The sequence below is a fragment of the Neptuniibacter sp. 2_MG-2023 genome, assembly GCF_030547495.1.
Taxonomy (GTDB): domain Bacteria; phylum Pseudomonadota; class Gammaproteobacteria; order Pseudomonadales; family Balneatricaceae; genus Neptuniibacter.
Genome location: NZ_JAUOQC010000001.1, coordinates 288,357 through 519,042, shown reverse-complemented (window position 1 = coordinate 519,042; position 230,686 = coordinate 288,357). Strand labels below are relative to the sequence as shown.

The 230,686-nt window shown below is 43.1% G+C and carries 213 protein-coding genes and 1 other RNA gene (2 of these 214 only partly in view); 146 read left to right on the top strand and 68 right to left on the bottom strand.

Annotated features, from left to right (window positions below; translation table 11 throughout):
* The 6 genes from Q4486_RS02390 to dnaB all read left to right on the top strand — a co-directional run.
* Window positions 1-571: the end of a cache domain-containing protein gene (locus Q4486_RS02390; protein ID WP_303518054.1), read on the top strand. It extends 1,073 nt beyond the left edge of the window; only the last 571 of its 1,644 coding nucleotides appear in the window; its start codon lies off the left edge, out of view; it ends in the stop codon at window positions 569-571.
* Between the two features lie 204 nt (window positions 572-775).
* On the top strand, window positions 776-1,213 hold the full coding sequence (rpsF, locus tag Q4486_RS02385; RefSeq protein ID WP_303415809.1) for a 30S ribosomal protein S6: 438 nt from the start codon (window positions 776-778) through the stop codon (window positions 1,211-1,213).
* Between the two features lie 23 nt (window positions 1,214-1,236).
* Window positions 1,237-1,464: a 30S ribosomal protein S18 gene (rpsR, locus tag Q4486_RS02380; protein WP_067865336.1), complete on the top strand. Its 228-nt coding sequence runs from the start codon at window positions 1,237-1,239 to the stop codon at window positions 1,462-1,464.
* Between the two features lie 16 nt (window positions 1,465-1,480).
* Window positions 1,481-2,332 (top strand): hypothetical protein, encoded by an 852-nt coding sequence (locus tag Q4486_RS02375; RefSeq protein WP_303518052.1) that lies wholly within the window; start codon window positions 1,481-1,483, stop codon window positions 2,330-2,332.
* 36 nt (window positions 2,333-2,368) lie between these two features.
* The gene (gene rplI / locus Q4486_RS02370) at window positions 2,369-2,815 is read left to right on the top strand and encodes a 50S ribosomal protein L9 (protein WP_303415811.1); all 447 of its coding nucleotides are present in this window, start codon (window positions 2,369-2,371) and stop codon (window positions 2,813-2,815) included.
* 91 nt (window positions 2,816-2,906) lie between these two features.
* Window positions 2,907-4,301, top strand: a complete 1,395-nt coding sequence (gene dnaB / locus Q4486_RS02365) for a replicative DNA helicase (protein WP_303415812.1) — start codon at window positions 2,907-2,909, stop codon at window positions 4,299-4,301.
* Between the two features lie 77 nt (window positions 4,302-4,378).
* On the opposite strand, the gene Q4486_RS02360 is transcribed toward dnaB, so the two are convergent.
* Window positions 4,379-4,810 (bottom strand): thioesterase family protein, encoded by a 432-nt coding sequence (locus tag Q4486_RS02360; RefSeq protein ID WP_067865349.1) that lies wholly within the window; start codon window positions 4,808-4,810, stop codon window positions 4,379-4,381.
* A gap of 5 nt (window positions 4,811-4,815) precedes the next feature.
* Window positions 4,816-6,102, bottom strand: coding sequence for an adenosylmethionine--8-amino-7-oxononanoate transaminase (gene bioA / locus Q4486_RS02355; protein WP_303518050.1), 1,287 nt, complete (start codon window positions 6,100-6,102; stop codon window positions 4,816-4,818).
* 304 nt (window positions 6,103-6,406) lie between these two features.
* On the opposite strand from bioA, the gene Q4486_RS02350 reads away from it, so the two are divergent.
* The 4 genes from Q4486_RS02350 to Q4486_RS02335 all read left to right on the top strand — a co-directional run bounded on the left by Q4486_RS02350 (window position 6,407) and on the right by Q4486_RS02335 (window position 9,168).
* Window positions 6,407-6,805 (top strand): hypothetical protein, encoded by a 399-nt coding sequence (locus Q4486_RS02350; RefSeq protein WP_303415815.1) that lies wholly within the window; start codon window positions 6,407-6,409, stop codon window positions 6,803-6,805.
* 77 nt (window positions 6,806-6,882) lie between these two features.
* The gene (locus tag Q4486_RS02345; protein ID WP_303415817.1) at window positions 6,883-7,734 is read left to right on the top strand and encodes a DUF692 domain-containing protein; all 852 of its coding nucleotides are present in this window, start codon (window positions 6,883-6,885) and stop codon (window positions 7,732-7,734) included.
* The gene (locus Q4486_RS02340; protein ID WP_303518048.1) at window positions 7,715-8,512 is read left to right on the top strand and encodes a DUF2063 domain-containing protein; all 798 of its coding nucleotides are present in this window, start codon (window positions 7,715-7,717) and stop codon (window positions 8,510-8,512) included. Before Q4486_RS02345 ends, Q4486_RS02340 begins: the two co-directional genes overlap by 20 nt.
* Before the next feature lie 38 nt (window positions 8,513-8,550).
* Complete coding sequence (locus Q4486_RS02335) at window positions 8,551-9,168, top strand: DoxX family protein (protein WP_303415819.1); 618 nt, start codon at window positions 8,551-8,553, stop codon at window positions 9,166-9,168.
* Window positions 9,169-9,226: 58 nt separating this feature from the next.
* Here the strand turns inward: Q4486_RS02335 and Q4486_RS02330 are convergent, their stop codons facing one another.
* From Q4486_RS02330 to Q4486_RS02310, 5 genes are all read right to left on the bottom strand, one after another.
* Entirely contained in the window at window positions 9,227-9,397 is a 171-nt protein-coding gene (locus tag Q4486_RS02330; protein ID WP_303518046.1) for a hypothetical protein, read from the bottom strand.
* A gap of 127 nt (window positions 9,398-9,524) precedes the next feature.
* Window positions 9,525-9,893 carry a hypothetical protein gene (locus Q4486_RS02325; protein ID WP_303415821.1) on the bottom strand — a complete coding sequence of 123 codons (369 nt, stop codon included), beginning with the start codon at window positions 9,891-9,893 and terminating at the stop codon, window positions 9,525-9,527.
* Between the two features lie 60 nt (window positions 9,894-9,953).
* On the bottom strand, window positions 9,954-10,673 hold the full coding sequence (gene tsaA, locus Q4486_RS02320; protein ID WP_303518045.1) for a tRNA (N6-threonylcarbamoyladenosine(37)-N6)-methyltransferase TrmO: 720 nt from the start codon (window positions 10,671-10,673) through the stop codon (window positions 9,954-9,956).
* 15 nt (window positions 10,674-10,688) lie between these two features.
* Window positions 10,689-12,314 carry a Na/Pi cotransporter family protein gene (locus Q4486_RS02315; protein WP_303415823.1) on the bottom strand — a complete coding sequence of 542 codons (1,626 nt, stop codon included), beginning with the start codon at window positions 12,312-12,314 and terminating at the stop codon, window positions 10,689-10,691.
* Between the two features lie 92 nt (window positions 12,315-12,406).
* Window positions 12,407-13,096, bottom strand: a complete 690-nt coding sequence (locus Q4486_RS02310) for a ComF family protein (protein WP_303518043.1) — start codon at window positions 13,094-13,096, stop codon at window positions 12,407-12,409.
* A 113-nt stretch (window positions 13,097-13,209) separates the two neighbouring features.
* On the opposite strand from Q4486_RS02310, the gene bioB reads away from it, so the two are divergent.
* The 7 genes from bioB (at window position 13,210) to Q4486_RS02275 (ending at window position 19,074) form a co-directional block, all read left to right on the top strand.
* Entirely contained in the window at window positions 13,210-14,253 is a 1,044-nt protein-coding gene (bioB, locus tag Q4486_RS02305; RefSeq protein ID WP_303518041.1) for a biotin synthase BioB, read from the top strand.
* 80 nt (window positions 14,254-14,333) lie between these two features.
* Complete coding sequence (gene bioF / locus Q4486_RS02300; RefSeq protein WP_067867684.1) at window positions 14,334-15,488, top strand: 8-amino-7-oxononanoate synthase; 1,155 nt, start codon at window positions 14,334-14,336, stop codon at window positions 15,486-15,488.
* Window positions 15,488-16,255 carry a pimeloyl-ACP methyl ester esterase BioH gene (gene bioH, locus Q4486_RS02295; protein ID WP_303518038.1) on the top strand — a complete coding sequence of 256 codons (768 nt, stop codon included), beginning with the start codon at window positions 15,488-15,490 and terminating at the stop codon, window positions 16,253-16,255. The genes bioF and bioH overlap by 1 nt, the downstream gene beginning before the upstream one ends.
* A 5-nt stretch (window positions 16,256-16,260) precedes the next feature.
* Window positions 16,261-17,070, top strand: a complete 810-nt coding sequence (gene bioC, locus Q4486_RS02290) for a malonyl-ACP O-methyltransferase BioC (RefSeq protein ID WP_303518112.1) — start codon at window positions 16,261-16,263, stop codon at window positions 17,068-17,070.
* Entirely contained in the window at window positions 17,071-17,760 is a 690-nt protein-coding gene (gene bioD / locus Q4486_RS02285; protein ID WP_303518035.1) for a dethiobiotin synthase, read from the top strand.
* Window positions 17,761-17,841: 81 nt separating this feature from the next.
* Complete coding sequence (locus Q4486_RS02280; RefSeq protein ID WP_303518032.1) at window positions 17,842-18,093, top strand: hypothetical protein; 252 nt, start codon at window positions 17,842-17,844, stop codon at window positions 18,091-18,093.
* 78 nt (window positions 18,094-18,171) lie between these two features.
* The gene (locus tag Q4486_RS02275) at window positions 18,172-19,074 is read left to right on the top strand and encodes a putative metalloprotease CJM1_0395 family protein (protein WP_303518030.1); all 903 of its coding nucleotides are present in this window, start codon (window positions 18,172-18,174) and stop codon (window positions 19,072-19,074) included.
* A 107-nt stretch (window positions 19,075-19,181) separates the two neighbouring features.
* Here Q4486_RS02275 and Q4486_RS02270 read toward each other — a convergent pair whose 3' ends face one another.
* The 4 genes from Q4486_RS02270 to xseA form a co-directional block, all read right to left on the bottom strand.
* Window positions 19,182-19,952, bottom strand: a complete 771-nt coding sequence (locus Q4486_RS02270; RefSeq protein ID WP_303518028.1) for an alpha/beta fold hydrolase — start codon at window positions 19,950-19,952, stop codon at window positions 19,182-19,184.
* Between the two features lie 57 nt (window positions 19,953-20,009).
* Entirely contained in the window at window positions 20,010-20,636 is a 627-nt protein-coding gene (locus Q4486_RS02265) for an FKBP-type peptidyl-prolyl cis-trans isomerase (RefSeq protein WP_067867704.1), read from the bottom strand.
* Window positions 20,637-20,704: 68 nt separating this feature from the next.
* Complete coding sequence (locus Q4486_RS02260) at window positions 20,705-21,538, bottom strand: M23 family metallopeptidase (RefSeq protein ID WP_303415832.1); 834 nt, start codon at window positions 21,536-21,538, stop codon at window positions 20,705-20,707.
* A gap of 5 nt (window positions 21,539-21,543) precedes the next feature.
* A complete protein-coding gene (gene xseA / locus Q4486_RS02255; protein WP_303518026.1) occupies window positions 21,544-22,902 on the bottom strand; it encodes an exodeoxyribonuclease VII large subunit in 1,359 nt (452 codons plus the stop codon).
* A gap of 229 nt (window positions 22,903-23,131) precedes the next feature.
* On the opposite strand from xseA, the gene guaB reads away from it, so the two are divergent.
* From guaB to Q4486_RS02220, 7 genes are all read left to right on the top strand, one after another.
* Window positions 23,132-24,601, top strand: a complete 1,470-nt coding sequence (guaB, locus tag Q4486_RS02250) for an IMP dehydrogenase (RefSeq protein ID WP_303415834.1) — start codon at window positions 23,132-23,134, stop codon at window positions 24,599-24,601.
* A 94-nt stretch (window positions 24,602-24,695) separates the two neighbouring features.
* Window positions 24,696-26,276: a glutamine-hydrolyzing GMP synthase gene (gene guaA / locus Q4486_RS02245; RefSeq protein WP_303518023.1), complete on the top strand. Its 1,581-nt coding sequence runs from the start codon at window positions 24,696-24,698 to the stop codon at window positions 26,274-26,276.
* 102 nt (window positions 26,277-26,378) lie between these two features.
* Entirely contained in the window at window positions 26,379-27,065 is a 687-nt protein-coding gene (locus tag Q4486_RS02240) for a response regulator transcription factor (RefSeq protein WP_303518021.1), read from the top strand.
* A 9-nt stretch (window positions 27,066-27,074) separates the two neighbouring features.
* Complete coding sequence (locus Q4486_RS02235) at window positions 27,075-28,478, top strand: ATP-binding protein (protein ID WP_303518018.1); 1,404 nt, start codon at window positions 27,075-27,077, stop codon at window positions 28,476-28,478.
* Window positions 28,479-28,565: 87 nt separating this feature from the next.
* On the top strand, window positions 28,566-29,786 hold the full coding sequence (locus Q4486_RS02230) for an efflux RND transporter periplasmic adaptor subunit (protein WP_303518016.1): 1,221 nt from the start codon (window positions 28,566-28,568) through the stop codon (window positions 29,784-29,786).
* 3 nt (window positions 29,787-29,789) lie between these two features.
* Complete coding sequence (locus Q4486_RS02225) at window positions 29,790-31,751, top strand: MacB family efflux pump subunit (protein WP_303518014.1); 1,962 nt, start codon at window positions 29,790-29,792, stop codon at window positions 31,749-31,751.
* 9 nt (window positions 31,752-31,760) lie between these two features.
* Window positions 31,761-33,179, top strand: a complete 1,419-nt coding sequence (locus Q4486_RS02220) for a TolC family protein (protein WP_303518012.1) — start codon at window positions 31,761-31,763, stop codon at window positions 33,177-33,179.
* Between the two features lie 211 nt (window positions 33,180-33,390).
* Here Q4486_RS02220 and Q4486_RS02215 read toward each other — a convergent pair whose 3' ends face one another.
* Both Q4486_RS02215 and Q4486_RS02210 read right to left on the bottom strand, forming a co-directional pair.
* The gene (locus Q4486_RS02215) at window positions 33,391-34,635 is read right to left on the bottom strand and encodes an FAD-dependent oxidoreductase (protein ID WP_303518010.1); all 1,245 of its coding nucleotides are present in this window, start codon (window positions 34,633-34,635) and stop codon (window positions 33,391-33,393) included.
* Between the two features lie 57 nt (window positions 34,636-34,692).
* Complete coding sequence (locus tag Q4486_RS02210; protein ID WP_303518008.1) at window positions 34,693-35,139, bottom strand: MarR family winged helix-turn-helix transcriptional regulator; 447 nt, start codon at window positions 35,137-35,139, stop codon at window positions 34,693-34,695.
* A gap of 162 nt (window positions 35,140-35,301) precedes the next feature.
* On the opposite strand from Q4486_RS02210, the gene Q4486_RS02205 reads away from it, so the two are divergent.
* The 7 genes from Q4486_RS02205 to Q4486_RS02175 all read left to right on the top strand — a co-directional run bounded on the left by Q4486_RS02205 (window position 35,302) and on the right by Q4486_RS02175 (window position 43,811).
* On the top strand, window positions 35,302-35,772 hold the full coding sequence (locus Q4486_RS02205) for a hypothetical protein (protein ID WP_303518005.1): 471 nt from the start codon (window positions 35,302-35,304) through the stop codon (window positions 35,770-35,772).
* Window positions 35,773-35,873: 101 nt separating this feature from the next.
* The gene (locus tag Q4486_RS02200; RefSeq protein ID WP_303518003.1) at window positions 35,874-36,461 is read left to right on the top strand and encodes a hypothetical protein; all 588 of its coding nucleotides are present in this window, start codon (window positions 35,874-35,876) and stop codon (window positions 36,459-36,461) included.
* Window positions 36,462-36,680: 219 nt separating this feature from the next.
* Window positions 36,681-36,995 carry a hypothetical protein gene (locus Q4486_RS02195; RefSeq protein WP_303415846.1) on the top strand — a complete coding sequence of 105 codons (315 nt, stop codon included), beginning with the start codon at window positions 36,681-36,683 and terminating at the stop codon, window positions 36,993-36,995.
* A 366-nt stretch (window positions 36,996-37,361) separates the two neighbouring features.
* The gene (locus Q4486_RS02190) at window positions 37,362-38,345 is read left to right on the top strand and encodes a TAXI family TRAP transporter solute-binding subunit (protein ID WP_303416065.1); all 984 of its coding nucleotides are present in this window, start codon (window positions 37,362-37,364) and stop codon (window positions 38,343-38,345) included.
* Window positions 38,346-38,504: 159 nt separating this feature from the next.
* Window positions 38,505-41,132 (top strand): TRAP transporter permease, encoded by a 2,628-nt coding sequence (locus tag Q4486_RS02185; protein ID WP_303517999.1) that lies wholly within the window; start codon window positions 38,505-38,507, stop codon window positions 41,130-41,132.
* Window positions 41,133-41,203: 71 nt separating this feature from the next.
* A complete protein-coding gene (locus tag Q4486_RS02180; RefSeq protein WP_303415848.1) occupies window positions 41,204-41,632 on the top strand; it encodes a universal stress protein in 429 nt (142 codons plus the stop codon).
* 304 nt (window positions 41,633-41,936) lie between these two features.
* Window positions 41,937-43,811 (top strand): diguanylate cyclase, encoded by a 1,875-nt coding sequence (locus Q4486_RS02175; RefSeq protein ID WP_303517997.1) that lies wholly within the window; start codon window positions 41,937-41,939, stop codon window positions 43,809-43,811.
* 75 nt (window positions 43,812-43,886) lie between these two features.
* Here Q4486_RS02175 and Q4486_RS02170 read toward each other — a convergent pair whose 3' ends face one another.
* Window positions 43,887-44,762 carry an MBL fold metallo-hydrolase gene (locus Q4486_RS02170; protein WP_303415850.1) on the bottom strand — a complete coding sequence of 292 codons (876 nt, stop codon included), beginning with the start codon at window positions 44,760-44,762 and terminating at the stop codon, window positions 43,887-43,889.
* A gap of 79 nt (window positions 44,763-44,841) precedes the next feature.
* Entirely contained in the window at window positions 44,842-45,294 is a 453-nt protein-coding gene (locus tag Q4486_RS02165; protein ID WP_303415851.1) for a MauE/DoxX family redox-associated membrane protein, read from the bottom strand.
* Window positions 45,295-45,599: 305 nt separating this feature from the next.
* Here Q4486_RS02165 and tadA point away from each other — a divergent pair, with 305 nt between their 5' ends.
* Window positions 45,600-46,100: a tRNA adenosine(34) deaminase TadA gene (gene tadA, locus Q4486_RS02160; protein WP_303415852.1), complete on the top strand. Its 501-nt coding sequence runs from the start codon at window positions 45,600-45,602 to the stop codon at window positions 46,098-46,100.
* A 2-nt stretch (window positions 46,101-46,102) separates the two neighbouring features.
* On the opposite strand, the gene mltF is transcribed toward tadA, so the two are convergent.
* Window positions 46,103-47,581, bottom strand: coding sequence for a membrane-bound lytic murein transglycosylase MltF (gene mltF, locus Q4486_RS02155; RefSeq protein WP_303415853.1), 1,479 nt, complete (start codon window positions 47,579-47,581; stop codon window positions 46,103-46,105).
* Between the two features lie 108 nt (window positions 47,582-47,689).
* Here mltF and purL point away from each other — a divergent pair, with 108 nt between their 5' ends.
* Window positions 47,690-51,592, top strand: coding sequence for a phosphoribosylformylglycinamidine synthase (gene purL / locus Q4486_RS02150; RefSeq protein ID WP_303415854.1), 3,903 nt, complete (start codon window positions 47,690-47,692; stop codon window positions 51,590-51,592).
* 78 nt (window positions 51,593-51,670) lie between these two features.
* On the opposite strand, the gene Q4486_RS02145 is transcribed toward purL, so the two are convergent.
* The 4 genes from Q4486_RS02145 to Q4486_RS02130 all read right to left on the bottom strand — a co-directional run bounded on the left by Q4486_RS02145 (window position 51,671) and on the right by Q4486_RS02130 (window position 53,899).
* Window positions 51,671-52,105, bottom strand: a complete 435-nt coding sequence (locus Q4486_RS02145; protein ID WP_303517994.1) for a DsrE family protein — start codon at window positions 52,103-52,105, stop codon at window positions 51,671-51,673.
* A gap of 84 nt (window positions 52,106-52,189) precedes the next feature.
* Window positions 52,190-52,789: an OmpA family protein gene (locus tag Q4486_RS02140; RefSeq protein ID WP_303415856.1), complete on the bottom strand. Its 600-nt coding sequence runs from the start codon at window positions 52,787-52,789 to the stop codon at window positions 52,190-52,192.
* Window positions 52,790-53,034: 245 nt separating this feature from the next.
* Window positions 53,035-53,334 (bottom strand): YciI family protein, encoded by a 300-nt coding sequence (locus Q4486_RS02135; RefSeq protein ID WP_303415857.1) that lies wholly within the window; start codon window positions 53,332-53,334, stop codon window positions 53,035-53,037.
* A gap of 10 nt (window positions 53,335-53,344) precedes the next feature.
* Window positions 53,345-53,899 carry a septation protein A gene (locus tag Q4486_RS02130; protein ID WP_303415858.1) on the bottom strand — a complete coding sequence of 185 codons (555 nt, stop codon included), beginning with the start codon at window positions 53,897-53,899 and terminating at the stop codon, window positions 53,345-53,347.
* A gap of 71 nt (window positions 53,900-53,970) precedes the next feature.
* Between Q4486_RS02130 and Q4486_RS02125 the strand changes: the two genes are divergently transcribed.
* The 4 genes from Q4486_RS02125 to rluB all read left to right on the top strand — a co-directional run bounded on the left by Q4486_RS02125 (window position 53,971) and on the right by rluB (window position 56,980).
* On the top strand, window positions 53,971-54,807 hold the full coding sequence (locus tag Q4486_RS02125) for a PHP domain-containing protein (protein ID WP_303415859.1): 837 nt from the start codon (window positions 53,971-53,973) through the stop codon (window positions 54,805-54,807).
* Window positions 54,808-54,889: 82 nt separating this feature from the next.
* Window positions 54,890-55,510 (top strand): L-threonylcarbamoyladenylate synthase, encoded by a 621-nt coding sequence (locus Q4486_RS02120; RefSeq protein WP_303415860.1) that lies wholly within the window; start codon window positions 54,890-54,892, stop codon window positions 55,508-55,510.
* Between the two features lie 83 nt (window positions 55,511-55,593).
* Entirely contained in the window at window positions 55,594-55,986 is a 393-nt protein-coding gene (locus Q4486_RS02115) for an H-NS family nucleoid-associated regulatory protein (RefSeq protein ID WP_067867760.1), read from the top strand.
* Between the two features lie 163 nt (window positions 55,987-56,149).
* Window positions 56,150-56,980 carry a 23S rRNA pseudouridine(2605) synthase RluB gene (gene rluB / locus Q4486_RS02110; protein ID WP_303415861.1) on the top strand — a complete coding sequence of 277 codons (831 nt, stop codon included), beginning with the start codon at window positions 56,150-56,152 and terminating at the stop codon, window positions 56,978-56,980.
* 67 nt (window positions 56,981-57,047) lie between these two features.
* Here the strand turns inward: rluB and Q4486_RS02105 are convergent, their stop codons facing one another.
* Genes Q4486_RS02105 through ubiG form a run of 3 tightly spaced genes read right to left on the bottom strand, consistent with a single transcriptional unit; the run spans window position 57,048 to window position 59,229 of the window.
* On the bottom strand, window positions 57,048-57,788 hold the full coding sequence (locus Q4486_RS02105; RefSeq protein WP_303517990.1) for a YciK family oxidoreductase: 741 nt from the start codon (window positions 57,786-57,788) through the stop codon (window positions 57,048-57,050).
* 16 nt (window positions 57,789-57,804) lie between these two features.
* Window positions 57,805-58,488: an HAD-IA family hydrolase gene (locus Q4486_RS02100; protein ID WP_303517987.1), complete on the bottom strand. Its 684-nt coding sequence runs from the start codon at window positions 58,486-58,488 to the stop codon at window positions 57,805-57,807.
* 15 nt (window positions 58,489-58,503) lie between these two features.
* Window positions 58,504-59,229 (bottom strand): bifunctional 2-polyprenyl-6-hydroxyphenol methylase/3-demethylubiquinol 3-O-methyltransferase UbiG, encoded by a 726-nt coding sequence (ubiG, locus tag Q4486_RS02095; RefSeq protein WP_303517984.1) that lies wholly within the window; start codon window positions 59,227-59,229, stop codon window positions 58,504-58,506.
* Between the two features lie 205 nt (window positions 59,230-59,434).
* On the opposite strand from ubiG, the gene gyrA reads away from it, so the two are divergent.
* The 12 genes from gyrA (at window position 59,435) to Q4486_RS02035 (ending at window position 73,099) form a co-directional block, all read left to right on the top strand.
* Window positions 59,435-62,062: a DNA gyrase subunit A gene (gene gyrA, locus Q4486_RS02090; protein WP_303517982.1), complete on the top strand. Its 2,628-nt coding sequence runs from the start codon at window positions 59,435-59,437 to the stop codon at window positions 62,060-62,062.
* A gap of 103 nt (window positions 62,063-62,165) precedes the next feature.
* Complete coding sequence (serC, locus tag Q4486_RS02085; RefSeq protein ID WP_303517980.1) at window positions 62,166-63,248, top strand: 3-phosphoserine/phosphohydroxythreonine transaminase; 1,083 nt, start codon at window positions 62,166-62,168, stop codon at window positions 63,246-63,248.
* Window positions 63,249-63,274: 26 nt separating this feature from the next.
* Window positions 63,275-64,366 carry a prephenate dehydratase gene (pheA, locus tag Q4486_RS02080; RefSeq protein ID WP_303415868.1) on the top strand — a complete coding sequence of 364 codons (1,092 nt, stop codon included), beginning with the start codon at window positions 63,275-63,277 and terminating at the stop codon, window positions 64,364-64,366.
* 44 nt (window positions 64,367-64,410) lie between these two features.
* Window positions 64,411-65,514, top strand: coding sequence for a histidinol-phosphate transaminase (gene hisC / locus Q4486_RS02075; protein ID WP_303517978.1), 1,104 nt, complete (start codon window positions 64,411-64,413; stop codon window positions 65,512-65,514).
* Window positions 65,511-67,727, top strand: a complete 2,217-nt coding sequence (locus Q4486_RS02070; protein WP_303415870.1) for a bifunctional prephenate dehydrogenase/3-phosphoshikimate 1-carboxyvinyltransferase — start codon at window positions 65,511-65,513, stop codon at window positions 67,725-67,727. Before hisC ends, Q4486_RS02070 begins: the two co-directional genes overlap by 4 nt.
* On the top strand, window positions 67,727-68,413 hold the full coding sequence (cmk, locus tag Q4486_RS02065) for a (d)CMP kinase (protein WP_303415871.1): 687 nt from the start codon (window positions 67,727-67,729) through the stop codon (window positions 68,411-68,413). Before Q4486_RS02070 ends, cmk begins: the two co-directional genes overlap by 1 nt.
* A gap of 7 nt (window positions 68,414-68,420) precedes the next feature.
* Window positions 68,421-70,133, top strand: a complete 1,713-nt coding sequence (gene rpsA / locus Q4486_RS02060) for a 30S ribosomal protein S1 (RefSeq protein WP_303518110.1) — start codon at window positions 68,421-68,423, stop codon at window positions 70,131-70,133.
* 41 nt (window positions 70,134-70,174) lie between these two features.
* Window positions 70,175-70,465, top strand: coding sequence for an integration host factor subunit beta (locus Q4486_RS02055; protein WP_067867838.1), 291 nt, complete (start codon window positions 70,175-70,177; stop codon window positions 70,463-70,465).
* Window positions 70,466-70,484: 19 nt separating this feature from the next.
* Window positions 70,485-70,790: a LapA family protein gene (locus Q4486_RS02050; RefSeq protein WP_067867792.1), complete on the top strand. Its 306-nt coding sequence runs from the start codon at window positions 70,485-70,487 to the stop codon at window positions 70,788-70,790.
* Complete coding sequence (lapB, locus tag Q4486_RS02045; protein ID WP_303517976.1) at window positions 70,780-71,982, top strand: lipopolysaccharide assembly protein LapB; 1,203 nt, start codon at window positions 70,780-70,782, stop codon at window positions 71,980-71,982. Before Q4486_RS02050 ends, lapB begins: the two co-directional genes overlap by 11 nt.
* A gap of 18 nt (window positions 71,983-72,000) precedes the next feature.
* Window positions 72,001-72,711, top strand: a complete 711-nt coding sequence (pyrF, locus tag Q4486_RS02040; RefSeq protein WP_303517973.1) for an orotidine-5'-phosphate decarboxylase — start codon at window positions 72,001-72,003, stop codon at window positions 72,709-72,711.
* A 73-nt stretch (window positions 72,712-72,784) separates the two neighbouring features.
* Window positions 72,785-73,099: a helix-hairpin-helix domain-containing protein gene (locus Q4486_RS02035; RefSeq protein ID WP_303517971.1), complete on the top strand. Its 315-nt coding sequence runs from the start codon at window positions 72,785-72,787 to the stop codon at window positions 73,097-73,099.
* 67 nt (window positions 73,100-73,166) lie between these two features.
* On the opposite strand, the gene Q4486_RS02030 is transcribed toward Q4486_RS02035, so the two are convergent.
* The 7 genes from Q4486_RS02030 to Q4486_RS02000 form a co-directional block, all read right to left on the bottom strand.
* Window positions 73,167-74,072 (bottom strand): ROK family protein, encoded by a 906-nt coding sequence (locus Q4486_RS02030; protein ID WP_303517969.1) that lies wholly within the window; start codon window positions 74,070-74,072, stop codon window positions 73,167-73,169.
* Between the two features lie 38 nt (window positions 74,073-74,110).
* Window positions 74,111-75,001 (bottom strand): AEC family transporter, encoded by an 891-nt coding sequence (locus Q4486_RS02025; RefSeq protein ID WP_303517967.1) that lies wholly within the window; start codon window positions 74,999-75,001, stop codon window positions 74,111-74,113.
* A gap of 54 nt (window positions 75,002-75,055) precedes the next feature.
* Complete coding sequence (locus tag Q4486_RS02020; RefSeq protein ID WP_303415878.1) at window positions 75,056-75,544, bottom strand: universal stress protein; 489 nt, start codon at window positions 75,542-75,544, stop codon at window positions 75,056-75,058.
* A 26-nt stretch (window positions 75,545-75,570) separates the two neighbouring features.
* Entirely contained in the window at window positions 75,571-78,444 is a 2,874-nt protein-coding gene (locus tag Q4486_RS02015; protein WP_303517964.1) for an FAD-binding and (Fe-S)-binding domain-containing protein, read from the bottom strand.
* Window positions 78,445-78,537: 93 nt separating this feature from the next.
* The gene (locus Q4486_RS02010; protein ID WP_303415880.1) at window positions 78,538-79,920 is read right to left on the bottom strand and encodes a TRAP transporter large permease subunit; all 1,383 of its coding nucleotides are present in this window, start codon (window positions 79,918-79,920) and stop codon (window positions 78,538-78,540) included.
* The gene (locus Q4486_RS02005; protein WP_303415881.1) at window positions 79,920-80,447 is read right to left on the bottom strand and encodes a TRAP transporter small permease subunit; all 528 of its coding nucleotides are present in this window, start codon (window positions 80,445-80,447) and stop codon (window positions 79,920-79,922) included. Before Q4486_RS02005 ends, Q4486_RS02010 begins: the two co-directional genes overlap by 1 nt.
* 204 nt (window positions 80,448-80,651) lie before the next feature.
* Entirely contained in the window at window positions 80,652-81,722 is a 1,071-nt protein-coding gene (locus Q4486_RS02000; protein WP_067867813.1) for a TRAP transporter substrate-binding protein, read from the bottom strand.
* A 358-nt stretch (window positions 81,723-82,080) separates the two neighbouring features.
* On the opposite strand from Q4486_RS02000, the gene pdhR reads away from it, so the two are divergent.
* From pdhR to Q4486_RS01980, 4 genes are all read left to right on the top strand, one after another.
* The gene (gene pdhR / locus Q4486_RS01995; RefSeq protein ID WP_303415882.1) at window positions 82,081-82,848 is read left to right on the top strand and encodes a pyruvate dehydrogenase complex transcriptional repressor PdhR; all 768 of its coding nucleotides are present in this window, start codon (window positions 82,081-82,083) and stop codon (window positions 82,846-82,848) included.
* A gap of 251 nt (window positions 82,849-83,099) precedes the next feature.
* Window positions 83,100-85,757, top strand: a complete 2,658-nt coding sequence (aceE, locus tag Q4486_RS01990; protein WP_303415883.1) for a pyruvate dehydrogenase (acetyl-transferring), homodimeric type — start codon at window positions 83,100-83,102, stop codon at window positions 85,755-85,757.
* 43 nt (window positions 85,758-85,800) lie between these two features.
* Window positions 85,801-87,753 (top strand): dihydrolipoyllysine-residue acetyltransferase, encoded by a 1,953-nt coding sequence (aceF, locus tag Q4486_RS01985; protein WP_303517962.1) that lies wholly within the window; start codon window positions 85,801-85,803, stop codon window positions 87,751-87,753.
* A gap of 548 nt (window positions 87,754-88,301) precedes the next feature.
* The gene (locus Q4486_RS01980) at window positions 88,302-88,673 is read left to right on the top strand and encodes a transposase (protein ID WP_303517960.1); all 372 of its coding nucleotides are present in this window, start codon (window positions 88,302-88,304) and stop codon (window positions 88,671-88,673) included.
* Window positions 88,674-89,026: 353 nt separating this feature from the next.
* Here Q4486_RS01980 and Q4486_RS01975 read toward each other — a convergent pair whose 3' ends face one another.
* From Q4486_RS01975 to Q4486_RS01965, 3 genes are all read right to left on the bottom strand, one after another.
* Complete coding sequence (locus Q4486_RS01975) at window positions 89,027-89,440, bottom strand: 3-phosphoshikimate 1-carboxyvinyltransferase (protein WP_303517958.1); 414 nt, start codon at window positions 89,438-89,440, stop codon at window positions 89,027-89,029.
* A gap of 128 nt (window positions 89,441-89,568) precedes the next feature.
* Window positions 89,569-90,888: an O-antigen ligase gene (locus tag Q4486_RS01970; RefSeq protein WP_303517957.1), complete on the bottom strand. Its 1,320-nt coding sequence runs from the start codon at window positions 90,886-90,888 to the stop codon at window positions 89,569-89,571.
* Window positions 90,889-91,024: 136 nt separating this feature from the next.
* Window positions 91,025-91,531, bottom strand: a complete 507-nt coding sequence (locus Q4486_RS01965; RefSeq protein ID WP_303517955.1) for a hypothetical protein — start codon at window positions 91,529-91,531, stop codon at window positions 91,025-91,027.
* A gap of 331 nt (window positions 91,532-91,862) precedes the next feature.
* Here Q4486_RS01965 and Q4486_RS01960 point away from each other — a divergent pair, with 331 nt between their 5' ends.
* The 15 genes from Q4486_RS01960 (at window position 91,863) to Q4486_RS01890 (ending at window position 107,415) form a co-directional block, all read left to right on the top strand.
* On the top strand, window positions 91,863-93,314 hold the full coding sequence (locus tag Q4486_RS01960) for an undecaprenyl-phosphate glucose phosphotransferase (protein ID WP_303517952.1): 1,452 nt from the start codon (window positions 91,863-91,865) through the stop codon (window positions 93,312-93,314).
* A gap of 46 nt (window positions 93,315-93,360) precedes the next feature.
* Window positions 93,361-93,825: a UDP-N-acetylglucosamine--LPS N-acetylglucosamine transferase gene (locus Q4486_RS01955; protein ID WP_303517949.1), complete on the top strand. Its 465-nt coding sequence runs from the start codon at window positions 93,361-93,363 to the stop codon at window positions 93,823-93,825.
* 1 nt (window position 93,826) lies between these two features.
* Window positions 93,827-94,327, top strand: a complete 501-nt coding sequence (locus Q4486_RS01950; protein WP_303517947.1) for a glycosyltransferase — start codon at window positions 93,827-93,829, stop codon at window positions 94,325-94,327.
* Window positions 94,328-94,337: 10 nt separating this feature from the next.
* Window positions 94,338-95,180, top strand: a complete 843-nt coding sequence (locus tag Q4486_RS01945; protein ID WP_303517944.1) for a glycosyltransferase family 2 protein — start codon at window positions 94,338-94,340, stop codon at window positions 95,178-95,180.
* A gap of 122 nt (window positions 95,181-95,302) precedes the next feature.
* Window positions 95,303-95,647, top strand: coding sequence for a DapH/DapD/GlmU-related protein (locus tag Q4486_RS01940; RefSeq protein WP_303517942.1), 345 nt, complete (start codon window positions 95,303-95,305; stop codon window positions 95,645-95,647).
* Between the two features lie 58 nt (window positions 95,648-95,705).
* The gene (locus Q4486_RS01935) at window positions 95,706-96,965 is read left to right on the top strand and encodes a glycosyltransferase family 4 protein (protein WP_303517940.1); all 1,260 of its coding nucleotides are present in this window, start codon (window positions 95,706-95,708) and stop codon (window positions 96,963-96,965) included.
* Window positions 96,962-98,404 carry a lipopolysaccharide biosynthesis protein gene (locus Q4486_RS01930; protein ID WP_303517937.1) on the top strand — a complete coding sequence of 481 codons (1,443 nt, stop codon included), beginning with the start codon at window positions 96,962-96,964 and terminating at the stop codon, window positions 98,402-98,404. Before Q4486_RS01935 ends, Q4486_RS01930 begins: the two co-directional genes overlap by 4 nt.
* A 29-nt stretch (window positions 98,405-98,433) precedes the next feature.
* Window positions 98,434-99,591, top strand: coding sequence for an O-antigen ligase (locus Q4486_RS01925; RefSeq protein ID WP_303517935.1), 1,158 nt, complete (start codon window positions 98,434-98,436; stop codon window positions 99,589-99,591).
* On the top strand, window positions 99,588-100,403 hold the full coding sequence (locus tag Q4486_RS01920) for a polysaccharide pyruvyl transferase family protein (protein WP_303517932.1): 816 nt from the start codon (window positions 99,588-99,590) through the stop codon (window positions 100,401-100,403). The genes Q4486_RS01925 and Q4486_RS01920 overlap by 4 nt, the downstream gene beginning before the upstream one ends.
* Window positions 100,396-101,049: an SGNH/GDSL hydrolase family protein gene (locus Q4486_RS01915; protein WP_303517929.1), complete on the top strand. Its 654-nt coding sequence runs from the start codon at window positions 100,396-100,398 to the stop codon at window positions 101,047-101,049. The genes Q4486_RS01920 and Q4486_RS01915 overlap by 8 nt, the downstream gene beginning before the upstream one ends.
* Window positions 101,050-101,137: 88 nt before the next feature.
* The gene (locus Q4486_RS01910) at window positions 101,138-102,538 is read left to right on the top strand and encodes a mannose-1-phosphate guanylyltransferase/mannose-6-phosphate isomerase (protein ID WP_303517925.1); all 1,401 of its coding nucleotides are present in this window, start codon (window positions 101,138-101,140) and stop codon (window positions 102,536-102,538) included.
* Window positions 102,539-102,583: 45 nt separating this feature from the next.
* Window positions 102,584-103,750 carry a nucleotide sugar dehydrogenase gene (locus tag Q4486_RS01905; protein WP_303517923.1) on the top strand — a complete coding sequence of 389 codons (1,167 nt, stop codon included), beginning with the start codon at window positions 102,584-102,586 and terminating at the stop codon, window positions 103,748-103,750.
* A 1-nt stretch (window position 103,751) separates the two neighbouring features.
* Complete coding sequence (galE, locus tag Q4486_RS01900; RefSeq protein WP_303517922.1) at window positions 103,752-104,771, top strand: UDP-glucose 4-epimerase GalE; 1,020 nt, start codon at window positions 103,752-103,754, stop codon at window positions 104,769-104,771.
* A gap of 283 nt (window positions 104,772-105,054) precedes the next feature.
* Entirely contained in the window at window positions 105,055-106,413 is a 1,359-nt protein-coding gene (locus Q4486_RS01895) for an MBL fold metallo-hydrolase RNA specificity domain-containing protein (protein WP_303517920.1), read from the top strand.
* A 381-nt stretch (window positions 106,414-106,794) separates the two neighbouring features.
* Entirely contained in the window at window positions 106,795-107,415 is a 621-nt protein-coding gene (locus Q4486_RS01890) for an SH3 domain-containing protein (protein WP_303517917.1), read from the top strand.
* Window positions 107,416-107,636: 221 nt separating this feature from the next.
* Here the strand turns inward: Q4486_RS01890 and Q4486_RS01885 are convergent, their stop codons facing one another.
* The 4 genes from Q4486_RS01885 to galU form a co-directional block, all read right to left on the bottom strand.
* Entirely contained in the window at window positions 107,637-108,017 is a 381-nt protein-coding gene (locus Q4486_RS01885; protein WP_303517914.1) for a hypothetical protein, read from the bottom strand.
* A gap of 2 nt (window positions 108,018-108,019) precedes the next feature.
* Entirely contained in the window at window positions 108,020-109,288 is a 1,269-nt protein-coding gene (locus Q4486_RS01880; protein WP_303517911.1) for a nucleotide sugar dehydrogenase, read from the bottom strand.
* A gap of 1 nt (window position 109,289) precedes the next feature.
* Window positions 109,290-110,924 (bottom strand): glucose-6-phosphate isomerase, encoded by a 1,635-nt coding sequence (gene pgi, locus Q4486_RS01875; RefSeq protein WP_303517908.1) that lies wholly within the window; start codon window positions 110,922-110,924, stop codon window positions 109,290-109,292.
* Window positions 110,925-111,098: 174 nt separating this feature from the next.
* The gene (galU, locus tag Q4486_RS01870; RefSeq protein ID WP_303517907.1) at window positions 111,099-111,989 is read right to left on the bottom strand and encodes a UTP--glucose-1-phosphate uridylyltransferase GalU; all 891 of its coding nucleotides are present in this window, start codon (window positions 111,987-111,989) and stop codon (window positions 111,099-111,101) included.
* Window positions 111,990-112,187: 198 nt separating this feature from the next.
* On the opposite strand from galU, the gene Q4486_RS01865 reads away from it, so the two are divergent.
* The 16 genes from Q4486_RS01865 to Q4486_RS01790 all read left to right on the top strand — a co-directional run bounded on the left by Q4486_RS01865 (window position 112,188) and on the right by Q4486_RS01790 (window position 126,326).
* Window positions 112,188-113,387 carry an outer membrane beta-barrel protein gene (locus Q4486_RS01865; protein WP_303517904.1) on the top strand — a complete coding sequence of 400 codons (1,200 nt, stop codon included), beginning with the start codon at window positions 112,188-112,190 and terminating at the stop codon, window positions 113,385-113,387.
* A gap of 25 nt (window positions 113,388-113,412) precedes the next feature.
* Window positions 113,413-113,958: a polysaccharide biosynthesis/export family protein gene (locus tag Q4486_RS01860; RefSeq protein WP_303517903.1), complete on the top strand. Its 546-nt coding sequence runs from the start codon at window positions 113,413-113,415 to the stop codon at window positions 113,956-113,958.
* Window positions 113,959-113,988: 30 nt separating this feature from the next.
* Window positions 113,989-116,205 (top strand): polysaccharide biosynthesis tyrosine autokinase, encoded by a 2,217-nt coding sequence (locus Q4486_RS01855; protein ID WP_303517901.1) that lies wholly within the window; start codon window positions 113,989-113,991, stop codon window positions 116,203-116,205.
* A complete protein-coding gene (locus Q4486_RS01850; protein WP_303517898.1) occupies window positions 116,202-116,921 on the top strand; it encodes a tyrosine-protein phosphatase in 720 nt (239 codons plus the stop codon). The genes Q4486_RS01855 and Q4486_RS01850 overlap by 4 nt, the downstream gene beginning before the upstream one ends.
* Window positions 116,921-117,649 (top strand): hypothetical protein, encoded by a 729-nt coding sequence (locus tag Q4486_RS01845; protein ID WP_303517897.1) that lies wholly within the window; start codon window positions 116,921-116,923, stop codon window positions 117,647-117,649. Before Q4486_RS01850 ends, Q4486_RS01845 begins: the two co-directional genes overlap by 1 nt.
* A 57-nt stretch (window positions 117,650-117,706) precedes the next feature.
* Entirely contained in the window at window positions 117,707-118,282 is a 576-nt protein-coding gene (locus Q4486_RS01840) for a TMEM165/GDT1 family protein (protein WP_303517895.1), read from the top strand.
* An 11-nt stretch (window positions 118,283-118,293) separates the two neighbouring features.
* The gene (locus Q4486_RS01835) at window positions 118,294-118,647 is read left to right on the top strand and encodes a CidA/LrgA family protein (RefSeq protein WP_303415926.1); all 354 of its coding nucleotides are present in this window, start codon (window positions 118,294-118,296) and stop codon (window positions 118,645-118,647) included.
* Window positions 118,647-119,354: an LrgB family protein gene (locus Q4486_RS01830; protein WP_303517893.1), complete on the top strand. Its 708-nt coding sequence runs from the start codon at window positions 118,647-118,649 to the stop codon at window positions 119,352-119,354. Before Q4486_RS01835 ends, Q4486_RS01830 begins: the two co-directional genes overlap by 1 nt.
* Before the next feature lie 147 nt (window positions 119,355-119,501).
* Entirely contained in the window at window positions 119,502-120,617 is a 1,116-nt protein-coding gene (gene zapE, locus Q4486_RS01825) for a cell division protein ZapE (RefSeq protein ID WP_303517892.1), read from the top strand.
* Window positions 120,618-121,385: 768 nt separating this feature from the next.
* Window positions 121,386-121,814, top strand: a complete 429-nt coding sequence (gene rplM / locus Q4486_RS01820) for a 50S ribosomal protein L13 (RefSeq protein ID WP_067982781.1) — start codon at window positions 121,386-121,388, stop codon at window positions 121,812-121,814.
* Window positions 121,815-121,828: 14 nt separating this feature from the next.
* A complete protein-coding gene (gene rpsI / locus Q4486_RS01815) occupies window positions 121,829-122,221 on the top strand; it encodes a 30S ribosomal protein S9 (protein ID WP_067869639.1) in 393 nt (130 codons plus the stop codon).
* 268 nt (window positions 122,222-122,489) lie between these two features.
* On the top strand, window positions 122,490-123,083 hold the full coding sequence (petA, locus tag Q4486_RS01810) for a ubiquinol-cytochrome c reductase iron-sulfur subunit (RefSeq protein WP_303415931.1): 594 nt from the start codon (window positions 122,490-122,492) through the stop codon (window positions 123,081-123,083).
* Window positions 123,083-124,330 carry a cytochrome bc complex cytochrome b subunit gene (locus Q4486_RS01805; RefSeq protein ID WP_303517890.1) on the top strand — a complete coding sequence of 416 codons (1,248 nt, stop codon included), beginning with the start codon at window positions 123,083-123,085 and terminating at the stop codon, window positions 124,328-124,330. The genes petA and Q4486_RS01805 overlap by 1 nt, the downstream gene beginning before the upstream one ends.
* The gene (locus Q4486_RS01800; protein ID WP_303415933.1) at window positions 124,330-125,103 is read left to right on the top strand and encodes a cytochrome c1; all 774 of its coding nucleotides are present in this window, start codon (window positions 124,330-124,332) and stop codon (window positions 125,101-125,103) included. The genes Q4486_RS01805 and Q4486_RS01800 overlap by 1 nt, the downstream gene beginning before the upstream one ends.
* Before the next feature lie 82 nt (window positions 125,104-125,185).
* Window positions 125,186-125,824 (top strand): glutathione S-transferase N-terminal domain-containing protein, encoded by a 639-nt coding sequence (locus tag Q4486_RS01795; RefSeq protein ID WP_303517889.1) that lies wholly within the window; start codon window positions 125,186-125,188, stop codon window positions 125,822-125,824.
* Between the two features lie 79 nt (window positions 125,825-125,903).
* Window positions 125,904-126,326: a ClpXP protease specificity-enhancing factor gene (locus Q4486_RS01790; RefSeq protein WP_303517886.1), complete on the top strand. Its 423-nt coding sequence runs from the start codon at window positions 125,904-125,906 to the stop codon at window positions 126,324-126,326.
* Between the two features lie 50 nt (window positions 126,327-126,376).
* Here Q4486_RS01790 and Q4486_RS01785 read toward each other — a convergent pair whose 3' ends face one another.
* The 4 genes from Q4486_RS01785 to Q4486_RS01770 are packed head-to-tail and all read right to left on the bottom strand — an operon-like array spanning window position 126,377 to window position 129,758.
* Window positions 126,377-126,961 carry a BON domain-containing protein gene (locus Q4486_RS01785; protein ID WP_303416067.1) on the bottom strand — a complete coding sequence of 195 codons (585 nt, stop codon included), beginning with the start codon at window positions 126,959-126,961 and terminating at the stop codon, window positions 126,377-126,379.
* Window positions 126,961-127,554 (bottom strand): SIS domain-containing protein, encoded by a 594-nt coding sequence (locus tag Q4486_RS01780; RefSeq protein ID WP_067869618.1) that lies wholly within the window; start codon window positions 127,552-127,554, stop codon window positions 126,961-126,963. The genes Q4486_RS01785 and Q4486_RS01780 overlap by 1 nt, the downstream gene beginning before the upstream one ends.
* Before the next feature lie 18 nt (window positions 127,555-127,572).
* Window positions 127,573-127,932, bottom strand: coding sequence for a YraN family protein (locus Q4486_RS01775; protein ID WP_303415936.1), 360 nt, complete (start codon window positions 127,930-127,932; stop codon window positions 127,573-127,575).
* Window positions 127,933-127,940: 8 nt separating this feature from the next.
* Window positions 127,941-129,758: a penicillin-binding protein activator gene (locus Q4486_RS01770; protein WP_303517884.1), complete on the bottom strand. Its 1,818-nt coding sequence runs from the start codon at window positions 129,756-129,758 to the stop codon at window positions 127,941-127,943.
* Window positions 129,759-129,794: 36 nt separating this feature from the next.
* Here Q4486_RS01770 and rsmI point away from each other — a divergent pair, with 36 nt between their 5' ends.
* From rsmI to Q4486_RS01665, 21 genes are all read left to right on the top strand, one after another.
* The gene (rsmI, locus tag Q4486_RS01765) at window positions 129,795-130,628 is read left to right on the top strand and encodes a 16S rRNA (cytidine(1402)-2'-O)-methyltransferase (RefSeq protein ID WP_303415938.1); all 834 of its coding nucleotides are present in this window, start codon (window positions 129,795-129,797) and stop codon (window positions 130,626-130,628) included.
* A 41-nt stretch (window positions 130,629-130,669) separates the two neighbouring features.
* Window positions 130,670-131,023: RNase P RNA component class A (gene rnpB / locus Q4486_RS01760), an RNA gene on the top strand.
* 414 nt (window positions 131,024-131,437) lie between these two features.
* Window positions 131,438-131,893: a division/cell wall cluster transcriptional repressor MraZ gene (gene mraZ, locus Q4486_RS01755; protein WP_303415939.1), complete on the top strand. Its 456-nt coding sequence runs from the start codon at window positions 131,438-131,440 to the stop codon at window positions 131,891-131,893.
* A 25-nt stretch (window positions 131,894-131,918) separates the two neighbouring features.
* On the top strand, window positions 131,919-132,857 hold the full coding sequence (gene rsmH, locus Q4486_RS01750) for a 16S rRNA (cytosine(1402)-N(4))-methyltransferase RsmH (RefSeq protein ID WP_303517882.1): 939 nt from the start codon (window positions 131,919-131,921) through the stop codon (window positions 132,855-132,857).
* Window positions 132,858-133,226: a cell division protein FtsL gene (gene ftsL, locus Q4486_RS01745; protein ID WP_303415941.1), complete on the top strand. Its 369-nt coding sequence runs from the start codon at window positions 132,858-132,860 to the stop codon at window positions 133,224-133,226. It begins immediately after the preceding gene.
* A complete protein-coding gene (locus Q4486_RS01740) occupies window positions 133,216-134,940 on the top strand; it encodes a penicillin-binding protein 2 (protein WP_303415942.1) in 1,725 nt (574 codons plus the stop codon). The genes ftsL and Q4486_RS01740 overlap by 11 nt, the downstream gene beginning before the upstream one ends.
* Window positions 134,941-134,953: 13 nt before the next feature.
* Window positions 134,954-136,420 carry a UDP-N-acetylmuramoyl-L-alanyl-D-glutamate--2,6-diaminopimelate ligase gene (locus Q4486_RS01735; protein WP_303517880.1) on the top strand — a complete coding sequence of 489 codons (1,467 nt, stop codon included), beginning with the start codon at window positions 134,954-134,956 and terminating at the stop codon, window positions 136,418-136,420.
* Window positions 136,417-137,784: a UDP-N-acetylmuramoyl-tripeptide--D-alanyl-D-alanine ligase gene (gene murF / locus Q4486_RS01730; protein WP_303517877.1), complete on the top strand. Its 1,368-nt coding sequence runs from the start codon at window positions 136,417-136,419 to the stop codon at window positions 137,782-137,784. The genes Q4486_RS01735 and murF overlap by 4 nt, the downstream gene beginning before the upstream one ends.
* Window positions 137,785-137,790: 6 nt before the next feature.
* Window positions 137,791-138,873, top strand: coding sequence for a phospho-N-acetylmuramoyl-pentapeptide-transferase (gene mraY, locus Q4486_RS01725; RefSeq protein ID WP_303415945.1), 1,083 nt, complete (start codon window positions 137,791-137,793; stop codon window positions 138,871-138,873).
* A gap of 15 nt (window positions 138,874-138,888) precedes the next feature.
* Window positions 138,889-140,241, top strand: a complete 1,353-nt coding sequence (gene murD / locus Q4486_RS01720; RefSeq protein WP_303517874.1) for a UDP-N-acetylmuramoyl-L-alanine--D-glutamate ligase — start codon at window positions 138,889-138,891, stop codon at window positions 140,239-140,241.
* Window positions 140,241-141,497, top strand: coding sequence for a putative lipid II flippase FtsW (gene ftsW, locus Q4486_RS01715; protein ID WP_303517871.1), 1,257 nt, complete (start codon window positions 140,241-140,243; stop codon window positions 141,495-141,497). Before murD ends, ftsW begins: the two co-directional genes overlap by 1 nt.
* Window positions 141,494-142,588: an undecaprenyldiphospho-muramoylpentapeptide beta-N-acetylglucosaminyltransferase gene (murG, locus tag Q4486_RS01710; RefSeq protein ID WP_303517870.1), complete on the top strand. Its 1,095-nt coding sequence runs from the start codon at window positions 141,494-141,496 to the stop codon at window positions 142,586-142,588. The genes ftsW and murG overlap by 4 nt, the downstream gene beginning before the upstream one ends.
* Window positions 142,585-144,024 carry a UDP-N-acetylmuramate--L-alanine ligase gene (gene murC / locus Q4486_RS01705; RefSeq protein ID WP_303415951.1) on the top strand — a complete coding sequence of 480 codons (1,440 nt, stop codon included), beginning with the start codon at window positions 142,585-142,587 and terminating at the stop codon, window positions 144,022-144,024. Before murG ends, murC begins: the two co-directional genes overlap by 4 nt.
* 5 nt (window positions 144,025-144,029) lie before the next feature.
* Window positions 144,030-144,977, top strand: coding sequence for a D-alanine--D-alanine ligase (locus Q4486_RS01700; RefSeq protein ID WP_303415952.1), 948 nt, complete (start codon window positions 144,030-144,032; stop codon window positions 144,975-144,977).
* 1 nt (window position 144,978) lies between these two features.
* A complete protein-coding gene (locus tag Q4486_RS01695; RefSeq protein WP_303415953.1) occupies window positions 144,979-145,830 on the top strand; it encodes a cell division protein FtsQ/DivIB in 852 nt (283 codons plus the stop codon).
* A gap of 5 nt (window positions 145,831-145,835) precedes the next feature.
* The gene (gene ftsA / locus Q4486_RS01690; RefSeq protein WP_303517868.1) at window positions 145,836-147,083 is read left to right on the top strand and encodes a cell division protein FtsA; all 1,248 of its coding nucleotides are present in this window, start codon (window positions 145,836-145,838) and stop codon (window positions 147,081-147,083) included.
* Window positions 147,084-147,177: 94 nt separating this feature from the next.
* The gene (gene ftsZ / locus Q4486_RS01685) at window positions 147,178-148,350 is read left to right on the top strand and encodes a cell division protein FtsZ (protein WP_303415955.1); all 1,173 of its coding nucleotides are present in this window, start codon (window positions 147,178-147,180) and stop codon (window positions 148,348-148,350) included.
* 101 nt (window positions 148,351-148,451) lie between these two features.
* Window positions 148,452-149,366 (top strand): UDP-3-O-acyl-N-acetylglucosamine deacetylase, encoded by a 915-nt coding sequence (gene lpxC, locus Q4486_RS01680; protein ID WP_067862461.1) that lies wholly within the window; start codon window positions 148,452-148,454, stop codon window positions 149,364-149,366.
* A gap of 184 nt (window positions 149,367-149,550) precedes the next feature.
* Window positions 149,551-152,289, top strand: coding sequence for a preprotein translocase subunit SecA (gene secA, locus Q4486_RS01675; RefSeq protein WP_303517866.1), 2,739 nt, complete (start codon window positions 149,551-149,553; stop codon window positions 152,287-152,289).
* A 71-nt stretch (window positions 152,290-152,360) separates the two neighbouring features.
* Window positions 152,361-153,581, top strand: a complete 1,221-nt coding sequence (gene argJ / locus Q4486_RS01670; protein WP_303517864.1) for a bifunctional glutamate N-acetyltransferase/amino-acid acetyltransferase ArgJ — start codon at window positions 152,361-152,363, stop codon at window positions 153,579-153,581.
* 50 nt (window positions 153,582-153,631) lie between these two features.
* Window positions 153,632-154,585 carry a Nudix family hydrolase gene (locus Q4486_RS01665; protein WP_303517861.1) on the top strand — a complete coding sequence of 318 codons (954 nt, stop codon included), beginning with the start codon at window positions 153,632-153,634 and terminating at the stop codon, window positions 154,583-154,585.
* Here the strand turns inward: Q4486_RS01665 and yacG are convergent.
* The 5 genes from yacG to pilB form a co-directional block, all read right to left on the bottom strand.
* The gene (yacG, locus tag Q4486_RS01660) at window positions 154,554-154,790 is read right to left on the bottom strand and encodes a DNA gyrase inhibitor YacG (protein WP_303415960.1); all 237 of its coding nucleotides are present in this window, start codon (window positions 154,788-154,790) and stop codon (window positions 154,554-154,556) included. The two genes, Q4486_RS01665 and yacG, sit on opposite strands and share 32 nt — an antisense overlap.
* Window positions 154,783-155,394: a dephospho-CoA kinase gene (coaE, locus tag Q4486_RS01655; RefSeq protein WP_303415961.1), complete on the bottom strand. Its 612-nt coding sequence runs from the start codon at window positions 155,392-155,394 to the stop codon at window positions 154,783-154,785. The genes yacG and coaE overlap by 8 nt, the downstream gene beginning before the upstream one ends.
* Window positions 155,395-156,240, bottom strand: a complete 846-nt coding sequence (locus Q4486_RS01650; RefSeq protein ID WP_303415962.1) for an A24 family peptidase — start codon at window positions 156,238-156,240, stop codon at window positions 155,395-155,397. It abuts the gene before it with no gap.
* Between the two features lie 66 nt (window positions 156,241-156,306).
* Window positions 156,307-157,527, bottom strand: a complete 1,221-nt coding sequence (locus Q4486_RS01645; RefSeq protein ID WP_303415963.1) for a type II secretion system F family protein — start codon at window positions 157,525-157,527, stop codon at window positions 156,307-156,309.
* 18 nt (window positions 157,528-157,545) lie between these two features.
* On the bottom strand, window positions 157,546-159,279 hold the full coding sequence (gene pilB / locus Q4486_RS01640; protein ID WP_303517860.1) for a type IV-A pilus assembly ATPase PilB: 1,734 nt from the start codon (window positions 159,277-159,279) through the stop codon (window positions 157,546-157,548).
* Between the two features lie 174 nt (window positions 159,280-159,453).
* Here pilB and Q4486_RS01635 point away from each other — a divergent pair, with 174 nt between their 5' ends.
* Window positions 159,454-159,900: a prepilin-type N-terminal cleavage/methylation domain-containing protein gene (locus Q4486_RS01635; RefSeq protein WP_303517858.1), complete on the top strand. Its 447-nt coding sequence runs from the start codon at window positions 159,454-159,456 to the stop codon at window positions 159,898-159,900.
* A gap of 92 nt (window positions 159,901-159,992) precedes the next feature.
* Window positions 159,993-160,334: a hypothetical protein gene (locus tag Q4486_RS01630; protein ID WP_303415966.1), complete on the top strand. Its 342-nt coding sequence runs from the start codon at window positions 159,993-159,995 to the stop codon at window positions 160,332-160,334.
* A 94-nt stretch (window positions 160,335-160,428) separates the two neighbouring features.
* Here the strand turns inward: Q4486_RS01630 and nadC are convergent, their stop codons facing one another.
* Window positions 160,429-161,274 (bottom strand): carboxylating nicotinate-nucleotide diphosphorylase, encoded by an 846-nt coding sequence (gene nadC, locus Q4486_RS01625; protein ID WP_303517856.1) that lies wholly within the window; start codon window positions 161,272-161,274, stop codon window positions 160,429-160,431.
* Between the two features lie 114 nt (window positions 161,275-161,388).
* Here nadC and ampD point away from each other — a divergent pair, with 114 nt between their 5' ends.
* Complete coding sequence (ampD, locus tag Q4486_RS01620; protein WP_303416069.1) at window positions 161,389-161,958, top strand: 1,6-anhydro-N-acetylmuramyl-L-alanine amidase AmpD; 570 nt, start codon at window positions 161,389-161,391, stop codon at window positions 161,956-161,958.
* On the opposite strand, the gene Q4486_RS01615 is transcribed toward ampD, so the two are convergent.
* Window positions 161,944-162,654, bottom strand: coding sequence for a 16S rRNA (uracil(1498)-N(3))-methyltransferase (locus Q4486_RS01615; RefSeq protein ID WP_303517853.1), 711 nt, complete (start codon window positions 162,652-162,654; stop codon window positions 161,944-161,946). The genes ampD and Q4486_RS01615 overlap by 15 nt on opposite strands.
* Window positions 162,655-162,862: 208 nt before the next feature.
* Here Q4486_RS01615 and Q4486_RS01610 point away from each other — a divergent pair, with 208 nt between their 5' ends.
* The 5 genes from Q4486_RS01610 (at window position 162,863) to phbB (ending at window position 169,218) form a co-directional block, all read left to right on the top strand.
* Window positions 162,863-163,906 (top strand): Fe(3+) ABC transporter substrate-binding protein, encoded by a 1,044-nt coding sequence (locus Q4486_RS01610; protein WP_303517851.1) that lies wholly within the window; start codon window positions 162,863-162,865, stop codon window positions 163,904-163,906.
* 101 nt (window positions 163,907-164,007) lie between these two features.
* A complete protein-coding gene (locus Q4486_RS01605; RefSeq protein WP_303415969.1) occupies window positions 164,008-165,663 on the top strand; it encodes an iron ABC transporter permease in 1,656 nt (551 codons plus the stop codon).
* 5 nt (window positions 165,664-165,668) lie between these two features.
* Complete coding sequence (locus Q4486_RS01600; protein ID WP_303517850.1) at window positions 165,669-166,787, top strand: ABC transporter ATP-binding protein; 1,119 nt, start codon at window positions 165,669-165,671, stop codon at window positions 166,785-166,787.
* A 133-nt stretch (window positions 166,788-166,920) separates the two neighbouring features.
* On the top strand, window positions 166,921-168,255 hold the full coding sequence (locus Q4486_RS01595; RefSeq protein WP_303517848.1) for an MATE family efflux transporter: 1,335 nt from the start codon (window positions 166,921-166,923) through the stop codon (window positions 168,253-168,255).
* A gap of 213 nt (window positions 168,256-168,468) precedes the next feature.
* Window positions 168,469-169,218 carry an acetoacetyl-CoA reductase gene (phbB, locus tag Q4486_RS01590; protein ID WP_303415972.1) on the top strand — a complete coding sequence of 250 codons (750 nt, stop codon included), beginning with the start codon at window positions 168,469-168,471 and terminating at the stop codon, window positions 169,216-169,218.
* 82 nt (window positions 169,219-169,300) lie between these two features.
* Here the strand turns inward: phbB and Q4486_RS01585 are convergent, their stop codons facing one another.
* Together Q4486_RS01585 and Q4486_RS01580 are read right to left on the bottom strand one after the other, a co-directional pair.
* Complete coding sequence (locus tag Q4486_RS01585; RefSeq protein ID WP_303517847.1) at window positions 169,301-172,150, bottom strand: DUF349 domain-containing protein; 2,850 nt, start codon at window positions 172,148-172,150, stop codon at window positions 169,301-169,303.
* A gap of 364 nt (window positions 172,151-172,514) precedes the next feature.
* Window positions 172,515-172,940: a YchJ family protein gene (locus tag Q4486_RS01580; RefSeq protein ID WP_303415974.1), complete on the bottom strand. Its 426-nt coding sequence runs from the start codon at window positions 172,938-172,940 to the stop codon at window positions 172,515-172,517.
* A 126-nt stretch (window positions 172,941-173,066) separates the two neighbouring features.
* On the opposite strand from Q4486_RS01580, the gene sbcB reads away from it, so the two are divergent.
* Complete coding sequence (gene sbcB, locus Q4486_RS01575) at window positions 173,067-174,533, top strand: exodeoxyribonuclease I (protein WP_303517845.1); 1,467 nt, start codon at window positions 173,067-173,069, stop codon at window positions 174,531-174,533.
* Window positions 174,520-175,008: a hypothetical protein gene (locus tag Q4486_RS01570; protein WP_303517844.1), complete on the top strand. Its 489-nt coding sequence runs from the start codon at window positions 174,520-174,522 to the stop codon at window positions 175,006-175,008. The genes sbcB and Q4486_RS01570 overlap by 14 nt, the downstream gene beginning before the upstream one ends.
* 46 nt (window positions 175,009-175,054) lie before the next feature.
* Here the strand turns inward: Q4486_RS01570 and Q4486_RS01565 are convergent, their stop codons facing one another.
* Entirely contained in the window at window positions 175,055-177,904 is a 2,850-nt protein-coding gene (locus Q4486_RS01565) for an insulinase family protein (protein WP_303517843.1), read from the bottom strand.
* A 190-nt stretch (window positions 177,905-178,094) separates the two neighbouring features.
* Between Q4486_RS01565 and Q4486_RS01560 the strand changes: the two genes are divergently transcribed.
* From Q4486_RS01560 to Q4486_RS01545, 4 genes are read left to right on the top strand one after another with little or no spacing between them, the layout of a single operon-like run.
* Complete coding sequence (locus Q4486_RS01560; RefSeq protein WP_303415978.1) at window positions 178,095-178,478, top strand: DUF6394 family protein; 384 nt, start codon at window positions 178,095-178,097, stop codon at window positions 178,476-178,478.
* Between the two features lie 37 nt (window positions 178,479-178,515).
* Window positions 178,516-180,210 (top strand): TrkA family potassium uptake protein, encoded by a 1,695-nt coding sequence (locus Q4486_RS01555; protein ID WP_303415979.1) that lies wholly within the window; start codon window positions 178,516-178,518, stop codon window positions 180,208-180,210.
* A gap of 18 nt (window positions 180,211-180,228) precedes the next feature.
* A complete protein-coding gene (locus Q4486_RS01550) occupies window positions 180,229-181,125 on the top strand; it encodes a DMT family transporter (protein ID WP_303518108.1) in 897 nt (298 codons plus the stop codon).
* A gap of 8 nt (window positions 181,126-181,133) precedes the next feature.
* Window positions 181,134-182,021, top strand: coding sequence for a Tim44 domain-containing protein (locus tag Q4486_RS01545; protein ID WP_303517840.1), 888 nt, complete (start codon window positions 181,134-181,136; stop codon window positions 182,019-182,021).
* A 68-nt stretch (window positions 182,022-182,089) separates the two neighbouring features.
* Here the strand turns inward: Q4486_RS01545 and yaaA are convergent, their stop codons facing one another.
* Window positions 182,090-182,866 carry a peroxide stress protein YaaA gene (gene yaaA, locus Q4486_RS01540; RefSeq protein ID WP_303517838.1) on the bottom strand — a complete coding sequence of 259 codons (777 nt, stop codon included), beginning with the start codon at window positions 182,864-182,866 and terminating at the stop codon, window positions 182,090-182,092.
* A 148-nt stretch (window positions 182,867-183,014) separates the two neighbouring features.
* A complete protein-coding gene (locus Q4486_RS01535; protein ID WP_303415982.1) occupies window positions 183,015-183,317 on the bottom strand; it encodes a hypothetical protein in 303 nt (100 codons plus the stop codon).
* Between the two features lie 214 nt (window positions 183,318-183,531).
* Between Q4486_RS01535 and Q4486_RS01530 the strand changes: the two genes are divergently transcribed.
* Window positions 183,532-184,809 (top strand): tryptophan--tRNA ligase, encoded by a 1,278-nt coding sequence (locus tag Q4486_RS01530; protein ID WP_303517837.1) that lies wholly within the window; start codon window positions 183,532-183,534, stop codon window positions 184,807-184,809.
* Window positions 184,810-184,832: 23 nt separating this feature from the next.
* The gene (locus tag Q4486_RS01525) at window positions 184,833-185,669 is read left to right on the top strand and encodes a sulfurtransferase (protein ID WP_303517834.1); all 837 of its coding nucleotides are present in this window, start codon (window positions 184,833-184,835) and stop codon (window positions 185,667-185,669) included.
* 13 nt (window positions 185,670-185,682) lie between these two features.
* Here Q4486_RS01525 and Q4486_RS01520 read toward each other — a convergent pair whose 3' ends face one another.
* On the bottom strand, window positions 185,683-186,597 hold the full coding sequence (locus tag Q4486_RS01520) for a LysR family transcriptional regulator (RefSeq protein ID WP_303517831.1): 915 nt from the start codon (window positions 186,595-186,597) through the stop codon (window positions 185,683-185,685).
* 128 nt (window positions 186,598-186,725) lie between these two features.
* On the opposite strand from Q4486_RS01520, the gene Q4486_RS01515 reads away from it, so the two are divergent.
* The 9 genes from Q4486_RS01515 (at window position 186,726) to Q4486_RS01475 (ending at window position 195,697) form a co-directional block, all read left to right on the top strand.
* The gene (locus Q4486_RS01515) at window positions 186,726-187,685 is read left to right on the top strand and encodes a MotA/TolQ/ExbB proton channel family protein (protein WP_303517829.1); all 960 of its coding nucleotides are present in this window, start codon (window positions 186,726-186,728) and stop codon (window positions 187,683-187,685) included.
* Window positions 187,672-188,070: a biopolymer transporter ExbD gene (locus Q4486_RS01510; RefSeq protein WP_303517827.1), complete on the top strand. Its 399-nt coding sequence runs from the start codon at window positions 187,672-187,674 to the stop codon at window positions 188,068-188,070. The genes Q4486_RS01515 and Q4486_RS01510 overlap by 14 nt, the downstream gene beginning before the upstream one ends.
* Window positions 188,067-188,495, top strand: a complete 429-nt coding sequence (locus tag Q4486_RS01505; RefSeq protein ID WP_303517824.1) for a biopolymer transporter ExbD — start codon at window positions 188,067-188,069, stop codon at window positions 188,493-188,495. The genes Q4486_RS01510 and Q4486_RS01505 overlap by 4 nt, the downstream gene beginning before the upstream one ends.
* Entirely contained in the window at window positions 188,492-189,388 is an 897-nt protein-coding gene (locus Q4486_RS01500) for an energy transducer TonB (RefSeq protein WP_303517821.1), read from the top strand. The genes Q4486_RS01505 and Q4486_RS01500 overlap by 4 nt, the downstream gene beginning before the upstream one ends.
* Before the next feature lie 9 nt (window positions 189,389-189,397).
* Window positions 189,398-191,740 carry a TonB-dependent siderophore receptor gene (locus Q4486_RS01495; RefSeq protein WP_303517819.1) on the top strand — a complete coding sequence of 781 codons (2,343 nt, stop codon included), beginning with the start codon at window positions 189,398-189,400 and terminating at the stop codon, window positions 191,738-191,740.
* Window positions 191,741-191,817: 77 nt separating this feature from the next.
* The gene (locus Q4486_RS01490; RefSeq protein ID WP_303517816.1) at window positions 191,818-192,963 is read left to right on the top strand and encodes an alpha-hydroxy acid oxidase; all 1,146 of its coding nucleotides are present in this window, start codon (window positions 191,818-191,820) and stop codon (window positions 192,961-192,963) included.
* Entirely contained in the window at window positions 192,957-193,643 is a 687-nt protein-coding gene (locus Q4486_RS01485) for a Fe2+-dependent dioxygenase (RefSeq protein WP_303415994.1), read from the top strand. Before Q4486_RS01490 ends, Q4486_RS01485 begins: the two co-directional genes overlap by 7 nt.
* 30 nt (window positions 193,644-193,673) lie before the next feature.
* Entirely contained in the window at window positions 193,674-194,690 is a 1,017-nt protein-coding gene (locus Q4486_RS01480; protein ID WP_303517814.1) for an extracellular solute-binding protein, read from the top strand.
* A gap of 551 nt (window positions 194,691-195,241) precedes the next feature.
* A complete protein-coding gene (locus Q4486_RS01475) occupies window positions 195,242-195,697 on the top strand; it encodes a DUF1294 domain-containing protein (RefSeq protein WP_303517811.1) in 456 nt (151 codons plus the stop codon).
* A 58-nt stretch (window positions 195,698-195,755) separates the two neighbouring features.
* On the opposite strand, the gene Q4486_RS01470 is transcribed toward Q4486_RS01475, so the two are convergent.
* Together Q4486_RS01470 and Q4486_RS01465 are read right to left on the bottom strand one after the other, a co-directional pair.
* Window positions 195,756-197,681 carry a bifunctional diguanylate cyclase/phosphodiesterase gene (locus tag Q4486_RS01470; RefSeq protein WP_303517809.1) on the bottom strand — a complete coding sequence of 642 codons (1,926 nt, stop codon included), beginning with the start codon at window positions 197,679-197,681 and terminating at the stop codon, window positions 195,756-195,758.
* A gap of 276 nt (window positions 197,682-197,957) precedes the next feature.
* On the bottom strand, window positions 197,958-198,803 hold the full coding sequence (locus Q4486_RS01465) for a DUF547 domain-containing protein (protein WP_303517806.1): 846 nt from the start codon (window positions 198,801-198,803) through the stop codon (window positions 197,958-197,960).
* Window positions 198,804-199,001: 198 nt separating this feature from the next.
* On the opposite strand from Q4486_RS01465, the gene Q4486_RS01460 reads away from it, so the two are divergent.
* Window positions 199,002-199,928 carry a Dyp-type peroxidase gene (locus Q4486_RS01460; RefSeq protein ID WP_303415999.1) on the top strand — a complete coding sequence of 309 codons (927 nt, stop codon included), beginning with the start codon at window positions 199,002-199,004 and terminating at the stop codon, window positions 199,926-199,928.
* 132 nt (window positions 199,929-200,060) lie between these two features.
* Window positions 200,061-200,258, top strand: coding sequence for a hypothetical protein (locus Q4486_RS01455; protein WP_067862320.1), 198 nt, complete (start codon window positions 200,061-200,063; stop codon window positions 200,256-200,258).
* A 112-nt stretch (window positions 200,259-200,370) separates the two neighbouring features.
* On the opposite strand, the gene cysK is transcribed toward Q4486_RS01455, so the two are convergent.
* Window positions 200,371-201,339 carry a cysteine synthase A gene (cysK, locus tag Q4486_RS01450; RefSeq protein ID WP_303517804.1) on the bottom strand — a complete coding sequence of 323 codons (969 nt, stop codon included), beginning with the start codon at window positions 201,337-201,339 and terminating at the stop codon, window positions 200,371-200,373.
* A gap of 203 nt (window positions 201,340-201,542) precedes the next feature.
* Between cysK and Q4486_RS01445 the strand changes: the two genes are divergently transcribed.
* A complete protein-coding gene (locus Q4486_RS01445; protein WP_303416001.1) occupies window positions 201,543-202,013 on the top strand; it encodes a tetratricopeptide repeat protein in 471 nt (156 codons plus the stop codon).
* A 15-nt stretch (window positions 202,014-202,028) separates the two neighbouring features.
* Here Q4486_RS01445 and Q4486_RS01440 read toward each other — a convergent pair whose 3' ends face one another.
* The 5 genes from Q4486_RS01440 to Q4486_RS01420 form a co-directional block, all read right to left on the bottom strand.
* Complete coding sequence (locus Q4486_RS01440; protein ID WP_303517802.1) at window positions 202,029-202,616, bottom strand: tRNA-uridine aminocarboxypropyltransferase; 588 nt, start codon at window positions 202,614-202,616, stop codon at window positions 202,029-202,031.
* A gap of 3 nt (window positions 202,617-202,619) precedes the next feature.
* Entirely contained in the window at window positions 202,620-204,035 is a 1,416-nt protein-coding gene (locus Q4486_RS01435; RefSeq protein ID WP_303517800.1) for a DUF4139 domain-containing protein, read from the bottom strand.
* Between the two features lie 89 nt (window positions 204,036-204,124).
* The gene (locus Q4486_RS01430; RefSeq protein WP_303517797.1) at window positions 204,125-206,146 is read right to left on the bottom strand and encodes an SUMF1/EgtB/PvdO family nonheme iron enzyme; all 2,022 of its coding nucleotides are present in this window, start codon (window positions 206,144-206,146) and stop codon (window positions 204,125-204,127) included.
* 200 nt (window positions 206,147-206,346) lie between these two features.
* Window positions 206,347-207,195, bottom strand: a complete 849-nt coding sequence (kdsA, locus tag Q4486_RS01425) for a 3-deoxy-8-phosphooctulonate synthase (RefSeq protein WP_303416006.1) — start codon at window positions 207,193-207,195, stop codon at window positions 206,347-206,349.
* A gap of 75 nt (window positions 207,196-207,270) precedes the next feature.
* Window positions 207,271-207,696, bottom strand: a complete 426-nt coding sequence (locus Q4486_RS01420; protein WP_303416007.1) for a hypothetical protein — start codon at window positions 207,694-207,696, stop codon at window positions 207,271-207,273.
* A gap of 231 nt (window positions 207,697-207,927) precedes the next feature.
* On the opposite strand from Q4486_RS01420, the gene Q4486_RS01415 reads away from it, so the two are divergent.
* On the top strand, window positions 207,928-208,443 hold the full coding sequence (locus Q4486_RS01415; RefSeq protein ID WP_303517794.1) for a HugZ family protein: 516 nt from the start codon (window positions 207,928-207,930) through the stop codon (window positions 208,441-208,443).
* A gap of 60 nt (window positions 208,444-208,503) precedes the next feature.
* On the opposite strand, the gene Q4486_RS01410 is transcribed toward Q4486_RS01415, so the two are convergent.
* Entirely contained in the window at window positions 208,504-208,713 is a 210-nt protein-coding gene (locus tag Q4486_RS01410; protein WP_067862302.1) for a DUF2788 domain-containing protein, read from the bottom strand.
* A gap of 589 nt (window positions 208,714-209,302) precedes the next feature.
* Between Q4486_RS01410 and nrdA the strand changes: the two genes are divergently transcribed.
* The 7 genes from nrdA (at window position 209,303) to Q4486_RS01375 (ending at window position 218,416) form a co-directional block, all read left to right on the top strand.
* Window positions 209,303-211,567, top strand: a complete 2,265-nt coding sequence (nrdA, locus tag Q4486_RS01405; RefSeq protein ID WP_303416009.1) for a class 1a ribonucleoside-diphosphate reductase subunit alpha — start codon at window positions 209,303-209,305, stop codon at window positions 211,565-211,567.
* 73 nt (window positions 211,568-211,640) lie between these two features.
* The gene (gene nrdB / locus Q4486_RS01400; protein ID WP_231867914.1) at window positions 211,641-212,792 is read left to right on the top strand and encodes a class Ia ribonucleoside-diphosphate reductase subunit beta; all 1,152 of its coding nucleotides are present in this window, start codon (window positions 211,641-211,643) and stop codon (window positions 212,790-212,792) included.
* Window positions 212,793-212,803: 11 nt separating this feature from the next.
* A complete protein-coding gene (gene yfaE / locus Q4486_RS01395; protein ID WP_303416010.1) occupies window positions 212,804-213,070 on the top strand; it encodes a class I ribonucleotide reductase maintenance protein YfaE in 267 nt (88 codons plus the stop codon).
* Window positions 213,071-214,107: 1,037 nt separating this feature from the next.
* Window positions 214,108-215,205 (top strand): hypothetical protein, encoded by a 1,098-nt coding sequence (locus tag Q4486_RS01390; protein WP_303517791.1) that lies wholly within the window; start codon window positions 214,108-214,110, stop codon window positions 215,203-215,205.
* A 239-nt stretch (window positions 215,206-215,444) separates the two neighbouring features.
* On the top strand, window positions 215,445-216,410 hold the full coding sequence (locus Q4486_RS01385; RefSeq protein WP_303517789.1) for an alpha/beta hydrolase: 966 nt from the start codon (window positions 215,445-215,447) through the stop codon (window positions 216,408-216,410).
* A 280-nt stretch (window positions 216,411-216,690) separates the two neighbouring features.
* Window positions 216,691-217,983: a DEAD/DEAH box helicase gene (locus tag Q4486_RS01380; RefSeq protein WP_303517787.1), complete on the top strand. Its 1,293-nt coding sequence runs from the start codon at window positions 216,691-216,693 to the stop codon at window positions 217,981-217,983.
* Window positions 217,984-218,233: 250 nt separating this feature from the next.
* Window positions 218,234-218,416, top strand: coding sequence for a PCP reductase family protein (locus Q4486_RS01375; RefSeq protein ID WP_067862288.1), 183 nt, complete (start codon window positions 218,234-218,236; stop codon window positions 218,414-218,416).
* Window positions 218,417-218,553: 137 nt separating this feature from the next.
* On the opposite strand, the gene cysG is transcribed toward Q4486_RS01375, so the two are convergent.
* The 5 genes from cysG to Q4486_RS01350 all read right to left on the bottom strand — a co-directional run bounded on the left by cysG (window position 218,554) and on the right by Q4486_RS01350 (window position 224,079).
* The gene (cysG, locus tag Q4486_RS01370) at window positions 218,554-219,978 is read right to left on the bottom strand and encodes a siroheme synthase CysG (RefSeq protein WP_303517784.1); all 1,425 of its coding nucleotides are present in this window, start codon (window positions 219,976-219,978) and stop codon (window positions 218,554-218,556) included.
* A 362-nt stretch (window positions 219,979-220,340) separates the two neighbouring features.
* Window positions 220,341-221,063, bottom strand: coding sequence for a phosphoadenylyl-sulfate reductase (locus Q4486_RS01365; RefSeq protein WP_303416016.1), 723 nt, complete (start codon window positions 221,061-221,063; stop codon window positions 220,341-220,343).
* Between the two features lie 38 nt (window positions 221,064-221,101).
* On the bottom strand, window positions 221,102-221,590 hold the full coding sequence (locus Q4486_RS01360; RefSeq protein ID WP_303416017.1) for a DUF934 domain-containing protein: 489 nt from the start codon (window positions 221,588-221,590) through the stop codon (window positions 221,102-221,104).
* Window positions 221,574-223,232 carry a nitrite/sulfite reductase gene (locus Q4486_RS01355; RefSeq protein WP_303517782.1) on the bottom strand — a complete coding sequence of 553 codons (1,659 nt, stop codon included), beginning with the start codon at window positions 223,230-223,232 and terminating at the stop codon, window positions 221,574-221,576. The genes Q4486_RS01360 and Q4486_RS01355 overlap by 17 nt, the downstream gene beginning before the upstream one ends.
* Before the next feature lie 61 nt (window positions 223,233-223,293).
* Entirely contained in the window at window positions 223,294-224,079 is a 786-nt protein-coding gene (locus Q4486_RS01350) for a sulfite exporter TauE/SafE family protein (protein ID WP_303416019.1), read from the bottom strand.
* Window positions 224,080-224,371: 292 nt separating this feature from the next.
* Between Q4486_RS01350 and cysD the strand changes: the two genes are divergently transcribed.
* The 5 genes from cysD to rsxC form a co-directional block, all read left to right on the top strand.
* Window positions 224,372-225,289, top strand: coding sequence for a sulfate adenylyltransferase subunit CysD (cysD, locus tag Q4486_RS01345; protein WP_303416020.1), 918 nt, complete (start codon window positions 224,372-224,374; stop codon window positions 225,287-225,289).
* A gap of 130 nt (window positions 225,290-225,419) precedes the next feature.
* The gene (cysN, locus tag Q4486_RS01340; protein WP_303517781.1) at window positions 225,420-227,117 is read left to right on the top strand and encodes a sulfate adenylyltransferase subunit CysN; all 1,698 of its coding nucleotides are present in this window, start codon (window positions 225,420-225,422) and stop codon (window positions 227,115-227,117) included.
* Between the two features lie 182 nt (window positions 227,118-227,299).
* Window positions 227,300-227,881, top strand: a complete 582-nt coding sequence (gene rsxA / locus Q4486_RS01335; RefSeq protein WP_303416022.1) for an electron transport complex subunit RsxA — start codon at window positions 227,300-227,302, stop codon at window positions 227,879-227,881.
* A 10-nt stretch (window positions 227,882-227,891) separates the two neighbouring features.
* Window positions 227,892-228,488, top strand: coding sequence for an electron transport complex subunit RsxB (rsxB, locus tag Q4486_RS01330; protein WP_303416023.1), 597 nt, complete (start codon window positions 227,892-227,894; stop codon window positions 228,486-228,488).
* Window positions 228,488-230,686 carry the 5' portion of an electron transport complex subunit RsxC gene (rsxC, locus tag Q4486_RS01325; protein WP_303517780.1) on the top strand. It continues 744 nt past the right edge of the window, so 2,199 of the gene's 2,943 nt are visible here — the first part of the coding sequence; it begins with the start codon at window positions 228,488-228,490; its stop codon lies off the right edge, out of view. Before rsxB ends, rsxC begins: the two co-directional genes overlap by 1 nt.

The window sequence follows — 230,686 nt, the reverse complement described above, 5'->3', positions numbered from 1 at the left end:
GTTTGCTCGCTCGCTGTCCAGACCGATTCTATCCCTACAGAAAAGTGTTAATGCGGTAAGAAATGGTGAGTTGCAAGTTGATATAGACAAGCCCAATAGTATGTTTAGTGATATTGAGGAAACGACTACCGCTTTCTCAAATATGATTGCGTTTCTGAAAGATAACCAAGAGAAAAACCATCAATTAACGAAACAGTTGTCACAGCAAGGGCATTTTATGGAGGCTGTGTTGGCTGCCATTGATGATGGTGTGGTTGTGTGTGATGTTGATGGAAAGCTGATCTATTCAAGTAGAGTCGTAATGCGCTTGAGAGGTTTGTCAGAGGATGAAAGGTTAGAACGGTTTGATGATGTACCTTTTAAGTTGTTTGCTGCTGACGGTAAAACTTTATTGTCAAAAGATGAATGGCCTATTTATAGAGCTTTAGCGGAAGAGATTATTAGCCAAGAGGAAGTAATCATTGAATCAGCTTTAGGTGTCCGCAAGCATTTATTGATTAGTGGTAAAGCTATATTTGATAAAAATGGTGAGAAATTGGGTGCTTATATCTCTATGCATCCACACAGGTAATTCGTCTGATCCGCGATCTTTTTATTCTGTTTTTAGGGTAATAAAAGGGGGCGATATTCAGTAGATTCATTTTCCTTAATCTAGTGCTTGCATAAGGCTTTCGAGGTGCGTAATATTACGCGTCCTTTGGAGAACTATTTCCAATCTCCTTGCTGCCGGTCCACATGGTGTGTTCCGGGGGCTATTAACCCGAAAGGAGCTAAAATGCGTCATTATGAAATCGTATTTCTGGTTCATCCGAATCAGAGTGAGCAGGTTTCTGCGATGGTTGAGCGTTACACCTCTCTTATTGAAGGTGCAGAAGGCACAATTCATCGTCTAGAAGATTGGGGTCGTCGTCAGTTGGCTTACCCAATCAACAATGCTCACAAAGCACACTACATCCTGATGAACATCGAATGTAATCAGGAAACACTAGACGAGCTGGAAAATCTATTCCGTTACAACGATGCAGTTCTGCGTAACATGATTATCCGTCGTAAAGAAGCGATCACTGAGATCTCTCCAATCAAAGCTGCAGAATCTCGCGAAGAGCGTAAGCCTCGTCGTGAAGAAAAACCAGCTGAAAAGCCAGCTGAAGAAGCTGCTCCGGCACCAGCACCTGCTGTTGAAGCTGAAGCATCTGAAGAAGCAGCTGAGTAATTTAATTTCTGAGGAGAGATACAATGGCTCGTTTTTTCCGCCGTCGTAAATTCTGCCGTTTTACGGCTGAAGGTGTTCAAGAGATCGATTATAAAGATCTGGACACATTAAAAGGTTATGTAACCGAAACTGGTAAGATCGTACCTAGCCGCATCACAGGTACTAAAGCTCGTTACCAGCGTCAGTTGGCAACTGCTATTAAGCGCGCACGTTTTGTTGCGTTACTGCCTTACACTGATAGTCATCAGTAAGAGGTAGGAGAGTCGCATGCGAGCCTTGGCCGAATTGGTCATGAAGGGCCGTAAACAAGCGGCTTTAGTGGCAGTTATTGCCGCCTTGCTACCACTGCTCTATTGGGCAAGTGCAGCAGTCATCGCTTTGGTTACTTTAAGACAGGGACCAAAAGATGGAGCCGGAGTTCTGGTTTGGGCTTTTTTGCCTGCCGGGGCTTGGGTATACAGTGGAGATCCGACACCACTGACTGTGATACTAGGAGTTTTTCTTCTTGCTATCGCATTAAGAACAACAACAAGCTGGCCGCAAGTGCTTATGTTAGCGCTTCCTGTTGGTGCTGTTGTTGGTTTAGCATTAGAAACAGTGTTGGACGGTCTTTTAGGTCAAGTAATAGAAGCAACAGAACAGTTTCTATTGCAGTCGGTGAGTCAATCGACCGAGAGTTTAACGCTCGATAAGGAGCGTTTGAAACTGCTTATATTAGGTGGGTTGGCATCAGTGCATACAGCAACAATGTTGCTGTGTCTGATACTGGCGCGTTCGTGGCAATCAGGGTTGTATAATCCTGGGGGCTTTCAGCAGGAGTTTCATCAATTGAGACTGCCGCTGAAATATACGGGTGTGCTTGTGGCAGTGTTATTAGTTTTAGCTCAGTTAGAGCTAGACTTTATGCGCTGGTTACCATTGTTATTGCTTCCTTGGATCTTTGCGGGTTTCGCATTGGTGCATGGTAGTTTGGCTAAACGTGATTTAGGCAGGTCTTGGCTGATAGTGTTTTATCTGTCAGTTATTTTTATGGGACCTTATGTGATTACGCTGCTGGTTTTTGCGGCTGCTATCGATTCTTTAGTCGATATCAGATCACGCATACCAGCCACGAACTAGACTGCATTTATTTGCAGAACAGAAGAGGTTTACGAGATGGAAGTTATTCTGCTCGAGAAAATTGGTAAGCTAGGTAACCTCGGTGACAAAGTTTCCGTAAAAAGCGGTTTCGGTCGCAACTACCTAGTACCGCAGGGCAAAGCTGTTCCTGCAACTACAGCTAACGTTGCTAAATTTGAAGAGCGTCGTGCTGAATTAGAAGCGGCTGCTGCAGAAAAGTTAGCGGCTGCTACAGCGCGTGCTGAAGCACTGAACGCACTGCAAGTTACTATCGCTTCTAAGTGTGGTGATGAAGGTAAGTTGTTCGGTTCTATCGGTACACGTGATATTGCTGATGCTATTATCGCTGCAGGCGCAGAAGTAGATAAAAGTGAAGTTCGTCTACCTGAAGGTGCTTTACGCGCTATCGGCGAATACGAAATCGCTATTCAGCTTCACGCTGAAGTAACAGCTATTGTTAACTTGGCTGTTGTTGGCGAGTAATCGTCTTTAGCTAAGTACAACTGTACTGTAATATAAAGCACTGCATGGTTAACCCTGCAGTGCTTTTTTGTTTTTAGGCCGTTGTTAAATTATGGAAATGAGTCAACTTACAGACGAAGATCTAGCAAAGATTAAAGTCCCCCCCCATTCAATGGAAGCAGAGCAATCTGTTTTGGGCGGCCTTATGCTGGATAATAACGCATGGGATACGGTTTCAGAGGTAGTGCTGGAGGATAATTTTTATCGTCAGGAGCACCGCCAGATCTATCGTACTATGCAAAAGCTGGTGAACGATGGTAATCCTATCGATGTTGTTACCCTGTCTGAAGAATTAGATCGCACTGCTGAGCTGGAAAGTGCCGGTGGTTTGGATTATCTAATTGAGCTGGCTAAAAACACACCGAGTGCTTCCAATATACGGGCTTATTCTGAAATTGTTCGGGACCGTGCATTATTACGCCAGATGATCTCGGCCGCTAATGAAATTGCTGACCAAGCTTTTCACCCTGAGGGAAGAAGCTCGGAAGAGATTCTCAATGAGGCGGAGCAGAAAATTTTCCGTATCGCTGAAAATCGCCCTAATCAGGGTGGCCCTGAAAATGTAAACACTCTACTTAAAAAAGCTGTTGATCGCATAGATACACTGTTTAACAGCGATGGTGACCTTACTGGGGTGACGACTGGCTTTGATGATCTTGATGCGAAGACGGCAGGTATGCAGCCGTCAGATCTGATTATTGTAGCGGCGCGTCCATCTATGGGTAAAACCACGTTTGCTATGAACTTGGTTGAAAATGCTTTGATGGCTTCGAATAAGCCAGTATTAGTGTTTAGTCTTGAGATGCCGGCGGATCAGCTAGTGACTCGTATGTTGTCTTCATTAGGTCGAATAGATCAAACCCGTGTACGTACGGGGACCTTGGAAGAAGAGGATTGGCCTAAGCTAACAACCGCCGTCAATATGATGCGTGATAAGCCGCTGTTTATTGACGATCAGGCCGGTATCAGCCCTAATGAGATGAGAACTCGTGCACGCCGTATAGTGCGTGAACATGGGGAGCTTTCACTGATTATGATCGATTATCTGCAATTGATGCAGATGAAAACAAAGAATATAGAGAGCCGTACGCAAGAGATATCTGAGATATCCCGGTCATTAAAGGCGTTAGCCAAAGAGTTAGAGTGCCCTGTTGTGGCTCTATCCCAGCTAAACCGCTCACTTGAGCAGCGGCCCAATAAGCGTCCTGTAAACTCGGACTTACGTGAGTCAGGTGCGATAGAGCAGGATGCGGATGTCATTATGTTTATCTATCGTGATGAGGTTTATAACGAGGATTCAGAGCATAAAGGCATCGCTGAAATTATTATCGGTAAGCAACGTAATGGTCCGATTGGCACATCAAGACTAGCCTTTATTGGTAAATATACGAAGTTTGAAAATCTGGCGCCTGATGTTTATGCGCAGTATGCCGGTATGGACGACTAACATCGCCGTAATAGGTCAGTGTGTTTGATTAAGAGCAGGCCGCTAAATCAGCGGCCTTTTTACTGGATGCTTTGTTCTTAGGTGTCTTTGATAACCTTGTTCATAAACTCTTCAGGCACTGCCGCAACTTTGCGGGTTTCATAATTAAAAAAGACGACTCCTGTCTTTGCGTGAGCTAACTCTACGGCTGTCTTTTTATTTGATATTAAGTAGTAGATATCGCAGCCATATGCATTTAGATCAGCAAGAGCTATATCAATCTGCAAATGGTCGCCATGAAAGCCTTCTGCTTTATAGACAATTGCCGAATCAGTCATGATCAGGCCAAGACCTTCAATATCAAGTTCTCCATAATGGTAGTGATTTAGAAAACGAATTCTCGCTTCATGGATAATTGATAACATTGCGTCATTGCTAAGGTGGCCGCCATAATTTATATCACTGATACGAATAGGCAGTTCAGTAGAAAAGATATAATTCTCAGGCATATCTAGTTTGATTCTTGCCATTGTTCTTACCCTATGTAATTAGCGATGGCATCGACCATGCCGGTTGTTAGTTGGTTTAGATCGTCATCCTGCATAATATAAGGCGGCATCACATAAACCAATTTTCCAAATGGACGAATCCATAGCCCACGTTCTATAAATAGTTTTTGAATTTTAACGGTGTTTACCGCTTCTTTCATCTCAATAACACCTATAGCCCCTAAACATCTCACTTCGGCAACACCTTCCAAGGTACTTGCTTCGCTTAAACCTAGTTTTAGGGACTGTTCTATACGTGCCACATCCTGTTTCCAGTCGTTATGTTGTAATAGCTCTAAGCTTTTGTTGGCCACGGCGCAGGCTAGAGGGTTACCCATAAATGTTGGGCCATGCATAAAGCAGCCGGCGCCACCTGCTGAAATCGTCTCGCCTATATGTTGAGTAGTGAGTGTGGCTGCTAAGGTCATGTAGCCACCGGTTAGCGCTTTGCCTACACAAAGAATGTCAGGCTGTATTTCTGCATGTTCACAAGCAAATAGTTTACCGCTACGGCCAAAGCCAGTGGCTATTTCGTCAGCAATCAGTAAAACATTATATTTATTACAGAGTTCCCGTGCTTCTTTAAGATATTGAGGAGAATAGAAACGCATTCCCCCTGCGCCTTGCACTATAGGTTCCAAAATTAGAGCGGCAATACTTTGATGGTGTTTATCTAATATCCTATGTAGTGGAGCAATATCATCGTTGTCCCACTCATCGTGAAACTTTGTTTGAGGGGCCGGTGCGAAAAAGTGCTGTGGAAGCTGTCCAGTGAAAATTTCATGCATACCTGTAACAGGGTCGCAAACGGACATGGCGCCGAATGTATCCCCGTGATAACCCTGCTTAATAGTAACTAGCTTGCTTTTTTCTGGGAGTCCTTGGGCATGGAAGTATTGGATAGCCATTTTTATAGCGACTTCAACGGCAACAGAGCCTGAATCGGCTAGAAATACTTTATCTAAGTTAGCAGGGGTCATAGATACTAACTTTTTACAAAGCTCTATTGCTGGTTCATGGGTTAGTCCGCCAAACATAACATGAGACATTTTATCGATTTGTTCATGTGCCGCTTGATTGAGTTCAGGGTGCCCGTAACCATGTATTGCTGACCACCAAGAGGCCATACCATCAATTAGCTCGCGCCCGTCAGCTAGTTTTATTCTTACGCCAGACGTTGATTCTACTGGATATATAGGTGGAGGATTGATCATCGATGAATAGGGGTGCCATATATGTTGTTGGTCGAAAGTGATCTGTTCAGGGCTAATCATCGTAAAGGTCCTAGAGAACGGAAAATAATAAATAGTGTATAGATAAGCTATTGTTTAATGATGGGTCCTGTTCCTAATAAATTCAGTAAACTAAAGTGTAAGGAACTAAACGCAGTAATAGTGTTCTATTTAAACACGTACTTACTACGATAATAAATTTTTGAATTTATTTATATTATTTGAAACTTTATTAGTTATGTTAAGTCATAAAGTGCAAGAGCTAATGAGCTTGTGAATGAATAAGTCTGAATCAGTTTTTTTAAAATTATTATATTAAATTATCATCAATTGGGGTGAATGAAAAATGACGAATAATACTTCTGTAAAACCTATGGTAGCGGCTGTCGGCGCAGTTTTTCTTACAGGCATGGCAACTGTATCTGTTGCAACTGCTGCTGAGAATCCTTTTGCTGCAAAAGAGTTATCTTCAGGTTATAGCCAGCAAGTTGCTATGAATGAAGGCAAATGTGGCGAAGGTAAATGTGGCGGCGATAAAGCTAAAAAAGCTGAAGGCAAATGCGGCGAAGGTAAATGCGGCGGCGATAAAGCTAAAAAAGCTGAAGGCAAATGTGGCGAAGGTAAATGCGGCGGCGATAAAGCTAAAAAGGCTGAAGGTAAATGCGGCGAAGGTAAATGTGGCGGCGATAAAGCTGAAAAAGCTGAAGGTAAATGTGGCGAAGGTAAATGCGGTGGTTCTAAGTAATCACGGTTAAGCTTTTATTGTAGCTTCTGGAGGCCCTGCAATGCGGGGCCTTTTGATTTAAGTTTTGAGGTGAGTCTATGGGCAGAGTAAATTATCCAGTACAAGGAGCGGGCTTTGGTTTTCGACGTTGTATGTCGGAAACATTAAAAGAGGTTGAACCTAGTGCGTTTGATTTTCTTGAAATTGCTCCAGAAAATTGGATGGGGTTAGGTGGACGATTTGGTAAAGCGTTTCGTCAATACACTGAGCAACATGCTTTTATGGCTCATGGTTTATCTTTATCTATCGGCGGTCCAACGCCTTTGGATATGGACTTCTTATCTAATTTAAAACAGTTTTTAAAAGATCATAATATTCGTGGTTATTCTGAGCATTTAAGTTACTGCTCTGATGATGGTCACCTATACGATCTAATGCCTATACCTTTCACTGAAGAGGCGGTTAAATATGTCGCTGGGCGAATACGCCAAGTGCAGGATGTTCTAGAGCAGAAAATCGCTATGGAGAATGTCTCATATTATGCTGCACCTGGATCAGAGATGACGGAGCAAGCGTTTCTTTTAGCTGTATTAGAAGAGGCAGATTGTGATCTGTTATTGGATGTGAATAACATCTATGTGAACAGTATTAATCACGGTTACGATGCAGTTGATTTTCTCAAGGCGATGCCATCTGAGCGGATTATGTATGTACATATCGCAGGGCATTATACCGAAGCAGAAGATCTCCTCGTTGATACTCATGGCGCACCAGTAATTGACCCTGTCTGGTCGTTGTTGCAATTGGCTTATGAACAGTTTGGTGTACTGCCTACACTCTTGGAAAGGGATTTTAATATTCCTGAACTACCTGAGTTGCTACAGGAAGTTGAACAAGTTCGTTTCTATCAACACCAGTGGAAAATGAGCCATGCACAAATCCTCGCCTGATCTACCTAGTTTTCAGAAACTGCAGTATCAATTTTCTGCGCATATTAGAAATCCAAAAGATAACCTAGCGCCTCAAAATATTGAAGATCGCAGAATGGCGATCTACAGAGATCTTTTTTTTAATAATGTTGAAGGTTTCCTTTCGGGCAACTTCCCCGTTTTAAAGTTGATTAGCTCTGAGCAATATTGGCTAAATTTAGCGCGTGACTTTTTTGATAAGCACCGCTGTCATACGCCTTATTTTTTGGAGATTGGGCAGGAGTTTATCGAGTATGTGGCGAATGAACGCGAGCAGAGTCTAGATGATCCAGTTTTTCTCCAAGAGTTGATCCATTATGAATGGGTTGAGTTAGCTTTAGATGCTTCAACAGTAGAGTTGCCGTTGGCTGATGTAAATGCAAATGGGGATTTATTGCTGCAACATCCGGTGCAATCACCTTTAGCTTGGCTGCTTTCATATCAGTTCCCTGTGCACTGTATTCGCATCGACTTTCAACCCGAAACACCGTCTGATACACCCACCTTTCTTATTGCTTACCGTAATCGTGAAGATGAAGTGAACTTTATGGAGGTGAACTCAGTTACCGCTAGGTTGCTTTACTTGCTGTCTGAAGATGACCTTTTATCGGGTCAAGATGCATTAATGCAGATAGCTAAAGAGATGCGGCACCCTAATCCTGAAGCGGTAGTCGAAGGTGGGTTGGAAACCATGGAACATTTACGTGCCAAAGGAATCATATTAGGTACAACTATCAAATGTAATGGTGCCGTAGATTAAGGCTCTTCGGCATTATACGTATAATAAAGGATGTAATTATGACCAATGCTGTCATTAATGTAGCGAACCGTTTGCAAGACCTATTAAATAGTACCAAATGTGCTGATGGCCTAGCGCCTCTCTTATTACGTTTGTACCTAGCGCCAGTTTTTATGCAGGCAGGCTGGAATAAACTCTCTCATTTTGAAGATACCGCTGCATGGTTTGGTAATCCAGATTGGGGTCTTGGATTACCTATGCCTGAGGTGATGGCTGCTTTAGCTGCTGGCACAGAACTTTTTGGCGGCGCTTTGTTAATTGTTGGTTTAGCCGTACGTTGGATCAGTATTCCATTAATGGTGACAATGCTGGTGGCTGCCTTTGCGGTGCATTGGGATAATGGGTGGTTGGCTATTGCTGATGGCGGAAGCTGGCTTGCTAATGAGCGGGTTATGGAAGCTCAAGAACGCTTAGCTGCGGCAAAAGGTATATTACAAGAGAGTGGTAATTATGAATGGTTAACCGGACGGGGTTCTGTCGTTATTTTAAATAATGGAATTGAGTTTTCCATAACTTATCTGATTATGTTACTTAGTTTGTTTTTTACCGGCGCTGGACGATTTTTTAGTGTCGATTATTGGCTTGCTAGATGTTTTAGAGACGATATAAAAAGCTAAAGAATTATTAATAAAAAAGGCCGTATACGGCCTTTTTTATTATCATAAGCTGATGAGATTAACGTTGTTGAGAGTGAGATAACAAACCGATAAAAGCATCAGCATACCAGTGAGATGCACTGATGAGATCATTCACTGATTCTGATTCGAAAACCCGCTCAAGATAGTATTCATACAGTGCGCTGGATTCTTCGAAAAAATTTTCTACATGGCCAATATCGTAATTCATAGTCACCTCAATTGTTAATTAGCTTAGCTCCTTAAATCATTCCGTGGTAAGAAGGTATGGGGTAAAGCGATCCCCTATTTTACTTTTCTCTTATACTTTAGTCAAAATTGATCTAGATCAATGTTTGTTAAAGACTTTTTTCTAGTAAGTGCTTTTTTTGTTCTTCACTAAGGGAGTCTATAGGCTGGTCGGTAAGTGATTCCAACATTTCATTCAATAATGGCGCGCATTGATCGCCTGAGTTGAGCGCATTGTCGATGAGCTCCCCAATTGTCATCTCGGGTTCGTGACCAAGTGCTTGTTGGTCATCCATGCACTGTAGATAATTTTTGATGTAAGCACTGCTTATCTCACCTTTCTCATCAACGATACTCGGAAGCTGGAAGAGCCATTCCTGAAGTTGCTCCGTGAGTTCTTTTCCTTCCTCATTCGCTGTTGCATACTGGCATGTGATAAGTAGTAAACCTGTTATAAATAGCTGATATAGATATTTCATCGTCACTCCTTTAAAGCATAAGTATATCTTAGTATGGGGGAGCTGAAGCCGGTCTGAATATTAGGCTTGCCGTGTGACTTCAATTAGATCAACGTAGATATGCTCATCCGTGATTCTGAAACGGATATTAAGGTCATGTAGTTTTACACCATAGGATTTGTCAGGGTCATTTTTTTTATAGGCAGGGCGGGGATCACAGCGGAGTAACTCTGTTATTTGGTTCTTGATAGGTTGAGCTAGACGCCTCTCTTCTGTTGTGAGAGTAGAGAGTGCGCTTTCGGAGAAGAAAATGGTCTGTTGTAAAAGCTTTATACTCTCGGCAAACGGAAAACTTGCTTCAGGTAAGCTATCCGAATAGGGGAGGTAAGGTTTTATATCAAGAATAGGTGTTCCATCGAGGAGATCGGCTCCACTAATGAAAAGTGTGGTACAACCCTCTGTAATTTCAATATTAATTAATTTTACCGGAGATAATCCGATTGGATTAGGTCGAAAAGGAGAGCGGCTAGAAAAAACGCCTATACGTTTATTGCCGCCTAATCTAGGTGGGCGAATGGTGGGTTTCCAGCCTTTCTCTAGGCATTCGCTAAAAACGAATAAAAGCCAAATATGGCTACAGTTTTCTAGTCCTCTAACTATTTCTTGAGTACTAAATTCCGGAAGAAGAGTAATGCTTGATGTTACTGTTTCTGCAAGTCCGGGTTGCCTTGGGATCCCAAACTTCTCTTTATAAGGACTATTTACAACGGCAATGGGTTGGAATGTATAAGTATCTTGCATCGATGGTTATGTCTTTTATGGGTTAATAACTGAGTCACGGGATTGCATAGGCGTTAAGCTACTCCAAAATCTGGCGGCTTTTTCTACCTGTTCTGACAATCTGTGAATATGACTTAAAGCGTCTAGAAGTAAGATACTCTCTTGAGGGTCTAATTTTCCTGCGATATTACTTTCTAGAATATGGGATTTAATGATTTGATATTTTTTTTCCAAGTTCTGGATAAGCTCACGGCTCTCTGTACCGGATATACATGAGTTATCTTTGATTTCGCAGTTCTCGATTAATTCAATAGTGCTCTGCTGATAATCATGTATGAGTTCACGAATAGAGCGATCGGATAGCTGTTCGAGAACTTCGTAATACCTCGGGATTAGGACTGATAAACGAGCGATTTCGCTATAATAGCGCGTGATGCGCATAGCTGAAGGGAGAATTTCACTGATCTCTTTAGTTAAATTGCTCTGTGCTATTTTTTGGTTATATTCGCCGATCTTATCATTAAGTTGTTGGGCGCTGTTCATCAGTGCAGCCAGCTTAGATGTTTCTGATGTTTCGGCACTAATAGCGGCTTTTGCCATTTTTGCTGTTAGTACGCTTACACGGCTTAATTCATTTTTCATGGCCTCCACGGCTAAGGCTGGGGAGGATAGAATCGTTTTATCAAGGAATCTAGGTTGACCAAAGCTTTCCTCTTGTGAGCAAAAGCGTTTATTGAGAAAACGTTCTAAATGGTCGGTCATTGGCCATAAAGCAGCAACGCCTATGAGGTTAAATAGGGTATGAAAGCCTGCTAACAGGATTACTAGGTTAAGGTTTTTTAAATCATTATTAATAATGCCGGCCAAGAGTACTAATAAGATAACACCAATAAACCCCGTTATAAGATTAAAAATAACATGTGCGGCGGCAATTCTTTTTGCATTAGACGTCGCGCCAATCACTGATAACATCGCGGTTGAAGTTGTACCTAAGTTTGCGCCAATAACGAGGGCGCCGGCTGAGGCTATAGGAATCGATCCCGCGGCGGTTAAAGAGAGGGTTATCGCCATGGCGGCGGAAGATGATTGCATAAGCAAAGTTAAAAAGAAGCCTGCTAATACACACATTATTAGGCCCGTTGCTGAATTGCTCATCTGATCAAGAGGCAGATAACTATCTAAGCCATCAAAAGCATTTTTAAGATAATCCAGGCCAATAAAGAACAGACCGAAACCTGCTATAGCCATACCGAAATGACTGCTTTTACGGTCGCCACCTGTTAATTTTAAAAACATGCCTATAGCGACCATGGGAAGAGCAAACGCGCTGATCTTTACTTTGAAACCGATCAGAGCGACCAGCCAACCTGTCATAGTTGTGCCAATATTACAGCCATAGATTAGAGTGATGGATTGCCTTAACTTTAGAAGTCCTGCATTTACAAAACCAATTGTGGCTACTGTAACTGCACTTGATGACTGCACTATAGCGGTGATAAGAATGCCGGAAGCTAACCCCCTAAGAGGGGACTCGGTTGCTGCTTGTAGGGCTTTTTTCAGACCTTGGCCGGCGGCTTGCTGCATTCCAGTAGTCATTAAATGCATACCGAGAAGGAACAAGCCAATTCCTCCAGCTAAATCACCTAACAGTCCGAGCATCATAAGTAGCAACACCTCAAGTGAATAAGCTTAATTGTTGTTCTAAAGAAGAAAATAATCAATGGAGCATGGCCGTTGTTTATTGATCTGCTGAGTTATTTAGGTGTTCGTGCTATCACGAGCACATCAATGCGCTCTGTGCCGGCTTTTATTAATGTTTGTGCTGCGGCTTCTAATGTAGCACCAGTGGTCATTACATCATCGATCAACATTACATGTTTGTAATGGTTATCTTTAGCTTGAAAAACATTACGTTGGTTTTTTAATCGTTCACTTCTTTTTAGCTCCATCTGCCGGCGGGTTGATTTTTTCTTCTTTAATAAGTGAGTATCAACTTTAATCTTTAGTTTTTTTCCCAATTCAAATGCTAAAAGCTCGGCCTGGTTAAAGCCCCGTTTATAAAGGCTGACCTTATGCATAGGGATAGGAATCAGAGCTTCGACACTGCTAGGTAGTGAGCAATGCTCTAATAAGAGTTGTGCTAAATGGCCTATGTATTGTGTTTTGCTGGTATATTTTATTTTTCCTATGAAGTGGTCGATGGGAAATTGATAAAGGAAAAGAGCATTTACTTGAGTAAATGATGGTTTTTTCTTAAGGCATTGGCCACAGATTGCATTTTCTGGGGCGTTGGTGAGAGGAAGGGCGCAGATACTACATTGAGCGTTGAGCCAAGGAAGATCTTTTTTGCATGATCTGCAGATTCCGGATCGACTATTACAGGGCTTTAAGCATAGAATGCATAGATCAAATAATGATCTATAGTTGACTTTAGTTAATTTCATAGGTTGACAGTTCCTTCTGTCAGGATAGAATTACGCTATTAAGCAGGCAATAGCCTGTCGAGCGTTGAAGCATCTTGCTTCATGATCGTTATTTTCCGGGGGATACTTCTAAGATGCAACAGTTAGGTGCAATTCGTCATAATTGGACAGAGGCAGAGGTAAAATCACTGTTTGAGCTGCCTTTTAATGATTTGATGTTTAAAGCGCATACCGTACATCGGGAGAACTTTGATCCGAATGAAGTGCAGGTGAGCACGCTTCTTTCAATAAAAACAGGCGCTTGTCCTGAAGACTGTAAATATTGCCCTCAGAGCGGTCATTACAATACCGGGCTTGAGAAAGAGCGCTTGATGCAAGTTGAACAAGTGGTTGAAAAAGCGAAAAAAGCGAAAGAGACAGGCTCGACACGTTTCTGTATGGGAGCGGCCTGGAAGCACCCTGCAGATAAAGATATGCCTTATGTGATTGAGATGGTTAAAAAGGTTAAAGAACTTGGTTTGGAAACCTGTATGACCTTAGGCATGTTGGACGAAGGTAAAGCAGAGCAGCTTGCTGATGCGGGTTTGGATTACTACAACCACAACCTTGACACCTCTCCAGAATTTTACGACAAGATTATTACCACACGTACCTACCAAGATCGCTTAGATACACTGCAAAATGTGCGTGATTCAGGCATGAAGATTTGTAGTGGTGGTATTCTAGGTATGGGTGAAACCGCAAGAGATCGTTATGGTCTGTTGATGCAGCTGGCTAATATGCCGGTACAGCCAGAAAGTGTGCCTATTAATATGCTGGTAAAGGTCGCTGGTACGCCCTTAGAGAACGTAGATGATCTTGATCACCTTGATTTCATCCGCACCATCGCTGTTGCTCGTATTATGATGCCAGCGTCTCATGTGCGATTGTCTGCAGGGCGTGAACAGATGAGTGATGAAACTCAAGCGATGACCTTCTTCGCTGGGGCTAATTCCATCTTCTATGGTGAGTGTTTGTTGACGACGCCAAACCCTGAAACCCATCGCGATCTTCAGCTATTCCGTAAATTGGGTATTAACCCTGAACAGCGTATTTCTGATGCGGATGATACACAGGAAGCTGTTATTCTGAATGATCTGCAGAAGCAGAGTGATAGTCAGCACTTCTACGAAGCCTAAACCCTTATAGAGATTAAATTAAGAGCAGAGCCTTCTGCTCTTAATTCACTTTTCAGATCTATTCCTACTAGAGATCGACTATGTCTTTCGATGATTTATCTGCTGAGCTTGAGTTAAGAAAGCAACAATCCCTTTATCGCAGCCGCCGTACACTACAAACAGCTCAGCAACCTGTAGTGCAAGTGGATGGGCGTGAGTTTTTGGCTTTCTGCTCTAATGATTATCTAGGGTTAGCGAATCATCCTGAAGTGATCAAAAGTTTTCAGCAGGCGGCTAATAAGTACGGCGTAGGTGGTGGTGCCTCCCATCTAGTGAATGGTCATAGCCAAGCGCATCATGATCTGGAAGAAGCGTTGGCTGAATTTACAGGTCGCCCAAAAGTGTTGCTGTTTTCAACGGGTTATATGGCCAATATTGGTGCGGTCAATGCGTTGCTTGATAAACGTGATGCTGTTTTGCAGGATAGATTAAATCACGCCTCTTTACTGGATGCTGGCTTATTAAGTGGAGCCCGCTTTCAGCGTTATCTACACAATGATGCGAATAGCCTCGATAGTAAATTAGCTAAAACTGAGGCGCGGCGTAAATTAGTAGTAACGGATGGTGTCTTTAGCATGGATGGCGATGTTGCTGATCTGCCAGCTATCTCCTCTGTTTGTAAAAAACACCAAGCTTGGTTGATGGTGGATGATGCCCATGGTTTTGGCTGTTTAGGTCAGCAGGGCGGTGGCTGTGCTGAATACTTTTCGATGGCTGAAGATAGTTTGCAGGTATTAGTGGGGACTTTAGGTAAAGGGTTTGGTACCGCAGGTGCTTTTGTTGCTGGCTCTGAAGAACTGATTGAAACCCTTGTGCAGCATGCTCGAACTTATATTTATACAACCAGTATGCCGCCCGCAGTGGCTGCCGCTACGCTGACCAGTTTGCGATTACTTAAGCAGGAGACTTGGCGCCGGGAAAAACTAACAGCGTTGATCAAACAGTTTAGAGCGGGCTGCTCAGAACTAGGGTTAACACTGATTGATTCTCCAACACCGATTCAACCAATCATGATAGGTGAGTCGGCTAAGGCGATGCAGATAAGCAAAGCCTTAGAAGAAGATGGGATCTTTATTGGTGCTATTCGTCCGCCAACAGTGCCTCAAGGTAGTGCTCGTTTACGCGTAACGCTAAGTGCTGCACATACGGAAGAACAGGTAAATCGCTTACTACATGCCTTAGAGAAGGTAAGCTAATGAGCCTTTATGTCGAGCGTTATGAAAATAACGGTAAACCTGAGTTGGTCTTGTTGCATGGCTGGGGTATGGATAGCCAAGTCTGGGGTGCTTTTGCGGAGCTGCTTTCTAGCTCTTTCTCCCTAACGTTAATTGATCTGCCAGGGTTGGGGCGTTCAACCGCTTTTCCTGAGCCTTATACAGCTGATGCCGTTGTTGAGCTATTGCGTGAACATGCGCCAAAGGCTGCTGCGTGGTTAGGTTGGTCTATGGGTGGGCAATTGGCTATTGAATTTGCCGCTAGGTATCCCGAGCGAGTTACGTGCTTAATTACGGTAGCTTCATCCCCTTGTTTTGTGCAGCGTAGTGATTGGTCTTGTGCAATGGATGAAGAAACTCATGGTCAGTTTGAACAAGCGCTAGAGGTCAATGTAAGTAAAACGCTTCAGCGCTTTATTATGTTGCAAACTCAGGGGGCTGAGGCAGGGCGCGATACCTTGAAAAGCTTAAAGCTTATTCTTAAAAATCTAGACCATGCAGGAGCAAGAGAAAGTCTTCAGCTATTAAGGGATGATGTGCGAGATCAACTGTCGAACCTATCTATGCCGATCATGCAGTTATTTGGTGAAAAAGATCTTCTGGTTCCATCCGAAGCTGCGCAGGCGTGTGAGCGGTTATCAAAGGGCCTAGTTAAAGTATATGAAGGTGCAGGTCATCTGCCTTTTTATTCGCATCAAGCTGAAGTCGCTGCCGATGTTACTCAATTTGTGCAGGAGTCGATAGCTTAGTGGATATGCTGATCGACAAACAAAAAGTAGCTAATTCCTTTAGCCGTGCGGCCATGACTTACGATAGTGTTGCTGAACTGCAGCGTGATGTAGGGCATGCACTGATGGCACATCTACCCAAAACATTAGGAACCGCTTCCGTACAACGTGTTATGGATCTTGGTTGTGGGACGGGATTTTTCTCACCAAAGCTAAAGCAGGTATATCCTGAAGCAGAGCTGTTGAATGTAGATTTAGCATTTGGGATGTTGCGTTATGCCCGTGAAGAAAGAGCGATTCCTGAGGCTAACTGGGTATGTGCTGATGCGGAACATCTCCCTTTTGCTAATAATTGTATGAACCTTGTTTTTTCAAGCTTAGCGATTCAATGGTGTACGGATTTCTCAGCATTAATGAAAGAGATTGAGCGGGTGTTAGCGCCTGGCGGGCAGTTTGTGTTTGCAACTTTAGGGCCTTCCACACTTTGTGAATTACGTCGTGCATGGGGCGAAGCCGATTCTTATACTCATGTTAATCAATTTCTTTCTTCAGATGAACATCTTGTTGTAGTGCCTGAAAACCTTAAGGTTAAGGTTTTTGATGAGGAGTTGCGCGTATTACGTTATCCGCAATTGAAAGGCTTAACCGATGAACTAAAAAGGTTGGGTGCGCATAACATGAATGCGGGCCAGCAGGTTGGTTTAACCGGTAGAGAGCGGGTGAGACGTTTTAAAGCGGCTTATGAAGCGCAACGTTTAGCGGATGGTTCTATCCCAGCAACCTATCAAGTTTACTATGCGGTGTTTGAAAAAACTTTAGTGGAGCAATATTCATAAATGGCTAAGCAAACCTATTTTGTTGCAGGTACAGATACAGATGTTGGGAAAACAGTAGCTGCGGCAGGATTGTTAGCAGCGGCTAATAACCAAGGGTTATCCACTATAGGGTTGAAGCCTATAGCGGCCGGTTGTGAGCGTACAGAGGAAGGGCTTAGGAATAGTGATGCGTTGTTATTACAAAATACGGCATCTATTAACTTACCTTATGAACAAGTGAATCCTTTCTCTTTTGAGCCGCCTATTGCCCCGCATATAGCTGCGATTGAAGAAAATAGAATGTTAAGCGCTGACAGAATCGCTGCGCTGTGCCGTGGTGCGTTAATGCAGCCTGCGGATTTTGCTATTGTTGAAGGAGCTGGTGGTTGGCGGGTTCCGCTAAGCGACCGAGAAACAATGGCCAATATACCTAAACAGCTCAAGATTCCTGTGATTATGGTGGTGGGTATTAAGCTGGGCTGCATCAATCATGCTCTATTAACTGCTGAGAGTATCGCGAGAGATGGTCTACGATTGGCAGGATGGATTGCCAATGCCGTCAGTCCTGAAATGTCATGTTATAAAGAGAATGTTGCCACTATAGCGACGATGTTGCGTGCTCCTTTAATTGCAGAAATTCCTTTTTTAGAGAACCCTTCTCCAGAGAATGTGGCTCAATATATTGAGATTGATAAATTACAGACTCTATAATTTGATCAAAAAGTGACCATTGGCTTTCTATGATCTATAATGTTTCTTGATATGTAGATTTGAACAAGCGGAGGTGTCAGCATGAATGTAACTAATGCGATGCAATCTGGTTTTATGGGACTTAATCGTGGTTTAGATAATGCGCCAAGGGCCGCGAGCGATGTAACCGGCTCAGGTAAGCCTGATGAGGTTGAACAAGCCTCAGGTCGAAAACAGGACGAAGCGGTTGTTGAGTCGGCTGGGGGCGCATCTGTAGAGGCTGCTGCCACTAAAGTGGTGGGCGAGGTTGAAGAGTTAGGTCAACCGGGATCAATAATTAATATACGTGTGTAATGAAGTGATTCATGGAAGGAATCAGAACTAACGTGAAGTGTTCTATGCTTTGCTTAATCGAGGATAAGGGGGCTGCTTATGCAAATTATCAGTTCTAGTAATTCTCAGGCATTGAATGCCCCATCCATATCTATTGAGCTTCGCTCCCAAGAAGCTCAAAAGGTTCTGTCGTCAGTGGCAAACCTATCTGCTCAGGAGGAGTTGTCCTCTAGTCGTTCTGCTATTAATCGTGATCGAGTTACTTTATCCGCTGAAGCGAGTGCTTTATCTCGTCTTGCCGGCTCTACAGGATTGAATTCCGGTGATGGGGAATTGGTTGGTCTAGAGTCAAATGTTGCTACTAAGGCTGCGGGTACTTCCCAAGAGCAAAAAGAGGTAGAGGAACAAGAGTTAGAAATTAGCCGTGAACTTGCTGAACGTGATCGTGAAGTAAAGGCTCATGAGCAGACCCATGCTTCAATTGGTGGGGTGTATGCTTCAGCCCCAAGTTACACCTATGAGCGAGGTCCTGATGGTCGAATGTATGCAGTTGAAGGTGAAGTTAAAATTGATACTTCACCTATCCCGAATGACCCAGAAGCTACGCTAGAAAAAGCAGAAGTGATTCAGCGAGCAGCGTTGAGTGTTTCCGAGCCTTCATCTGCTGATCGTGCTGCAGCGGCTGATGCGCGAGCTATGGCTATAGATGCAAGGATGGAAATACTTCAGCAAGAGCGAGAGGCTGAAGTGGCAAGAACAGAGCAAAGATCAGAGGCTAACGAGGGCAATAGCGAAGATACTAAGTCTGCAGGTGATGTTCTTCGCGAGTTAAGGGATGAAAGCTTGGCACGCTCTGAAAGCTCAGCGGAAGTGTTGAGTGACTACAATGACCGGATTAATGAGATTAATAAACAGCTAGCAGAGATTAACAAAAAGTTAGTGGATGCGGGTGTGTTCCAGAAATTATTCCCCGAAGGCTCTCTGCTTGATAACCAAGTTTAATGAGATCTACCTATCTATTGCTTGTATCTATTAGCATTTCAGAATTTATTCTTTAGAAATTGCCCCCCTTTTTGGCAATGTTAGTCGTTAGTTTGTATGCAGGTTACTCATATGTCTGGTCTAGTTAAATAAGTTAGAGCAAGCTTTGAAAATTCAGCAGGTTTTTCTGCGTGGGGGTTATGTCCAGATCCCATAACTACTTTGTAGTTTGCGTGAGGAAAGAGTTTAAGTACCGCATCTCTATGGGCGGGTAACATATAGTCTGATAATTCCCCTTTGATAAATAGCACTTCAGACTCAAATGGTTTTCCATCAGGTGCTGCGCAGATATTATTGTATTGATTATGCAGTGCATCCAGATTCATTAACCATGCAAATTTATTATCTTCAGTGCGATACAGATTTTTAAGTAAAAATGCGCGAGTGCCAGGATCATCCACATGTTGTGCTAACTGTTTGTTTGCATCACTTCTTGATGCCAAGTTAGCCAAGTCAATTGCATACAAACCTTCAAATACATTTGCATGATGGGGAGGGTATTGTATGGGTGATATATCAACAATAATGAGCTTATCAACAAGCTTTGGATAGTTTAGAGCCAGTTGCATAGCTGTTTTTCCACCCATAGAGTGGCCAATTACACTGACTTTGCTGAATCCAAGATGATCAATTAGCTCTACAATATCTTCAGCCATTAGGGCATAGCTCATCTCATCTGAATGGGGAGAGCGTCCATGGTTACGAAGATCGACAGAGATGACCTGAAAGTGCTGTGATAGGCGTTTGATCTGACCGCCCCAGTTATCCATCGTGCCGAGTAAGCCATGAAGAATAATTAAGGGAGCACCTTCGCCGTACAACTTATAATTTAAAATCATTATTTAATCTCGCGCATTAAAAAAAGCGGCCGAAGCCGCCTTTTATGATAATGGAAATTACAGGATTTCTAATAGTTCCACATCAAATACAAGAGCAGAATAAGGTGGGATTCCACCTGGAGAGCCCTGTTCGCCGTAGGCAAGGTTATAAGGGATGTATAATTTCCACTTAGCACCTTTGTTCATTAGCTGAAGTGCTTCAGTCCAGCCAGCGATAACACCGCCAACAGGGAATTCAGCAGGTTGACCACGATCGTAAGAGCTATCGAAGACTTTGCCATCGATGAATGTGCCGTGGTAGTGCGTGCGTACTTTAGATTCACGAGTAGGTTTTTCACTACCTTCTTCGCCGGCCTCAAGAATTTCATATTGAAGGCCTGATTCAAGAACAACTACACCATCACGTTTAGCATTGTCTGTTAGGAAGGCTTCGCCTACTGCAGAAGCTGCTTTTGCTTGTTCTTCTTGCTGAGCGCGCATACGTTCATTAAGTACGTTAAATGCTTCTTGGATTTCGCTGACTTCAACTCGCATACCTTCGCCATGAACAGCATCAGCAATACCTGCTGAAATGGCTGCAATGTCCATGCCTTCAAAGGGTTGCTGTGCTAATTGATCGCCCATCTGGCGACCAATGCCGTAACTTGCTTTTTGTTCTAGTGTTTCTAGTTGTACATCAGACATGAATTAAGTCCTACTAGGTTCTAAAAAAAACGAGCCTTCAGGCTCGTCCTAAAAATGTGTATTAAAAATTATGGTGCTAAAAATAATGTGGGGTCGACCCGTGTATTATTCAAGCTTACGCTCCAATGAAGATGAGGTCCGGTTACACGTCCTGTCTTTCCAATCTCACCTAGCTTGTCGCCAGTGGATACTTTATCGCCAATTTCCACATCAATTTTACTCATATGGCAGTACATAGTGGTTAAGCCTAAACCATGATCAATAATTACAGTATTACCATTAAAGAAATAACTGCCAGTATCTACCACTGTACCGGCACTAGGGGCTGTTATTGGATCCCCTTGAGGTGCTGCGATATCTAAACCGCTATGGGGGTTTCTGGGTTGTTTGTTAAAAAAACGCTTCAAACCGAATGGGCTGCTATAAGGGCCTTTGGCCGGAAGGGCAAATTGAGTAATGGGACTGGAAGGCTCGCTCCAGTTTTTAAATGCAGCAACCATTTTTGCTTTTTCTGTGCGCCAGCGCTTAATATCTTCTGGGTTAGGCTCAACGTGACGTTTGTTTTTTACCGTTAAGTATTGCGCTTTGTATTCTTTATCTTCTATTTGAAAATAGAACGACGTTGCATTCGCTCTGAGGTGCTGCTTTTGATCATGTTTAGCGCTCAGAGGTATGCCTGCTATAGCTAGCCAATCACTCTTTTGTTCATATTTTGTACCTTGGCTAGGGATAACCATAACGCGATTCCCTTTATACCAAGCGGAAGGTGCATTGGTACTCTCAAGGCCAGTAAGGGGGATAATAGCTACACCCCCAGGGACTCGGCTTTCTTGTGGAAGTGGTTGTGCATAAGTCGCAAGGCTTATAAAGCAAAGGCTAATAAATAGTATTATTTTTTGCATGATCATTATTCCGTAATTACTTCATCTACGCGGCAGCGTAAACGTCCTTTATAGAGTTGGCTTTCAATAACATCGCCTTTTTGGGTGGTGGATGCATCCTGTATGACGGTGCCATGTTCATCTTTAACAATAGCGTAACCTCGCTCTAATGTAGCGAGAGGACTGACTGTATTCAGCTGTGAAGATAGCGAGCCTAGCTTAAAGCTCTTTTGTTGCAAAAGCGTGTGGATCGATTGGGTTAGGCGCTGCTGTAATGAATGGATCTGCTCCTCTTTTAGAGGCAGTAGTTTAGTTGGTGATAGGGCTTTTACTCTAGATAAAAGCTGCTGTTGTTGATGTTTTGCATTAATGATTTTAGCGTTAATCCCGTTGAGTAATTTTGCTTCTAAATGATCTAGGCGTTGTGCTTGCTCATTTAGTTTCTGTCCTGGGTGGCGTAAACGTGTTTTTGAGTGCTGAATGTTGAGTGTGGCTGTCTTGAGTTTTTGCTCAATATGACGAATCAAACGCTGCTCTAATAACGCTAATCTTTGTTTAAGTTGATGTTGATCAGGGCTCAGCATCTCAGCCGCTGCTGAAGGGGTAGGAGCCCGTGTATCAGCTATGAAATCTGTAATAACCACATCAACTTCATGGCCGACTGCGCTAATGATCGGTATATCACAGTCAAATACGGTTCTTGCAACGTCTTCTGTATTAAATGCCCATAAATCTTCGAGTGATCCACCGCCTCGGCCAAGGATTAATACATCACAGGTTTGGTGGACTTCAGCTAGAATGATCGCTTTGCAAATCTGCGCCGGTGCTTCATCCCCTTGAACTGAGGTCGGGTAAATCGTTATTGGGAGTCCGGGAAAACGACGTTTCAAAACGGTCAAAATATCGTGAACAGCAGCCCCAGTTTTTGAAGTGATAATACCTATATGGGATGGATGTGCTGGGATAGGTTTCTTATGTTTGCTATCAAATAACCCTTCAGCTTGTAATTTAAGTTTTAATTCTTCAAACGCTGCTTGTAAAGAGCCACTACCACTCGATTCCATAAAATCGCAGATCAGCTGATAGTCGCCTCTGCCTTCATATAAGCTGACTTTCGCTCTTACAACGACCTTATCACCTTGCTTCGGCGCGGGTTTGATAAGTTGGTTGCGATTCTTAAACATCGCGCAGCGGACTTGAGCTTTGTCATCCTTGAGCGTGAAATACCAGTGCCCCGAACTAGGGCGGACGAAATTCGATATTTCTCCCTCAACTTGGATCGTAAGGAATGAGCGCTCGAGTAAAGTGCGTGCTTGCCTATTGAGTTCTGAAACACTAATGGCATGTATACGACGCGTATTTGTTGGGTTTGTTTCAGTAAACATGAGCCTATAGTAAACGAAGTTGAAGGCAGGATGCAGTAGCTAATAATAAGTTGTTTGGAAATAGATTGTTTTTTTATGGCATTAATTGGTGCGAAAAAAATAATTCGATCTATAGTTGTGCTCATTAGCCCTGTTTTTAGCGATAGAGTGCAACTTTTCGATTGAGACAAAAGGCTAATTTCTGTATAATTTCGCGTTTAAATTTATTCACTACACAGGCTGGCAAATAATGTTGCGAATCGCTGAGGAAGCTCTCACTTTTGACGATGTCTTGCTGGTTCCGGGCTACTCTGAAGTACTGCCTAAGGATGTTTCACTGAAAACTCGCCTCACAAAGGAAATTACACTTAATATTCCTTTGGTATCTGCGGCAATGGACACAGTGACTGAATCAGGTCTTGCTATCGCTATGGCGCAGGAAGGTGGTATCGGAATCATCCATAAGAACCTGACGATTGAGCAACAGGCTGCAGAAGTGCTGCGTGTTAAAAAGTACGAGGCAGGGGTTGTAAGTGACCCTGTTACTTGTCGTTCTGATATGACCGTAGGTGATCTACGTCAGTTATCTGCATCTGTAGGCTTCTCGGGTTTTCCTGTTGTTGATGACGGTAATCTAGTCGGTATCGTAACTGATCGTGATTTCCGTTTTGAGCATAAACTTGATGCTTTAGTTGCGACGATCATGACACCTAAAGATCGTTTAGTAACGGTTGAAGAGGGTGTTGATCCAGATAACGTAAGAAATCTGCTTCGGAAACACCGTATTGAAAAAATATTGGTTGTAGATAAAAGCTTTAAACTTTGCGGCATGATGACCGTCAAAGATATGAATAAAGCTCAGTCACATCCTAATGCTGCTAAAGATGCTAAAGGCCGCTTAATAGTGGGCGCTGCGGTCGGTACAGGTCCAGAAACGCCTGATCGTGTAGCTGCGTTAGTCGCTGCAGGTGTTGATGTGATTATTGTCGATACAGCTCATGGCCACTCTAAAGGTGTTATCGACCGTGTAGCTTGGGTGAAGAAAACATTCCCTCAGGTTCAGGTTATTGGCGGTAATATTGCCACTGCAGCAGCAGCGATCGCGCTTGCTGATGCGGGTGCGGATGGTGTTAAAGTGGGTATAGGCCCAGGCTCTATCTGTACGACACGTATAGTGGCGGGTGTTGGTGTTCCGCAAATTAGTGCGGTTGCTAATGTTGCTGAAGCTATGGCTGAGCGCGGTGTACCTGTTGTAGCAGATGGCGGTGTACGTTTCTCTGGCGATCTTGCTAAAGCTATTGTTGCTGGTGCATCAGCTATTATGGTTGGATCTATGCTTGCGGGTACGGATGAGGCGCCAGGTGAAGTAGAGTTGTTCCAAGGGCGTGCGTTTAAATCATACCGTGGTATGGGATCGCTAGGTGCTATGGGTCAGTCTACAGGTTCATCTGATCGTTATTTCCAAGATGCATCTAAAGGTGTTGAGAAGCTCGTTCCTGAAGGTATTGAAGGTCGAGTGCCTTGTAAAGGACCAATGGGTGGTGTTGTACACCAGCTAGTCGGTGGTTTACGAGCATCTATGGGTTATACCGGTAGTGCGAATATCGAGACAATGCGTACAGAACCACAGTTTGTGCGTATTACAAACGCAGGTATGAACGAAAGTCATGTTCATGATGTAAGCATTACCAAAGAAGCACCTAACTACCGCGTTAGTTAATTTAATAAACTCTAGAAAATGGGCGGAGTTCATGACTTTGCCCATTTTTTTTTTGCAGACATATAAACTCTGTAAAGCATTGAGATCAAATGTTATGACCAAAGATATTCACGCTCAACGGATTTTGATTCTAGATTTTGGATCGCAGTACACACAGTTAATTGCACGACGTGTTCGTGAAATTGGCGTTTATTGTGAGATTCGTGCATGGGACATGACTGAAGAAGAGATTCGAGAGTTCGCACCAAAAGGTGTGATCTTAGCGGGTGGACCTGAATCAGTTACTGAAGGTGATTCGCCTCGTGCGCCGGACATTATTTTTGATCTTGATGTGCCTGTTTTAGGTATCTGCTACGGTATGCAGACTATGGCTGAGCAGCTAGGTGGTAAAGTTTCCGCTTCAGATAAACGTGAGTTTGGTTATGCGCAAGTTCGTTTAGAGGACAGCCCTAGCCGCTTACTAGAAGGTATTGAAGATCATTTAGCCAACAATGGTTCGTTGTTGCTGGATGTATGGATGAGTCACGGTGATAAAGTGACGGAACTTCCAGAAGGCTTCTCTATTATAGCGGCGACAGAATCTGCACCTATTGCGGCTATGTGTAACCCGACTAAACACTTTTATGGTGTGCAGTTCCACCCTGAAGTAACCCATACAAAACAAGGCGGTCGTATTCTTGAACGCTTTGTTGTCGATATCTGTGGTACTGAGGCGCTTTGGACATCAGCGAATATAATTGCTGACCAGATTGAAAAAGTACGCGCTCAAGTTGGCAGTAACAAAGTGCTACTTGGTTTATCGGGCGGTGTTGATTCCTCTGTTGTTGCTGCTTTGTTGCATAAAGCGATCGGCGATCAGCTTACTTGTGTCTTTGTTGATAACGGCCTATTGCGTAAGCAAGAAGGCGATCAAGTTATGGACATGTTTGCCAAGAATATGGGTGTTAAGGTCATCCGTGTTGATGCGGAAGATCTGTTCCTTGGCCGCTTGAAAGGCGAAAATGATCCAGAAGCTAAACGTAAAATTATCGGTAATACCTTTATCGAAGTCTTTGATGAAGAAGCTACCAAGCTGACTGAGGTTAACTTCCTTGCGCAGGGTACTATCTACCCTGATGTGATCGAATCCGCTGCAGCAAAAACAGGTAAAGCGCATGTAATTAAATCTCATCATAACGTTGGCGGCCTGCCAGACGATATGAAAATGGATCTTGTTGAGCCACTACGTGAGCTGTTTAAGGATGAGGTTCGCAAGCTTGGTCTAGAGTTAGGTTTACCTTACGATATGGTTTACCGTCACCCTTTCCCTGGTCCTGGTTTAGGTGTTCGTATCCTTGGTGAAGTGAAGAAAGAGTATGCTGATATTCTACGTGAAGCAGACGCGATCTTCCTTGAAGAGTTACATAAAGCCGATTGGTATCATAAAACTAGCCAAGCGTTTGCTGTGTTCCTACCCGTTAAATCGGTTGGCGTAGTTGGTGATGGTCGCCGCTATGAATATGTTATCGCGCTGCGCGCCGTTGAAACTGTAGATTTTATGACTGCACGTTGGGCGCACCTGCCTTATGAGCTGCTGGAAACTGTATCGGGTCGTATCATCAATGAAATCGCGCACGTGTCTCGTGTAACTTATGATGTAAGCTCTAAACCGCCTGCTACGATTGAGTGGGAGTAAGCGGTACTTTTGATGAATTGGGGTGTGAAAATAAAAATACTTCAATTCATCATATAATCTGTAGCATGATAGGTATCTTCATGGGATTTCAGATTAAACTTAATGAATATATTGCTTGTTGAAGATGAACAGAAAATTGCAGATTTTGTCTGCGAAGGCTTACGTGCTAAAAGCTTTAATGTAACCCATTGCGCTGATGGTCATTTAGGGTATGAGGTTGCGAGTGAAAACGTTTTCGACGTTATCATTCTTGATATTATGCTTCCTGGCCGTGATGGGCTAGATATTCTGCGCTCTCTTCGTCAAACGGGTATAAATACTCCTGTTATCCTTCTCACTGCCCGTAATGAGCTAGGTGATCGCGTTCATGGCTTAGAGCTGGGAGCCGATGATTATTTAGCCAAGCCTTTCTATGTGGAAGAGCTAAATGCCCGTATCCAAGCGGTGTTAAGGCGGCATGGCGGCGGCACACCACAACACCTACTTGAAGTTGGTTCGTTGCAGCTAGATTGCATCAATCGAACAATTAATTATCAAGATCACTCCGTTGAGCTTACCAGCCGAGAATTTAGTCTACTTGAGTACCTGATGCGTTCCCCTAATCAAGTCTTAACACGGGGGCAGTTGTTGGAGCATGTATGGGGTTATGATTTTGATACTTGTACCAACGTTGTTGATGTTTGCATTAAACGGATCCGTCGTAAGATTGCTTCATTGCAGGGGGCGGGAGAAATAGTGAGTGCCATTGAATCAGTACGAGGTACTGGGTACCGCTTGAATCCTCGCTGAGGTTGTAATATGCATTTCCGTACTCGTATTTTCGTTATCTCTATCTTGACTGTAAGCGCAGTGCTGGCGATTGTGATCACCCTAAGTTGGTCACGCATTATGCAGGTGGAGCTTGATCATCTTGATGATCGTTTGTGTATGGAAGCAAGGCGTACGATTCCCCGTTTTGATGAAAATGGTTCTCTTCGTAATCTTGCAGTTCCTCGGGGAGCGCAACTAACTATGGGCCCGCTTTTGGCGGATCTTGCTGATAAACTACGGATTGATTCGCCCCAGCATTTGATGCTTTTGATTGAATCTAGTGAACATGACTTGTTAATAAAAGCAGCGGAAATTAATTTAAAAACCTTAATCGGTACGATGGATTGGGTGGACGCGGGCCCGCTCGTGGGGCGCTGTCAGGTGGCCTCTTTTGAGTATGAAGAGCAGCAGTGGCGAGCCGCTCTCTTTTCGGTTGAAGGTAGAAGAAGTTTTATCGCGGTCGAGGTTGCTGCCACCAGTAACGACCTGAAAAGTACTCTGCGTGAGACCCTGATCGTTGTTGTCCCTATTTCGTTGTTACTTAGTATTCTTGGTTCATGGCTCATCGCAAGCCACACTATTAGGCCGATAAATCACTTGCATCGGGCTATGGATTTAGTAACTCAAAAAGATCTCAGTCACCGACTCTCTGGGCATAAAGAAGACAAAGAGTTCCAAATGTTGATCGAAGCATATAACACTATGTTGGATCGGCTTGAAGACAGTTTTCAGCAGATTTCCCGTTTTACCGCCGATGCGGCTCATGAGCTGAAAACACCGCTTACTGTGTTAAGAGGGAAGTTGGAACAGGCGGTGCTCTCTGAAGATTCATCGCAGCTAGATTTAAACGCTATTCTGGACGAAGTGGGGCAGTTGTCGACGATTACTCGAAAACTGTTGTTACTTTCACAGGCGGATGCGGGTTCTATGGCTTTGCATCTCGAACCCGTCAATATTACTGAATTATTAGATGAATTGATTGCCGATATGGAGCTACTCTCGGAAGAGCAGATTCTGGATTGCTCGATTGAGCGAGCGCTTGTAACGCGTGGTGATCTTGTCTTGCTAAGGCAGTTGCTGAATAACTTACTGGCTAACGTAATACGCTACAGCCTTCTTGAAAAAGGGGTGATAATTCAAGCGCGCCAAGACGAAACCGGCATAGATATATTGATCAGTAATTATTGCCGCCCTATCTCTAGTGAAGTTAGGAGCCAACTATTTGATCGCTTTTATCGTGGAGAGCCTGAGCATACCCAAGGCATATCTGGGAGTGGTCTCGGGTTGAGTTTGTCACGGGAGATTGCTCGTGCCCATGGGGGAGATCTTACCCTTGAACCTAGTTCGCAAGATGTTGTTTTGATGAGGCTATTGATTCCAATCCTTAAATGACAACATTGTCACTCATGCTCATAATTTAATTGATAGACTTAAGCTGACTTATTGAATAGTTACCTTAACTGCTCTGGATATTGGGCCATGAATTCAAAAATCATATCTCCTTTAGTAATTATACTGCTCATTGCTGGCCTCGCCGTAGGTGTTGGCTATAAATATTTTATGACGCAGCAGGTGAAACCTACATTTATTACAGATGCCGTTAAACGGGGCAATATAGAGAGCGTCGTACTGACCAATGGTGTTCTCTATCCATCGAAATTGGTTAGTGTTGGTGCTCAGGTATCAGGTCTAATTGAGAAAATGGATGTAGAGGTGGGTGACTACATTCACAAAGGTGATTTAATAGCCCAAATCGATAACCTTACCCAGAAAAATGCTCTGAAAGAAGCGGAAGCGTCACTGAAAAGTATTAATGCTCAGTATGCGGCAAAACTGGCGCAGATCAAAACGGCTAAAGCTGAATTTACCCGTAAGAAAAACATGTTGCGAGATGGGGCTACTTCGCAAGCTGAATACGATGTAGCTGAATCCACACTGGCTGTTTATCGAGCAGAGCTAGATCAACTTAGCGCAGAGAAAGAGAAGGCAATTATCAGTGTTGATGATGCCAAGTTGGATCTTGGCTATACCACCATATCTTCACCTATGGATGGCACTGTTATTTACGTGTCTGTTGAAGAGGGGCAAACGGTTAATACCAATCAGAGTACACCTAGTATTATTGAGTTGGCTCAGCTGGATGTTATGACTGTTAAAGCCCAAGTGTCTGAAGCGGACATTATTAATGTGCGAGCGGAGCAGGAGGTGTATTTCACCATTTTGGGTTCAACTGGGAAAAGGTATCCCGGTGTTCTACGCTCGATTGAGCCCGGTCCAACGTTGCTGACGGGTGACGATAGCACCCTGATTATTGGTGATGATGAAGCGATCTACTACAACGCTTTATTTGATGTAAAAAACCCAGATAATTTGCTGCGTTTCGGTATGACAGCACAAGTCTCTATTGTGCTGGAAAGTGCAGAAGATGCGCTGCTTGTTCCCTCTCAAGTCTTGATGAAAAAGCCCGGCCCTGATCCTGCCTATCAGGTTCTGGTGAAACAGGGTGAGCAAGTTGAGCCTCACGATGTGAAAGTAGGCATCAATAATAAAATTTACGCTCAGATTTTGTCCGGACTAGAGGAGGGTGATGAGATTGTTATCGGTCAGTCTTCCGGCAACGGTGAAGCGGGCTCAGGCATGCCTAAGGGCGGTCGGTTTGGACAAAGTGGTCCGGGTTTAGGTTCGGGGATGAGGTTATAACCTATGGCTGAAGCACTGTTAAAGGTTGTTGATGTAGGCCGTAGCTTTTCTGCCGGTGAGCAAGAGCTCACTGTGCTGAACAATGTTAATTTGGAAATTCATCGTGGCGAGATGATCGCCATTATTGGTGCGTCTGGGTCAGGAAAATCGACACTGATGAATATCTTAGGTTGTCTGGATAAGCCAACTAAAGGTAGTTACTTCATCAATGGCCAGGATACCTCCAAAATGGAGGATGATGAGTTAGCCGCATTACGGCGTGAATATTTTGGCTTTATTTTTCAGCGTTATCATCTACTGAGTGATCTCTCAGCATTGGGAAATGTGGAAGTTCCTGCTCTCTATGCGAATGAAGGCCCACATACACGTGCGGAGAAAGCGACAAAGCTGCTTACGCGATTGGGTTTAGAAGATCGCTTAGATCATAAGCCGAATCAGCTTAGTGGTGGTCAACAGCAGCGTGTTAGTGTCGCCAGAGCTCTAGTGAATGGCGGGGATGTGATTTTGGCGGATGAGCCCACTGGTGCGTTAGATAGTAGTAGTGGCGAAGAGATGATGAAGCTGCTGCGAGAGCTACATCTTGATGGTCATACTATTATTCTTGTTACTCACGATCCGAATATTGCTGAATTTGCCGATCGTGTTATTGAAATTAAAGATGGGGAGATTATCAGTGATCATCTAAACCCCAGCGCGTCGGAAGAACGTCCCTTGATTCCTGAACGCAGCGATGTTGAAGATAAAAAACAGCAAGCAACGTCTAGGCTTAATTTTTCTCGCTATCTTGAAGCGTTTAAAATGGCAACGATCGCCATGTCCCATAATCGTCTGCGTACCTTTTTGACGATGCTAGGCATTATTATCGGGATTGCCTCTGTGGTCTCGGTGGTTGCGTTGGGCGCCGGATCGCAGCAGTCGATTATGGATCAGATCGCTTCAATGGGGACTAATACGATAGAAATTAAACCGGGTACTGGGCGAGGAGATCGCCGCTCAGGACGAGTGCGTACACTAACCGCCGGTGATGCTAATGCCCTTAAAACATTGTCCTTTATTGACAGTGTTACCCCAACAGTTAGAGCTAATGTTGCGATTCGGTATTCCAGTGAGACGGTAACCGGTTCGGTTCAGGGGGTTGGTACGGAGTATTTCCGTGTGCGGGGGTATACCTTAGCGCAGGGGCAATATTTTGATGAAGCGAGTGTTGAGGCGTTGGAACAGGTCGCGATTATCGATGAAAATACTGAACAGGAACTTTTCTCAGATGGTAATGCTGTCGGTAGCGTCATTTTTCTCGGTCGTCTGCCTGTTCGGGTGATCGGTGTTACTGATCCTATAGAAAGTGTGGCTGATAACAGTGATGAACTCAATGTTTGGCTGCCTTATACCACGGTTTCTGGGCGGATATTTAGGCAAAATTATGTCAGTGATATTACCGTTAGGGTTGATGAAAATGTCTCCAGTGAGGTGGCGGAACAGGGCATTATTAGCCTGTTAACTATGCGGCACGGTGTGGTGGACTTTTTCACTATCAATACAGATACGATACGTAAAAGTATAGAAAAAACCTCTGAAACTATGACGCTTCTGATTTCTGCCATAGCGTTTATCTCCCTGCTGGTCGGCGGAATTGGTGTGATGAACATCATGCTGGTGTCGGTTACGGAGCGAACTGGCGAGATCGGTATACGTGTAGCGGTGGGTGCTAGACAGGCGGATATCATGCGCCAGTTTCTGATTGAAGCGGTGTTGGTTTGTTTTTGTGGTGGTATTTTGGGGATCGCGCTCGCCTACCTTGTGGGTGTTGTTATCACTTATACCGGCAGTGATTACCAGATGATCTATTCGACTGCATCTATAGTTGCTGCGTTTGTTTGCTCGACCTTAATTGGCATTATCTTTGGCTATTTTCCTGCCCGTAATGCTGCACGACTCAACCCTATTGAAGCGCTTTCCAGAGATTAGGGGAATAAGATGAAGATGATGATAAAGGCTTCTATTGCGGTGCTCTGTGCTATTTCGTTGTTTGGTTGCAGTTCGATGCGCAGTGAATATCAACAGCCGGAGTTAGATATACCTCAAGGCTGGTCTCGGACGTCGTTGCCGAGTGCAGTACAAAACTCGAGTGACAATGCAGTGACGCTTGCTCAACCTGAACAGTGGTGGACCCTATTTAATGATCCCGCACTCAACCGTCTTATAGATAAAGTCTTGGTATCAAACAGTGATATAGAAAAAGCGACTTTGACTTTAAGAAAAGCTTTATTGGAAGCCGGTGTTAGTGAAAACAACAAAGTTCCTAAGCTGGGTTTCTCACAGAGTTCCTCTTACGAATATGACTTTGATTCCGGTTCATCGGACTCTAGCTATAGCACAGGTTTATCTTTGAGTTATGAGCTGGACCTTTGGAATCGTGTTGCTGCCTTAGCTGACGCGAGTGAACTGGCTGCCAGAGCAAGCTATGAAGACAGAGAAAATATAGCCCAAGATCTAGTTGTAACAACAGCTACGCTCTATTGGAAAGTGGCCTATCTTCACCAGAGACTTGCACTGATAAAAGATAACATAATGGACAGTGAGCGCATTGCTAAGCTTACCAAGTTAAAGTACAAAAATGGTTCTAATACATCATTAGAGGTGATTGAATCAGAGCAAGCTCTGTTTAATCAGCAAGTGCAGCTGAGTCAGCTGCAGCAAGAGCTATCAGAAGCCAAAAACTCCCTTTCCATCCTACTTAACCAGCCCTTGCAAGAGACGGGAATAAGCGTTGAACAGCTATCGATACAGCCTATACCTGATATTGAGGCAGGGATACCGGCGCAGCTTCTGCTGCGTCGACCTGATGTAAGAGCTAGTTTGTATGAGCTGAGATCTACCCTTGCCTCAAAAGATGCAGTGGCAGCGGGTTATCTTCCGACTATTACGCTAACTGGGGCATTAAATTCCTCATCTTCTAGTTTGTTGAACTTGTTGAAAAATCCAGTAGCAACCCTCGGAAGTGGTATCGTTTTGCCTTTTCTTGAGTGGCGTGAGATGGAGTTAAATAAAGGTATTTCTGAAATCGACTATCAAATGGCGGTTGTGAATTACAGAGATACCCTTTATCAGGCATTTGAAGAGGTGGATAACCTACTTACCGCTAAAAAACACTACGACTATCAAGGCGGTGTCTATCAAGAGCAATACACTAATGCCAAAGAGATAGAGCGCATTTACGAGAGTAAATACACTTATGGAGAGAGTGAAATTATTGATTGGCTTAATGCAATGGAGTCGAGACGTAGTATTGAATCATCGTTGCTGGAAAGCCGCTATAACCAGTTTGTAGTTCAGGCAATGCTTTATCAGTCGTTAGGTGGTGGAGATATAGTTGGCCCTGTTGTAGCTCAGTAAGTTGGTCTATTGGGTTAGTTATATAATACCCATAAGAGCAAATCGAATAGCTAAGATCAGGTTATCGACAATAACCTATGGAGAGAGCAGGGAAACTTTTAATCGTAGGTTAGTGTCAAGCCCACTATAAAGTGGGCTTTTTTGTATGTTTTACAGTTATTTATAAGAGCTTTCTTGATGTTAAAAAGCGCTGTAGAACTGTGGTCATAGATTATCCTTGGCAGGCTAATGGGGTAGGCGTGGTCGATGCCTGTGCTGCAGTAGCTATGCAATCAGTACCGAGGGCTGAAACCACAGAGAGCACTTGTTTGTAGCCGGTTCTCAGCAGAAAGGTAGGAGCACGGCCATAACTCTTTATACCTAATATAAATAGGCCTAATTCAGGGTGAGATAATTCAGCTAAGCCATGTTCAGGTACTGAGCCGCAGCTATGTTGATTCGGATCGATAAGTGGCGCAAGTCGTGTTGGGCTTTGGGTCGCCGGATCGAGGGATGTGCGTAATTCAGCCAAGAGGTTAAGGTTGGGGCGAAAGCCTGTGGCGGCGATGATACGATCCACAGGTGGCAATGTTTTGGATCCGCTTTGTATTATTAACTTGCCATTTTCCTGTTGAATCGCTTCAATCTCAAGTTCAGTAAATACCTCAATTTTCCCCTGCTCAAGTAGCTCTTGGATTCGAACTTCAAGACGGCGACGCTCTTGCAGTTCATCATTTTCTGGTGAGCGAACGACGTTGTTGACTGAGCTATTTCTCACTCCCCAAAGGACACGCATATCTTTATGTTCATTGGCGAGCTGAACTAAATCTTGTAGAGCATTAAAAGCAGAATGACCGCCGCCCACAACTAACACCGTTCTGTTTTTATATTGCTCCCGTTCAGAACCGAGAATATTGGGAACACCGTAGGCGATAGCCTCTTTTGCTTCGGTTTCACCTAATGCTGGAATACCATGGGTGCCCAGCCAATTAGGTGTTTGATAGGTGCCTGATGCATCGATAACCGCTTGGACGATCATATCTTGCTCACCGTCAGGGTTTGATACTCGCAGCACAAAGGGGGCTTTATCGCGACCTTCAGTACGTAAAAGGTCATGGTTAAGCCGGCTAACAGATTTGACCCGCGTATTTAGATGCAGGTGGGGGCTGATCTCTGGGTGAGAGGCTAATGGAGTTATATATTGCTCTAGTAGTTCATTGCCGGTGGGGAAATCCGTTGCCGTAGGTTCGTTCCAACCATTTGGTTTTAGTAGTTCAGCAGCGGCAGGATCCACGTTGTATGCCCAAGGGGAAAACATACGCACATGTCCCCAACGAGCGATATTAGCGCCTGCTTGGTTGCTGGCTTCAAACAGGACGGGAGTGAAGCCTCGCTTGAGTAGTTGAACCGCTGCACTCAAGCCTATAGGGCCCGCGCCAATAACGGCCACCGGTAGATTGGTTAATTCTTTGTGCATGAGAATTTCCTCCATGATTAATGTTGTTACTAACAACTAATAAGTTAAAAAAATGGCCTATGGGCCTAAGCGTGCACGTGCGGCCTTTGTAAGCTGCTGAATAAGGGTTAATGTGCCATCAATCACTTCTGGTGAAAGATCTTTAATCAGTGAAGCCTCTTCCATGATTAGGTCTTGATGAATGGTATGGTAGAGCGCTTCGCCCGCGGGAGTAAGAGACAGCTGGATCGCTCGCTGGTCTGCCGGATCCAAAAGCTTGAGTACGTACTCTTTGCGCAATAAAGAATCTACAACGCGGCTGGTGGTGCTCTTATCTAGATACATCTCATCAGCGAGTGCCTGTAGTCTTAATGGGCCACGTTTTATTAAAGTTTCAAGCGCATAACACTGTGCTACCGATACATCGTGGGAGCAGATGTAATCTCGGTCACGGAACTGGTGAACACGGATTAGTTGGTTTACAGCTTCGTATAGCGCTTCAGCACGCTCTAAATTAGCGGGCATAGAATTAACCTTGATAATTTATGTTGTTAGTAACAACTATAATAGGGCTGCTTCTATCTTGCAAGCTTGAAGGGGGGGCTGTGTTCTTGAACTGTGAATTTGTTATGGATGACTATCCAGTAGTACTATGACTGATATTGTTAAGTGTCAGGACAAGTAAAAATGATCAATAGAGTCGTTTTAGCCAGCGTATTAGTTATGGTATCTGTAGTCGTTAGTGCGGAGGATAGTGTTGGTGAAAAGATCCTTGCAGTAGACCAGTTATTTAAGGAGGTGCGTTACAGAGATGAACATATCAATCTAGAGGACGGGGTAACAATAGAGCAGTATTTTCAAACGCAGTTGTCGATGTGTAAAGATGGGGTTGAACTCGTTTTGCACGAAATTGGTCCGAAGGTGATAGGGAAGTATTACAAAAACCTTGAAAGTGCGGATAAAAAGCAGAAGCGGAATGAGTTTATTGACAATTATGATTTTTGTCTCTACATGGTTAGAAGTAATGATCCAGAGAATAGACGGGTGATAACGGCTGCCGATATCGAAAAAAGGAAAAAAAAGATGGAAAAAAGTCTGGAGCTCTATCGTAGTGGTAAAAAGGTAAAGGTAACGTTTGTAAAAAAACAAGAACCTTGAGTTTTATAGGGCTCGAGGGATTATTACTTTCTGCTTGATCAAGATAGATAAGGGATGAACGTGAATATGCGATATCAACATTGGTTAGCAGGAGAGCATGGGTGAAATATCTTTTTGCAGTTTTAATTATCTGTTTACCCAGTTTTGCTTATGCGCTTGATAAAATTACGTTAATACCATCTGGAAAAATCTCCTTTCAGAAGCCCATAAACTATAGTGCCCCGTTCAAAAAAGAGTATTTCGCCGCGCTTGAAATAGGCGATACGCTGTCTAAAGCTATGGTTATCCTAGAAGGTAAAAATAATCAAAGCTACCGAGTGGCGTTTCAACTTGAAACCAGTTTGTCGGTCAATGCTGAAGGTCCACACCTCGATTTAACCGAATGGAAACACTGCACGACGGAATGGCATCAACTTAACATTACTGATGGTAATGGGGTTGTGCTGCCAAACTTTGACGAGGTAAATGTGGACTGCTTTCCTGAGGTAAGCCATGACGAAATAAAAGCCGCTGTGCTCGCCAAAGGGGGAGAGGAGTGGGTCAGAATATTTGAGGGAGAAGGCTGGCCCGACGGTTATAGCCCAGTTGAAATATCGCTTAGCAGGGTACGTATTAAAATCGAAAAGTTAATCAACACTCAGTGGCGTGTATTGACGGTTATAAATGTCGCTATTCCTATGGGGTGCTAAATTAACGTGTGGACTATTAGATTGTTTTTTCCAGAGGGTGTGCGGGTTCCCGCGCCAGTTATGAGCTCCTAATTGAAACGAGAGGTGGTAACTCGGCTATTTATTTGTCCGTCGGCGAAAAAAGAAGTTCTTAATTAAATATCTTATTTACCTTGATCGGATGGGCGTGAGCTCTCTCGTGTATGGAGCATCAAACACTTTAGCGAGGATGTAGAAAACATGAATAGTATTTGCCGTATGGTATGTGTGGTTTTATTGAGTGGATCCACGTATACGCAAGCCGCATTGGCCCCTTCAGCCGCTAATTTGAAAGACTTAAATACAATGGTTCAATTTATATCTCAGCACCCGTTGGTGGCTCAAAGATTAAAACAGATTGATTTAAGATCGCTGACTATATTTTTTGATCATGATTGCGAAGCCTATTTTGAGCGGCAACAATCGAGTTTTTTGACAGAAAATATGCCGGGGCCCCAGCCAGGAATAAAGTTCAAAAGCAGTAACTGTTCACTGGTTGAAAATAATGGTGAATAATAACTATTATAATCGCGCAAAAAATAGAGTTAACTAATATTAGCTTGATAGTCTCGGAAATAACCTTTCTTTTTACAAAAGCCAAAATATCTTGCTAGTTGTGTTTGTTATTTCCGATCAAGTGTCGTTAATTTCGTGCACTCGTCGCACCGAGTGCTATATTAATACTAATAGATTAATTTTGTGTGTATGTGCGGTTCGCGGGTTGTATGGCGGTCGTCGTCGATAACCCTGTGGATATGGTATTTGTGCTGAATGTTGGAATCAATGACAGAAAAATAACGACAAGGTTTTTATCTTGTCTGACATAAGGTAGAAAATAGTCGGTTACACCGACCTTGAATATAACTATAAAGGATGCAAATGATGAAGTTGAAGAAGTTATTTACTAACACCGTGGTTGCTGCCGGCATCGCGATTGGGGCTCAAAGTGGCGCAGCCGTTGCCGCTCCTCAATCATCCTATGTGACTATTGGTACTGGTGGTCAGACCGGTGTCTATTATGTAGTAGGTCAGTCCATTTGTCGTTTGGTTAATCGTGGTAACAGCGATCACGGTATCAAGTGTACTGCGCCATCTACAGGTGGTTCGATTGCGAACCTGAATGCTATTCGTGCGGGTAACCAAGATATGGGTGTGGCCCAGTCTGACTGGCAGTACCACGCTTACAATGGCTCTAGTAAATTTTCTGAACAGGGTGCTAACACAGAGCTCCGCGCAGTATTCTCTGTACATCCTGAACCATTTACTGTGATTGCTCGCGCCGATGCTGGTATTAAGAGTTTTGACGATTTGAAAGGTAAACGGGTCAATATAGGTAATCCCGGTTCTGGCCAGCGCGGCACTATGGAAGTGGTCATGAAACGTAAAGGTTGGACCATGGATGACTTCAAACTTGCTTCAGAGTTGAAGGCGTCTGAGCAATCTCAAGCGTTGTGTGATAACAAGGTCGATGCGATTATCTACGCCGTTGGCCATCCTAATGGTTCGATTAAAGAAGCAACGACTTCATGTGACGCAGTATTGGTACCGGTAACAGGTCCTGAAATCACGAAGTTGATCGATGATAACGCTTTTTACGCTGAGGCGATTATCCCTGGCGGCATGTATAACGGTAATGATGCCGATACCACTACCTTTGGCGTAGGTGCGACCTTCGTTTCTTCCACTAAGGCGGATCCGGAAGTGATCTATCAAGTGGTTAAGGCTGTGTTTGATAACTTTGACCGTTTCAAACGTTTACACCCTGCCTTTGCCAATCTTGATCCCGCTAAAATGATCAAAAATGGTCTGTCTGCTCCATTACATGAAGGCGCTGTACGTTATTACAAAGAACGTGGCTGGATGTAAGTAATACACCCCTGACTGGCGGCTCCGCCGTCTATTTCGACTATCCTAGGATGTTCCTGGGATAGTCTTTTCTCAGTTCTGGCGTGACCTTTGGGCTTTGCTGGAGCGCACTAATATTTACCGGCGGTAAACGCTGGGGGTGTTGGATCGGAGAGTATTATGACTGAACTGAATTCAAAAGAACCTACTAAACTCAGCGAAGCCGAGCTCCAAGATTTAGTGGCGTCGACGGATAGTGGTGCCCGAGACCCAGAAGGCATTCAACGATTTTTGCTGTTGGCTGCTGCACTGTTTTGGTCGCTATTTCAATTGTGGATCGCCTCGCCGTTACCCTTTTACGATTGGCCGTTGGTCGGCAGTTTTGGTGTTTTCAATGATACTGAAGCGCGTTCGATTCATCTTGCGTTTGCCGTATTTCTTGCTTTTATGGCCTACCCCGCCTTAGGTGGCTCTCCCCGTGAGCGGGTGCCTTTACCGGATATGGTGATGGCGATAGCGGGTGCTTTTTGCGCGGGCTATCTGTTTATCTTCTATGTCCAAATATCGGATCGTCCGGGCTTGCCGACGACACTGGATATTGTCGTGGCCATTGCCGGCGTGATTCTCTTGCTGGAAGCCACTCGACGTGCACTTGGACCACCACTCGTCGTCGTCGCATCACTGTTTTTGTTTTATACCTTTGCCGGCCCCTATATGCCGGAAATCATCGCCCACAAAGGCGCGAGTTTGAAGGAAGTCGTTAATCACCAGTGGATCACCACCGAAGGTGTGTTTGGTATCGCACTGGGCGTGTCGACCAGTTTCGTTTTTCTATTTGTTTTATTTGGTGCTTTGTTGGACAAGGCCGGTGCCGGTAACTATTTCATCAAGGTCGCCTTTTCCCTGCTAGGGCATCTACGTGGTGGCCCTGCCAAAGCAGCGGTTGTGGCTTCAGGTATGACGGGACTGATTTCAGGTTCCTCCATTGCTAATGTGGTTACCACGGGTACTTTTACTATTCCAATGATGCGCCGCGTGGGTTTCAGCGCGGAGAAAGCAGGTGCGGTCGAAGTGGCCTCATCGGTTAATGGTCAGATTATGCCGCCAGTTATGGGCGCCGCTGCGTTTTTGATGGTTGAGTATGTGGGCATCTCTTATGTGGAGGTGATCAAGCATGCTTTTCTACCCGCATTGATCTCTTATATCGCACTGGTGTATATCGTTCACCTTGAAGCGCTTAAACAGAATATGTACGGCCTGCCTCGGCGCAGCGCTGCCAAGCCTTGGATGGCGCGCTTGATGGGGGTGTTGATTGGCTTTTTTGCCACCGCCGCCGTGTCGATGGTGGTCTATTATGGTATTGGTTGGATTAAACCATTGTTTGGCCAATACGCCAGTCTGGTGATTGGTGTCTTGTTGTTGATTATCTATGTCTTGTCGGTGCGTTTCTCTGCTGGCTACCCTGATCTAGAGCTGGATGACCCTAATTCTGATGTGGTGGAACTACCAGAAGTTGGGCCAACCGTTAAGTCCGGATTGCATTTTATTCTGCCTGTTATCGTACTGGTGTGGTGTTTGATGGTTGAACGCTTGTCTCCTGGACTTTCGGCGTTCTGGGCGACTATGTTGATGGTCTTTATCCTGTTGACGCAAAAATCCTTGTTTGCGTTCTTCCGTAATGAGGGGGGGCTTGGTCGACAGTTTAGGAAGGGCTTTAATCAGCTGATCGATGGCTTAATTGTTGGTGCGCGCAACATGATAGGCATCGGCATTGCAACGGCGACTGCCGGTATTATCGTGGGTGTGGTATCGCAGACCGGTGTGGGTTCTGTATTAGCGGATCTAGTTGAAGTGTTGTCGATGGGTAACCTGCTGTTGATGCTAGCCTTGACGGCCGTACTTAGTTTGATTTTAGGTATGGGCTTGCCGACCACTGCCAACTATATTGTGGTGTCATCTTTATTGGCACCAGTAATAGTGACTTTAGGTCAAGAGTCAGGCTTGATTGTGCCGCTGATTGCTGTGCATCTATTCGTGTTTTACTTCGGCATCATGGCCGATGTGACACCTCCGGTAGGACTCGCTTCTTTTGCCGCAGCGGCGGTGTCCGGTGGTGATCCTATCCGTACGGGGTTTGTCGCATTCTTCTATAGCTTGCGAACCGCTATTTTACCCTTCCTGTTTATATTCAACACTGACCTATTATTGATCGACGTGAGCTGGTGGCAGGGCATTATTGTCTTCGTGGTTTCGACTGCGGCGATCTTGCTGTTTACCGCTGCAACTCAAGGACATTTTTTGGTGCGTAATCGGTTACATGAAACGGCGTTATTGATTCTTATAGCCTTCTCTCTATTCCGTCCAGGTTTTTGGATGGACATGGTGGCACCACCGTTCCAGACGGTAGCCGCTAGCGAATTAATGGGTGATAGCTTGGATCTGCCTAATGGCGCTGAACTGAGGCTGCATTTGATCGGTGAAGATGATGTTGGTAATCCACGGGATTTTGTCGCGCTGTTTGAACTTGCTGAGGGGGCGAATACTCAGGAACGCATGGTGAATGCGGGTCTAGAGTTGGCGAATCTTGATGGCAAGGTGGTCGTCGATATGGTGGGCTTCGGCAGTCATGCAGAGAAAGCGGGTTTGATGTTTGATCAGCAGATAGGGCAGGTGGAAGTACCGAAGGGGCAGCCACCTAAGGAGCTTATGTTTATCCCTGCTTTGTTATTGTTGATACCTGTCGTGCTATTTCAGCGCCGTCGTCGCCGGGCTGACGGTGATCAGGCTTCGACTCTAGCAAATACTTAATCCAGATCCGAGGCGTCTTCTCGTAAGGGCCTCGGTTTAGATAGCCATACTTTTTGGTAAAGGAAGGACTCATGTTTAAGCAAATTATTGTTCCGGTTGATATTGAAGAACCGTCTTTTTCTGATCAGGCGATCGAACTGGCTTTGCGTGAATTAGAGAGTGATGGCTGTATCCATTTGATGACCGTCATTCCTGGATTTAACTCGCCGTTGGTTGCATCTTATTTTAAAAAGTCAGCTGTTGAGAAGGCTCACGAAGCCGTTGAAAAACAGCTACAAATACTGGCTCAGAAAAAGTTACCACCAGAAGTTAATCGAACGCTTTCAGTACATCAGGGTAATCCGGCTGAGCGCATTATCAAACATGTTAAACGCTGCAATGCTGATCTTATTATTATGACTGCGCATCACCGCAGTAAAGTGGATCATGTGTTGCTGGGGTCTAACTCTTCGCGAGTGGTTGATCGCGCAGGTTGCTCAGTATTAGTGTTACGCTCTTAACGCTAAGTTACTGCTTAGGATTTTTTGTTTGGTCAGCAATAAATGATCATCCATGTTATGAATGTAATGGTGGGTAGTAGCTAGTGTAGTTGTGTAAAATAACGGCGCTTATCTATTAATGTGACAAGTATTCCATTCTGTTTAATAGGGCAAACTAAACGGACTAACGGGCGTTAATTAGTATAATATCAGTGCTAATTAACCAAGAGTCTCGATAGCTTGCGGGTAATATGATGCTACTGAGTTGTTATTAGTTATCAAATTACCCATCCGAACCACAGGTTTAGGCGTTTAAATTATAATCATGGGCATACCAGATTTTAGTCGTATTAATAGCCGTTGGAAGATCAGTCACCGACTTCGTACAGGTCTTTGTTACGAATATCTAGAGCGCATTTTTGTGCTGCTTTTCTTTCTATTTATTAGTGCAGTTTGTCAGGCTCAGTCGCCGATCAAATTATCATCCACGATGGCGGGTGTTGGCACAGGGATGAATGTCTTTTATCTTGAAGATGCGAGCCAATCCTATACATGGGAGCAAGTAAAGAGCGCCCCCCTTTCTTCTCGCTTTGCGCCGTTGCCTAAGGGTAAGAGTAACTTTGGTATCGGTGGGGCTGATTATTGGCTGCGTATCGACCTGAAAAACAACAGCGAAGCTGCATTATCATGGTTTCTTGAAGTACCCCACCCCAATTGGGATTTTGTTACCTTTTATATGGATGGGGCTGCATCTCAGGTGGGCGGTGATCATGTCCCGTTTGGTGAGCGTGCAATTGCCGCTGAGAGTAATTTATATCCAGTGAATACACCGGCCGGCGCGGTGCAACGAATATGGGTTAAACTCTCCTATGCATTGCCTGGTAAGGCTGAAACGCAGCTATTATTGTGGACCCCAGATGCGTTTTTTCAACACTATGCCAAGCGCTATTTTGTGATTGGTACCTTTCTTGGTATTGGCTTGCTGTTGGTGTTTTCTAATTTCTTGATAGGCTACTCCACACGACTGCCCGAATATAAATGGTATACCTTATATATTATGGCGGCGATGATGGTTCTGTTGACCAATACGGGCCTAGGCTATCGCTATTTGTGGCAGGGATATAACTGGTTTGCCGATTTTGCTCCGATTCTTTTTGGTGTGCTGACGCTAGTGTTGGCGACTCAATTTACACGTTGTTTTTTAAACACTCGAGAATCGTTGATCATTGATCGACTGCTGCAAGGCCTTTTGGTTTTGGGTGGGCTTGCTGTGCTCTGCTATTTTTTAGGCGGGCGTGAATATGCGCTAAAACTCGCTCTATTTTATGCACTTTTAACCGTTCTATTTCCACTGCTTGGGATATGGCAATATAAAAAAGGCCGAGAGGATGCGCGGTTTTATGTGTTGGGCTGGAGTATTTGGAGCTTAGCTGTTTTTATTGCCGTGATGCGTAATATCGGTTTTATTCCTGCTGATTTTGTTACCAATTTTTCACCGCCATTGGGGTTATGTATTGAGGGAGTGCTGCTCTCCTTAGCATTAGCTGATCGTATTAACTACCTTACTCAAGAGAAAGATAGGGTAGAGTTGCAACATATACAGCACTTACAGCAGGAGCAGGTAATGCTAGAGCAGCAGGTATCTGAACGTACGGTTGAACTCGAAAAAGCGATGCAGCAGGCCGAGTTGTTGGCACAAACCGATTCGTTGACTGGGGTATTAAATCGTCGTGCTTTCTATGAGTTTAGCGAGAAAGAGCTCAGTAGCGCTCGACGTTTTGAAGAACCGATAGCGGTGGTGATGATAGATCTGGATATGTTTAAACGAGTGAATGATAACTATGGCCATGCGACTGGGGATAGGGTTTTAATTGCTGCCATTAGTACATTGAAAACGATTATTCGGAATATGGATCTGTTCGGGCGTATTGGAGGTGAAGAGTTTGCAGTACTTCTGCCACAGACCAATTTACATGATGCAACCGAGCTAGCTGAGCGTTTGAGGGAGGCGTTGGCGAAGATGGAGGTTAAGGTTGGTGAGTTGATCATTACCGTTACCGCAAGTTTTGGCGTGGCCTTTGTGGATGTGAAAAATGAGTCGCTGGCAGATTCGATGAGTCGAGCTGATGTTGCGCTTTATCGGGCTAAGTTCCGTGGTCGTAACTGTGTTGAACAAGCGGATGGGTCCGATTGTTTATGAGATGTTTACAGCGAAACTATACGCTGATGAGTAAAGGGGATCTGAGCTATATAGGCTGCCCAGATCCCTTTATAACTACTTAATATCAGGTCTCCAGCCCATACCTGATTCTTCCATTAAACGTTCGTAGACGCCTTCTATATTTAGCGGTAGCCATTGATCAAATTGTTTTAAATCGCTGTAATTTTCTAATTTTACGCTTTGTTTTATCTCATCTAGACTTTTGCCTTCATGAATACCGTTAATGACGGCGTCATAAAGATCTTGTAGATAATTAAGGTAGTGTTGAACGTCAGATTTATTACCAATGTCGGCATGTCCGCCAACAAAAGTATCAAAATCAAGATCCAGTACTTGCTGAGTAGAGTTAATCATACCTTGAATATCGTAACTCCAGAGTTTCTGCCAAGGCATTCGGCCTATGACAATCCAATCGACAACAAACAGTAGCTTTTCGGGTTGGAAAAGCATGCTTATAGAGCCGCGGCCATCGTTGGGTCCATGATATCTCAGCTCAATTGTATGGCCTCCTAAAGAGATCAACATATCCTCTTTAAAAGTAACATCAGGGATAACAGTATCGGCTTTTGTTATTTGAATATCTTGTGCTGCGAGTTCATGAGCAATGAAAATAGTGTCAGGATCATCAAAAACTTTTGCACCGTAGATATGGTCACTGTGGTTGTGACTGTAAATAACATATTTGATAGGTACGTTAAAAAGCCTTTTTATCTCGGCTTTTAGCCAGGTAGCGGCTTTTGGATTCAAGGGGTCTGTCAGGACTATTCCTTCGTTTGTTACTAAAAATACAGAGCGGTGTCTATCGTCGATAAAACGATAAATATCACCTTGTATGTGTTCGATTTTATACTCATCTGCTACTGCCATTGAGCTGATGAAGGAAAAGCTCAATATTAATAGAAAGGTGATTAACGGGTTTTGTGTTTTCATCATAAAACCTATTTCAAGTCTATGTTAACTAGCGTATTGCCATGGAATGTTAATTATCCCTATGGCAATACATTGAATATTAATTTTGCGAGGTAACTGTTGTTTTAGTTTTTTGAGGGATTGTGCACAATGTGTCCCACTCTCTTAACCAATATAGGGCTAGGCAAGCCGCAAGCATGGGCCAAGCGGTAAAAAATAGTAGGTGATCAAAAGGTGCCATATATTGTTTGTAAGGGGAGAAAGTTGAAAAGGCGTGAATGATTAAGACGATAGCGTAGGTCCAACGGCGCCAAAGGCCAACAACAAATGCCAAAATAAGTAATAGCTCTAATGAGCCAACGATATAAGAAAGGTTATGGGTGAGCCAATCGATACCGTAAAAGTTGTTAAGTACTTTGCTGGCGTGGGCTGGATTAACGAACTTGTCGAGTGTCCACATTAGTAACACTACAAAGATGCCTAAGCGTAACAGCAGCAATGAACGTGATAAGGGTTTTTGCAGGGAGTCGGGTATAGGGGGCTGGGAGGTCATTGAGAGTTTGCCTATATAAAATAATGTATCTGTTACTCGTTTAATCCATATAGCTATATGGGGCGATCAAGCGGTTAGTGCTAAATTTCTCTAGTTAGGCATAGACTACGAAGCCTTAGATAAAGTTCCATTGCTGCTTAATTTACTAGCTAGGCGAGCTGATAAATAAAAAAGAGGTTTGTGAGAGATTGACTTGGCTGATGACTGGCTGAGTCAGTCGGTTTGTTTCTATAATGAAAAGATAGCCTTAGCTTGTTTAGAATAAGTTAGGTTTTTACGTAGATAAGGTTAAGGTGGTCATAGGAATGAGTGAGCGTGCAGAGCAAGATCAGTTATGGATGCATGAGGCATTAGCATTAGCTGATCATGCCGAAAATGCGGGTGAAGTTCCGGTGGGAGCGGTAGTCGTCTTAAATGGTGAGGTTATAGGAGAGGGTTGGAATCACCCCATTAGTGGTCATGATCCTACGGCTCATGCTGAAATTATGGCGTTGCGGGATGCTGCTGCACGGGTAGGTAATTATCGTTTAGTGGGGGCAGAGCTCTATGTGACAATTGAACCTTGTACCATGTGTGCGGGTGCTATTGTGCATGCACGGATAAGTCGTGTGATATATGGGGCTAGTGAAGATAAAGCGGGTGTTGTTGATAGTAACTGCCAATTATTTCGGCAGCCTTGGATTAATCATAATGTAGAGGTGACGTCTGGTGTTTTAGCGGATACGTGCCGTCAAAAAATAAGTGCCTTTTTTCAGCGCCGCCGCGAAGAGAAAAAAGCGGAAAAATTAAGTAGAAACACGGGTTAGCGCTATAGTGAAGGTAAAATATCTTCCACGACAGTCGCTTCATCCCAGCTTGGATGGTCTGGATCCATATCCGCTTCTTCGCTTTGACGTTTAGCTTGGCGAACTTGGATCTCCCAGCGTAAGAGCTTCATATATTTTCTAATATTACTGACGTAATGAACGGGCTCATAGCCACGTGCGTAACCATAACGCACAGTGTTGAAGTATTTTTCTTTTGTTAAGAGTGGTAGGTGTTGTTTCACATCGTCCCATTTATCTGGATTTAGGCCTGCCCGGCTGGTGAGTACACGCGCGTCTTCTAAGTGGCCATAACCAATGTTGTAGCCGGCTAGAGCAAACCAAGTGTGGTCCGGCTGTTTGATTCGGTCAGGGATTTTATTCATTACGCTGACGAGATAGTGAGCGCCACCAATAATGCTTTGTTGAGGATCGGTTCGGTCGGTTACATCGACTTCTGATGCGGCGTCATTGGTGAGCATCATGATCCCTTTAACTCCTGTAGGGGATACTGCCTCTGGATTCCAATGGGATTCTTGATAGGCAATAGCGGCGAGTAGCTGCCAATCAATATCAGTTTCTTGCTCAGCCATATAGAAATATTGTTCAATTTTGGGGAAACGCTCTTCCATATCCTCTTTAAAGGAGGCTGTATCGTAGAAGTTAAGAGGGTTGAAACGATTAAAATATTTCTTTTTGAGTTTTTTGATCAATTGCTGTGTGGAATCAAGAGCCATAAAGCGATTAACTGAACTTTTAAGGCTTTGGTCATTGTGAGGATTGAGTATCCACGCAAGGTCTTGAGGGTCATTTAGATCAAATGCTTTGTTAAGTCCGGGAAAGAATGATTTCTGAGCATCAAATGTGATGCTGTCTACAACGGTATAGTCGATCTCTTTATTGTGTAGTTTCTCGAGTAACTCGACGGCAGAGTGTTCGCTGCTCTCTTTCCATTTGAGTGTAGGGTGCGTTGTTTGTAATCGTGCGAGAAGTTCGGCGTGGCTGCTATTTGCCAGCACTAAGATTGTTTTATCTCTAGCAACTAAGTCGTTTAAATCTTTGGGGGCTTTGATCCCTTTTGTTGTGCGGTAAACGACGGCAGCCGTGGTCGTGAGAAAGGGCGCTGAAAATTCGAAGGCTTTTTCTCTATCATCAGTGACTGTTAGCATCGCACCGGCAATATGACCGTTGCGTGCTTTCATGGTTGAAAAAATAGCGCTAAAACTCTCAGGTAAAATGAGTTCTAATTTTATACCTAGATGTTCAGCGTAAGCTTTAGCTAAGTCATATTCAAAGCCAGCGGGTTCCCCTTTTTCAATGAAATAGGTACTAGGGGAGTTCCGGGTTACTAGTTTTAGACTACCCGATTCTATGATGGCACCTAGTTGAGTTTTGCTATTCCAGCTCAAAAGTACCGGAATACAGAACATTAAAAAAATAACCAGTGCCTGTACTGCATCTTTTTTACGACTAATATCAAACATACTGCTGCTTTTCTGGTATCCAACGAACTGTTTCGGTAAAATTCACAACCTATCTTTCTCCTGTAACTACTGCCCACAATCGGCAGCTATCAAGAGGCTCTATTAGAGATGCTGGCACTGCGCGGAGCACCTGCTCTTTCTGCTTTTCGTCATGAAAAGTTACTATCTGGTATTCAGTCAAAGGTTCCTGCCGTTACTGGCTTGTATGCTGAATTTATGCATTTTTCCGATCAGTCACAAGCATTATCGGAAAATCAGCAGCAAGTACTTGAACGTATTTTGCGTTATGGACCTAAAGCGGAGGCTCAAGATCCTTCCGGTAAACTGTTTCTGGTAGTGCCTCGTCCAGGCACAATATCGCCTTGGTCATCTAAAGCAACTGACATAGCGCATAACTGTGGTTTAACCTCAGTTAAACGTTTAGAGCGCGGTATTGCTTATTATGTCAGTACATCTTCAGACCTTTCGGACACTGATTTTGATTTAGTAAAATCAGAACTATTTGACCGAATGGTTGAAGCTGTTCTACCTAGTATAGATGATGCGGCCTCGTTATTTATAGAGGAGTCACCTAAGCCTTTAACTGTTGTCGATATTTTGTCGGGTGGTCGTGACGCTTTAGTTACAGCAAACGCTGAACTTGGCTTAGCATTGGCAGATGATGAAATTGATTATTTAGTTGATAGCTTTATAGAGCTCAAACGTAATCCAACCGATGTTGAACTAATGATGTTTGCGCAAGCAAACTCAGAGCATTGCCGTCATAAAATTTTCAATGCCTCTTGGGATATCGATGGCGAAGCTCAAGATAAATCGTTGTTTGCGATGATTCGTAATACCAATGAGTTGGGCGGTGAAAATGTATTGTCAGCTTATAAAGACAATGCAGCCGTTATGGCAGGTAGTAAAGCTGGGCGTTTTTTCCCAACGCCAGAGGGTAAAGAATACGCATATAATCAGGAAGATATTCAGATCCTGATGAAAGTAGAAACACATAACCACCCGACAGCGATTGCACCTCACTCCGGTGCTGCAACAGGTTCTGGCGGTGAGATTCGTGATGAAGGTGCGACAGGTAAAGGCTCTAAACCTAAAGCGGGTCTGACAGGGTTTACAGTTTCCGATCTTAATATCCCAGGTTTTGAACAGCCTTGGGAATCAAAATACGGCAAACCTGACCGTATCGTTACGCCACTCGATATTATGTTGGAAGGTCCTATAGGTGGAGCGGCATTTAATAACGAATTTGGTCGTCCAGCCTTAACCGGTTATTTCCGTACATTTGAGCAGAAAGTAAATGGTGCAGCGGGTGAAGAGGTCCGTGGTTACCATAAACCGATTATGATTGCCGGTGGCTTAGGTAATATTCGTGATAGCCATGTTGAAAAAGGCGAGATTCCTGTCGGCGCCAAGCTTATCTGCTTAGGCGGCCCCGCTATGCAGATTGGTTTAGGTGGCGGTGCTGCCTCATCTATGTCGTCTGGTACCTCTTCCGCTGATTTAGATTTTGCATCGGTTCAGCGTGATAACCCAGAATTAGAGCGCCGTTGTCAGGAGGTGATAGATCAATGCTGGCAGCAGGGTGATGAAAACCCGATCGCATTTATTCATGATGTAGGAGCCGGCGGTTTATCAAATGCATTTCCTGAACTGGTAAAAGACGGCAATCGTGGCGGTAAGTTTGGGTTACGTAATATCAACAATGATGAGCCAGGCATGTCGCCATTGGCTATCTGGTGTAACGAAGCGCAAGAGCGTTATGTGATGGCCGTTGCGCCAACAGATTTAGCTCGTTTTGAGGCGATCTGTCAGCGTGAGCGTTGTCCGTATGCGATTGTAGGTGAAGCGACAGAAGAGATGCACCTGACGTTAGGTGATACTCATTTTGAGAATAACCCAGTAGACCTACCAATGAATGTTCTTTTTGGTAAGCCGCCAAAAATGCACCGTTCGGTTGAGCGTGTTGAGTATCAGGTGCCTGATTTTGATACCAGCGCGATTGATCTTAAAGAGGCTGCAGAACGGGTGATGAAACTGCCTTCAGTCGCGTCTAAGTCATTCTTGATCACCATTGGAGATCGCTCGATTACGGGTCAAGTTGCCCGGGATCAAATGGTAGGCCCATGGCAAGTTCCCGTTGCTGATTGTGCGGTTACTACAGCATCGTTTGATACTTATGCGGGTGAAGCTATGGCAATGGGTGAGCGTACACCACTTGCGCTAGTAGATTCTCCTGCGTCAGGCCGTATGTCGATTGGTGAAACGGTTACTAACATGGCCGCGGCTAGAATTGGTGAGCTTAAAGATATTAAGTTATCTGCAAACTGGATGTGTGCTGCGGGCCATCCTGGTGAAGATGAAAAGCTTTACGATACGGTGAAAGCTGTAGGTATGGAGTTATGCCCAGCCTTGGGGATGACTATTCCTGTTGGTAAAGACTCTATGTCTATGCGTACGGTATGGAATGACGAGGGCGAAGATAAATCAGTGACAGCGCCTATGTCATTAGTGATAACTGGTTTTGCGCCGGTGCTTGATGCGCGCAAAACGTTGACACCTCAATTGCGTACCGATCAAGGTGAGACAGACCTTATTTTGCTCGATTTGGGCGAAGGTCAAAACCGTATTGGTTTGTCTGCCTTAGCGCAAGTTTATAATGAAGTAGGCCAAAAGGTGCCTGATGTAGATCAGCCTGAACTGCTAGTTGCATTTTTTGCAGCGATTCAAGAGTTGAATGAACAGGGCTTACTACTGGCTTACCATGACCGCTCTGATGGTGGTTTATTTGCTACAGTGACAGAGATGGCGTTTGCAGGTCGAACAGGTCTCGATATTAACCTTGATATGTTAGCTGCTGAGAAGAGTGAGCTGGCCGCCGCGCTATTCTCTGAAGAGTTGGGTGCAGTTGTTCAGGTTAAACGTGATGATCTTGATGTTGTATTGACTGAATTGAATGCGGCGGGCCTAGGTGATGTTACCCAAGTGATCGGTTCTCTTAACTTAGATGATGAATTGCGCTTCCATTTTGATGAGGAAGAGATTTATTCTGAGCGTCGTATCCAGTTGCAGCGCTGGTGGGCAGAGACCTCTTATCAGATTCAGTCATTACGTGATAACTCTGAATGTGCGCAACAAGAGTTTGACAGCATTAATGATAAAGAAAACCCAGGTTTGCATGCCTCGTTAACATTTGATCAAAATGAAGATGTAGCCGCACCCTTTATTAATACAGGTACTCGTCCACAGATGGCTATTATCCGTGAGCAAGGGGTGAATGGTCAGATAGAGATGGCTGCTGCATTTGATAAAGCAGGTTTTGCTGCGATAGATGTGCATATGAGCGATATTCTGTCGGGCCGCGTTGCATTGGATCAGTTTAAGGGTTTAGTGGCTTGTGGTGGCTTCTCTTATGGGGATGTATTAGGTGCAGGCGAAGGTTGGGCAAAATCGATTTTGTTCAATGAGCGAGCTCGTGAGCAGTTCCAGACGTTCTTTACCAGAGAAGATACCTTCTCGTTAGGTATCTGTAATGGTTGTCAGATGCTTTCTAACTTACATGAATTAATCCCAGGTTCAGATCTTTGGCCGCATTTTGTACGTAATGTGTCTGAGCAGTTTGAAGCGCGTGTTGCTATGGTTGAAGTTCAAGAATCGGATTCTATTTTCCTACAGGGAATGGCTGGTTCTCGTATGCCGATTGCTATCGCTCATGGGGAAGGTCGTGCTGAGTTTAAAGATGCTAATCATTTAGCTGGTTTGCAGGATTCGAATGCTGTTGCGCTACGTTATGTGGATAACTATGGTCAGCAAACAGAAGCTTATCCAGCGAATCCAAATGGTTCTCCAGCAGGTATTACTGGTGTAACGACGACTGATGGCCGTGTAACTATTATGATGCCACATCCGGAGCGTGTGTTCCGTACGGTGACTAATAGTTGGGCGCCTGATGAGTGGGCTGAAGATGGTGCGTGGATGCGTATGTTCCGAAATGCACGAGTGTGGGTCGGATAGGCTTTAACTGTATTATTAAAAAGGTGGCCATATGCCACCTTTTTTTGTGGCCGTAATAAATTGGAAATTGCTTGTCCCCTAAGGACGAACGTAAAAATAGCCCTGTTGCTGTAAGTGTACGATTTCAGGTAAGCCTGCTTGCACAACATCTTCAGCTTCAACTTCATACAGATCTTCTCGGGTAACATTGAAACCGTCTAGACTGTTGCGACAAATAATGAACTGAACATTACTTAAACGTAAAGAATCTAGAGCTATCTGTTTGGCGTCATCGTGGCTGGCTTCAATAAAATATTTAATAGCTGGGCCGTGAATAACTGCTTTAATGGTGATGTGCTCTTCGCCTAGCTGGTTTATATGATTGGCGATATTAGAAAAGGTCGCAGAGATCCGTTTCGGATCATCGTAATTGATATGATAAACGACTTTTTGATCTGCATACTCTTCAGCAGAAAAAGAAGGGCAGCTGATAAGTAAAAAGAGGAAAGGAATAAGGTTTGTTAGTATTCTCATGATCAGCCTTATATTTATTGTTATAAAAAAAGGCACCTTTTAAAAAGGTGCCTCTTTAGCAACAAAGTACGCTGACTTTACTGCTTATTTTTTACCAGAAATCTCAACTTCTACACGACGGTTAGCGCGTAGGCAGTCTACAACGTTAGTGCCACGTAGGCCTTCACATGATTTAGCTGGAGCATTTTCGCCCATGTAACCAGTGCTGATAGCAGAAGCGCTTACGCCGCCTGCTTGTAGTGCTTCAGAAACTGCGTTTACACGTTTCTGAGAAAGCGCATCGTTATATGCACTTGCACCGATACGGTCAGCATGACCAACAAGTTTCACGCTAGTTACTTCTTTAAGAGAGTTAACATAGCTAGAAATATCGCTTACATCACCAGGGTTAGAGCTATCAAAGTCAAAATACACAATGTGTTTTTCAACAGTGCTCATTAACTGAGGTGCCGGTGCTGGAGCTGGTGCTGGAGCTTCTGCCATTGGGGCTTTGTAGCCTTCACAACCTTCGATTGCATCAGACTCTTCCCAGAAACCATGACGCCAGCATCCGCCAGTACCTGTTTTCCATACTGTAGATGTTTTTGATTCATCCCAGTAGCCTGCGTTCTCTGGGTGAGCTTGAGCACCAGTTGCTAGGCCCATAGCGAGTACTAAGCCAGAAGCGATTGCGAATTTTTTCATTTTAGCTGTCCTTGAAATACGATTTGGATTCTGTAGTTAGGAATAATAATAAGAAATAATCTAGTTATTACAACTCTTCCTACCTTAACCTAGGATAAATAGCAGAAAAATAGTCATATCTTTGGACTAATTGCTTACTTATACACTCATAAGGCAACACTTAACTAAGTCTACTTTTTCTACTTGTAGATACACTCTTAGTCTTTAGTTCATAGTTGTAACTAAGATTATAGCGCTCTTATGTACTAGGGTAGTACTTTTTTATACGGCTTAACAGTAACTTTTTTGTAAACACCTGCTGTAATGTAAGGATCTGCGTCTGCCCATTGCTGTGCATCAGCTAATGATGGGAACTCAGCAACGACTAAACTGCCTGTAAAGCCCGCAGAACCTGGATCTTCGCTATCTATAGCTGGATGAGGGCCAGCAATAAGTAATCGGCCCTCTTCGTTTAAATCTTTTAGTCGTAGTATATGCTCAGGGCGTGCTGCTAGACGGTCTTCTAAGCTGTTTTCTTTGTCTTCTGAAATAATGGCGTAATACACAAGTACTTCCTTAGTTATTTGAATCGTTGCTTTCTGTGTTATCAATATGGCGAGAAAGGTAAACACCTTGAGCAATGATAAAAATCACAGTGAGACCTAGCATGCCAAATAGTTTAAAATTGACCCAAGTCTCCTCGCTGAAAGAGTAGGCGACAAAAAGGTTGAGTGCACCCATTGCTAGGAAAAAAACAACCCAAGCAATATTAAGTGTTCGCCAAGCAAAATGTGGCAAGGATAGGTTGCTTCCCATTAGACGCTCTATAATCGTTTTGCTTCCGATAAATTGGCTACCTAGAAATGCTAGGCCAAACAACCAATTTACGACGGTTGGTTTCCATTGAATAAAAGTTTTATCTTGAAAAATAACGGTGGCACCGCCGAGGATAATGACCAAGGCTAAAGTTACCAGCTGCATTTTTTCAATCTTATGTGTGCGAATCCATGTATATAGCATCTGTAAAAGCGTTGCCGGTATCAGGACCGCTGTTGCTAAAATTATGTCATTAGTCGTTTTATATACGATAAAAAAGATAATGATTGGTAAAAAATCTAATAAAAGCTTCATAGCAGCCTTGATCTAGTTAGTTAAAGTAGGATTATAAGGTTGCTGGAGCTTTATATAAACAGTGAATGAATATGGAATTGCCTAAATACGATTTACATTGCCATACAACCGCGTCCGATGGGTCTCTTGAGCCACTGGTTTTGTTGGAGCGGGCTAAGCAAAAGCAGATACAGATTTTAGCGATTACTGATCATGATACGCTGGCGGGGATTCGTCAGTTTACCGATCAAGATCTGGAAGGTATTCAATTGATTCCAGGTGTTGAGTTTACTTGCACTTGGAATCATAGAGTTTTGCATATTGTCGGTTTAGGGTTAAACGTCGACTCTGAAGAGCTTCAGGGCTATCTGTCCAATCTTGCTGAGCTTAGATTAGCACGCGCAAGAAAGGTGGCAGATCAACTAATCTCAATGGGTCTTCCCGATCTTTATCAGGCGGCTAAAGAGAAAGGTGGCGATGGTGTTATTGGTCGTCCGCATTTTGCTCAAGTCATGTTTGAACAAGGTCTAGTGAGTTCTGAGCAGCAAGCTTTTAAAAAATATTTGGGTATAGGTAAAAAAGGCGATGTTAAAATGGAGTGGCCTTCGCTTACGGAAGCTTTAGCCGTTATTAAAAATGCGGGAGGTGTTTCAATCTTAGCTCACCCAACTAAATATAAAATGACATTTACAAAACTGCGTGGTGCGATTAATGATTTCACTGATGCGGGGGGAGATGGAATTGAGGTCTCATATCCCGGTATGACACCAGATCATCATTTTCAGTTACTTCGAATCGCTAAGGAAAAAAATATGATGATTTCTGCCGGTAGTGATTTTCACTCTCCTGGTCATACTTGGACCGACTTAGGGAAATACCCACCCTTAAAAAGTGACGAGAATCATGTATTGAATTATTTGTTAAATTAACCTAGCTCGCTAGGTGCGTAAGTTTATATAGATAAGTTATAATATAAAAAATATTATTATTGAATGATTAGCTAGGTAAATTGTGAGTCAGTTTTTTCAAATCCATCCTGAAAATCCTCAATCGCGTTTGATAAATCAGGCCGTTGAAATTATCAAAAAAGGTGGGGTTGTTATTTACCCTACAGATTGTGCTTATGCTTTAGGTTGTCATCTCGGTGATAAAAAAGCATTAGAGCGCATTAAAAGAATACGTCAGTTGGATGATAAACATAATTTTACATTGGTATGTCGTGATTTAAGTGAAATTAGTACCTATGCAAAAGTAGAAAATACTAATTATCGATTATTAAAATCTCATACGCCGGGTGCTTTTACTTTTATTCTAAAAGCAACGTCGGAAGTACCAAGACGTCTTTTACATCCAAAAAGAAGAACTATTGGTATTCGAGTACCGGATCATCCTATTACTTTGGCGCTGACTGAAGCTTTAGGTGAGCCTATTATGAGTACATCGTTAATTATGCCAGGCGATGAAATGCCGTTAATGGATCCTTATGAAATGCGCCAACTGCTTCAAAACCAAGTGGACCTTATTATAGATGGTGGTTATTGTGGTCTTGAAGCGACAAGTGTTGTTAATTTAGTTGAAGAGGTTCCAGAGGTTATTCGACAAGGGGCAGGTGATACGATTAACTTCTCATAAATAAAATATTATTCTTAATACTTGATTAATTATTATCTATAAAGATAATTACTCTGTGTTATTTAATTCGATGAGTAGTAGAGATGTCTGATTTTTTAAAAATATTAACGCGTAAAAATTCTCTTCGTAAGCAGTGTCAGGAATTAAGTGTTGCTGAACTAGAAAAAGTAATTTCGGATTTAACCGTTATTGCGGATGATCGTCGTGAAGAAGAAGCAGCGATTCAGGCAGCAGAGCAGGAAAAACTTGAGAAGATTGAAGCGATTCGCCAAAGCATGTTAGATGCGGGTGTGGATATGAATGATCTTATGGGTATGATTGGTGACGTTGCAGCACCGAAAAAGAAGGTTCAGCCTAAGTATCGTGTTGTAGATGATGCAGGTGTTGAGCATGAATGGTCTGGTCGAGGTCGTACACCATTGGCTTTTCAGGCTTATTTTGAAAAAGGATTTACTAAAGACGATTGCCTGATTTAATTATCTTGCGGTGGTTTTTATAATTAAGAGCCCTTTCCTCTGTTGAAAGGGCTTTTTTGTTGGTTATTCTTTCTGTTTTTTATTATAAATAATTACTTTTATTTTAAAGTGTATATTTGTGATTTTGTTTGTAAGTATTTAGATAAATTTTTAGGTGCGTCATATGTCAGATGAAAAAATACATAAAGTTTTGGCGCGCTCCGGTATAGGCTCACGTCGTGAGATGGAGCGTTGGATTAAAGATGGGCGAATTTCCGTTAATAATCAAGTTGCTACTTTGGGAGACCGCATTGCAGAAGGTGATGTAGTCTCTGTAGATGGAACAATTGTAAATCTTATTTTTGATAAACAGGCTGAGCGTAGGGTGTTGGTATACAACAAACCTGTGGGCGAGATCTGTACGCGGCATGACCCTGAAGGTCGTCCGACAGTATTTGATCACCTTCCTCCTCTTAAGGAAGGGCGTTGGATCGCTATTGGTCGTTTGGATATTAATACTTCCGGTCTTCTGCTGTTTACTACCGATGGTGAGTTAGCGAATGCGCTAATGCATCCGTCAGCTCAAATTGATCGTGAGTATGCTGTACGTGTTTTGGGAAGTGTTGATGATGCTCTTTTAAAACGCTTAACGGATGGCGTTTTGCTGGAAGATGGTATGGCGCGTTTTACTGATGTGCAGTTCTTTGATGGTGAAGGGGCTAACAAGTGGTATCACTGCGTGGTTATGGAAGGCAAAAACCGCGAAGTGCGTCGACTTTGGGAATCGCAAGAGGTTCAGGTTAGTCGCTTGAAGCGTGTGCGTTTTGGGCCGGTCTTTCTGCCGAGTGATGTTAGAGCTGGAACATGGAAAATGATGGAAGATAAAGAGGTTAAGTCTTTATCTCAGATGTTGGAGTTGAAACCAAGACGTGGCGCGAAGATGTCCGTAGTGGAAAAACAGAAATTTGATCGGCGTTATAAGAAGCAGCGTGCAAGAAGACAAGAGGGAGATTAAGTTTAATTAGTTTATTCTTATGCCATAAAAAAAGCAGCCTAAGCTGCTTTTTTTATGGCTACTGTAATCATTGTGCATCGAGTGACTGGCCATTTATTTCAAGACTATCTGCACCCATTAGGTATAGATATAAAGGCATAATCTCTTCGGCGGATTTAACAGTGGAGGGATTTTCTGCAGGGTAGGCATCTGCGCGCATTTGAGTGCGTGTTGCTCCAGGATTTATGCAGTTTGTCCGGATTTTGCTTACCGCCTCTAATTCATCGGCCAATGTTTGCATTAAGCCTTCAGTGGCAAACTTTGATACACCATAAGCACCCCAGTAAGCCTTGGCTTTTCTGCCAACGCTAGATGATGTGAAGACAATGGATGCATTGTCCGATTGCTCTAAGAGAGGCATCAATATTTGCGTCATCATGAAAGGTGCATTGAGATTGACTTGCATCACTTGTTGCCAAATAACGGGGTCATAGCTTTCGATAGGCGTGCGAACACCTAATAAGCTTGCGTTGTGGAGTATGCCATCAAGGCGGCCAAACTCCTGTTCTAGCGTGTTGGTAAGTTCAATGTAGTCGTGTTCTTGTGCGCTTTCTAGATTGAGGGGTACTAAAGCGGGTTGAGGGTGTCCTGCGGCTTCGATCTCATCATACACCTGCTCAAGCTTTTCCAGTGTGCGGCCCAGTAAAATCACTGTTGCGCCATGCGCTGCAAATGTTTTTGCTGCAACACGGCCGATGCCTGCACCGGCGCCTGTTACCAAAATAATACGGTCTTGTAGGAGGTTATCCGGTGCTTGGTACTCAAACATAGTTTTGATCCTAATATTAGCTGTCTAAATCAATATAGATTGATTGTAGCAGGGGCTTGAGTTTAGTTGCACAGGAAATGTAGTGATCAGCTTGCCATTTATAAGGATCTTCGTCCGCATTAAGGTAGCCATAAGTGGCGCCAATCGTTGTCATCCCTGCACGATTTCCCGCTTCAATATCGCGTATATGATCGCCAACGTAAATACTGCTCTCTGCGGGGCAGTTGATTTCATTGCATGCGAGGAATAGCGCTTCTGGGTCAGGTTTCTTGTTTTTTACATGATCGGGGCAGATTACAGTGCTTGCCCGTTTTGATAGCCCAAGTCCCTGCATAAGGGGGGTGGTGTAGAGTTTAGGTTTGTTGGTGACAACGCCCCAGGGAATGTTTTTTTCCTCTAACCATGTCAGACATTCATCAAGGCCATGGAATAACTGGCTGTCTGCGTCTAAGTGATTTAGATAAATTTCCAACATTCGTTGGTGTAAATAATCAAATGCGTGGTCATGTGTATCTAAATTAAATGCTGCCCCCACCATTGCTCGTGCGCCGTTAGAGACGTAATGCCTTATATAGTCATAGCTGACGGGATCTTTGTTCTCTTCGCGTAGGAGTTGATTGATTACCCAATGAAAGTCCGGGGCTGTATCAATTAAAGTGCCATCAAGATCGAATAGAACGGATGCCGGTCGTGTGCTCATATATGTAGAAGGCTCTTAGGCTGGTTTAGTGGTTGCAATCATATAGTTTACATCCACATCGGTTGGATGAAGGCTGTATGTTTTTGTTAGAGGGTTGTAGGTCATGCCGCACATCTCTGTGCTTTGCAGGCCGCTTTCCCTAATCCATGAGCCTAGTTCTGATGGGCGAATAAACTTCTTGAAGTCATGGGTTCCATCAGGCACTAGTTTTAATAGTTTTTCAGCCCCTAAAATCGCAAATAGATAACTTTTTGGGTTGCGGTTGAGTGTAGAAAAGAAAAGTGTGCCGCCTGGTTTGCAGAGTTTTGCGCAGGCGTTGACGATGGAAGAGGGGTCTGGCACATGTTCGAGCATCTCCATGCAGGTTACTACGTCAAAAGATTCAGGCTGCTCTTCAGCAAGTTCTTCAACGGTTATCTGCTTGTAGCTAACATCTACGCCGCTCTCTAAACCATGCAGTTTAGCGATTTTTAAGGGCGCGGCTCCCATATCTATGCCTGTGACATGGGCACCTCGTTGTGCCATTGATTCGGATAATATGCCGCCGCCGCAGCCTACGTCTAAAACTTTCTTTTCAGCAAGTTGAGCAATACGGTCGATAAAACCAACACGGAGTGGGTTGATATCATGTAGGGGTTTGAATTCGCTGTTACGATCCCACCACTTATTTGCGAGTTCTTCGAACTTGGCAATCTCTTCCGGGTCAATATTTTGTTGAGGCGTTGTATTTGGCTGAATCATGGCGTTCTTTCGTTCGTGAATTTTATCTTATTCTAGCACTCCTCGAGGCTTCAGAAATAGTCATAGCAATAAATGCTCAGGTTCTAATATTTAATTATATAACCCCTTATTATTTCAGGATTCATTTGTGGAAAATATGATATACTCCTGCGGTTAAAAATATCCGCGGAAACCTTCCGTTGCGAGAGTGATTCAAGGATAGGGAATGGGCGATCAAGTCAAAGAAATTCTGCCAGTTAACATCGAAGATGAACTGAAGCAGTCATACCTAGATTACGCAATGAGCGTAATCGTAGGCCGTGCGTTACCTGACGCAAGAGACGGTCTTAAACCAGTACACCGTCGTGTTTTATTTGCTATGAACGAACTCGGCAATGACTGGAATAAAGCATATAAAAAGTCAGCGCGTGTGGTAGGCGATGTAATCGGTAAATATCACCCACATGGCGATAGTGCTGTTTACGATACTATTGTACGTATGGCACAGAGCTTTTCGATGCGCTATCCCCTCGTGGATGGACAGGGTAACTTCGGTTCGATTGATGGCGACTCCGCTGCGGCGATGCGTTATACCGAAATCCGCATGGATAAGATAGCTCATGAGCTGTTAGCTGACCTTGAAAAAGAAACCGTCGACTTTGTTGATAACTATGACGGTACCGAAAAGATTCCAGTAGTTGTGCCTACACGTATCCCGAACCTGCTTGTTAATGGTTCATCGGGTATTGCTGTTGGTATGGCGACCAATATTCCACCGCATAACTTGTCGGAAGTTGTTCGTGGTTGTATCGCATTAATAGAAAATGGCGATTTAACGACCGATGAGCTAATGGAATATATTCCTGGCCCCGATTTTCCGACGGGTGGCATCATTAATGGTCGTGCGGGCATTTTGCAAGCTTATCGCACAGGGCGTGGACGTATCTATGTCCGTGCTAAGTATCATGTCGAAGAAGATGCAAAGAACGGTAAGCCGTCTCTTATTATCACCGAGATCCCTTATCAGCTAAACAAAGCACGTTTGATCGAAAAAATAGCTGAGTTAGTAAAAGAGAAAAAGATCGAAGGGATTACTGAGCTGCGTGACGAGTCTGATAAAGATGGTATGCGCATTGTTATTGAATTACGACGCAATGAAGTTCCTGAAGTCGTTATCAATAACTTGTTTGCTCAGACTCAAATGGAGTCGGTATTCGGTATCAATATGGTGGCCTTGGTTGATGGTCAACCGCGTATATTGGATCTTAAAACCGCCCTTGAGTGCTTTGTGCGTCACCGTCGTGAGGTAGTTACTCGTCGTACAGTGTACCTATTAAGAAAAGCCCGTGAACGTGGCCATCTTCTTGAAGGCCTAGCGGTTGCGTTGGCTAATATCGATCCGGTTATTGAGCTGATTAAGAAATCACCTACGCCAGCGGAAGCGAAAGAAGCGTTAATCGAAATGGCTTGGGCGCCGGGTGATGTTATTCAGATGCTTGAGCGCGCAGGCGAAGATGCTTGCCGCCCAGATGACTTGGAAGAGCAGTATGGCTTGCGTGATGGGCATTATCATTTGTCACCAGCTCAAGCACAGGCAATTCTAGAGCTACGTCTACACCGTTTGACCGGTTTAGAACATGATAAGCTGATTGCTGAATATAAAGAGTTATTAGATAAAATTGCTGAGTTGCTACTTATTTTAGGCTCCCATGAGCGTTTGATGGAAGTGATTCGCGAAGAGCTTGAAGCCGTACTTGAAGAGTATGGCGATGAGCGTCGTACTGAGATTACCGCTTCACGTAAAGATCTAACTATTGCTGATCTAATCACTGAAGAAGATATGGTTGTGACTATATCCCATGGTGGTTATGCGAAAACTCAGCCATTGACTGATTACCAGTCACAGCGCCGTGGTGGTAAAGGTAAATCAGCTGCAGCTATTAAAGATGAAGATTTTATCGAACATCTATTGATAGCAAACACTCATGACACCATTCTTTGCTTTACCGACCGTGGCAAAGTGTATTGGTTGCGTGTTTTTGAGATTCCAGTTGCTAGTCGTACCGCTCGTGGCCGCCCAATTGTGAATATATTGCCATTGGATGAAGGTGAACGTGTAAGTACGATCTTGCCGGTAGGCGCTTATGAAGAAGATAAATTTATCTTTATGGCGACAGCCTCTGGCACGGTTAAGAAAACAGCACTAACCAATTTCGCACGTCCTCGTTCAAGCGGTCTAATCGCTTTAGATCTATTAGATGACGATCATCTAATCGGTGCTGCGATCACCGACGGTTCCAATGACATCATGTTAATGACAAGTGCGGGCAAGAGTATGCGCTTTAATGAAGATGATGTTCGTCCTATGGGCCGTACGGCGCGTGGTGTACGTGGTGTAAGAATGGGCGATGGCGTTGAAGTTATCTCGTTAATTATTCCACAGGAAGGTGGCAAGATACTGACGGCTTCAGAAAACGGCTTTGGTAAGAAGACAGCGATAGATGACTTCCCAGTGAAAGGTCGTGGTGGTCAAGGCGTGATTGCGCAGCAGTGTTCTGATCGTAACGGTCAGTTGGCAGGTGCAGTTCAAGTCTTTGATGGTGACGATGTTATGTTGATCAGTGACCGCGGTACTTTGGTACGTACCGGTGGTGATGGCATATCTGAGCTAGGACGAAACACTCAAGGGGTTACATTGATCCGTGTAAATACGGATGAGCGACTTGTGAGTGTTGCACGTATAGAAGAACCGGATGAGGAAGAGCTCGGCGAAGGGGAGGTTTCTGACGAATCGCCAGATAGCCCAGCTGATCTACAGCCGGATGCGGAAAATCACTCAGATGATAGTGAGTAATTTATCCAATCAAGTGCGGCTTTAAGTCGCACTTTTTATATAGCACCCTTTTTGTTGCGCCTATTAATAGCAGCAAGAAATATTGGTATAAGAGAAACGATCGATGACGCGCAAGTTTAATTTCAGTGCAGGACCTGCAGGTTTACCCGAAGAAGTGCTAGCACAAGCACAGCAAGAGTTGTTGGATTGGCACGGCAAGGGACTCTCTATTATGGAGATGAGTCACCGCAGCGACGAGTTTGTATCTGTGGCGGAACAAGCGGAGCAAGATCTGCGTGATCTTATGGGCATTAGTTCTGCATACAAAGTGTTATTTCTGCAAGGTGGCGCGACGTCACAATTCTCAATGATTCCGATGAATTTATTGAGAGGCAAAAGCAGCGCAGATTATATCAATACCGGCATCTGGTCGAAAAAAGCGATTAAAGAAGCGGCGCGTTACTGTGATGTTTCTATCGCAGCTAGCAGTGAAGGAAACGGTAATATTGCCGTACCGACCCAAGCCGAACTTAAGCTTAATCCTGATGCGGCTTACCTTCACTACACGCCAAATGAAACCATTGGTGGATTGGAGTATGACTATATTCCAGAATCGGGTGATGTACCTCTTGTGGCTGATCTTTCTTCTACTATATTGTCCCGTCAGCTGGATGTGGATAAATTTGGATTGATCTATGCGGGTGCACAGAAAAATATAGGTCCTGCCGGTTTGACCGTTGTTATTGTTCGAGAAGATCTTCTTGGCAGTGTCGTGGCCGGAACTCCAACAATGTTTGACTATAAAGTACATGCGGATGCTGATTCCATGTGCAATACACCGCCAACTTTTGGCTGGTATCTTGCTGGTTTGGTCTTCAAATGGCTTAAAGAGCAAGGTGGTGTTGCTGCTATGGAAAAAGCAAACCAGCGTAAGCAAGCTAAATTATATGCGGCTATTGATGGAAGCGATTTTTATGCGAACCCTATGGCTGTGGCAAACCGGTCGTGGATGAATGTGCCGTTTACTTTAGCTGATAATGCATTGGATGCGTTGTTCTTGGAGCAAGCAGAAGAGGCGGGATTATTGAATTTGCAAGGTCATCGTTCTGTGGGTGGTATGCGCGCAAGTATTTATAACGCAGTGCCTGAAGCAGCCGTCGATGCACTTATTAGCTTTATGCAGCAGTTTGAAAAACAACACGCCTAAGATCATCACAGAATAAGTAGAAGAGTATGAGCGAACAGGAAAAAGAGCTACGTATCCTCCGTGACCAGATTGACAGCATTGATGGGCAACTCCATGAGTTGCTTAATCGTCGCGCTCGTTGTGCGCAAAATGTGGCGGAAGTGAAACAGAAATATCAGGGGGATGTGAGTCCTGTTTTCTATCGCCCTGAACGTGAAGCCCAAGTCTTGCGCGCGGTGATGGAGCGTAATGAAGGCCCTTTGGCTGATAAAGAGGTTGCACGACTATTTCGTGAAATTATGTCTGTTTGTCTTGCATTGGAAGAACCGATGCGGGTCGCATTTCTCGGACCTGAAGGTACATTTACGCAGCTTGCAGCCATGAAACACTTTGGCCATTCTGCACGTAACCTTCCTATGCAGTCACTGAAAGATGTTTTCCGTGAAGTTCAGTCAGGTGCTGCCCACTATGGTGTCGTTCCTATTGAAAATTCGACAGAAGGTGTTGTTAGCCATACTTTAGATCTTTTTAAGCAGTTTGATCTTAAAATCTGCGGTGAAGTTGAAGTGCCCGTGCATCTTCACCTGTTATTGAATCGAGGCGACAGTCTTGATGGAATCAAAAAGATTTATTCCCATCAGCAATCTTTAGCTCAGAGCCGCTGTTGGCTAGATGTACGCTACCCAGATATTGAAAAAATTGCGGTGAGCTCTAATGCTGAAGCGGCGCGTCTAGCTGCTAAAGAGGGGGCTGGATCTGCTGCTATTGCCGGTGATATGGCTGCTGATTTGTATGATCTAGAAGCGGCGGTCAAAAATATTGAAGACCAAATAGATAACTCCACTCGCTTCCTTATTATTGGCGATCAATATGTAGGGCCGAGTGGTGATGATAAAACTTCCATCTTAATCTCAGTACTTGACTCACCCGGTGCATTGTATCAATTACTAGAGCCTTTTCAGCGTCATGGCTTGAGTCTAACTCGCGTAGAAACACGTTCCTCATCTAAAAACTCTTTGTTTTATATAGATTTTATTGGGCATAGCTCGGATCCAGTGGTACAGAATGCTTTACAGGATCTGATAAAAACGAGTATAGAACTTAAAGTGTTAGGGTCTTACCCCAGTGCTGTGCTTTAGCCAGTTATGATGAGTCAATATATGATGTTTTGGGTCGGTACCTTATGAGCTGCGATTTTATATCCTTGGCCTGCCCAGGTGTTCAGAATCTTGTACCTTATCAACCAGGTAAGCCAGCTGAAGAGCTTGAACGTGAGCTGGGTTTGACTGATGTTATTAAGCTGGCCAGTAATGAAAATCCGATGGGGCCCTCACCGCGAGTACTTGATGCGATTAAGCAACGCCTATCAGATATTTCTCTCTACCCTGATGGCGGGGGTTATAGGTTAAAACAAGCACTTTCTGATAAATTCTCTGTCCCAGTAGAAAAGCTGACTTTAGGTAATGGTTCTAATGACGTTATCGAGCTAATTGGTCGTGCTTACCTTAATGTAGGCGATGAAGTTATCTATTCTGAATTTAGTTTTGTTGCTTATTCTATTGTAGCGCAAGCCGTTGGAGCGACTGCGGTCATAACGCCAGCTAAAGATTGGGGTCATGATCTAGACGCTATGCTGGCAGCTATTAGTGATCGAACGCGGATGATTTTTATTGCGAATCCTAATAACCCTACAGGGACATGGGTGACGCGTGCGCAGTTGAGCGTATTTTTAGATCAAGTGCCAGAACATGTTTTAGTTGTACTGGATGAAGCTTATACAGAATATGTTGATCAAGCTGAGTTCCCTAATGGCTTATTGTTAATTGATACTTATCCAAATTTAATTGTAACCCGTACCTTCTCTAAAGCTTATGGTTTAGCGGGATTACGTGTGGGCTTTGCGGTTTCTAACGGCTCGGTCGCTAATGTTTTAAGTCGAGTTCGCCAACCTTTTAATGTAAATAGTTTGGCGCTGGCTGCGGCCGAAGCTGCTTTAATGGATGATGCTTATATCGAACAAGGTGTGGCTCTAAATAAACAGGGTATGGCCTTGTATGAAAAAGAATTAACAGCCATGGGGCTTAGTTATATTCCCTCTGTAGGCAATTTTATCACTGTGGATTTTACGGTTGATGCTCAGCCTATCTATCAGGCTATGTTAGCGGAGGGTGTCATCGTTAGGCCGATTGCCAGTTATGCCATGCCTCAGCATCTACGTATCAGTATAGGTTTGCAGGAAGAAAATGAGCGCTGTTTAAATGTGCTAAATCGAGTAATGAACCCTTGAGTATAAGTATTAATAAAACCTTAGTGATCGGTTTAGGTTTGATCGGCGGATCTTTAGCAAAAGCGCTGAAAGCAAACCGTCAATGTGGCCAGGTAATTGGTTACGATCGTGACGATGCTGAAGTAAAAATAGGCATAGAGACCGGCGTAATTGATGTGGCAGCGGAAAGTTTAGCTGATGCAGCATCGCAAGCTGATTTAATTGTATTGGCCGTCCCAGTTAAAGCGATGGAAAAAGTGCTGGTGGATATAGCACCTTTTATCGCAGAAGATACATTAATAACGGATGTAGGTAGCACTAAAGGGAATGTGGTTGCTGCTGCAAAACGAGTATTCACGAAAATGCCAGCAGGCTTTGTGCCTGGACATCCGATCGCAGGGTCTGAGAAAAGCGGCGTGAAAGCAGCCGATGAAACGCTTTTTATCAATCACAAAGTTATTCTTACACCTTTAGCAGAATCTTCATCTAAGGCTGTTACCCTGCTGACTCAAATGTGGGAATCCACAGGAGCTGAGGTGTTGGTGATGGATGTTGATAAACATGATGAAGTGTTAGCGGCAACAAGTCATCTTCCGCATATGTTAGCGTTTTCATTAGTGGACACGTTGGCGCAAGAACAAGATAACAATACAGATATATTTCGTTACGCCGCGGGCGGGTTTCGCGATTTTACCCGTATAGCGGGTAGCGACCCAACTATGTGGCACGATATCTGTTTGGCAAATAAACATGCTTTGCTTGCTCAGTTAGACCGGTATACGGTGGGTTTAGCAAAGTTGAGGGCTGCAATAGAGTGCGGTGACAGTGAATCAATGCTGGGCACCTTTACTCGAGCAAAAGCAGCGAGAGAACATTTTTCTAAAATCCTTTCGGGTACAGCATATTCACAGCATATGAGTAATCTACAAGTAACCTTTCGCGCCCAGCCTGGCGGTAGCGTAAATGGAAAAATTAGAGTTCCAGGTGACAAGTCCATCTCCCACCGATCTATTATGTTGGGTTCTTTAGCTGATGGTGTAACGAAAGTCAGTGGTTTCTTAGAGGGTGAGGATAGTCTTGCGACCCTTCAAGCCTTCCGCGACATGGGGGTTGTTATTGAAGGCCCTGATGAAGGTAATGTAACCATTTACGGGGTCGGGATTAATGGCCTACAGGCACCTCCAGGGCCTTTGTATGTAGGTAACTCCGGTACCTCTATGCGATTGTTGTCCGGCCTGTTAGCTGCCCAAGCCTTTGATACGGAACTTAGCGGTGATGAATCATTGACTAAGCGTCCTATGGGACGTGTGGCTGATCCTCTGCGTTTAATGGGGGCTGAGATTGAAACGGCAGAAAATGGCCGTCCACCGCTTAAAATTAAAGGCGGTAAAGCACTCAAAGGTATTCATTATGATATGCCAATGGCGAGTGCTCAGGTTAAGTCTTGTCTGTTGTTGGCGGGTATCTATGCTGAAGGTGAAACTTCAGTTACTGAGCCTGCGCCTACGCGCGATCATACTGAGCGTATGTTGACTGGTTTCGGTTATTCCGTCGAGCAGGGCGGTGCAACGGTTAAAGTTAAACCCGGCGGGCATTTACAAGCCACTCATATTGACGTGCCTGCGGATATCTCTTCAGCCACCTTCTTCTTAGTTGCTGCGGCGATCTGTCCGGATTCGGATCTGACTATAGCGCATGTAGGTATCAACCCAACTCGTATCGGTATCATTAATATATTACGTTTGATGGGCGCTGATTTAACATTGTTGAATGAACGAGAAGTGGGCGGAGAGCCTGTCGCTGATATTAGGGTACGTTACGCACCTCTTAAGGGGATTCATGTGCCTGAAGATCAAGTTCCACTGGCAATTGATGAGTTTCCAGCGATCTTTATTGCTGCGGCTTGTGCGGAAGGTACAACGACAGTGACCGGTGCAGAAGAGCTTAGAGTGAAAGAGAGCGATCGTATTCAGGCCATGGTTGATGGTTTGAAAACCTTAGGTGCTGATATTGAAGGCACGCCTGATGGTGCCATTATTCAGGGTAGCAGCCTATCCGGTGGTGTGGTTGAAAGTCATGACGATCATCGTATAGCTATGGCCTTTGCTGTGGCATCACTTAGAGCAACCGGTGAGATAAGGATTAATGATTGCGCCAATGTAGCGACTTCATTCCCAGGGTTTGTGGAGTTAGCGCAATCTGTGGGAATTAAGGTTGAAAAGGAGGAGGGGTGATGTCTCATCGACAAGTCCCTGTCATTACCGTTGATGGTCCAAGCGGATCAGGTAAAGGAACTATCTGCCAGCTATTGGCGCGAGAATTAGGTTGGGAGCTGCTGGATAGTGGTGCTCTTTACCGTTTGGTTGGTTTAGCGGCTCGTCATCATGGCGTTGAGGTTGATAATGAAGAGGCGTTAGTTGTATTAGCTGCGCATCTAGATGTTCAATTTATCGCACGAGATGATAATAGTGTGCAGATTGTTTTAGAGGGTGAAGAGGTTACTGATGCGATTCGTACTGAAGTGGTAGGTAAAGACGCTTCTATAGTCGCAGCAATACCAGCAGTACGTGATGCTTTATTGGAGCGTCAACGTGCTTTTGCTGAATTACCAGGCTTGATTGCTGATGGTCGAGATATGGGGACGGTTGTTTTCCCTGATGCTGCTTTGAAAATATATCTGGATGCCAGTGCTGAAGAGCGCGCGTCACGCCGGTATAACCAGTTGATAAACAAAGGGCTCGATGCTAGTCTTCAAGCTATATTAGAGGATATTCAAGCACGAGATGATCGTGATATGAATCGTGCTGTTGCTCCTCTTAAGCCTGCGGCAGATGCTGTAATTCTGGATACGACGACAATGTCGATCGAGGAAGTGCTGGCCGCTGTAATGGATGATGCGAGGCATAAAGGGCTTCGCTAACGATCGAATGCGGGATGAAATAGATATGAGCGAGAGCTTTGCTGAGCTATTTGAAGAGAGTCTTCAAGAGTTAGAAATGGCGCCTGGGGCTATAGTCACAGGTACAGTAATTGCTATTGAGGATGACTTTGTCATTGTCAACGCAGGGCTCAAATCTGAAGGCGTCATCCCGCGTAATCAGTTTTTGGATGACAGTGGCAAGCTGAGTGTTGAGATAGGGTCTGAAGTCAAAGTCGCATTAGAGTCGATGGAAGATGGATTTGGCGCTACTCAGCTTTCGCGTGAAAAAGCGAAACGCGCTGAAATCTGGCTTGAGCTTGAAAAGTCTTTCGAAAATGATGAGATCGTCCGTGGCCGTATTACAGGCAAAGTTCGGGGTGGTTTCACTGTAGATGTCAACACGATCCATGCTTTTCTGCCCGGTTCGTTGGTGGATGTTCGTCCTGTAAGAGATACCACTCATCTTGAATCCCAAGAATTAGAATTTAAGCTTGTTAAGCTTGATGTAAAGCGCAACAACATAGTTGTGTCTCGCCGTGCTGTACTGGAAGCGGCGTACAATATCGAACGGGATCAGCTGCTTGCCAACATGGAAGAGGGGCAAGTGATCAAAGGTATTGTTAAAAATATTACTGACTATGGTGCCTTTATTGATTTAGGCGGAATCGACGGTCTGTTACATATTACCGATATCGCTTGGAAGCGGGTTAGACATCCAAGTGAAACATTAACGGTTGGCCAAGAGCTTGATGTTAAAGTGCTTCGCTTTGATAAAGAGAAAAGCCGTGTATCCCTTGGTTTAAAACAGCTGACAGACGATCCGTGGACACAATTGATTTCCAATTATACGGTTGGAACTCAAGTAAAAGCGCGCGTTACCAATCTGACCGATTACGGTTGTTTTGCTGAAATTGAAAATGGTATCGAAGGGCTTATTCACGTTTCCGAGATGGATTGGACAAATAAAAATGTTCATCCATCAAAAATGGTTCAGGTTGGAGACGAAGTCGATGTGATGTTATTAGACATCGATAAAGAGAAGCGCCGTATATCACTGGGCATGAAGCAGTGTAAGAAGAACCCTTGGTTAGCCTTCTCTGAAACTTACGCTAAAGGTGATCGTCTTAGCGGAAAAATCCGTTCTATTACAGATTTTGGTATATTTATCGGCCTTGATGGTGGTATTGATGGTCTTGTCCATCTTTCTGACATTACTTGGGACGAAAACGATAAAGATGCAGTTAAGAGATACAAGAAAGGGGATGAGGTTGAGGCCGTGGTGCTTTCGGTCGATTCAGAAAGAGAGCGGATTGCCTTGGGGATTAAACAGTTAGATTCCGATCCTTTTAGAGATTTTACTGCAGATAAAGCAAAAGGCGCCGTTATTAAGGGCAAGGTTTCAGAAATAACAGATAAAGCGTTAATTGTTACTTTAGCTGATGGCATCAATGCCGCAGTGAAAATTGCTGAAGTCTCCCGAGACCGAATTGAAAACCTAAATGATCACTATAAAGTGGGCGATGAGGTTGAAGCATTAATTACTAATATCGATAGTCGAAACCGTGTTATAGCGCTTTCGATTAAGCAGTTAGAAATAAAGCAAGAGAAGAAAGCGCTAGATAACGTTAGTCAGCAAGCTGAAACTCGGATATCTGGTCCGACTACAATTGGTGACTTGATCAAAGCACAGATGAATAAAGTCGACTCAGACCCAGAGTAAATTCCGGTTTACGAGAAGATCAAAAGATCGAGGAACATGATATGACTAAATCTGAACTGATAGAAATCCTTGTGGATCGCCATGATCAATTGTCAGTAAAAGATATTGAGCTGTCTGTAAAAACAATGCTTGATCATATGACAGAGTCTTTGTCTCAGGGTGATCGTATTGAAATAAGAGGCTTTGGAAGTTTTTCACTGCATTACCGTGCGCCAAGAACAGGGCGTAACCCTAAAACGGGTGAATCTGTATCACTGGACGCAAAGTATGTCCCGCACTTTAAGCCAGGTAAGGAGCTTAGAGAGCAAGTAAATGATTCAATTCAAAAATAGTTACTGAGGTTGTTTGACCGTGCGTTTTTTAAAAACCATAGTTTTTGTATTGCTCTGTTTGGCTGTTCTGCTTATTGGGATTATGTTTACTATCCACAATACGGAAAAGGTTGTAATTGATTTGGTCTTTTTCCAGCTGCCAGAAGCCAGCTTGTCGTTGTGGTTAATCGCGACATTTTTGATGGGTGGTTTTATAGGCATAATGTTAAGCGTAATGACTGTTTGGATGTTAAAAACCCGATTAGGTTCCGCTCGCCGTAAGATTGCAACGACTCAGAAAGAGCTAGATCAGCTGAGAGTTTCTAACCTAAAAGATGTCGTTTAATTTAGATACTCTATTTGGCAACTACCTTTTTATAATCCCGTTAGTTGTTGCCATCGCTATTGGTTGGTTTCTTGGTAGAAGAGATCGCCGAAGTAAAGTCTCATGTCCGCAAACCAGCCTAAGTAGCGAATATTTTACTGGGCTGGATTACCTACTGAATGAAAAAGTGGATGAAGCGATTGAGAGCTTTATCCGAGCCCTTGAAATCAATTCAGATACAATTCCTGCGCATCTCTCCCTTGCTAAGTTATTTCGTCGTAAAGGTGATGTGGATCGTGCTATTCAGATCCATCAGAAGCTATTGGCGCGTCCAGATTTAACACGATCAGATTTTATGCGTATTCAGATGGCACTAGCGCGTGATTATTATGCGGTAGGGTTGTTAGATAGGGCTGAAAACTTATTGGAAGAGATCATAAAATCGGGCTCATCTAAAAGTATTCAGCATAAAGCCCTACGTTTATTGATAAAGCTCTATGAGAAAGAGGGCGAATGGGAGCAAGCGCTGAAAGCGGCGCAAAAGCTTGATCCAGAAGAAAGGCGAAGTATTGCTACCGAGTTAGCCCATTATTGCTGTGAATTAGCAGAGCAAGCTATTACAGAGAAAAAACAGACCTTATCGATCAATTACTTAAAACGGGCAGAGCAGTTTGAAGCGGATAATGTTCGGGTCTGTTTTATGCAAGCTCGTGTCGCAATGGCCGCAGGTCAGTGGAAAGTAGCTATCAAGCAACTGAAAGCAATCTCCAAGCTAGATAAACTTTTTGTTTCTGAGGCTATTCCGCTTTTAGGTGAGTGTTACAGCCACGTAAATGGGCAGCGAGAATATACCGAATACTTACGCACCTGTTTAGCTCAAGCCCCTTCTACGACGGCTATTATAGCTTTAGCTGAACAGATACGATCAGATAGGGGTATCTATGCAGCAGGAAGTTTTATAACTGAAGAATTAAAACGTCGCCCTTCTATAAAAGGGTTTAATAGTTTGATCGATCTTCATATAGAATATGGTTCTGAAAGTGCAAGGGATAGTCTAACTGTTCTGCGCGGTTTAACCGGTCAACTGGAACTCTCCAAGCCTGTGTACCGATGTAACAGTTGTGGTTTTTCAGGACGCTCACTGCTGTGGCAGTGTCCATCTTGTAAGAGTTGGGGGACAACCAAGCCGATTCAAGGGCTTGAAGGCGAATAACAAATTTAGAGAATGAATATGTCAGTAGATAAAAAACGCGTGATCGTTGCGTTAGATTACCCCAATCAAGAACAAGCTCTATCCATGGCTAAGCAGCTTGATCCACAGCGTTGTCGCGTTAAAGTGGGTAAAGAGCTGTTTACCCGTTGTGGTCCAAGGATTGTTGAAGCGCTTCAGCAGCAAGGCTTTGATGTGTTTTTAGATCTTAAATTTCATGATATTCCAAACACTACAGCAAAAGCGGTGAGAGCTGCTGCTGAATTGGGCGTATGGATGGTCAATGTACATGCTTCTGGTGGTCGTAAGATGATGGAAGCTGCGCGTAATGAGCTTGAACAGGTGAATGGTACTAACACCCTGTTAATTGCAGTAACTATTTTGACTAGTATGGAACGCTCGGATCTGCAAGAAATTGGATTAGATATAGATCCATTAGAGCAGGTGAAGCGACTAGCCGCTTTAACAGAAAAGAGTGGTTTGCATGGGGTTGTTTGCTCTGCACAAGAAGTGAAGCCATTACGCCAAATTATAAGCTCAGATTTTAAATTAGTGACCCCAGGCATTAGACCCGCGGATGCGGATGTAGGCGATCAAAAGCGTATCATGACGCCCTCAGACGCTATTCAAGCAGGAAGTGATTATCTAGTAATAGGACGGCCTATCACTAAAGCGGAATCCCCTATAGAGTCTTTGGCGCGTATAGATGCGGAATTAACACCGTTGATTTAAGCTGTTAAGCAAGCTATAAATAAGGTCTGACTAAGGATAGTCAGACTAATATCGAACTAAAAAGGATTTTACAATGAAATACTCTATTCTGAAGAGCTCAGTTTTGGGTTCTATTCGTGCGTTTTTTATAGCAGCCATCTGTACTTTCTCTTTTTCAGCTTTTGCTGCCCCCGTTGATATTAATACCGCTTCGGCAGAGCAAATATCTGAGTCGCTGATAGGTGTAGGCCCAGCAAAAGCTCAAGCGATTATTGCTTACCGCACAGCCAATGGACCATTTTTGACAGCGGACCAGCTAAGCGAAGTGAAAGGGATCGGACCGGCGACAGTAGAGAAAAATCGTGCTTCGATTCTGATTTCTAAGCCTGAAAATAAAGCGAAGAAATAGTTTCTGTGCCTGCGAATAAGTTCAGTATGGTGCTGTATACGCTCTATAGTGCATTTGTTCGCAGGCCTTATAGCCAAGCCGCGCCGCGCACACCGCTAGAGTCGCCATATTTAGCTTTCACTATTGGCGTTAAAGCTTTGGTTGGGATTGTACTAGCCGAGAATATATATTTTGTTAGTCGCTGTGGAACTTGTGCATAGATCTCATCGATATTCGAAAGCCCCCCACCGAGCACAATCACTTCGGGATCAAGGATATTTATAATGGAGGCTAAGGCTTTACTTAGCTGCTCTAAATATAGATTGCAGTAGTTTTGGCTCTCTATATCCCCATGCCTTGCTTGTTCCCATATTTGGGTAGTACTGAGTTTTGTATTAGCTGGGAAATGAGATGAAAACCCAGGTCCAGATAGAAAAGTTTCAATGCAATCTTGTTTGCCGCAGTAACAGTGCCGTTCTAAGTAATCAGAGGTGTTTGGCCAAGGAAGAGGGTTGTGTCCCCATTCACCACAGATAGCATTAGGTCCACTAAGTAAGGCTTTGTTAATAACAATACCCGCTCCCACTCCAGTGCCTAAGATAATACCAAAAACACTTTTATAGCCTGCGGCACTGCCATCAATAGCTTCAGAAAGTACAAAGCAATCGGCATCGTTGGCGATATGAATTGGGCGATTCAGTAGTTTTTCTAGATCAACATCCAATCTTTTATCAATAAGACAGGTTGAGTTGGCGTTTTTGATTAGCCCCGTTGTAGGTGAGAGAGTACCAGGTATACCAATACCTATATGTTCAGCTCTTTTTTTACAGGCCTGTTCTGCAGTGTTAACTAACATAGCGATGCTATTTAAGGTCGCGTGGTAATCACCTTGAGGTGTTTGAGTGCGCTGGCGGAATAAGGTTTCCCCCTGTTCGCTAATAGCGATGACCTCTATTTTCGTCCCGCCTAGATCAATCCCAATTTTTATACTCATAACACGCTTTTTATCGGATGCTGTTCATCAGATAGATCTTATAGCACAAAGGCCAGCGTTAATGGTAGAAAGAGCAAACTGCCGATATTGCCTATGAGCACAATGGATGCGACCTGTTCAGGCTCCTGATTGTAGCGTTCGGCGATCATGTAGTTGAGTACCGCCGGAGGGAGCGCGCCAAATACAACTAAATAAGCAAACTGCTCACTGTTAAGTTGCATAAAATATTGGCAGGCTAAGGCTAATAAAATGCCGCTGGCGGGACATAAAATGGCGCTATAAGTCCCTATTTTCCAGTTTTTTAGGTCGACGCTTGTCATGCGAACACCTAATGCAAATAGCATCAGTGGGATCGCAATCTGACCTAACATTTCGATAAAAGTTGCAGCCGCTTGAGGAACAGGTAAATCAAAACCACTCCAGACTAAGCCAAGAATCGTGGCTGCAATCATTGGCATCTTTAGCAAGCTGATTAAGCGAGTTTTGTGATCTAAGATGTAGATGCCCACCGTAAAATGCAGCAGGTTTTCCACTAGGAAAAGGACTACAGCTGCGGAGAGAGCGTCTTCCCCAAACGCAAGTACCATCAGTGGTATACCTAAATTGCCACTATTACTAAACATATTTGGCGGGATAAAGGTTTTGGGGTGAACCCCTAATAACTTACAGAAAGGGAATAGCAAAATGCCGGAGCCGATAACAATGATTGCAGCGCATATGGCGAGGTCTTGGAACTGAACTAAATCAAAGGATTCTGCAGAGAGTACTGAGAAAATTAGCGCTGGTACAAATACATCGATATTGACCTGGTTGGCTGTGGTCATATCAATTTTATAGCGTCGAGCATAGTAAAATCCCACGGTGACAATCGCCACCAGTGGGAAAACGGTTAGAAATATCCGCTCAAGTAAAAGACTTTGTGTATCCACTGTACCGCTTCCTTCTTAAATATCACTAAGCCTTTTGCAGAGCTTTGATGTGCCTTACTCGAAATTTTTACCTGTCGGTACAACCATTACAGGTACTTTAGCGTTACGAATAACTTGCTGGCTGGTATTACTGTGGTGGCCAAAGCGGTTTTCAGCCCCTAAGATAATCATGTCAGCGTTAACGGTCGTAGCTGCTTTGACAATTGCATCAGCTTGATTGCCTTCTGCAACTTTGTGCTCGACATCTAATACAATCGGTTCTTCTAGGCTCTGTAGCTCATCAACAAAGAATTTTTCTACGCGGGCTTTCATGGTTTCATGGATTGCTTCGATCCCTTCATCATGCATTTTCTTAATAACGTCTTCAGTTACATAATGTTGAATCAGAGCGTGGCCCATTTCACCCATAGGCTCAACGACGTGTAGCATAATGATCTTTGCATTGTTGAGGTTTGCTTGTTTAACCGCCTGGCGAAAAATTGGACGAGTGTGTTTGCCTAAAGAGGTCGCGTAAAGAATCGTATCAATTTGTGGGAGTGCCATCTTCTATATCCTCTATTAAAAGCAGATTATAACGGTTGAACCGAGATCTGTGAGTTTTCGGGATTACTATTATCGTTTACCTGTTTTGGTTGGCTGCAGCGATCAAGTAAATAAACAATAGATTTGTAATCAATTCCACTGTGATGGGTTAAGCCAATTTCACAGGTACGGCTAGTTGAATAGCCAGTCGTGCATGTTTTTACTTGGTCTTTTAACGTCCGTAAAGACGAGGCGTTTAATTCTGGTGTACTAAAGCCCTTATCACCAGCAAAGCCACAACAAGTGATCTGATCAGGAATCACTACGTTGCTTGAGCACTTATTAATAATGCGTTTAATCTTGTCAGCTTGTCCCATACGTGTAGCACTACAGGTGATATGCAAAGCAATCTGTTCTGCTGTTGGAGTGACGACTAAGCGATCCAATACAAACTGATCGATAAAGTCGATGCTATCATAGAGCTTGATTTTAGCATCCATATTTTCCTGTAAACGAAGGCTGCAAGGACTTGTGTCAGAATACACAGGAATTCTACCTTGATCAGTACATTCCAATAAAAAGCGTTCGGTCTCATTAGCTTTGTAATCTGCTGCTTCGAACATGCCTTTTGATTGGAAGGGCATACCACAGCATAGATTATCAAGACCTTCAGGGATAATGACTTGGAACCCTGCTTTCCTTAAAAGTTGAAGCGTTTTATCTGCTAGCGGGGTTTGATCTTCTTCACCGCGGGATGGCGCCATAGTACGACTTGCACAGCTCGGTAAATAGACAACCTCAGGACCTGTTTCACTAGCTTTAGGTTGGTATGCCTTCACTTTAGGTGCTGCTTTGGGCATGGAGGGTGTCCACTGCTGAACAAGGCCGCCCGTTATTTTACGTGCGCTATTGGTAATTGCACTCATTGCCTTAGTGCCTATTACGCCGTGCGTTATATCGGCGACTTTAAAAGTGGCACGTGTAGCTGTTGTTAATCCACCGTAGTGTTTAGCTAGCCATTGGGCAAGTTTGGTATGGTTCTCATTCTTACGGCTGCGAATAGAGCGAGTAAGATCGCCTGTATTAATACCAACAGGGCAGGTTGTGGAGCACAAACCGCAAGCTGCACAGGTGTCAGTTCCTTGATATTGATACTCTTTTCTTAATGTTGCTAGCCGTTCAGGATCATCCCCGCTTTTCTCTAAACGAGCAATTTCGCGCCACAGTACTATACGTTGCCGTGGACTTAAGGTTAATGCGCGGGATGGACAGGTAGGTTCACAAAAACCACACTCTATACACTTATCCACAAGTTCATCGGCAGCGGGTAAAGATTTTAAGTTCTCTAAATGAACATGATTGTTTTTATTAAGAATAACGCCAGGGTTTAAGATACTACGAGGATCGAAGAGTTCTTTTAACTCCCACATAAGTCGGTAAGCATCTGCACCCCATTCCATCTCTACATAAGGGGCCATATTACGGCCTGTACCATGCTCAGCTTTAAGGGATCCGTTGTATTTATGTACAACTAGTTTGCACACTTCGTCCATTAACCCGTCATAGCGATCGATCTCATCTTGCGTATCAAAAGACTGAGTGAAAACAAAATGTAAATTACCTTCTAAGGCATGGCCAAAGATCAGTGCTTCGCTATAGTTCCACTTAATAAACAGTTGGTGTAGATCATAGACCGCATCTGCAAGCTGCTCAACGGGGAAGGCCACATCCTCAATAATAACGGTTGTGCCTGTAAGTCTAACGGCACCCACTGCTGGGAATAAGCCTTTACGTATTGCCCAAAACTGCGCATTAACCGCAGGGTCTGTTGAAAACTCAATAGGCTTAGTTGTTTCTAAATTAGAGATTGATTCAGTAATTTCAGTTACTTGCTGCTGAAGTGTGTCAGCATCTGCTGCGCGGGTTTCAACTAAAAGGGCCGCTGCGTCATTAGGAAGCTCTTTGATAAAAGGCGGCATTCCTGCTTTATTTTCTATCGAACGAAGGCCGGCACGATCCATTAGCTCTACAGCTGAAACGGGTGTTTTCTTGAGTATAGCGACAGCTTCGCAAGTAGTACGTACGGTATTGAAGAAGATTAGCGCAGTGGCTTTATTTTCATGCTCATCCACTGTGTTGTAAGTGATGTTTGAGATAAAGCCTAATGTGCCCTCTGAACCTATCATCAGGTGTTGCAATATATCAATGGGATCTTCGTAATCAACCAATGAATTTAAGGCATAACCTGTCGTATTTTTTAAACGATACTTATGCTCAATACGCTCGCGCAACTCATCATTGGTTCGTGTTTGCTGGGCTAAACAATCCAGAGAATCTAGTAGCACATGATGGGAGCGGCGAAAGTTTTTGATGCTGTCTGGGTCAGCAGTATCGAGAACAGAACCATCAGCAAGAACTAAACGCATACTGTTTAGAGTACGATAACTGTTTTGTGCCGTGCCGCAGCACATACCGCTGGCATTGTTCGCCGCGATACCACCTATTTTAGCGGTGTTAATTGAGGCGGGATCGGGACCTATTTTTTTGTTTAGAGGCGCCAAGTATTTATTGGCATTGCCACCAATAACACCCGGTTGAAGTTTGATGGTGCTACCATCATCGCTGATCTCATAGTTATCCCAGCCATCGCCTAGTTGAACTAGTACGGAGTCAGTAATCGCTTGGCCGGATAGGCTTGTTCCAGCTGCGCGGAAGGTGACTGGGGTATTGTGCCGATCTGCTAGTTTTACAATTTTAATGATCTCTTCTTCATTGCTAGCACGCACGACAATCTGCGGAATTAAACGATAGAAACTAGCATCCGTACCATAGGCTAGGGTGCGAAGAGGGTCTGTAATCAGGCGCGTATCGGGGATAAACTCCCGAAGTGCATTATAGAAATCCTGATGGCCCTGTTGCATTGTTCATACCTCACTTACTTATGAAGAAAAAATAGTGTTATTTAAAAAAGGGGCTCGGTATTTCGTTTAAATATAGAGCCCCAGCGTTACTCGTTAGTTATAGGCGATGGTTGGTAACCACAGCACCAGTTGAGGCCAGAAAACCAGCACTAATAGGGCAACTAACTGAATACAGATAAACGGAATGACACCTTTATAAATATCAGTAATTTTTACATTCGGAGGGCAAACGCCTTTTAAATAGAAGAGGGCGAACCCAACGGGTGGGGTTAAGAAAGATGTTTGCAAGGCCATGGCAACGAGCATGACAAACCAAACCAGTTCTGGGTTATCTATACCAGGTGCTGATATATCGAGCCCGAGAGCTGATATTACAGGGGCTAATAAGGGCAGGATGATAAGCGTGATCTCAATCCAGTCCAAAAAGAAGCCAAGCAAAAAGATAACACCAAGAATAAAGAAGATAATCCCATAAGGACCAAAAGGCAGGCCTGTTAGGAAGGATTCGATCATCTCGTCGCCGCCTAACTCACGAAGTACAAGAGCGAAACAGGTTGCACCGATAAAAATGGCAAAGATATATGCCGTTGTATTCATTGTGCCGCCAATCACCTCTTTAAGCACAGGAATACTAAAACGTCGGTTGTATATAGCGAGTAATGTAGCGCCAAATGCACCCACGCCGGAGGCTTCTGTAGGGGTTGCAATACCTGCAAAGATTGAGCCGAGTACTACGACAATTAAAGCTACTGTAGGTAATACATCTTTTAATACATTAAAAATAATTGCGGGGGTAACGGGCTTAGCATCATCTGGGACAGGCAGGTCTTCAGGTCTTAACTTACCGCGAATTAAAATGTAGAGGATATAGAACATACCTAGCATCAGGCCGGGAAACACCGCACCCATAAATAGGTCGCCGACCGACAAACCTAATTGATCAGCCATAATTACCAGCATGATACTTGGTGGAATCAAAATACCTAACGTGCCTGCTGATGCAATTGTGCCTAAAGCGAGCGGCATGTTATAGCCTTGCTTTGTCATAGCGGGTAATGACATTACAGCGAGAAGTACTACTGAGGCCCCAATAATACCGGTAGAGGCGGCTAGAATAATACCAATCGCCGTCACTGTTATAGCTAAACCACCATGTACACGTCCAAATAGCTCCTGCATGGACTTCATCAGACGTTCTGCGACACCAGATTTATCCAGCATGATCCCCATAAATATAAACATGGGGAGTGCGACCAATATCCAGTTTTCCATAATGGTCCATAAGCGATTCACCACCAGTCCAAGGGTGGTGTAATCTAGACCGGTCATAGTATCTAGATTGTTATCTGCAAATTGGCCTAAAAAAGCGAAAGCAATACCTATACCGCCTAAAACCCAAGCAACAGGTATGCCTGTGAAGAGTAGAGCGATGAAAGATAGGAACATCGCGATAACGAGAATCTCATTCGCATCCATCAGTCGTCACCTTTAATTAATAAAGTAATATCTCGAATAAAACGCGAGATAACTGCTAGCCCAAGTAGTCCGAAGCTTAATGGGATGACGCTTTTTATTAACCAACGCCAGGGTAAGCCTGAAGAAGCTTCTGAGGATTCATTAACACGCCATGCTTCGGCAACAAAATCTAGGCTATGTAGGAAAATGACAATAATGAATGGCATCACAAGCGTAACAATGCTAACGACTTCGATAATACGTTTTGTGCGAGCACGTAGGCGTGCATAAAAAAGGTCTACGCGAATATGGGAATTTGTTGTTTGGGCATAAGATAATCCAAACATTACGCCAATAGAATAGAGATGCCATTGCAGCTCTTCTAAAGCGATTAAGCCGCTAGAAAAACCTTTGCGTAAAGTAACTTGGAGTATGATGACCAATACTAGAAGGACATAAGTCCAAGCAATGGTTTGACCTATTCGCTGAATGAATTTATCAATTGCATCCGCGAGTGGTACTCGGGGCAGTGTATCGTTTTCAGTCACTGAAACGTACCTTTTTTGTTCATCATCAAGTCTATGTCGTATCGTGCACATACAACAGAATTGATTTATTTATAGTTATAAAAATATTCTATGGATAGATTAAAGCGCCACACTAGATAGGTTCTTTTCTCTCCAAAGAATAAACAGGGTAGCCCTGGCTACCCTGTGCTTCAGAAATCTAGACGTTTCCGAAGTTATGTTGCATTACTTAGTTGCACGAGGCAGGAATGCATTCGCTTCCCAAAGGTCATAACCTTTACGGAATGTGCTCAGGTCATCCCAAACTTTCTTGAAGAATGGATCTTCAGCAGATTTTTCAGCAGCTACTTCATCCCATGTGGTTTTGAAGGTGCTTAGCATAGTTTCATTCCAATAACGGATATGAACGCCATTTTCTTTCGCTTTTTCCATTACAGGGAACTGCATCGCTTCACCTTCAGCGATAGAGTTAGTGATTGAAGCTTTACAAGTTGTATCCAGCAGCGCCTGTTGGCCTTTGCTCATGCCGTTCCAAGTGTCTTTGTTAATTAACAGCTCGAAAATAGTGGCTTGTTGGTGCCAGCCTGGGAAGTAGTTGTACTTAACAATTTTGTGGAAGCCTAAACGCTGATCAATAGCCGGTTGAGAGAACTCAGATGCATCGATTGCACCTTTCTCTAATGCGCCAAAGATCTCACCGCCAGGCAGCTGAACTGTACCTACCCCTAATTTCTCCATAACGGACGCGCCTAGGCCGAAGAAGCGCATATTCAGACCTTTAAGGTCTTCTGGTTTCTCAATAGGTTTCGCAAACCAGCCTGATGTTTCAGGAGAGATAATTGCACATGGCATTACTTTTACGTTATAGCCTGCAGTGTCATACATCTCTTGGTACAAGGTCATGCCGTTACCGTAGTACAACCATGCCATATATTCGCCAGCTTCTGGGCCGAAAGGAACTGCGGAGAAAAGTGCAGCGGCTGGAATTTTACCCTGCCAATAACCTGCTGTTGCGTAACCTGAGTTCACTTTACCTGAAGATACTGCATCTAAAATCTCTTTAGGACTAACGAGTTTGCTTGGCTCGTAGATTTTCATTCTCATGTTGCCATCGCTTACAAGCTTTAGCTGATTAGCAACCCAAACGATGGGTGTTCCCAAAGCAGGTAGGTGAGAGCCGAAAGCGATAGGGGTCTTAAGAAGTAGTTTATCGGCGGCCTGTACTGGGGCTGATACGCTTGCCACAGCAGCTGTAAGCACAGCAGCGGAGATTAAAGACTTGGCGAACTTTTTCATGTCACATCCTCTAGAGATTTATTTTTTTATAGTTAGAGTGTTGTTACCGGCAGTGGTGATTTCTATAGATAGAAATATATGCTGCACTGCACTAATCTCAATTGGTATTACCAATTTACCATAAGAGACTTCCTACTGTATTTTTTTTGAGCAGCGTCTGTCAATCTATTTTTTGGTTTTAGTAACCATAGTCTAGATTTAATAAAGAGTATTAATTGTTTGCAACTATTGTAATCCGGTGCATATTTATACTACTTTGGAATGGATTTAAGAATAAAAAAACAACAGGACTTGTTTTGCTCTATTGGAATAATCTAGTATTGGTATTGGTCATACCAATATTATTTGAGTGAAAAATATGAGTTACAGTCGGGTTAAACAGCCTAAGATTTCAGATGTGATAATGGGGCAAATGGAGACTATGATTCTGGAAGGGATTCTGAAACCTGGACAGAAGTTACCTCCTGAAAGAGAGCTGGCAAAGCAGTTTGAAGTATCACGTCCTTCTCTGCGGGAAGCGGTGCAAAAATTAGCAGCTAAGGGGCTTTTGATCAGTCGTCAGGGGGGAGGGACCTATGTATCTGAAGATTTAGGTGGATCTTTTTCCGATCCTCTACTAGAACTATTTAGGACCCATCCCGAAGCTCAGTATGATCTTTTAGAGTTTCGTCATGCATTGGAAGGGGTTGCTGCTTACTATGCTGCGCTTAGGAGTACGCCAGCAGATAAAGAGGCTATTTTGAAGGCCTATGCTGATCTGCAGCATTATCACGACAGTAAAGAGATACAGAAAGAGGTGTATGCAGATGTCGACTTTCACTTAGTTATAGCGGCCTCGACGCACAATATGGTTTTGCTGCACATGATGCGAGCTCTCTTTAGTCTGCTTCGTGAGCATATTTGGGATAACTTAAAGAATATTTATCCGCGCTCAGAATATAGAGAAAAGATACATGATCAGCATAAGGTTCTCATGGATGCTATTTTGGATGGTGATCCAGAGAAAGCACGCCAAGCAGCTCATCATCATTTAGCTTATGTTGAAGACGCCTTGCTTGAGGGGGAACGTGAAAATACACGTTTAGAGAGAGCGTTGCGGCGAGCGAATATTAGCACAGGCTTATAATTGTACTAAAATTACAAAGTCTTTTGACTTGGGTCGTCTTTTTTACTACTTAAGCAGTAAAAGTTCTCGATAACTAGATTCTCTATTAATATTTATGTAGTATTACTACAAGATAATTACTATAAGGCTTGTCCTGTGGTCTTTTTGTGCTTTCAAAGGTAAGCGAGGCAGCAGGCAAAAAGCTATAACAACAAAAGGGATCACTTAGATCCCTTGTGTACGTTGCGTTAACTTAGAGTGGAGAGGTCAAAGTGCAAGACATTATTGATGACGTTGATCCAATTGAAACACAAGAATGGTTGGATGCGCTTGAATCTGTTGCCAAGAATGATGGTGATGATCGCGCAAAATATATTTTAAGAAAGTTAGGTGAAAAAGCGAATGACATAGGTGTTGATTCCTCCTGTGTGTTGACAACGCCTTACCGTAATACAATTTCGGTGAAAGATGAGGCACGTATGCCTGGCGATCTATTTATGGAACGCCGCATCCGCTCATTTATCCGTTGGAACGCAATGGCAATGGTTATGCGTGCTAACGATAATGATGATGGCCTAGGTGGTCATATCTCCTCTTTCTCCTCCTCTGCAACACTTTACGATATCGGTTTTAACTATTTTTTCCGTGGAAATGAAGGTCAGGAATCTGACATGGTCTTTTTCCAGGGACATATCTCTCCCGGTATCTACTCACGTGCTTATTTAGAAGGGCGTCTATCTGAAGAGCAGATGGATAACTACCGTCGTGAAGTTGATGGTCATGGTCTTCCTTCTTACCCTCATCCGTGGTTAATGCCTGATTTTTGGCAGTTCCCAACGGTATCTATGGGTCTAGGTCCAATTCAAGCAATCTATCAAGCACATGTTATGCGCTACCTATCGGCACGTGATCTAATTGATCGCGGCGATCGAAAAGTATGGGCGTTCTTGGGTGATGGCGAGTGTGACGAGCCAGAATCTCTTGGTGCTATCTCTCTTGCAGGTCGTGAAGGCTTAGAAAATCTTATTTTTGTTGTGAACTGTAACTTGCAGCGCCTTGATGGGCCTGTACGTGGTAACGGTAAGATTGTTCAAGAGCTTGAAGGTATCTTCCACGGCGCAGGCTGGAATGTTATTAAGTGTCTTTGGGGTCGTCATTGGGACGCTCTTTTTGAGAAAGATACAAAAGGCTTATTACAGAAACGTTTTGATGAAGTATGCGACGGTGAGTTGCAAAACTACAAAGCGAACGGCGGTGCTTACACACGTGAACACTTCTTTGGTAAATACCCAGAGCTTCTTGAGTTAGTCGCAGATCTTTCTGATGACGATATCATGAACCTGAACCGTGGTGGTCATGACCCTTATAAAGTTTTTGCTGCTTACAATGAAGCGGTCAATCACAAAGGTCAGCCAACGGTTATTCTTGCGCAGACTGTAAAAGGTTACGGCACAGGTAAATCAGGCGAAGCGAAAAACGATACCCACTCCATGAAGAAAGTGGCTATCGATGATCTAAAAGATTTCCGAGATCGTTTTAATATTCCTTTGTCAGATGAGCAGTTGAAGGACGTACCTTATTACCGTCCAGCACCTGATTCACCTGAAATGAAATACATGTTCGAGCGTCGTGAAAGCTTAGGTGGTTTCTATCCTGTACGTCGTACTGAATTTGAAAAACTAGAAACGCCGCCACTATCTGACTTTGAAGGTCAGCTAAAAGATAGCGGTAAGCGTACAGCTTCCACCCAAATGGTTCTTAACCGTGTAATGAGTACGCTGGTTAAAGACAAAAAAATGGGTGAGCGTGTTGTACCTATTGTGCCTGATGAAGCGCGTACATTTGGTATGGAAGGTATGTTCCGTCAGTTAGGTATCTATACCTCTGCTGGACAACGTTATGTGCCACATGACTCTGATCAGATCATGTTTTATAAAGAATCTAAAACAGGTCAGATCTTAGAAGAAGGTATCAATGAAGCAGGTGCTATGTCTGCGTGGATGGCTGCGGCTACCTCTTACGCAAACAATAACTGCACAATGGTTCCGTTCTATATCTACTACTCTATGTTTGGTTTTCAGCGTGTTATGGACCTAGCATGGGCAGCGGGCGATATGCAGGCACGTGGCTTCTTGATCGGTGCTACTTCTGGCCGTACAACGCTAAACGGTGAAGGTCTACAGCATCAGGATGGTCACAGCCACCTAATGGCACAGATGATTCCAAACTGTAAATCTTACGATCCTACATACGGCTATGAACTGGCTGTTATTGTTCAGGATGGTATGCGTCGCATGTATCAGGAACAGGAAAACCGTTTCTACTACATCACGACTATGAACGAAAACTACCACCACCCAGCGATGCCACAAGGTGCTGAAGAAGGCATTATCAAAGGTATGTATCTTCTTAAAGAAGGTAAAGACGCAGATAAGCGCGTTCAGCTAATGGGTTGTGGCACGATCTTACGTGAAGTTGAAGCTGCGGCGGATATTCTGCGTGATGAATATGGTATCGAATCTGATGTCTGGAGCACTACGTCCATTAATGAGTTGCGTCGCGAAGCGATGTCAGTTGCTCGTTGGAATATGTTAAATCCAGAATCTGAGCCTCAGAAAGCTTATGTAACTCAGTGTATTGAAAGCCGTGGTGAAGGTCCGGTTATCGCATCGACTGACTACATGCGTACTTATGCTGATCAGTTGCGTGAATATATTCCTCGTAACTTTAAAGTTCTAGGTACGGATGGTTTCGGCCGCTCTGATACGCGTACTAAACTACGTGAATTCTTTGAAGTTAACCGCTACTACGTTGTTGTTGCGGCGCTGAAAGCGCTTCAAGAAGAGGGCAAGGTTGAAGGCGCTGAAGTCGCTAAAGCCATGCAGAAGTTCAACATTAACCCGGCTAAACCGGCACCGTGGACTGTTTAAGTCTACGTTGAACTTCTAACGGCTTAGAACTGGAGGATTTATCGTGAGTATTATCACAATTACAGTTCCTGACTTATCAGGCTCAACTGATGTTGATGTAGTCGAAGTGCTAGTTAGCGCTGGTGACACTATTAGCGAAGGCGACAGCTTGATTGTTCTGGAAACAGACAAAGCGTCAATGGAAGTACCCTCTACCCATAGTGGTACCGTGGTTTCCGTAAAAATTAATGTTGATGATCAGGTTAATGAAGGTGATGTCCTTCTTGATCTGGATACAGGTGCATCTGCGGAAGCAGCGCCTGTTGAAGTTGCTGAAGCGCCAGCGCCTGTTGAGTCAGCTCCGGCACCTGTCAGTCAGCCTGTGGCTGCAACAGCGAGTGTGGTTGAAGGGATCTTAATCCCTGACCTATCAGGTGCAACAGATGTAGATGTTGTCGAAGTCTTAGTTAAAGATGGAGACAGTGTTGAAGAAGGCGATAGCCTGCTCGTACTAGAAACCGATAAAGCATCTATGGAAGTGCCAGCCCCTAAAGCCGGTGTTGTTGTTTCCATGAAGATCAAAGAAGGTGATACGGTTAACGAAGGCGATCTTTTGGCTGATCTGAGTGTAGGAGGCCAGCCTCAAGCTGAGGCGCCTCAGGCAGAAACGTCTCAGGCCGCAGTCGCGCCTGCTCCGCAAGCAGCCCCAGCCCCTGCTCCTGTAGCAGGTGGCAAAGAGAATGTACTGGTTCCTGATCTATCCGGCGCTACTGATGTAGATGTTGTTGAAGTCCTTGTTAAGGATGGTGACACCGTCGCAGAAGGTGACAGCCTTATCGTATTAGAAACTGATAAAGCATCGATGGAAGTGCCGGCACCTAAAGGCGGTGTTGTTATCTCCATGAAGATCAAAGATGGCGATACGGTTAATGAAGGCGATTTGCTACTTGAATTAGAAGTTGCAGGTTCTGCTGCTCCGGCACCCGCCGCTGCATCAGCACCAACTGCTTCTGCGCCAGCGGCCTCTGCTCCAGCAAAAGCGGCTCCGGCTCCAGCATCGACGACTAATTTAAATACCGCTGAACTAGAGAAGAAAAACAAATCTGTACATGCAGGTCCATCGGTGCGTGCAATCGCCCGTGAATTTGGTGTAGAGCTGTCTTTAGTTTCAGGTACAGGACGTCGCGGTCGTGTCTTAAAAGAAGATGTCCAAGCTTATGTTAAGAGCGCGCTGAAACAGTTAGCTGAAAAACCGAAAGGTGGTGCAGTTACAGGTGGTTCAGGTATTCCTGCAATCCCTGAAATTGATTTCAGTAAGTTTGGTGAAGTTGAAGTAGAGAAGCTTAGCAAAATAGCTAAGATCACTCGCGACAACATGAGCCGCTGCTGGTTGAATATCCCGCATGTTACACAGTTCGACAAAGCGGATATCACTGACCTAGAAGCGTTCCGTAAAGAGATGAAGGATGAAGCGGCTAAATCAGGTGTGCGTTTAACGCCACTGCCGTTCATGCTAAAAGCGATCGCTATGGCGCTTAAAGCCCATCCTAAGTTCAACGCATCACTACATGCTGACGGCGAACATATTGTTTATAAAAAATATGTAAACATCGGTATGGCAGTGGATACACCAAATGGTTTGATGGTTCCAGTGATTAAAGATGCAGATAAGAAGAGCATCTACGAACTATCAACTGAAGCGATTGAGCTAGCAGGTAAAGCTAAAGATCGTAAGCTGAAACCCGCAGAGATGCAGGGTGCATGCTTCACTATCTCAAGCTTAGGTGGCATTGGTGGTACAGGCTTTACACCAATTGTTAACGCGCCTGAAGTAGCGATATTGGGTGTTTCTAAAGCGGATATCGAACCCCGTTGGAACGGTAAAGAGTTTGAACCACGTAAGATGCTGCCATTGTGCTTATCTTACGATCACCGTGCAATAAACGGCGGCGATGCAGGTAAATTCCTTACTTACCTAAACAGCTTACTTAGCGACATTCGTCGACTGGTTTTATAATCAGCGACTAAATCAATTTACCAATCCCTTGGCTCAACGCCTCTTCGGAGGCGCTTTTTTTCAAGGGGGTAGATACCGAACGGCGATTCTGTGCAGGAAGTCGCCGTTTTTTTATGCCTATAAAGCACCCCCCTCCCTGTAGGAGCTCACCCCGTGAGCGAATGAATTACGCTAGAACCCACAATCCTTCGGCCAGAGGGCTGGCCTCCTACAGGGTCTTCGGGCGAATGAATTACACGCCCAGCCCAATTCAAACCACAAATCCCGTGTAGGAGCTCACCCTTTATGCCCGGAACGGGTGCCAGAGCGAAGAATTACGCGCGGAACCCAGAGCGAATGAATTACGCTCCGATCCCCAATTCAAACCCAAATCCCAACCCCCAACCCCTTCGGCCAGAGGCTGGCCTCCTACATGGCCTTTGGGTCAATGAATTACGCGCCATACCCGGGCGATAAAATTACGGACCATGCCCAATTCAAACCACAAATCTTATGCTACACTTTCAAAAAAACTGATATATAACGCATAAATTCACAAGGATGTGGAGATGCAAAAAGCCAATGCTCAATCATTGCGGGTCGGGCGCTATTCGCAACCAAATCAGATCTACCACCTCACATTAACTTGCGCTAATCGGCGTCCAGTTTTCTCTGACCCCTATCTCGCAAAGCACGCGGTACACTCCATTAAACGTTTAACGCAAGAGGCAACTACCATCGCCTTCGTCATAATGCCAGACCATATTCATTGGCTAATGCAATTAAACGACCGGAAAAAGTTATCTGACACCGTGCGCCTTTTAAAAGTTTTTATAACCCATAAGGCAGGTAAAATTTGGCAAAAAGGCTTTTATGATCATGCGCTGCGAAAGGAAGAAGATATAAAAATATCGCTAGATACATTGTCCTCAATCCCGTGAGGGCCGGTATTGTAAGGAGCATAAGAGAATACCCGTGGTGGGATTGCATCTACCTGTAGTCGCGCTCGGAACGAGTGCCAAAGCGAATGAATTACGCGCCCATCCAATTCAAACTCAAACCCCTTCGGCCAAAGGTTGGCCTCCTACAGGGTCTTCGAGCGAAAAAATTACGCGCCCATCCCAATTCAAACCACAAATCCGATGTAGGAACTCACCCTTTATGCGCAGAACGAGTGCCAAAGCGAATGAATTACGCACCCAACCCAATCAAAACACCAATCTCGCCTGTAGGAGCCCGGCCCCCCGGGCGAATGAGTTACGCTAGAAATCACAAAGAGGCTGGCCTCCTACATTTACAAAAACGTTTCTTTAAACCATCCCCAAATACCAAACGAAAACCCAGGGAGTAGATCGATACCAGCCGCTGACTTTGCTAAGTAAAGCACCAACAGCCCTAGCAGTGTTGAAAAGGTTAAGAACAAAAACATAAAAAGGGTTTTTATAATTAAAGAAACTCGTCTTTCCTTACGGCTGAGCGAGCGTTGGTTGCGGCCCATTAAGAACACAAAATAATAGCGCCATGACCAGAGATTGACAGTGCCACGTAGGTCTATTGGATGTTTTCCCCATTTACGTGCACCAAAAGCAACTTTTAAGGCTGCGATCTGTTCAGCCGTAAAGCTATCGTGCATATCGCTAGGTAAGCGTTGCATAAGGCCATTTTCAAACCAATCTTTTTGTTTAGGTTCTTCTGCTATGCGATTCATAACTATGTCCTTAATAACCTATATATTCGGTGTAGAAGCGCACCTTTATGCCCAGAACGGTTGTCAGAGCGAAGAATTACGCGCCGAACCCGATAAAACCTAAACATCTTCGGCCAGAGGCTGGCCTCCTACATTTTTCGTTTATTCTCTTTAAATACGGATATCCATGTAAAAGCTAATATCACCATAAAGGTTAAAGCGTTAGCTGGCATCTGGAGATTGAAATCAACGGTAGCGTGAATCAGCATGGCAATAATCGACATAGATGAGCCAAAAGCGATCCCTCTGAGCAACTTATTCCGTCGTTTATATTGCGCATAGAGTCCCGCGCCTAAGCTAATTAATAGTACCAAACCTAAGGGAAGCGTACCTAATAAACCAAACTCAGAACTAAACTCTAGGTAATCATTATGTGTATTTACATAAAACCCGCGTCCAACGTCTTCTGTTCTGTATTCGGGAAAGGCTGTATAGAAGGTTCCCGCTCCTGTGCCAGTTAATAGCTGGGGTTGCATAAGGTCGATTGTGGCTTTAGCGACTTCGTCACGTGACTCTTTCTCTATGCTTGTATTTTGAAGTCTATCGGCAACTTCTTGTACACCAAAGAACGTACCTACAACAAAGATATCTAAGATAAGTAAACTGCTTAGTAAAATAACCATGCTTCGAGTAGCTTTGCGGCTTAAAACTAAACCGAGCACTCCCATAATCATTAAACTGGCAAAAAATGACGTGTTTCCCATTCGAGAGTGAGTCATCACTAACCCCGAAACAATTATTAATAAGGCGATTCTCAGAATTATTTTCTTACTTAACAGCGCTGTAAGCCAGCGGCGGCTGCGTTCTCTCCAGTTATATGAAGCTTCATCTTTTAAGGTGGATATCATCAAGCCTATGCCTATAGATACACACATGACTAAGTAACCGGCTTGGCTGTTGCGGTTGATAAAGGTACCTGTTGAAACCCCTTGGTAACTCTCTTTAGGAATGAGAAATGAAAACTCAAAACCAGTAAAGGTCATCAGGCTGCCATACACCGCTTGGAATAGGGCTGATCCTACTAATACATAGCCCGTCAGCATTATCCGAGAGTTATTTCGTAGGAGTTGTAAGGTCAAGCAGAACATGGCTAATAGGCACCAACCCCAAGCAGCATCATGCAGACTATCGGTTGGAGAGATAGATAGATTTAATGCTGGAATTGCCTGCAGACTTACCCAGGTCGTCCCTATAGAGAAGAGTCCAATAATTGGTAATGATCTTTTTAATGGGGTCGAGAGCGTTAAATTATTCTTTAACTGTTGATAAAGGACAGAGGTAGATAATAGCAGTATCAACGCGCATAAAAGAGATAGGGACCAAAGCCGGTTACTGGCTAAAGGTAAAGGTGCCCAAATTAAAATGCCTAAAAAGAAATAAAACAGCGTGCGATCAGATGATCTATCCATAAATCAAAAGCCAACATATAAATTTCTGAGAATAAGGTAAGAGTTTACTAAAACATTATTGCAGTAAAAAATGATAAGTTTTTTATGTTTATCAATAAAAAAGCGCCGAAAGGCGCTTTTTCATCTAGATAGGTGCTTAAGTTGGGCTTGGGTTCCCACCGCCGCCGCTACCTGTATTATTGCCAAAAGCCGGAGGTGATACTGCATTGCCGGTCTGGCCTGGCGTAGTAGCGCCCGTACCTTGTCCTGGTGTTCCGCCAGCAGCAGTTGCTTCTGCAACATCTGTAGGGTCTGCGCCTGCTAAGATGGCTGTTTGCGCAATGAGTTCAGGATTCGCACCAGCTTTTATCGCAGCTTCAACAAGGACGACAGGATCTAGACCGCTTTCAATACCAGCAGTAACAAAGCTATCTAATAAGTTTTTATTAAGGGCTGCTACATTAGACATAAGCGTATCTATATCTGCTGTTGTGCAGTGATTTACTACGACGTCAGCCTCTTCGTAAAGGCAGTGAGCTAGGGCATCTGATAGAATATCTATCGTTGATGCATTCGAGGCTAATCCTTCCGATAGGTCTGCATAGCTGGCTGAGAAAGGCAAAAATATACCTACAGCCAAAGAAATTATTGTGCGACGCATCATAACACTCCATGTTTTATGGATAAATATGTGCTAATTATAGCATCGAGGAAAGGGATAAACAAACAGCGAATTTTTATGTTTTTATGACGTTTTTCTGTGTTTTAACTGCACTGGAATAGAGCATTAAGAGGGGAAGCTCCCTCTAATAATGACGTAGAATAATAAAAACAGAGCATTCAAAAAAACATCATATATTTTCTTTACTATATAAATCATGTGTTTCAAAATTCTTATTCCGCACTGCAAAAAATTACATTGCTGAATAATGCTTTAATATTTAGAATAGCTATAGCCATTGGATTATGGAAGCAGGCTTTTTAAGGGAAAATAGATGGATAGTGGTACCTCTAACGTCGATAATACGCATTTTTCGGTTTCCGTTCGCCGCAATAGACGTTTATTAAAAAATCATGAATCACTTGTTGCTCTATTTCAAGTTGCAACAGATATCTTGGTGGCCGCAAGTTTATTATTCATCTTCACGTGGTCGAAGCTTGAGTCTTTTCCCCCCGCTTATCGCGTACTCACTGTTATTACGATCTGTAGTTTGTGGTTTATTTATAGCTCTCGTGGGGTGTATCGACAGTCCTCAGGTTATGTGCGTGGCTGCCTTCGTTTATCCAGTGCATGGTTGATGTTGATCCTGCTTCTAACATTTATTGGCTTTATTACGAAGACATCAGAGATTTTCTCGCGAGAGATCCTGTTGACTTGGGCTGCCTCTATCCTTGTGGTACAGAACTTATCGTTTTGTCTTGTAAGTTATCTATCTAAAAAATACAAAGAAAGCTTTGGGCATCATCTGCCTGTAATGATTATTGGCACAGGCTCTGTCGCTCAACACCTTGTCGAAAGCTTAAATAAAAACAGGTGGCTACCCGACAAGGTAATAGGCTGTGTTAAAAGTTTAGATAAAGATCAAACTACAACGGTTGGTAATGTAAACGTGTTGGGTGGTCTAGAGAATATACGCGAGTTAATTAAAGAGCATGATATTCGACGTATTTATATTGCTCTACCTATGGAAGCTTCTAAGCAGATTGAAGGGGTAAATTTTGATTTGCTTGATGAAAACGTCGATGTGATCTGGGCCCCAGATATATTTGCATTGAATTTACTTAATCATTCTGTACGAGAAGTGGCAGGTATTCCTCTTATCTCTCTTAATGAAAGCCCACTGACCTCTTCAAAAGTATCCATGATCATGAAGGGTATTATGGATCGCTCCATTGCCGCGATAGCACTGATAATGCTTTCCCCTTTGATGTTATGGGTGGCTTATAAAGTTAAGCAATCATCACCGGGCCCAGTATTTTTCAAACAGGATCGCCACGGTTGGGATGGCAAAGTGATAAAGGTTTGGAAGTTCCGTAGTATGAAACTTCATGAAGAAACTAACGGCGAAGTAAAACAAGCCACCAAAGAAGATCCGCGTATCACCGACATTGGCCGCCTAATTCGTCGCACTTCTATAGATGAGCTTCCGCAGCTTATAAATGTACTGCAAGGCACTATGTCACTCGTGGGGCCAAGACCCCATGCCGTAGCCCATAATAATTACTACTCAGACAAAATTAACGCTTACCTTGCTCGGCATCGAATAAAGCCCGGCATAACAGGTCTAGCGCAAATTAATGGATATCGAGGCGAAACGGAGACCATCGACAAGATGGAAAAGCGGGTTGAGTATGATTTGAATTATATAAATAACTGGTCGTTGGGTTTAGATGTGAAAATATTAATTAAGACGCCAATGTCGCTTTTGTCGAAAGATGTATATTAGTTTTAAATTAAAAACTATTTTGTGGATTATATGGTAAAGGATCAGCATGGCTGCGTTAGATAAGAAAAAGAGAGTTGTGGCAATAGCGTCAGGTGGAGGACATTGGAAGCAATTAATGCAACTACGGGATGCATTTGATGAATGTGAGGTAGTTTACATCACAACGATTGTAGGCTTGGCTGAAAAAAGCGGTATTGATAATGCCCTTATTGTTCCTGATGCAAACCGTAATGAGAAAATAAAAGTTTTAGCATTGGTTCTCGCTTTATTTAGAACAATCTTATCTATCAGACCTGATGTTGTTGTTACCACTGGAGCAGCGCCAGGCTTGGTCGCTATTGCGTTTGGGCGAATTTTTGGCGCAAAAACATTGTGGATTGATAGTGTTGCTAATGCTGAGACCTTATCTATGGCGGGAAAGTTATCGAAAACAATTGCTCATAAAACACTAAGTCAGTGGCCTGATGTGGCAAAGGAAAATGCTGTCGATTATAAAGGATCGGTAATTTAATATGGTAAATACTACTGATGGGATGATTTTCGTGACCACGGGAACGCAGTTTCCGTTTGAACGGCTAGTTAATGCTATAGATAATTGGGCCTTAGATAAAGATTCTATCGATATATATGCTCAAACGGGGCCTGGTGGAGGTATTCCTAAGCATATTAAAGGAAGTGAGATGCTTACTCCTGAGCGTTATGAATCGCTAATTAGTAAAGCAAGTGTTCTTATTGCTCATGCAGGAATAGGCTCAATAATAACTGCAATTGAAAATAACATACCGGCGATATTGATGCCACGAAGATTTGATCTGAATGAGCACAGGAATGATCATCAAATAGCTACAGCGAAAAAATTTCGAGGTTACAGAGGTCTATATATTGTAGAATCTGAAACGGAATTGGTTGAGTGTTTGGACTCTATCGAATCGCTAGAGAAACCTAATTCAGTTGGTTCAAAAGCGTCACCGGAGTTACTTAGATTTATTAGCGAGTTTATAGCATTATCCTAAAAGGGAAATTATGAAATTATTGTTATTAACTACTGCGATTATTGAAAATGGCAATACTGATGTTTTAGATAATATGTTGAAAAGTGTTGCTGAAAATATGAAATTAAATACTAATTATCATGTTGATCATGTCGTATTATTACAAAAATGTACTAAAGAAAAATGCTCTGAAATCGAAATAAAAGCTCCTCCTTTTGTGACTTTTCTTTCGGTTGACAATGTTATTTCTTTATCTGAGGCGCGCAACCGGTTATTTCATTACGTATTTGATGCTTCATTGATTGAAGGTTCTAGTATAGTAGCTTTCCCTGACGATGATTGCTGGTTCCCTGTTGGTAATTTGAATTTCGTAATAAATCAGTTCCAATTTAATAAAAATCTTGATTTCTTTTTTTGTAAGTATGGATCATCTACAGAAGTTGCTTCTATGAATGAGGATGAATTGAAAGAGGCATCTATATCTGATGTTGTACGTAATGCTTCATCTAATACTATTTTTATTCGAGGAAGAGTAGCGCTTCAGATAGGTGGGTTTGATATTAATCTTGGTGTTGGAACAGAAAATAATGGTGGTGAGGACTTAGATTATGCTATTCGTGCATATTTAGCATCTAAACAGGTAAGTTATTTGTCTAAGAAAATTGTTGGCCACCGTGATAAAAATAATGAACTTAGGGGTAAGTATTATCGTGGTAGTACCATTGTTCTTAAACGGTACTCCAAAAAAAGTGTTGGCTTGATGTATGAATTTATTCGTAAGGTTTGTGTTGGTTTGGTTTTAATGGTTAAAAACGAGTTGCCTTGGTCTGAGTTTTTAATATCTATGCGTTATAACAAATCATTAACCGAATAGCTTCATTTTTCGAGAGAGTCGTAGCTATGGTAAATTTAAAGTTACAGAGCTTGAATCAACTTTTATGGTTTCAGCGAGTATTGGTGAGAATTCGTTGGTATTACTATACAAAAGTCTGGGGCATGGATATTGCTAAATCTTCAGTGTTTTCCTTGAGTGTGCGGTTAGATAAAACACATCCTAGAGGGATTCATATAGGTGAAAATACATATATAGCTTTTGAAACGGCAGTTTTAAGTCATGATATGGTTCGAAGTCTTAAAACAGATACTTATATCGGTAATAATTGCTTTATCGGTTCTCGAAGTATTATTTTTCCAGGCATAACTATAGGTAATGGATGTATTATTGGAGCAGGTTCTGTTGTCACAAAGAACGTTGAATCGGGCTCTATTGTTGCTGGGAATCCTGCGGCTGTTATTAAATCAGGAATAAAAGTAGGTCGTTTCGGCGTTTTACAAAAGTAGTATTGGAATTATAAAGCATAGTTTGCTGAAATATTTTGTTAAATAAAGGTTGGAAATAGTGGATTATCAATCGGTTTCCAGAAAACAGGTGCTTTTTGTTAGTGAGCGAATGCCTAAAAAAAACAGTAGTGGTGCTGAAAGTTATAATTGGTCAGTTTTTTCTGCATTACAAGAAGCTGACTGTAGAATAAGTTTCTTACTAACAGGCGATTATTTTAGCTCTCCAATCTTTAATGAAAAAATATTGAAGGCTCTTTGTGCGGAATGTGTTTTTTTGCAAAAGTATAAAAAAATTGGACCACTTTATTTTGCGACGACCCTTAAAGCTTATCTACGTCCTTTTAAACGTTTGTTGTCTTTTTTTTCAAAAAATAATTATCGCGATAATGATTTGACGCTTAAGATAGGAAAATATGCGGATCTAAATGGTTTAGCTAAGTTGATACCCAAAATAAGGGAAAAAAAATTCGATATAGTATTTGTTGATACCCTGTTTAGAACTCCAGTGCTTGATCTCTTACCTGATATGTATAAAGTTCTTGTTGCTCACGATGTTTTTCATCGACGATGTGCGTCTTTTAAGTCGAATGGTTATCGGGTCGAACCAGATCTAGATGAAAAGTTAGAATCTATATTCTGGCGTAAATATGACTTCATCTTATCCATAAATAGCCTAGAAAAAGATGTCATATCAAACATAGTTCCTGAAATTAAAATTCAAACTTTTTATCCAACTAGTGTTTCTTGTGTAGAGCCCATAAAGTCTTTTTCATCAGAATTGGAACCACGTTTACTTTATATGGGTGCTGATGCTCATCATAATCGCGATGGATTGAGATGGTTTTTTGATACTGTATGGCCAGAAATTCTGCTTAAACAGCCAAATGTCTATCTTGAAGTCATAGGGGATATAGCAAATTCTTTCAAGTATCCTATTGAAAATGTAAATTTTCATGGGCGTGTAGATGATGTAACTAAGATTGCTGCAGCTTGTCTGTTTGCAATAAACCCAGTCAGAATGGGAAGTGGAATTAAGATTAAAATGGTGGATTATTTTAATCTTGGTTTGCCGTGCGTTACCACTGAAATAGGGGCTTATGGTTTTCCATTGAATGAATCAACTCCTTTTGTTGCTTGCACTGATGCAAATCAGTTTTTATTTGTCGTAAATGATTGGTTAAAAGATCCGAATGTAGTTGAAAAATTTAATAGTGGAACGCATCAATATGCAGAATTGTTTTCCCCTAGTACTGCATTAGGTGTCATGAATGAAGTTTTAGAAAGTGGCGATAGTAATTGTATGGATGCCAGATCATGAGCGGTGTTAGCTCTATCCGTTCCAATATCATTTGGTCATTTGTGCGTAACTTTGGTATACGCTTTGGTTCAATGGTCGTTTTTTTTGTATTAGCACGTATTTTAGATCCTAGTGAATTGGGGTTGTTTGCTACAGTGCTTGCTATCTTAGCTTTTTTTGAAATTATTGCTGATGGAGGGGTGAGCGATGCTATAGTGCAAAAAAAAAATGTATCTAATAAGGACTTTGTAACTGGTTTTTATATAAATGTATCTTTAGGCTTTATTTTATCTGTTGTTATAGTAGTTTTTTCTGTTGAAATTTCATCTTTATTGAACGTATTAGGAATAACTGATTTATTAAGAGTGGCAGCCATAGGTTTACTCCTTAATTCGTTGTCCTTTGTACCGCAAGCCTTTTATCGTAGAAAATACGATTTCAAATGGTTAGCTTATCGAGCTCTTATAGGAGCTACTTTAAGTGGAGCTGCAGGAATTACTTTAGCTTTATTAGGTGCTGGGCCTTGGTCTCTGGTTGCTCAATTTTTAACTTTGGCTTTTTTAAACGCACTTTTGGTGTGGTGGAAGAAGCCTTTTGTTTTAAATAATTTGTTCGACTGTACTATTGCTGTTGGATTAATTAAATTTGGGGTAGCTATATCTTTAAGTAAAATTCTTTATTATGTAACCATTCGTGGTATTGAATTGGTAATTGTTGCCTCTTTTGGTCCAGCAGCTATTGCCGTTTATGTGATGGGGAATAGGGTTGTTGCTGTATTACAACAGTTAATATCAGCGGTAACTGTTGATGTTTATTTGCCTAGATTTTCTCGGTTAGTGGAAAATAAATCAAAACTTTTCGAGGTTTTTTATACTGCGGTTGAAATAACTTCGGCTATTTCTTTTCCTTTGTTTGTGGGAGTGGCTATTCTATCAGAAGATATTGTTTTTATTTTATTTGGAGATAATGGTCAGGGAGCAGGTGGAATACTTAAAGTACTTGCTTTGCTAGGCTCTATTCAATCTGTTGCCTTTTATTGTGGCTCGTTGTTGAATTCACAAGGACGGCCATATTATAGTCTTGCTTTTCAGATGGTTAGGGTTTTGTTATTTGTTTTTATATTTTATGTTTTTTCGAATCAGACTCTGTTGGCTTTAGTTAATGCCTATGCTTTTGTTTTTTTATGTACGATTCCTGTTTTTTTTGTCTTTACTGCTAAGGTTGTTGGTTTTTCTTTGTGGGTTGTTTTTAATAAAGTTTACCCATACCTTTTTGGTTCGTCTTTAATGTATTTATTTAGTTATTGTCTTGAATATTTTTCTTTTTTCGATGGGTTTTCTTTTTTTGGTGAGTTTTTTGTTTCGTTTTGTTTTTTGTTTGTTTTTTATAATTTGTTTTTGTTTTTTTTCTTTAAGAAGAATTATTTTTTTGTAATTGGTAATGTTTTTAATAGGTTTTAATATTTTAAATAGAGTTATATGGTATTTTTATGGTTATTAGTATTTCTTACTATAAGATTTTTGTTTTTTCTGTTTTGTTTTTGATCTTTAATGTCAAAGTTTTAACTGGACTTGATTTTTCTAATGCTATTGAAAAGATGTTTTTTTTGCTAGCTTGTTTTTATTTGTGGTGGTTTGGTAGATTGAATAAATGGGCTATGGTAAGTTGTTTGTTAGTTGTAATTATTTGCCTTTTTTCTGCTTTTATGTCTAAGAATGAAAATTTGGATTATTGGATTTTATTTAAAGCATTGACTCAAATTGTAATATTGTTTTTTTTGCTTGGGGCCGTTGTTGAAGAAAGAGAAAGTTTAAAACTTGCTAAGTTTTTTTGTTTTGTTCCTTTAATATGTATTTTGTTGGGTTGTGTTTACACTGGCGTAGGTATACGTAATTTAATTTCAATTGAATATGTAAGTGGTTTGCCTAGGCTTCAAGGGACTTTGATTCCTGCATATTTAGGTGGATTGTCTATCACGGCTGTTTTTTGTAGTCTTTACTTAGTTCAGAAGAGTGGTTATACGTATTTCTGGCTTGTGGCTTTTAATGCTTTAGTTTTATTTTTAACAGGGGGGAGAATGGCTTTATTTGTTGGTGCTTCCTTATGTATGCTTTATTTCTATTTTAGTTTTAAGTCACAATCTCATCTTAAAGTTTTTCTTACATTATTAGGTATTGGCGGTTGTTTTATTTTATTGTTATTTGGTGGAGGATTGTTTAGTCGGATAACGCAGACTCATTTAAGTGGAAGAGATCTAATTTGGAATTATTTATTAGATCTTATTAATGAATATGAATGGTTTGGTGTGGGTTTTGGTCATCAAATATATTTTGTCCCTGATGAGGTTAAAATATTAACAGGTAATACTATTGGTGCTCATAATGAGTATTTAAGAATTTCATCTGAAATTGGAGTGATCCCTGCTTTTTTTGCTTTTCTTATAATGTTTTCTTTTTGTTTTTATAGAGCGTTCTATTCTAGAGGGATTGGACGTTTAATGATGTTTGCGGGAACTTTTTTGTATGCTCTTTTTTGTTATACAGATAATGCTCTTTCATCACCTCATATTTTTATTTTTATTGTAGTTCTGTTTAATATTTATTCAGGAAGTGGTGGGGATTTTAATAGTAAAAAAGGTAAATTATGAATATTATTGGGCACAATGCTAAGTTAATGTATCGTAGAATTAACCAAGGTTATAAGAAAAGTCATTGTAATGTTTGGGCATGGAATCACCCAAGTGGGAAACCAAATTTTGGAGATGCTTTATTTCTAGATATAGTTAGAGAATTAGCAGGAGAAGGGGCAGGGATGTATGGGGGGGAACGTTTCTTTTACCCTGGAGGTTCCGTTTTGCATTGTGCAAATGAGGGGGACGTTATGTGGGGTGTTGGTTTAAATAACCCGTCTTTGCATTTTTTAAAGAAATTCCCCAAAGATATTATTATAGCAGGAGTGAGAGGGCCTATCACACAGGCATTTGTACAGCATTCTTTAAAAAGAGGATGCCCTCCTGTGATAGGTGATCCTGCTTTTTTGTTACCAAAGCTTTTTTCGGACTATAAAGTTGTTTCTAAATACCGTGTTGGTTATATTCTTCACTATAAAGATAATACTATATTTTCAGTGGGTTCAGACTCGATTTTAATCGATCCGTTAAGAGATCCGAGAATAGTTATTCCTGAAATATTAAGTTGTGATTTTATTGTTTCTAGTTCATTGCACGGTATTATTATAGCAGAAATGTATGGAATTCCAGCAAGATGGCTGAGGCCTGCTTCGATAAGCGAGCCTCCGTTTAAATTTTATGATTACTATTTAAGTACAGGGCGTTCGCCTAAACCAGTATCAACAGTGGGTGAGGCATTGTTGGTGGGAGGTGAAAGAGGGGGAGATTATGATTTTCAAGAGAAGTTAATCGACTCATTCCCATTTGAGCTTTTTTCCGATAATGCGTAGTTTTTTTTATTTAAGAAAAATTAAGTACACAGTCTGTTTTTTTTTAGTTACATTTTCGTCTTTTGTTTTTTCTGAAGATGATCTTAAAATAGTAACATTAGGTACTAGCTTAACTAAACGTGGTAATTGGGTTGCTTCATTAGAAAATGTTTTGGGAAAGTATAAAAGTGCTAACGTTAATGTATTAAATCTAGCAATATCAGGTGCGACTTCAAATGAAGGGGTGGAGCAGTTGGACGAATTATTAGAATATAAGCCAAGTGTTGTGCTAATGGAGTTTAGTGTAAATGATGCTGATTATTTTAGAGGTATAAGTCTTTCTAAAAGTTTAAATAATTTAGATTATATAATAAAAACTATTCGTGCTGACAATGAAGATGTCACAATAATTTTAATGATAATGAATCCTGTATATGGGATAAGATCTTGGATTAGACCTATGCTTGGTGAATATAGGTATAGGCATATGCTATTAGCACGTAAAAATAATATAGAATATTTTGATTTTCGTCCAAGGTGGATGGACATGTATGAAGGGAACTTTAAAAAAGTTATACCTGATGGTTTGCATCCGACGAGTAGAGCTGCGGAGTCAGTTATTGTACCTGTTTTAAAAGGTTTAATTGTAAATAAATGTCTTAATTAAGAATGGCTCTTCGTTTTGATAGTTTTTATTTTCAAATGAATAGTTTCACTTTTAAATTTAATTTTATATTTTGGGTAGGATATTTCACATGATTCCCGTTATTTTATCAGGTGGTTCAGGTACACGTTTGTGGCCCTTGTCTCGAACTCAGTATCCAAAGCAGTTCTTACCTTTAAATAGTCAACTGTCTATGTTGCAAGAAACCGTCTCACGTTTAGGTGAAGTTGAAGATGTGGCTCTGATCTGTAACGAGGAGCACCGTTTTTTAGCAGCTGAGCAGATGCGAGTTATTGGTCAGCCCTGTTCGATTTTTTTGGAACCTGTTGGGCGAAATACAGCGCCAGCTATCGCTTTAGCGGCGCTAGATGCAGTGAGTAAAGGCAAAGGGACTGAGTGTTTATTAATTTTGGCAGCGGATCATGTGATTGAAAATGAAGCCGCATTTCAAGCGGCTGTCTGTCAAGCAGAACCCTTGGCATCAAAAGGTATGCTAGTGACTTTTGGTATCGTGCCCCAACATGCAGAGACTGGTTATGGTTATATTCAAGCAGGTCACACTTTTGAAACCTCCTCAGCTTTTAATATTAAACAGTTTGTTGAAAAGCCAGATTTAGATACGGCAAGAGCCTACCTAGAGTCGGGTGACTTTTACTGGAATAGCGGCATGTTTATGTTTAGAGCCGATCGTTACCTTGAAGAGTTAGGTAAATATCGCCCTGATATTTTACAAGCCTGTCAAAATGCAATGTCTGCGCCTGCACAAGATATGGATTTTATTAGGGTTGATGCTGAGGCGTTCAGTTTATGCCCTGATGAGTCGGTTGATTACGCCGTGATGGAGAAGACTGAATCGGCTGTTGTAATCCCGCTGGATGCTGGTTGGAGTGATCTAGGGAGCTGGTCGGCCCTGTGGGAGCTTAAAGAGAAGGATGCTGAAGGTAATGTGACTGAAGGTGATGTCATTGCCTTAGAGACTCGCGACTCTTTGATTATGTCGAAAGATCGTTTAGTGACGACGCTTGGTTTATCTGACCTTATTATTATCGACACGCCGGATGCATTATTAGTTGCCGATAAAAATCACATCCAAGATGTTAAGAAAATTGTCGCGCAGATTAAAGATGCGGGGCGTAGTGAGTCGTTTCAGCATAGAGAGGTTTATCGTCCTTGGGGTAAATATGATTCCATTGATATGGGCGATCGCTATCAAGTTAAACGTATTACGGTTAAACCTGGGGCTAAACTCTCATTGCAGAAGCATCATCACCGTGCGGAGCATTGGATCGTGGTTGAGGGGACAGCTAGTGTCACTAAAGGGGATGAGACATTTTTGGTGACAGAGGATCAGTCCACTTATATTCCTTTAGGCGAAGTGCATTGTTTAGAAAACCCAGGAAAAGTGGATTTAGAGCTGATAGAGATTCAGTCAGGTTCATATTTGGGTGAAGATGATATTGTTCGTTTCGAAGATAGATATGGGCGTGCGTAGAGGGATTTGTATCCCTCGATAAAATATTTTTATTAAGGAAAAGTTATGAAGGTTGCGATTGCAGGGACAGGGTATGTTGGTTTATCTAATGCGATGTTATTGGCGCAACATAATGAAGTTGTCGCGTTAGATGTGATCCCTGAAAAGGTTGAGATGCTGAATAAGCGGCAGTCCCCTATTGTGGATGTTGAAATTGAGGACTTTCTAGCGAATAAAACGCTCAATTTTACGGCAACATTAGAAAAAGAACAGGCGTACTTGGGTGCTGATTATGTGATTATTGCTACGCCTACCGATTACGATCCAGACACTAATTACTTTAATACAAGTTCAGTTGAGGCCGTTATTCGTGATGTTATGGTCGTTAATCCTGATGCAGTAATGGTCATCAAATCGACTGTACCTGTAGGCTATACCGCGCGTATTAAGGAAGAGCTGGGGTGTGAGAATCTTATCTTCTCACCTGAGTTTTTGCGTGAAGGTAAAGCACTTTACGATAATCTACATCCTTCTCGCATTATCGTGGGTGAGCAGTCAGAGCGGGCTAAGGTTTTTGCTAACTTATTAGTGCAAGGTGCTGTTAAAACCGATATTCCTGTTTTATTTACTAATTCTACTGAAGCTGAAGCGGTTAAACTGTTTTCAAATACCTACTTAGCTATGCGTGTGGCCTATTTTAATGAACTCGATAGTTATGCCGAGACCCACGGCCTTGATAGCCGCCACATTATTGAAGGGGTCGGTTTAGATCCGCGTATTGGGGATCACTACAACAACCCGTCCTTTGGTTATGGTGGTTACTGCTTGCCTAAAGATACAAAGCAGCTGTTAGCTAATTTTCAAGATGTACCGAGTAATATGGTTCGCGCAATTGTGGATGCGAATACTACACGCAAGGACTTTATTGCTGATGCTATATTGAAAAAATCGCCTAAAGTAGTGGGTATTTATCGTCTAGTGATGAAGTCAGGATCTGATAACTTTAGAGCATCAGCGATGCAGGGGGTGATGAAGCGTATCAAAGCCAAAGGCATTGAGGTTGTTGTTTATGAGCCGGTGTTAGAGGACGACACTTTTTTCAACTCGCGTGTTGTTAAAGACTTGAATGAATTTTTGTCTATGTCTGATGTGATTGTCGCTAATCGCCAAGGACTAGAATTGGAACAGGTGAAAGATAAAGTTTATACGCGCGATCTTTTTGGGAGTGATTAACTTGTCGATTCAGTCTATTTTAATCACAGGTGGTGCTGGCTATATAGGTTCTCATACTGTTGTTCAGCTTTTGAGTTCTGGTTCAAACGTTGTGGTTTTGGACAACCTTTGTAACAGTAGTGATGAAGTGTTTAATCGTATCGAAACTATCACAGGTGTGCGCCCTGAGTTTATTGAGGGTGATATTAGAGATAGATCTTGTCTAGATAGGATTTTCTCAGAGTATTCAATTAGTGCCGTTATTCACTTTGCTGGCTTGAAAGCTGTAGGTGAAAGCACTCAAATCCCATTGGATTATTACCAGAATAATGTTTGCGGCACCTTAGTTCTTTGTGAGGCAATGGCCGCAGCGGGTGTGAAGCAGCTTGTTTTTAGCTCATCGGCTACGGTTTATGGTGAAGATGCGCCTATCCCCTATATTGAAACTATGCCTAGAGGTAAGACATCCAACCCTTATGGTACATCTAAGGCGATGGTTGAGCAGATACTAACTGATCTGTGCAAATCAGATGACGACTGGTCTGTTGCTTTGCTGCGTTACTTTAACCCTATTGGTGCTCATCCTTCTGGATTGATTGGTGAAGATCCTAAAGGTATTCCTAATAATCTAATGCCATTTATTAGTCAGGTTGCTGTTGGTAAGCGAAAAGAGCTTTCCATCTTTGGCAGTGACTATCCTACGAATGATGGAACCTGTGAAAGGGATTATCTGCATGTGATGGATCTTGCTGATGGGCATTTAGCTGCCTTGAGCTGCTTAGATTCAACGGGCGTACATATTTTTAATCTAGGCACAGGTAAAGGTTTGTCTGTATTGGATATGGTTAATTCATTTGTGGATGTGACCGGTGTTGAAATTCCTTATGCTTTTGCTGATAGGCGTGAAGGTGATCTACCTGCCTTTTGGGCGGATGCTAGTAAAGCAGAAAGCGAACTGGGTTGGAAGGCTCGCCGGACATTAGACCAGATGATGGAAGATACGTGGCGTTGGCAGTCAAATAATCCGGATGGGTATGTGTAAGAAGTCACCCTCTGGCCGAAGGTGTGTGTTCTTTTTGGGGTTGGGTGCGTAATTCTTCGCTCTGGCACCCGTTCTGAGCATAAAGGTGAGCGCCTATGGGGTGTAGATGTAGGAGGCCTGCCTCTGGCCGAAAGGGTGGTAATCCTAGCGTAATTCATTCGCCCGGGGGGCCGGGCTCCTACAGGTGAGGGTTGGTTTTTGATTGGATTGCGGAGTGTAATCCATTCGCTCTGGGAGCCGTTCGAGCCCCTACAGGTTAAATTACATAGGACATGGAGGTTTTATGGCGAAGATTATTCATCATGGTGCAGTGTCGGGTGTAACAGGCTCCTGCCATCAGCTTTTTATTGATGACGAGCATTCGGTGCTTATCGATTGCGGTATGTTTCAAGGCGCGGAAGCGTCTCAGCTTGAGCAAGGTTCTCTTGCGATTGATTTTCCTCTTAATATTGTTGAAGCGTTGGTTGTGACCCATTGTCATATTGATCATGTGGGGCGTATCCCTTATTTGCTGGCTGCGGGCTTTGATAAACCTATTTATGCAACGGAAGCGACTGCTCAGTTGTTGCCTTTAGTTATTGAGGATGCAATCAAAGTGGGTATTAGTCGTGATCAAAATCTGATTGGTAAAGTGTTGGATCGTCTCCGCGTGTTGTTAAAGCCGTTTCCTTATGATCAGTGGTTTAAATTAACAGATGCTTCTGCGGCTAGCTGTCGTTTTCGTATGGCGGGGCATATTCTTGGTTCGGCTTATCTGGAGTTTGGATTAGGCTCTGAACGTGTTGTTTTTTCTGGCGATCTGGGAGCGCCATACTCTCCTTTATTATCTGCACCTAAAGCGCCTTATAAAGCGGATTGTTTGGTTATTGAGAGTACTTATGGTGATAAAAACCATGAGGGTAGAAAGGCTAGGCGCTCTGAGTTGAAACGTGTTTTAGAGCGATGTTTGTCTGATGCGGGGACGGTGTTGATTCCTGCATTTAGTATCGGGCGTACTCAGGAGCTGCTGTATGAAATTGAAGAGATTATTCATCGGTCCAGCGGTGATTGGGCAGGGTTGGATGTTATTGTTGATTCGCCGTTAGCGGCGGAGTTTACTGAGCACTATAGGTCGTTGCGGAAGCTTTGGGATAAAGAGGCGCGGCGAAAAGTACAAAATGGACGACATCCTTTGGCGTTTGAGCAGTTGATTACGATTGATAGTCACGGGGATCACCAACGCCTGGTTAATCACCTCAAGCGGACGGGAAGGCCTGCCGTTGTGATTGCTGCCAGTGGTATGTGTGCGGGTGGCCGAATAGTGAACTACCTTAAGGCGTTATTATCCGATGAAAAAACAGATATTTTGTTTGTCGGTTATCAGGCGCAAGGTACCCTAGGGCGGGATATTCAGGTGTACGGACCACGAGGTGGTTATGTTTATTTGGATGATGAAAAAATAGATATCCGTGCGGGCGTGCACACTATTAGTGGATATTCTGCGCATGCGGATCAAAAGGATTTAGTTAATTTTGTTAAAAGGATGCGTCATAAGCCTTCCGAAATACGGATTGTTCACGGCGATGATGAAGCGAAGCAAGCATTGCGGATTAAATTAAACGAGATTGTGCCAAACGCCAAGGTTTGGATTCCCCATAGGTAGGAGGTGGGCTCCTACAAGGGCTATTGTAGGCGGTTAGCTTTTGTGGAAATTGTGCTTTGCTGGAGAGTGTGGTCTTGGAAACTACATCGGCATCCTTGCCGACTCTGCATCATCCTAATGTTTAGGTACAGAGGCCCTCGTCCTGAGGGCTAAACATCATCCTTGATGTACTCTGTGGTGCTAGAATAATTTCATTTTTCATTTTGGTATATAAGAAAAATTCCTAATTTTTGGTCGTGTTTTTATGTTAGGGATTTTTTGTATGGGCCGGTTGTGCTTTTATAAAAAAGATATATGTTTTCTTTAAATTGATTAGTTGCATCTAAGGTGAAAGAATTACTACCATCCTAACTTTACTGATGCTCTTTATAAGGTGTTGTTGTGAATAAATTTATGTTTGCCTTTCTGTTGATGGTTTCCTGTCAGGCATTGGCTGTAGATTATTATGTCGTCACTAATGATTTTGTTCGGGTGCGTGAAGCGCCTAGTTTAGAAGGGCGTAGTTTAGTGATGTTAAACAAAGGGCATCTTGTCATTAAGCTGGATGAAAAAGAGGGTTGGACTAAGATTTATTTTCTTGGGCGTGACGAGGTAAACGGTCGAACAGAGGGGTGGATGAGCAGTCAGTTTTTGGTACCAGAAAGTAGTGTTGTAAATAGCACTTTAAAGGAGGAGCTGGTACTTGCGGATAAGGGCGCCGCGTTGAGTTGTGAAAAAGTGATTGGCAATGATTATATTCAAGGGTGCGACCTATATTTAGAATATGCTTTAGTGAAAGGCAGTGGGTTAAAAAAGATCAATGTGAATTGTAGCGCTGAGCTGGTGGCCAAAACAGCTAAGGGTGATTTGATACCTGTGCCGGTGAGTCAAACTTTAGAGCACGTGGTTTCTAAATCCGATGAGCGTTTCTCTATGAATATTTTAATGAAAGCGGATCTTTCTTATCAGTTAATAGCGGTGAATTTGGAAGGGCATCGATGCCGAGTGGTTGGTTCTTTATAGGCATAAATGGATAGCTGGTTTTAGCTGCATCGGCATCCTTGCCGATTCTGCATCATCCTAATGTTTGGTACAGAGGCCCTCATCCTGAGGGCTAAAGCATCCTCCTTGATACACTCTGTGACATTAGAATAATTTCATTTTATATACTCGTAAATAAGAAAAACTCCCTAATTTTTTACTCAATATTTCTTATTCCTTAGTTAAAGTATGGGAGCTTATATCTAAAGGGACCTAGCTTTTTTTAGGAGTGTTTTATGAATAATGTAAGTAAGGGTAATCGCTATAGTGACGCCTATGGCATTGGCGTAAGCATCTTCTAATGAAAAGTGCCTCAAGGGGCGTAATTCGCCTTGAAGGTATTCAAGGAATCCTGCTAAAAAGAACCAAGCTCCCCAGTACAGGAAGGCAGAGATTCTGATGAGTGCAAACCTGCCTATAAATGAGACTCCGCAAAAGGCTACAAAATGACCGACTTTATCTGAATTTTTAAATAGTTCATCCGGTGGTGTCGTGCGAAAAATACCGTAGGTTAATCCAGCTAGTGCGCAGAGAAAAATCAACCATATAATGGCATTATATTTTTTTAGTGGTGCTGTGAGCATCTTTATCGTCCCACGCCGTAGTAGGTGAAGCCAAGGCTATGTAGTATCTCTTTGTCAAAAATGTTCCGCCCATCAATAATTAACGGATGACGCATTCGATTTAGCATCTCATCGTATTCAGGTGACCAGTATTCAGACCATTCTGTTAATAAGAGTAGGCCGTCACTGTTTTGGAGGGCTTGGTAACAGCAATCGACTATCTCTAGTCGTTCGTGGTTATTAAAGTACTGGGCGATATTGCTACCCGCTTCTGGATCGTGAACCTGAATCTTGCAGCCTTGGGCTAATAAAGTCTCGATCACTTTTAGACTTGGTGCATTATCAATACTGGCAGTACCTGGTTTAAATGATAGCCCCCAAATGGTCACAGTTTTATCTTTTAAATCACATTCGTAATGGCGCCAAAGCTTACGGAAAGGCTGCTCTTTCTGTTTCTCGTTTTCTGCGAGTACTGTATCGAGTAGTTTAGAGTTGCGGTTGACTTCCATTAACTCAGAAAGGCCTTCGATATACTGTTGGAAATGAAGTCCGCCAAAACCACAGCCTGGATGTAAGTAGTGTGGGCCTATGCGAGGATCGCTTATCATTCCTTCGCGGATGACTTCAATATCCACTTCAAGATGATCTGCTAAGTTAGCTAGTTCATTAATGTAACTTAGTCGTAATGCGAGCATCCCTGTGTTGGCGAATTTAGTGAATTCAGCCTCTTTAGGGGTCATTAGCATCCATTGCTTTAGCGATTGGCTAAACGGGCGCATAAGGGCTTTTATATTGAGCAAGGCCCAATTATTACTACAGCCGACAATAATGGTTTCAGGATTTTTGAAATTGTTAAGGGCTGAGCCTTCAGCGAGCATATCAGGTAGATAGGCAAGCGCTTGATTATAAGGCTCATATAGCAGTGCTTGTAGTTTGTCTGTGCTACCAACACCAAAGTTGGATTGGTTGATAATGAGCAGGTTGCTTGGGTGTTCAGCGGCGAGCTTTGTGCATAATTCGGCTGCTATATTATATTCATCTGGATTGAGGGAAATGATATGTGTTGCTGGCGTGAGACCGTCTTCGGCCGTTACTGATTGTAAACGTTCAGAACGAATAGCTTCATCAATACAATGTTGTAAGCCGGGTTCGTTACTGATTTTAAAGGCGATCTCGTTTTTGTTGCCTGCTTGGTCTAATCCTGTAACTATTTTTACATGGTTTCCGCTTTCTGCTAAGGCTGCCGCAGATGTCCATGCTGGCAGTTCATTACCCCATATCGTGATTTTCATATTACTTATTCCTCATCGAGATATGTTGTAAGAGGCCTTGTGTCGATGCGTCGAAATCCTCGGTTGATGCGTTTGGTGATAAAGCATCCAATAAGGTTGTGGCCACTTTTTTCCCTAGTTCTACGCCCCATTGATCAAAAGGGTTTATATCCCATATTACTGATTGGACAAAAACTTTATGCTCATACATGGCAATGATTTGTCCGAAAGTGTGGGGTGTGAGTTCATCAAGTAATAACGTTGTGCAGGGTTGATTACCTTTGTAGCGTTTGTAGGCCGGTGCATTTTCAGCGCCCTTGATAACGGTGTCGCCTAAGGCAAGTATGCGTGATTGTGCTAAGCAGTTGGCAAGGTTTAGCTGGTGTTGATGCATTAATTCTGAATTGTCGGTGTCGTGATAGCGTTTGGCTGCGACAATAAAATCACACATGACTGATTCTGTGCCTTGATGCAGTAGTTGGTAGAATGCATGTTGTGCATTTGTGCCTACTTCGCCCCATAAAATTGGGCAGGTATTATAGTCAGTGGCTTTGCCTTTTCGAGTAACTGATTTACCGTTACTTTCCATCTCTAACTGCTCTAAATAGGCAGGAAGGTGATTTAATCGGCCGTCATAAGGGAGTATTGCGTGGGCATTAATGTTCAAGAAATTAATGTTCCAAATACCAACCATAGCAATAAGTACAGGGAGGTTTTGTTCTAAAGGTGTCTCTCTGAAATGGATATCCATATTGTGAGCACCTGCAAGTACCTCTCTGAACCCTTTCATGCCTAGTTTTAATGCAATCGGTAGCCCGATAGTGGACCACATGGAGTAACGGCCTCCGGTCCAGTCCCAAAATGCAAGCTGGTTTGATTTAGGAATTCCCCAGCTGAGAGCTTTGTCAGGACTAGCAGATACGCCAATAAAGTGCCGAGAGACTAAAACTTCTTCGCTGGCTGTATTGCCTGCTTGCTTAAGCCACTCTTTTGCTGTGTTCGCATTTGCTAATGTGTCGATTGTTGTAAATGACTTCGAGGAGATAACAAAGAGTGTTCTGGCTGGATTTAAGTGGCTCAGTAGGTCGGCAAGTTGGCTGCCATCCATAGATGATACAAAGTGAACCGTTAGATTTTGGGCTTCTTCTGGCTGATACTCAGCTAGAGCTTTGCAGGCCATAAGGGGGCCTAAATCCGAACCACCAACACCTATATTAACGACAGTGTTTATGGAGTGTCCTGTAAATCCTCGCCATTGGCCTGAATGGATTTTGTTGACAATGGCTTCCATTCGTTCAAGGTTTTGATGGACTTCTTCAATTATTTCGACGCCATCAACCTCTAAAGTTGTGCCTTTAGGTGTGCGTAGGGCTGTATGTAAGGCTGGACGATCTTCAGAATCATTAATGTGATCACCCTTAAAGAGTGATTCGATCCAGTTGGGTAGATCGCGCTCTTTTGCGAGTTCAATTAATAGGTTGAGTGTCTCGTCGGTGATTCGCTGTTTTGAAAGGTCCAGAAGAAGATTGTCTTGTGTGAAGCCAAATTGAGCAAAACGATTCGGCGACTCACTAAATAAAGTACTGATATGCGACTGTGACATATAGTAAGCGTGGGACTGTAGGTCCACCCAAGCTGTTGTCTCTTTTGGTGACATGTAGATTCCTTTTTATGCTTGGTACTTATTCAAAACTTTATCTGTAGATTATACCCTACAGATAAAGCGTTCCTGAATAATGCAGCTCACCCTATATTTGTCGGAAGGAGTGACTATTAATCATTATCCTTTAAGGGTGCTGTCTATGCTCAAACTCTGAGTTGAACTAGTACGTTAAAGTGCTAAGTCTTTGATAAAGCTTTTTAAACTATCCGCTGTTTCTGTATGTTGTAATCCATAGATTACATTGGCTTGTAGATAGCCAGCTTTATTGCCGCAGTCATAGGTTTTTCCCTGCATGTGGAAAGCCTGCAGTGTGCCCTCTTGTAAGAAGTCAGCCATCGCATCAGTTAACTGTATCTCTCCGCCTGCGCCAGGTTTTGTATCTTTCAATATTTTCATGATTCTTGCGGGTAAGATATAACGACCGTTAATCGTGAGGTTTGATGGGGCTTCTGCTCTGGGCGGTTTTTCTACCATTTTGACGATATCTGCTGCTTCCCCTGGTAGCACAGTAACGCCTGAGCAATCGACGACGCCGTAACGCTCTACATGCTCCATTGGAACAGGTTCAACCATGATTTGGCCATGCTGGCTTTTTGCATAGGCTTCAACCATTGTTTGGAGATCGGTTTTGTCTTGCCCGTAACAATTAATAAGCATATCGGGTAGTAGTACGGCAAAGTCGGAATTACCAATAATTGGGGCTGCACATAGTACGGCATGACCCAGCCCTAGGGCTTTGTTTTGTCGCACTGCGGTAATGGATACGCCTGCGGGGATTATGTCGCGGACTGAGGCCAGAATAGTGTCTTTGCCTTTTCTTTCTAATTCGGCTTCTAATTCATAATGGCAGTCAAAGTGATCTTCAATAGATGACTTCCCAGAACGGGTAACCAATACAATGTCAGTAATGCCTGCAGCGATAGCTTCCTCTATAACATATTGAATTACAGGCTTATCAACAACCGGCATCATCTCTTTGGGGATGGCTTTGCTAGCGGGTAAAACACGAGTGCCTAAACCGGCTACAGGTATTACCGCTTTGGTTACGGAAATTGTCATCCTTTTAAAAACCTCATATTTTTTGAATTCCATGATCTTGAGATAGTAGCATGCTTGTATTACAAGTTTTAATGGTTGGTGAGGAATTTTTAATGCCGCTTTTTCGCAGGTGCAATATGTTATTAATATAAAAATAGTATGATAGAATTGATTTTACGCAATTTTTATTCCGAATGGTTTAGCTAGGGACGACTTTCCATGAATATATTACGTTATAAATTTGTAAACTTTTCTCGGCTTACATTCCTCGCTGCTCTTATGGTGTCTACAAATGCTGCTGCCCTTGAGCCCGCAGCCGTAGATGCTGGTCCTTTGCAATTTATTCCTCAAGTGAACTTGCAAGTTGGATACGATGATAATATTTACTCTACTGACACGAATAGAGTCGATTCTGTTATTACGGTATTGAATCCGTCTGTTCAGGTTGTTCTTGAGAAAGACTTAGACGTTTATAGCCTTAACTATTCCGTTAAACAGGGTATATATGATCATGGCTCTGCTGATAATTACACGGATCATGATCTGACCGCTCGTGCTTATCTGGATTTTAATATCCGTAATCGCCTAGAGTTGTTAGCGCGTTATTTAAAAACCCATGAAGATCGAGGTACAGGTCTGAATCAGGGTGTCAATGCGACGGCAAATAATGCTCCACTTGAATATCATGTGAATACTTTGTCTGCTAAATATGGCTTTGGCGGGTTAAATGCTAAAGGGCGTATTGAGGTTGCGGCGCAGATTGATGATCGCAAATACGATAACTTTAGATCGCAGACGATCGCTAAGGATCGTCAAACCGTTAGTACGAGTGCTACCTTTTATTACCGCGTGATGCCTAAAACCTCTTTGCTTTTTGAAGTTAGCCATGAAGATATTGACTATGACCTTTCTTCAGTAACACTCGACAGCACAGAAACTGAGTATCTGATGGGGGCGACCTGGGATGCGACAGCCAAGACTACAGGTATTTTTAAAATTGGTTATGCTGAAAAGGACTTTGCTTCGGCTTCGCGCGATGATGATGACGGTGTAAGTTGGGAATTGTCGATGAAATGGGAGCCAAAAACTTATTCTGTAGTGACATTTACAACGAGTAAAGAGGAAGAGGAAACTGACGGTACTGGTAATTACATCGATTCTACAAGCTGGAATTTAAGTTGGCAGCATGATTGGACTAGTCGCGTAATTTCTCGGGTTTCCTATGGGCAATCTGATGACGAATATGTAACGAGTACGCGTGAAGATGAAAACACCAATTATGGCATGGGTGTAACTTATAAAATGCGTCGCTGGTTGGATTTAGGAGTGGATTATAGCTATATAGACCGCGATTCAAATGTTGCAAATACAGATTATGATAAAAATATCATCTACTTTACTGTGCAAGGTTCATTGTGATTTTTTGTTCTAAGAGATTTTTTGTATGTTGAAGTCAGTTGTTAAATTTGTGGCTGTAGTTGTCTATCTGTTGGGTAGTGTAGTTACACATGCTGAGGATAGTAGCGGTCTATCCGATTACCCTTTGGGAGTCGGTGATCTTATCAAAGTGACTGTTTTTGGTGAGGAGAACCTCAGTATGGAGGTTCGTTTAAGTGATGCAGGTACAGTGGCATATCCGTTTTTAGGTGAGTTGAAAATACTTGGACTGACGACTGGGCAGCTTGGCGAGTCGATCCGTAGTCAATTAGCGGATGGGTATCTTGTGAATCCTAGTGTTAGTGTTGAGATCATCGAATATCGCCAGTTCTTTATCTATGGTGAAGTGGAAGAGCCCGGAGGCTATCCTTATCAGCCCGGCTTAACCCTGCAGCGGGCTGTTGCTATAGCGGGTGGATTCTCTGAGCGTGCTTCTGATGATAAGTTTTTTGTTGCTGCTGAAGGTGATGGCGACCGGCCACCTGTTAAGGTGACTATTAATGCCGTAATTAAGCCTGGTGATACGATTACAGTCGAAGAAAGCTTTTTTTAATAATTTTATCTTTTCAAATGGATTTGCTGCATGACGAATGATAATCAACCATCCCTTTCCCAAGGGCGCTTGGCCGATGAAGAAGTGATAGATCTTCAGCAGTATTGGCGGACATTAATGCGTAATAAGTGGGGCATCCTTGGGTTTGCTCTTGCTGTTACTGCGTTGACGGTCCTCGTTGTTTTTTCTATGAAACCTATCTATCGAGCTACAGCAACTCTTCTTATTGAAAGCCAGCAAGCGAATGTTGTATCTATTGAAGAGGTTTATGGTCTTGATAATAGTAATAGTGAATATTTTTTAACTCAATTTGAGATTATCAAATCTAGACGTTTGGCAGAGAAAGTTGTTAATAAATTGTCTCTACAAGAACATCCTGAATTTAATCAAGAGCCTTTGGTGTCATTCAATTGGCGAGATATGCTCCCTGTTGAATTGCCTGGAGATGAAGCTGATGTTTCGGAAGTAGAAAGTGAAAGGGTTGCATTAAATAAGTTTATTGATGGCTTTAGTTCGCGTTTGGCTATCACGCCTATTCGTAAAACTCAGTTAGTTAAAATTTCTTTTGAAGCGAATGACCCTAAACTTGCTGCCCAAGTGGCGAATGCTATTGGCCAAGCCTATATAGAAAATAATTTAGAAGCTAAATTAGAAGTGACAATGCAGGCCTCATCTTGGTTGAGTGAACGCTTGGGTGGATTGAAAGCTGAAGTGAATGCGGCTGAAAAAGCCTTGCAGGACTTCCTTGATGCTGAAAATTTAGTCGGTGAAGAGGGAGGTACTACTATTGCAAATAAAGAACTTGAGCTTATCTCCTCTAAACATATTGAAGCAAAACGTGATCGGTTAAATCTGGAAAGTCATTACAATCAGATCCAAGCAGCAAAAGGCTCTATTCGACTTTATGAATTGGTTCCTGGTGTTTTACAGGATAGAACTGTACAAGAGTTTAAGCGCCAGTTACTGGAAGTTGAATTAAAAAGGTCTGATCTTGCCAAACGGTATGGTTCCAAGCACCCAAGTATGATGGCTGTGCAATCTGAAGTGGCTAATGCTCGTAACTCATTGAATAGCCAGATTAAAAGTGTAATTAATGGTATTAAAAGTGATTATCAGGCGGCTTTAGCGAGTGAAAGATCATTAGAGAAGGCGTTGTCTCGTACCCGTGAAGGGCTTCAGGTGTTGGGGCGCAAAGAATATAAACGGAAAGAGTTGGAAAATGAGGCTGAATCTAAGCGCGTAGTTTATGATACTTTTTTACAGCGCTTTAATGAAACGAATGCGACAGGTGATTTGAATTCGGCAAATGCTCGTATTATTGATCCTGCGGTAGTGCCTGTATTGCCAGAAAAACCAAAGAAAAAACTAATTATTGTTGCTGCTTTTGTGGCGAGTTTGATGGCCGGTGTCGTTTTTGCCTTTTTACTTGAAGCGTTAAATAACACCATACAGACTGCCAGGGATGTGGAGAGTAAGTTATCGGCTACATTGTTGGGTATTTTGCCTTTATTGAAGCAAGATAAAAATAACCCTAATCCCTCTTATCGGGAGTTTGTGGAGAGTAATCACTCGTCATTTGCTGAATCTGTTCGAACGATTCGTACTGGGATTGTGCTCTCTGCTTTAGATAATCCCCATAAGGTATTGGCTGTAACATCAACAATGCCAGATGAAGGTAAAACCTCGGTTGCGGTTAATATAGCTTTTGCGCTTGGTCAGATGGAGAAGGTTTTATTAATTGGGGCTGATATGCGCCGTCCAGCGTTTAATAAGGCGTTGGGGATTGATCGGCATGCTATTGGCTTGTCTAATTTTGTGGCGGGCACCGCTAAGCTAGAAGAGTGTATACAGCATTTTGAAAAAGGTGGGATAGATGTATTGCCAGCGGGGACTATTCCTCCAAATCCACTAGAGTTGCTCTCCTCTAAACGCTTTGCTAAAGCATTAGAATTACTTGAAAAAGGTTATGATCGTATTGTTATTGATACGGCTCCTTCCCAATCTGTGAGTGATGCTATGGTGATCTCCCCATTGGTGGGTGGAATGATCTATGTTGTTAAAGCAGATTCAACGACTTATCAGCAAGCTAAGGCAGGTATTAAGCGTCTTAAGGATGTAAATGCGCCTTTGATTGGTGTTGTGCTGAATCAGGTGAATACTAAAAAAGCATCTAAGTATGATGGTGGCGATTACGGTGGCTACTATGATACTTATGGTTATACCGAGGATAGTAAGAATCTTGCATGATTGATCTGCATTGCCACTTATTGCCAGGCATTGATGACGGAGCCTCTTCTATGGAAGAGGCTCTTTCGCTTGCGCGCATAGCTGCTGATGATGGGATTACTCATATCGTGCTCACGCCGCACGTTCACCCTGGACGTTATAACAATAACGTACAGTCGATTAAGCCAATCTTTGAACAGTTTCAAACGGCGCTTGTTGAGAATGATATAAATCTGAGTGTGAAAGCGGCAGGTGAGGTTCGGTTGTCTGCTGAAGTATTGGCTATGTTTGCAAATAACCAGCTCCCTTTTTTGGGGGTGTGGGAAGATAAAAAAGTTATGCTGCTTGAACTTCCTCACAGTCATGTGCCGCCAGGAAGTGAAAAGTTAGTCAAATGGCTACTGGATCGTGGTGTATTGCCAATGATTGCTCATCCTGAGCGGAACAAAGGTATTATGTCTGATGTTACAAAACTGACTCCGTTTATTGAGTTGGGGTGTTTGTTTCAATTAACCGCTATGTCTGTTTCTGGTGGGTTTGGTGTTGAAGCTAAGCGCTTGTCTGATCAGATGTTGATGAATGGTTGGGTGACGATTATTGCCTCTGATGGTCATAATTCTGATCACCGCCCGCCGGTGCTTTCTAAGGCGGTTAGTGCTGCGGCTGAGTTGATTGGTGATGTTGAGGCTAGGCGCTTAGTCTGGGGTAATCCTGCGAGAATTATAGGGGTTTATTAGTGACGAATAATTCAGTAAATCAATCTGAAGAGAAAGTTAAGGTGGATGGTTTTATTGCTCCACCTATCGTTATTAAGTTGCTCATCTCCTCTTTGATTTGTATGTGTTTGCTTGGTGTTTATGCTGTTTTTTCGTGGGGTATGGGAGACCTATACGGTTATAAGGTTCGCTACGCATTAGAGCAATGGCAGGAAAGGCCGCAGCTTCCTCAACCGGAAGAGATTTCAGAGGCCTTGGCTGATTCCAATTCTGCATTGAATTGGGAGGAGAGTAACCCTGAATATGTGGAGTTGAAGGGGCGTGTTCTCTATTATCGGGCACTTGTTTCAGGATTGGATGCTCAGGGGCTTGATGATATTGCAAATGCTAAGGTGCTCCATCAGCAGGCTATAAAGCTAAGGCCTCGCTGGCCATATAGTTGGGCTAATTTAGTGTTGATGAAATCTTATTTGAAAGAGTTTGATGAGGAGTATCATCAGGCGTTGATTAATTCTCTTAAATTGGGTCCTTGGGAAAAGTCGGTGCATTTGACTTTATCCCACGCAGCGGCGCTGTCTTGGGATTCTCTGTCTTTAGAGCAAAAGCGCTTATTTGCACAAAATATTGAGCGAGGCATTGTCCGTAATATGCCAGAAGTTCGCACGATTCTTTCTGCATATACCAAAACTGCATCAATCTGCGCCTACTTAAAGCGTGATGCTATGCAGAATAAACTTTGCCTATCTTAAATCTTTGTTTGGTTTTTCTGTTAGCCTTCCTTTTTTATTTTTAAAGAGTTGTATTGCATGGAGTTTGTAGAACCTTTCATTAAGGTCTTTTTGCTGGTTTTTCTAGCGGAATTTGGGGATAAAAGTCAGCTGGTATGTATGACGTTGTCTGCTAGGTATAGAGCAGCACCCGTTTTAATTGGTAGTGTGTTGGCTTTCTCTGTTTTGAATGCATTGGCAGCTATTTTTGGAGCTGCTTTAAGTATTTATGTACCGCAAGCATTGATCTTTTTTGTTGTGGGTGTTTTGTTTTTTGTCTTTGCTATTCAATCATTTAAGAATGATGAAGAGGAGAGTGAAGAAAGTATAAAAATAGGTAAACATCTTGTTAGCTCCGTATTTATACTGATTTTTTTAGCTGAACTTGGTGATAAAACACAGCTGGCGATCGCGGGTTTAGCAGCGGTTGAGCAGGCTTGGATTGTTTGGGTGGCGGGTACCGTAGCTTTAATGCTTACGACGCTGCTTGGGGTGTGGTTTGGTCGTGTGCTGCTTAAAAGGTTGCCTATAGCATTGATACATCGAGGTGCAGGTGTGTTGTTTATGTTGTTTGCAGGGATTGCATTTTTTCAGTTGTATCAGTTAGTAAGGTAGCGGTGGTTTATATGGTTCAAGGGTTTCTTATTTTGCTGTTTTGTCAGCTTTTAGGCGAGTGCTTAGTAACGCTTTTGAGTGTATCAATCCCAGGTTCAGTTGTAGGTATGATGCTGTTGCTTGTCGGTTTAATTGTGATTAAAAAAGTCCCTGATGGCCTTCGGAGTACAAGTGAAGGGTTGTTGAAGATATTACCTCTTCTGTTGGTGCCTGCTGGTGTTGGATTGATGAGGTATTTCGGTGTGCTGTCAGCGTATTGGTATCAGCTTTTGATTATTCTGTTCGTAAGTACGTTGGTTACTATGTTTGTGGTCGCTGCTTTACTTCGACTCATGTCTAAAGAAAAGCACGAGGAAGGGCATTAATGGTGTTGTGGTCTCATTTTCAGGCACTGCCGGTGCTTTGGCTGGTGGTTACCTTAGCGGTGTTTCTAGTTGCATCTTGGTTTAATGTTCGGATGGGGAAAACACCCTTCTTGCATCCGGTGTTGGTATCCCTAGCCATTATTATTCTTGTCCTTTTAGCTACAAATACTGACTATGATACTTATATGTTAGGTGGGCAGTATATTCATCTGCTATTAGGCCCTGCAGTCGTGGCGTTAGCAATTCCTTTGTATGACAATTTGGCAACCGTAAAGCGGTTGTTAATTCCGTTGTTGGTGGGGTGTGTATCGGGAGCAATTGTGGCGTCGGTTTCTGCAATAATGCTAGGTATGTGGTTTGGCTTAAGTGATCAATTATTGCTGACACTGGCGCCTAAATCGGTGACCTCTCCCATCGCTATCGCAATTGCGGAAAAAGTTGGTGGTTTTCCCTCTCTTGCGGCAGGTTTAGTACTTATTACGGGGGCGATGGGGTGTGTAATTGCTCCGGTTGTTTATAAGCTGCTTAAAATTGAAGATGAGTCGGTGAAAGGGTTTGTTTTAGGTGTCGGTGCTCATGCGATGGGAACTGCATTTGCCTTTGAATATGGCATGGTTGCTGGAGCTTTTGGCGGATTGGCGATGGGAATGACTGGTGCTTTTACCGCATTCTTTCTGCCAGTTCTGATTCCCATTATTGGTTTGTAATTTATCTGTTAGGCTTTGATTCTTCAATTTAATTGATGTTTTTGTGCCTTTGTCTCCTAGGTGTGCATCTTATGTTGCATTTGCTAAATGGGGCATTCCTCGGTAAAGTTCGCGCAAGTTAGAACCCATTCAGATTGGCAGCTAGATATGACTCCATTAGAACGATACAAACTTGACCTTAAACGTGATGATTTCTCGTATGATCCTGCACAGGAGCTGGCGGTAGAAAATCTGCAGCGCTTGTATGATGATCTGTTGGCGACGAAAGAAACCCCTAAAGTCGGTTTGATGGGGCGTTTGAAGGGTAAGTTTTCCAAGCCTGAAGTTGAAGAGCCTATAAAAGGACTTTATTTCTGGGGTGGTGTTGGTCGTGGTAAGACTTATCTTATGGATACGTTTTACGATAGTTTGCCGTTTGAAGAGAAGATGCGTACGCATTTTCACCGTTTTATGCAGCGAGTTCATAAAGAGCTTAAAGAGTTAGATGGTACTGCGAATCCTCTAGTGGCCATTGGTAAAAAATATGCGAAAGAAGCGCGTATTATCTGTTTTGATGAGTTTTTTGTTACAGATATAACCGATGCCATGATTTTAAGTAGCTTGCTTCAGGAGCTGTTTAATAATGGTGTGGCTTTGGTTGCGACCTCTAATATAGTGCCGGATGGTTTATATAAAGACGGTTTGCAGCGTGCGCGCTTTTTGCCAGCGATTGATATGTTAAATCGTTTTACCGATGTTATTAACGTTGATGGTGGTGTGGATTATCGTCTGCGAGCGCTAGAGCAGGCGGAACTTTATCACTGTCCATTAGATGAAAGAGCCGATGCGAGTTTAAATCGAAGCTTTGAGAGTTTAGTGCCTGACCTTGATGAGGTTGTTGAGGGTGAGGTCATTGAGATTAATGGTCGTGAAATGAAAGCCCGTCGGTGTTGTGAAGATGTCATTTGGTTTGATTTTCCTGATATTTGTGAGGGGCCTCGCTCACAAAATGACTATATAGAGCTGGCTAAGTTATTCCACGCGGTAATGGTAGGCAATGTGCCTCAGTTAGGTCGTAGTAATGATGATGCGGCTCGTCGTTTTATTAATATGGTCGATGAGTTTTATGATAGCGGCGTTAAATTGATTTTGAGTGCGGAAAAACCTATTCATGAGATCTATTCTGAGGGGCGTCTGGAGTTCGAGATTCAGCGTACTCAAAGCCGTCTATTAGAGATGCAGTCTCATGAATATTTAGCGCGTGCCCATAGGGCTACGGCTTAGTTTTTTGATTTTATAGATTTGGTTATACAGAAAAGCACCTTAGGGTGCTTTTTTTTGTGTAGAAGGCCAGCCCTCTGGCCGAAGGATGGGTTTGAATCGGAGCGTAATTCATTCGCTCACGGGGTGAGCTCCTACATAGGTACGTAGGAGGCCAACCCTCTGGCCGAAGGGTGGGTTTGAATTGGAGCGTAATTCATTCGCTCTGGCACCCGTTCCGGGTATAAAGGGTGAGCTCCTACACAGGTACGTAGGAGGCCAGCCCTCTGGCCGAAGGGTGGGTTTGAATCGGAGCGTAATTCATTCGCTCTGGCACCCGTTCCGGGTATAAAGGGTGAGCTCCTACACCGGTGCGTAGGAGGCCAGCCCTCTGGTCGAAGGGTGGGTTTGAATCGGAGTGTAATTCATTCGCTCACGGGGTGAGCTCCTATACAGGTACGTAGGAGGCCAGCCCTCTGGCCGAAGGGTGGGTTTGAATTGGAGCGTAATTCATTCGCTCACGGGGTGAGCTCCTACACCGGTACGTAGGAGGCCGAAGAGGTGTTGTTGGGTTTTCGGGGCTGGTTCTAGGTTTATTGTAAATTTACCTTGCGATAGGGCGGGTCCATCTTTATAATGCGCGCTCCCAAGTTTAGGTGTTGCTTGAATTTTGGGCAAAAGAGAGTTGTCGAACTGTAGGTTGGGCAACAAATAATTATAAGTCAGGTCGGTATTTTCTAGCTAAGTTGGTTGGTTGATACGAGATTTGAGTAAAGTTGAAAGGCTATACAGATGAAAACATTCGTCGCTAAGCCAGCCGAAGTAAAACGCGACTGGTACGTTGTTGACGCAGAAGGTAAAACTCTGGGTCGTCTGGCTACTGAAATTGCACGTCGTCTACGTGGCAAGCATAAGCCAGTTTACACTCCGCACACTGATACTGGTGACTACATTGTAGTTATCAACGCTGAAAAAGTAGGCGTTACTGGTAACAAGCGTAAAGATAAAATGTACTACCACCACACTGGTTTCCCAGGTGGTTTGAAAGAAGCATCTTTCGAGAAAATGGTAGAAACTTTCCCTGAGCGTACTATTGAACTTGCTGTTAAAGGCATGCTACCAAAAGGCCCATTGGGTCGCGCTATGTACACTAAGCTGAAAGTATATGCTGGTGCAGAACATCCGCACCAGGCTCAGCAGCCTAAAGAACTGAACATCTAAGGGGAAGGAAGATTATGTCTACTACACAGTATTACGGTACAGGTCGTCGTAAAACGTCTACTGCACGTGTTTTCCTACGTCCAGGTACAGGTGTTATCACTATTAATAATCGCACAATCGAAGATTACTTCGGTCGTGAAACTGCTCGTATGATCGTGCGTCAGCCTCTAGAATTGACTGGCAACACTGAATCTTTCGATGCTGTTGTTACCGTTAAAGGCGGTGGTGGTTTTGGTCAGGCTGGTGCAATTCGTCACGGTATTACTCGTGCGTTGTTGGCTTTTGATGAAACCCTACGTCCTGCACTTCGTGAAGCGGGTTATGTAACTCGTGATGCACGTATGGTTGAACGTAAGAAAGTTGGTCTACGTAAAGCACGTAAGAAGCCACAGTTCTCCAAACGTTAATTCGATTTCTCTGCGGAGTTTTTCGAATTCAGAAAAAGCGCCTCTCTCATTTTTGGGATGGGCGTTTTTTTTGCGCTGCACCAAGTCAATACTTTGGCCTAATCTAGAGCGAAAAGCAGTAATTCACCTTGTAAAAATGGGGTGTTTTCATTACTATTTGGGCCATTTTACAGATACATGTTTCCGTAGTTTTATAATTCTTAGCGGCCAGGGCATTTCTGCACCTGCAGATATGCAAAATAAGGTCGATTGAGGGGAGATAGTCTTAATGAGCAATGATGGCGTGAATAAGGGTCGGCGCCGTCTCCTGATCGGTGCTACATCCGCAGTTGGTGCGGTTGGTGCTGTAGGAGCCGCTGTCCCATTCGTAGCTTCCTGGAATCCAAGTGCTAAAGCTCGAACTGCTGGTGCGCCTGTGAAGGTGGACATAAGCAAACTTGAGTTTGGACAGCAGATGGTTGCCAAGTGGCGTGGTAAGCCTGTGTGGATCGTTCGTCGTGACGAGGAAACATTGGCTAATCTAGCAAAGTTGGAAAACTTACAGGATCCAAATTCTGAAGTTCCACAGCAACCCGCTTATGTACCAACGACACCTGCGCGTGCTATCCGTGAGGATATTGCAGTGCTGGTTGGTATTTGTACGCACTTGGGTTGTTCACCGACATACCGTCCAGAGATTGCGCCTGCTGATTTGGGTGCTGATTGGGTTGGTGGTTATTACTGCCCATGTCATGGTTCTCGTTTTGACCTATCTGGTCGTGTAATGAATGGCTCCCCGGCGCCAACTAACCTTGTGATTCCACCTCATCGCTATGAAAGCGATAACGTGATCATTGTTGGTGTAGATCAGGAGAACGCATAATGGCTGGTTCACGTAATAAAGGTAACCCAGGTATCATGGGTTGGATTGACGATCGTTTCCCTGCGACAGCGATGTGGGAAGATCATCTTTCAAAATACTACGCACCAAAGAATTTTAACTTTTGGTATTTCTTTGGTTCTTTGGCGCTTTTGGTTCTTGTTAACCAGTTATTGACAGGTATTTGGTTGACCATGTCATATAACCCTTCTGCGGAAGGTGCATTTGCGTCCATCGAATACATCATGCGTGATGTGGAATATGGTTGGCTGCTGCGTTATATGCATTCTACTGGTGCTTCTGCATTCTTTGTGGTTGTGTATCTGCATATGCTTCGCGGCATGATGTATGGCTCTTACCGTAAGCCTCGCGAGTTGGTTTGGTTGTTTGGTATGACTATCTATCTTGCATTGATGGCTGAGGCATTCATGGGCTACCTATTGCCATGGGGTCAGATGTCATATTGGGGTGCACAGGTAATTGTATCGCTTTTCCAAGCGGTTCCTTTTATCGGCCCTGACCTTGCTGAGTGGATCCGTGGTGATTACCTGATTTCAGGTATTACTCTGAACCGTTTCTTCTCATTGCATGTTGTTGCTTTGCCTATCGTTCTTCTTGCCCTTGTTGTATTGCATATCATTGCGTTGCATGAAGTGGGTTCTAACAACCCAGATGGTATTGAGATCAAAGAAAAGAAAGATGAGAACGGTGTGCCATTAGACGGTATCCCATTCCACCCTTACTACTCTGTAAAAGATATTGTGGGTGTGGTTGTGTTCTTGTTTGTTTTCTGTGCGGTTATTTTCTTCTTCCCAGAAGGTGGCGGTTACCTAATTGAAGCGCCAAACTTTGAGCCTGCGAACCCGCTGAAAACACCACCGCATATTGCGCCAGTGTGGTACTTTACGCCATTCTATGCGATGTTGCGTGCGATTCCGCCTCTATTCGGTTCCCAGTTCCCTGGGGTGATTGTAATGGGTGGTGCGATAGCGATTTTGTTTGTTCTTCCATGGCTTGATCGTAGCCCAGTTAAATCTATCCGTTATAAAGGCATGCCTAGTAAGATTATGTTAGTAATCTTCTGCATTAGCTTTGTGATTTTGGGTTATCTTGGTGTTGTAGCTTCTACTCCGGGACGCACCATGGTTGCTCAGGTCTGTACAGCGCTTTACTTCGCGTACTTCTTCCTGATGCCGTTCTACACCAAAATGGAAAGTACTAAACCGGTTCCAGAAAGGGTTACAGGCTAATGAAAAAGTTTCTAATCACATTAGTAATGGCGGTGCTGCCTCTTACAGCTAATGCCGCTGGTGGTTCTGGTCACCTGGACCACATGGATGTTGATCTGCATAATCAAGCGTCATTGCAGCGCGGCATGAAAACATTTGTTAACTACTGCATGGGTTGCCACTCTGCTGAATATCAGCGTTATGAGCGCGCTGCTATTGATTTGGGTATGAATCCAGAAGTGGTTGCTGAGCATCTGATCTTTGGTGATCTGAAGGTTGGCGAGCAGATGACGATCTCAATGTCTAAAGAAGACGCTGGTAAGTGGTTTGGTAATCCTCCACCGGACTTGACGCTTGAAGCGCGTTTACGTGGTGGTGATTGGTTATACACTTATCTTCGTAGTTTTTATGCTGATGATTCGCGTCCATGGGGCGTAAACAATGCAGTGTTTAAAGATGTAGGTATGCCGAATGTGTTAGGCTCTCTACAGGGTGTTGTTAAAGCCAACTGTTCTTGGGATGAGATGAATGCCCATGGTTTGGCAGGTCATGGTATTGACCCTCTAACTAATACGCCTTTGAATAGTTGTGCAAGTGTTGTTGACGGTACTGGTGAGTTGTCGCCTCAGGAATTTGATAAGGTTGTTTATGATCTTGTGAATTTCATGGTGTATATGGGTGAGCCTTCTAAGTTGGATTCCCATCGCATTGGTACCTACGTATTGATCTTCCTATTCTTATTCTTCTTCTTAGCATATGCGTTGAAGAAAGAGTTCTGGAAAGATATACACTAATAGCGTTGTGGTATAATCACATCGTTTCATGCGCGGCTCCATTTTGGGGCCGCGTGTCTGTTTCTGAAAAGGGGAATAGTTAATGGGTGTCGTGGCAAAACGTTCTTCCATGTCGTTCTACTCTAATGGTGAAAACCAGTATAGTCATCGTGTTCGTATTGTTTTGGCTGAAAAGGGTGTGGCTGTAGAGATTCACGATTGTGATGAAGATAATCTTCCAGAAGATTTAACTTCGATGAATCCTTACAATAGCTTGCCAACATTGTTGGATCGCGATTTGGTTTTGTATGAGCCAAACGTAATGATGGAATATTTAGATGAGCGTTTCCCTCATCCACCTCTGTTACCTGTATATCCGGTAGCTCGTGCTGAAAGCCGTCTTTATATGTACCGCATTCAGCGTGATTGGTGTGATCTTGCAGATCAAATTATTGAAGCATCTTTAGCTGATGATGAAGAGACTGCAGAATTTGTTCGTAAAGAGTTGCGTGATAGTTTAGTAACAACGTCACCAATTTTTGATGATAAGCCTTTCTTTATGAGCGAAGACTTTACGTTGGTTGATTGCTGCCTTGCTCCGCTATTGTGGCGCTTGCCTCTATTGGGAATCGATATTCCTGAAGAGCAGTGTAAGCCTTTAGTGAAGTATATGGAGCGTTTGTTTGAGCGTGAATCGTTTCAGGTTAGCTTATCTGAAGCTGAGCGTGAAATGCGCGACTAGTCTTTACGCCTAGTCTATAAAAAGGGATGATGTTTCATCCCTTTTTTTGTGTCTGTTTAACTGATTGTGAGTATTGAAAATGAAACCAAGTCGTCCTTATATATTGAAAGCGTTGTACGATTGGCTGCTAGATAGTGATTTGACGCCCCATCTTTTAGTTGATGCGACTCAAGAGGATGTCACTGTGCCAACGCAATTCGTAGAAGATGGTCAGATTGTAATGAATATTACACCTTCTGCCGTGCGTGATTTCTATATGGATGAGCAAGCTGTTTCTTTTAATGCACGATTTTCAGGGCAGCCGATGGATGTTTATATTCCGGTACGAGCTGTATTAGCTATTTATGCCCGTGAAAATGGTCAAGGTATGGGGTTTGGCGGTGAGCCTGGGGTTGAGGTATATATGCAGGATCAGGTCGCTGAAAGAAAGCAGCCAGAGAGGGATGAGGTTGAGGCCAATAAAGAGAAGCCGAAGCGCCCTAGTTTAAAAGTAGTAAAATAGTTTTTAAAAAAGCGCCGCAAGCAAATGGCTGCGGCGCATCTCTCTATCTCTTAACGGCTAACGTATTCGAATACTTTTACGATTTTTTCTACGCCCGGAATTCCGCGTACAATGCTAATTGCGGTATCTGCTTCCTGTTGGCTGACGAGTCCCATTAAGTAAACTGTACTGCTGTCAGTTACAACTTTAATGCGTGAGCCTTCTACGCTTTCGTTGGTTAGTAATTCGGCTTTAACTTTTGTTGTTAACCAAGTGTCATTTGTTCTGGCTAATGCAGATGATACGCCGGAGAGCTTAATTTCATTGTGGATTTTTCGTACTTTTCGTACTTGGCTAACGATCTGCTCAGCTTCGCTGCGCGCGGCTTCACTCGGTGCTTGGCCTGTGAGCAGTACTACGCCATTGTAGCTGGTTACACTGATATTGGTGGCTTTCATCTGCTCTGAGCCTTTGGCTAGATTGACCATTGAGAGCGTTTCAATCACTTCGTCATCAAGGTAAGAGCCAACGGTTCGGTGCCCCGGATCTTCTTGGATCGGTTCTTCGCGGGCAACACTTATAACGTCAGAGCAGCCGCTAATAATAACTGATAGGCTTAGACCTGTAATTAGTACAAGAGTTTTGCTGTTAATCATCACTCGTCGCTTCCAAATAGTTGATAGTCAATTAAGTCACATAGTGCATGTAAAACTAGCAGTTGTGCATGATGAACTAAAGCACTGTCGTCGCTAGGCACGCAGATTTCAATCTCTTCTGGGCTCAAGAGTGCGGTGATATCACCGCCATCAGCGCCGTTTAATACAATAACGGTCATATCACGGTCATGTGCAGCCTGAATGGCTTGAACTAGATTACTCGATCGTCCGTGGGGAGTAACGAGTAATAGTATATCGCCAGGTTGTCCTAGAGCATGAATCTGTTTCGCTTGTGCATCCATGAAGCTAGTGTCTTCACATATAGCGCTAAGAGTTGAACCATCAGAATTTAAGTTGATCGCTGGAAGACCAGGTCGCTCGTGTCTGAAGCGGTTCATTAGCAGTGTAGTGAAATGCTGACCCAAAGATGATGAGGCTCCATTTGCACAGCAGAGAATCTTATTCTCACTGACAAGGCAGTGAAGTAAAAGTTCGCCAGCATGGGCTATTAACGGAGTATATTGTTCAATGGTAATCGCATTGATTTCCATTGAATTGTGAAACTGGCTGACAATGCGGTCTTCGAGTTCCATGCTGTCCTTAATTATGCCTTAAATTCTAAAAGCATCTTTATACCACAGAGGGTGTGAAGGTGCTGCATCATATTCAAAAGCGATCACATCAAAGCGACAATTTTTATTGGCCAGCCTTGGCTGTTGGCTTAAATAAAGTTGCGCTGCCTTGATTATCTTTGCTTGTTTTGTTGGAGTAACCGAAGCGGCGGCTCCTCCATATCTTTTTGTGTTTCTGTAGCGAACTTCGATAAAAACGATGGTTTGACCATCTTGCATTATTAGATCGATCTCGCCAAATCTGCAGCTGAAATTACGATTAAGCAGTTTTAGTCTTTGAGTCTGTAAGAATTTTTCAGCCTGTTTTTCGGCATCCTTGCCGGTTTTGTTTCTATCCATAGATTGTCTTACTCAATAATTGATGGAGTGCCTTCCCTGTATTCTGCCCATATAAGGTTGCGTTTAATGATGCCGTCGTGGCTAATGCTTAACTTACCGGTTTCACCTTCGATCTCAGTGCCGGGAAGCGCGCCAAGTTGCTGAAGGTAGGGGAATAGGCGATAAGCATCGAGACCTAGTGCATATAAGCGTCCAAAACGGGTGTTTGTATCCGCGCGCTCTTGTGCGATGAGTACTTTGTTTTGTGAGGGGGCGTTAAGGCTCCAGGGGGTGTCTAAGAATTTAATTCTATTTAGATCTTGATCTTGTATTGGGTCGCTATTACCGCTGTAAATATGTGATGTTGCATAGATCGGCAGATCTCCAGCGAAATGGAATGCAAGTATAGGCGTTAGCTGGCGCGCATCATTAGGTAGTGCGGTCAATATGATGGCATCTATATCTTGCCTGCGATGCTCTTCAAATTCTATTTTTCGGGTGTAGATAGCTTGTCTGACTTTTTTGTAGCGCTCAGTGCTTTTGTCTGTGCTAAGAAAAGCGGCAATATCGGCGGAGAAGTTGCTCGTTTCTCCAAACGCTTGTGTGCTGACGACTTTACCTCCGAGGGCGGTGAAATGCTCTGTGAATGAAGTTGCTATGCGTTCGCCCCAAGCTCGGTTTGGAATTAGAATGGCTGCGTTTCTTATGCCATCATTCCATGCGGTTTCAGCAATTTGTCGTGTTTCATCATCGGCTGAAAGGCCAAATTGGTAAAGTCCTTCTCTGCTTATATTGTCTGTGTGGTTGAGTGCTAAGATCGGCGTGTTGATGTGTGTATCGCTGGCAATGTCGTTGACATACTCTTTAGATAGAGGGCCAATAACTAGATCAACCTGCTCCTGTTCCAATATTGCAGAGAGCTGAATCGGTGTGTTGATCTTTTCAGAATCAAGAAAAAGTAATTCAGGTGATGGTGTGTTAGGTTGCTGTTGGCGGAAGTGGGCCATCAGGATACCCTCTTTTATCGCTGCAGCGGGTTTGGCTAATTTTCCTTCGAGCGGCAATAAAATCGCAATTTTTCTAGCGTTTAGTGTTTGCGTGTTTAATCCACTAAGTGAGCTGGGTGGTAAACGTTTGGCTGGATGCCCTTCCCAGAGTACTGACCAATTGTTAATGGCTTGGTATTGAGTGTCGAGCTGTTTGTTGCTCGATAGTTCGTTAATCAGTTCTAGCCAACCTTGTTCGTAATAGCTATTGCTACCGCTTCTTAATAAAGAGGAGCGTGTAGTGTCGTCAAGCTGTATAAGGCGGTTCCAGATTTCATCATGTATCTGTTGTTTTTCTTCATCACTGTCGAGTAGAAGGCTTAACTTTATAAGTGACTGTGCTTCTGAAAATAAAGCACTTTGCTGATTAAAGGCTTGTGCTTCTAAATGTAAAAATTGAATCTCTTGCTCTTTCGGAAGGCCTGTTTGGCTAAGCGCTTTAAGTTGGGCTAAGTTGTCTAATGCTTTTTCAGGCTGATTTTCTTCAATGGCTGCTTCGGCTTTGAGTTTTGCAATATCAAAACGCATAGTGGGAGGTAGTAGGCTGATATCAATATCATTCAGCACCTGAAATGCATTTTCTTTTTGGTTGATAGAAAGCAGTATTTGGGCGGCTTCTGCACGTAGTTCAGCAGCTTTGATCGGTTTTGCTTTCTTCGCTTTTTCGAGAAGTTCTGTTGCGCTATTTCTGCTCTGCTCAGTTGCACTGATCGGTGGTTTTGAAGGTGATTGTACCGAACAGCCCGAAATAATCGTTCCAAGGAGTATAGCTAAAAGAGGCAGGCGCCACTGAAATTTCATATACTTCACAACCCAAGTTTGAGGATGGTATCTGTAATGTTAGAACCGGCACTGTATGTTGTAGCAACACCGATTGGAAATTTGCAGGATATGACTCCTCGCGCAATTGAAGTATTGCAGCAGGTTGAGTTGATTGCTGCAGAGGACACGCGTCATAGTGCCCGTTTAATGGCGCATTGTGGAATCGATACCCGCCTTGTTTCCGTTCATGAGCATAACGAACGCCAGCGAATTGAGACGATTGTACACCAGTTGCAATCTGGTGCCAGTGTTGCGCTTATTTCTGATGCCGGAACGCCATTAATTTCTGACCCTGGGTATGTGGTTGTTAAGGGGGTAAGGGAAGCTGGATTTAGAGTGGTGCCTATACCGGGCTGCGTTGCTTTTATTACAGCGTTGTCGGCAGCTGGTTTGCCTACGGATCGTTTTGCTTTCGAAGGTTTTTTGCCGCATAAATCGAGTGGTCGTAAGCAGCAATTGAAAGGCTTGGTGGGTGAATCGAGAACATTAATTTTTTATGAATCTCCTCATCGTATATTGGCTTCATTAAAAGATATGCAGGAGGTGTTTGGGTCTGAGCGAGTTGTGGCGGTTGCCAGGGAACTTACAAAAACTTATGAAACCATTCATGTGGATCAACTATCGTCATTAATTGAATGGATGGAGGCCGATACAAATCAGCAGCGAGGGGAGTTTGTTGTACTCGTGCATGGGGTTGAAACTAAAGGCGAAGTCTTGCTGGATGCTAAAGCCTTAGAGGTGCTAGATATTCTTTTGGCAGAGTTGCCTGCGAGTCAGGCGGCGTCTTTAGCGGCTAAAATTACAGGGCTAAAGAAAAAGGTGCTTTATCAAGCAGCTTTAAGTCGTTAAGCATCGCTAAAGCTGAATCTCTCTGTTAGAATCCGCGCCGAGGAGTTTGCCAGGCAGTCGCTGTCCTTGTAAAAGGATGGAGGAAAGTCCGGGCTCCAAAGGGTAGAGTGCCAGATAACGTCTGGGCGGCGCGAGTCGACGGAAAGTGCAGCAGAAAATATACCGCCTAAGTATACTTCGGTATAACGGTAAGGTTGAAATGGTGCGGTAAGAGCGCACCGCGTGGGTGGCAACATTCCACGGCATGGTAAACCCCACTCGGAGCAAGACCAAATAGGGTTCCTATAGGCGTGACCCGCGCTGGAACCGGGTAGGTTGCTTGAGGTGCGTAGTGATGCGTATCCCAGATGAATGACTGTCCACGACAGAACCCGGCTTACCGGCAAACTCCTCAGCTTTTTCTCTTTCTCAAATGGTGTATGCCATTTGTTTGGACACTTAATAGTGTTGCGGTTTGATGGATGCTTCAGGTGAGTGGCTGTCCACGACGACTCTTCAGAACGGTTCGGGGCTTACCGGCAAGCTCCTCAATTTTTATTTTTTCATCTTAGAAACCCTTTTCTTTCAGCTTTACTTATTGTTTTTCTCGTTAAATTTTCTAATTCCTTGTTTTTAAAGTGTCTTTCTTGATGCTTTTTCTGATGCTTGTTTCTCATTATTAAATTATCTAATAAACCATGTGATTAAACCCTTCTTGGATGCTTATTCTGTCTTGCTTTAATTGGGGTTCCTTTCTATAGTGTGCTTTAGTGGGATAAAGTGGGTAAAAGTGGGTAATTTTGTAAATCAAGTGGGTTTAGAGAGCGAGAATGTTTAGAGGCGTAAATCAAATCAATCTAGATGCTAAGGGGCGCATGGCGATCCCAGCACGGTATCGTGAGAAAATCACGACCTGCTGTGATGGGCAGCTCGTAGCAACGATTGATACTGAAGAGCGCTGTTTATTGCTTTATCCGCTACATGAATGGGAAGAGATTCAAGAGAAAATTGAGGCCCTGCCTAGCTTTAATCCAGCAGCAAGACGTATTCAGAGGCTTTTGATCGGTCATGCTACTGATTTGGATATGGATGGCAATGGTCGTTTGTTGCTACCAGCGCCACTACGTGAATATGCAGAGTTAGATAAAAAAATTGTATTGCTTGGTCAAGGTCAGAAGTTTGAAATCTGGGATGAGTCCAGGTGGTTAGCTACACGTGAAGAGTATCTTCAAGATGTGGATGGTGGCATGGCAATGCCTGAAGAGTTACAGAACCTTTCATTGTAATAATGAAAGCTAACGAGATTTATCGATGAGCCAGGAATTTAAACACATTACCGTTCTGTTGCAGGAAGCTGTTGATGCTTTGGTGCAGGACGCATCTGGTTTTTATGTCGATGGAACCTTTGGTCGCGGCGGTCACTCAGCGTTAGTGCTTGAGCAGCTGGGAGCTGATGGTGAGCTTTTAGGTATTGATAAGGATCCGCAAGCGATCGCTCATGCGAAAGAGCGTTTTGCGGATGAGCCTCGTTTTTCGATTGCACATGGTAGTTTTGCGCAATTGGAGCAGTTTGTTACTGAGCGAGGTATGGCGGGGAAAGTTGATGGTGTATTGCTTGATTTAGGGGTTTCCTCCCCTCAATTGGATGATGCATCAAGAGGTTTTAGCTTTATGAATGATGGTCCGCTTGATATGCGGATGGATACTTCGTCAGGCGAAAGTGCCGCTGAGTGGATTGCGCGAGCAGATGAAACAGAGATCGCGGATGTTATTTATACCTATGGCGAGGAGAAGTTCTCCCGTCGAATGGCTAAAGCGATTGTTGCTAAGCGACAAGAAGAAGCTATTACAACTACGGCTCAGCTTTCTAAGATTATTGCTGAAGCTAATCCCGCTTGGGAAAAAGGTAAAAATCCAGCTACCCGCGCCTTTCAAGGGATTCGTATCCACATAAATAAGGAGCTGGAAGATCTGGAAAATTGTCTAGATCAGGCTTTGGATATGTTGAAAGTAGGTGGGCGTTTAGTCGTGATCAGTTTCCATTCGCTTGAAGACCGTATTGTTAAACGCTTTATTCGTAAACATGTGAAAGGTGATGAGCATTTACCAAGAGGTATCCCTTTTACTAACGACATGCTTGAGATTCGTTTAAAAAGTGTCAGTAAAGCAGTTAAAGCGAGTGATAGTGAGACGCAAGATAACGTTCGTGCGCGTAGTGCTGTTATGCGTATCGCGGAGAAGGTGGCTTAAGTGCGGGTTGGTTTTTTTCAGCGGTTGTTGAAAAAAAAGCTAGCGCCTGAGGCTGATGTCGCTGAAGCCAGTGAATTTTGTAACTTAGAAACCTTGCTGAGGCCTTTTTTAACTGTTTTTGTTTTGGTCGTTTTGCTAGTGGCTACGTGTCTTGTTGTAGTGCTGAGTGCGTTTGAATATAGGACGCTTTTCAATCACCACCAAGAGCTAGTCGAGCAGAGAGATGAGTTGCAGGTTGAATGGGGACAGCTTTTATTAGAACAAAGTGCTTGGGCGGCAAATAACCGTGTTGAGCAGCAAGCCGCAAGTAAATTAGGCATGAAGGTGCCTGAAGTGAATCAAATAGAGATTATTCGCAATGAGCGATAACAACGAAGTCAGTGATAGTGCTGAGGCTACAGTAGGACGAGGATGGCGCCTGTGGTTGGTGCTGATTCTTTTGCTGCTTGTTGCGGTCGGTATTACTGCGCGTATGTTGTCGCTCTATGTTGAAGATCAAGCGTTTTTACAGACGCAAGGGGATGAGCGTACTTTACGAACGGTTCAAGTACCTGCGCATCGAGGGATTATAACGGATCGCAATGGCGAACCTTTGGCTGTCAGCGCACCTGTCGCGACGATTTGGGCTGATCCTAAGATGATGGATTTACAGCATGCAGGTATAGCTAAATTAGCGGCCTTACTTAAGAGTAATAAGAAAAAACTGATTGCTAAGTTATCTGCCCATCGTACTAAGCGTTTTCTTTATTTACAGAGACAAGGGACTCCTGAACTAGCTGAGAAAGTAAGAGCGTTGCGGATTCCTGGTGTACATGTGGATAGAGAATATAAGCGTTACTATCCTGCGGCAGAAGTGACTACTCACTTAGTGGGTTTTACTAATTTAGATGGTAAAGGTCAGGAAGGATTGGAGTTGGCCTATGAAGATTGGTTGAAAGCAGAATCAGGTAAACAGTTGGTGATGAAAGATCGACTGGGTCGAACAATTAAACATGTTCGAGAAGTAAAGTCGGCTCAGCATGGAAACAATATAGAGTTAAGCATTGACCTGCGCTTGCAGTATTTAGCATATCGAGAGCTAAAGACGGCCGTAAAGGCGCATAACGCAGATGGTGGTTCGTTGGTTATGTTGGATGTTAAGACGGGCGAGGTATTAGCTATGGTTAATCAGCCATCTTACAACCCTAATGATCCGCGCCAGCGAGTCTCAACGGCTTTGCGTAATAGATCTTTAACCGATACGTTTGAACCGGGATCAACGGTTAAGCCTATGACGGTTGCAGCTGCTTTGATGAGTGGGCAGTACACACCGGATACTTTGGTTGATACATCACCAGGGTATTTTAGAGTTAAGCGTAAAACCATACGTGATCACCGTAATTATGGTGAGATCGATGTATCAACAATTATTACAAAGTCGAGCAATGTGGGTGTGACTAAGTTGACGCTCAGTTTGCCAGAGGGCTCCGTGCGAAACCTATTTCATAATGTAGGATTAGGTCAGGCAACAGGAATAGGCTTTCCCGGTGAAAGTTCAGGTTATTTGCCATATCTGAATCAGCGCCAAGTCGTTGAGCGAGCAACATTATCATATGGCTATGGTCTTTCTGTGACGCCTTTGCAGTTAGCGCAATCATATTTGGCTTTGGCGAATGATGGTGTGATGAGTCCGGTTAATCTTATTCGTCAGAAAGAAGCGGGTAAGCCTGTGCGCGTTATGCCGGCTAGTGTGGCGAAAGATGTACGCGTCATGATGGAGACTGTTATTAGCAATAAAGGTACAGGGCGTAGAGCCGCAGTACCTGGCTATAGGGTCGCTGGGAAAACAGGCACAGTGCATAAAGTCGGCCCCGGCGGTTACATTGATGACCAATATATGTCTACGTTTGCAGGTATTGCACCCGTTAGTAATCCGCGTTTAGTTACCGTCGTCATGATTGATAACCCAAAAGGGCAAGAGTATTACGGTGGTGAAGTTGCAGCGCCTGTTTTCTCAAGAGCCGTTGGGGGCGCGTTAAGGCTGTTGAATGTTCCGCCTGATAATTGGCCCGAAGTAAATAAGCAGATTGCTCACAGGCATTAAATAAGAGATTAATATGCTGAAAATAGAGAAGACGCTAGTTGAGATAATACCGGAGTGGGTTGATGAAACCTACGCCGATCTCATTGTGTCTGCTCTATCTCAGGATAGTCGTACCGTTAGTCCGGGAACGCTCTTTCTAGCGCGCTCAGGCTTGCAGTATCGGGGTGTGGATTTTGTTATAGGTGCCGTGGCCGCTGGTGCTGTTGCTGTATTGCTTGATGAGAGTGAAAAAGATGATTGCCCATGTGTGAATGTGCCGATTATCTTCATCCCTAATTTAATGACTCAGCTAGGTACTATTGCTGCCCGTTTTTATGATGAACCTAGCAAAAGCATGACTGTGATTGGCATTACCGGGACGAATGGTAAAACCTCCTGTGCGCATTTTTTAGCTCAAGCGATGAATGCCTTGAAGGTTAAAACCGCGATTGTTGGTACGGTTGGGAATGGTTTTCCTAATGACCTAAATAAAGCAACACATACAACGCCGGATGCTATTGGTTTGCAGAAGCTGTTGGCTGAATTAAAAGCATCGGGTGCTGACGCGGTTGTAATGGAGGTATCAAGCCATGCTCTAGAGCAAAGGCGAGTCGATGCCGTTGAATTTGATTATGCAGTTTTTACTAATTTAACCCGTGATCATTTGGATTATCACGGTTCCATGGAATCTTATGGCATGGCTAAAGCTAAGTTATTTAGCAAGGCCTCTTTGAAAAAAGCGATCTTAAATATTGATGACGCGTTTGGACGTCAATTAATGTTAGATTCAGAGATTAAATGCCAGAAAATATCAGTTGGTAGAGTTCATGGTGAATACCGTTTAGCGGCTTACCGGTTAGCTTTACATGGTATTGAAGCGGAAATAAAAACAGATAAAGGTGGTTTTGCTTTTTGTAGCAAAGTGATCGGTGATTTTAATTTAGATAACTTGTTACTAGTGGCTGCGGTGTTAGTTGAACAGGGCTTTAGTTATGAGCAACTAGTCGATGCACTGTCTAAATTAGAATCTGTACCTGGCCGAATGCAAGCAGTCGTTGCTGCTAATAAGCCGCTGGTTATTATTGATTATGCTCATACACCGGATGCTTTAGAAAAAGCGTTGCAAGCGGTTCGAGCGCATACCAGTGGGACTTTATGGTGTGTCTTTGGTTGTGGTGGCGATCGAGACATTGGTAAACGTGAGTTAATGGGCAAAATTGCGGACCGTTTCGCTGATCATCTGGTGGTGACGAGTGATAACCCACGTGGTGAACAGCCTCAGAAAATTATAGAGATGATTGAAAGCGGTATTAGTCAGCATATACCTGATATTAAAGTGGATAGAGCTGAAGCTATTCAGTTAGCCATTATGCAAGCGTCCCCAGAAGATGTTGTTCTGATCGCTGGCAAAGGCCATGAAGATTACCAAGAGATTGCCGGTAAACGTCACCCGTTTAGTGATTTAGTCATGACGCGGAAAATTTTAGGGGTGGCAGCATGATTGGTGAGTGGAATTTAGGTCAGTTACAACAGCAATTTGGTGGTGAAGTTACGGCCGATATTTTGTTTCAGGGTGTTAGTACAGATACGCGTACTATTAAGCAGGGTGATCTTTTTGTTGCATTGGTAGGTCCGAATTTTGATGGGCATGAGTTCGTGGAGCAGGCATTTGCTAAAGGTGCGGTAGCTGCAGTTGTCTCACGACCTCTTGATCAGCCTATTGCCCAGTGGCGGGTTAAAGATACGCATAAAGCGCTAGGAGAGATAGCACTGGCTAATCGGCAGCGTTTCAATGGTTGCGTCTACGCTGTGACAGGGAGTAGTGGCAAGACGACTGTGAAAGAGATGCTACATAGTATTTTGTCCCAAAATGCATCGGTACTGGTGACACAGGGCAACCTTAATAATGATATAGGGGTGCCATTAACATTATTTCGTTTAAATGATGAGCACCAAATAGCTGTGATTGAACAGGGTGCAAGTGCGGGTGGTGAGATAGCTTATACGACGGCTCTATCTTTACCTGATGTAGCCATTTTAAATAATGCTATGGATGCCCATTTAGAAGGTTTTGGTTCTTTATTAGGCGTTGCTGAGGCTAAAGCGGAGATTTTCTCCCAGCTCACGAAAACCCATGGCTACGCCATTATCAATGCCGATGATAAATATGCCCAGTTTTGGCTCGGTGGTACTGAAGGGCAGAAGCGGAAAACATTCTCCGCTGAATCTGATTCTGCTGATATTTATGCATCTGATGTGAAAGCATCTGATACAGGCTGTTTCTCATTTGTGTTGCATCGTGGTGAACAAACGGTGCCGGTCCAGTTAAGTGTTATGGGGCAGCATAATATAGCTAATGCGCTGGCGGCGGCTGCAGCGGTAAGTACGCAAGATATTCCTTTGCAGCAGATTGCGGATGGTTTACATAGTTTTGTTGCGGTTAAAGGGCGCATGTGTCCGATGAAAGGGCCGCAAGGTGCACTCATTATTGATGATACTTATAACGCAAACCCAGGATCAGTGAATGCGGCAGTCGACCTATTGGTTAGTTTGCCGGGTGAATCTATCTTGGTTTTGGGGGATATGGCTGAGTTGGGGGCGGACGCCGTCAAACAGCATGAAAGAGTAGGCTGCCGAGCAGCGCAGAAGGGGGTTGGAAGCCTATGGGCGACCGGCGTGCTGTCTCGGCACTCTGTTTTGGCATTTGATGCCGAATCAAAAGATTGTGGTCAGTATTTTAACACACAACAAGAACTAATCGCTGCGCTGTCGGGCGTAGCACGTCAGGGTATTAATATCCTGATTAAGGGCTCACGTAGCGCAGCAATGGAACGGGTTGTTAACAGCCTGTCTAAAGAGGAATAAGAAGAAATGCTACCACTAATAGCAGAATATCTATCAGAGTATTACAGCGGTTTCGCTGTATTTCAGTATCTGACGTTAAGAGGGATTTTGGGGGTGTTGACCGCTCTGCTGATATCCCTTTTGGTGGGGCCTTTTGTTATTAATAAGTTACGCAGCAATCAGATTGGGCAGGCTATTCGTGATGACGGTCCGCAAAGCCATTTGAGCAAAGCTGGAACCCCGACTATGGGCGGTGCACTGATTCTAGTTGCTATCGCTATTAGTACGTTACTTTGGAGTGATCTTAGTAATATTTATGTATGGATTACACTAAGTGTGACATTGATTTTTGGTGCTGTAGGTTGGGTGGATGACTACCGAAAAGTAGTTGAGAAAAACCCTCGTGGTTTACCTGCAAAATGGAAGTATCTTTGGCAGTCTGTAGGTGGTATAGGTGCTGCAGTGGTTTTATATTCAGTTGCTTCTACGCCGGTAGAGACTTCACTACTTATACCTTTCTTAAAAGATGTGTCGATTGAATTAGGCATTTTCTTCATTGTATTTACCTATTTTGTCATTGTCGGTAGCTCCAATGCGGTCAATTTAACGGATGGCTTAGATGGCCTCGCAATCCTTCCTACCGTTCTGGTTGCGGGCGCATTGGGCGTTTTTGCCTACCTGTCCGGTAATATTAAATTTGCTGATTACTTACTGATCCCGTACATCGAAGGTTCGGGTGAGTTGATTATTTTTTGCGGTGCAATTGTAGGTGCTGGATTAGGTTTCTTATGGTTTAACACTTATCCGGCTCAAGTGTTTATGGGGGATGTGGGGGCATTGTCTTTAGGCGCAGCTTTGGGTGTGATCGCTGTGATTGTTAGACAAGAGTTTATTCTCTTTATTATGGGGGGTGTCTTTGTCGCTGAAACTGTATCGGTCATTCTACAGGTGGCTTCATTCAAGTTAACAGGGCGTCGTATCTTTAGGATGGCACCTTTGCATCATCATTTTGAATTAAAAGGTTGGCCAGAGCCGCGCGTGATTGTGCGTTTTTGGATTATTACAGTTGTATTGGTGTTAATCGGTTTAGCATCGCTGAAAATTCGTTAAGAGTAAGGTTGAGTCATGGGATTAATCGCCAGTGATAATTTTAAAATTGTGATCGGTCTAGGACAGACTGGGCTGGCGTGCGCACGATTTTTGGCGACTAAAGGAATCTCTTTTGCTGTTGTAGATAGCCGAGAGAATCCTCCAGGTGCTGATGAGCTTAAGCAAGAGTTTCCTGATGTAGATCTACGTTGTGGTCCTTTTGACAGTGATTACTTAAAAAGAGCAACTGAGCTTATATTGAGCCCTGGCGTGACTCAGAAAGAGCCCGCAATTCAATCGGCGGTATCGCAAGGAATACAGCTAAGTGGTGATATCGATCTTTTTTGCCGAGAGGTGAAAGCGCCGATTATCGCTATTACTGGCTCGAATGCGAAAAGCACAGTAACTACCTTAGTCGGTGAGATGGCTCAAGCAGCCGGTCTGGATGTAGGTGTGTGTGGCAATATTGGCACCCCTGTATTGGAGATGTTAGGCCAGCCAGAAAAAGATCTTTATGTGCTGGAGCTCTCGAGTTTTCAGTTGGAAACAACCCATGAGTTACGTGCCGAAGTTGCAACAGTTCTTAATGTTACACCAGATCATTTAGATCGTTATGACAACCATATACAAGGCTATTACCAAGCCAAGCATCGAATATTTCGCGGTGCTAAGCATGTCGTTATTAATAGGGATGATGCGTTAACAGCACCGCTCTTATCCAAAAATGTAGTTACACACTCTTATGGCTTAGATAAACCGGATATTAAAGCGTTTGGTTTGCTTGAGGAGCAGGGTGAGCATTGGTTGAGTCTTGGGTTTGAAAAACTATTACCCGTTTCTGAATTGAAAATACGTGGTAGTCATAATATTGCGAATGCATTGGCATCGATGGCTATAGGTCATGCTGCAGGACTGCCTATGGAAGCGATGATTAAGGCGCTGAAATTATTTTCAGGTTTGAAGCATCGTTGCCAATGGGTGTCTGATAAAAACGGCATTAGTTATTTTAATGATTCTAAAGGTACGAATGTCGGTGCAACAGTCGCAGCACTGGTTGGTTTAGGTGAAACATTGTCCGGAAGTCAAAAGCTAGTCCTGATTGCCGGTGGTGTAGGTAAAGGCGCAGACTTTTCTGATTTAGCGTCACCCTTGCAGCGTTTTGGGCGAGGTTTGGTGTACTTAGGTGAAGATGGTAAGCGTTTGGCCACTGCCTGTGGAAACCTTGAAAAAGTAGCGGCAATAAGCATGACTGATGCGGTTGAAAAAGCGGCTGACCTAGCTGAGTCAGGGGATATAGTGTTGCTCTCACCTGCGTGTGCAAGCTTTGATATGTTTAGTGGTTTCCCTGCGCGTGGTGATGCGTTTATTGATGCGGTAGCGGCACTCTGATGTTTAGTGCATTTTGGTCATCATCAAATCTGCCGCCGCAAACGAAATTGGGTGTTTTACCCTTTGATCCGTGGGTGTTGGGTTGCGCTATAGCATTAGTGCTAACTGGATTTGTGATGATCAGTTCTGCCTCCCTAGATGTTGCAATGGAGAATAATGGAACGCCTTATTATTACGTTATTCGTCAGGCTTCCTTTATGTTGATCGCTTTGCTTGGTGCTGTGATTGTGTGGAACTTCCCTATTAGTTTTTGGGAGCGAAGTGGACACTGGTGGATGCTTGCTGCGGGCTTTCTATTAATTTTGGTCTTAATCCCAGGTATAGGTAAAGGGGTTAATGGGAGTCACCGTTGGTTACCTTTAGGGCCTTTAAACTTGCAGGCTTCGGAAGTCGCGAAGTTTTGTATGGTGATGTACATGGGAGGGTATTTGGTTCGTCGCCTCCATGAAGTAAGAAGTAGCTGGAAAGGCATCGCTAAACCAACGCTACCTTTAGGTATTTTTTGTGTGCTGCTCTACTTTGAACCAGATTTTGGTGCACTGGTTGTGTTGATGGGTACCGTCATGGGCATGATCTTTTTAGGAGGGATGCGTTTTTCTCAGTTCCTAGTGGTTATTGTTAGTGTGGTGGGTTTGTTAGGTGCGGTTGTTGGTTTACAGCCCTATCGTGTTGCACGTTTACAAAGCTTTCTTGATCCGTGGCAGGATCCTTTTGGTACAGGCTATCAACTGTCGCAGGCGCAAATTGCTTTTGGTCGTGGCGAGTGGTTTGGAACAGGCTTAGGTAACAGCGTTCAGAAGTTATTTTATCTACCTGAAGCTCATACGGATTTTGTTTTTTCTGTATTAGCTGAAGAGCTTGGTTTTGTCGGTGCCGCTGCGTTGATTGTGCTATATGCGATATTAGTTGTGAATATCTTCCGCATCGGACGGCGTGCAGAGAAGATGAAGGCTTTCTTTAAAGCATACATCTGTTATGGGTTTGGAATTATTTTTGCTGGGCAGGCATTAATTAATATTGGTGTAAATGTTGGTGCCCTACCAACTAAAGGGCTAACACTGCCTTTAGTTAGTTATGGAGGAAGTAGTTTGTTGGTGAGTTGTGCCATGTTGGCTGTGATTTTAAGAGTCGATTACGAATTGAAGAAAAGCCAATTTTCACCATCTGCTGCAGATGGTGATAGCAAACTGAATAAAACAGGAAAAAGTTCTGGGAAGAGAACTCAGTCTAGATCTAAACCGGAGGCGCAAGTATGAATCAAAGTAAAGCGCCTGTTGCGCTAGTTATGGCGGGTGGTACGGGTGGTCATGTTTTTCCTGCGCTATCAACAGCGGAAAAAATGCAGGCTCAAGGGGTTCATGTGGAGTGGTTAGGTTCTCGCCATGGTATAGAAGCTGATTTAGTACCTGCGGCAGGCTTAAAACTGCACTCCATTGAAGTGAGAGGGTTGCGCGGTAAAGGTAAGTTAAGTCTTCTGTTAGCGCCATTTAAATTGCTTATTGCTTTTTGGCAGGCCCTAAAAGTTGTGCGAAAAGTAAAGCCCGATGTTGTGCTTGGTATGGGCGGTTTTGCATCAGGTCCGGGGGGCGCTGCTGCATGGTTGTTAGGTATCCCTCTTATTATTCATGAGCAGAATGCTGTCGCGGGGATGACAAATAAGGCTTTATCTCGATTTTCTAAACAGGTTTTGGAGGCATTTAAAGGGGCTTTTGGTCCATCTTTGAAAACCGAATCGGTGGGTAATCCTGTGAGGGGCGCCATACTTGACATGTTGCCTCCTTCTGAGCGAATGGATAATCGTAGCGGGAAGATCAGATTACTGGTTGTTGGTGGTAGCTTAGGTGCAAAAGCGATCAATGATCTTTTACCTGAAGTGCTATCTGAGATTTCAGAGGAACAGCGACCTGAGGTTTGGCATCAGACGGGTAAACGTAATATTGAAGAGACGTTGGAGCAATACAGAAAATTCAATATCTCTGGTTGTAAAGTCGAGCCGTTTATTGATGCAATGGATGAAGCTTATGCATGGGCTGATGTGGTGTTATGCCGAGCTGGTGCTTTGACTATAAGCGAACTCAGTATTGCGGGTGTTGCATCAATTCTGGTGCCTTTCCCTCATGCTGTGGATGATCATCAGACCAAAAATGCAGCCTTTTTAGCAGATAATGATGCGGCAATTTTGATACAGCAAAGTGATTTGAGTCGAGATGTTTTGAAACGTTTACTTACAGAGCAGTTAAATCAGCGTGATCGATTGATTGAAATGGCGAATAAAGCGCGAGCTCTTGGTAAACCAGAGGCGAGTGAGAAAGTGGCAATGGTTTGTCTTGAGGCGATAAAAAAATGAAAGAGCAAAATGCTTTTACACGATTTGAAATACCTGAAATGCGTCGAATTAGCCGTATACACTTTATCGGTATTGGCGGTGTGGGTATGTGTGGTATTGCTGAGGTGTTACTTAACCAAGGCTATCAAATTTCCGGTTCTGATTTGAAAGCATCTGCCACAACGGATCGTCTTAAAAAATTAGGCATGTCTATTTTTATTGGTCACGGTACAGAAAATGTGGCTGGCGTTGATGTGGTTGTTGTATCGACTGCGGTAAATGAGGAAAACCCAGAAGTTAAAGAGGCCCGAGCGCAACGTATACCTATTGTACGCCGTGCTGAAATGTTAGCTGAATTGATGCGTTATCGCCATGGTATTGCTGTTGCTGGTACGCATGGGAAAACGACTACAACAAGCTTGCTTGCTTCTGTGTTTGCTGAAGGGAAATTGGATCCTACGTTTGTCATTGGCGGGCGTTTAAATAGCGCTGGTACAAACGCAAAAATGGGCACAAGTCGTTATCTAGTGGCAGAAGCTGATGAAAGTGATGCGTCCTTTTTACATCTACAGCCGATGGTGTCTATTGTTACTAATATAGATGCAGACCATATGGAAACTTATGGTAATGATTTCTCTGTATTGAAGAAGACTTTCATCGAATTCCTCCATAATTTACCGTTTTACGGTTTGGCTGTTATGTGTGTGGATGATCCTGTTGTGCGTGATATTTTGCCAGAAATTAGTCGTCCAATAATTACTTATGGCGTGTCAGACGATGCGGACTATCGCGCCGAAAATATTTGCCAAAAGGGAATGTATACCCGTTTTACAGTGAAGCGCCCAGAAGGTTTTGCTGATCTGGATGTGTCGTTAAATATGCCGGGTCATCACAATATGCTAAATGCACTGGCCACTATAGCGGTTGCTACAGATGAAGGTATTTCTGATGAAGCTATTTGTAGTGCTTTAGCAAAATTTGAAGGTGTTGGGCGTCGATTCCAAGTATTGGGTGATGTTGCTGTTAAGGGCGGAAATGCGATGCTGGTGGATGATTATGGGCATCACCCGCGTGAGGTTAGTGCGGTTATAAAAGCGATTCGTGAAGGGTGGCCAGACAAACGATTGGTAATGATTAATCAACCCCATCGCTATAGCCGTACACGTGACCTTTATGAAGACTTTGTTGAAGTGTTATCTGAAGTTGATGTGCTGTTGTTGTTAGAAGTTTATGCAGCAGGGGAAGAACCTATTGCTGGCGCCGACAGTAGAAGTCTATGCCGAAGTATTCGTCAGCGTGGTCGTATAGACCCAGTTTTTATTAGTGATAAAGATTTAGTGGCTGATGTTTTAAAAGGTATTTTGCAGCCTGGTGATCTGCTGCTGACACAAGGGGCTGGCGATATTACGGCGTTAGCACATCAATTAAATCAGTTGTCTTTAGTTGCTGAGGATTGAGATAGATGAGTTTTGTGATCGATTCGCATTTGAGAGAGTCTTTTGGACGTGTTGCGGTTATTTATGGTGGCAACTCATCTGAGCGTGAAGTGTCTCTAAAAAGTGGTGCGGCAGTGCTTGCTGGATTACAGCGTGCGGGTGTGGATGCTTTTGGGATCGATTTATACGGCCCGTCTGCGGACTTGGAACCATTACGTCAGCTGCAAGAGGAAGTATTTGATCGTGCTTTTCTTATTCTTCATGGCCCAGGTGGTGAAGATGGGACGCTTCAGGGTGCTCTAGAGATGCTAGGTAAACCTTATACAGGCAGTGGGGTAGCTGCATCCGCTATAGGTATGGATAAGTTACGAACTAAGCAACTTTGGTTAGGCGCCGATTTACCAACGCCCCCTTTTGCTGTTTGCAGCGGAGAAGAGTCTTTCGAAGATGTAATCGAGCGTTTAGGTGTTCCTATCATTGTAAAGCCAGCACATGAAGGCTCGAGCATAGGCATGAGTAAGGTTGATAGTGTGTCGGGTTTAACTGAGGCACTAAAAACGGCTGCAAAATTTGACCGTACTGTCATTGCTGAGCGGTGGATGAGCGGTGATGAATATACAGTGGCTGTTTTAGATGGTGAAGCGCTATCCCCAATATTATTAGTCACTAATCATGAGTTTTATGATTTTGATGCTAAATACGTAGCTAACGATACAGAGTACCGATTTGATCATGGTTTAAGTATCGAGAAAGAGAAAGAACTGCGTGAACTTGCGGAAAAAGCCTTCGCTGCAGTGGGGTGTGCCGGCTGGGGACGTGTCGATGTAATGCAAGATGAGCATGGTGATTTTCAGCTGCTGGAGGTGAATACGGCGCCAGGAATGACGGATCATAGTTTAGTACCAATGGCAGCTAAACAGCAGGGCATCTCTTTTGAGCAGCTAGTTGTTGAAATTTTAAAGACGGCTCATTGAGATGAAGTTTTTTGACTTTTTTAAGTCTAAAGAGAATGTGCAGAGTGAAGAAGAGCCTGTTTTAGCGCCCCGTGGGGCCAGTCGTGAGGCAGTAGTATCTGATGTTAATAAGGGCTTTAAGAGAGAAGTTGATTTAGAAGGCTGGTGGAAGCCCTTTTGGACGATCTCATCGTTGATTATTTTTATCGGTGTTGTATGGGGTGTTAGTCATAATTTGTGGAAATGGTTAGATCAACCTGTAGAGCAGATTGTTGTCATTGGTACAGCTCAGCATTTAGATAGGAAAGGCTTGGCAGAAGATATTGCTGCAGGGTTAAAACAAGGTTTGCTTAGTACTGATATCGGGGTGATACAAGAGCTTGTTCGTGAATACCCTTGGGTGCGTGTAGCAGCGATTAAACGTGATTGGCCAAACCAGTTGATAGTTGAAATTGAAGAAGAAGTACCTGTTGCGCGTTGGGGTGAACGAGGCTTATTAAATCATCAAGGTGATATTTTTTGGCCGGAGTTGAAAGAAGAGTACCGCTCTCTCCCACGATTAAGTGGACCAGCTCCTGAAACAGAACGAGTGATGGCTCAGTTTCATGATTTTAATCAGATGCTGAGGCAAGTTGGATTGAATGTGGTAAGCCTTAATTTAGAAGCTCGAGGTGCGTGGACATTTGAGCTTGATAATCAAATTAAGGTGATAGTGGGACGTGAAGCAATTAATGAGCGTTTGCGGCGGTTTTTGGATCTTTATCAGCTGAGGTTGTTAGAGCAAGTTGATGAGATAGAAGCAATTGATATTCGTTATACCCATGGTGTAGCGGTTAAGTGGCGAGAAAAACCCGAAGATGAAAATGCAGGGTAATGAAAATGAGTAATTCGATGGATAACAATATGATTGTTGCCTTGGATATCGGCACATCTAAGGTGTTATGCCTAGTAGGTGAGATCGGTGTTGATGGCGCCATCGAAATTATAGGCATAGGTTCTCATGCCTCAAGAGGTCTTAAAAAAGGCGTTGTTGTAAATATAGAGTCGACAGTTAGCTCAATCCAGCGTGCAGTTGAAGAAGCTGAATTGATGGCTGGGTGTAAAATTCATTCAGTGACTGTTGGTATTGCTGGTAGTCATATAAGCAGTTTGAACTCGCACGGTATTGTTGCTGTACGTGATCGAGAAGTAACTGAATATGATCTGGAACGTGTAATCGATGCTGCAAGAGCTGTAGCGATTCCCGCAGACCAGAAGATCTTACATATATTGCCTCAAGAGTATGAGATTGATAGTTCAGAGGGCATCAAAGAACCATTGGGGATGTCAGGTGTTCGTTTAGAAGCCAAAGTTCATTTGGTGACGGGATCCGTGAATGCTGCCCAAAATATTGAGAAATGCGTACGCCGTTGTGGTTTAGAGGTTGATAACTTAGTGCTAGAGCAATTGGCATCAAGTTACTCTGTATTGACCGAAGATGAGAAAGAGCTCGGCGTTTGTATGGTGGATATTGGTGGTGGGACGTCCGATATATCTATTTTTACTGGCGGTTCAATTCGGCATACCACAGTAATACCTATTGCCGGTGATCAGGTTACTAATGATATAGCTATGGCGCTGCGTACGCCGACTCAGCATGCGGAAGAGATTAAGATTAAGTATGCCTGTGCCTTAGCACAACTTGCGACGGGTAGTGAAACAGTCAAAGTTCCCGGTGTTGGAGATCGTTCTGCAAGGGATCTATCAAGGCAGGCACTGGCTGAAGTTGTTGAGCCCCGTTATGAGGAGCTGTTCAGCCTTATTCAGGCGGAGCTGCGTCGTAGTGGCTTTGAGGATCTAGTTGCGGCGGGCATTGTTTTAACGGGCGGCACATCAAAAATGGAAGGGGCTATTGAGTTAGCGGAGGAGATCTTCCATATGCCAGTGCGTTTGGCATCACCTCATGGGGTGCGAGGAATGGCAGATATTCTCAACAGCCCGATTTACGCCACTGGGATAGGGTTGTTGCAATACGCACAGCACGATCATGTCGGCGGTAGTGTAGAGACGATTAATCAAGATGTGGCTGCGGTTCCGCGGATAGGCGTTTTGGAAAAAATGAAAGCTTGGTTTAAAAGTAATTATTAAACCAGCTTAACTCGATTTTAATGTTTTGGCTGCCAACAATAATTGGTGGCGAATTAGGTGATAGTGCTTGGCTTGAGCACTCAAGGAGCTAACAATGTTTGAACTGTTAGATAGCGTTCCACAAAATGCAGTAATCAAAGTGATTGGTGTTGGTGGCGGTGGCGGCAATGCTGTCAAGCACATGGAAAGTGGTGATTTGGAAGGGGTTGAATTCGTATGTGCGAATACAGATGCGCAAGCGCTTTCATCAATGTCTTCTCAAACGGTTATTCAGTTAGGTAATACGCTGACGAAAGGCTTAGGGGCTGGGGCTAATCCTGAAGTAGGTCGTCAAGCGGCGATGGAGGACCGGGATCGTATCGGCGAGATGCTGAAAGGCGCGGATATGGTTTTTATTACAGCAGGAATGGGCGGTGGTACAGGTACAGGTGCGGCTCCTATTGTAGCTGAAGTTGCTAAAGATATGGGCATTTTGACGGTCGCTGTTGTAACTAAGCCGTTTCCGTTTGAAGGCCGTAAGCGTATGGCTATAGCTGCTGATGGCATTAAAGAGCTGCGTGAGAGTGTCGACTCGTTAATCATTATCCCTAATGAAAAACTGATGCAGGTTCTTGGGCGTAATTGCAGTTTGTTAAATGCATTTGAATCAGCCAACGATGTACTTAGAGGCGCGGTACAGGGCATATCTGACCTTATTACTCGTCCAGGCATGATCAATGTGGATTTTGCCGATGTGCGTACGGTTATGTCCGAAATGGGCATGGCGATGATGGGAACCGGTCATGCTAGAGGTGAAAATCGTGCTGCAGAAGCTGCAGAAAAAGCGATTAAAAGTCCTCTGCTGGATAATGTTGATCTTCGTGGTGCGAGCGGCATTTTAGTAAATATCACTGCTGGCATGGATCTGAGCTTAGGTGAGTTTACTGAGGTAGGTAATCAGATTGAAGAGTATGCCTCTGAGAATGCGACTATAGTCATTGGTACGGTTATTGAACCAGAGATGTCTGATGAGTTGAAAGTAACGGTAGTTGCTACCGGCTTAGATAAACCGCAAGAAACTGTACGTCCTGTGCAAGATAATATGAAAAAAGTGGACGGAAGTTTGAACTTAGAGCAGATTGACTTGCCTACTATTCTTCGTAGAAGAAAGAATGAAGCGCTTGATGGTCCAGCAGAGTTTACCGAAGACGTATTGAAGCAAACAGGTACTGAAGGCGATGCTGGTTATTTAGATATTCCTACATTCTTAAGGAAGCAGGCAGACTAAATTGCATAAGCGTAGAGTGGTAAAGGATTCACCTTTCTAAAAGGTGATTTTTTTGTTAATATTGCGCGGTAGTATGGCCCTTTTTATTTTTGGCAGATGGCATGATTAAGCAGAGAACGTTAAAAAACAGTATTAAAGCAACAGGTATCGGTTTACATACAGGTCAGAAAGTTTATCTGACACTTAAGCCGGCGCCCGTGAATACCGGTATAGTATTCCGTCGTGTTGATCTCGATCCAGTGGTTGAGATTTTAGCGCACGCACACAACGTTGCTGACACAACGCTGTCTACAAACTTAGCCAAAGATGGTGCACGTATTGCGACCGTTGAGCATCTGCTTTCTGCAATGGCTGGTTTAGGTATTGATAATGCGTATGTGGAGTTGAGTGCCGAAGAAGTGCCTATTATGGACGGTAGTGCTGCTCCATTTGTATTTCTTATTCAATCGGCAGGCCTTGAAGAGCAGAATGCGGCGAAAGAGTTTATCCGCATCACTAAAGAGGTCACTGTTGAATCGGACGGTAAGTCAGCTACATTTAAACCGTTTGATGGCTTCAAAGTCGGTTTTAAAATTGAGTTTGATCATCCTGCATTTGAAGGGCGTAAGATGGAGTCATCATTGGACTTCTCTAGTACCTCTTTTGTGAAAGAGGTGAGCCGTGCGCGTACTTTTGGTTTTATGAGTGATTATGAATACCTTCGTTCACAAAACCTTGCTCTGGGCGGTAGTTTTGATAACGCTATAGTTGTTGATGATTACCGTATTCTTAATGAAGATGGTCTTCGTTATGACGATGAGTTTGTTAAACACAAAGTACTTGATGCCGTTGGGGATTTATACTTGTTAGGAAAAAGCCTAATTGGCGAATTCTACGGTGATAAATCAGGCCACTATTTAAATAATCGGTTATTGCGTGAGCTGTTAGCTAATGAAGAGGCGTGGGAAATTGTCACTTTCGAAAATAATGAAGAAAGTGCTCCTATCTCCTATCAGAAGCCTGTTTTAGCTGTTTAAACTTCGAATTTTTGTGAAAACCGAACTCTATGTTCGGTTTTTTTTTGCATTTTTATGTAAGGTTTTTATTTATTCGCCCTTTTAGATTCAATTTCTGCCCCAAATAAAGGTAGAATGCTGAGTTAATTTTTTCCTCCTCGAAGAGTTGAGGATCGTTTTAGACTTCATAGGTATAAGTCAAGATATGCTGACAGGATTGTTAAAGAAAGTTTTTGGTAGTAAGAATGATCGTGAACTAAAACGCATGGGTAAAATCGTTAAGGCGATTAATGCATTAGAAGTCGATCTTGAAAAACTAACAGATGAAGAACTGGCAGCAAAAACTGTTGAGTTTCGTCAGCGTCTTGATGAAGGTTCTGACCTTGATCAGTTGTTGCCAGAAGCGTTTGCTGTTGTTCGTGAAGCGTCCAAGCGTGTTATGGGTATGCGCCACTTCGATGTTCAGTTAATCGGTGGTATGGCTCTACACGATGGTAAAGTAGCAGAGATGCGCACGGGGGAAGGTAAAACACTAGTGGCAACTTTAGCTGTATATTTGAACGCATTAAGCGGTTTAGGTGTGCATGTTGTTACGGTGAACGACTATCTTGCGAGCCGTGATGCTGAATGGATGCGTCCATTATATGAAGCATTAGGTTTGACAGTCGGTGTTGCGCTTTCTGGACAGGATCCAGCTACAAAGCGTGCTGCTTATGCGGCTGATATTACCTATGGAACCAATAACGAATTCGGTTTTGATTACCTTCGCGACAATATGGCATTTAGTCTTGATGAGAAGGTGCAGCGAGACTTTAACTTTGCGGTTGTGGATGAGGTCGACTCGATTCTTATCGATGAGGCGCGTACACCTTTGATTATCTCCGGTCCTGCCGAAGATAGTTCACAGATGTATGTCACGATTAATCAATTAATTCCACAGCTTAAAAAGTTTGATGGTGAGATTGATCCGCAGGATGAGTCGCAAGATATTAGTGAGCACTTTGCGGTTGATGAGAAAAATCGTACCGTTGAATTAACAGAGGCCGGTCATGCTGCTGTTGAAGAGTTGCTAACAGAAAAAGGCCTGCTTAATGAAGGGGAAAGTCTTTATGCCCCTCATAATCTAAACTTGCTGCATCATGTTTTGGCGGGTTTACGCGCTCATTACTTGTTCCAGAAAGATGTGGATTATATTGTTCAAAATAATGAAGTTGTCATTGTTGATGAACATACCGGCCGTATTATGCAAGGTCGTCGTTGGTCTGAAGGCTTGCATCAGGCGGTAGAAGCTAAAGAGGGCGTGTCTGTACAAAATGAGAGTCAGACATTCGCATCTACAACATTTCAGAACTACTTCCGTTTATATACAAAACTGTCAGGTATGACAGGTACAGCTGATACCGAAGCGTTTGAGCTTCGTCAGATTTATGGCTTAGATGTTGTCGTAATTCCTACTAATAAGCCGATTGCGCGTAAAGATGAAAACGATCTTATCTACATGAGTGTAGAAGAGAAGTATGAAGCGATCGTTAAAGAGATTCGTGCCTGTCAGGAAGCTTTACGCCCTGTTCTAGTCGGCACAGCTTCGGTGGAATCTTCTGAATTAATCTCGACACTTTTGAAGAAAGAGAAGATTGTTCATAATGTATTGAACGCTAAAAATCATGGTGGTGAAGCATCCATTATTGCTCAAGCAGGCCGTCCTGGAGCCGTAACAATTGCAACCAATATGGCGGGTCGTGGTACTGACATCGTTTTAGGCGGTAAGTTAGAGGCTGAGTTAGCTGAACTTGATAACCCAACGGATGAGCAGATTGCAGAAGTGACTGCAGCTTGGGAAAAGCGTCATCAACAAGTTCTTGATAATGGCGGCTTACATATCATTGGTACAGAGCGTCATGAATCACGTCGTATCGATAATCAGCTGCGTGGTCGTGCAGGTCGTCAGGGTGACCCTGGTTCTTCACGTTTCTTCCTTTCGTTGGAAGATGATCTTATGCGTATCTTTGCTTCAGATCGTGTTCGCCAGCTCATGCAGGCGCTAGGTATGGAGCGTGGGGAGGCGATTGAACATAAGATGGTGAGTAACGCTATCGAAAAAGCACAACGGAAAGTTGAGGGGCGTAACTTTGATATTCGTAAATCGCTTCTTGAATATGATGATGTTGCTAATGATCAGCGTACAGTTATTTATGATCAGCGTAATGAAATTATGGCAACGGATGATATATCTGAAACCATTGATGCTGTTCGTGAAGAGGTTGTTGCGAACAAGTTTAGTGAATTTGTTCCTCCTCAAAGTTTGGAAGAACAGTGGGATATTGCTGGTCTTGAGCGCTCGCTTGAAGCTGATTTCTCAGTAAAACTGCCGGTTCAGGAATGGCTTGATCAAGACGATAGCTTACATGAAGAAACGCTTTATCAAAAAGTTCAGGACGAGATCTTAGCGGTTTATAAACAGAAAGAGCAGCAGGTGGGTGAATCCACTATGCGTAACTTTGAAAAGCAGGTAATGCTGCAAGTTCTTGATACGCTGTGGAAAGAGCATCTGCAAACTATGGATCACCTACGACAAGGTATTCACTTACGTGGTTATGCTCAAAAGAATCCTAAGCAAGAATATAAGCGCGAATCTTTCCATCTATTTCAGGAGCTATTGGATAATATTAAACGTGATGTTATTCGTATTATCTGTCATGTACAGGTACAGCAGCCTGAAGAGATTGAAGCGATGGAGCAGCTGCGCCGTGAGCAAGCAGAAAGTCAGCAGATGGATTTCACCCATGATCAAAGTTCAGCAATGTCTGATGATAGTGATGCTGAAGCAGTAGATGAGCAAGGTGAAACCTTTGTTAGAGAGGGACGAAAAGTAGGTCGAAATGAGCCTTGTCCTTGTGGCTCAGGTAAAAAATATAAGCAGTGTCACGGTAAACTATCTACATAATTTAGATGCAGTTTTAATACAGTTAAGAGAGCAGCCTGTTGGCTGCTTTCTGCGCTAAGGAGATTACTAAAATGGCTGTTGGTCCAGCAACTTTCCCAAGTACAATGCACTCTGTTAAAGGTTTTGAACTCGGCACTGCCTCTGCAGGTATTAAAACACCGGGCCGTAAAGATGTTGTGCTAATGCATATTTGTGAGGATGCCAGTGTAGTCGGTGTTTTTACCAAAAATGCTTTTTGTGCAGCGCCTGTTTCCATCTGTAAAGAACATCTAAGCAAAGCCGCGGCTCGCTATCTTATAGTCAACACAGGTAATGCGAATGCCGGAACAGGACAGGAAGGTTGGCAAGATGCTGTTGCTACTTGTTCTGCGGTAGCTGAACTCTGTGATGTAGATGTGGCTGCAGTACTGCCATTTTCTACAGGTGTTATTGGTGAAAAGCTGCCGGTCGAGAAACTTATTTCTGCTTTGCCTAAAGCAAAAGCCGTTTTATCAGAAAGTGGCTGGTTAGATGCGGCGGAAGGTATTTTAACGACAGATACGCGCCTTAAAGGTGCTTCGCTACAATACACGTATCAAGGTCAGACGGTTACTTTAACTGGAATATCTAAAGGCTCGGGCATGATTAAGCCCAATATGGCAACTATGTTAGGTTATGTAGCTACTGATGCGGATGTTGAACCTGAATTGCTGCAAAAATTATTGATAGAAGCGACGGACTGTTCATTTAATCGTATTACCGTCGATGGTGATACGTCGACCAATGACTCTTGCATGCTTGTGGCAACAGGGAAATCTAGCGTTGTTGTCTCTGAGAGCGACCAAGAGGGTCTTTTGGCGTTCAGACGGGCTTTGGCTTGCGTAATGCAAGAACTCGCTCATGCGATTATTAGAGACGGTGAGGGGGCGACTAAGTTTGTAACGGTTAAGGTCGAGTCGGCAGCGACTCAAGATGAAGCGCTACGTACAGCCTTTGATATTGCTCATTCGCCACTGGTTAAAACAGCGCTTTTTGCATCCGATCCCAATTGGGGCAGGATTTTGGCTGTTGTAGGTCGTGCGGGTATTGATAATTTAGATTTGAATGCATTGCAGATCTTTCTGGGCGACGTCTGTATTGTCAGTGAGGGAGGGCGCGATGCGGGCTATACCGAAGAGGCTGGCCAAGCTGTGATGGATGCTGAGGAGATACTGATTAGAGTTGTACTTAATCGCGGTGATGTCACTGAAACGGTATGGACAACAGATCTTTCTCACGATTATGTCAGTATTAATGCGGATTACCGCAGCTAAGTTGTTCTTTTGTGTCTTGCTATTGGTTACTAAACGGGCGTTGTAAATAGATGAAGCGTAAATTGATTCATGTTGCTGCGGCAGCTATTAAAAACTCAGCAGGAGAAATTTTAATAGCAAGACGCTCGGAAGATCAGCATCAGGGAGGCTTGTGGGAGTTTCCCGGCGGTAAAGTGGAGCAGGGTGAAAGTGCGCTGGCGGCGTTATCACGAGAGCTGCATGAAGAGCTAGGTATTGAGGTAAAAGAGGCTAGACCGCTGATAAAAGTACCCTATCATTACACTGATAAATCGGTTTTACTGGATGTGTTTGAAGTAAGCGCGTTCGATGGCGAGGCTTGGGGGAAGGAGGGGCAACCTATACGTTGGGTTGCTAAAGGTGAGCTTGATAGTTTTGCCTTTCCAGCAGCAAATGCACCTATTCTTAATGCATGCCTTTTACCTAAATGTATCGCGATAACACCTGATTTATCTGATGTCGATGCATTGGTTGACTTTGTTGAGCAGGCTTTATCTAACGGCGCTGAAGGGGTTATGTTGAGAGCTCATCATCTGCCTGTGGATGATTTTGAAGGCGCGTATAAGCGTATTAAAGGAATGCTTGAGGGAACAGCTATTCCGCTTATTGTGAACAGTTCACTTGAAGTTGCTGAAACGTTGAAAGCGGATGCGTTACATCTCAGCTCATCACGTCTTTTAGATCTTAATAAGCGTAGCCAATTTTCCGGTCGCTGGCTAAGTGCGTCATGTCATAGTTTAGAGCAGATTGAGATGGCGGTTACAAAAGATTTGGATTTTGTTAGCTTATCACCTGTATTAAAAACGCGCTCACATCCTCATGCGATCCCATTAGGTTGGGAGCTGTTTCAGCAGATGGTTGATAGTTGCTCTATTCCGGTTTATGCCTTAGGAGGAGTAAGTCATCGTTTGCTTGAGCAGGCGGTTAACTGCGGTGCTCAAGGTGTTGCGGGGATTAGTGCATGGTCTCAGGATCTTGAGGAATAGGACCGTCTCGGTCTACATGTTCTTCATTTTCACCACTGCTATAGTCACTGGCGGATTTTGCTTCAGGAATTTGATACTCCTCATTTGCCCAGGCACCTAGGTCAATTAATTTGCAGCGTTCACTGCAAAAAGGTCTAAATGGGTTATCACTGCTCCATACCTTTTTTTTCTGGCAAGTTGGGCATTTTACTTGGGGCTTAGTCACTATAAGGGGCCTGTTTAGCAAGGGTAAGTAGTTTGGAATGTAAAGCGGCAACTTCTTTTTTAAGGGTTGCTAAGTCTGCGCTATTATCAATGATCGTATCAGCTTTTACTATCTTTTGGTCTCTAGGCATCTGTGTTTGGATGATAGATTTTACTTGTTCTGCATTGTTCTTGTCGCGAGAGATTGTTCGCTCGATCTGTATTGCCTCAGGCACATCAACAACCACGATATGATCGGTGAGTTGATGCTGATCTGTTTCAAGTAGCAGGGGAGAGGCGAGTACAGCATAGCTAGATTGTGTGTTGTCCAGTTGTTGAATAATGCGTGCCCGGATCACTGGGTGAAGTAGTTGCTCTAACCATTTTCGCTCTTTTGGATCGCTGAAAATTTTTACTCTCAGTTCTGCACGGTTTAGCTCGCCGGAATTTGTCAGTATTTGCGAGCCAAAGTGCTGAGCGATCTTCTGAAGCGCTTCTTCTCCCGGTGCTACTACTTCTCGCGCGACTATATCGGCATCAATAACGTTAATTCCGAACTGCTCTAATTGGCGAGTAACGGCGCTTTTGCCTGAGCCTATCCCGCCTGTGATCCCAACAATAAACATCTATAAGCCAGCAAATTGAAGGTAGAGACCGGTAATATTATCACCCCAGATTAAAGCAACCCAACCGGCAATGGCGAGATAAGGCCCAAACGGCATAGGGGCCTGCTGCTCATGTTTTTTCGCTGCGATCATAGCGATGCCTAATATAGCACCAACCAAAGAACTCAATAGAATAATAAGGGGTAACTGTGCCCATCCGGCCCAAGCTCCGAGCGCGGCTAGTAATTTAAAATCACCATATCCCATTCCCTCTTTGCCTGTTAGTAGTTTAAAAGCCCAATACACAGTCCATAAACTTAAATAGCCAGCGATAGCACCGTATACAGCACTTTCCAGTGAGGTAAATAAACCAAAGCTATTTACGAATAAGCCTAACCACAGTAAAGGTAGTGTAATGCGGTCAGGTAAAAGTTGATGGTCTATATCGATAAAGATAAGACAGATCAAGCACCAGGTTAACAGGGTGAGGCTGAAACTAACCTCGTTTAGGCCATAGATATAAACAATAGCAGCACCGCTTATAGCGGTTAATAATTCAATAAATGGGTAGCGAAAAGGGATATGTAGACCGCATGAAGCGCATTTTGCTTTTAGGTACAGGTAGCTAATAACCGGTATATTTTCATACCATCTGATTTTGTGCCCGCATTGTGGGCAAGTGGAGGCTGGTGCGGAAAGGTTAAATGTTTCTTTTTGTTCCGTATTTTCAGCTTCATGTTCAGATAGCCACTCCCGTTCCATCATAATAGGGATACGGTGAATAACCACATTTAAAAAACTGCCAACGCAGAGGGACAAAATAAAAGCGCAGGCTATAGCCCACGCTGGATCGATATTAAAGATCATTAGTAATCTTCTAAATGATTCGTTTGCTAGGGAGCTTTTTGTAATATTTCTCTCAAAAAGCGTTTTCTAAACCACATTACCCAGCTGGAATATAGGTAAGTACATGGCGATAACTAAGCCGCCTACAAGTACCCCTAGAACAGCCATGATAAGAGGTTCTAGTAAGCTAGAAAGGTTATCAACAGCGTTATCAACTAGCTCTTCGTAGAAATCTGCCACTTTCTCTAGCATCATTTCCAGTGAGCCGGCCTCCTCACCGATGGCGATCATCTGCACAGTCATATTTGGGAAAACCCCTGTCATCGTGACTGCATCTTTTAGTGATTGCCCTGTTGATACCCCATTTCTGATCTGGAGTATGGCATCTCGGTAGAGTGCGTTACCCGAGGCTCCTGCAGCAGAGTCCAGTGCATTAACTAAAGGCACACCGGCAGCAAAGGTTGTAGCTAAGGTTCTAGAAAAGCGAGCAATTGAGGCATTGTGTAAAATTTGGCCAATAACGGGAATTTTAAGCATCGCTTTGTCGACGGCGTCCCTAAATTTCTTTGACTTTGTTTGGGCTTTGTTAAAGGCATACCCGGCGAAGCCTATAGCAATAAGTACAATCCACCACCATTCTTGGGCAACTTCGGATAGATGAATTACAAAGAGAGTAAAGGCGGGGAGGTCGGCGCCAAAGCTATCAAATACAGATTCAAATTGCGGTACCACTTTTACCAGCAAAATAGCGGATACGACAATACCAACAATAATAACGGCTGTTGGGTAGGTGAGGGCTTTTTTGATCTTGGCTTTTAGGCTTTCCAGTTTCTCTTTGTAGGTGGCAATACGGTCAAGCATCTGTTCTAAAGCACCCGATTGCTCACCAGCACTGACTAAACTGCAGTAAAGGTCGTCGAAGTGCTCAGGATATTTGGTTAAGGCTGTGGAGAAATCAAGTCCCCCATTCACATCATTTTTAATGCCATAAATAATATCTTTAAGCTTATCTTTCTCAACCCCACCGGCGGTAATATCTAGGCCTTGTAGTAGAGGAACACCAGATTTAAGCATGGTAGCCACTTGGCGAGTAAAAAAAGCAATATCTACAGGCTTAATTGGTTTGCCTTTCGCGCTAAAGAGGCCTGCTCCTCTCTCTTTGGCTACCTTGGAGGGTAATATACCCTGTTTACGTAGTTGAGCTTTAGCCATTGCAATATTGCTGGCATCAACTTTCCCTTTACTGGCATTGCCGCTTTTATCTTTTCCCTGCCAGGTAAATGTATGTAACTTGGCTTCTTTGGCCATAGCAAATATATCCTGTTATTAAACCTTAATGACGCGATTCATCTCTTCGAGGCTAGTCACACCTTCGGCAACTTTCTTTAGACCTGAACGTCTTAAGCTTTGGAATCCTTGAGTGTTTGCGACCTTTAGTATATCCAGAGAGTTTCCGTTTTGCATAATGACTTCAGCAATCTCTGGCGACATGGAAAGCATCTCGTAGATACCAACCCTACCTTTATAACCTCTGTTACACTTATTGCAACCCTCATGATTTGCTTCGAAGAGGGTCATATTCTTGATCTCTTCGTCGGTAAAGCCCTCTTCACGTAGGGTAACTTCAGGTAGTGTAATGGGTTGTTTACAGCTTTCGCAGAGCCTTCGTCCTAAACGCTGAGCGATAATTAAACTCACCGAAGTGGCAATGTTGAAGGCGGGTACTCCCATATTTCGAAGTCGAGTCAGTGTTTCGGGTGCGCTGTTTGTATGGAGTGTGGAGAGAACCATATGGCCGGTTTGTGCTGCTTTAATCGCAATTTCGGCGGTTTCCAGATCTCGAATCTCACCCACCATGACAACATCAGGGTCTTGACGAAGGAAGGCGCGCAAGGCCTCTGCAAAGGTAAGGCCTACTTTTGAGCTTACATGAACTTGGTTGATCCCCTCCAAGTTAATCTCTACAGGGTCTTCAGCCGTAGATATATTACGCTCTTCCGTGTTAAGGATGTTTAGACCAGTATAGAGGCTGACAGTCTTACCACTACCTGTCGGGCCGGTGACGAGCACCATGCCTTGTGGTTTATGTAAGGTGGAAAGGTACATCTCTTTTTGGAAGTCAGCAAAGCCTAAAGCTTCAACGCCCATTTTTGCACTGCTCGGGTCTAATATACGCAGTACAATTTTCTCGCCCCAAAGGGTCGGTAGGGTGTTAACACGGAAATCGATCGACCGGTTTTTCGAAATTTTCATTTTGATGCGTCCATCTTGCGGGACGCGGCGTTCAGAGATATCCATCTGAGCCATAACTTTTAAACGTGCAGACAGGCGTGATGATAGATTAGAGGGGGGTCTAGCGATCTCCTGCAAGATGCCATCTATACGACTACGTATACGATAGGTCTTTTCGTAAGGTTCAAAGTGAATATCGGATGCGCCGTTTTTAATAGAATCTAAAAGTATTTTATTAACAAAACGAACTATAGGCGCATCATTGGCTGCTTCCTCAGCGGACTCCTCTTGCGCAGCGTTGGGTAGAGAGTCATCGATCTCTAAATTATCAAGGTCGCTATCTTCCAAGTCGTCAAGGGCTGAGTCTTGATTATCGAGGAACGCTTCGATCGCTTTGGTAAGCTTATCCTCTTCAACAATAATCGCTTCAGTGGTAATACCACTTTGAAATTTAAATTCATCAAGGGCTTGGATATTGGTGGGATCAGAGATCGCTACAAATAAGCGATTATCCCTTTTCTGTAACGGGAGCGCGTGATGCTTACTGATCAGAGAGTCATTAATAAGGCCTTGCGGAAGGGTCGCCATATCCATGGCATCCAGATCTAGCAGTGGAATGCCAAACTCTTCGGATGCGGCTGCGGCGGCTCTATAGGCACTAACAAGGCGCTGTTCAATAACATAAGCGATAAAGGTTTGCTGTTTTTCTCGACATTGAAGCGCCGCATCGGCCGCGACCTCTGCAGAGCAAACACCCTCATTAACTAACCTTTTTGCTAGTCCGCTTAATGGTTGGCTAGGCTGCAAAATATAACCCCTTACTATCATTCCATGAATTGACACATATCATACAGATAAAATAGCATTTGCATCATAGTTTGAAAATGCGCACTATAAGGTTTATAAGATAAAACTGATTTGGTAACTGGCGTGTCATAAAAAATACGCTACAATCAAAGGACTTGGTTGATCCCAAGGATTTTTTTTCGCTGGAGATAAATAATGAAAACGAATAAACAAGCACAAGGTTTTACCCTAATCGAATTGATGATCGTTGTGGCGATTATCGGTATTTTGGCTGCTATTGCACTGCCGGCTTACCAAACTTATACCGCTAAAGCACGTTTCTCTGAAGTTATTAATGCGACTGGGGGGGTGAAGGCTGCTGTTGAAGTTTGCGCGCAAACGGATGGTGAAATGACAAATTGCGGTCCTACGGATAATAATACCGTAAATAAAGCTATTTTAGGTGCTGCTGTAGGTCAGTATGTTAATTCGGTTGCAGTAGGTGGTCTTACTGCATCTGCGGCTACAATTACTGCTACTGCAGAGAATATAAACGGGCTAAATTCTGCAACATATATTCTTGATGGTGAATTGATTGAGGGCGCCGTTCGTTGGGATGTGAATAGCTCTTCTGATTGTGTTGCAGCTGGCTTATGTGACTAATCACCTAAAGGTGTAAAGTTACCATTGATAAAAAGGCGCAAACTATTGCGCCTTTTTTATATCTTATATATTGATAAGTAGAAATGTTGTAAATGAAACGAACTATAATAATTATTTTGATCGCGGCTTGTGTGGGTGTGACTTGGTATATTGCAAATTCTACTGAGCCTTTATCGCCACAAACCAAAAGCGCAGTAGAAAATGCATTGCTGGAGTTGGAAGAGTTTCCTGCCCGTCCTGTTTGGTGGCAAGATGACTCAGTGTTAGCTATTGGTGTGGTTGCTGGGCAAACAAATCCGCATCATGCGGCTGATAAAGTCTGTAAAGTTTTAGCGGCTAAGGGCGTCAGCTCTGTATCTGTAGAAGTGTACGATATAGTTAAAATTCAGAAAGAGGACGAGTGGCGGAAACTAGCATCAAGTGCTTGTCAGTAGCTTTATTTGTTTTAGGTTTTTGCCGCTAGAGGCTGATCTGAAAAGGCTAAAGTAAAAACGTTAGCCTTTTTATTGGGCGATAAATTTAATCTGTTTAGTGCTCAATTAAGCGCATCGAAAGGTCAACCGCTTGGCAGTGCTTAGTTAACGCCCCAATTGAGATATAATCGACACCCGTTTCAGCGATAGGGCGCAATGTCTTATCAGTAATATTGCCTGATGCTTCTAATTTGGCTTTTCCTTTTGTTAGTTCTACCGCTTTGCACATCTCATCGAGTGAAAAATTATCCAGCATTACAATATCTGCACCAGCGTCTAGGGCTTGTTTAAGCTCTGCCATAGACTCAACTTCGATCTCTACTGGCTTATCAGGTTCATTATTTTGTGCGGTCTGTATCGCTTCTTTTATGCCGCCGCAGGCCATAATGTGGTTCTCTTTAATCAGAAAGGCATCAAATAATCCGATCCGATGATTAAAACATCCACCACAAGTCACTGCATATTTTTGTGCAAAACGAAGTCCCGGTAGGGTTTTTCGTGTGTCGAGTAGTTTTACGTGGGTGCCTATCACTTTATCGGCATAAAACTTACTAATGGTTGCGGTGCCAGAGAGTGTTTGTAGAAAATTTAAAGCCGCGCGTTCTGCGGTGAGCAGGTTACGAGCGGAGCCTTTCGCATAAAATAACACCTGATCCCGTTGTACTAGATCACCATCATCCACTTGCCATTCTAATGTTAAGTTAGGATCAACTTGTTTAAATACTTCATTAACCCAATCGACACCGCAGATTACAGCTTCTTGGCGACTGATAATGCGAGCGGTAGCGGTTTGCTCTTCAGGAATAAGTTGGGCCGTAATATCGCCGTTACCAATATCTTCACTAAGTGCATAAGTTACGGCGTCTGGAATAAAGTGCTGTATGTCGGCACGGTTCAACATAATAGGTTCCTGATGAGAATAAGGTCAAAGAGGGCTGGCCTCTGTTATTATTGGATAACGATGATTAATAGGTCGCTAATTCTAACGAATCTAAGTAATAGCGGATAGAGGATGATGGTTGTAAAAAACGAAAATGGTTGGTTGTTTGGTGTGAATCGGGTGTTGTCGCCTAATTTTAATGAAAGGCCTGAAGGCGAGAGTGTTTCGCTTTTAGTTATTCACAACATTAGTCTACCGCCGGGACAGTATGGTGGCGGATATATAGAGCAGTTTTTTACGAACCAGTTGCCTATAAGTGATGATCCGTTTTTCCAAGAGATTAAAGATCTACAAGTATCATCACACCTTTTAATAGAGCGCACGGGACGGATTGTTCAATTTGTGCCTTTGCATAAAAGGGCGTGGCATGCGGGTGTTTCTTGTTATGAGAATGTTGAAAACTGTAATGATTTTTCCATAGGTATTGAGCTTGAAGGTACAGATTCTGAGCCTTATAGCGCTGAACAATATAAGCAATTAGTCGATTTAACTTTAGCTATTCAAACTCAATTTCCGGCTATTTCGGATGACAGAATCGTTGGCCATTCTGATATAGCACCGGGTAGAAAAACAGATCCTGGGCCTGCTTTTGATTGGGATTATTTTTTCGGTCAGTTAAAAAATAGAAAATTAGACGGGGAATAGTCGGGAAAGTAGGGCGGGTACGGCATTTTCAACTCTTAAAATTCGCTCGCCAATATGGATGGCGTTAAATCCGCAGTCATTAAGTTTTTCGACCTCATAAGGGATAAATCCTCCTTCGGGGCCGATCGCTAATGTTGTTTTTATTGCTGCACTTTGAGGGCAGGGAGTGGCGTTATAAGGGTGGGCGATCAACGCCCTTGTGCCTTGTGCCAAAGAGGGAAGTTCATCCTCGATAAATGGTTTAAAGCGTTTTCTTAAATGAACATTGGGCATCACTGTATCGCCTGCTTGTTCCAACCCGAGTTGTAAATTTTCTATGATCTGTTTTTCTAAAATAGGGCTCCCCCAGTAGCTTTTATCAACACGATAGGAGTTGATAAGATAGAGCTCTTTAACTCCCATAGATGCAACGGTTTGTAAGATTCGCTTTAGCATTTTTGGCCGTGGTAGGGCTAAAAGAAGTGTTAAAGGCAATGGGGGCGGTGGTGTTTTGTCTAATGTTATTTGTAACCTGATAGCGCTTTCTGATAACTCAAGTACTGTTCCTGTGCCTATTAGCCCATTTAACATGCCAACCTTTAATTGCGCACCAATCTCGGGTTTATGAATTGTCCTAATATGTTGGAAGCGTCTGTCATTGAGTTTAACCTGCTCTTCCGCAATTAAATCATCTTCTGTGAGGAGTATTAGGTTCATATCTACCGCTGAGTGAGTTTGGCCGTTAGAGTTGGGTAGTTTATCGAGCAATATTAACAGATGCGACTATTAATCTAGATCAATGATTAGTGTTTCTAATCTAAATGAGAATGTTTATCGGTAGCATTATCTTTTGTGTTGTGGTAATTTTAGCCCCCTAATTTATTTAAAGCTTCTCTATATGTTTTGTCTTTGTAAGGGGTTTACTGTGAAATTTACACGCGTTGTTTCTACAATGGCTATGACCGCTGTTTTTGCTACAGGGTTGTTGCCTTTATCTGTATCTGTATCTGCCGATGATAACCTTGTTAATGTTTACTCTGCACGAAAAGAAGCGCTTATAAAGCCTTTGTTTGATCGTTTTACTGCGGAAACGGGTATTGCTGTTAATTTAGTAACAGGTAAAGCTGACGCACTTTTGAAACGTTTGGAAGTTGAAGGCGATGCGACACCAGCGGATCTTTTTGTCACTGTGGATGCAGGGCGTTTGTATAGAGCGAAGGACGCGGGTGTTCTTCAAGTAGCGACCAGTGAAACTTTAGATAAGCTGATTCCTGCTCATTTAAAAGATGTTGATGGTTATTGGTATGGCATGTCCCAACGTGCACGGACGGTGTTTTATGTTAAAGATAAAGTTGATCCTGCTGAGTTAACCTCTTATGAGGACCTTGCTGACCCTAAGTGGAAAGGACGTATCTGCATTCGTTCATCAAGCAATATCTATAACCAGTCACTCGTTGCATCGATGATCGATGCCAATGGCGTAGAGGCGACCGAAGCATGGGCTAAAGGGCTTGTAGCTAATTTTGCTAAGCCGCCAGCGGGTGGTGATACGGATCAATTACGAGCAGCCGCTTCAGGTGTTTGTGATCTGGCGATTGCTAATACCTACTATTACGCACGCTTAGTACACAGTAATAAAGAGAGTGATAACGAAGTCGCGGCTAAATTAGGTACAGCATGGTTAAATCAGGATGGTCGTGGTGCACATGTTAATGTGAGTGGTGTAGGTGTAACTAAATACGCTTCTAATGTGGAAAGTGCGATTAAACTGATGGAATTTATGGCTTCTGATGAGTCTCAAGTTTGGTATGGTGCTGAAAACAACGAATATCCAGTTGTTGAAGGTGTCGAGGTTTCACCCGTTCTGAAAGGCTTAGGTGAATTTAAAGCGGATGACCTTGTGCTAAGTAAATTGGGAACCAATAACCGTGCTGCTGTTGAATTAATGGACCGAGCTGGCTGGAAATAGGCTCAATTTCTACCATTCCATATTCTAATAAGTGTTAGAATTATGCTTTTAGCGCCCGCAGATATTAATGTGGGCGTTTTCTGTTTTTCTGAACGGGATAAATGTTTGTAGTGACTCCCTTAAAATCTCCCTACCGAGTAAACTGGCTGACATCTAGTTCGTTTGTCATCGCTGTATTATTGGCCCTGCCTATTTTTGTGATTGCGGGGTTTGTCTTTAGCGGTTCTGCTGATGTTTTTACGCACTTGTACCATACGGTGTTGTTCGATTATGTCAGTAATTCACTTTTACTCATGTTAGGTGTGGCTTTTGGGGTGTTATTGCTTGGTATCCCAACGGCTTGGTTGACGAGTGTTTGTGACTTCCCTGGGCGTAGAATTTTTGCTTGGGCATTACTCCTTCCTTTAGCGGTACCGGCTTATATCATCGCTTACACCTACACTGGGCTTTTAGATTTTGCTGGTCCTGTGCAAACTGCTATACGTCAGTTAACAGGTCTAGGCTATGGCGAGTATTGGTTTTTTGAGATCCGTTCATTAGCTGGTGCCATTTTGATGTTGGCGCTAGTACTTTATCCTTATGTTTATCTATTAAGCCGCGCAGCCTTTCTGGAGCAATCAGCAAGCACGCTCGAGGTTAGCCGGACGCTAGGTTATAACCAATGGCAAGGTTTGTTCAAGCTAGCACTGCCTCTTGCTCGTCCAGCGATTATTGCCGGTTTAACCTTAGCATTAATGGAGACCTTAGCTGATTACGGTACCGTACAATATTTTGGTGTAAATACATTTACGACCGGTATTTTTAGAACTTTTTATGGGTTTGGCGATGCGGTTGCGGCGGCTCAGTTGGCAGTTTGTCTTTTAAGTTTTGTGGCTTTATTAGTGCTTGTTGAAAAATACTCAAGACGAAAATCCCGTTATCACTCGTCTGCAGAATTTAAAGCTAAAGCAAAATTAATCTCTTTATCTGGCTGGAAAGCTGCAGTAGCATTTTTGATCTGCTTGTTACCTATATTATTTGGATTTTTGATACCTGCAGGTCAGTTGGCTTTTTGGAGCTTAACGCAAGCAGATCTTTCCGATGGCTCTTTTTTCCAGTTGGCGTGGAACTCGTTTTACCTCGCCTTTTTAGCTGCCATCATTGCTGTGAGCTTTGCGTTAATTTTGGCTTATGCTTCCCGTTTGAACCCTAAAAAGGTGGTGAGGTTTTCAGTGGCTACGGCGGGATTAGGCTATGCTCTACCGGGTACTATTATCGCTATTGGGGTGATAATTCCATTTGCTTGGATGGACCATCAGTTAATTGCAATGGCAAAGAAATGGTTCAGTGTTGATATTGGTTTAGTATTATCGGGCACTTTAGTGGCGCTTTTATTTGCTTATACGGTACGTTTTTTGGCGGTATCTTTAGGTGCCGTCCAGAGTGGCCTTGATAAAATAAAGCCGAGTATTGATGGTGCTGCACGTACGCTTGGTTGCACACCTATGCAGGTTTTAAAACAGATACATGTTCCCTTGATGAAGAGTTCTGTATTAACCGCCTTACTTATCGTTTTTGTTGATGTGCTTAAAGAGTTACCCGCTACACTGATTCTTAGGCCTTTTAACTTTAATACCTTAGCCGTTAGGGCATTTGAGCTGGCATCTGATGAGCGTTTGATTGATGCGGCACCGGCATCGTTGTTGATTGTGGCGGTTGGATTGATACCTGTGATTTTATTAAGCCGTTCTATTGCAAAAGGGCGGGCGGGAAGTTGATTGAGATGAAGATAGAAAAACATCTAAATGTTGAGAGTGTCACCCTTGCTTATGGTGAGGAGGATGTTGTACATAATGCGTCTTTATCACTTGAAAAAGGTGAAATTGGCTGCCTGTTAGGGCCAAGCGGCTGTGGTAAATCAACATTGCTTCGAGCGATTGCAGGGTTTGAACCTGTGAAATCTGGGCGTATTTGTATGCGTGGACAGGTGTTGTCTGATGCGCACAATATACTGCCTACCGAACAGCGAAATATTGGTATGGTGTTCCAAGATATCGCACTTTTTCCGCATTTAACTATCGCAGAAAATATTGTTTTTGGTATTAAAAAATGGTCAAAAAAAGATCAAGCTCTGAGAGTTCAGGAGCTTCTTAGTTTGATTGGTTTGCCTGATATTGCTGAGCGCTATCCACACTCTCTTTCTGGTGGTCAACAACAGCGTGTTGCCTTAGCGCGGGCAATGGCACCTAAACCTGACCTTTTGTTACTCGATGAACCGTTTTCTGGGTTGGATGCGAATTTGCGAGAAACGCTAGTACCCGAAATACGAGATATATTAAGAAAAGAACAGATGAGTGCTATTTTGGTGACCCATGACCAAATGGAAGCCTTTGCGATGGCTGATAAAATTGCGGTTATGCAGCATGGTCGGATTCAACAGTGCGGCTCTGCATTTAATATTTATCATGAACCTAAAAATCGTTTTGTAGCAGACTTTATAGGTTTAGGTGAGTTTTTGCAGGCTTCCATTAAAGATGAATACTCAGTGGATTCTGCATTAGGCTGTTTGGTAGGTGATGAGCCTTTAGGTTATGCACCGGGTACATCCGTTGAGCTGCTGATTAGACCCGATGATATCCAGCACTCTGAACAGAGTTCCTTGACCGGTCGTATAGTGAGTAAATGGTTTAGAGGCTCTCACTATCTTTATCATGTAAAGCTGGCCAATGGTGAGGTTTTACCTTGTATCACTGCCTGTCATCATGACCATGATGTAGGTGAGGATTTAGGTATCAGTATCGAACTTGATCATCTTGTTGTGTTACCTATCTGTGATCCAGAGACTGGGGTTTGCGATCTGCAAGAATCGGAAGTTGTTCAAACACAAGCTGTTGCTCGCTAGCCATGGCTTGTCCTCCCTCGTTGCTTTTATAGTGACCTCATATCTCCTAGCAACATAATGTTCGAGAAAAGGAGATTTAGTTATTTCGAGTGATAGAGTAGGATTGTGCGCTATTTTATTTCTTCGGTGACTTATGTCCGTTCGTGTCAATCTGCTTGAAGATGATATTCGACCAACCTTACTTAGAATGACATTCCCCATGATGCTTGGGATTGTTAGTTTGATGCTATTCAATCTTGCGGATCTTTATTTTGTCAGCCGATTGGGCACCGATGCGTTAGCTGCTTTAGGTTTTACTTTCCCTGTTTGTTTTACGGTTATCAGCTTAGCTATTGGCTTAGGGATAGGTACCTCAGCTATTTTGGCGCGCTTATTGGGTAAAGGGGAGAGTGAAGAAGCCCGCTCACTTGCTACGGATAACCTGCTGGCGATTGCTGTGATGATTGTGCTTGTTAGCTCATTGCTACAGTTACTGATTGAACCTGTATTTTTGGCTATGGGGGCGCGTGAAGCCTTAATGCCGCTTATTAAGACCTATATGAATGTGTGGCTAGTAGGATCTGTTTTTCTTGTTATTAATATGGTCTGTAATGCCTGTATGCGGGCCACAGGTGATACTAAAACGCCTGCATTAATGATGGCGGCATCGTCGTTACTCAACTTTATACTTGATCCTCTGTTTATTTTTGGTCTTGGTTCTTTTGATGGGTTTGGGATTCAAGGGGCGGCTATTGCTAGTGTTATCTCTTGGAGTTTGACGACTTTAGTGGCGATCTATCTGCTTTTTGCTCAAAAACGTTTGCTAGTTGTTCAGCCATTTAATTTCATCCGTTGGAAGAGGCACTCTTATGCGGTTATGAAAATAGCTTTGCCTGCCTCTTTATCTAATATGATGACGCCAATTGCACAAGCCGTTCTAACTTATATTGTGGCCCATCATGGCCCAGAAGCGGTAGCCGCTTTTGGTGTGGGGAACCGTATTGAGTCTTTAGCCTTACTTGTGTGCTTGGCGCTTTCTATGACGCTTCCCCCTTTTATTAGCCAAAATGTGGGAGCTGGTAAAGTAGAACGAGTAAAATCAGCCTATCGCATGGTGATTGGATTTTCATTATTTTGGCAGTTTTTGGTGTTTATTCTCTTAATTTTCGTGGCTGAAGAGGTCGCATCTCTGTTTAGTGATAATAATCAGGTCCAATCACTAATTATTTTATGGGTTTTTATTGTGCCATTTGGCTTTGCTTTTCAGGCAATAATCTTCCTTACCGCCTCCAGTTTTAATGCATTGCACAAACCTTTTATGGCGATGAAGGTCAGCCTTGCGCGCTTGTTTATTTTTACTGTTCCGTTCGCTTGGTTGGGTTCTCAACTGTTTGGTTTACAGGGAATGTTTGTATCTCTTGTGATGGCTAACTTATGTGTAGCTGTTATTGCTTGGTTATCAATGCGGGCTTACCTCAAGTCTTATTAATGCTGCATATGCGTTCAGTTTTATTTGATCCGTATGTGATGTAGCTCATTGTTCACGGGGGTGGAGTAAGCTAATGTTCTTCCACCAAAGTCATATTAATATCTATGAACGGATGGCATTATGATCGAGGTAAGGACGAGAGATTAATTATAAAATCATAATAAAAATAGATAACACCCAAACAAGCAAATACACGATATAAGGGGATGGAGCATGAGTCAGAAGATTGCACTCGTGACAGGTGGTACTGGTGGTTTAGGTACTGCAATTTGCCGCACATTGGCAGATAACGGTTTTCGCGTAGTTGCCGGCTATAATAGCGGTGGTGATCACAGTAAAGCGAAAGCATGGCAAGACAAACAGAAAGAAGACGGTTATGACATTCTAGTGTCTTATGGTGATGTTACAAACGCTGAATCTTGTGCGCAGTGTATCGCCACAGTTGAAGAGCTAACCGGTGGTGCTGTTGATATTCTTATCAACAACGCGGGTATTACCCGTGATGGGCAGTTCAAGAAGATGAGTTGGGAACAGTGGGATGAAGTTATGAGTGCTAATTTAGACTCTATGTTCCATATGACCCGTTTAGTGATTAATGGCATGATTGATAAGGGCTGGGGGCGAGTTATAAATATCTCCTCTGTAAATGCTCAGAAAGGTCAATTTGGTCAGTGTAACTACTCAGCAGCTAAAGCTGGGATACATGGTTTTACTAAAGCACTTGCGCAAGAAGTAGCGCGTAAAGGCGTAACAGTAAATACAGTGTCTCCTGGTTATATCAAAACAGCGATGGTTGCTAAAATTGCTCAGGAAATTCAGGATCAGATCTGTGCGGGTATTCCGGTAGGTCGTTTTGGTACACCTGAAGAGATTGGTCGTATGTGTACTTTCTTATGTGATGACGAGTCTGGTTACATCACAGGTGCAGATATGTCAGTCAATGGTGGTTTACATATGTCTTAATTGACTATGTTTAGCATTTAAAAAAACCCGCTATTTGCGGGTTTTTTTGTGTTTGATGATCAGCATTGTATAAATAATGGGTTTAAAAGATATGTTCAAGTTTGCTTTCAAATCTATCATTAAACTCTTCAATATGTGCCGCGAATGGGATGCATAACCATTCATGTTCTAATTGTTTTATTTCCGATAGGTTAAAGGCTTGTTTTTGTTCTGCAAGGGCTTGCTGTAAGCGCTCCATCTGGTACTCCATACGTAATGCTTGATCACATAACGGAGAGGGTTGTGATGAGGCTATCTCTAAACGGATACAGATCTGTCTGAGTTTTTGTTCTTGATCGCTAAGTAAGGATTCCAAAGCATCGGGGTTCTTAGCGATTGTAAGCAATGTGGCGAAGCGTTCAGCAATTTCGCGACTCATAGGGTGTTCTGAAGTTGTCTCTTGCTCCCAAGCTTGCTGGATGCTTTCTAGTTGTTCCATCGCACATTGATCTAATATGGCGTGCTCTAATTGCTCACAGATTCTCGCTTTACGTTCAAGTGCTATATAAGGCTCTGTTTCAAATGTTTGCAACTCTTCTTGCAGCTGTTGCAGGGCATCTATGGCTGATTGAACGGTTTCTTGATTAAAAGCTGGGACTAAAGAGTTTTGGCTTTCTAGCTCTGTAATCAAAGACTGGGCTTGATCTATCGCAGCTTCTAGGGACTTTACGCTGCAGCCAGAACTTATCATCTCTTTCAGTTGCTGGCAGGCATCATCTAATAATGGCTGGATCGAGTTTGAAGCGGCGTTAGGTTGTTTGCCTTCGTAAAAAGCTTCAAAGATTTGGCTACAATTTTCTCGGAATTGGTTCCAAAGCTTTCGTTCTTGATTGCGTGGAGCAGGCCCAATCGTTTTCCACTGTTGCTGAAGAGACTTAACCGTGTCAGTGGCTTCAGCAAAGTTGTTTGAGTTGAGAAGGCGCGTAGTTTCATCAATTAAGCTTTGTTTTCTGATAATGTTTTCGGCACGAAAAGTTTTAAGTGTTTCTTCACATCGTGACAGGATCAGATCTAAGGTTGCTTGAAGTTTCTTCCCTGGTGCGCGATCAACTGGAGAGTATGTGCGCCAATCTTGTTTGGCTTGGCGGATCTGCTCTTCATATAGCTTCCACTCTTCAGCACTGTCTCCCTCCGGGGGTGATAGCTTGTCTAACTTTTCGCATATAAGTTCGCGTTGTTTTAGATTGGTAATGCGAAGCTCTTTCTGTTCTGAAAAGTGTTGATCGCAAGGCGCATAGGCGCTATCCGATGCTTTTTTGAAGCGTTTCCATAGTTGTTGCGAGTGTACTGAATCGGTTGCGTCGAGTAGTTTCCACTCTTTTTGTATTCTACGGACTTCATTTGCGCGCTCTTGAACGGTTAGGTCAGAGTCTGACAGAGCTTCCATCTCTTGGCATAAGTTTTCTTTCTTAGGTTGAACCGCATAGGCTTGCCAGTCTCGCATCTCTTGTAGTTCAGCACTGAGTATTTTAGCTCTATGTGCTAGGTCGGCTGGTAGGTTGCCATTTAAGCGTTTATTGATCTGTTCAACTTTTTTGATGTATTTGTCTGCGTTACGAATCTCGCCCTGTTGGATCGATTCAGTAAGATTATCTAATAGTGTTTTGAACTCATTATGTAATTGAGTTTGCTGATGGTCTTTACGATCAATTTTGGTTTGGGCGGCAGCTAAAGCTGTTTCTAATTGGTGTAACTTGGCTGGCTTTTCATGCTGTGTTGGCCAGCTGAGTTTATTCAGTAGCTGGCGAGCTTGCTTCGCTTGTTTGTTAAGCGTTACAGGTTTTATATTTTCATCGGTAAGGCTAGAAAGAAACTTCTCTATCTGCTCAGCGGCATTGTTATAGATAGTGTAGCAAGCGATCAAATTTCCAAGCTGAGATTTTATTTTATTAAAGCTTTGTAGTTCTTGTTCGGAGCTGAAAGATTTAAGCGCTTCCCATTGATCGCTTATGGTTTGCAGTTGGTTTTCGACTTCAGCTAGACGGGATTCATCAAGAATGTTTTCTGAACTCTCTTTAAGTACACAAAGCTCTGAATAAAGATGGTGGCTTTGATTTACTTTCTCTTGTTTGAGAGCTTCTTCTGCTTCTAGCTGTTTAATGCGTGCTTTTTCTGCTGCTAAAATAGCTTCGCATTGCTGTTGATGGGTTTTGAGTCTGGCATTTTGCTCAACACTGGTGTGCTCTGACAATGTTTCGTATTCGCTGATTAGGGAGCATAGCTTAGGGCTAAATAATGGGAAAAAGGCTTGATGGCTCAGCTGTTCTGTATTGTGAATAAGCTGCTCTATGGATGCTTGAATGCGTTGGGCTTCTGCCTTCTCATCTTCTATTGTTTGCAGCTTGTCTCTAGCTGCTTTGAAGACGCCTTTATCTTTGTTGCGTGATGTTTTGCAAATTTTGTTCAGTGTTTCTTCACGGCTAATTCGCTGCGCTGCTTGGATTCTATCCGCAGCTCGCTGACTTTTTTCGGCAATAACGGAAAGGCTATAATCATCGTTTAGCTGTTGAATTGCTTGCTCACGAATCTGTTCATTACTGCTATTTAAAGCAATGTGGGTGAGGAAATTACACTCTGTAATAGTCTTCAGCGCACTGAGCTTTTCATCTAATGAACAGTCTGGGGAAGAGCCTAATATCAGCTGACTAATACGATGCAAAGATTGCTGCTGTATCGTATCAGATGATGTTTTTTTACTGATTTTAATCAATAAGCTGAGACTGTTTAGTTTCTCTATTGCTGCCAAGCGCACAAGCTCATCATTATCTTCCAATGCTAACTGGGATAAGATGGTTTGTGATTGGGGATCAGTATCACGTAATTTTGCAATAGCTTTAATACGTTTGTCTGATTTGCTGTGTTGCCAACTGGGCTTAAAAAATCTTACTAACATAACTTCCTAAACATCTCTGGCAGAGGCGCATATTAAAAAGGTAGATATTCGATGGAGCTCCACCTGCCTTAAGGGCACATATTCTAACGTAGATTTGAAACGCTGACAGCGTTGACATTAACTGAAAAAGCCTAAGTTGCACGATTTTTGGTAAATTTTATACTGCGATAGGGCGTAAAACCCCAGAATACCTGGCTTTGAGGTTAAAAACGGCGTGTATGAAAATCTTTAATAATAATTAAGATAAAGGGTGATGATTCCCATCTTCTTAGGAATGGGTTTACATCGGCCTTGAAATTATTTTAAGGCCGTTGTCATACTGTGCCTAAAGGGGATCTTATCGTAAGTATTAAGCGAGTTAATACTAAGTTTTGACCTCTACTTCCCCATCTACATAAACCCAGAAACCATTTTCTTTTCTGAAATTAGATTTTTCATACAAAGTACCGGTCTGATCTTCAGTTTCAAAGTGTGCTTCAAATTCGACCATGCCGATCTCGTCACTTTTAGTACCTTGATCAGTATCTAAAATTTTTAAACCGGTCCAGTTAGTATATTTAACTTGATCGGCTAAAATTTCAGCATCATTTGGCCCTCGTTTTTCAGGGGCTGTAGTATCAATTAGGTAATCGATAGCGCCTAATGAGAAAGCGCAATAACGAGAGCGCATAAGTGCTTCTGCCGTTGGGGCAGCTTTTTGGCCTTGAACGAGAGGCTCACAGCAATAGGCAAATGGTTTGTTGGAACCACAAGGACATGGTTTCTGCATCGCTTCCTGATGATGTGACATGGGTGAACCCTTAACAGTGAAATGTTAATCTGCATGATAGTGAGTTAATTAATGACATGTTAGTACTTATATAGCTTTAAATCTCGTTCTAACTATCAGATCTGTTGGTTTTTCAAGGATATTTATATGGCTAAGGCGCCTTTGACATTTTTTTGGCACGATTATGAAACTTTTGGTGTAGATCCTAAACGTGATTGGCCTGTTCAGTTTGCAGGTATCCGCACAGATGAGAATCTCAATATCATTGAAGAACCTGTGATGTTTTACTGTAAGCCAAGTGACGATCAGCTACCTCATCCCGAAGCGTGTTTAGTTACAGGAATTACCCCTCAGAAAGCGATGGACGAGGGGGTGTGTGAAGCTGATTTTTTTGCTCAGATTATGGAACAATTAGGGCGGCCAGGTACGTGTGGTGTGGGCTATAACAGCATTCGCTTTGATGATGAAGTGACCCGCTATGGGTTGTATCGTAACTTTTATGATCCTTATGCTAGAGAGTGGCAAAATGGATGTTCCCGTTGGGACATTATCGATATGCTGCGATTAACTCGCTCCCTGAGACCGGAGGGGATTAATTGGCCCGTTTATGAAGATGGCTCGCAGAGTCTTCGTTTAGAGGATCTGACTAAAGCGAATAATATAGATCATGGGCACGCCCATGATGCTCTATCGGATGTGTACGCCACAATAGCTATGGCAAAGCTGGTACGTGAGAAACAGCCTAAACTCTTCGATTATCTACAAAAGAATCGTTCAAAACAGGCAATTCAAGCTCAACTGGATCCTATTAGCCATAAGCCAGTATTACATATCTCCTCACGTTACCCAGTCCAACATGGCAATGCAGCTATCGTCGCGCCGCTAGCAACCCATCCTGTTAATAAAAATGGGGTGCTAGTTTGGGATCTACGCTATAACCCCGAGCCTCTAATGAATTTACCTGTAGAGGAGATTCGTCGGCTTTTATATACCAAACATACTGACTTAAATGAGAATGACCCTAAAATAGCGCTCAAGCAGGTGCATGTTAATAAGTGTCCAATTATTGCCCCCGCGGGGATGTTAAATAAGGATGAAGCCGCAAAATTAGAGATCGACGGTGATACGTGCCGTACTCATCTGCAAATGTTGAGAAATTTTACTGGTCTTTCCAGCAAGATTGCCGATATCTATAGTGAGAGTCCATTTGAGGCTGAAAGTGATCCCGATATGATGTTGTATAGCGGTGGTTTTTTCTCACCAACGGATCGTAAATTAATGGATCAAGTGCGGATGGCAAGTCCGAGTGAGCTAGCAGAGATCGATCTGCCTTTTCAGGATGGTCGCTTGGAGGAGATGTTGCAGCGTTATAAAGCACGGAACTGCCCGTCGGTGTTGACTCATGAAGAGCAGATGCAGTGGGAAAGCTATAGAAGAAGGAAACTGATCAAAGGCGAAAATGGTCATTTGACGATGGAACAGTTCTATAACCGTTTAAATGAACTCTATACAGAGCATAATCAGGACGAAATTAAGCAGCATATACTTGAAGAGTTATCGGTTTATGCTGAGGCTATTTATCCGATGGAAGAGGAATTTGATGAAGCCTACTAAGTGGCTTATACCTATTTTTTTGACGAGCACGAGCGTTTTTTCTCCATGGGGACATGCCAAGGAAGAGTTTTTCTCGACCCTAGAATATAAAGTGACGTCACCCAAGGGGGATTTTTACGGTACGGTTGATGGTGAAACTGCTTACCGTAATTGGCAGCGAGGGGCGTTTGATCGAGAGCAGATGGTTGAGATTCGCCCTAAAGAGTTGCCGAGTGATCTTCCGCCTGCTGTCGTGGTGCATTTTGCTGAAAATAATGTAAATGATAGCGCGAAGGGTCAAGTTAAAGCACCGATTTTAACGGGCGAAGAAAAGGTCTTTATGCGTATAGCTAAAGATGAGCAGCGGGCGCGGTGTGTGTTATTAGGGCAAAAGTGTGAGGCCTTTTTGAAGCCAGAAGATACTGATTCGGTTTACTATAGGCCGATTGAAATGCAGCAGAAAAACAGGAAAGTTATTACGCCTGAGGAAAAATAAGAGGACACTTAGTTGTAGTAGCTTAGTATCCTCTTATTCTGAGACTTTAAGCCTCAGGTACGTTTACATGTTGAGCTTTTAGTTGATTGAATAGTTCACTGGCTGTGTTCGGTTTCTCTGGAGCGTCTAAGGTGAATTTCTTACCTGTATTACTCACAATTAAACGTCGATTTTGAAGTGCGTTAAAACACTCAACAAGCTCATTTAACGTTATTTTCTCGACCGATTCAGCTAAGCGCTCACGTGTATCAAAGTTGGTTTCCTGCCAATCCAATTCTCTCCAATAGCGATTGGTTTGTGCCGACAGTGTATTATCTTTACGGGTGATGCGAGAGATTACACTACGCTTAAATTGGGAGAGATCCTGATCGCTAACCTCTAGTAACTTCTGATCCCATTCATCCAGAAATTGATCGATATTCTTTTCTAAGGTATGCGCATTTGCGATTGGAGATTGAACAATAAACGCTATAGCGGGTGTTTTGTTCATCTGTAATGAGGTGGCAAAAACAATATAGCCTAACTGTTTTTCTGTTCGGATCTGATTGTAGAAAGGGGAGGCCAGTATCTCAGTTAATAAAGAGATTTCTGCTCTTGTTTTAACGCTGTTTGATTCCCCTTGTAGCAGCATGGAGATCGCTGAGTCGTTGTGATTAATAGTGAGACTTTCTTTTATCGCTGGGCCTTTAGGTATTTGTGTTACTTCAACCGAGGGAACGGCCTGAGGTTTTTCTTTTAGCAGTTTTTCTTTAATCAATGCACCCATTGATATTGCAGTGGCTTTATCCAAGTTTCCGTGTGTTAAAACCTTTAGTCGCGGTGCGGCGGTTAGTTTGGTCGCAAATGCTTTCAGTGTATCTAAATTTACGTTTTTCAGTGCCGTTGTTTGGCTGTGGTTATCCCATTGCGGTAGTAGGAGCTCATATAGACGTCCGGTGGTTTGGTTATATGGCTTATCTTTACGTGCATTAGCTAAACTGTCAGCGTATTTTTTCTTGAATATTTCAAAGCGTTCGGCTTGAAAGTCAGGTTTTTGAATCGCGTTGATAACACTGCTTAATAACAGATCTAATTTGTCGTTGTAGCCTGATAATCGAACAGTGAAACCTTTCATATGCGGGTATATTGTCGTACTTAATCCAGCAAGATGAGCATCATAAAGTGTTTCATTAAGCTGCTCTTGTAATAGCTCGGTATAAAGTTTATTCATGGTCCAGTTTTCGGGGCTGGCATTAGCGATCGGTGTTTGTAATGTGAAATAGAGATCGGCTTGTGGGATGTTAAAGCTGGTTTCTGTTTTGTGCCACAGGCTAAAACCTTCGCTACTGTCGATCTCTTGTGGAATAGTTGCCGTTGCTTGAGTGGTTAATAATTCTAAATCTTCTGCAATAAATGGATTAGGCGCTCTGACCGTCATCGCAGGGTCAATTTTATCAACCTGTAGTTGTGCCAACATGTCTGTTGTAAAAGGAATTTCAGTATAAGGAACATGGTAATAATGTTCTATTTTACCGGTTTGTTCTTTATTAGATTTTAAACTTAATAACATGTTTTCAGGGGTCAACCGATTTAAAAATGTCTGGATCAGTTCTGGATCAAAGTCAGCAAATAGGTAATTAGCTGAGATCGCCAATTTGGTTGGAAAGCGCTGCATCTGGCTCGCTAGACTGCTGACTAGATGAATCGGCTCAGCTTGTTCTTGGAAACGAAAAGCTATTTCACTGAGTTGTTTTTCTTCTTGATAAAGGGTCGCTTGAACCCCTTGCTGTTTAAGAAGTTCGATGTATTGGAAGACCGTTTGCGTTACCGCTAGGTATTGCTCTTCCCCTTTATCCGTTAGCTGAATATTGATCATCATGCTGGATTCGGTAGGTAGATCGTGCCCTTGAGATGCGGAGAGTCCCGTAGCCCAACCCTTCTCCTTAAGGAAGGAGAGGAGGCTTCCTTGGCCCTCATAACCCATTAAACTGCTAATGTAATAGATAGGTTTGGCTTTCCAATGGCTACGTGTCTCTGGGGTTGGAAATGTCAGCGTTAGGGAATGGATATCTTTAACCGTTTGAATGTTAATTTGTAGTGGCAGCTTAGACTGATCAAACAGCGGCGCGTTAGTTTTGAACTCAGTCACTTGCCTATTTTTTACCGGCGAGAATTTACTGCGAACGAGTGCTTCTAACTGGTCAAGAGGTTCCTTCCCTAGCACAACTAAGGTCATTACATTTGCTGAGTAATACTGATTGTAGAAGTCGATAAGTTCGTTGCGGATCGGGCGGGTTTTATCGTTATGTAATGTCTCTAAATTACCGACCGCAAAATGGTTATAGCTATTTTCTTGATTCATTACCTGCTTGGTTGCGGCATAAATACGGCGATAATCATCTTTTATTTTAGCTTTGTATTCGGAATGGACCGCATGACGCTCACGATCGACGTACTTCTCATTAAAAAGCGGAGCGATAAAAAATTGTGCGAAGCGATCAAGAGCCGGTTCTAAGCTATCAGAGGTCACGTCAAAGAAGTAATTTGTATTCTCTTGTGATGTATAAGCGTTATGACCGCCGCCATGGGAACGGATATAGTTTTGGTATTCATCTGCTTCAGGATATTTTTCAGTGCCTAAGAACAGCATATGCTCTAAAAAGTGAGCAAGACCTGCACGATCTTTTGGGTTTGCGCTTGAGCCAACAGCCACGTTCATAGATGCGGCCGCTTTATCAGTTTCAGGATCGGAGATAAGTAAGACTCTGAGCTGGTTGTTTAAGGTTAGAGCGGAATATTGTTTAGGATCAATTGGGCTCTTATCAACCTCTGCATAGAGATTTGTCGACAATAGAAGACAATTTATAAGGGCGAATAAAAAAGGGGCTTGTACTCGTTTAATTGAAGCTAACAACATATAACAACGCCTTATTTTGCTTACACTAAAGAAAAAACAGTTACAGATAAAATTAAGTGACCAAGAATAACGGCTAGGGTTCCCAGTGGAAAGTAGGTTTTTATGCAGTTGAAGTGATCTCGATGGTATTAACTACTGCCAGTGTTACAATCATCACAACTATTATCGTTCAGTTTGCAGGAAGGATGCTATGAACAAAGAGAAGGTTATTTTCGCATTTTTCATCGTATTAGCGTTAACACTTAATTTTGGCTTTTTCATAGGAGATCTGACTGATCCCGAACATCATAATGTTTTTGAGTTTTTTGCGGCGCTTGTTGTAAGTTTAATCTGTACGGTCATTAAGTTTGGTGATCGAACTCATCTTGGTGCTCTAATGCTGGCAACCTCTTTGGTTGTTGATCTACAGCTTATTGTTGCTGCGGGTGTTTGGGGGTATGCAGAGCATATTAGTGGTACAGGAATGGATCCGTCTACGATGTCGAGCATTATTTCGCTGAGTGGCGGTGCATTACTCGCCAATATTATTTCAGTGGTCTTGCTGGTGGTCGAAACGGCTTTATTGCGTCGTTAATGGTGTTTACGTTTAATGGTGATGTTGAGTATTCACGATGAATAATGTGATCTACCTTTTTTTGCGGCGCTTAAAAACGCCGCTGATTACGATGATCGTGGTGTACTCCATATCGATCTTAGGCTTTGTATTAGTTCCAGGCCAAGATGATCAAGGCAATGTTTACCATATGGATTTTTTCCATGCGGTGTATTTTGTCTCCTTTATGGGCTCCACGATTGGTTTTGGTGAGATCCCTTATGCGTTTACCGCTGCCCAGCGCATGTGGACGTTATTCTGTATCTACGCAACGGTTATCTCTTGGTTATACGGCATAGGTACAGCATTAGCCCTGTTACAAGAACCTATATTTGGTCGTATGCTTCGCCGCCGCTCATTTACCTCCACTGTAAAAAAGATGAATGAGCCTTTCTATTTGGTCTGTGGTTATGGTGTGACAGGGCGGGTTGTTGTTCGTCAATTGGTTAAGCGAGATGTTCGGGTTGTGGTATTGGATATTGAACCTGATCGGATTGATGAGTTAGAAATGGACGACCTTTCCATTTCAGTACCGGCTCTTTGTGCCGATGCTTCTCTGCCTGACCTCTTAGATGCGGCAGGATTGCAGCATGAGAAATGTATAGGGGTGATGGCGCTGACGAATGATGATCACGTTAATCTATCTATAGCGATTGCCAGCAAGCTTTTGAGCCCTGACCGTATGGTTATTAGCCGCACCGAATCGGATATAACAACCTCCAATTTACACTCGTTTGGGACCGATTTAGTGGTCGATCCGTTCCGCACTTATGCGCAATATCTCTCTTTAGCCGCGCATGAACCGTATATGCATCTGGTGTATGACTGGATACATAACCCTTTCCATCGACCACTATCAAGTGTGTATCAACGTACGAAAGGGCGTTGGATTATCTGTGGCCATGGACGGTTTGGGCGCGCACTCTATCGAGCGTTTGATGAGGGAGAGGTCGATCTGACGGTAGTGGATGTAGATGCGGTGAGTATCGAGGATATTCCACATCAGGTAACCGGTGTTGGCACGGAAGCGAGTACTTTGCTGGAAGCGGGAGTAATGGATGCGGTTGGTATTGTGGCGGGTACCCCTAATGATGCAGATAACCTATCGATTATCATGACCGCACGAGAACTGAATCCAAAGATTTTGACGGTTGTTAGGCAGAATATCCATGAAAATAGCTTAGTCTTTAAAAATAGCCGTGCTGATTTTGTGATGGAGCAGGGACGTATTATTGCTAACCGTGTTTTGGCTCATCTCAAATCGCCTTTAGTTCCTATATTTATTGAAGAGATGCAAAACCGTTACGATGATGTATGGGCGCATACATTAATCAACCGTATGAGTAGTGTTGTTGGCCAGAATGAACTGGATTGCTGGGCTTTTGTTGTAGGCGAAGAGGAAACACCTGCTTTAATAGAGGCTTCACAGCAAGGGATTGAATTAAAGTTATCCCTGTTTTTTAAAGATCCTCACGATAGGAAACGGAACCTACACGCGTTTCCTTTAATGCTTCGTCGTGGCGAGTTGGTCGATATGTTACCAGGTGAATTGGATATTATTCAGCCGGGGGACGAAATCTTAGTCTGTGGGCTAAATAAGGCAAACAAGCGTATGCAATGGACGGTGAATAATTATAATGTATTGCACTACATTTTAACGGGGAACGATGCGAATAATAATTTGCTATCTCGGTTCCTACTAAAATATTTTTAACGGTGTGAGGCGTTTCTTCTGGCTTATTTTCTTCTTGTTTTAACTACGCTTTTTTGGGCGGGTAACTTCGTGTTGGCCCGTGCCTTTTCGGTTGATATTTCCCCTGTCACTTTAGCGTTTATTAGGTGGTGCTGTGCGCTGCTGATTCTATTGCCTTTTGCTGTGCCTGCAATCTATCGTCATCGCGGTATTATTCTTAAGCATTGGCCTATACTTGTGTTTCTAGGTGCTTTAAGTGTTGGTAGTTTCAATACCTTAGCTTACATAGGTCTGCAATCGACAACTGCCTTAAATGGCACTTTAATGCAATCAACTATGCCGATTATGATTCTATTATTAAGTACTATATTTCTACGTGAAGCGGCATCAATGAAGCAGTGGTTAGGGGTTGGTCTCTCATTGATGGGGGTCTTGCTACTTGTCTGTCAGGGGCAGTTATCGATTTTAAAAACCTTAAACTTCAATGTAGGTGATCTTTGGATCATAACCGCGATGTTCATTTGGGGGGGGTATAGTGTCGCCCTGCGCTGGAAGCCAAAAGAGATGAGTGGCTTTGCCTTTTTCTCCGTGACTCTGGTTGTTGGGATAATCTGTTTAGCACCTTTTTCGTGGTTGGAAACACAAAATCAGCCACCGATCGAATGGAATCAAGATCTCTATTTATTAATAGCGTATTTGGCGGTGTTTCCCTCTATACTGTCCTATCTGTTTTGGAACTATGGGGTAGAAAAACTCAGCGCGCAACGGGCGGGTTTATTTATTCATTTGGTCCCATTATGGGGAATGTTGCTTTCTGTTATGTTTTTAGGCGAGCAGGTTCAAACTTTTCATTTATGGGGTATGACATTAATATTTAGCGGGATCTATTTCGCTGTAATTTCCAGTAATTCATCATCAAAAAAACAACAAGCTTAGGAGTAACGATGCGGACATTTTTTATCACACTGATGGCGGTATTTTTTATTACACTTCCACTCGCAGAAACGGCAGATGCAAAACGTTTAGGTGGAGGCTCATCTTTTGGTAAAAGCTTTTTTTCATCCAAAAAAACACAGCCAGCACCTACTCAAAAACAACCTTCTGCAACCAATACACAAAATAAAGCAGCAGGAACAGCGCCTAAACGTAGTGGCTTTGGTGGCATGATGGCCGGTCTGTTAGCGGGTGGGATTTTTGGGGCTTTATTGTTTGGTGGTGCTTTTGATGGCATTCAATTTATGGATCTGTTGTTGATCGCGGGTGTGATTTTTATTATTTATAAGATTATGTCTATGCGGAAACAATCGAGACCGCAGCAGTCAGCGTATACAAACGGTGCTCAACAATATGAGATAAACCCTCATACACAGCCTATGGAGCGAGAAGCTCGAGCTGAGCCTGAAGCTGAGTTCAAACCTATGCCTTCTTTTAGCTCCGGTTGGGGTGAATCAAACGAGATAAAAGTACCAAGTTGGTTTAATCAAACTGCTTTTCTTGCCGGTGCTCAAGAGCATTTTGTGAATCTACAAAAAGCATGGGATGCTAATAATTGGGATGAGATTAAAACGTATACCTCGCCTGAAATGTTTGCATTATTAAAGGCTGAGCGCGCTAAATCTCCAGAGCAACAAACAACGGAAGTTGTTTCAGTAATGGCGGAAGTGGCGAACTTTATTGAAGAAAAAGATGAAGCTATTGTGAGCATCAATTTTTATGGTTGGTTGAAAGAAAACACAGACGAGGCGACTGAGTTCAATGAAACTTGGCATCTATCTCGTGATATGCGCCAACCGGATGCGGATTGGTTTATCGTAGGTATCCAGCAGAACTAATCAATAGATATTTTTAATATGAAAAAGCCAAAGCATATGCTTTGGCTTTTTTGTATATAGTTTGCACTTTATTCTTCGTGATCTCGAATAAAGGTCCAGTTATCTCCCTCTGACATGCTTTCTGCAAAGCGATAACCTTCTATATCAAAGTTTTTAAGCAACTCAGGATCTTCAATCTGGTTTTGGATGATATAGCGGGTCATTAAGCCGCGTGCTTTTTTTGCATAAAAGCTAATCATCTTATATTGACCATTCTTCCAATCTTTAAAGGCTGGTGTAATGATTCGGCCTTCAATGCTTTTCTCTTTAGCTGCTTTGTAATACTCGTTGGAGGCTAAATTTACTAGTACAGGGGTGTCGCTGCTGGCTAAAGCTTGGTTTAAATCATCGCAGATGGTTGTGCCCCAAAACTCATAGAGATTTTTCCCGCGGCTATTGGCCAGTTTTGTACCCATTTCAAGCCGATAGGGTTGCATAAGATCTAAGGGTTTTAAAACACCGTAGAGGCCAGACAAGATGCGGAGGTGATCTTGGGCAAACTGCAGATCTTCTTCGCTAAGGGATTCGGCATCGAGTCCAGTATACACATCGCCTTTAAAAGCTAAGATAGCTTGTTTGGCGTTGTCAAAAGTAAACTCGGGTTGCCATGATTCATAACGAGCTACGTTTAAGCTAGCCAGCTTGTCACTCAGTTTCATTAACTCAGCAATATCTTGGACAGAAAGTTTCTTTAAGTCGTCGATCAGCTCCTGTGAGTGCTCAACAAAACGGGGCAGTGTATGACTACGGGTGATAGGTGCAGTTTCGTAATCAAGAGTTTTTGCGGGGGATACGACAATCAGCATAGGAATCAGTCTGTATTAAATAAAAATATTATTGAGATCATAACCTTCTACGCGAGTACAAAAAAGGCCATTTTTTACAAGGTCTTTTACAACGCTGCCAATTAGGTTCATTGCTTAACGCAACACTGCATCCAACTCATCGATTAGCTTAGAGAGGTTCTGCTGTATCGCGATTGGAAGCAGATTTTTTATTTTGATAAATAGTATGGGCTAATACGCATAATGCCGTACCGATACAGACCAACAGAGCAGGTATGAGTGCATTATCAAATTTGCCAACTACCTTCATTATAGCTCCAGAGAAGAGTAGCCCACCAAATAGACATAAAATGCCTGACATTACTGAGGTAACTATATTGTTTATATTGTACTCAGTTTGACGGTATATATACCATCCAATGCTGGAAAGTACTGCGGCAAGGGTGATCCAAGAAGCGATTGATTCGGTCATAATTATCTCGAAAATATTATTATTGTCTGATGCTTTTTAGCACTTTACCTCAAGTGAGGTCATCACGACATTATATTGATAGTCCAATGGCTAGGGATTGGGCGAAATCAATAAAAATTTTCGGTATTATACTCAGCATTCAAATGGTTTAACGGCCATGCTGCCAAAAATAAGCCTATTTCAGGCAGATTCAGGTGTAAGAGACGATAATTAAATGGAAAAGAAAACGGTTCTAACGGGTATCACTACAACAGGCACACCGCATATTGGTAATTATTTAGGTGCAATAAAACCAGCTATTGATTTGAGCCGTGGTGACACCTACAACAATTTTTATTTTCTTGCGGATTACCATGCGTTAATTAAGTGTCATGATCCTGAGCGTGTTGCTCAATCTACACGTGAAATTGCCGCCACCTGGTTGGCTTTAGGTTTAGATACAGATAAGGCAACGTTTTATCGTCAAACCGATGTGCCTGAAATTACAGAGTTAACATGGATCTTAACCTGCATGTGTTCTAAAGGGCTGATGAACCGTGCTCATGCTTACAAAGCGTCTGTCGATGCGAATCGTGATGCCGGTAATCCGGACCTTGATGACGGCGTGACTATGGGGTTATTTAGCTATCCAATATTGATGGCAGCGGATATCTTGATGTTCAATGCCGACCTTATTCCTGTAGGTAAAGATCAGATCCAGCATATAGAGATGGCACGTGATGTAGCGGGCCGCTTTAACCATACTTATAAAAAGTTATTTACTCAGCCAGAAGCTGTTGTGGATGAGCAAACTCAGCTTATTCCGGGCCTAGATGGTCGCAAAATGTCAAAAAGTTATAATAATACGATCCCTCTCTTTGGCACAGCGGATGAGTTATACAAGTTGATCAAGCAGATCAAAACAGATACCCGTGAGCCTGGTGAACCTAAGGACGCAGATAGCAGCACCCTCTTCCAGCTTTATAATTGTTTTGCTAATGAACAAGAGAGCTTGGCGTTGCGTCAGCAGTTTGAGAACGGTATTGGGTGGGGTGATGCGAAGAAAGAGTTATTTGAATTTTTAGACAGTAAGTTGTCCGCGCCACGTATTCTATATAACGAATTAATGAATGATCTTGGCAGTGTCGAAAAGGTTCTGCTTAAAGGCGCTGATAAAGCTCGTGCTGTTGCTGCACCAATGCTTGAACAGGTTCGCATTGCTGCGGGTATTCGCCCATTAACTTATGTGGCAGAAGAGCAGTCCGAAGAGAAGCAGAAAAAAGAGAAATCAGCTGAAGCGATTGCTCGTGCAGAAGAGGGGCGTCGTCGTGGCATTCTTATGCAATTAAAGCCGCTATTGGCGCGTGTTGAGTCTGCGGATGATAAAGCATCAGTTGCACAAGAGATTGTCGCTGACAAAATGGCTGAAGTAGAGAGCTTAAAGAAAAAAGCAAAACAGAAGGCACAGAATGAGCTGGACGTTTTACAAGAAGAGCTTGCAGCGTATCTTTAACTGCAGAAACAAAGAGAGGGAATATGTACACCACTATTATTAGCGGGCCAGATTTAAAAGAGCACTTGTCTAAGGACTGGGTTTTTTTTGATTGCCGGTTTAATTTAGCGGACACGAGTGCAGGCGAAGCGGCCTACATAGCTGGACATATTCCTGGTGCTACTTATCTTCATTTGGATAACGACCTTTCATCTAAAATTACCCCAGAAAGTGGCCGACACCCGCTTCCGGATATGGAGCAGTTAGTTTCGCGGCTAGCCAAAGCAGGAGTATCTAATAACTCTCAAGTTATTGTTTATGACGATTGTGGCGGTGCTATGGCTGCCCGTGCTTGGTGGTTGCTCGGTTGTTTAGGCCATAAAAAAGTCGCTGTTTTAGATGGTGGCTATGCTGCATGGTTAAATGCGGGTGGCGAAGAAAGTCAATTTAGGGAGCCGGGTACAGAAGGCGACCTTTCTGGACAGTTTCAACCTGAATACAGTTTAACGGTTGATCAGTTGCAAACCGAGCTGTCTCAAAACTCGATCAGTTTAGTGGATGCGCGGGGCGAAGAGCGCTTCCGTGGTGAGGTTGAACCTATTGACCCCGTTGCTGGCCATATTCCAGGTGCTGTTAATCGTCCTCTTACAGATAACCTTGACCAAGGTGTGTTCAAATCTCCAGATCGTTTGCGGGCTGAATGGCAATCGATAATAGGAGATCTGGCACCTTCGCATGTTGTTCATATGTGTGGTTCTGGTATTACTGCATGCCATAATCAACTAGCGATGACGATTGCTGGCTTAAAAGGTAGCCGTATTTATGCTGGGTCATGGAGTGAGTGGATTCGTAACCCTGAACGGCCTGTGGCAACAGATTAGCTGTTCAAGTTGATTATTCGGCTTGTTCGACTAGCCCTCTTAACCAGCTGCAAGCTGGATCATGATGGCAATGGGCATGCCAATAGAGGCGGTGTTCTATCTCCGGTAACTGAATCTCTTTAGGTAGATTTTGATAGGTTAAGGTTCTCCCTTTAATGAGTTGCTGTGCGATCACTTCAGGCATAGCGACAATAAGGTCACTTTGTTCGCAGAAGTTAGCAGCTACTTCAAAACTCGGCAAAACGGCGGCCACATTGCGTGACTTATCTAAGCGTTGCAGGCTCTGATCAATAAAAGTGGTTCCTCTTCCTGTTAAAGCTGTGTAACCGTGATTAGAGGCTAGATAACGATCTAATGTTAGCGTTTCCCTTGCGAGAGGATTTGAACATCTCATCAAGCACACCATCTGCGAACTTTTTGATAAAAACTTCATATAAAACTGATCTAACCCTTTATCTGGAGTTAAGCCACTCATTACGAAGTGAATCTGTCCTGATGCTAATAAGTCAAAAGGGTTTTCCGATTCTCCCAGTACCTCTAAGCGTAGATTCGGTGCTTGCTGATGTAGCTTTTTAAATAATGCAGGCATAAAGAGCTGGACCTCTAAAGGGCCTGCGTATATGCGGATTGTCTGTTGACATGAAGCGGGTTCAAACTGCTTATCCGTCAGCATTGATTCGATGTTATCAATAACACAGTTAAGATTGCTTGTAATTCTTTCAGCGCCCGCTGTCAGAATGTAACCCGACTGGGTGCGTGCCAGTAAGGGATCATTAAATATTTCCCGTAGCTTCTTTAAATCCCTGCTAACTTTCGATTGGCTTAAATTCAGCCTTTGCGCAGCCCGCGTGACGTGCCTTTCTTCCAGTAGGGCTTGTAGTACACGTAAAAGGCTCACATTCAATGCAGTAACATTCACATTTTGCATAACTATTATTCCAATATCGCCTTTTATAAAGCTAACAAGTTCACGTACTATCCCGCCGAAACAAAGCGTTAATCTTAATGCGATTGTAAATGATAATTGTTAATGTTTGTACTGAAAATGGTATTTGAATGAACTCAAGCACAAATTCAAGCATAGAAAATCATGACATAAGCCCTAATGGGGGAGCTGTAGAGATTCCAGCTACAGAGGTGGTTGATGCATCGGTTCATTCTGAAATAGTCCAAAGTACAGGCGGTAAGGTTCCTTCCTTGGACGCTTCAGCTACTGAGGTGCTGAAAGAGGATGCAGCTAATGCAGATTCTTTGTTAGATATAGCAGAGGATGCATCTACCCTTGGTCTGCCGGGGAGTGAGGTGTCTGCCACTAATACTCTGTTGCCTGATACTGGGTTAGACCAACTGGATTCATTAATACAGATGTTGGATGTAGGTGGGCCTGTTGTCTGGATCTTGATCATTTTATCTATAGTTTCGGTCACCATTACACTGCTCAAACTATGGCAGTTTGCTGTACTGCGACCTGAAAAAACTGATCTAGTTAATAAAGGTTTAGAACATTGGAAGGCGGGGAACGCCGCGTTTGCCATAAGTGCGCTTGAGGGTGCTCGCCCAGTGCCTAGTATTGTTCGCTCTGCTATGTGTGGTTTGAGTGAGGGTAAAGATCCGCACATGTTAAAAGAGGAGCTAACACGACGTGCGCAGGGTTATGTTAATCAACTGACTGCGTTGCTTCGTCCATTGGAATTAATAGCGAACTTGAGCCCTCTACTCGGTTTGATGGGTACTGTATTAGGAATGATTGTAGCTTTTCAGCAGATGGAAGCTGCCGGGAGTCAAGTTGATCCAGCGGTTCTGTCTGGTGGTATTTGGCAAGCGCTACTGACAACAGCTGCAGGTTTGGCCGTTGCTATTCCTGTTGCTGCAATCCATAGCTGGCTTGAGCGTAAAGCTGAGCGCTCTGCTTGGTTGTTAGATGATGCGGTAACACAAGTGTTTACCTTTTATTTTAATCCCTTAGTGGCTGTGCCTAGTGATACGAGAGCGGATGCTGGTTGTGTTGCTGAATAATATCGCCCCGAGGAAGAAAACTATAAGCATCACCCCATTGATCGATGTGGTTTTTATTTTGTTGCTGTTTTTTATGTTGTCATCAACCTTTAGTCAAAAGAAACAGCTCGAAATAAAACATGCCACTTCAGGTGCTTCACAGGTTGAAGCTGAGGTGGTCCGGATTGTTTTACAACCTAAAGGGATCGTTGAGGTTGGTGGTGCTCAATATAGTGTAGGCGAGCAAAGCTTTATCCAATTGCTCAATACTCTGGTTGAAAATGATAGTCATGTGAGTTTATCCGCTGGGGCGAATGTCAATATTCAAAAGGTTATCGAGTTAATCGATATGAGCTATCAGGCCGGTATTACTCAGCTGAATTTAAGTGAGTCTGTTGAATTATGATTTTAACAGATACTACTAAAAAGCAGAGTCGCCCCAAGCGCCAGCTCGATGACAGTATGGTTCCGGCAATTAACATCGTTTTTTTATTGCTGATCTTCTTCATGATCGCCGGCCATATAGAGGCAAGAAATGCAGATTTGCAGATTCCCGCTTCAAGCAGTGAAGGTGAGCTTGTTGCAAGAGATATAGAGATTCAGATCTTGCTGAATGGCGATCATTACCTCAATGGTCAAAAGATAGATAAGCCATTACTTGAATCTTTGCAGGCGTTAGAGTCCTCAGCGGAACCTATAGTGATCTCAGAGGAATCTATAGTGACCTGCCATATAGATCGTAACTTGCCTTTCTCGGCATTAGATCCGGTCTTAAGCGCTGTTCGTCAACTAAAAATTAAGCGTTTGCAGATAGCGACTGAACATAAATGATGATAGCTAAAAAACAGGTATTACTCTGCCTAATAGTCGCGGTATTTATCCATATAGCGTTAATAACGCCTTGGATTTTAGGTGAAGATAGCGAAGGTGCAATCGCTGAAGGGCAGGATGGTTTGTTGGTCAGTGTCGGTATTGCAGGCAGTTTCACTGAAACTGCAGAAGTGCGTGATGAGATCGTTGAGAGCAATTTAGTCGAAGAAAAAAACAGCGATAAGCCTGATCTAGAAAAGGAACAAGAGCAAGAAGAAGTAGTTGAACCAGAGCCGGTTGTTGAAGCGAAGCGGGAGGAAATCGTTGAGCCAGAGCCAGTTGTTGAGCCAGAGCCAGTTGTTGAACCTGAGCAGGAAGAAACGATTGAACCTGTACCAACGCCGAAACCAAAAACAAAAAAAACGCTCAAGCAAGAACCGGTAAAACAGCCGGAGAAGAGACCTGATATAACAAAAAAACCTCAGCCTCAAAGTGAATCCACTAACGATCTTAAGGCAAAAGAGGCAGATAGCAGCGCAAAATCAACACCGATTGCAACTAAAGCAACGGGTGTTGGAACGCGTGTAGAAACGGGTGGTAATCCAGCAGCAAAGCAGAGCTATTTAAGCAAAGTTTTGCTGCGCATTGCACGGGTTAAACGTTACCCACGCAGTGCTCGAAAAGATGGAGTCACCGGTACGGTAGTGGTTAGTTTTGTGATTCAGAAAAATGGTCGGGTAAAAAGTTCGAGAATCGTTACAAGTTCAGGTGATTCTCGGCTGGATAAGGAAGCAACAGATATGCTGCTGCGAGCAAGTCCATTCCCGAGCATTCCTTCTGATCTAGGTGAGGGCCCACTAGATTTAACACTACCGATTGAATTCTCATTGAACCCAACACGTAAGTTATTTTAAGGACAGATAATGTATCAAGCCAATACAAAAAAGCCCTCTAGCATAGAGCGAAATATAGGAAAGAAAAGCGCCTTTACCCCAGGTACTTTAGCCTTAGCAATTTCAGGTACCTTGATGGCTGGTGTAGCTACTGCAGAGGAAACAATCTCCCTCGATAAGCTGACCGTTGAAGAATCCGTCACTCCAGATACTAATCCTTATGCCGTACCAGGCTCTCCTTATTTGGCTGAACGACTATCAGACCCTCGCCGTACGCGTGACCTAGCGGAAACACCGCAAACAATTACTGTACTTACAGCAACAGAGCTTGCTGATACTGGGCGCACAGATCTGCGCGAGATCCTTGATGGACAGCCGGGTATTACTGTAGGCACGGGTGAAAATGGTAACGCGTTTGGTGACCGTTATGTGATTCGTGGTCATGAAGCCCGCAGTGATGTTTTTGTCGACGGTATGCGTGATCCTGGCATGACAATCCGTGAAAGCTTTGCAACTGAGCAGGTTGAGATTAGTAAAGGGCCAAGTTCTAGCTTTGCTGGCCGTGGTACAACGGGTGGTGCTGTGAACTCTGCGACTAAACGTGCAAGTTCTGAATACGACTTCACTAAACTTTCAGCCGGCATTGGTACTGATAACCAGCACCGCCTATCTTTAGATACGAACCAAGTTATTAACTATGATACGGCAATTCGAGCTAACATCCTGCATGCAGAAGAGGATGTGCCCGATCGTGCGCCCGCTGATCGTCAGCGTAAAGGTGCAGCCTTCTCGATTACTCATCAACCAAGTGATGATTTAGAAATTACTGCTGATTATTACCACTTTGAAGGTAATGATAAACCGGATTTAGGTACCTACCTTGATACCTCAGGGGATGGACAACCGGTAGCTAATATCCCTGTGTATCTTCAAAATGAAGACTTTCTTGATTCCGAGGTTGATACAGCAACACTACGTATAGGTTATGAACTTAATCCGGATACACGTATTGTTAACTTGACCCGTTACGGCACAACCGATAACGGTTATGTAACAACCGGCGCGCGTGGTACTACCGCTTACCCTACACTGCTCGATGCAACGAATGACACTAATGGATATAGTTCAGCTACTTTAAGTACCCACCAAGGTTGGCAGGAAGTTGAGTATTTTGCTAACCAGTTTAACCTGTTGATGGACCGTGAGCTGGGTGGTTTAAACCATGAGCTTGTATTTGGCCTAGAGTATACCGATCAGCAAGTACTTAATGGTGTGTATGATAATACGGCCACAGGAGCGTCGAACTGTTTCGCCTCTGGTCGTGGAGGCCCCGGTGCTGCATATTGCCTAAACGATGCTAGTGGTGCTGAAGTTTCGGATGTTAACTCATTGCTCCAGCGCGATATATCTAAAGGTGATTGGGATTCCGATTGGAATATAAAAACCATCTCCCTTTCCATGATGGATACAGTAGATATAACGGATAAGTGGACAGTGTTTGGTGGTTTGCGTTACGACTACTATGACTACAAAACGACAGCCAATTATGATCCGGGCACAGGTCGTGAGTTGACAGATTTCATCAATGAAGATGGTTTCTGGAATGGTCATGTAGGGGCAAGTTATAAAATTAACCCTAAAGCGAATGTTTATGCGAGTTTCTCAACGGCGACTAACCTCAATGGTGGTGAATCGGACGTAGGTACAAGTTGTGGTTATGGTGGTATCTGTGCCGAAGGCGCTAATCCTGTTTTGGGTAATCCAGAAAAAACAGACAGCTGGGAACTTGGTACTAAATGGCGTTTTAATGATGATAAATTGCTAGCAACAGCAGCGCTCTTCCGTATCACAAAGAGTGATGTGATGGAGTCTTCAGACGGTGATTCGTATTCAACTGTCGGTACTTTAAATACAGGTAAAAACGAAGTAGAAGGTATTGAGCTTGGCATTGCCGGTAATCTTACCGATAAACTGAGTGTTCAGGCCGGTATCGCATTGATGAATGCTAAAGTGAAAGAATCTATTATCGAAGATAATGTAGGTAAAACTTTAGCTAACTTTGCTGATAAATCTGCCTCTTTACATCTTAGATATCAAGCGACTCAAGCTTTTGCTTTCGGCGGTACAGCAACTTACGAAAGTGTTCGTTATACAGGTCAGCCAGATACCGCGGCTAACGAAGAGAGGGGTGTTCCTGGATACACTGTATTAGATGCGTTTGCGTCTTATAAAGTTAATCGCGATATGCTGCTTAGATTAAATGTAGGCAATCTTCTTGATGAAGATTACTACCTAGCTGCTTATCGTTCAGGTGCATTCACTTACATTGGTGATAAAAGGAATGTTCAGCTAACGATGGAATATAGCTTCTAAAGTTAGTATCCCCCCCCTTCGGATATTTCTTTTGGCAGGGCTACTATAGTAGCCCTGTTTTTTATAAGTGATGATATATGTACGAACCCAGAAAAATTCTAGAAACGCTTAACTATATTCCCCCTGAGATTTTATCTGCTCAGGATTATGAGTTACTCGCACCGGACTTTATCCCCCAAGATCGCTTTGCTTATATCTCGGGAGGCAGTGGGCATGATGTCACTTTAACCAAAAATCAACAGGCCTTTGCTAAGGTCGCTTTTATTCCACGCGTTCTACGTGATGTTGAGCAAGGCTCTACAGCAACTGAGTTGCTGGGACAGAGTTTTAAGCACCCCATATTATTAGCCCCTGTTGCTTATCAAACCTTAGTTCATCCTCAAGGAGAGCAAGCAGCAGCTTATGCAGCCCAAGCGACGGATAGCTGCATAGTGGCGAGCACACTATCTTCCATGACCTTGGAGCAGATAGCGGAACAGGCTGGGTCAGAACGGTGGTTTCAGCTCTATTTTCAGCCGGGTTTTAAAGATACCCAACACTTATTAAAGCGGGCTGTGGCGGCAGGTTATAGAGCTATAGTTGTGACTTTAGATGCCGCTATTCAGCAGCCCAGTATGCGAGCCCAGCGGGCTAGATTCACATTTCCTGCCGACCTTATTGCCGCCAATTTAGTTGATCAGAAAGCGGCTAGTAGATCATCCTCTGTGGGAAATCAAAGTCATATTTTTCACAGTTATATGCAAAACCTCCCTTCGCGAGAACAATTACAGTGGCTTCTTGAAAACAGCCCTGTACCTGTATTGATAAAAGGGGTTTTGCATAGTGAGGATGCCCTCGAATTAAAAGCCTTAGGCGCTGCCGGTATTATTGTATCTAACCATGGCGGTCGAACATTAGATGGTGTGCCTGCTAGCCTCTCCATGTTGCCTGCTATCCGTTCAGCGGTCGGTGATAGTTTTCCATTGTTGTTAGATAGCGGTATTCGCTCTGGTGGCGATATATTTAAAGCCATTGCTTTAGGCGCTGATGCAGTGCTTATCGGGCGGTTACAGGTTTATGCACTCAGTGTCGCCGGCGCTTTAGGTGTTGCGCATATGATCAAGTTATTAAGAGAGGAGCTTGAGCTCACTATGGCGATGACCGGTTGCGCCACGATCAATGACATTAGGCTGGCCGATCTTACGACGGAATCATCAAATTTAAGCCGGAGAAATGAATGTTAATTACCATTCCAGAGTTGCTGTCTAAGGCTGAAGTAGAGCAGATCAGAACACATCTAGATAGCGCTAATTGGCAAGCGGGCAGTCAAACTGCGGGCAGTATTGCGCGTAAGGTAAAAAAGAACCAGCAGCTAGATGATAGTAGAGAGCCGGCTATCAGCTTAGGGCATCATATTGTGCGTGCCTTATCGCAGCATCCGACCTTTATTTCGGCTGCGCTGCCGGACAAAATCTACCCACCTAAGTTTAACCGTTATAGCGAGAATGAGACTTACGGTGCACATGTAGATGCGGCGTTAATGCAGATACCTGAGACCAACCAAACTCTACGAACCGACCTTTCTGCAACGATTTTTCTTGCTGAACCTGATGAGTATGAGGGAGGCGAGCTCAGCATTGAAACGCAATATGGCGCACAAACCGTAAAGCTCGCAGCGGGTGATATGGTGCTTTATCCTTCCACCAGTTTACATCAGGTCACGCCGGTCACTAAAGGTGTGCGGGTCGCTTCATTCTTCTGGATTCAAAGCTTAGTGAGCGATATCCAGCAACGGGAAATGCTCTTCGACTTAGATCAATCGGTACAGCAGCTTTCAGTTGAGCTGGGCCAAACTCATCGGGAAGTGGTAAAGCTAAGTGGGATTTATCACAACTTGCTACGCCAATGGGCAAAACCTTCTTAACTTTTTGATTTTCTTATAGGCGATTTAATAATGCGATTTAAATATAGCTTACTTGCTACGGCCTTAGCGCTACCTCTACTTTCAACTGCTAGTCTGGCGGCAGATCTCATGGTGTATTCATCACGTAATGCCAGTTATATAAAACCTCTATTAAATGAATATGCATTAGAAACTGGCGTAGCCGTTAACTATCTTGTCAGCCCTGCAGTGGAGCTGATTTCACGTCTAGAAAATGAAGCGCAAAGTACGCAAGCAGAGATTAAAAAAGCTGATCTGATGATCGCTTCAGGAGCTGAGTATTTCTGGATGGCGTCAGAGAAAGGGTTGTTAGCGTCGGTTCAATCAAACACTCTTTCAGAGAACGTACCTGCCCATCTTACATCACCAAAACAGGATTGGTTTGGTTTTGCCAGTAGGGCCCGTACAATTGTTTACAACCCAGCCAAAGTTAAGGCCAGTGAGCTAAGCAGTTACAGTGATTTAGCATCTCCTAAATGGAAAGCTAAACTCTGCTTGCTCACTTCTCAGTCAGCTTATACTCAAGCCTTCGTCGCGATGTTAGCTAAGCATGAAGGGGAAGAAAGAACTGCTCAGATTATGCGCGGTTGGGTGGATAATTTAGCCGTGGCGCCTTTCGGCGAAGATATACAGGTGCTTGATGCGATTAACCAAGGTCGTTGTGATGTAGGTATTGTGAACTCTTATTACTTTATACGGTTTAAAAGACAGGAGCCGGATACCAAGCTAAAACTCTTTTGGACGGATCAAAAGGGGACGGGCACTCATGTAAATATTACGGGCGCGGCGGTAGTCGCCAATACGCCTAATCAAGCCCAAGCGATCGACTTTTTAGAGTGGCTAACCACTAAAGAGCCGCAAGCTACTTATGCCAAGCTAAGCATGGAATACCCAGCTAATCCAGATGTCTACCCAGCAAGGGAAGTGGCGAGGCTCGGAAAATTTAAGATGGATACAACCAATCTATCTAATATAGGTATGCATCTACACACAGCCCAAAAACTAGCAAAAGAAGCAGGCTATCCATAACAGGTTTTGGGCAGTCTTACTGTACATAATAAAAGCCCAGAATGGGCTTTTATTTGTTTTAGCGAGAGAGTGTTTAATTCCACCTTTTCTGCTTTATCTGCAAGCGATTGCTATAGCGCTGGGCTTAGCTTTTTTGTCTAAGGGTGACAGTATGTGAAATCTGTTTTATGCGCTGGACAGCGTAAGTAAACGACCTCTGCGGTACATCTCCCAGATTGTTTGTTATCAGATGTTATACGTAGGTTAATGAGAACCGCGGGGGGTTCTACTGCCCAACAGGAACCTCATTCACATTAGCGATCATCATTTGATGTCCCTTGAGTGGTGCGGGATATGCTTTGGCGGCGGCAAGAGTGATCCGATCACAATGCTTAGAGGCTTGAGTATTGTTTGTGGATATAAGTTTCCAACCGAGTTGCGGCGTATAGTCAATGTTACTTATCGTTTTAGCATGAAACAACTTTCTGTGTGCTCTAAAAAGTCTGAGTAATTTAGGATAGGCTGGTTTTAAAAAAAGATCTATTCAATAGAGTTGCTTTGAAGAGAAGATGATGAAGACGTTTTATTGCTCAACTTTGCTGTTGTTTATCGGTTTAGTGTATTCATATTGGTTTGGTTATACGCCAGCGTTACTAGGTTTGATCTATTTGCTGGCAAGTTTGGTGGCTTATTATCTGTATGCAAAAGATAAAAAAGCGGCGATCAATGGAATGTGGCGAGTACCTGAAAATACCTTACATTTATCAGCTCTCTTTGGAGGGTGGCCTGGCGCTATGGTTGCACAGCAGCGGTTGCGTCATAAAACTAAGAAGATGAGCTTTAGGCTGATGTTTTATATTACGTTTTTGATCAATATAGGTTTTGTTTTTTGGCTGCATACGCCTGATGGATCAACTCAGTTACATATCTATCTTTATAGGTTTGAGTATTTTTTGGTTGATCTGTTCGGCAGTAATGAGGTTGTCACTATGTTGTTAGTGTTAACTAAGTTTCATTCTGCACTTTAAGTCTGTTTGAACTTAATTTGATCAGGGTTTCAGATTGTCTGCTCTCAATATAGGAGTGCTAATTGGATCTGAAATTTTTGAAAATATTGAATTCGCTGGCAGGAACAGGTTTTTGGAATAGGTAACCTTGGCCATATTGGCATTTTAGGTTGTTTAAAAACTCGTAACACATCTCGGTTTCGATCCCTTCAGCGATAATTTCCATATTTAACTCATGCCCCATTGCAATAATTGTGGATGCAATTGTGTTATTTGCAGGCATAAAGCTTTTGTCGATTTTCAATACATCAAAGGGTAGATCTTTCAAATAGCTCAAGCAGGAGTAACCGGTACCAAAATCATCGAGTAGTAATTTAGTACCTAGTTCGGCTAGCTCGTGAAGTGTGGTAACGCTGTTCTGATCTTCGGTAATAACGCTATTTTCTGTAATTTCAATATGAATGGATGAAGCCGGTAGGGATAAGCGGGTTAAGATATCTGATAGTCGTTTAGAAAATAATGGGTCTTTTAATTGCTGAGATGAAACATTAATAGCCATTGCGTGGTTGATGGCTCCAGCATCGTGCCAAACTTTACACTGCAGGCAAGCTTGTTCGAGTACCCAGTTACCTATATCAATAATCTGTCCTGAGTTCTCGGCAATGGGTATAAATTCATCGGGCCCAATAGTTTCACCATTGGCGGTTGTCCAGCGTAAAAGTGCTTCACTGCCTACAGTGCTGCCATCTGTAAGTTTAACGACTGGTTGATAGGCAAGGCTGAACTCATTATTTTTAATGGCATGGTGCAGTTGGTGAACGATGCTGAGTTTACGATTTTGCTTAGTTGCTGAGCGCTTGTCATAAGGTTGGTACTGATTTTTACCCGCATTTTTAGCTTGATACATCGCTGTATCTGCATGCTTTAGAAGTACGGTGCTGTTTCTACCATTTTGTGGATAGCAGGCAATACCTATACTGGCTGTAATATATGATTCAACGGTGTCTAGTTTAACGGGCTTGCTAATGGCATCGATAATTCTATGGGCAATAGAGTCGATAATCTCAATATCTGCAAAGCAGTCGGTGACAGCAACAAACTCATCTCCACCAAAACGTATGACTGAGTCGTTTGCTCGTACAGTATTGGTAATACGTTTTGCCATCTCAATGAGTAACTTATCACCTACGGTATGACCTAATGTATCGTTGATATCTTTAAATTGGTCTAGATCTATAAACATGACCGCAAACTGTGAGTTATTGCGAGATGATTTAGCAATCGCTGTATTAATTTTGTGGTCTAGAGAGTTTCTATTGGGCAAGCTTGTTAAGCTATCGTTGTAAGCGAGTTGTTTATTACGCTCCTCGCTCTTTGCGAGGGCCTTCATTGCCTTTTCCTTATTAGTCAGTACGATCGCGACTGCACGGGATATTAATATGGTTAAAAGCAAAACGATGATTGAAGAGAGTATGATCAACCAGATGGTAACGTTGGCTATAAGGTTGATTGTTGTTTCTACAGGGTGTTCAAATTTGATGGAGTTGCTTTGAAACTCAGAAACGGCTTTTGTTAACTGGTTTTGTAGCGCTTGTATGCTGACTGTGCCATTTTCGTAGCCTGTCAAAGCATCGAGTGTTTCGTTAGCGATTATTAGGTCATTTTCACAAATAGCGATTATAGAATCGGTACCAATCAATTTCATTAGTACTCGGTCAGACCAGCGGGTTATTGATAAACACTCAATAGGTTGCCTGCGAATATCAATAATAGTTTGACGTATTTTCTCGAGATTTAGAGGTTCTTCGGTTGAAAAAAGTTTTATAGGCGCAGAAATAAGCCCCGTTAATTCAGCGGTATGTTTGAAGTGACGGATATTTAGCTGGTGAAAATAGTTGCTGTGGTTGAGAGTGAAAAAGCTCCATACCAATACTAAAGAAAATAAAAAGAAAATAAGTGTTAAAAAGGGCAGTGCCTTTCTGGTCCCGCTATTTGTCAATGTCATTTATGATTGTGCCCTAGAATTCGTGTGCACTTATAAGTGTGTTTTTTGAATGTTAACGGGCTTATAACGAGCTCTCTATTATTTATAGCATAGTATGAGTGAAAAGCGAGAATAGGTTGCTTTTAAAAAGCAATTCATTCTAAGAAGTAAATAGCACCTACTATAGATCTAGCACGGTCTAGAGGTGCTGAGTGTGTATCGTTGGCCTTTGCCTCAAATCACGGGAGGCTGAGCCTTTACTTTTCAGGGTAATGGCTCGGCTCTTTACTTTTATGGTTACCGAACTTCATTTAATTGCCAATTATATTGATCATCAAAAATGCTTTGTACCGTTGATAACTGATGCTTGAGAGGTTCTTTAGCGTACTGTTCTAAGTGTTTAATTACCTGAGTGTCATCGCCTCCAAAATCCTCTTTAAACCAGTTGTAAATACTTGATACGATCAACGTACCGTCTTTGATTTCTACGCCTCTTGGATGGTTGATAAAAGCAGTTGCTGCTTGTTCTAGCTGTTGTTCCATGTTTTCTGCTGTATAAGCTTGTGTGCTTAAATTTGGGCAGCCAAGGGATGCACAGTTAACGGCATAATGGGTTCTAGGATCTTTCCAAATAGGGCGAAGAATTCGATGCTCTATATCGTTGAGACTTAACGGTTGCTGCTCAACACTAATCAGTTCTTTCTTCCATGGCCCTCGGGTGAATAAGCCTGAGAGTTTGATATCCATAATAGATTTGACGGGGTAGTGGTCGAGTACCACATCAACGGTCAGTGCATTGTATAAGTTTATCCAGTAAGCCCGCTGTTGATTACGATTATATTGGCTAATGGGTAGGGCTGTGAGTGTAGCAATATAGCTTTTTAGGGCCTGTTTATCCGCTGCTGTTACGCTCGCATATTTGAGGGTATTAATACCCTTTACGGCGGTATTGCTGTTGCTATTTGTTTCTACATAGGTTGAAAGAAACTGATTCCATGGATTATGACTAATAACCATCTTGCTCTGTGGATCGTGCTGCAACCAGTATTCCCAGAGCTCTGACTTTGGTGCGGCATAAGTGTTTATGGAAAGTGTGGTGGTTAGGGCTACTAGGCATAGTAGCGCTGTCTTTATGAATCTCATGGGGTGAACTCTTCTATTTAACTATTCATTTGTACTTAAGACTCTATTTTGATGACAAAATTCAAAATTTTTTAATGATTTTTTATAGTCTGTCACTAGGTAGTAGCTGTTATTAGTGAATTAATCCATGATCTTTAATGTGACTTGGTGGTATTGGTTTTATACTTAAACGAAGTTATTTTGATAAAGAGGTGAGTAATGGCGTTGTATCAAAAGGGGATAGTGGCTGAGGCGAATCGTTCAGCACTTTTTTTAACGTTAAATCAAACGCGCAACGAAGGTGCTAAACAGCGTGTTAAGCAGGTCTTAGCGGATGTTACAGCGCTTGAGGAAAAGTATAACCAGTTAGAACCTGAGGCGGGGTTGTGCTTAGTGGCGGCGATAGGCAGTAGTTATTGGTCACAAATCATCGATACTGGGGCGCCGGCGGAGTTAGCTGCGTTTCCTAGTTTTGAAAATGGTGAGAATGTTGCACCTAATACGCCGGTGGATCTGCTTTTCCATATACGCTCAGAAAGGAAAGATCTCAATTTTCAGCTAGCACGGGAGCTCTGTGCTGAGTTAGGGGATGCGGTTCAGGTAGTTGAGGAGGTCGATGGGTTTAGATATTTTGATATGCGCGACTTCACCGGTTTTGTCGATGGAACTGAAAACCCACAAGGTGATGATCGAATAGGGGTTGCCGTTGTTGGAGAGGAAGATCAAAACTTTGCGGGTGGTTCCTATATTCATCTGCAGCGTTATGTTCACAATATGGCCTATTGGAATAAACAGCCGGTAAAAAAGCAGGAAGAGACATACGGTAGAACAAAAGAGGATAATGTGGAGTTCGCCTCTACAGATAAGGCACTTACGGCTCACACTAAAAGGACGTCCTTAAAAGACAGCGATGGAAATTCTATTGAGATTCTTCGCCATAGCATGCCCTATGGTGATACACAGGAGTGTGGGCTTCTTTTTGCGAGTTACTGCTGTACGCCGAAAAACTTTACGCTCATGTTAAAAAGTATGGTGGAAGGGGATGGTGAAGGTCATACCGATCACCTGTTAAAATATACCCGAGCGGTAACTGGGCAGGCATTCTTTGCGCCTTCACGTGTGTTTTTAGAAAATATCAACGGATAGAGTATTTAGGAGAATTGTAGTTTTACTACATTCTGTTTATTTATTTGTCTGTTTTTTGTTCTATTTCTTGCAATTTGTAGGATTTGTACTAGGGTGTCAGTATAAAAATTACAATACGGGTCAGAGAATAAAATGCAGACGGATATACATGTACGCACTATCGCTATTTTAGCGGTAGATGGCGAGAATTATGAAGTAAATGGGTGCTATCAGGGACAGCAGCGTAGAGCGAAGTGGTACAACGTATTTAAAAGCAGTGACCATGAAGTGCATGCGGATCATTTAGAGGTGTTCCCTTCCCATGCGGATATTCGGAAATTGCTTAATTAGGTAGTTGTTAGTAATTAAGCGATCGTAGATATCTTTGAAATGATAGTAAAAAGCCGGATCTGTTATCTCATCCGGCTTTTTTGTGTCTGCAAGTGTGCTACGGCCGTTTTATTTATTGAACCGATTCGTTATCGCTGAACATGCCTTCAAATAGGGCAGAAGATAGGTAGCGTTCACCGGAGTCCGGTAAAATAACGACTATGTTTTTATTGGCGTGTTCTGGTTGTTCTGCCACACGCATAGCTGCACAAACCGCTGCGCCGCAAGAGATGCCTGCCATAATACCTTCTTTTTCCATTAACAGTTTAGCGGTTGCAATTGCATCTTCATTGCTGACTTGTTCGACCTGATCAATCAATGCCAAATCTAGATTTTTAGGCACAAAGCCAGCGCCAATCCCTTGGATTTTGTGGGGAGAGGGTTTTACGGTTTCGCCATTAAGTGTCTGCGAAATAACGGGTGAATCAACCGGTTCTACCGCAACAGAGGTGATTGCTTTACCTTGCTGGTTTTTAATATAACGGGATATGCCGGTAATGGTTCCGCCGGTTCCTACACCTGCAACAACAACATCCACCGTACCATCGGTGTCGTTCCAGATTTCAGGACCTGTTGTTTTTTCGTGGATCTCCGGGTTGGCTGGGTTCTCAAATTGTTGCAGCATGATATGAGTATCAGGGTTTTTATCTACAATCTCTTGTGCTTTATCAATAGCACCTTTCATGCCTTTTGCTGGTTCAGTTAAGACAATGTTGGCGCCGAGTGCCTTCATGATTTTACGGCGTTCAAGGCTCATGGAGGATGGCATCGTAAATATAATATCGTAACCACGGGAGGCTGCTACGAATGCCAGCGCGATACCGGTATTGCCGCTGGTGGGTTCAACCATAGTTATCCCTTGTTTAAGAACGCCGCTTTTTTCTGCAGACCAGATCATGTTAGCGCCAATACGACATTTTACAGAACCTGCAGGGTTGCGGGACTCAATTTTACCGAAAATATTTAGCCTAGGAGCGAGGCGCTTAAGATGTACTAGCGGCGTATTACCAATGGTAAGGGAGTTATCTTCGTAAATTTTCATTTTGCTACCCTAGAATCCTTTTGATGGCCTATATATCTAAAATGAATATAAGCGCTGATTTTTATGTTTGATTGATAATATAAGTTTTAGCGTAGAAGCATATATTGTATCAAGTGGTTTTTAGATGAAGTTTTTCTCCATAAGATTACCGGTAGTTGATATTATGGCTTTTTAATTGCTGGATGTTGTAGTAGGAGAAGGTTATGCGCTTTATTTCGAGGCTGTTAGCGCCGCTTGTTTTTGTGGTCGCTTATGCTTTATTTCGTTCGTCTATACAGCAAAAATCCCTTAAAAAACACAACTTCGTTATGAAACTGTTTCGCTTCTGCGCTGATAATGGTCATAAAAAAGCATTGAGCGTTTATGGGCATCTTTTGCACTTTAAAGGGGATGGTATACAAAACCGGATTCAGGGTGGAATATATTTGCAACAAGCTGCGGAAAAGGGTGATGAAAAAGCGCAGTATCAGATGGGGCGTATCTTTGAGAATGGATATGAACATTATTTTCAGCCGGATGCTGAAAAGTCGCTAAGTTTCTACACTAAAGCGGCGGAGCAGGGACACCAATTAGCTATAAAACGTTTAGTCGATACTTATGCTCAAGGAGAGCTAGAGCAGGTAGCTGATCCCCTTAAAGCCGATTATTGGCGAGCGAAGCAGTCGCTGTTATAAAAGGCGGTTTTACCCTTAATGACGCTTTGATTGTTTATAGTGCGTGATAAATGCATCGAAGGCTTGGGTCAGCTGTGTGGCAGGGCTAAGTTCATCGCACAGCTTTAGCAGTTCGATGATAGTTTCTGCTGTACATAAATGATCCGTGTCGGGATTTCGCCTTAGGTCATATCTACTGGGTGTTTTGGGATCAAAGGCTAGAAGAGGTAATTGATCTAACCAAGGGCTTTTTCGGACAATTTTTCGGACCTCCTTCCATGTGCCATCGGGCACAATAATTAGGGTTTCACGCCCAGTATTCAATTTTATTTCCTGTTGCCGAACTTTAAGTTCTTCCCTGTCGGCGGGAAAGAGTAGCCAAGCATCAGTGTTTTTATCTTCGATCTGTTGGATTAGCTCGAGTGGTGGTTCATTTCGTTTCCACAGATAAGCTTGGGTGTTTTGAATGGTATTTAAGATGATCTTGCTAGTGGTAGTGGGTCTTGAGGGTTCGTTCTCGTGGAGAAGGAGCACAAGCTTTACGCGACTGGTTGTAGGGTTGCTCTGGCTGCAACAGCACCAGTTTGAGATAAGGCCGCAGCCAGAGCAGTAATGAGTCAGCAAGGCTTATCGTTTCTCCATCTTAACGTGGAAGCGAAGAACCTTTTCTCCTTTTGCAGGGACTTTTATTTTCCATTGGGCACTGCCGCCAAGTACTTTTTCGAACTCGATGTTGCTGCTTTCCATCTCCCAAACGAGAGGGAAGTTTGCCGTCATAACTAAATCCGCAGGGGTGGAGCGGCTGTTAGTAATGCGAAGTTCTTGTCCCACTTTAAAACCATTAAACACTGTGCTGAAGTGGATCTGTTTACGGTGGATCGATAGGTCAAAGGCTTTGCCTTGAGTTACTTCGACTTCATCCCCTTCCCCTGTATGGTTGATACTGCTGCCGCCCATAAACTGAAGTTGGCCTTTGCTATCAGGGCTGAAGGTTCTGATTTTTCCTGCCGGTAGCGGCATACCTAAGTGAGATTTTTGATCATTCAAAAATTTGAGGGTTAAGTTAGGTTTAACGCGATGCTGGTTACGTTCCAGTGTTGGGTAAACCAAAAATTCATAATCATAACTACGGCTGACGGGCACTTTTTCTGCGGTGAGGAAGGATACCTGTTTTACTTGGCCATTTAATAGATCTACTTTGCGCGGCAAACTAAACAGATGGAAATCGCCAATGCTTTCTCCGCTTAGTGATTTAGGTGCGGCGGCTCCGCGAGCCATTACCATATTAGAGAAATCTTCTTGCAGTGCGGTTGCATGGCGAGCGCCTGGATTATTTAAGTCTCCTGCCACTAAAGAGATCTGAGCGTCTTTAAAATCAGTACCAGTGTTGTTTGTTAGGCTGGCTAAACCATCAAGGGTGACTTGTGTGCCCGCTTCGTTAAGCGTCATAACGTAATCCATGTCCCAACTTAATCCGCTCGTTAGGTAGCTTATACCTGTTAGTTGGGCTTTAGATGTGCCAGACGAACGGAAACTTACGCTTGGTTTAGCTAGTAGTTGGCTTGGCAGGTTTGGAAAAATAAAACGCCAGCCGTTATTTAGAGGGATGCTTTCAAAACTGTTATTACGTTTAATCAATGCGCGGCTGCCATCGATGCTCAGCAATTTCACTGAGCTGATAATCTCTTTTCCGGATACGGGATTTAAGCGTGCAAGTTTTAGCTCTTTGCCAACAAAATGTTGCAGTAAATTCTGTTGGTTAAGCAGGTTGGTATTCAGGTTTTGCTCAAGTATTTTACCGGCATTGTCTATGCGTAAGCTTTCGACTTGTAGCTGTTTGCTTACATCTTCAAGGGTCACCGATTGTCCGGTTTTTAAAGGGGGTAATTCGCGAGTTTCACGGACTAAACCTAAATTTTGGTTGTATAAGGTTAGGTCGATAGATTCTCTCTGTTCAGAGCTTATCTGTAATGTAGTGGCTTGCGCGGATAAAACGGTGAATCCCGCGAGGCAAAGAGCAAGACTGATTTTGTTAATTGGCATATGGAATATTCCCTGAGAACGAGTCCCTAATCTATCAATGTTAGAATGAACCTAGGCTTTCTGGTTGTTGCTCTAAAGCGTTCCGTTCTTTATTCAAAGTCTAGTGCGACTCTAAAGCCCCAGCTGTTACGTTTTGAGTCTACTGGATGTCGGTAGCGGCTGGCGGGTCGAATTAAACGATCAATCTCAAACCAAGAACCCCCTCGCATAACTCGGCTTTCACAAACTTTTTCCGTATAAGCTGAGCCATTTCTAGGTGTTGTTTTGTAGCTGTTGGTGTAACAGTCTGCCACCCATTCATCAACATTTCCTGTCATGTCGTGTAGACCCCAATGGTTAGCGGGGAAGCTGCCGACTGGGATAGGCTTAACGCCATCAAATTCGCTACCGCATCCGGAACAGACTGCCATGTTAGGTTTGAGTTCATCCCCCCACCAGTAAGTGCTCAGGGTTCCAGCTCGTGCCGCGTATTCCCATTCTGCTTCGGTTGGGAGGCGATAAGGATGGCCTGTCTCGTGGCTAAGCCATTCGACATAGGCAGAGGCGTCCCGCCAAGTTACATTGATTACTGGCTGGTTGCCTCGGCCCCAGCCTTCATCGTCAGGTAGAGGACGTTTAGTTGCTTTGGCGAAGGTATCGTATTCAGCAAAAGTCACTTCAAAACGTGATAAGGCAAAAGGTTTACGGATTTTAACAAGATGCACAGGTTTTTCGTTATCGTCTCCAATCCCTGCTTGATCACCCATACGAAATTCGCCGGAGGGTAGTAACACCATCTCAGGGCCGTAGGTTGTGTTGTCGATCTGATCTTTAAAAATTTGTTGGCCCGGTGTGTCAGGTTCTGCTGCTTTTAGCATTTTCTGGGCAGATAATAATTTTTGTTCAAGTAATGAGTTGTTTTGTAATGCGTCGTTTAGCTCTTGCTCGGCTCGGTTTTGTATCTCTTGTTGAGCTTGTAGAGAGTCGTACATTTGCTGTAAAGCTTCTTGTTGTTTGGCTATTTGTAAAGTTTGGAAGTCTTTTTCTTTAAAGTTGATTAACTCTGAGACAGCCCAGCCTGATAGATAACCAGCAATAAAAATACAGCAGCCGATCAGTGTATAAATTACAAGCTTGGGAGGTGCAGTTAATAGCTTTATCGATCGTTTAGCTGTGCTTTTTAGCTTGTCTTTTATAGATGAGGGTGAGCTATTCTCGTCGTCTGTTTCACTTTCCATTGCTGCGTTAGGTTGTTCCTTTACTGACTCATCGTTGCTTTCTTCTTCAGTCTTGGGTGGGAAGATAGCCTTCATTAACTCTGTGCAGCTAGCGAAACGTTCCTCGGTATCAGTGGAAAATGCTTTTTGGAGCTCTTCCCATTGTTCATCGTCTAAATCTGTTGGTTGTTCTAACTGCTTCCGTACCCGATCTGCTTCCGACTCATTGACATCAAAGGGGGGCTTGCCGGTAAAGACTTCGTAAATGATAGCGGCAAAAGCATATACATCAGTTTTGCGTGTCAGTTTGCCCGGATGGAAGGCTTCAGGAGATTGATATGCTTTGTAGCTGGGAGGTGCTGGTAGTAGATCTGCAATTGATTCTAGTGCTTCTCTTAAGGCAGATAAGGTCAGTTTAACCCCGCCTTTACGATTTATATAAATAGCATCAGGCGATAAACATGCGTGTGGGCTTCGTAGTTTTTGGAAGTTCATATCGACAGCGTAAGCGACCTGTCGGAGTAGACCTAGCCGTTGAGCTAGTTGAAGCTGCTGTCCCGCTTTAATGAATCCGTTAAGTGTTAGGCCATCCAGTTTTTCATAGGATAGGAGTAGTAGTCCGCCTTTGTGAGGGAAAAACCCATAGCATTCTGCGATATGTTTATTTTGCAGTTGTTTGCTTAGAGCTGCATGCTTTTTAATCCCTTCGGCAAAACTGGTTTGTTTTAGGAGGGTGGGGTTGATAATCAAGAGGGTAACAAGCGGATTACCGGCAACATCAATATCCTTGGCCTGCCATAGTTGGCCAACAAGGTGTGTTGAGCTATTACCTATCAGTTGAAAGCGGTGATGCTCAGGCCCCAGTATAGTGCCTTCCTGTAACGACTGATAAATTGAATCTGCAGTATCACTCATGGAAAATTAAAACCTATCCTTAGTTTTCATACGCTTATCATCGATAAGAGTGTAGCAATAAGTCAGTAGCTAATAGTCTGGTGCTGAGTTGGATAAGAGGTTTATTAGCTAACCAATGAATTATAAAAGAGTAAGCCCATAGTTCAATAATGGGCTTATTTCTTTGTCATATATAGGACTTATAGCAAGGTCAGGCGCTTTTATATAGAGGTATCTAAGTGGGGGAAGCTTTTTACTAGTTCATCCACCGCTTTCATTTGCGCTAAATAAGGTTCCAGTGTGCTGAGAGGAAGAGCGCAAGGGCCGTCGCATTTAGCTTGATTTGGATCTGGGTGAGCTTCTAAAAAGAGCCCTGCAATACCTTGCGATAAACCTGCACGAGAAAGTTGCGCAACCAGTGCTCGGCGGCCACCGGCGGAATCGGCGCGCCCACCAGGCATTTGCAATGCATGGGTGGCATCAAACATGACTGGATAGCTGAACTCTTTCATTATGGAGAAACCGAGCATATCCACTACTAAGTTGTTATAGCCAAAGCTTGAACCGCGCTCGCAGAGAATGAGTTGATCATTACCGGCTTCTTCGCATTTATGCAAAATGTGTTTCATCTCTTGAGGTGCGAGGAATTGTGCTTTTTTTATGTTGATTACTGCATTGGTTTTAGCCATTGCTTCAACAAGGTCAGTCTGACGAGAGAGGAAGGCTGGTAGCTGGATAATATCGCAAACTTCTGCAACAGGAGCGGCTTGATAGGGCTCATGCAGATCGGTAATTAAGGGAACGTTAAAGGTTTCCTTAATTTCTTGTAATATTTTTAGGCCTTCATCAAGGCCAGGGCCACGAAAAGATGTGAGAGATGAGCGGTTGGCTTTGTCGAAAGAGGCCTTAAAAACGTAAGGGATGTTGAGTTTTGTCGTAACTTCCACGTAGTGCTCGGCAATTTTCATTGCTAAATCACGGGATTCTAAAACATTCATACCACCAAATAGCACCATAGGTTTGTCATTGGCTATTTCAATGTTTGCGACCGTTATGGTTTTTTGCTGCATAGCTATCAATCGTCCATCATCACTGGAAAAGAAGCATTATAACCCTATCTATAATGACAACAACTGATCTAGTTGTTATGAGTCGACTGGATCTTCTACGCAGGGGAAAAGATGCGCATATTTTCCTATCCACTCCAAAGCTGCATCTTGATTGGAGATTGTGCGCCCCTCAACCTTGAGTACATGGTTGCGATAGCGTTGTATGTAGCATAGTTGTTCAAGCATACGAATTCTATTTAGAGCATCAGAACCATTAAATGTGATGCCTAGTTCGTAGCCATTAGGTGTGTTTTCACAGCTATCAATTGTTCCACTTACTTCCAGTTGTGATGCAATGCTGGGTATTTTTATGGCGATAGCTTCACCTGAGTGGAAAGGTTTTTCTGAGTGGCAAACTAATTGGAGTTGAGATGTATCAGATATAGCCTGATGTGACTCTTGTAAATCAAGTTCTATAGGAAACTCATCTGGATGGCGGATAAACATTTTTTGCTCGCCCATGACAAACACCTTGATCAACATTGTCAGCGTAGTTGTTGATAGCAACCCTACGCGATTAATGAACCTGCGGTTTCTTTAAGGTTTAGACCGAAAACAATGTAATCGTTCAAAAACCTAGCAGGACTTCTTCATGTATTCCACTTATAGTATCGACCATAATGGAGGAGTTTTAATAGTAAATTCTTTTTTTATAAGAGATTTATGGTTTTAAGTTGAATGGGAGAGCGGGCAATGAGCGATGTTGAGTCTGACAAGTTAATGTTGCTGGAGACTAATTGTAGAAATTTACAGCAAGCAAATAGTACCTTATTACTCTCAACTTTGGGGGAGGATTTTCCAGAGATTAGCTATGCGCCTTTTGTGCGTGATGAGGAGGGGAGTTTTTATATTTTCATTAGTGAGCTGGCAACCCATACACAAAACCTATTACGTAACCCTTTAGCCTCTGTGATGTTTATTGCGGATGAAGAAGGAAGCCGGAACTTATTTGCTCGCGAACGTCTGACGTTTAAATGTGAAGCCCATGAAATGCTCTCGAGTGAGAGTCATTATCCATTGCTGCTCGATAAGTTAGAAAAAAAGTTTGGTAATGTCGTTGGTATGTTAAGAAGTTTGCCTGATTTTCACCTTTTTTGTCTCCGGCCTATTGAGGGGCGGTATGTGGTTGGCTTTGGTAGTGCTTACGTGGTTAAGCCGAAGACAGGTGAGCTGGAACATATATCAGAAGCTGTGTTGAAAAAACCTTAGCTGCCAGTGTCGCAAAGGATTCTTGGTTCTTTCTGTTATCACTCTATTGATAGCGACGCTTTAGAAAGAGCCACCCTCCATCAACTCTACAATAATTGTTTTAACTAAGAAGGCTGCTAAGCCTAAACCAAGCGCAAAAAATAAGATGATGGTGCCAAACTTACCTGCTTTCGATTTTTTTGCTAAGTCGTAGATAATAAAAAAGATAAAGCCTGCAAAGACAACTAGACCTATATTCAGTGCAATATTTTCAATTTCTGCCAAGCGCATATAGCTACCTCATTGCTTAAGCTAAAAAGTGGGCCCAAATTATATAATAAAGATAGTGTGAAGGGTACTTGGGTTGACTTCGGTAGCTAAATAGGGTCAGTGCTATAAACCTGAATAAGTTGTTTGATCAAGGTTTAAATATGGTGATTGCTCTGATAAATTACACTAAAAATAGTGCATAAAGATCCAGCAAAAAGATTGGGGAAATACATTATTTTTTGCTTGCTTTTGGCACGTATTTTGATGCTACTTTTTTGATTAATTTTTTTTTAAAAAATGTCATCTAGGTGGTTATGTAATGGATTCGCTGTAAGCCCCGTTATATGGATGTTTTAGCATTTATTTGATGGTTCCTACACCCTCCAAAGCCCAAAATCAAGTATTGCAATAAACACTGGGATCACTATATTTAGTGTCTTGAGCCATTGTCGCTACTACATGTTGTGTCTGGCTGGATAAATAGAGTAGAAAAGCTGAGAGCTGCACTATTATAGGCTCCGCTTTTTAAAGGGATGATTTTTTGCCCCATTATGAAGCGTAATACAGCGTACTAACTAACAATTATAAAGTCTTCAAATTGGAAGGTCGCATGCAGCAAGATCTGATGGTAACGAAAAGGGATGGACGCCAAGAACTGGTTGATCTGGAAAAGATTCATAAGGTTGTTATCTGGGCTGCGGAAGGACTAAATGCCGTATCACCTTCTGAAGTAGAATTAAAAGCACATTTACAGTTTTTCGAAGGTATGCGTACTTTCGATATCCACGAGACACTTATTAAGTCCGCTGCGGATTTAATCTCAGAAGACTCTCCCGATTATCAGTATTTAGCCGCACGTTTAGCTATTTTTCATCTGCGTAAACGTGCCTTTGGCCAGTATGAGCCTCCTCACCTGTATGCCCATGTTAAAAAACAAGTTGAAGACGGGCGTTATGATAAGCATCTGCTAGAAGATTATTCAGAAGCAGATTGGGATGTTCTTAATGGCTACTTAGAACATAAGCGTGATATGAACTTTTCCTATTCAGCTGTTAAACAGTTAGAAGGGAAGTATCTTGTACAAAACCGAGTTACCGGTGAAGTTTACGAAAGCCCACAGATTCTTTATATGCTGGTGGCGGCTTGTCTTTTTGCCGATTATCCAGCTGATACACGTTTGGATTATGTCAAACGTTTCTATGATGCGACGTCTTTATTTAAAATATCACTGCCTACTCCAATTATGGCTGGTGTACGCACGCCAACACGTCAGTTTAGCTCTTGTGTCTTAATTGAATGTGGCGATAGCTTAGACTCAATTAATGCTACGTCTGCATCGATTGTGAAATATGTTTCTCAGCGTGCAGGTATTGGTATTAATGCGGGTCGTATTCGAGCTCTAGGTAGCCCGATTCGCAACGGTGAAGCCTATCACACGGGTTGTATACCTTTTTACAAGCATTTCCAGACTGCGGTTAAATCCTGTTCACAGGGTGGTGTTCGTGGTGGAGCTGCGACGCTGTTTTACCCTATTTGGCATTTAGAAGTGGAATCACTTCTGGTATTGAAAAATAACAGAGGCGTTGAAGAAAACCGTGTTCGCCATTTAGATTACGGTGTGCAGATTAATAAGTTGATGTACACCCGCTTGATCAAAGGCGGTGATATTACACTGTTTAGTCCCCATGAAGTGCCAGGTTTATATGAAGCATTCTTTGCTGATCAAGATGAGTTTGAACGCTTGTATGTTAAGTATGAAAACGACCCATCCATCCGTAAAGAAACCATTAAAGCGGTTGAACTGTTTGGTATTTTAGCGGCAGAACGTGCACAAACGGGCCGCATCTACATTCAGAACGTGGATCACTGTAATACACATAGTCCGTTTGATCCGGCTGTCGCGCCTGTTAAACAATCCAACCTATGTCTTGAAATCGCATTGCCAACTAAGCCTTTGCAGCATGTAAATGATCCAGAAGGTGAAATTGCGCTTTGTACTTTGTCTGCTTTTAATTTAGGTGCTCTTAATGACCTTAGTGAGCTAGAGAATCTTGCTGATCTGGTTGTACGCGCCTTAGATAACTTATTGGATTATCAAGATTATCCGATTCCTGCGGCCCATACATCGACAATGAATCGCCGTCCTCTAGGTGTAGGTGTGACTAACTTTGCTTATTATTTAGCGAAGAACGGTGTTAAGTATTCAGATGGTTCAGCTAATGGTTTAGTGCACAAAACATTTGAAGCAGTACAGTACTTCCTGCTTAAGGCTTCCAATGTATTGGCTAAAGAACGTGGTGCGTGTCCAAAATTTAATGAGACAGTTTACTCGAAGGGTATTCTGCCTATTGATACCTATAAGCGTGAAGTGGATGAGTTCTGTGAAGAGCCGTTACATTACTTCTGGGAAACCTTACGCGAAGATATACGTGAGTTTGGCCTGCGTAACAGTACTCTAACGGCGTTAATGCCATGTGAAACTTCCTCTCAGATTACTAATTCGACAAATGGTATCGAGCCACCGCGTGGTTACGTTTCTGTGAAGGCAAGTAAAGATGGGATCATGAAACAGGTTGTTCCTGGATATACTGAGTTGCGTGAACAGTATGAACTACTTTGGGATCTTCCTAATAATACAGGCTATCTACAGTTGGTGGGGATTATGCAGAAGTTTGTCGATCAATCGATCTCTGCAAATACCAACTATGATCCTTCCCGTTTCCCAAATGATAAAGTGCCGATGAAGCAGTTGTTACAGGATTTATTGACGGCTTATAAATACGGGGTTAAGACTTTGTATTATCACAACACGCGCGACGGTGCTTCAGATCAAGCGGATGATACTGGGTGTGAAGGTGGAGCATGCAAGCTTTAATCCGCATGCATTCCCCGATCAGATAGGTAGAGCTCGCCTGTAATCCTTATATTGCAGGCGCCATAATTATAAAATTTCAGGAACGAATATATCGATGGCGTACACCACGTTCAGTCACAGTACTCATGATGCAACTAAAGAACCGATGTTTTTTGGCCGAAGCGTCAACGTTGCTCGATATGACAAGCAGAAATATCCAATTTTTGAAAAGTTAATCGAAAAGCAGCTTTCATTTTTCTGGCGTCCTGAGGAGGTAGATCTATCTACTGACCGTAAAGACTTTATAAATATGCCGGAACATGAAAAGCATATCTTTTTGAGTAACTTGAAATATCAAACCTTGCTAGATTCTGTACAAGGGCGCTCACCTAATATTGCATTTTTGCCTGTTGTGTCTTTGCCCGAGCTAGAGACATGGTTTGAAACATGGGCATTTAGTGAAACGATCCACAGTCGCTCTTATACTCATATTATTCGTAATATCATTACTGAGCCTTCAGAGGTTTTTGATGAGATCGTAACGAATCCCGAAATTATTCGCCGCGCTGATTCCGTTACACGTTTATATGATGAGTTTATTAACCTTTCCAGTGCCTACAGTATTCATGGCGAAGGTTTGCACACCATTAATGGTAAAGTGTTTGACACCTCGTTACGCAATTTGAAGAAAAAGCTTTACCTAACTTTGGTCTCTATCAATGTACTTGAAGCGATCCGTTTCTATGTAAGTTTTGCCTGCTCTTTTGCTTTTGCAGAGCGAGCTATTATGGAAGGTAACGCTAAAATTATTAAACTGATTGCTCGTGATGAAGCACTTCATCTAACGGGGACTCAGCATATGTTGAATATTATGGCATCTGGTGCAGATGATCCTGTATTTAAAGAGATTGCGAAGGAATGCGAGCCTGAAGTTTATGGGATTTTTAAAGAAGCTGCCCAACAAGAGAAAGATTGGGCAACATACTTATTCCGTGAAGGTTCAATGATTGGTCTAAACGCTAAAATCTTATCGGACTATGTAGAGTACATTACAAATGTTCGTATGAAAGCGCTGAATTTAGAAGAGATCTTCCCTGCTTGTCAAAACCCACTCCCTTGGATGAATGCTTGGTTGGTGAGTGACAATGTTCAGGTTGCACCGCAGGAAGCAGAAATAAGCTCATACTTAGTTGGTCAAATTGACAACGAAATGGGCGATGATGATTTTGACGGCTTTGATCTATAAGGACGTATTACATGGCTGGCCCATCAAGGATCAAAGTTAATAACCACCATACTTTTTATTATCAGTATGAAACTACGTTGTTGGATGCGCTTGAGGTTCAAGAGATACCTGCACCTTACAACTGTCGTGGCGGTTATTGTGGTTGTTGCAAAGTGCGCTTAATCGAAGGTGAAGTTGAATATGTGCAAGAAAGCTTACTAGACCTTCAGGATGATGAAATTCTAACTTGCTGCTGTATTCCTAAAACGCATATAGAACTAGAACTGCCGGAAGACTGATTTTAGCCTTCACGATTATAATTTTTTAAGTTGTCATTTATTTAGCGGTGTTACTCTCGGGTTTCACCGTTTTTCTCGTTTCTTTTGCACAGGCTAAAAAATAAACTGTCAAGTGTGCGGGTCTTACTTTTAAAAAATAGATAAATTTTTATTGATTTGTTTAACTTGTTGAAATTAAAGGTTTAATTTTTGTTGGATTAAAAAGTAAACGATTAGCTCGAAGCAAGGTAATTTGTGTGTTTGAGCAATCTACCCCAAAACTATGCACTAAGTTATCCACAGTATGTGTGGGTAAACGGTTTATAGGTTTTTGCGTGAAATATTCATACCCGAGGCTGTTTTTTGATCCTGATGCTACCTAGGATTACGCCCTTTTCCTTCAGGATAGAGGGTATTTTAGTGACCCATTTTTTGATGGTTCGATCTGTCCTATGGGTATTTTCACAGGGCGTTTCTCTAAACGTGTGTTGATACTACAAAAACAGGTACTACAAGTAACGGGAGAGGCGTGGCTGAATTTTTTTAGTCAGCTGCCTATTTTATTAGCGTTACGGTGTTGTGTCGTGCGTTAGGTGTAAGCTTTATTCGCTATACATTATTGGTGTGGATAATGGCATGTAGCGGTTGAATTTTCTATATTATTGCGATGTTACGCTCTAAGATCATAGGGTGCATAGTCGCGGTGCAATGGAGGCTAGGGTCGCTATCGGTGTTACATTTTTGGTATGAAATTGATGGGTTAATACCAGTAAAGTTGAGTATTTTTCATGCATAACTGTAAAGAATTATTGAGTTTTTTGGTTAAAAGAGTAATCTTTGTACTCGATACTCATAAGGACGTTCCTTCTTTTTAACAACCTTGTTGTTTTTTGTAAAGTTTGCTCAGTCTGCACAGGAATTTAAGGATGAAGTTCCCCTCAAATCAGGTTCTGGTTTTTTTTACCTTCTTTATAAGTCTAAATTTGTTTTCTCCAGCCGTATCTAGTGCTGCACTAATATCGCAAGGTTTCACTGATCTATCCAGTACGGCAGAGAGAATGACTTCGTATATTCATCAAGAGCGTTTCCTGATAACGGATGACGGTGTACAGCATTTATTAATTAATGTGGGTAACCGTGATGAGGAATCTAAAGGTGCCCTTGCTTTAATGGTTAAACATAAGGGGCAGGCTGAGTGGGAAGAGGTTATTGATCTCAATTGCAGTAATTCTGAGTCCACGGCGGACATGGTACTAGATAAAAATTATCTCCATATTGTGTATAGCTGTGACAAGCAAGTGTGGTACTCACGTTTAAGCTATGACGTTTTGACCTCTACGTGGTGGAACTTAAAAACACGTCGTATTTTTAAGGACAGTATTCAAACACCGAGTGCCCCTACCATAGCGATGGGATCAGATCGAACCTTACATGTAGTCTTTACCCAAACAAGCCTGAATAATGTTGTGCAGCTGGTTGGTTATTCAAGTGGTCACCCGTTATTGAAATGGATGTCTACAGAAACGTGGGGCCATAGAAATAAGCGACCTGCAAAAGCCGGACGCATATTAAGCTTAGAAACCGGTATGGGGTTAATTTATACGGATGTTTCTGAAGAAGATGGTATAGCACATAGCACGTTGAATTTTGTTAAAAAAAATAAAGATGGCTCTTGGACGACGCCTGTTGTATTAGAGTCAACGGGGACAAGTTCTGATGACCCTTATGGAAGTCATTACAGTGCAATGGTTGATGAGCAAGGTAATATCCACCTTGTGTGGCCTGTTGAAAAACGCTTAGTTTATTATCGTTTTGATGGGGCTACTGCGGAGTGGAGCGCTAATTATATTTTGGGTAACCCACATCAAGCGACGTATAGCCAAGTTGCTAAGCACAGCGATGGACGTATATTCCTCATCTTTAACGTAGGGGAGCAGCTACAGATGGTGGAAAGTAGTGATTACGGCCTTACGTTTAATCATACAGCTTTCCTTATTCATCCCACGGGCGATCCCCTCTATGATTGGGCGCAGCCGCGAGTAGAAACACCTGCTGTGTTTTCGGGTACGTTAGCGGTGTTACAGCAGTTGTCGACAGTATTGACTGACACAAAGCCTGTCATTGAACGGCTGTACTTATTTTCGGTCACGCTATAACTACTAGGTTTGCACGTTGTTAAGTTAGTTAACCTGATGCTGAGCTATGCTCTTATGGCTTAGTGGGTGTTGATTCTAATGCGCGTAAATCTATTAAATTCATTTTCTCTGTATCTACATTAGATGGTTTTTGTATTTGGGGCTTTGTAACGTCAATTGTCCATTGATATGCGCTTTAATTAATAAATGTACCGATCAATTTTGATTCGAATACAGATTAAAGCGTTAGGAGGTATTAGATGTTTTGCAAAAATATAGTAATCCAGCGATTGATCTTATTATTTAGCTTTCTCAGCTTGAGTGTTTGTGTGACTGGGCAAACATCTACAGATTATGGGACTAGTGATATAAAAACATTTAAAAATATATCCTACGGTCCTGATCGAGCTAATAAGTTTGATGTCTATACACGTGATGGTTTAAGTAATGCTCCTGTTGTTTTTATGGTGCATGGTGGTGCGTGGAAAATGGGTGATAAAGAATCAAAAAGCGTAATTCAGAATAAGTTAGAGCGTTGGCTCCCTGCTGGATTTATCTTTATCTCGGTGAACTATCGTTTATTACCTAGAGCTACAGACCCTGTGCAGCAGGCGGACGATGTACGTAACGCGTTAATCTATGCTCAAAATAAAGCTAAAAGTTGGGGTGGAGATCCAGAAAAGTTCATCTTAATGGGTCATTCTGCCGGTGCTCACCTTCTTGGTTTAGTATCATCTTCTATCAGTGCGCACAAAGCGATGGGTGGTCAGTCTTGGTTAGGCACCATTTTGTTGGATAGTGCTGTGTTAGATGTACCTACTATTATGGGTGCAAGACATTATGGCTTTTATGACGATGCCTTTGGTGCAAGTTCAGATTTTTGGGTTAAGGCATCGCCTTTACATCAGTTGAAATCAGATGCACCACCTTTCTTAATTACTTGTTCTTCAAGCCGTAAGGGGGCATGTACTCAAGCTAATGCCTTTGCTGCTAAAGCGAGTTCGATAGGCGTTAAAGCCTCTGTGGTTAGTAAGAAGTTATCCCATAAAGAGATGAATGAGACTTTGGGTGATAATAATGACTATACATCTAAGGTTGAAGCTTTTATGAGTGGCTTAGATGCTAATGCGAAGGCGATGATTATGAGTGAGCCAGCGATTACCGCTGAAGAACCTCGCAAAGGATTGTTGCAGCGCTGGAGAGAGAAGCGCCAAGCTGCGCAATAATCTGTTTCTTTTTCGCATCATAAAAAAACCAGACATAAAATGTCTGGTTTTTTGTTTTTAGGCTGCTGGTTCAATCTTAGTTTCTCTATCTAGTTTTAGGATTTCCTTGTTATCAATAGGCTTATCATTGGGCCCATCTGTACAGGCTTTTTGTAATGAGAGTGAATATCTAATAGATAAAGGGTTGAGGTTTAATGTGTCAGTACTTAAAACGCTGCGTTGTTGAGAAGAGATAAGGTAAAATAAGATTCAAATGATTTTCTGGATGGTTTCTACCTGAATGAGCGATGTAGCCTCTTTTTCTGATTTAGCTTTGTGTCCTGAACTGCAAGCAACCTTGCAGATGCTTGGTTATAAAAAGCCAACGCCGATTCAAGCAAAGGCGATCCCACTGGTTTTACGAGGTGAGGACCTTCTTGCGGAGGCACAAACGGGTACGGGGAAGACAGCGAGTTTTGCCTTACCTATTATTGAGATGCTTAGCAAGACGGCTCCGTCACCTGAATACAGGCATGTTAGAGCTTTAGTGCTTGCGCCTACACGAGAGCTCGCTATTCAGGTTGGTGATAGCACGCTGGAATACGGGCAGGCTCTAGGCATGCGAGTGATCTCTATCTATGGTGGTGTGCGGGTTGATAATCAGATTCGAAAACTAAAACGTGGGGCGGATATACTGGTCGCAACTCCCGGTCGTTTATTGGATCTTATTCAGCAAAAAGTGATTAGCTTAGCTCATTTAGAATTTTTGGTTTTAGATGAAGCAGATCGTATGTTGGATCTAGGTTTTATCGAACCGATTAAGAAAATCATGGAGTATGCGGCAGAGCCCCGCCAAACCTTGTTGTTTTCTGCTACCGCTGACGAAAGCATCGAAGTGCTAGCTGATTTTTATCTCAATAACCCCAAAAAAGTCAAAGTAAATCCCCGTAACTCGACGGCGAGTCAGATCAAGCAGTTTGCATATGCGGTTGATAATAGTGATAAAGCCGATGTGTTGAGTTACTTAATTAAAGAGGGTAAATGGGGACAGGCTTTAGTATTTGTTCGCACTAAAAAGCGGGTCGATGAAGTAACTGATTACCTGAAAAAAGAGGGAATCGATGCAGCGGCTATACATGGGGATAAAACCCAGCGGGAAAGAATCCGCATGTTGGGTGAATTTATCTCAGGGGAGCTGCAGATTTTAGTAGCTACAGATGTGGCTGCCCGTGGTCTTGATATTGAATCTCTGCCTCATGTAGTGAACTATGATCTACCTAATGTTCCTGAAGCTTATGTACATCGTATTGGCCGTACAGGACGAGCGGGGGAGAAGGGTGAAGCTATCTCCTTAGTGTCCCCAGCTGAGCGCGAATTTTTGAAACGAATAGAAGGGTTGATTAAGCAGAAAATAAAACTACGCCCAGTTCCTTATATAGAGAATGGAGCTTTTATCGAGTCCTCTGAAAGTTTAAGGCCTCCTAAGAAAAAGCGTTCGAAGCCACAGCGCAATAAAGACAAATACCCGCCACAAGAGAAGTATGAAAGCACATTATCTGTCAAAGCGGTAAGACCTTCTTTGTTTAAAAAATAGCCATCAATATCGGATTGAATTTGCTCTTATTCACTGGTCTAGTGGGGATGTGTTAGATTGTGAACATATTTCTATAGCCCCTGTTAATAGGGCTTTTAAGCGTTATCCCCCCAAGCAATGCACAGAGTTATCAACAGAAAAAATGGATAACTCTTTATTGTTTCTTAGGGTTATTCTTCCGCTTGGTTTATCTTTATGTCGGCGTATAATGCTCGGCTTCGCAATATAGTTTTATAGAGTGGTGTAAAGAATGGCAGAAAAACTAGAGTGGGAACCGGCAGCCAAGGAACGAGTTGATGCAGCGCCTTTTTTTGTACGAAAACTTATTCGCCACAAGGTTGAAAAAGCAGCGCGGAATAATGGTTTAACTAAGGTAACGGTTGAGCTACTTGATCAAGTTAAACAAAAACAGATGGATTCACAGAGCAAATAATCGCCCCTAGTCCGATCTCTATTTTACTCTAAATAGAGTGACTAAGGGTTTCTATCGGGTGGCTATGCCAATCTATTGAATGGATAGCCCCTATTAAGCAGCGTAGTGTATCCTGACCACAGCGCTTTAGTGCTTGCTTACTCCTCAGCCTTTACAGGTGTTAGATTTTGCGCCAGTACCTCTTCACCAAACCAGCTAAGGTTCTCATGAAGGGAAACAACCTCTCCTACAATAATTAATGCGGGAGCGGGTAATTGGGCTTTCTCTTGTAGCTCAGGTAATGTGTCTAACGTGCCTGTTAAAACCTTCTGATCTGCCAATGTCCCACGGGAAACAATCGCTGCTGGTGTATCTCCAGGCTTGCCATGTTCGATAAGTTTTTTGCTTAGAATCGGTAAGGTATGAAGACCCATATAGAAGACGACAGTTTGATTAGGATGAACCAGTTCGTGGAAGTTTAGATCGGTAGTGCGGTTTTTGAGCTGACCCGTAACAAACTTGACCGATTGCGCATAATTTCTATGGGTTAACGGAATGCCTGCGAAGGTGGAACACGCGCTCGCTGCGGTTATACCGGGTACAACTTGGAAAGGGATGTTATTAGCTTTAAGGGTTTCTAGCTCTTCACCGCCACGGCCAAAGATAAAGGGGTCACCTCCTTTTAAGCGTACAACTCGTTTCCCTTGTTGTGCATGGTTTACCAATAGATCGTTGATACCTTCTTGAGGCAGGGCGTGGTTATCACGTTTTTTACCAACAAAGATAAGATCAGCATCGCGTCGGCAGAGATCTAATACGGCCTCAGAGACAAGAGCATCGTAAAGCACTACATCGGCTTGCTGCATTAAACGTAAAGCTTTAAAGGTGAGCAGCTCAGGATCACCTGGCCCCCCACCTACAAGATAAACTTCGCCGACTTGGTGATCAGGGTCATCATGTGCGATTTTATTTTCTATGAGCTCTATAGCTTCAGCATCTCGGCCAGCAAATACCTTTTCAGCGATTTGTCCTTGTAGAACGTTTTCCCAAAAGACGCGGCGATGATTCACCGTACTGAACTTTGCTTTTACACGATCCCGGAAATGATTGGCAATGCTTGCTAGTTTGCCGTAAGACTTAGGAATCCATGTTTCTAAGCGCGCTCTTAACAGTCTTGCAAGTACAGGGGCGCTACCCCCAGATGATATACCTATCACGACTGGAGAACGGTCAACGATCGCTGGGAAGACAAATGTACATAGTTTTGGGCTGTCTACGACATTGACGGGTAGGTTGCGATCAACCGCATCAAAATGCACGCGCTCATTTAGTTTTTGGTCATCGGTTGCGGCGATTACAAGAATCTTATCTTTAAGTAGATCTGCGTGGTATTCGCCTATAATGGATAGCCCTGAGGACTCATCCAATAGTTGTTGGAGTTCATCGCATACATGGTGGGCTATGACCGTTACACTCGCACCTGATCGACAAAGCAGGCGGGCTTTGCGTAAAGCTACATTGCCGCCGCCGACGAGTAGTACATTTTTATCAGTGAGTTTGAAAAAAAGAGGTAAATAATCCACAAATGTTACTCCAGCATTAAAGCAGATTCTCAGTCTCTATAGTTTAACAGTAGAAGCCAAATTAGGGGTTATCAAACTGAGAGACTCAATGGAGAATACGAAAATATATAGTATAGGGAAGATGCTGCATGGGGTCTTTATATAATCTAATAAGATATTGTTATTTTTACTGCTGTATTCATAGGAGCAGATGGGTTTATTAGATTTAAGCTGTTATTAGCGAACTGTAAGATATAAATCTGCAACCTATCTAATGATAGAGCAGCGTCTTTAAATTTAAAGACGCTGCAATTTTGTGAGTTGTAAGATAGGTGCAGAATGGTCTCCTGTCCAAGTCAAACTCCGTTTGACCTAGAGCCGGTTTAATTCTTAAAATTCAAGGGGGTAGCTGGGTGTAAACCACATTCGCGATTTTCAGGGTTTTCCCACCACCAGCGACCCGAACGAACATCTTCACCCATAGATATGGCACGGGTACAAGGTGCGCAACCAATACTCGGATAATGTTTATCGTGTAGTTCGTTGTAAGGAACGTTGTTGGCTTTTATATAGGCCCAAACTTCTTTTTCTGACCAATCAGCTAGAGGGTTGAGTTTGTGCATATTATTGCCTTCATCCCACTCTTCAAATTGAATCTCGTCACGGGTTACAGATTGCTCGCGGCGTAAACCTGTAATCCATGCTTTTTTGTCTGCTAAAGCGCGTTTTAGCGGCTTGATTTTACGAACAAAGCAGCAGCCTTTACGCAGGGCTTGTGATTCATAAAAAGCATTGACTCCGTTTTCAGCAACAAAGCCTTCCACATCCGCAGATTCTGGGTAATACACATCAACCTTTAGGTTGGGGTAGTGGGCTTGAACATCCGTCAAAAGTTTAAGCGTTTCTTCAGGTAGGCGGCCTGTATCTAGCACGAAGTTTCTGATGTTAGGGCAGTTTTTGCTGATTAAATCAGCGATAACAACATCTTCGGCGCCAAGACTGTTAGCAAAGACAATTGAACCATCATAGTCGCTTAAGCCTTTGTTGAGTAAGGCCGCTGCTGCGATGACTTTGCTTTGTAATTCGGAACTGATTTGTTCACTCATGATAGGGACCCTCACCGTCACTATTATTCGGCCAATGCTTATTGGTGATATACCGCACGAATATTATCGGTAGCGCTCTGGTAAAAATTACTGATCTCACCAAATGCATCTAGCATCTCAGGTTTAAATTGATCATCAGCAACTTGTATAGCGGTAAAACCGCAGCGTTCCATATAAGCAAGTCGATCTCTGCCAATATCACCGGTCGCACGAATTTCACCTTTATAGCCCGCGCGAACGAGTATGCGAGCAATACTAAAACCTCGGCCATCGCGGAAAATAGGAAAGTCGATCGCAATCATAGGAAATTGATCAAGGTTTTCCAGAAGCTCGGTTAGGTCGTCATCGCCATTTACTTGAAGTGCGATTTGTCCATCATGTTCGGCGAGTCGCGCTTTATGTTCTAAATACAAAGCATAAGGTACGATAATATCGCCTGAGCTTAGTGTTGCTTCTGGTGCGAAACTTTCTTCATTTAGTAAAGACCAGTTGTCTGCAACTACTTCACGATTAATTAGCAGGGGCATATACGTACTCCTTAAATGGTGCCATTCCAATACGTTGGAATGTGTCGATAAAGCGTTCATTCTCAAAACGATTTTCAACGTAAACTTCGATTACTTTTTGGAGAGTATCTGCGACTTCGTCTGAGGCAACAGATTTACCCATTACTTTACCTAAGGCTGCATTGGAGCCATCATCACCACCTAAGGTGATTTGATACCAATCTTCACCTTTTTTATCTACACCTAGAATGCCGATGTGGCCAACGTGGTGATGAGAACAGGCATTGATACAACCGGACATATTAAGTTTCAGATCACCTAGATCGTGGACATAATCCATATCTTCAAATTTACGGTTGATCTGGTCTGCAATACCGAGTGTTTTAGCGTTAGCTAAGGCGCAGAAGTCACCCCCAGGGCAAACGGTCATATCGGTTAATGTGCCAATATTAGGTCGTGCAAGGTTGGCGTCTGTCAGTATCTGCCAAACGGCGTATAAATCACTGTTTTTCACATCAGCCAAAACTAAGTTTTGGTTGTGTGTCGCACGAATTTCACCAAAGCTATATTTATCTGCCAAATCAGCAATAAGGTCCAACTGTTGGTCAGTGACATCGCCGGCTGGTTTTAGATAAGGTTTTAGCGATATATAAGTAATGCGGTAGCCTGCTACTTTATGGTTAACCGTATTACGTTCATACCAAGTCCGAAACGCATCATCCTCAACAAGCTTTTGCTCAAGTGTCGTATCGTCCTTAGCTGTTTGATCATATTCAAACGGAGTGAAAAATGTTTTTACCCGATCAATCTCTGTGCTAGGTAGTTTTAAATCTGTATCACGTATCTGTTCCCATTCAGCGTCGACTAGCTCACGGAACTGATCAATACCCATGGTTTGAACTAATATTTTGATTCGGGCTTTGTATTTGTTATCACGGCGACCGTTTAGGTTGTACACACGTACAATCGCTTCTAAGTATGACAACAAATCTTCTTTCGCAAGGAACGGACGAATCTGTTTACCGATAACTGGTGTACGGCCTAAACCACCACCAACAAGTACTTCAAATCCTACTTCGCCAGCTTCGTTCTTGACGATGTGTAAGCCGATGTCGTGTACTTGTGTCGCTGCTCGGTCAGTAGGGCTTGCTGATACCGCAATTTTGAATTTACGTGGTAGATAAGCAAACTCTGGATGTAGAGAAGACCACTGACGAATAATCTCACAGTAAGGGCGAGGGTCTTCAATCTCATCTGCAATTACGCCAGCAAATTGGTCTGTTGTTGTGTTACGGATACAGTTGCCGGATGTTTGGATAGCGTGCATCTGTACGCTAGCTAATTCGGCTAGAATATCAGGCACTTCCTCTAACTTAGGCCAATTGAACTGAATATTGGTCCGTGTTGTAAAATGTGCATAACCTTTGTCGTAAGTGCGGGCAATATGTGCCAGTTTACGTAGTTGGGTTGAGTTATACATGCCATATGGGCCTGCAACACGCAACATAGGTGCGTGGCGCTGTACGTATAGTCCATTCATTAGGCGAAGTGCTAAGAAATCATCTTCTGATAGCTCTCCGGCCAAATAACGGCGGGTCTGATCTCTATATTGCTCAACGCGTTCATTAACCAGTTGTTGGTCAACTTCGTTATACTGATACATAACTAACTATTTCCCTTGTTTAGCTGATTTATCAGCTAAACACCTCACTTTTAGGGTTTATTTAACCTGCAATTACGAAACGCAGGCCGATGGCTAACAGAACTGATCCCATAATAGGTTGTATGACCGTTGGAGATAGGCGAGTGCCAATATGGCTACCTAAAAATACTCCCGGTAACGAACCTAGTAATAGGTAAACCAGTAGGCTTAGATCTACACTGCCCATCTGGTAGTGACCTGCGCCCGCAATTGCTGTTAGTACAACTGCGTGAACGAGATCTGTGCCCACAATGTTTTGCATGCTCATTCGTGGGTATAAAACGATTAATAATGCGGTGCCTAATGCGCCAGCGCCTACAGACGATAGCGTTACTAAGCAGCCTAAAATAAGACCCATTGTTATTGTGAAAAAAGGGCGCCATTTTTTTGCATGTTTGGCCGCGGCGCTATGTTGCCACTTTATGGCTTGATTGCGAATCTTATTTCTTAAAAAAACTGCAATAGAGGTTAAGACAAGAGAAATACCTAATGTCAGGTTCATTAGATGTTCTATCTTTTCTAGTCCGCCTAGTCCTTCTAAGTAATTTAATGTGAATAGACTTCCTGGAATACTTCCCGCAAGTAGAAATAAGACAACTTTCCATGCAATTAGTTTCTTGCGGGCATAAGTTATTGCGCCACCAAATTTAGTTACTGCTGCGTAAAGTAAATCGGTGCTGACGGCTATAATTGGTGGAATGCCAAATACTACGATAAGTATAGGCGTCATTAGTGCGCCCCCACCAATACCGGTGAGTCCCACAATAAAGCCAACAACCAATCCAGCAAAGCTGTATGCAAGTTCCATGAGTATACCTGTCCACGAATAACTGGCGGCATGATATAGTTGTTTTGTTATAACTCAAAATAATAATTAGAAATCTTATTATATCAAAAAGGAATAAATAGCCTAGTAGTGAGGTTGGTAATATAAAGAGGCTTAATTGATGTTCTCTTTATTCTATTTGGTTATTAAAAAGTAATTATATATTCTTTTGTGTTTTATCTGGGGAGCTGCCATAATGCGCCGCAATATTGGATAGCTATACCTGTGCATTCAGGTTCTAGTCCATACCGTTTAATAGAAAGAGTATTTACTGATGAGTGCCTTACCTGAACATCGCTTAACGCACCTGAAACAATTGGAAGCTGAAAGCATCCATATCATCCGTGAAGTAGCCGCAGAATTCGATAACCCAGTCATGCTTTATTCGGTTGGTAAGGATTCTGCAGTGATGCTGCATCTGGCACGTAAAGCGTTTGCGCCAGGTAAACCTCCTTTTCCGCTTATGCATGTGGATACCACATGGAAATTCAAAGAGATGATTGAATTTCGCGACAAGATGGCTGCGGAAGCGGGTATGGATCTGATTGTTCATGTTAATCAGGAAGGGGTTGATATGGGTATTAACCCATTTGTTCATGGCTCCTCTAAACACACAGATATCATGAAGACTCAAGGCCTTAAGCAGGCTTTAGATAAGTATAAATTTGATGCTGCTTTTGGTGGCGCCCGTCGTGACGAAGAAAAGTCTAGGGCGAAAGAACGTGTATTCTCCTTCCGTGACCAAAACCACCGTTGGGATCCTAAAGTTCAGCGTCCAGAGCTTTGGAATGTATTTAATACCCGTGTTGATAAAGGTGAAAGTATTCGTGTATTCCCTCTATCGAACTGGACTGAGCTAGATATTTGGCAGTACATCTATTTAGAAGATATCTCGATTGTTCCTCTTTATTACTCAGCAAAACGTCCTGTTGTTGAGCGTGATGGCATGATGATTATGGTGGATGATGATCGCTTACCTTTAAAAGAGGGTGAAGTGCCAGAGATGAAGAGCGTGCGTTTCCGTACATTGGGTTGTTACCCTCTAACCGGTGCTGTGGAGTCAGAAGCTGTTACTTTGCCGGATATTATTCAAGAGATGTTGCTAACGACTACCTCTGAGCGCCAAGGTCGTGCAATCGATCACGATAGTTCAGGTTCAATGGAGAAGAAAAAGATGGAAGGCTACTTCTAAACTTTCTTCATCTTGATAGCTTTGTGACGACTGGCGCTGTGTGTTTTTACCCGCGCTAGGGTGTTAATACTGAAATGATTATTTAGGTGTTATGTCTGTATAGACATAGGGCTTCTCCGAGGAGAAAAAAATGAGTTACCACAGTGATCTGATTGCCACTGATATTCAAGAGTATCTGCATCAGCATGAAAATAAAGAACTGCTACGCTTTTTGACCTGCGGTAGTGTAGATGACGGTAAATCTACATTGATTGGGCGTTTGTTACATGATTCAAAAATGATCTATGAAGATCAACTTGCAGCGATTCAAAAAGATAATGAACGTGTGGGTAATGCAGGCGAAGAATTGGATTTAGCGCTGTTGGTTGATGGCCTTCAAGCGGAGCGTGAGCAAGGGATCACTATTGATGTAGCTTATCGTTACTTTTCTACCTCAAAACGTAAATTTATCATAGCGGATACACCGGGGCATGAGCAGTACACTCGTAACATGGCGACCGGTGCCTCTACTTGTGATCTAGCGATCATTTTGATTGATGCTCGTTACGGTGTGCAGGTCCAGACACGACGTCACAGTTTTATTGTTTCTTTGTTAGGACTCAAACATACCATTGTTGCTATTAACAAAATGGATCTAGTGGATTACAGCGAAGAGCGCTTTGAAGAGATTAAAGCCGAATATTTGGCATTTTCCGAGCAGCTTGATCTACCTGATATTCAATTTGTGCCAATTTCTGCACTTAAAGGCGATAACGTTGTGACTGCATCAGAGCCAATGAGTTGGTTTGATGGCAATCCTCTAATGGAAACTCTAGAAAATGTTGAGATTGCAAACGATAAAAACTTCGATGAACTTCGTTTCCCTGTACAGTATGTAAACCGTCCTAACTTAGATTTCCGTGGTTATTGTGGTACGTTGACCTCTGGTATCGTGCGTCCAGGGGATGAAGTGACCGTTTTACCATCAGGCAAATCGAGTAAAGTGAAGTCGATTGTTACCTTCGAAGGCGAGATTGAAGAAGCTTTCCCACCAATGGCAGTAACGCTGACATTGGAAGATGAAATTGATATATCACGTGGTGATATATTGGTTCATACCGACGCAGTACCAGCAAGTACGAATCGGTTTGATGCCATGGTTGTTTGGATGTCAGAAGAGGCGATGCAAGCCGGCCGTCAATATGAAGTTAAATTGAATACAACCCGTGTTGCGGGTGGTATTAGCAATGTTCGTAACCGCATCGATGTTAATACGCTTGAAGAAAGTGCTGTTAGTACCCTTGAGTTAAATGAAATTGGTCGGTGTGAAATTACGCTTGAGCGTCCAGTAGTTGCCGATGATTATCGCTCTCATCACGGCACAGGATCATTTATCATTGTTGATCGTTTAACCAATGCAACGGTTGCTGCGGGAATGATCATTAATGATGGTTCGCAGCAAGTGATAGATCTAGACAGTAACCTTGTTAATGAGTCAAAAGTATCAGCTGCAGATCGCGTAATTCGTTTAGGCCAGCAGGCGGCTACTATTACTGTATCTGGTGGTACTGACGAACAGCGTCAAACGATACTATTTAGTTTGGAAGCGGTATTGTTTGAACAAGGACGTGCTGTTGTTGCCTTTAATCAAGCTCAACTATCGAGCTTGAATGGTAATCTATCGGCATTAGATGGGTTATTAAATACAGCAGGTTTGATTTCAATACTTGAAACTGATGCAAGTCTTGAGGGGGCACTTAACCTTCAATTAGATCAGTTAGCGGGTGATACAGCATCTGCTCAGTTGGAAGCCGCGATAGAGAAGCTGAAGCAGCAAGCATTGACCTAAATAGTGTATAAAGGGAGGTTATTTGACCTTCCTGTTCTTTGCGCTAAGTCAGGATTGCCCTATACCTAAATTTTATCAGAAGCGGTAAACTTTAGAGTATTCTGGTTTTATTTTAAGTGGTCGCTTTCGAGCGTGAGCCTTCGATCGCATTTCGTAAATGCTATTTAGTTAGTTATAGGTTTATGACAGATTATCTTCTGATTGTTATCAGCACGGTACTGGTGAATAACTTCGTACTGGTTCAGTTTTTAGGGCTATGTCCTTTTATGGGGGTTTCCAATAAGTTGGAGACTGCTATGGGCATGTCTCTGGCAACGACCTTCGTACTGACTCTGTCATCGGTATGTAGCTATTTGGCATTCACTTATTTGCTTCAGCCTTTAGACTTAGCGTTTTTGCAAACAATTACCTTTATTTTAGTGATAGCGGTCGTTGTGCAGTTCACTGAAATGGTTGTACGTAAAACGAGCCCTTTACTCTATAAAGTTTTGGGTATCTTTCTGCCATTGATTACGACTAACTGTGCTGTTTTAGGGGTCGCTTTACTTAATATCAAGAAAGTGAACGGCTTTATTGATTCCATTGTCTATGGCTTTGGAGCAGCGGTTGGTTTTTCTTTAGCGTTAATCCTGTTTTCAGCGATGCGTGAACGTATCGCTGTAGCTGATGTGCCAGTACCTTTCCAAGGTGCAGCTATTGGTATGGTGACAGCGGGTCTAATGTCTTTAGCCTTTATGGGCTTCACTGGTCTGGTTCAGATTTAGGGAGCACATAATGGATTACATCTTAATTGCCGTTCTTGCTTTGTTGGGGCTGGCTTTAGCTTTCGGTTTATTGCTTGGTTTTGCTTCGGTGCGTTTTCGTGTTGAAGGGAATCCTATTGTCGATCAAATTGATGCTATCCTGCCGCAGACGCAATGTGGCCAGTGCGGCTATCCAGGCTGTCGACCTTACGCAGAGGCGATCGCTAACGGAGATGCCATCAATAAGTGTCCTCCCGGTGGGCAAAGCACAGTGGAAGCGCTGGCGGATCTACTTGATGTCGAAGCGATTCCTCTTGATGGTGGTGTCGAAGAAGAGCCGGTCAAAACGGTTGCTTATATTCGTGAAGATGAATGTATTGGTTGTACTAAGTGTATTCAGGCGTGCCCTGTAGACGCTATTTTAGGTGCGGCTAAACAGATGCATACAGTGATTGTCTCGGAATGTACGGGGTGTGATCTCTGTGTTGAGCCTTGTCCTGTTGATTGTATAGATATGTTGCCAGTTGAAACGACCCTGAATACTTGGAAGTGGGATATGCCTAAGCCGGGTGTACAGCTTATTGTAACTGACCTTCGTGGCGAAGTAGCGGAAGAGGGGACAGCTTAATGAGTACTCAGTTCTCTTTTCATGGTGGTGTGCATCCTCCTGAAAATAAGCAACGTAGCACCGGACTAGCGATTCAAACTGCGCCGATCCCTGCTGAGCTTATCGTTCCGCTGTCACAACATATAGGTGCGCCATCTGAGGTTGTTGTTGCTGTCGGTGATTGTGTCCTAAAAGGGCAAGTGATTGCTGAAGCGGTTGGGCGTATCAGTGTTAATGTCCATGCGCCAAGTTCAGGTAAAGTTATAGCCATTGAAAAACGGCCTGTTCCGCATATTTCAGGAATGCAGGCCCCCTGCATTGTGATTGAAACGGATGGGAAGGATCAGTGGGGCGATCATCAAGGTTTAGATGATTATACGGCTATACCTAAGCAGGCGCTGATTGATTTTATTCGGCATCATGGCATAAGCGGTATGGGGGGGGCAGGCTTTCCTACTGATGTGAAACTACATCTGGGTGATGATCATATAGTTAATACACTTGTGCTTAATGCCATGGAGTGTGAACCTTATATCACCGCTGATGATATGTTGCTGCGAGAGCATGCCGACAATGTAATTAAAGGTATTGAGATTATTGCTCATCTTCTAAACCCTCATCATGTGATGATTGGTATTGAAGATAATAAACCTCAAGCTATTCGCGCATTAGAGTTAGCGGCTAAAAATACCTCTTTGAATCTGGATATTATAGTTGTTCCTACTATCTATCCATCAGGTGGTGAAAAACAACTGATTAAACTGCTGACGGGTATTGAAGTACCTAGTGGCCGCATTCCTGCTGATGTAGGTATTGTTTGTCAAAATGTTGGTACTGCAGCAGCGATCTATGAAGCGGTGTATGAAGGTATGCCGTTGATCTCTCGTATTGTGACGCTAACAGGAGAAGCCTTAGCCCATCCACACAATATGAGAGCGTTAATTGGCACACCTTTGAAAACACTGCTGGACGCTGCAGGCGTGAATGAGCAAGCGCTGTATCGGATGGTTATTGGTGGGCCAATGATGGGGTTCACTGTAGATGATCAGTCTATACCCATGATTAAAACAACTAACTGTATTATCGCTGCCACTTATGCTGAGATGCCGCCAGCACCGCCAGCTAACCCATGTATCCGATGTGGTATGTGCGAACAGGTTTGCCCCGCTGAGTTATTGCCGCAGCAGCTCTATTGGTTTGCTAAAGGGAAAGAGTTTGAAAAAGCGAAGCATCACAATCTGTTTGATTGTATTGAATGCGGCGCTTGCTCTTATGTTTGCCCCAGTAATCTACCTTTGGTGCAATATTATCGTTTTGCAAAAGCTGAGATTCGTGAAGAGGAGTCTGAGCAGCGGAAAGCTGATCATGCAAGACAGCGCTTTGAGGCAAGGCAAGCCCGTCTAGAGCAAGAGAAGATAGAAAAAGAACTGCGCAGAAAACAGCGAGCAGAAGATGCGGCTAAAGCCCAAGCAGTGAAAAAAGATAAAGCTGAGCTGCATTCAGAATCTGAACAGGCGGTTTCAGCCGAGCCTGACCTTAAAACATTAAAAACTGCTGCAGCTGTTTCTCGAACTAAATTGAAGAAAGCGCAAAAAGCTTTACAAAATGCCGAAGAAAAAGGGTTTGAAGGTCAAGATAAGCTCAAAGTTACAGTGACTGAGCTAGAAGCAAAAGCGCAAGCCGCTCAGGAAGCTTATGATCAAGCGTTGAATGCCCCAGCCGTTTCCGAACCAGTAGTAGATATTAAACAGCTTAAGACCAATGCTGCGGTCGCACGGACAAAGTTAAAGCAAGCGGAAAAAGCGCTCGCGAAAGCTGAGGAAAGTGGTGAAGGTGATTTAGCTGATCTTAAAGCTAAACTAGTCGAGCAGAAAGCTAAAACTGAAACGGCTCAAGCGGCTTATGATGCAGCTGAATCAGGTGGCCAGTCACCGGCTCAGGACAGTGCTAAGCTCGATGAGCTTAAAGCTGAAATGGAAGCCGCATTAGGTAAAGTTGAAAAAGCACGTAAAGCTCTTGATGTTGCCATTGCTGGAAGTAGCCCCGCTGTTGAAAAAATGAAGTTAGGGGTCGAAAAACTTCAGTCTAAATATGAAGCTTGTAAAGCGGAGTATGAGAAAGAGACGTCTCAAAATAGCTCAGTTACCATCAAGCCACTTTCTGCAGAACAGATTGCAGCGTTGAAAGTTGATGCGGAGGCATTACAGGCCAAAGTAGCT

Bases quoted from the DNA above. Each gene is read 5' to 3' on its own strand.
- rpsF (WP_303415809.1), top strand. From the start codon at position 776: ATGCGTCATTATGAAATCGTATTTCTGGTTCATCCGAATCAGAGTGAG.
- rpsR (WP_067865336.1), top strand. From the start codon at position 1,237: ATGGCTCGTTTTTTCCGCCGTCGTAAATTCTGCCGTTTTACGGCTGAA.
- Q4486_RS02375 (WP_303518052.1), top strand. From the start codon at position 1,481: ATGCGAGCCTTGGCCGAATTGGTCATGAAGGGCCGTAAACAAGCGGCT.
- rplI (WP_303415811.1), top strand. From the start codon at position 2,369: ATGGAAGTTATTCTGCTCGAGAAAATTGGTAAGCTAGGTAACCTCGGT.
- dnaB (WP_303415812.1), top strand. From the start codon at position 2,907: ATGGAAATGAGTCAACTTACAGACGAAGATCTAGCAAAGATTAAAGTC.
- Q4486_RS02360 (WP_067865349.1), bottom strand. From the start codon at position 4,810: ATGGCAAGAATCAAACTAGATATGCCTGAGAATTATATCTTTTCTACT.
- bioA (WP_303518050.1), bottom strand. From the start codon at position 6,102: ATGATTAGCCCTGAACAGATCACTTTCGACCAACAACATATATGGCAC.
- Q4486_RS02350 (WP_303415815.1), top strand. From the start codon at position 6,407: ATGACGAATAATACTTCTGTAAAACCTATGGTAGCGGCTGTCGGCGCA.
- Q4486_RS02345 (WP_303415817.1), top strand. From the start codon at position 6,883: ATGGGCAGAGTAAATTATCCAGTACAAGGAGCGGGCTTTGGTTTTCGA.
- Q4486_RS02340 (WP_303518048.1), top strand. From the start codon at position 7,715: ATGCACAAATCCTCGCCTGATCTACCTAGTTTTCAGAAACTGCAGTAT.
- Q4486_RS02335 (WP_303415819.1), top strand. From the start codon at position 8,551: ATGACCAATGCTGTCATTAATGTAGCGAACCGTTTGCAAGACCTATTA.
- Q4486_RS02330 (WP_303518046.1), bottom strand. From the start codon at position 9,397: ATGAATTACGATATTGGCCATGTAGAAAATTTTTTCGAAGAATCCAGC.
- Q4486_RS02325 (WP_303415821.1), bottom strand. From the start codon at position 9,893: ATGAAATATCTATATCAGCTATTTATAACAGGTTTACTACTTATCACA.
- tsaA (WP_303518045.1), bottom strand. From the start codon at position 10,673: ATGCAAGATACTTATACATTCCAACCCATTGCCGTTGTAAATAGTCCT.
- Q4486_RS02315 (WP_303415823.1), bottom strand. From the start codon at position 12,314: ATGATGCTCGGACTGTTAGGTGATTTAGCTGGAGGAATTGGCTTGTTC.
- Q4486_RS02310 (WP_303518043.1), bottom strand. From the start codon at position 13,096: ATGAAATTAACTAAAGTCAACTATAGATCATTATTTGATCTATGCATT.
- bioB (WP_303518041.1), top strand. From the start codon at position 13,210: ATGCAACAGTTAGGTGCAATTCGTCATAATTGGACAGAGGCAGAGGTA.
- bioF (WP_067867684.1), top strand. From the start codon at position 14,334: ATGTCTTTCGATGATTTATCTGCTGAGCTTGAGTTAAGAAAGCAACAA.
- bioH (WP_303518038.1), top strand. From the start codon at position 15,488: ATGAGCCTTTATGTCGAGCGTTATGAAAATAACGGTAAACCTGAGTTG.
- bioC (WP_303518112.1), top strand. From the start codon at position 16,261: ATGCTGATCGACAAACAAAAAGTAGCTAATTCCTTTAGCCGTGCGGCC.
- bioD (WP_303518035.1), top strand. From the start codon at position 17,071: ATGGCTAAGCAAACCTATTTTGTTGCAGGTACAGATACAGATGTTGGG.
- Q4486_RS02280 (WP_303518032.1), top strand. From the start codon at position 17,842: ATGAATGTAACTAATGCGATGCAATCTGGTTTTATGGGACTTAATCGT.
- Q4486_RS02275 (WP_303518030.1), top strand. From the start codon at position 18,172: ATGCAAATTATCAGTTCTAGTAATTCTCAGGCATTGAATGCCCCATCC.
- Q4486_RS02270 (WP_303518028.1), bottom strand. From the start codon at position 19,952: ATGATTTTAAATTATAAGTTGTACGGCGAAGGTGCTCCCTTAATTATT.
- Q4486_RS02265 (WP_067867704.1), bottom strand. From the start codon at position 20,636: ATGTCTGATGTACAACTAGAAACACTAGAACAAAAAGCAAGTTACGGC.
- Q4486_RS02260 (WP_303415832.1), bottom strand. From the start codon at position 21,538: ATGCAAAAAATAATACTATTTATTAGCCTTTGCTTTATAAGCCTTGCG.
- xseA (WP_303518026.1), bottom strand. From the start codon at position 22,902: ATGTTTACTGAAACAAACCCAACAAATACGCGTCGTATACATGCCATT.
- guaB (WP_303415834.1), top strand. From the start codon at position 23,132: ATGTTGCGAATCGCTGAGGAAGCTCTCACTTTTGACGATGTCTTGCTG.
- guaA (WP_303518023.1), top strand. From the start codon at position 24,696: ATGACCAAAGATATTCACGCTCAACGGATTTTGATTCTAGATTTTGGA.
- Q4486_RS02240 (WP_303518021.1), top strand. From the start codon at position 26,379: ATGAATATATTGCTTGTTGAAGATGAACAGAAAATTGCAGATTTTGTC.
- Q4486_RS02235 (WP_303518018.1), top strand. From the start codon at position 27,075: ATGCATTTCCGTACTCGTATTTTCGTTATCTCTATCTTGACTGTAAGC.
- Q4486_RS02230 (WP_303518016.1), top strand. From the start codon at position 28,566: ATGAATTCAAAAATCATATCTCCTTTAGTAATTATACTGCTCATTGCT.
- Q4486_RS02225 (WP_303518014.1), top strand. From the start codon at position 29,790: ATGGCTGAAGCACTGTTAAAGGTTGTTGATGTAGGCCGTAGCTTTTCT.
- Q4486_RS02220 (WP_303518012.1), top strand. From the start codon at position 31,761: ATGAAGATGATGATAAAGGCTTCTATTGCGGTGCTCTGTGCTATTTCG.
- Q4486_RS02215 (WP_303518010.1), bottom strand. From the start codon at position 34,635: ATGCACAAAGAATTAACCAATCTACCGGTGGCCGTTATTGGCGCGGGC.
- Q4486_RS02210 (WP_303518008.1), bottom strand. From the start codon at position 35,139: ATGCCCGCTAATTTAGAGCGTGCTGAAGCGCTATACGAAGCTGTAAAC.
- Q4486_RS02205 (WP_303518005.1), top strand. From the start codon at position 35,302: ATGATCAATAGAGTCGTTTTAGCCAGCGTATTAGTTATGGTATCTGTA.
- Q4486_RS02195 (WP_303415846.1), top strand. From the start codon at position 36,681: ATGAATAGTATTTGCCGTATGGTATGTGTGGTTTTATTGAGTGGATCC.
- Q4486_RS02190 (WP_303416065.1), top strand. From the start codon at position 37,362: ATGAAGTTGAAGAAGTTATTTACTAACACCGTGGTTGCTGCCGGCATC.
- Q4486_RS02185 (WP_303517999.1), top strand. From the start codon at position 38,505: ATGACTGAACTGAATTCAAAAGAACCTACTAAACTCAGCGAAGCCGAG.
- Q4486_RS02180 (WP_303415848.1), top strand. From the start codon at position 41,204: ATGTTTAAGCAAATTATTGTTCCGGTTGATATTGAAGAACCGTCTTTT.
- Q4486_RS02175 (WP_303517997.1), top strand. From the start codon at position 41,937: ATGGGCATACCAGATTTTAGTCGTATTAATAGCCGTTGGAAGATCAGT.
- Q4486_RS02170 (WP_303415850.1), bottom strand. From the start codon at position 44,762: ATGAAAACACAAAACCCGTTAATCACCTTTCTATTAATATTGAGCTTT.
- Q4486_RS02165 (WP_303415851.1), bottom strand. From the start codon at position 45,294: ATGACCTCCCAGCCCCCTATACCCGACTCCCTGCAAAAACCCTTATCA.
- tadA (WP_303415852.1), top strand. From the start codon at position 45,600: ATGAGTGAGCGTGCAGAGCAAGATCAGTTATGGATGCATGAGGCATTA.
- mltF (WP_303415853.1), bottom strand. From the start codon at position 47,581: ATGTTTGATATTAGTCGTAAAAAAGATGCAGTACAGGCACTGGTTATT.
- purL (WP_303415854.1), top strand. From the start codon at position 47,690: ATGCTGGCACTGCGCGGAGCACCTGCTCTTTCTGCTTTTCGTCATGAA.
- Q4486_RS02145 (WP_303517994.1), bottom strand. From the start codon at position 52,105: ATGAGAATACTAACAAACCTTATTCCTTTCCTCTTTTTACTTATCAGC.
- Q4486_RS02140 (WP_303415856.1), bottom strand. From the start codon at position 52,789: ATGAAAAAATTCGCAATCGCTTCTGGCTTAGTACTCGCTATGGGCCTA.
- Q4486_RS02130 (WP_303415858.1), bottom strand. From the start codon at position 53,899: ATGAAGCTTTTATTAGATTTTTTACCAATCATTATCTTTTTTATCGTA.
- Q4486_RS02125 (WP_303415859.1), top strand. From the start codon at position 53,971: ATGGAATTGCCTAAATACGATTTACATTGCCATACAACCGCGTCCGAT.
- Q4486_RS02115 (WP_067867760.1), top strand. From the start codon at position 55,594: ATGTCTGATTTTTTAAAAATATTAACGCGTAAAAATTCTCTTCGTAAG.
- rluB (WP_303415861.1), top strand. From the start codon at position 56,150: ATGTCAGATGAAAAAATACATAAAGTTTTGGCGCGCTCCGGTATAGGC.
- Q4486_RS02105 (WP_303517990.1), bottom strand. From the start codon at position 57,788: ATGTTTGAGTACCAAGCACCGGATAACCTCCTACAAGACCGTATTATT.
- Q4486_RS02100 (WP_303517987.1), bottom strand. From the start codon at position 58,488: ATGAGCACACGACCGGCATCCGTTCTATTCGATCTTGATGGCACTTTA.
- ubiG (WP_303517984.1), bottom strand. From the start codon at position 59,229: ATGATTCAGCCAAATACAACGCCTCAACAAAATATTGACCCGGAAGAG.
- gyrA (WP_303517982.1), top strand. From the start codon at position 59,435: ATGGGCGATCAAGTCAAAGAAATTCTGCCAGTTAACATCGAAGATGAA.
- serC (WP_303517980.1), top strand. From the start codon at position 62,166: ATGACGCGCAAGTTTAATTTCAGTGCAGGACCTGCAGGTTTACCCGAA.
- pheA (WP_303415868.1), top strand. From the start codon at position 63,275: ATGAGCGAACAGGAAAAAGAGCTACGTATCCTCCGTGACCAGATTGAC.
- hisC (WP_303517978.1), top strand. From the start codon at position 64,411: ATGAGCTGCGATTTTATATCCTTGGCCTGCCCAGGTGTTCAGAATCTT.
- cmk (WP_303415871.1), top strand. From the start codon at position 67,727: ATGTCTCATCGACAAGTCCCTGTCATTACCGTTGATGGTCCAAGCGGA.
- rpsA (WP_303518110.1), top strand. From the start codon at position 68,421: ATGCGGGATGAAATAGATATGAGCGAGAGCTTTGCTGAGCTATTTGAA.
- Q4486_RS02055 (WP_067867838.1), top strand. From the start codon at position 70,175: ATGACTAAATCTGAACTGATAGAAATCCTTGTGGATCGCCATGATCAA.
- lapB (WP_303517976.1), top strand. From the start codon at position 70,780: ATGTCGTTTAATTTAGATACTCTATTTGGCAACTACCTTTTTATAATC.
- pyrF (WP_303517973.1), top strand. From the start codon at position 72,001: ATGTCAGTAGATAAAAAACGCGTGATCGTTGCGTTAGATTACCCCAAT.
- Q4486_RS02035 (WP_303517971.1), top strand. From the start codon at position 72,785: ATGAAATACTCTATTCTGAAGAGCTCAGTTTTGGGTTCTATTCGTGCG.
- Q4486_RS02030 (WP_303517969.1), bottom strand. From the start codon at position 74,072: ATGAGTATAAAAATTGGGATTGATCTAGGCGGGACGAAAATAGAGGTC.
- Q4486_RS02020 (WP_303415878.1), bottom strand. From the start codon at position 75,544: ATGGCACTCCCACAAATTGATACGATTCTTTACGCGACCTCTTTAGGC.
- Q4486_RS02015 (WP_303517964.1), bottom strand. From the start codon at position 78,444: ATGCAACAGGGCCATCAGGATTTCTATAATGCACTTCGGGAGTTTATC.
- Q4486_RS02010 (WP_303415880.1), bottom strand. From the start codon at position 79,920: ATGGATGCGAATGAGATTCTCGTTATCGCGATGTTCCTATCTTTCATC.
- Q4486_RS02000 (WP_067867813.1), bottom strand. From the start codon at position 81,722: ATGAAAAAGTTCGCCAAGTCTTTAATCTCCGCTGCTGTGCTTACAGCT.
- pdhR (WP_303415882.1), top strand. From the start codon at position 82,081: ATGAGTTACAGTCGGGTTAAACAGCCTAAGATTTCAGATGTGATAATG.
- Q4486_RS01980 (WP_303517960.1), top strand. From the start codon at position 88,302: ATGCAAAAAGCCAATGCTCAATCATTGCGGGTCGGGCGCTATTCGCAA.
- Q4486_RS01975 (WP_303517958.1), bottom strand. From the start codon at position 89,440: ATGAATCGCATAGCAGAAGAACCTAAACAAAAAGATTGGTTTGAAAAT.
- Q4486_RS01970 (WP_303517957.1), bottom strand. From the start codon at position 90,888: ATGGATAGATCATCTGATCGCACGCTGTTTTATTTCTTTTTAGGCATT.
- Q4486_RS01965 (WP_303517955.1), bottom strand. From the start codon at position 91,531: ATGATGCGTCGCACAATAATTTCTTTGGCTGTAGGTATATTTTTGCCT.
- Q4486_RS01960 (WP_303517952.1), top strand. From the start codon at position 91,863: ATGGATAGTGGTACCTCTAACGTCGATAATACGCATTTTTCGGTTTCC.
- Q4486_RS01955 (WP_303517949.1), top strand. From the start codon at position 93,361: ATGGCTGCGTTAGATAAGAAAAAGAGAGTTGTGGCAATAGCGTCAGGT.
- Q4486_RS01950 (WP_303517947.1), top strand. From the start codon at position 93,827: ATGGTAAATACTACTGATGGGATGATTTTCGTGACCACGGGAACGCAG.
- Q4486_RS01945 (WP_303517944.1), top strand. From the start codon at position 94,338: ATGAAATTATTGTTATTAACTACTGCGATTATTGAAAATGGCAATACT.
- Q4486_RS01940 (WP_303517942.1), top strand. From the start codon at position 95,303: ATGGATATTGCTAAATCTTCAGTGTTTTCCTTGAGTGTGCGGTTAGAT.
- Q4486_RS01930 (WP_303517937.1), top strand. From the start codon at position 96,962: ATGAGCGGTGTTAGCTCTATCCGTTCCAATATCATTTGGTCATTTGTG.
- Q4486_RS01925 (WP_303517935.1), top strand. From the start codon at position 98,434: ATGGTTATTAGTATTTCTTACTATAAGATTTTTGTTTTTTCTGTTTTG.
- Q4486_RS01920 (WP_303517932.1), top strand. From the start codon at position 99,588: ATGAATATTATTGGGCACAATGCTAAGTTAATGTATCGTAGAATTAAC.
- Q4486_RS01915 (WP_303517929.1), top strand. From the start codon at position 100,396: ATGCGTAGTTTTTTTTATTTAAGAAAAATTAAGTACACAGTCTGTTTT.
- Q4486_RS01910 (WP_303517925.1), top strand. From the start codon at position 101,138: ATGATTCCCGTTATTTTATCAGGTGGTTCAGGTACACGTTTGTGGCCC.
- Q4486_RS01905 (WP_303517923.1), top strand. From the start codon at position 102,584: ATGAAGGTTGCGATTGCAGGGACAGGGTATGTTGGTTTATCTAATGCG.
- Q4486_RS01895 (WP_303517920.1), top strand. From the start codon at position 105,055: ATGGCGAAGATTATTCATCATGGTGCAGTGTCGGGTGTAACAGGCTCC.
- Q4486_RS01885 (WP_303517914.1), bottom strand. From the start codon at position 108,017: ATGCTCACAGCACCACTAAAAAAATATAATGCCATTATATGGTTGATT.
- Q4486_RS01880 (WP_303517911.1), bottom strand. From the start codon at position 109,288: ATGAAAATCACGATATGGGGTAATGAACTGCCAGCATGGACATCTGCG.
- pgi (WP_303517908.1), bottom strand. From the start codon at position 110,924: ATGTCACCAAAAGAGACAACAGCTTGGGTGGACCTACAGTCCCACGCT.
- galU (WP_303517907.1), bottom strand. From the start codon at position 111,989: ATGACAATTTCCGTAACCAAAGCGGTAATACCTGTAGCCGGTTTAGGC.
- Q4486_RS01865 (WP_303517904.1), top strand. From the start codon at position 112,188: ATGAATATATTACGTTATAAATTTGTAAACTTTTCTCGGCTTACATTC.
- Q4486_RS01860 (WP_303517903.1), top strand. From the start codon at position 113,413: ATGTTGAAGTCAGTTGTTAAATTTGTGGCTGTAGTTGTCTATCTGTTG.
- Q4486_RS01855 (WP_303517901.1), top strand. From the start codon at position 113,989: ATGACGAATGATAATCAACCATCCCTTTCCCAAGGGCGCTTGGCCGAT.
- Q4486_RS01850 (WP_303517898.1), top strand. From the start codon at position 116,202: ATGATTGATCTGCATTGCCACTTATTGCCAGGCATTGATGACGGAGCC.
- Q4486_RS01840 (WP_303517895.1), top strand. From the start codon at position 117,707: ATGGAGTTTGTAGAACCTTTCATTAAGGTCTTTTTGCTGGTTTTTCTA.
- Q4486_RS01835 (WP_303415926.1), top strand. From the start codon at position 118,294: ATGGTTCAAGGGTTTCTTATTTTGCTGTTTTGTCAGCTTTTAGGCGAG.
- Q4486_RS01830 (WP_303517893.1), top strand. From the start codon at position 118,647: ATGGTGTTGTGGTCTCATTTTCAGGCACTGCCGGTGCTTTGGCTGGTG.
- zapE (WP_303517892.1), top strand. From the start codon at position 119,502: ATGACTCCATTAGAACGATACAAACTTGACCTTAAACGTGATGATTTC.
- rplM (WP_067982781.1), top strand. From the start codon at position 121,386: ATGAAAACATTCGTCGCTAAGCCAGCCGAAGTAAAACGCGACTGGTAC.
- rpsI (WP_067869639.1), top strand. From the start codon at position 121,829: ATGTCTACTACACAGTATTACGGTACAGGTCGTCGTAAAACGTCTACT.
- petA (WP_303415931.1), top strand. From the start codon at position 122,490: ATGAGCAATGATGGCGTGAATAAGGGTCGGCGCCGTCTCCTGATCGGT.
- Q4486_RS01805 (WP_303517890.1), top strand. From the start codon at position 123,083: ATGGCTGGTTCACGTAATAAAGGTAACCCAGGTATCATGGGTTGGATT.
- Q4486_RS01800 (WP_303415933.1), top strand. From the start codon at position 124,330: ATGAAAAAGTTTCTAATCACATTAGTAATGGCGGTGCTGCCTCTTACA.
- Q4486_RS01795 (WP_303517889.1), top strand. From the start codon at position 125,186: ATGGGTGTCGTGGCAAAACGTTCTTCCATGTCGTTCTACTCTAATGGT.
- Q4486_RS01790 (WP_303517886.1), top strand. From the start codon at position 125,904: ATGAAACCAAGTCGTCCTTATATATTGAAAGCGTTGTACGATTGGCTG.
- Q4486_RS01785 (WP_303416067.1), bottom strand. From the start codon at position 126,961: ATGATTAACAGCAAAACTCTTGTACTAATTACAGGTCTAAGCCTATCA.
- Q4486_RS01780 (WP_067869618.1), bottom strand. From the start codon at position 127,554: ATGGAACTCGAAGACCGCATTGTCAGCCAGTTTCACAATTCAATGGAA.
- Q4486_RS01775 (WP_303415936.1), bottom strand. From the start codon at position 127,932: ATGGATAGAAACAAAACCGGCAAGGATGCCGAAAAACAGGCTGAAAAA.
- Q4486_RS01770 (WP_303517884.1), bottom strand. From the start codon at position 129,758: ATGAAATTTCAGTGGCGCCTGCCTCTTTTAGCTATACTCCTTGGAACG.
- rsmI (WP_303415938.1), top strand. From the start codon at position 129,795: ATGTTAGAACCGGCACTGTATGTTGTAGCAACACCGATTGGAAATTTG.
- mraZ (WP_303415939.1), top strand. From the start codon at position 131,438: ATGTTTAGAGGCGTAAATCAAATCAATCTAGATGCTAAGGGGCGCATG.
- rsmH (WP_303517882.1), top strand. From the start codon at position 131,919: ATGAGCCAGGAATTTAAACACATTACCGTTCTGTTGCAGGAAGCTGTT.
- Q4486_RS01740 (WP_303415942.1), top strand. From the start codon at position 133,216: ATGAGCGATAACAACGAAGTCAGTGATAGTGCTGAGGCTACAGTAGGA.
- Q4486_RS01735 (WP_303517880.1), top strand. From the start codon at position 134,954: ATGCTGAAAATAGAGAAGACGCTAGTTGAGATAATACCGGAGTGGGTT.
- murF (WP_303517877.1), top strand. From the start codon at position 136,417: ATGATTGGTGAGTGGAATTTAGGTCAGTTACAACAGCAATTTGGTGGT.
- mraY (WP_303415945.1), top strand. From the start codon at position 137,791: ATGCTACCACTAATAGCAGAATATCTATCAGAGTATTACAGCGGTTTC.
- murD (WP_303517874.1), top strand. From the start codon at position 138,889: ATGGGATTAATCGCCAGTGATAATTTTAAAATTGTGATCGGTCTAGGA.
- ftsW (WP_303517871.1), top strand. From the start codon at position 140,241: ATGTTTAGTGCATTTTGGTCATCATCAAATCTGCCGCCGCAAACGAAA.
- murG (WP_303517870.1), top strand. From the start codon at position 141,494: ATGAATCAAAGTAAAGCGCCTGTTGCGCTAGTTATGGCGGGTGGTACG.
- murC (WP_303415951.1), top strand. From the start codon at position 142,585: ATGAAAGAGCAAAATGCTTTTACACGATTTGAAATACCTGAAATGCGT.
- Q4486_RS01700 (WP_303415952.1), top strand. From the start codon at position 144,030: ATGAGTTTTGTGATCGATTCGCATTTGAGAGAGTCTTTTGGACGTGTT.
- Q4486_RS01695 (WP_303415953.1), top strand. From the start codon at position 144,979: ATGAAGTTTTTTGACTTTTTTAAGTCTAAAGAGAATGTGCAGAGTGAA.
- ftsA (WP_303517868.1), top strand. From the start codon at position 145,836: ATGAGTAATTCGATGGATAACAATATGATTGTTGCCTTGGATATCGGC.
- ftsZ (WP_303415955.1), top strand. From the start codon at position 147,178: ATGTTTGAACTGTTAGATAGCGTTCCACAAAATGCAGTAATCAAAGTG.
- lpxC (WP_067862461.1), top strand. From the start codon at position 148,452: ATGATTAAGCAGAGAACGTTAAAAAACAGTATTAAAGCAACAGGTATC.
- secA (WP_303517866.1), top strand. From the start codon at position 149,551: ATGCTGACAGGATTGTTAAAGAAAGTTTTTGGTAGTAAGAATGATCGT.
- argJ (WP_303517864.1), top strand. From the start codon at position 152,361: ATGGCTGTTGGTCCAGCAACTTTCCCAAGTACAATGCACTCTGTTAAA.
- Q4486_RS01665 (WP_303517861.1), top strand. From the start codon at position 153,632: ATGAAGCGTAAATTGATTCATGTTGCTGCGGCAGCTATTAAAAACTCA.
- coaE (WP_303415961.1), bottom strand. From the start codon at position 155,394: ATGTTTATTGTTGGGATCACAGGCGGGATAGGCTCAGGCAAAAGCGCC.
- Q4486_RS01650 (WP_303415962.1), bottom strand. From the start codon at position 156,240: ATGATCTTTAATATCGATCCAGCGTGGGCTATAGCCTGCGCTTTTATT.
- Q4486_RS01645 (WP_303415963.1), bottom strand. From the start codon at position 157,527: ATGGCCAAAGAAGCCAAGTTACATACATTTACCTGGCAGGGAAAAGAT.
- pilB (WP_303517860.1), bottom strand. From the start codon at position 159,279: ATGATAGTAAGGGGTTATATTTTGCAGCCTAGCCAACCATTAAGCGGA.
- Q4486_RS01635 (WP_303517858.1), top strand. From the start codon at position 159,454: ATGAAAACGAATAAACAAGCACAAGGTTTTACCCTAATCGAATTGATG.
- Q4486_RS01630 (WP_303415966.1), top strand. From the start codon at position 159,993: ATGAAACGAACTATAATAATTATTTTGATCGCGGCTTGTGTGGGTGTG.
- nadC (WP_303517856.1), bottom strand. From the start codon at position 161,274: ATGTTGAACCGTGCCGACATACAGCACTTTATTCCAGACGCCGTAACT.
- ampD (WP_303416069.1), top strand. From the start codon at position 161,389: ATGGTTGTAAAAAACGAAAATGGTTGGTTGTTTGGTGTGAATCGGGTG.
- Q4486_RS01615 (WP_303517853.1), bottom strand. From the start codon at position 162,654: ATGAACCTAATACTCCTCACAGAAGATGATTTAATTGCGGAAGAGCAG.
- Q4486_RS01605 (WP_303415969.1), top strand. From the start codon at position 164,008: ATGTTTGTAGTGACTCCCTTAAAATCTCCCTACCGAGTAAACTGGCTG.
- Q4486_RS01600 (WP_303517850.1), top strand. From the start codon at position 165,669: ATGAAGATAGAAAAACATCTAAATGTTGAGAGTGTCACCCTTGCTTAT.
- Q4486_RS01595 (WP_303517848.1), top strand. From the start codon at position 166,921: ATGTCCGTTCGTGTCAATCTGCTTGAAGATGATATTCGACCAACCTTA.
- phbB (WP_303415972.1), top strand. From the start codon at position 168,469: ATGAGTCAGAAGATTGCACTCGTGACAGGTGGTACTGGTGGTTTAGGT.
- Q4486_RS01585 (WP_303517847.1), bottom strand. From the start codon at position 172,150: ATGTTAGTAAGATTTTTTAAGCCCAGTTGGCAACACAGCAAATCAGAC.
- Q4486_RS01580 (WP_303415974.1), bottom strand. From the start codon at position 172,940: ATGTCACATCATCAGGAAGCGATGCAGAAACCATGTCCTTGTGGTTCC.
- sbcB (WP_303517845.1), top strand. From the start codon at position 173,067: ATGGCTAAGGCGCCTTTGACATTTTTTTGGCACGATTATGAAACTTTT.
- Q4486_RS01570 (WP_303517844.1), top strand. From the start codon at position 174,520: ATGAAGCCTACTAAGTGGCTTATACCTATTTTTTTGACGAGCACGAGC.
- Q4486_RS01565 (WP_303517843.1), bottom strand. From the start codon at position 177,904: ATGTTGTTAGCTTCAATTAAACGAGTACAAGCCCCTTTTTTATTCGCC.
- Q4486_RS01560 (WP_303415978.1), top strand. From the start codon at position 178,095: ATGAACAAAGAGAAGGTTATTTTCGCATTTTTCATCGTATTAGCGTTA.
- Q4486_RS01555 (WP_303415979.1), top strand. From the start codon at position 178,516: ATGAATAATGTGATCTACCTTTTTTTGCGGCGCTTAAAAACGCCGCTG.
- Q4486_RS01545 (WP_303517840.1), top strand. From the start codon at position 181,134: ATGCGGACATTTTTTATCACACTGATGGCGGTATTTTTTATTACACTT.
- yaaA (WP_303517838.1), bottom strand. From the start codon at position 182,866: ATGCTGATTGTCGTATCCCCCGCAAAAACTCTTGATTACGAAACTGCA.
- Q4486_RS01535 (WP_303415982.1), bottom strand. From the start codon at position 183,317: ATGACCGAATCAATCGCTTCTTGGATCACCCTTGCCGCAGTACTTTCC.
- Q4486_RS01530 (WP_303517837.1), top strand. From the start codon at position 183,532: ATGGAAAAGAAAACGGTTCTAACGGGTATCACTACAACAGGCACACCG.
- Q4486_RS01525 (WP_303517834.1), top strand. From the start codon at position 184,833: ATGTACACCACTATTATTAGCGGGCCAGATTTAAAAGAGCACTTGTCT.
- Q4486_RS01520 (WP_303517831.1), bottom strand. From the start codon at position 186,597: ATGCAAAATGTGAATGTTACTGCATTGAATGTGAGCCTTTTACGTGTA.
- Q4486_RS01515 (WP_303517829.1), top strand. From the start codon at position 186,726: ATGAACTCAAGCACAAATTCAAGCATAGAAAATCATGACATAAGCCCT.
- Q4486_RS01505 (WP_303517824.1), top strand. From the start codon at position 188,067: ATGATTTTAACAGATACTACTAAAAAGCAGAGTCGCCCCAAGCGCCAG.
- Q4486_RS01500 (WP_303517821.1), top strand. From the start codon at position 188,492: ATGATGATAGCTAAAAAACAGGTATTACTCTGCCTAATAGTCGCGGTA.
- Q4486_RS01495 (WP_303517819.1), top strand. From the start codon at position 189,398: ATGTATCAAGCCAATACAAAAAAGCCCTCTAGCATAGAGCGAAATATA.
- Q4486_RS01490 (WP_303517816.1), top strand. From the start codon at position 191,818: ATGTACGAACCCAGAAAAATTCTAGAAACGCTTAACTATATTCCCCCT.
- Q4486_RS01485 (WP_303415994.1), top strand. From the start codon at position 192,957: ATGTTAATTACCATTCCAGAGTTGCTGTCTAAGGCTGAAGTAGAGCAG.
- Q4486_RS01480 (WP_303517814.1), top strand. From the start codon at position 193,674: ATGCGATTTAAATATAGCTTACTTGCTACGGCCTTAGCGCTACCTCTA.
- Q4486_RS01475 (WP_303517811.1), top strand. From the start codon at position 195,242: ATGAAGACGTTTTATTGCTCAACTTTGCTGTTGTTTATCGGTTTAGTG.
- Q4486_RS01470 (WP_303517809.1), bottom strand. From the start codon at position 197,681: ATGACATTGACAAATAGCGGGACCAGAAAGGCACTGCCCTTTTTAACA.
- Q4486_RS01465 (WP_303517806.1), bottom strand. From the start codon at position 198,803: ATGAGATTCATAAAGACAGCGCTACTATGCCTAGTAGCCCTAACCACC.
- Q4486_RS01460 (WP_303415999.1), top strand. From the start codon at position 199,002: ATGGCGTTGTATCAAAAGGGGATAGTGGCTGAGGCGAATCGTTCAGCA.
- Q4486_RS01455 (WP_067862320.1), top strand. From the start codon at position 200,061: ATGCAGACGGATATACATGTACGCACTATCGCTATTTTAGCGGTAGAT.
- cysK (WP_303517804.1), bottom strand. From the start codon at position 201,339: ATGAAAATTTACGAAGATAACTCCCTTACCATTGGTAATACGCCGCTA.
- Q4486_RS01445 (WP_303416001.1), top strand. From the start codon at position 201,543: ATGCGCTTTATTTCGAGGCTGTTAGCGCCGCTTGTTTTTGTGGTCGCT.
- Q4486_RS01435 (WP_303517800.1), bottom strand. From the start codon at position 204,035: ATGCCAATTAACAAAATCAGTCTTGCTCTTTGCCTCGCGGGATTCACC.
- Q4486_RS01430 (WP_303517797.1), bottom strand. From the start codon at position 206,146: ATGAGTGATACTGCAGATTCAATTTATCAGTCGTTACAGGAAGGCACT.
- kdsA (WP_303416006.1), bottom strand. From the start codon at position 207,195: ATGCAGCAAAAAACCATAACGGTCGCAAACATTGAAATAGCCAATGAC.
- Q4486_RS01420 (WP_303416007.1), bottom strand. From the start codon at position 207,696: ATGGGCGAGCAAAAAATGTTTATCCGCCATCCAGATGAGTTTCCTATA.
- Q4486_RS01415 (WP_303517794.1), top strand. From the start codon at position 207,928: ATGAGCGATGTTGAGTCTGACAAGTTAATGTTGCTGGAGACTAATTGT.
- Q4486_RS01410 (WP_067862302.1), bottom strand. From the start codon at position 208,713: ATGCGCTTGGCAGAAATTGAAAATATTGCACTGAATATAGGTCTAGTT.
- nrdA (WP_303416009.1), top strand. From the start codon at position 209,303: ATGCAGCAAGATCTGATGGTAACGAAAAGGGATGGACGCCAAGAACTG.
- yfaE (WP_303416010.1), top strand. From the start codon at position 212,804: ATGGCTGGCCCATCAAGGATCAAAGTTAATAACCACCATACTTTTTAT.
- Q4486_RS01390 (WP_303517791.1), top strand. From the start codon at position 214,108: ATGACTTCGTATATTCATCAAGAGCGTTTCCTGATAACGGATGACGGT.
- Q4486_RS01385 (WP_303517789.1), top strand. From the start codon at position 215,445: ATGTTTTGCAAAAATATAGTAATCCAGCGATTGATCTTATTATTTAGC.
- Q4486_RS01380 (WP_303517787.1), top strand. From the start codon at position 216,691: ATGAGCGATGTAGCCTCTTTTTCTGATTTAGCTTTGTGTCCTGAACTG.
- Q4486_RS01375 (WP_067862288.1), top strand. From the start codon at position 218,234: ATGGCAGAAAAACTAGAGTGGGAACCGGCAGCCAAGGAACGAGTTGAT.
- Q4486_RS01365 (WP_303416016.1), bottom strand. From the start codon at position 221,063: ATGAGTGAACAAATCAGTTCCGAATTACAAAGCAAAGTCATCGCAGCA.
- Q4486_RS01360 (WP_303416017.1), bottom strand. From the start codon at position 221,590: ATGCCCCTGCTAATTAATCGTGAAGTAGTTGCAGACAACTGGTCTTTA.
- Q4486_RS01355 (WP_303517782.1), bottom strand. From the start codon at position 223,232: ATGTATCAGTATAACGAAGTTGACCAACAACTGGTTAATGAACGCGTT.
- Q4486_RS01350 (WP_303416019.1), bottom strand. From the start codon at position 224,079: ATGGAACTTGCATACAGCTTTGCTGGATTGGTTGTTGGCTTTATTGTG.
- cysD (WP_303416020.1), top strand. From the start codon at position 224,372: ATGAGTGCCTTACCTGAACATCGCTTAACGCACCTGAAACAATTGGAA.
- cysN (WP_303517781.1), top strand. From the start codon at position 225,420: ATGAGTTACCACAGTGATCTGATTGCCACTGATATTCAAGAGTATCTG.
- rsxA (WP_303416022.1), top strand. From the start codon at position 227,300: ATGACAGATTATCTTCTGATTGTTATCAGCACGGTACTGGTGAATAAC.
- rsxB (WP_303416023.1), top strand. From the start codon at position 227,892: ATGGATTACATCTTAATTGCCGTTCTTGCTTTGTTGGGGCTGGCTTTA.